We start from the raw sequence: 230,686 nt of genomic DNA on the forward strand, positions 1-230,686 counted from the left end.
TGTCGGAGCGACGAATGCGTTACTCGTCTCTGTCTGTCGCTGCACGTTGGGCATGCCCGCGATCAGGGTGACTACGACGAACTGGATTCCGATCAGCGCGCCGGCCGATGAACCAACGATTACGTAGAAACTTTCCCAATCCTTCAATGCTGTCATAGAAGAACCCAGCCCCGGATAGCACTCTACCGGGTTGGATCAGCATATCGCGGCAACCGGGCCGTGACCGTTCGACCGCGAAAAGCAAGACCGATACACCCTGCCGGAGCCGGTTGTATCGGCCCTTCGATTACTCCGCCTTCAACGACGCCATGTCGATCGAGAACCGATACTTCACATCCGACTTCACCACGCGGTCGTACGCCTCGTTCACCTTTTGAATCGGGATCACCTCGACATCGCTCGTGATGTTGTGCTCCCCGCAAAAATCCAGCATCTCCTGCGTTTCGGCAATCCCGCCGATCAGCGATCCCGAGAAACTCCGCCGCCGGAAAAGCAGTCCGAACACCGCAACTGGCAGCGGCTTCTCCGGCGCGCCCACCATGGTGAGATTCCCGTCCCGCGCAAGAAGATTGATGTACGCATTCAGGTCGTGCTCTGCCGCCACCGCATCCAGAATGAAATCGAAGCTGCCCGCGTGCTTGTTCATCTCGTTGGCGTCCTTCGACATTACAACCTCATCGGCACCCAGCTTCAGCGCATCGTCCTTCTTGTTCGGCGAAGTCGTGAACACCACTGTGTGCGCGCCCAGCGCATGCGCAAACTTCACACCCATGTGTCCCAGGCCGCCCAGCCCGACCACCCCAACCTTCTTGCCCTTTCCTACACGCCAGTGCTTCATCGGCGAGTAGGTCGTAATCCCCGCACACAGCAGCGGCGCCGCTCCTGCAAGATTCAAATTCTCCGGCACGCGCAACACAAAATGCTCATCTACCACGATGCTGTCTGAATACCCGCCATACGTCACCTTCCCCGTATCCTTATCTGGAAAGTTATACGTCAGCACAAAGTTGGGACAGAATTGCTCCAGCCCCGCCTTGCACTCGGGACACGTCCTGTCAGAATCCACCATGCATCCCACGGCCGCCAGATCGCCCGGCTTGAACTTCTTCACCGCCGACCCAACCTTCGTCACGCGTCCCACAATTTCGTGTCCCGGCACGCAGGGGTACACCGTCGGCATTACGCCGCTCCATTCATTCCGCGCCTGGTGCACATCCGAGTGGCAGATCCCGCAAAACAGAATCTCAATCTGCACGTCCGTCTCTTTCGGATCGCGCCGTTCAATCGTGGTTGCCGCCAGCGGCGACGTAGCTCCGGGCGCCGCGTATGCTTTCGCTTTGTACATATGACCTCTCTCCTTGCAGCAGCAAGTTTCTAACGAACATACCCGATCCGGTTTGCGCATGCGTAAACAATCGCGCAAACGATTGGGTGCCCCAAGCCAGCCCTGAGTTTTGCCGAAGGCTCCCTCGCATTTGGGGACTGGCAACTAGACTCCGCGCCAAACCCAGTAACAATCAGACCCAGCCTAGCCAACCCGCTTGGTACGAGACCTTCATGAGCCTTGCCTCCGGAAAGCTCACCGAGTCGGCGCTTTTTGAATGGCTTCAGAAGAACGCCCGGCCGCGCATATCTGAATAAGTCATTCACTCGTGTTTTGGTATTCAGGCATGGACCGTCGGGGCAAAGTGCGATCGGTCATCCTTTAGCCAAACAAAAAGGCCGCAGCCATCGCCGCAGCCCTTCGCACATCCCCCTGGAAAACTTTAAGCCGTCAATCTCTCCAACTGGTCCGGCTTCGCAATCGTCAAACTCGCGCCCTTGATCACGATCCACTGATCGCGCCGGAACTGATTCAGCAGCCGCGTAACCGTCTCGCGCGAAGTACCCGCCATGTTCGCAATCTCTTCATGCGTCAGCGCCATCGTAAAGCGAATTTCCGGCTTGCCATTCGACGCCGCGCGTCCCCAGTCCAGCAGCAGCCGCGCCAGCCGACCCGCCGCCGACCCTGACAGCGCCAGTCGCTTCGCATCATGGAAGACCGTTAAATATTCCCCGGAAAGCGACTGAGCCGCATGCATGCTCGCGATCCCGTGCCGCCCCAGGAAATCAATGAACTCCTGTTTGCGAATCGTTTTCACCTGGCAAGGCTCAATCGCCTCCGCCGTCACCTCATGCGGCACATTCGCGAGCACCGCGCTCAAACCCATCACGTCGCCAGGGCCGGCGATCTTCAGGATCATCGTCTTCCCATCTCGTGACGTCGACGAGATCTTCACCTGCCCAAAGCAAATCACAAACACGTTGCGTGCTGCGTCGCCTTCTGTGAAAAGTTTTGCGCCACGTGCATGGCTCATCATGATTCCGATATTGTCGAAATCCTGCAGGGCTTCCGGTGTGAGATTGCAAAACATCCGCAGATGGCGGTGTTCACAGTTGAGACAATCTTCCGGAGGGTGATGTGAGTGCAAGCCAGCCATACTTGTCCCGAGGTTTGTACAAAGTATAGCGCAACTCAAAGTTCTAAAACGTTGAATACAAGCCTGAAAAGCCTTTCTTCACAGGAAACAGATGTGATCTGCGACACTGCACAATTGGCACATTCGCGATCTCAAGCGACCGCATTGCCCGGGTTTCTCCGCCTGATTCCAGCAAGCCTCGTCGCGCAGCACAGAGCGTATGCCCTTGATACTTCGCGCGCTAACTCCTCGAGAAGCTGCATCCGAAGAGGCGCATATTGATGAAAAGCTCGGCGCAGCGATTCCTTCGGCAACCGCATAATCGTCCCATTCGTCTGTGCGACAAGCGTATATGTGTGACGCACATCACCTAACATTGCGGCGAGTTCAACGATCTCGCCGGCTCGCACCGTTCCAAGCGTTAATCGCGAGTCGAGACGCGCTGCCTTCCGCTGCAACTGTCCCGCAACCACAACATACAAACCCTGGCAAAGGTCGTTCTGATGGAAGATCACATCGCCGACGACAAACTGAATACACTCCGCCGCAGCATTCAACAGGTTCCCGATCGCCGGCGGGCATGCCAACAGTTCGGCGATGGGCCGCGCAGCCGCGCTGTCGCACCTATCTGAGAAACCTTCCGTCCGCCACTCCGCTTGCATAATCCTGGCTCCTCTCGCCTCATTGCGATGCACGTTCCAGTTGCGTCCGTAGTCGGCTGCAGTATTCACGTCCCACCCTCAATCTCTGTCGCGATCATCTACTCCGACTTGCTTCCCTCTTGTTCAATGCGGCCTCTCGTTGAATGTTCGGAGTCTCCGTGAACTCTCGCACGCTGCAGAGCCCGGCCTCATGTCGTCAAAGCGCAGGAACGTGCGCCGCCGTGTCGCGTTCGTGCCCCGCTGCAGTCAGTTCCGGTGGCACGCAAAGAACGGGCACGCGCGATCGCGCCAGAATGGTGAACGCCGTTCCATGCGGCCCCGCAGTATCGCTCGTCCGCTTCACGCCGATCACCAGCACGCTCGGATGGTGCTGCGCGATCGCCTCCACTAGTGCATCGCTGGGCTTGCCGTCCTTTACCAGATATCGCACCGGGAAATGGCTTCCGCTTCCGATACCGTACTGCTCCAGCGTTGTCGCCGTTGGATTCAAAAACGCCACAGCTTCTTCAGGCCGGCGCGCGTGCACCACCAGCAGAGTTCTGTGAAAAGTCTCCGCCAGCGAAGCTGCGGTTGCAACCGCCTCGGTCGCCGCCTCGTTGCGTTCCATCGCCAGCATCACCGGTCCGCCGGGCACCGGCCTGTATGCGCCGGCGTTATAGTCCGCCGCTACAGCCAGCACCGCGCACTGAGCTCGCCGCACCACCTGCTCTGCGATCGAACCAACCAATACGGGACCTGCACCCTCTTTCCCCTCGGTCCCGATTACGATCAGGCCAGCCTGATATTGCGCGGCCACGTCCCCCAGCATCTGCGCCACTTCACCCTGCCTGATCTCAGAGTGACTGTGAATTCCCTCCCTGATCAGCTCTGCTGCCATCGCGTCCAGAGCAGCACGCGTCTGCTCCGTCAGCCCGCTCAGAATCTTGCCCGGCACTCCCGACACCTGCGCATAATCAAGCGGATCCACTCCGTGGGCCAGCACCACCCGTGCGTTGTAAGCCGTCGCCAGTTTTCGTGCATACTCAAGCGCGCCATCCGAGCGTCCGTCCAGCCCGGTGGCCACCACAATCGTTCTTAATCCGGTAGCGAAACTCATCACATCTTCCCCTGGCGCAAGTTCTTGAGCGGCACAGACGGGTTTGAGCATCGCGCGCGGCGCGTCAGCCCGCTCGCAAACTGTTGGCTCCCGATGGTTACTGAGTCTCTGCCTGCATCGCTGCATGGGCAGTGACCACTTTCACCCCGCCCTGTGACTGTGGTCACAAATACAACAAACTGGGAAACTTAGTCGCTCTTTGTTTTCCCGAAAAGAGCGCGACTGCTCCCAAGTTGCCCGCACGACCGTTTCAATGAACACACCGTTCTCTCAGCATCCTGGATTCTCCCCGCCGAACTCATCTGAACCATCCTCGTCGCTCCCCTCCGGGCCACGACGCACTCCCCGCGCGCATCCAAGCCCACGCGTCTCCTATCCGGGGGCGCGCCATCAAACTCACAGGAGCCGGCATGCCTGCCCATCAGACGACCAGCGTCGACCCCATAGCCAGAGCCGCCGAACAGCAAAGCTGGATCAAGCCCGAATTCGAGACAGCCGTCCAGGGCGCGATTCACTCCGCATTCGAATCCATGGGAGAAGTGGGCGACAACATCAAGTCCTTGCTTCATGGCGAGTGGATGCACGAGCCGCTTCACGCCGCCGTCACCGACGTGCCCATCGGCGCATGGACGGCGACCGTTGCCTTCGACTCCGCTGCCGCCCTCACCGGCCGCAGCGAGCTCGACTTTGCAGCCGACGCCACCCTCTACCTCGGCCTCGCCGGAGCCGCCCTTTCCGCCGTAGCCGGAATCGCGGACTGGTCCGAAATCCGCGAACCCGCGCCGCGCCGTATCGGCACCGTTCACGCCCTGCTCAACATCGGCGCAACCGTTCTCTTCGCCTCTTCCTGCTTCGCGCGACACCGCGACAAAAACCGCGCAGGTGGGCGCGCCCTCGCCGCAGCTGCATACACACTCGTCGCCCTCTCCGCTCACCTGGGCGGAAACCTCGTCTATGAACACGGCGTCGGCGTTCAGCAGAAAAATGAAGACGATGCATCATCCACATCGACACAAGAATCCGAACAGGGCCGCTGCCTCGATCTCGACCTGGACTGAGGACTTAGAGGGAAGGAAGGCGATGAGCAGGCGTTCTCTAAACGGACGCGATCTGATCGAGCCTCTTGCGAGCTTCCCCCAGCGAGACACCCCGAAGCAGGAACACCTTGCTTCGCGAAGTCTCCCCGCTCGCCAGCTCTACTGCTCTCTTCGGAATTCCAAACGTCTCGGCCAGAAACACGGTCAGCGCCTCATTGGCCCGGCCCTCTACCGGAGGAGCCTTCACCGCCACCTTCAACTGCGCCGCATCTCCCTCGCCGTAGACTCCGACGATCGCAGTCTTCTTCGCACCTGGCTGCGCCCGCACCGCAAGCGTCACTCCGCCCGGCGCCTCGCGCACCATCACTGCGGCCCCGAGTAAGGTTGGCGCTTCCCAAACAGCGCCGTCCCCACACGAATTCGCGTCGCACCCTCCGCAATCGCCAGCGGAAAATCCCCGCTCATCCCCATCGACAGCACATCGAACTTCAGCCTCGGATACTGCGACGCCCACCGATCCTGCCACTCGCGCAAACTGCGGAAGCAAGCCCGGGTCACGGCCTCTTCCGCACCCCACGGCGCAATCGTCATCAGCCCCTGCATCTCCAGATTTCTGAGATCGGCCAGACTCTCCAGCAGCTCCGCCGCTTCACGCGACCCGGGCTCGAGCCCCTCCTTCGTCTCCTCGGGACTCAGCTTCACCTCGATCAGCATCGGCAGGCATTTGCCCAGCTTCCGTGCTGCCTCATCCAGTCGGCGCGCCAGGCGCAATGAATCCAGCGAATCGACAGCGTCGAAAACCTCCGCCGCCTTCGACGCCTTGTTCGACTGCAGATGCCCGATCAGATGAATTCGGATGGGATGATCTCCGCTCAATCGCAAATCCTCCAGCGCAGGAGCCTTCGATGCAAACTCCTGCACCCGGTTCTCTCCAAACAGCGTCAAGCCAAGCCTCGCAGCCCCCGCGATTGTTTCCGCCGGATACGTCTTCGACACCGCCATCAGCTCGACATCTTCGCGCCGCCGCCCCGCAGCCCGGCACGCGTCAGCGATCGCTTGCTCGACTCGTCCCAGGTTTGCTTTTAAGTCTTCCACGGCGACCCGAATGTGTTCGGAAACAAGCAGTGCGAGATGAATTCAGTCTTCATCAGGGACCACTGGAACAGAGAAGCAGCCCCATCCGTCATTGCGCCCACCATGGTGCGCAGCAAGTTCTGCCAGCTGGCTCTCAAAATGACTGATCGCTCCATGTTCTGGCACCATGTATCGAACGACTCGAGCATCCCAAGGGAATCCCTCTGCAGTGTCAGTACGATCGACGGTGACCTGGTGACCCATTTGCCGAATCTGGTCTGCAAATAAGCTTGCTGCAGCCTCTTGACTAAACACCACGACGAAGTCGATATCCCGCGGCTTACTCAGATCGTCGCCGTCTGAGACCATGCGCCGGAGCACATCGCCGTTCTCATCGTCTGGGAACATCAGCGCCCGTGTTCCTCCAGATACTTCTCCGCCTCCAGCGCCGCCATGCATCCCGTGCCCGCCGCCGTAATTGCCTGCCGGTACTTCCGGTCTTGCACATCGCCGCACGCATACACGCCCGGAATCACAAGGCCCTTCCGCGTCGTCAGGATGTTCTCCCGCGTCAGCACGTACCCGTCATCGTCGAGATCGATCTGCCCCGCAAACGCCTTTGCGTTCGGCTCGTGTCCAATTCCGAGGAAGAGCCCGTCAAGGCGCAGATCCTCCGTCATCCCGGTCACAACATCACGCAGCTTGATGCCCTTCACTTCCTTCTCTTCAACGCCGAGCACCTCATCGATCACGCAGTTCGTGCGGAACTCGATGTTCGGGTGCGCCATGGCCCGCTCCAGCATGATCTTCGAAGCGCGGAACGTAGGCCGCCGGTGCAGCAGCGTCACTTTGCTCGCAAATCGTGTCAGAAAGAGCGCCTCTTCCATCGCCGAGTCGCCGCCGCCCACCACGCCCACTTCCTTGCCGCGGAAGAAGAACCCGTCACACGTCGCACAGCTCGAAACGCCATGCCCGATCAGCGCCTGCTCGCTCGGCAGCCCCAGCCATCGCGCGCTCGCGCCCGACGCAATAATCAGCGTCCGCGTATGGACCTCGCCCGCCGAAGTATGCAACCGGAACGGATGCGCGCCAAGCTCCACCTTCTCCAGGTGCGCCAGCTGGAACTCCGCTCCAAAGCGCGTCGCCTGCCGCTTCATGTTGTCGATCAGCTCCGGCCCCTGAATCCCCTCTGGCCACCCCGGAAAGTTCTCCACAAGAGAAGTAATCGAGAGCTGCCCTCCGGGCTCATGCCCTTCCAGCACCAGCGGTTTGAGGTTTGCGCGTGCGCTGTAGATGGCCGCAGTCAATCCGGCGCAGCCGGAACCAAGAATCACCGTGTCACGTGTCTCTGCCATGAGTTTCCCAATAGATTGTAGAAGACAGGGGCCGAGGGACCGAGGGGACAAGGGAGCAAGTCGAACCTGTTTCCCACAGACCTTGAACTTTGCAGGAGATCAGCAGCTCGCGTCGCCCCCGTGACTATCGTCCCCTTGTCACCTTGTTCCCCTCAGTTACCTATTCCCTACTCCCTGCTTTTAAGATGTTCTTCATGGCAAATCTGACTCTTGTCTACGGAATGCGCCTCCTCCCCGAAGGCGAGGTAAAAGAAATCAACGACGCCACCATCAAGCTCGCCAACGGCAACGAAGCGCACGTCACCATGCACGTGCTCGAAGGCTCCCGCAAACAGATCGAAGCTCAGCTCCAGCAGAGCCTCGACGCTTTCTTCGACATCTACCCGGAGCTCTAGCAGCAAAAAAGAACAGGGAATCCAAGCGGATTCCCTGTTCCTTCAGCCCTTAATTCTAGTCCGCGTTCCCTTGCAACCTTGTCCCCTGCGCGCCGAAGGCGCGCTACACTCTTGCCTGCGTCACCTTCTTCGACGTGCTCTGCTTCACCCGCAGATTATCAATCGCGTAGTCGATGAACCGCGGCTCAAAGTGGGGAGGCTCCCTCATAAACCGGCACGTCGACATTACCTGGTCCACAATAAACCGCGGATGGTACGCAGCTAGTTCCAGCTGTTTCTCCACCGTGATCTTGTGAACAATGATGTCGAATATTTCTTCCGACATCTCGATCTTCTGCTTCTGGCACTCGCCTTCGAAGATCCTCGCGTAGTGCAGAACCGATGGCGGCCCTACCTCAATCTTGTACGGCAACCGTCGCAGGAACGCCGGATCCATCAGATCCTCTGGCTCCAGGTTCGTTGAGAAGATAACCAGTTCTTCAAACGGAATCGAAAACGTCTTGCCTGTGTGCAGCTTCAGATAATCGACTTTCCCTTCCAGCGGCACGATCCACCGGTTCAGCAGGTTCGTCGGACTCACAATCTGCCGCCCAAAGTCGTCAATCAAAAACGTACCGCCCAGCGCCTTCATGTGCAGCGGAGCCTCATAGTAGTGCCCCGTTGGGTCGTACCGCAGATCCAGCATCTCCAGCGTTAGTTCGCCGCCTGTAATCACGAACGGCCTTTGGCACGGGACCCATCGTGCATCGTAGGTCTGCGTCCTCACTACGCTGAACGTGTTCTCATCTTCAATCTCCGCGCTTTCCAGCGGCAGGTGAATACTCGGGTCGTGCACGCGGATAATCTGTCCTTCAACCATCACCGCGTACGGCACATAAATCACATCGCTGAACACCGAAGCGAACCGTTGCGCCACGGTGGTCTTTCCGTTTCCGGGAGGCCCATACAGCAGCATCGCGCGTCCCGAGTTCAATGCCGGCCCCGCCTGCTCAATGATCCGCTCGTCAAACGCCAGTCCCGTCGTCGCGGCCTTGATCTTCTCCGGCGTGACCAGCTCATTGGTCAGCTTCTGCATGTTGACCTGCTGGTTGAACTCCTCCAGAGTCACCGGCGCCGGACCAACATAGTGCAGCCGGTTCATCGCATCGATCACGTACCGCCGGCCTTCATCCGTGAACTGGTACACCATGTCGATCAGGCTGTCGCCTTGCCGCGCACCCAGGTTCTGCAGGTAGAGCCGATCCACCGCCATGCGCGTGAGCTCAAGCACGATGTTGTAGGGCAGCTTGATCGCATCGGCAAACTGTCTCACCGTCTGCAGACGATTCACATACATCAACTTCAGCAGCAGCGAAAGCAGATCCACTTCATCCAGGCCTGTGGCCGGAATGTTCTCCGGCTCCCTTGGCGTCCGGTGCAGGAACTTCTCCAGCTGCTCATTCGTGATAGCCCCTATGGCAACGAGGTTCTCCCCAAGCCGGCCCCCACACAACGACAGCCTCTGCAGTGCCTTCTGCACATCCTGCTCGGTAACGAGCTTCGCCCGGATGAGCAAATCTCCCAATCTAAGTCGCGTGCTAATGGTGCCCTCCCCTTTGGGACCCGAGGATCTCCCTCAAAACTGCCTAAGTTCCTTCAATTGCTCAGCTTGTTTGCAGGATTCATTGTAGCGAGGAAAGTAACTTTGAAATGAACCAAGGTAATGAGTTACCGCTTAAGTGGAGTTACGAGAGTGCCCTTGAGCTTTAATTCACCAACTCGAAGATGAGAAGCTTCTAATCTTCGCCCTGGCCCAGGGAAGCGCAGATGCTCACTCCTGCACGGAGACTTCCGTGCGCCTCTCGTCCATCATCCTTACACTGCTCATCGTGCTCTATCCAGCCGCGTCCGTAGCTGGCGGACCGAAGTGGGTCGCCGGAACCTCCTACTTTGATCCCGCCGTGGTCGGGCAGCCCCTCCGCTGGTCCAGCGGTGTCATCAACTACTACGTCGACCAGGGGCCGCTCAACGCTCAAATCTCCAATCAGCAGGCCGCCGCCATGGTCGACTCCGCAGCTGCTCTCTGGAGTTCCGTCCCAACTGCTGCCGTGTTTCTCAACAACGCTGGCCCGCTCTCTGAGGACGTGAGCAGCACCAACGTCATCCCGGGCAGTCTGGCGTTTGGAAAACGGACATTGGCCTCTCCCTCCGACGTCACTCCCGCCGCCACCAATTACCCGCTCGCCGTCATTTACGACCTTGACGGTTCCGTCATCAACACACTCTTCGGCGCCGGATCTTCTGATCCCACGAGTTGCCAGAACAACGGCGTCTACGCCTGGCTCGACAACATCCGCACCAACGCCACCATCGCGCATGCCGTTATCCTCCTCAACGGCCTCTGCGCCACCAGTCCCAACCTCGTCGCCATGATGCAGTACGAACTTGCGCGCGCCTTCGGCCGCATCCTCGGCCTCGACTACGCGCAGGTCAATCACCTCACCGCCGACAGCAACAAACCCAACGCCAGGTTCGCCTGGCCCATCATGGATCCGCTCAGCGGAGTTTGCGGAGCGTCCGGCGGCACCTGCATCCCAGACCCCAGTCATCTGCACTACGACGACATGGCAGCACTCAATCGCCTCTACCCGGTTACCGCGGCAAATCTCCCTCAATTCCCAGAGAAGCAGATCACCGCCGCCAGTACCATCTCCATACGCGGCGCCATCGCCTTCCGCACCGGCGCAGGCATGCAGGGCGTCAACGTCCTCGCTCGCCCTCTCGACGCGAATGGCAATCCGCTCTACGAGTACACAGTCACCGCTGTCTCCGGCGCGGCCTTCAGCGGCAAGCGCGGCAACCCCGTTACAGGCTGGCTCGACGACAACGACGATCCGCTCTCGAACTGGGGCTCAAACGATCCGGCCCTGCAGGGCTCATTCGACATCAGTGGAATTCCCCTTCCACCGGGGCTCACCTCTGCCACCTATCAGGTCTCCTTCGAGCCCATCAACCCGCTCTTGATGCTGTCCGAATCCGTGGGCCCCTACGTCGATGGCTCGCCCGCTCCCTCCGGAACCATGCCCGTCCTCACGCTTCCCAATCTCGCCGCCGGCTCTTCACAAAATCTCACCGTCACCGTCGCCGACTCCGCATCCGGCAACCTCCAGGACGCCATCGCAACCCCCGACGCCCCGCGCAGCCTGCCGCCCAGCGGCTTATGGACCGGCCGCCTCGGGCAAGTCGGACAGACCGACTGGTTCGCCTTCCCCGTCCGCTCCGGTCACACCTTCACCGTTGTCACCCAGGCCCTCAACGAATCCGGCGCACCAACCGGAACAAAGGCCCTCCCCGTCATCGGAATCTGGGAAGGCATGAACCCCATCTCTGCGCCCTCTTCGGGATGGGCCCCTCCGCTCAACGCCTACGCGACAGGCGCAACCTGGCTCATGGTCACTCCATCCGCCGATGAGATCGTCCGTCTCGGCATTGCAGACCTCCGCGGCGATGGCCGCCCCGACTACACCTACAACGGCTGGGTTCTCTACGCCGACTCCATCCAACCTGCTCGCCTCCCCCTCAGTGGAGGCCCCATCGTCATCCACGGCATGGGCTTCCGCCCCACCGATACGGTTCGCATCGCCGGCCAGAAAGCCACCATCACCAGCATCTCGCCCACCGAAATCACCGCCATCGCACCCCCCGCCCCTGCCAACGTTACGGGTTCCGTCGAAATCGAAGTCGACGATCTCCCGATGTTCAACGCTGCGGCCCTTATCTCCGGCGGCATCAGCTACGACTCCGGCAGCGGAGACTCTCTCACCCTCAACAACGCTCCATCCGGCACAGTCCCCATCGGAGTTCCCATCCCGTTCACCGTCACCGCGCTTTCGCCCGCCCTCGCTCCCGCTGGCGGCGTCACCGTCACCTACACCGTTGCCAGCGGCAACGCCTCCCTTGGTTGCGGCTCCACCACCTGCTCCGTCGTCTCGACCGGCGATGGCATCGCCGCCATGAACATCACCGCTCCCTCTGCCGGCTCTTCCGTCGTCATTGCATCCCTCACCAACGGCGCATCCCTCCAGGCGCACTTCACCGGCGGAACACCGCCCACCCTCGCCGCGCTCACTCCCATGCTCTCCGTCGCCGCGGGCGCCACCGTTGACTGGACGGCCCAGGCTCTCGCGCTCAACAACGGCACACCCGCTCCCGGCCAGACCGTCGCTTGGCAGACCACATCCGCGATCCGTACACAAGGCCCATCCACCGCTACAACGGGCCCCAGCGGTATCGCTGCCAAAGCCCTCACCGTCGGCCCGCTCACCAAAGGCCAGCAAACCACCTCGTCCGCCTGCCTCAACGGTACTACCCAGTGCGTCAGCTTCACCGCTCTCGGTGCGCGCCCCGAATTCGCCTACGTCGAACCCGTCTCTGGGACGGCTCAGTCCCTGCTCGCCTCCGCCATTCCCAACCAGATCACCCTTAGCGTCCGCGACATGAATGGCAATCCCATGGCCGCCGGCAGCGTCACCCTTTACCAGGCACTCTACGCCTGGGCGCCTCCCTGCTTCGGACACGGCCGATGCGCCCAGGCACAGCTGCTTGCTAGCCAAACCTCAACCGCCACTTCAACTTTGGACGGCTCCCTTTCTTTCATCCCCGCATCCATTCCCGGGATTCCCACCACCCTCGTCGGCCTCGCCATCACCGGCTCCTCAAGTGCCCTCACCGTGAACATCGAACAGCATCCCTGACGGCCCCATCGATTATTGAATCTCTGCTTTCAGTTTCTGACCTAAGTCTCTGATTCTCATCCCTGCAGAATTCGCTATCCGGGAGTTACCCCGCCTTCGTTCATCATGTGAGTCGGCGCGCGCTCGAAATTGTCACCGCTGCCACTTCTCAGGCATCCATACATGCATGTAAGAGCGAGGTCGAATGAGCGAACTAGCGAAACCTCTCCAGACAGCCGGGCAAAACACCCGCCCACGCGTCGTCATCATCGGCGCCGGATTCGGCGGCCTTCACGCTGCAAAGGCGCTGCACCACCTTCCCGTCGACATCACCGTAATCGATCGCAAGAACCACCACACGTTCCAGCCCCTCCTCTACCAGGTGGCTCTCGCCGTCCTCTCGCCGGCAGACATCGCTCAGCCCATCCGTTCCATCCTTCGCCATCAGTCCAACACCGAAGTCCTCATGGACGAGGTCACCTCCATCGACGTGCAGGCGCATCGCATCGCACTCAACTCCGGTGCGCTGATTCCCTACGACTACCTCGTCATCGCCACAGGCTCTACTCACTCCTACTTCGGCAAAAACGAGTGGGCCCCGCTCGCCCCCGGCCTTAAGACCGTGGAAGACGCCACCGAGATCCGGCGTCGCGTCCTGCTCGCCTTCGAGCTTGCCGAGCGCCAGATGCAGGAACAAGGCTGGCACCCTCCGCTCAACTTCGTCATCATCGGCGGCGGCCCTACCGGCGTAGAACTTGCCGGAGCTATCAGCGACATCGCGAAGCACTACATGCGGCACGATTTCCGCCACATCGACCCCACCAAGGCCCGCGTCATGATCCTCGACAACGGCCCGCGCGTCCTTGCCGCTTACCCTGAAGACCTCTCCGCAAAAGCCGAACGTCAGCTTCACGATCTCGGAGTCGAAGTCCACACCGGCACCCATGTCACCAACGTTGGCCCCGGGTGGGTAGAAGCCAACAACGCCCGTCTCGAAGCCGCTGTCGTCCTCTGGGCCGCCGGCGTCCAGGCCTCCCCTCTCGGCAAAATGCTCGGCGCTCCGGTCGACAAGCGCGGCTGCGTCATCGTCGACAGTAATCTCAACCCGCCCGGCCTTCCCGAAGTCTTTGTGATTGGCGACCTCGCTCACTTCGAAGAGAACGGCCATCAGGTTCCCGGGGTCGCCCAGCCCGCCATGCAGATGGGCGATCACATCGGCAAAATGATCCACGCCGATCTGAATCGCAAACCCCGCGCTCCCTTCCACTACTTCGACAAGGGCGACATGTCCACCATCGGCCGCATGCGTGCCGTCGCCAAGGTCGAGTGGCCCTTCCATGCCCATCTCAGCGGATTTCCCGCCTGGTTTACCTGGATTGCAGTCCACATCTTCTTTCTCATCGGCTTCCGCAACCGACTCGCAGTCCTTTCGCAGTGGATATGGCAGTACTTCACCTTTACCCGCAGCGCACGCCTCATCACCGGCGATCAGCGCCTCCCCGGCTGGCAAGACCACATCAACTCCGGTCCCGAAGTCGAAGAGGATACTCGAGCCACCGCGCAAGCACGCTGAAACAGTCTCCAGTTGCCAGTTCCCAGTTCCCCTCTACGGGTAAGAGGAAAACTGGCGCCTGGCTACTGGTAACTGGAAGCTGTCTCTTCAGCTAAACTGATAAGAGTCATGCTCGATCTGGGATTCGTCCGGGGCAACCTGGAAGTTGTAGAAGCAAAACTCCGTGCTCGCGGTGCCGATCCCGCCGCACTCCTCGGCAATTTTCGCCTACTCGATCAGAAACGCCGCGAGGCCATCACCGCCTCCGAGCAGCTCAAAGCACGCCGCAACGAGCTCTCGCAGCAGGTCGGCCTCCTCAAGCGCGAAGGCAAAGATGCCACCGGGCTGATGGACGAGACCCGCGCGCTAAAAGACAAGCTCGAAGACCTCGACAAGACCGCGACCTCTCTCGATGAAGAGCTTCGCCTCTCTCTCGCCGGCATTCCCAATCTCACCCGCGACGAAGTCCCCACCGGCAAGTCCGAAGAAGACAACGTAACCGTAAAGACCTGGGGCGACAAACCGAACCTCGACTTCACACCCAAGCCGCATTGGGAAATCGGCGAGCAGCTTGGCATCCTCGATCTTGAGCGCGCTGCCAAGCTTAGCGGCGCACGCTTCGCCGTCTACGTGGGTGCAGGCGCCCGTCTCGAGCGCGCGCTTATCAGCTTCATGCTCGACATGCACACGCAGCAGCACGGCTACACCGAAGTCCTTCCCCCCTTCATGGTCAACTCCAAGAGCCTCTTCGGCACCGGTCAGCTTCCCAAGTTCGCCGAAGATCTCTTTCGCTGCTCCGACGCCGATCTCGAGTCAGTCTCCAACGGAACCTTCCGCGATAACGACCACTGGCTCATCCCCACCGCGGAAGTTCCGGTCACCAACCTCTATCGCGACGAGATCCTCGACGAAGCCAGGCTCCCCATATGCCTCACTGCGTACACCCCCTGCTTCCGCGCTGAAGCCGGAGCCGCAGGCAAAGACACACGCGGCATCATCCGCCAGCATCAATTCCAGAAGGTCGAACTCGTAAAGTTCACGCGCCCCGAAGACTCCGACGCCGAGCACGAGAAGCTCACCCGCAACGCCGAAGAGATCCTCGAAGCTCTCAAGCTTCCCTATCGACGCGTCCTCCTCTGCACCGCCGACACGGGCTTCTCCTCCGCGAAGACCTTTGACCTCGAAGTTTGGCTACCCGGCCAGCAACTCTACCGCGAAATCTCCTCCTGCTCCAACTTCGAGAGCTTCCAGGCCCGACGCGCCAACATTCGATTCAAGCCATCCGGCGGCAAAGCGAAATCCGAATTCGTCCACACCATCAACGGCAGCGGTCTCGCCGTAGGCCGCACTTGGCTTGCCATTCTCGAGAACTACCAGCAGGCCGACGGCTCCGTCCTCGTCCCCGAAGCTCTCCGCCCCTACATGGGCGGCCTTGAACGCATCGTCAAACAGGAGCGGCCATGAACAAGCTCCTCAAGAGCTACTTCTATTGGACCTACCCGCGCGGCAACGTCCACTACGACGTTATGGTGACGCTGATCCTGCTCTTCATCTTCGTCACCCCGCAATTCTGGGATTTCGGCGACAAGCCTTCGCGCGCCCCCGGCCCCTCGCACCCCATCCAGGTTGCAAGCGACGGCACGCGTTCCCTGCTCATCACCATCTCTGACATCGACGTAAAGGCGCCTCGCTCGGCTTCCGACAACGAGATCCGCCGCGTTCTGCGCAAGGCCATCGAGCCCGTAACCGGGGATGCTGTATCTGTCCTCCGCTGGGAGACCGCGACCGACCCGCAAGGCAACAAAGTCTGGAAAATCTGGGCCCGCCGTTAGTGCGGGTTCCCAGAACACTACTTTCGCCCTGCATTCCGGGTTAGTACTTACCGGAGCTCTAAACGTGATCACGAGCTTTTCTGCTAAGTTCCTAACTCGCTATCGGCGCGCAGCGCCGCTGACTTGCTGCTCGTTGGCGCCGTCGGAGTGACCGTCAACTCTGAAATACCCGCTTCAAACCCGAATTCAACTGCATCTGCTTGTCCAACAGGCAAAGGAAGTCCAATGACGCCCCGAACGAAAACGCCCCCCAGCTTTAAATCTCTACTGCTCGCCGCCGCGCTTGTCCTCGTGCTGGCCTCGCCGCACCTGGCTGCCCAGGACCTCAAGACCGTCCTCACCAAGCTCGACGCTGCCTCGGCGAACTTCCACACCGTCTCTGCCGACTTTCAATTCGACTCTCTCGTCACAGACCCCGTACCCGATAAAACCGTGCAGAAAGGCGTCGTCTATTACTCACGCCGCGGCTCTGACTTCCAGATCGGAGCTCACATCAACGAAGAGAACAGCAAGCCCGTACCGAAGGTCTACACCTACGCCAAGGGCGTCTTCCGCCTCTACGAGAAGCTCGTCAATCAAGTCACAACCTACAAGAATGACAAGCTGAGCGAATATCTTCTGCTTGGGTTCGGAGCTAGCGGAAAGGAACTCGCAAAGACCTGGAACATCACCTACAGCGGCCAGGAGAAAATCAATGGGGTCACAACCGACAAGCTTGAACTCGTCCCGAAGGACCCGTCCGCTCGAAAGAATCTGCCCAAGGTCACCGTTTGGATGGATACGCCGCACGCCGTGAGTCTGAAGCAGATCTTCGACCAGGGCGAGGGCCAGTCTCGCATCTGTGTCTACACCAACTTCAAATTCAATCAGTCTCTGCCCTCTGACGCGTTCAACTTCAAGACCGACAGCAAGACCACGTTCGTCAACCGGTAGAGCGTCACGCCTCCAAGCACAAACAGCATCGGAAAGCACTCGAGCGTGTAGCGCGCCTCGGGTGCTTCCACCGTCATCAGCAGCAGGCTCCTCAGCACGAAGTACGCCAGCATCCACGGCCACATACGCGGCCGCAGCCACAGCCCCACGATCCCCACCAGCAAATACAGCGCATTCAGTCCGACATAGAACCAACTGAACCGCGTCTCCGCATTGTGGTGCGAGTACACCCACCAGTCCAGATCGATCGGCAGATTCTCCACACGCGGCCGCACCCACATATCCAGCATCCTGGCCACCGGCAGCAGCAGATGCCGCCCCAGCGGATGCGCCGCATATCTCTCCTGCGCCAGCTTGGCAAACCGCGCGTCGAGTTCCGGTGTGAGAACATTGCCGCCGTTGTTGTAGTCGTTCGCAATCGCCGCTGTCTCGGCATACTGCGCCGGATTATCGAATGCCCGCTTCGGCAGCTTCGCTGGGTCAAGCGTATCGCCCGGCACGTTCCAGTAGACCTGGTATGTCGACACGAAATCCAGGCACCACGTCTTCACCCAGCTCACCCATCCTGCTTGCGTCGGTTCTCCCGGATCTGTTGCATACCGCGGCGCCAATGGCTCGAAGACCTGAAACGTCTTCCAGTTCCTCCACGTCCACGCTGCAAACGGCATCACCGCCAGCAGCACGCACACCGGCACAATCCGCGCCGCCTTCTTCCGAATCCACTCCTGCCGGCGCTCTCGCACCAGCGCCATCAACAGCACAGGCGCGAACGCCACCGGCACCAGCGCTCCATCCGGCCGCAGCAGCGCCGCGTACGTAACCGCAAACGTAAAGGCCAGCGCCGGCCACCATCCCGGCCTCTCATCAAAACGCACCGCACACCACATCGCCAGCGCGATCGTGAAAATCGTCGGTCCCTCCGTCAGCGGATTCGCCACATACACCGCCGTGAATGGACACAGCGCCGCCAGCCACAGCGTGCAGTAAGCAGCTCCGCGCTTCAGCTCTGCCGGTGCAACTCGCCGCGCGACATCGGCCAGCAGCAGACACGCCACGAGATCCATCACAATCTGCACCCAGGCCGCCGAGGCGTAGTTTTCCATCCCGAACAACTTGAAGCACGCCGCCAGAAACAGCGGATAACCCGGCAATCGAATCAGCGTCGGATAAGTCTCACCAGTACCCACCGTCAACGCGTACCGACCGCTCAATAGCAGGTTCTTTGCGATTCCTCCATAGATCAGCGAGTCCCCAGTCACCTCAAAGAAGTGCTTCAGCATCCAAATGCGCAGCAGCGCTCCCGCCAGCAGGGCCGGTAAAATCGAGAAGAGGTTACGTACCCTGTTCCCTGCCGTAACCGTTTGCATCGATTGACTCAAGGGGTCAGCTTCCATACGATTCGTACTGTATAGCGTAGACGCTAATGCCCGATAGACAGATATTCTTTGACCCCCAGCGAACCAGATGGAAGCGCCTCCGCCGCATTCTTGACGTAACCGCTGTCATCACCACGCTGGTCCTCGCAGGATTCATCTTCAATGTCCTGCGCGGTCAACATCTGCCTGAACTGCTTCTCCCTACGCAGAAGCACACCTATCGTGCTCTCCAGCAGAATCGCACGCAGCTCAATCACAACGGCCGCCTGCAGCACCCCGCTCGCCGCAAGTCGAGCCGCAAGCCCTCTGAAATCCCCTTCAACTCCGACGAGGGCCTCCGCGCCGCCTACTACATCCCCGACGACGCAGCCAGCTACTCCTCCCTGAAAGAGCACGTCCAGCAAATCGACCTGCTCTTCCCGCAGTGGCTGCACGTTGATGCGCCCTCCCTCGACCTCCAGGGCACCACTCAGGACGGCTACGAGTTCCCCATCTTCCAGAACGGCGCCATCCACGATCCCGACGAAAACAACAAGGTCAAGCGCGTAATCCAGGGAGCCAAAGAAGATACAGAAATCTTCCCGCACTTCAACAACGTTAATGCGCATACCGCCGAATTCGACCCCGCAATAGGGGAGGCCCTCAAAGATCCGGCAAAACGTCAAATCCTCCGCGACCAGTTCCAGCGGTTCTTCACCGCATTCCCCGCCTACCACGGTCTCTCGCTCGACATCGAAAATCTCAAGGACGACGCGCTGCCGTTCTACCTCACCTTCGTCCAGGAGGTCTACTCCGACCTCCACCCGCGCAACCTCCGCCTCTACGTCAATGTTCCTTCCTCTGCCTCGTCAGAAGAACTGAAGAGCATCTCCTCCAACTCCGATGCCATCGTGCTGATGAACTACGACCAGCACGAGACATCCGGCGAACCCGGCCCCATCGCCAGCCAGGACTGGTTCGTCGGCAACCTCACGCGCGTTCTCAAAACAGTTCCGCTCAACAAAATCATCTGCGCGGTCGGCAACTACGGCTACGACTGGGAAATGTCCATCCCTGATCCCAAAGCCCGCGACCCCAAGTCTCGGTCGCCGCACGTCGTCAATACCGAAGAGCATCCCCACGTCTCCGACGTCTGGCAGCTCGCCAGTGATGTCGACGCAGATCTCGATCTCGACTACAACACGCTCAACCCTCACTTCGAGTACATCGACGAAGACACGCACACCCGCCACATCGTGTGGTTCCTTGATGGCGTCACCATGCTCAACGAGCTACGCGCTGCCCGCCAGCTCGGCATTCGTACCTTCGTCCTCTGGAGACTCGGCGGCGAAGACCGCGCCATGTGGAAGATCTGGGACAAGCCCAGCAACGCCGCTTCGCTCGATGCCCTCGGCGATCTCAAGCCTGGTCACGACGTCGACCAGGAGGGATACGGCGACATCCTCCGCGTCACCGGTCTTCCTCAACCCGGCAAGCGCTCTGTTCAGGTCGACACCGACGAGCCCGATCCCCGCAAGAAGCTCATCATCGACGAGCACATGGACGTGTACCCGCACACCTACACCGTCCAGTTCTACGGCTACCACCCCAACGAAGTCGCGCTCTCCTTCGACGACGGCCCTGATCCCAAGTGGACGCCGAAGATCCTCGACATCCTGAAGAAGTACGACGTCAAAGGCACGTTCATGATGATCGGCGCCGAGGCTCAGGAGAACATCGGCCTCATGCAGCGCGTCAAACGCGAAGGCCATGAGATCGGCAACCACACCTACTTCCATCCCGACATCAGTGAAATCTCGACCAATCAGCTCGACCTCGAAGTCAAACTCACCGAGCGTCTCTTCGCCAGCAAACTCGGAGTGCAGCCCCTCTACTTCCGCCCGCCCTACGACATCGACGAAGAGCCCGACACCGACGATCAGGCCGGACCCGTAGTCCGCATTCAGCAGCTCGGCCTCACCATCGTCGGCAACAAGATCGACACGCATGACTGGGAGCCTATCCGGAAGAGCCCGGCCGAGATGACCAAGCTCGTCCTCGACCAGCTTGAAACCATGAAGGTAAAGCCGCAGTTCCGCGGCTCCATCATCCTTCTTCACGACGGCGGCGGCGATCGCTCTGCAACCATCGCCGCGCTGCCGATGCTCATCGAGTCCTTGCGCAGCCACGGCTACAAAATCGTTCCCACTTCGGCACTCATGAGCATGACCACAGCCCAGGTCATGCCGCCGCTCACCACACGCCAGTACATCCGCGCCATTCCAGACTCCATCGCCTTCTCCGCGCTCTCCGTTATCGGCCGCTTCATCGTACTTGTCTTTTTCCTCGGCGATGTCCTCATGAGCGCGCGCCTCATCCTCGTCGGCCTCTTCGCCATCATCGACCGCCTCCGCAAGCCACACCGCGCCGCCTCCCCCGGCTTCAACCCCCGCGTCGCCGTCTTCGTTCCCGCCTACAACGAAGAGAAGGTCATCGTCCGTACCATCCGCTCCGTCCTCAACTCCGACTACGCCAACCTCCGTGTCATCGTCATCGACGACGGCTCCAAAGATCGCACCTTCGAAGTCGCACGCGAAGCCTACGCCAAAGACATTGAAGAAGGACGCGTGCAGGTCCTCACCAAGGCCAACGGCGGAAAGGCCGCCGCGCTCAACTACGGACTCGAAAACATCGAAGAAGAGTTCTACGTCGGCATTGATGCCGACACCGTCATCGCCATGGACGCGATCTCGAAGCTGATCCCCCACTTCGAAGATCCCAAGGTCGGCGCCGTCGCCGGCAACGCCAAGGTCGGCAATCGCGTCAATCTCTGGACCCGCTGGCAGGCACTCGAATACATCACCAGCCAGAACTTCGAGCGCCGCGCCCTCGATCTCTTCAACGTGGTCACCGTCGTTCCCGGAGCCATCGGCGCATGGCGTACCTCCGCAGCCAAAGCCGCCGGCGGCTATCCCATTAACACTGTCGCCGAAGACGCTGACCTCACCATGAATATCCTCGAACAGCAATACAAGGTCGTCTACGAGGATCGCGCCCTTGCCTTCACCGAAGCTCCCATCGACGCCAGCGGCCTCATGCGCCAGCGCTTCCGCTGGTCATTCGGAATCCTTCAGGCCGTCTTCAAACACAAGATGGCTTTCGTGCGGAACAAGGCCATGGGACTCTTCGCGCTGCCGAACATCCTCATCTTTCAGATGTTCCTTCCGCTGGTCTCGCCCTTCATCGACCTGATGTTCATCGCGGGGCTCATCCACTACTTCGTCGACCGCCACTACCACCCCGAAGCCGCATCCGCTGCAAGTCTCGAGAAGCTCCTCGCCTACTTCGGAGCCTTCCTCCTCATCGACTTCGTAACCTCGACCATAGCCTTCAGCCTCGAACGCCGCCACCCCGCTAACAAAGGCGACGGCTGGCTGCTCTTCCACATCTGGCTCCAGCGCTTCGCCTACCGCCAGGTCTTCTCCATCGTCCTCGCCAAAACCCTGAAGCGCGCGATCGACGGCAAGCCCTTCAACTGGGACAAACTCGAGCGCACCGCCAAAATGAGCAAAGAAACCGAAGCGTTAACGATGTAGTCGTCAGTTTCCAGCTGCCAGTTTCCAGTCGATCATTTCTTGGTAGAAAGAGTGCGTCACTCCTGCATGTTTGTTCATCTCTTCCTTACGCCCGGTTCGCTCGGACACCACTGGCAACTGGAGACTGGCAACTGAAAACTTTTCATGAGCTACTACTCTGGCCCCATCACCGACCACTTCGACGGCAAGCGCTTCTACCACCCCGGTCTTCCCCCAACAGACAAGAGCCCCTTCGACATCCTTCGCTGGCAGCTCTTCGGCAAGCACCCGAAATACCCCGACACGATCCCGTCGCGCAGCGGAATCAAACCCGATCCGCACGTCGCAACCCTCCGCATCACCCACATCGGCCACGCCTCGCTTCTCATTCAGACCGCCGGCATCAACCTCCTCGTCGACCCAGTCTGGTCAGATCGCGTCAGCCCGTTCAAAGCCTTCGGACCACGCCGTCGCAATCCGCCCGCAGTCGCTCTCGCTGATCTCCCGCCTATTCACGCCGTGCTCATCACGCACAACCACTACGACCATATGGACACTGCCTCCATCGCCGCGATCCACGCGCAGCACAAGCCCGTCCTGATCTCCCCATTCGGCAACGACACCCTCATTCACAAAGACGCACCGCACATCCCCGTCCAGACCGGCGACTGGTGGCAGTCCTTCCCCCTCTCACCAGACGTCCGCGTCACCATCGTTCCCGCCTATCACTGGTCCGCGCGCAAGTTTGCCGATCGCCGTCAGGCACTCTGGTGCGGCTTCGTCCTCGACACGCCCTCAGGCCGCATCTACTGTGCCGGCGACACCGCATGGCGCGACGGCAAAATCTTCCCCGATATCCGCAGCCGCTGCGGCGAACCGTTCGTCGCGCTGCTCCCGATCGGCGCCTACGAACCGCGCTGGTTCATGGATACCCAGCACACCAACCCCGCAGAAGCCGTCCGGATCGCAACCGAAATCTGCGCTCAACATCTCCTCGGCATTCACTGGGGCACCTTTCAACTCACCGACGAGCCCTGGGATGAACCACCGCGTCTCCTCGAAGATGCCCTTCGGCAGCACCAGGGCACACCAATCCACGCTCAGGCTCTTCGCCCCGGCGATGTCTGGGATGGACCAAACCCCAGAAAATAGATCAGGCCGGCAGATCGCAGCATCTCTCGATGCAACCGACCCATCCTGCCTGCTCTCAACCCTGAATGAGCGAATCGAGCGAATCAATGACTGTATGCGCTAATCGCTCCCGTCACAAAACCATGCTGCGCCCCGGCTTGATCGATGTACACACCAGCCACTTGTCCAAACACGCTGATTCCGGCGGGAATAGTTGATCTCGCATTCTTCACGTCGATCACCTTCAACGTTCCGTCAGGCTGTCTCACAAAGCCGTGCAGATCAGACGCCGCGTCAGAGAAAGATCCGGCGACCTGTCCACGGTCGTTGATCGCTATGCCAGATGTATCCACCGCCCCTGGGCCGTCGAAGGTTGTGAACGTGCCGTCCGGGTTGCGGATGAACCCATGCCTGAACTGGTTTGCGTCCGTATAGGTACCCGAAATCTGGCCCATCGTGTTGATGGAAGCGGGCGCCGTACCGATCGCCCCCGGCACATCGAAGCTCTCGATCGTTCCATCCGCGTGTAGCACATACCCATGCTGCTGAAAATTGAAATCGCGATAGGAACCTGTGCTTCTACCCCACGCGTTGATCCCGAGAGCAATCGTCCCGCCCCCGAAAACCAATGGCCCCGCATCGAACGTCCCGATGCTGCCGTTGCCATGCCGAATGAACCCGTGTATGCTCTGCCCTTGGTCCTCGTAGGATCCAACCACTTCACCGGTAAGACTGATGTCCTGTGGAAATGTCAGGACCTGTCCCGGCACACTGAACGTCGTCATCTGGCCCAACGGGTTGCGCACGAACCCGATTTCAAAATATAGCTGACCGACCTGCTGCCCGTAGTACCCGGTGATCTGACCCCAGGCGTTCACACCCGTTGGCACAGTTATGTTCGATCCCGGAGCTCCAAATGACGACATGCTCCCATTGGGATTGCGTATGAAACCGCGTACGCTTCCAGATGTCAGGTCTCCGTAGTATCCCACCACCTGGCCGAATTGCGAGATCCCCACAGGAGTCGTTCCCAATCCATTCGGATAATCGAACGTTGTGATTTTTTGAGCGGTCGCACAGTAGGTTGTGAGCGATAGGGCGAAACAGGCACACGAGGACAAGGCAGAAATGGGGGAAAATTTCATGAAATTGACTCTCTCGATGGTGGATTTTCGGGAGTCTCAACAGAAGCAGAGTGGTCGCGCGCGATGCTTCGGCACGAGAACTGCCCGGAATGCAAGCTGAGCTTAACGCTGCACTGCTCTCACGTCAATTGATCTTCAGCAGAATCGTTCGCAAAAGCACCTGAGTTGGATACATCGTCTCGCTGCGCCCGCTCGGCAATCAGCACGGTTATCCCATCCACTACCGGATACCTTCGCGCGCAGCCGACGCAAACCGCCGAGGCCTCGGAGAATTCCAGCGCTTTTAAACAGACGGGACATACCAGATCTTCGATCCAGCCGCCCAGCTCACTCGCTATCCTCGTCTCACTCATCACTCACGGATACTTTCACTGAGCTGCTAATTCGTTAGCCGCTGATCAATGAATCGTGGCGTCCGGTCCCGCTTCCTCGCCATGCCCATTGCGCTTCGGCGGCCGCTTCAGGAACTCCTGCTCGATCCGCTCATTGGTCCCTGCCTGGGCAAACTCATATGCCACGCGAATCCCATTGAAGATCGCCCGATCGTTCGATGACCCGTGCCCAATCACGCAAACGCCGCGCACGCCCAGTAGCTGCGCACCGCCGTATTCGCGATAATCCAGCCGCCGACGAAAATCATTGAACGCCTGCCGCGATAGCAGCGCTCCCACCTTCGCCGTCACGGTACGTGTCAGCGATTCGCGCAGCGCATCGCGCACAAACCGCCCCACGCCCTCGCTCGTCTTCAGCGCCACATTCCCCACAAACCCGTCGCACACAATCACGTCGGCGAGCCCGCTGAAGATATCGCGCCCTTCCACATTTCCAATGAACTTGATCGGCAGCGCCTTCAGGAGCGGAAACGCCTCCCGAGTCAGGTCGTTGCCCTTCGTCTCTTCCTCGCCGATCGACAGCAGGCCCACCCGCGGCTGCTGAATCTTCAGCACGCTGCGCGCATACATCTCGCCCATTACCGCGAACTGCTCCAGGTTATGCGCTTTGCAATCGACATTCGCCCCCACATCCAGCAGTACACAAGCATTGCCGCTGGCGCTCGGCATCGGAGTAGCCAGCGCCGGCCGGTCCACTCCCGGCAGCGCTCCCAGCACCATCTTCGCCGTAGCCATCGCCGCGCCCGTGTTGCCCGCGGTCACGAACCCCTTCGCCTTGCCCTCGCGCACCAGCTTCAGCCCTACGCGCATCGAGCTGTCCTTCTTCGTGCGAACCGCGTGCGCAGCCTTCTCCTCCATGCCGATCCTCTCCGACGCATGGTGGATCACAATGGGCAAATCTTCGTTTTCAAGATGCTCGTCCAGCAGATCGCGAAGCTCAGACGACGGCCCCACCAGGTGCACCCGCACCGGGAGCTCTCGCGCTGCCATGATTGCGCCCTTGATCTCGGGCTCAGGAGCCTTATCGGAACCGACTGCGTCTAGAACGATGTCACAAAGCATGCTGCGTCACCGTGGCGGCCAGGTTATAAATCGGGAAACTGCCTGAAATACAGACGGGGCCGTTCACGACGACCCCGTCTTCGACCACTTTGCATAATGGCATATTCGAGCGCGCTATGCAGACTGTCTAGGTTTACTTCGCGGCTTCCTTCGTATCGATCACCGCACGGCCCTTGTACTCTCCGCACTTGGGGCAGGCGCGATGGGGAAGCTTCTTCTCATGGCAGTTCGGGCACTCCGAAACGCCTGTCTGAGTCAGAAAGTCGTGGGCACGGCGGTTGGCACTGCGGCGCGATGAGTGGCGCCTTTTCGGATTCGGCATGATGCAATTCCTTTCAAACTCTCGGCTGCCGGCTCAATGACCGCAAAGTCCTGGTGCTCTCCTGCCAAACCGGAAGGCTGAGAGCTGACGGCTGACAGCTGTCTCATTGTTTTGTGGACTTTATCCTGCTGCGCAACCCTGAAAGCGCCTCCCATCGAGGATCCGTCTGACCCTCCTCGCAGGAGCATTCCTGGTTATTGCGATTCTGGCCGCAGCGCGGGCAAAGTCCTTTGCAGTCATCCTTGCACAGAGTCCTGACCGGCAGTGTCAAAAGCACCTGCTCGCGCAGCACATCCTCAAGCAAAAGACTGTCCTTTTGATAATAACCGATTTCGGTCTCCACTGCCGTTATCGACCGCTCCGAAGCCCCCGCATCCGCCCCAATCGGCCTGAAGATCAGGTCGAACTCCCCGTTAAGCGGAACATCAACAGGCTCAACACATCGGGCGCACGGCACCTGGAACTTGCCCGCAAACTTCCCCCTCAGCCGGATGTCCGCAACAATCTCGCGCGGCCCCCGGTGCTCGTGGATGACCTCCGCCCGTCCCGAGGTCTCCAGGTTCCCTTCCTGCTCCGCTTCCTCGCCGAAATTGATGTGTCCCGCAGGCATCGCGAGGTCGAACTCGATCGGCTCCTTCTCGAGCTCACTTACCTTGAATTCCATATCGTTCAGCCTATTGCTGCCCACCCGGCCCGTCAACGCGTTGAAAACTCCCATACTCATTAGACGCCGCAACGCGCGCCAATCATTCAAAACTCAGTGCGGGTGCCCCCGGTCTCGATTTTGAGACCGGGGTTCTCTGCTACCCTCCACCCATGCTCCCCCTCATCGACGAACTCCTCCGCCACAAATGGTGGGCAAATTCCCAAATCCTCCACTCCGTCGAACAGCACCCACCCGCGGCAGAAGACCCGGAGCTTCACAAGCTCCTCCACCACATTCTCGTCTCCAACCGCTACTGGCTTCTTCTCACGCTCGGCCAGCCGTTCGTTGACGAACAGGAGAAGCACATACCCGAGTCCCAGGCCGCACTTACCTCGCAGTTCGACCGCACCGAACTGCTTGAGCTCGATTGGCTCTCCCGCGCCACTTCAGACGAACTCGACCGGCAACTACAGCCCCGAGCCCTCCCGGGTATCGCCATCTCCGTAGCTCAAGCGATGATGCAAACCGTGCTTCACAGTCAAGGCCATCGCTCGCAGTGTGCAACGCGCCTTCGCGCTCTCGGCGGCACACCCGCCCCGACAGACTTCGTCCTCTGGGTCCGGGAGCAGAAAGCCTCGGCCGATTCGATCTGAGCTGTAGAACACTCAATGAAATCTCCCGTGCCACTGCTCTGAAAAGAACCGAAGAAAAGTCCTACAGCCCGAGCGAAGCCCAGATCTCGTCCACCCGCGCCTTCGTCTCCCTATCCATCTCAATCATCGCTGGCCAGGGCCTCGTGAACCCCTCCGCTTTCCACTTCCGCGTCGCATCGATCCCCATCTTCGATCCGTAGTTCGGCATCCGCGACGCATGATCCAGCGAATCCACCGGCCCCAGCGTGAACTGAATGTCCCGCTCCGGGTCGATATTATTCGCAACCCTCAGCACCACCTCGCCCACGTCCTGCACATCGCAATCCTCATCGACAACGACAATGCACTTGGTAAACATCGCCTGCCCCAGCGACCAGATCGCGTTCATCACCTTCCTGGCCTGCCCTGGATAGCTCTTCCGAATCGACACCAGCATGAGGTTATGAAACACACCCTCCACAGGCAGATTGATGTCCACGATCTCCGGAATCGTCAAGCGCATCGCCGGCAAAAAGATCCGCTCCACCGCCTTGCCCATCCACGCATCTTCCATCGGCGGCTTGCCTACAATCGTCGCCGCATAAATCGGATCCTTGCGATGCGTGATGCACGTCAGGTGAAACACCGGGTAGTCCTCTGCCATCGTGTAGAAGCCCGTATGGTCGCCGAATGGCCCTTCGCTCCGCATCTCGCTCAGCTCGACGTATCCCTCAAGCACGATCTCCGCGCTCGCCGGAACCTCCAGATCCACCGTCTCGCACTTCACAATCTCGACCGGCTTCCCCCTCAGGAAGCCCGCGATCATGAACTCCTCAACCTCTGGCGGCGCCGGTACAATCGCCGAGAACGTCAGCGCCGGCTCCGTCCCAATCGCTACGGCTACCTCCAGCCTCGATCCTTTGAGCTTTCCCAACGCCACCTGCGGAATTCCCCCGACCTGCCCATCCGGAATCGTCACCGAACCACCGGCCGACTCCGCCATCGCCGCAACACTCGCCGCCCGCGGGTCTCCGGTCGTCGCAGCCTGCGCCTGCGCCCGCAGCGCATTCCTGAAGTGCTCCGCCGCCACCTTCTGCCGCTGCCAGTGCATCCCCGTCGTCTGTCCGTCGAACACCTGCATCCGGTACATGCCGATATTCCGCTTCCCATTGCGCGGGTCGCGAGTATGAACACACGGCAGCGTGATGAACCGCCCCCCATCATGCGGCCAGCACTTCAATATCGGAAACGCATTCAGGTCGAACCCCTCGCGCAGCACCACTTCCTTGCAGGGCGCGTCCTTTGCATTCACCGTCTTCGGAAACACATTCCCCAGCTCCGCCAGTTGCGGCAGCATCTTCAACTTGTCCAGGAAACCGCCTCCCGGCGCCTTCACGTTCATCAACCCGGTGATGCGCTCCGCAATCTCATCCAGCCGCTCCACACCGAGCGCCATCGCCATCCGCCGCTCGCTGCCGAACTGGTTCATCAAAACCTTATGCCCCGGAAACCCCTTCACCTTCTCAAACAGCAACGCCGGCCCACCGGCCGCATACTTCCACTGCTTACGGTTGTCATCCTGAGCGGAGCCTTTGCGAAGCGAAGGCGCAGTCGAAGGATCTGCAGTTCGTGCCTTCCCTATTTTGCTGACCCTATCCGTAATCTCCGTGATCTCCAGCTCAGGCGACACCTCCGCACTGATCCTCTTTAGTTCGCCGCTCTTCTCGAGTGCCCTGATCCAGTCCCGTAGATCTTCGTATGCCACCGTCTTCTCCCGCTAACTCGCTAACTTGCTTGGCGCTTCCTCAAGCCGTAGATCGGTCTTCCTTCATGGGTGAGGAAGCGCCGCTAACTTGCTAAGAGGCTAAGAACCACGCCGCCCTGAACCGCCCCGCGCTAGTATCCCCAGACCATACTAAGCCTTGCTCGGTGCATGACTTTCGTGCCGCCAAAACCTCACCTCATACCACCACGCAAACCCCTCCGCATCTAACCCCGCAGGAAAGCGCCAATCTCAACCAAAGGACCCTCCCCCAATGCCCAACACTCCGCGCGTTCCCTGCCATCCATACTTCAAACTCCGCCGCCTCGTCCCCCACATCCAGATCGGCCCGCTCGCCCCCGCACCCTGGAACGTTCCAAACCTCTGCTCCGCCTACAAATGGCCCACCGGCCTCGCCGGCGGCGGCGTCATCGCCATAGTCGAACTCGGCGGCGGCTGGGTCATGTCCGACATGGACGCCTACTTCAAATCCATCAACCAGCCCGTCCCCAGCATCACCGATGTCTCCGTCGACGGCACCCAAAACACCCCCAATCAGAACACCGGCTCCAACAGCGACGCCGACGTCGAAGTCGCCCTCGACATCCAGGTCGCCGCTGCAGCCTATTACGCCTCCACCGGACAGCCCGCCACCATCCGCATGTACTGGGCGAAAGACATCGCTCCCGCCGTCCAGAAAGCCGCACAGGACGGATGCGACGTCTGCTCCATCTCCTGGGGCGCCGACGAAAACACCTGGGGCACGCAGGCGGCCGACGAAATGGAATCCGCCGCAGCCACCGCAACCGACCTCGGCATGATCGTCTTCGCCGCATCCGGCGACAACAACTCCAGCGACGGCGGCAACACACCCGCCAACGTCGATTGCCCTTCCTCCTGCCCGCACGTCATCGGCTGCGGCGGAACCTACAAAACCTCCAGCACCGAGACAGTCTGGAACGACAGCCCCGGCCAGACCAATGGCGAAGGCACCGGCGGCGGATACTCCACGATCTTCCCCACGCAGACCTTCCAGATCGGAATCCCCAAACCTCCCGCGGGCTCGCCCTACGGCAAAGGACGCATGGTCCCCGACGTCGCTGCAGACGCCGACCCCAACACCGGCTACAACGTAACCGTCCACGGCTCCAGCACCGTCGTCGGTGGCACCAGCGCCGTTGCCCCGCTCTACGCCGGCCTCTTCGCCGCCTTCGGAAAGAAACTCGGCTTCGTTACACCCACGCTCTACAAAAACCCATCCGCATTCGCCGACATCACCTCTGGCAGCAACGGTTACTACAACGCCGGTCCCGGACCCGACCCCTGCACCGGCCTCGGCTCCCCCATCGGCAACAAACTCGCTTCCCTCTTCATCCCCGCTTCCGGCCACAACCCCAACGACCAGATCGCCTCATAACCGTGCAAGCTGTGCCCCATCCAATCGGCGCTTTCTGCCGGATGGGTTGGAAATGCCTACCCAGCCAACGCAGCCCCGCTAACTTGCTAACTGGCTATCGGCGCAAAGCGCCGCTAACTCGTAAAAGATCAAAAATAGAGCCTGACTCACGTCCGACGGCTCCAGGTCCAAACTCCCCACACCTCCGTCCCAGTGTGTTACAAATAACTGTCCCAGGATCACGGGCAAGAACGGCTCTAAAAAATCGCTTTACTCTCCCGGTCCAAACCGGCTCTGAAAGCTCGATTTTCAATCCGCACCGCCCATCCCTGAGAGCCAGGAGATTTCCATGCCCGACACCATCTTCAGTTCCTTCAAGACCGTCGCCTACGAGGGCCCGGCCTCTGAAAATCCGCTGTCCTACCGTTGGTACGACCCCGATCGCGTCGTCAACGGCAAGCCTCTCAAAGACCATCTCCGCTTCGCCGTTGCCTACTGGCACTCGCTCAACATGCAGGGCAGTGACCCGTTCGGCGGACCCACCATTCCGCGCCCCTGGTTCAACGCCGGCGACCCGATTGCGCAAGCGAAAGCCAAGGCCAACGCCGCATTCGAACTCTTCCGCGTCCTCGACTTCCCGTTCTTCTGCTGGCACGACGCCGACATCGCCCCGCCCGCGGACACCCTAGCTGAGACCCTCAAAAACTTCCACACAATGGTCGACTACCTCGAAGAGAAGATGCGCAGCTACTCCACGCGCCTCCTCTGGGGAACAGCCAACCTCTTTTCGCATCCGCGCTTCATGGCCGGAGCCTCCACCAATCCCGACCCCGAAGTCTTCGCATGGTGCGCCGCCACCGTGAAGAATTGCCTCGACGCCACCAAGCGCCTCGGCGGCTCCAACTACGTCCTCTGGGGCGGACGCGAAGGCTACGAAACCCTGCTCAACACCGACATGAAGCAGGAACTCGAGCAGATGGGCCGCTTCCTCACTATGGTCGTTGAATACAAACACAAAATCGGCTTCAAGGGCCAGATCCTCGTCGAGCCCAAGCCCAAAGAGCCCACCGCGCACCAGTACGACTTCGATGTCGCCACCGTCTACTCGTTCCTCAAGCGCTTCAACCTCGAGAACGAAGTAAAGCTCAACATCGAAGCCAATCACGCCCTGCTCGCCGGCCACACCTTCGAACACGAAATCGCCACCGCGGCCTCACTCAACGCGCTCGGCTCGCTCGACATTAATCGCGGCGATCCACTTCTCGGTTGGGACACCGACCAATTCCCCAACGATCTCTGGTCGATGACCATCAGCATGATTCACGTCATCAAGGCCGGCGGACTCAACCCCGGCGGCTGCAACTTCGACGCCAAGGTACGCCGTCAGAGCTTCACACCTGAGGACCTCATTCACGCCCACGTCGGTGGCGCCGATCTTTGCGCCCGCGCCTTCCTCACCGCGGCCAAAATCATCGAAGATGGTCGGCTCGACAAGATCGTCTCCGACCGCTACGCCGGGTGGAAGTCCTCCGACGCACAGGCAATCTTCAGCGGCAAAAAGTCTCTCGATGAACTCGAGAAGTGGGCGCTCGACAAGAACATCAACCCGCAACCCCGCTCCGGCCGCCAGGAGGAAATCGAAAACCTCCTCGTCCGCCAGATCTACTCCGACAAAATCTAGTTCAAGCCCAGCAACAACAACGGCCACTCTCACGTAGAGTGGCCGTTCCTTTTTCCGAACATCGGTCCCGTCATTTCTACCGGGCCTTCGCGCAGCGAAGGCGAACCTGAGATTCCGCAGTTGCTTTTCATCCACTCGCGACGACCCTTGCAAAGCATCTAAGTACCTCGAACCTACCCCCCGTGAAGTACCCTCGCACACACACCGCTTTTCTCCTTCTACCGCTCCTTCTCGTCAGTTGCGGTGCCCCGCCCTCCACCTCCAGCTCAAAAGACCTCACCATTCACTGGAACATCCCCGCCGTTATCAATTGCACCACCCCAACCCTTCAGGTCGTCGTCAACCCGCACCTTCGCCCTGGCGATCCTCTCGGCATCGCAGCCTTCAATGCAATTCACACTCTCGCCCCCGACTACGTCCGCTTCCAGGCTTGGATCCCTTACCCCAAACTCGCAGTCGCCGAACTTCAGCCCCCAACTCCGCAATCAACATCGTGGGACTTCTCTCTTATCGATCCCATCCTCGCCAACTTCCTCTCAGCCACCGCCGGCCACCCCACCGTGATGGACTTCAGCACCATCCCGCAATGGATGTTTGTCACCGACGCACCCATCTCCTATCCCGCCGATCCCAATCAGCCCACATGGGACTACGAACAAGGCACACAACTCCGCGACCCAACTCTGACAGAACTGTCCGACTACTACCGCCGCCTCGCCTCCTGGTACGTTAGCGGCGGCTTCACCGACGAGAACGGCCTCTGGCACGACTCGGGCCATCATTACAAGTTCCCCATCTGGGAAGTCCTCAACGAGCCAGATCTCGAGCACAGCACAACGGCCGAAGAGTACACGCGCCGCTACGATGCCATCGTCGACGCCGTCCGCTCCGTCTCTCCGGACACGAAATTCATGGGCCTCTCCCTCGGCCTGCCCGCCGATGAATCCGACTTCATCCGCTATTTCCTCGATCCCTCGAACCACCTGCCCGGCATACCCATCGACTACATCTCCTATCACTTCTACACAGTCCCCGCATTGGACGAGACCCCTGATACCTGGCAGTACACGCTCTTTCAGCAAGCCGATGACTACCTCGCGACCGTCCGCTCCGTAGAAGCCATTCGCCGTCGCCTTTCGCCGCGTACGCTCACGGACATCGATGAGTTCGGCGCTATTCTCCCCACCGACGCGCCTCCCGGCATCGGCCCGGCGCCACCGCCCATCTGGTGGAACACCTCGGCCGCTGTCCACGCCTACATGTACCTGCAGCTCGCGCGCATGCAGATTCCTATCCTTGGCGAAGCGCAACTGATCGGTTTCCCTTCCCAGTACCCGACACTGACCATGATCGACTGGGCCACCAATCAGCCCAACGCGCGCTTCTGGGCCCTCAGCTTGTTAAAGAATTCCTTCCATCCCGGCGATCGCATGGTGCAGACCGCCGCGGCATCCTCACTCGCTTCGAATATCGAAGCGCAAGCCTACCTCGCCCCAGGTGGGCGCAGACTCCTGCTCATCAATAAGCGGAACAGGCCAGTCGACGTCGCCATCCCGAACGCTGCGTCCGCAACTGCTCTTGCAGTCGACGCGCAATCCGCCGAGTCTCCCGCCCGTGCAGTAACCCTGAACAACGGCTCACTCACACTTCAGCCCTTCGCCGTTGCGGTCGTGATCTGGCAAGGCGGCGGATGATCGCCCGCAAACGAGCGCGAGCCATCCCCCAGCCGTCTCTCTCCCGCATTGTCTCCAGATGAAAGGTCCTGGGCCGGTCGCCCTAGTACTTCGAACCGTTCTTCCCGAACCGGTACGTTTCGCCGAACGTGATGCCTCTCGGATTCAACGTATGGGTCTGTCCGGAAAGAGAGCTGTAGAAGCCGGTGAAGTAGTCATAGTCATACTCCACGCGGGTCCAGAAACGCCCCCCGGTGTGGTACTCAAATCCGCCCCCGAGGGTCCACGTATTTGAGGATTCGTGCGACTTTCCGCTGCCATTTCCCGGATGCGTCAGGCTTCCGATACCCGCCTCAGCCTTGATCAACGGCTGAAACCTGCCGAAATAATCCGAGATCCAGACCAGGCCGCCGCTGCCTTCGTAGTACTTGAAGTTCTGTGCGAGTTGGTTGCCGCCCCAGATCATCGAACGGCCCTCCGCAATCACGCTGAAGTCATGCCAGATCGTCACTGTTCCCGATACGGTGGGTCCCCATCGATTGATATCTCCACGCCCCCAGTCACCCGACCAGTAATCCGCGCCGACGTTGATCGAGCCCGATAGAGGCGAATGATACGTGCTGGCCGCAGGTGCCACTTGTGCTTCACATGATAGGGAAACGACGCAGAGGGACAACGCAATAAGCAGTCTGGTAAGCATGTTTACATCTCCTGCCTGAAACTTTGGTTTTTGGAAGGCCTCCCAACCTTGCATGGGATGGATCCCACTACTCCCAGTTCTCACACCTGGGATCGGATCGATCTGTCACTGCGGCCCGCAACAACAGCCCGGACCAAGTGCAGATCAGATAGGGACTTATTCTACACGCGGCTCCTTCAGTCCGGTCGAGATCTTCGATCTCCATGGGAACGCAGCCGGCCGGGATGCCGGGTATCCAGAGCTATGATGCCGCGAACAGCCCCGGCACCCGCTGTGCAGGATGACCATCTTGATTCCAACCGTGCATCGGTGCGGACCCAAAGTCGGCCCATGGCTCTGCCCTCTACTGCTTGTTCAATTCCACGTAGTAGTGGTCGAGATCCGCTTCGAACTCACCTTTGGTTAGAGTCGTCTTCATCGACTGCCATCGGGTAGTCGGACGAATCGTCTGCCAGTCGCCTCTGGTCCCTACCCGCACCGGCATGGCAAAATCCTGCTCTTCCGCATCCCACTTGTACATCACCACTCCCGGCGCCTCCCCGAACAGCACCTCCAGCCGCGGAACTGCTGCCCGACGCAGGTACTGGTTGAAAATTGGCGTCAGGTTCATGCCCGAGTGCTCATTGAAGTACGCGATCACGTCTTCCGTCATGATGTTCTTGTATTTGAACTGCTGATATACCCCGCGTATCAGCGCCCACCACTTCGCATCATCGTTCACCACGCTGCGAATCGTGTTCAGCATCAGTGCGCCCTTGAAATACTGGTCCTCCGTCGGGTCGGCATTCACTCCCCTCTCCCCCACAATCGGCCGCAGATTGTGAACCTTCGGCCGATACCCGCTCAAGTACTTCAGCGCATCTTCTTTACCCCACCGATACTCGACATACAGGCTTTCCAGATACGTCGTCCAGCCCTCGTGAATCCACATGTCCGCGTGATCAGCCGCGCTCACGGCATTGCCAAACCACTCGTGCCCGCTCTCGTGAATGATGATGAAATCAAATCGCGGACTGATCCCCACCCCGGTCCAGTCCCGCCCCATATATCCGTTCTTGAAAAGATTGCCGTACGTCACCGCGCTCTGGTGCTCCATTCCTGAGTAAGGCGCCTCCACCAGCTTGTACCCATCCTTCGCAAACGGATAAGGCCCGAAATAATGCTGGTAGGCCTCGATCATTCCCTTCGCCTGCGCAAACTGCGGCTTCGACCGCTCCAGATCCTCCGGCAACACGTAAAAGTCCAGCGGCAGCTCGCCAAGCTTCTCCGAATAGTGCTCATACTTGCCGATGTTGAGCGACACGTCGTAGTTATTGATCGGATAGCTCACGTGCCAGTCCCAGCGCGTGTAGCCGTCGCCCAGGTCGGTCTTCCCTGCGAAGTGCCCGTTCGAGATATCCGTCAGACCATTCGGGATCGCAACGCTGATATCCATGCTCTCCACTTCATCCCGCCACTGATCCTTGTTCGGCCACCAGATGCTCGCACCGGTCTCCTCGCATGCCGTGTTGATCCAAGTCCGCCCCGCCGGATCCTTCTTGAACGTAATTCCGCCGAACCGCCCCGTCTCCCTCGGATGACCCGAATAGTAGAAGTCAATCGCATACACCTGGCCCGCCCGCAGCGTCCGCGGAAAATCGACGAACACCGCTCCGGTGTCCCGCTCAAACTTCAGCGGCTCTTCCCCGAGCAGAATTTTGTCGATCCTCAGCGCTTCATCCAGATCGAGTTGAATGCGCGTTCCATCCTGCAGCATCCGAAACCGGATCGTATTCTTGCCCGAGATACTCCTCTCGTCAGGATCGACCCTGATGTCCAGGTGGTAGTACAGCAGATCGTTGTTTGCGCGATACGGCCCATAGCTCCCGCGCAGCATGTCAAAACGCGTCGGCACAGCTGCGCCCGCATCGTTCGCTCTGATATGCGCCTTCGCCTCTTCGTCCGATTTCTTTTGTGTGGATTGTTGCCCGGCCGATGTCTGGGACCAGAGAATCGCGCATGCCAGGCTCATATGCAATGCAAAACGAAGTACAAGGCGCATGCCGGTATCCTAGCCTACCAACTTACCTGAGCCGCGCCCCACACCTTCATCGAACTAAACTGGTGTTCGATCGCCCGTTGCATCTCGGAGAACAACAGTGTCTGATCTTGACCGTCTCTACTACTCGGATCCATTCCTGCAGAGCTTCACTGCGTCTGTCACCGCTCTCCGGGAACTCCCACAAGCCGGGTCCAACCCCGTTTGGCAGGTCGCCCTCGATCGCTCCGCTTTCTACCCCACGAGCGGTGGCCAGCCCTTCGACACGGGCACGCTTACCGCCACCTTCTCAACCGGGGCAATACACGAAATCCCGGTCGAGCAGGTTGAAGAAGACGAGTCCGGCGCTGTCTGGCACTTCATCAACGAGCCGCTCGCAACGCAAACTCCAATCAAAGGCCACATCGACTGGACGCGCCGCTTCGACCACATGCAGCAGCACACCGGCCAGCATCTGCTCTCCGCCGTCTTCGTACGCGAACTCCACGCCCCACCGTCTCCTTCCATCTCGGCGCCGACACATCCACCATCGACCTCGCCATCCCCTCCATCGCGCACCACTCCCTCGAACGCGTCGAACGTATTGCCAACGAGATCATCGGCGAAGATCGCCCGGTCACCATTTCCTATGCATCCCGCCAGGAAGCCGAAGCCATGCTCGCTTCCGGCGAACTCCGCAAGCTGCCCGACCGCGAAGGAGCCATCCGCGTCATCGACATCGCCGATCTTGATCGCAACGCATGCGGAGGAACTCACGTCCGCGCCACCGGCCAGATCGGTGGCCTTCTTATCCGCCGCACCGAAAAGGTCAGCCGCGGCCTGCGCATCGAGTTCGTCTGCGGTCTCCGCGCCGTTCGTGCCGCTCGCGCCGACTCCGCAATTCTTACCGAGACCGCAGGCCTGCTCTCCTCCGGCGCTCCCGATCTGCCCAGCCTCGTCAAACAAATGCTCGCCGACAGCAAGGCCGCTGCAAAAGAACGCCAGAGACTTCGCGAAGAACTCGCTGCCTACCAGGCCGCCGAAGTCGTGAAAGATGCCATGTTCGAAAACGGCCTGCGCCTCATCATTCGCGGCTGGAAAGACCGTGATCGCGATTTCGTCAAGCTTCTCGCATCCCGCGCTGCCGCCTCCGCGCCCTCGACAGCCGTCTTCTTCCGCGCCGAAGACACCGAACCCATCCGCGTCTTTCTCGCCCGCAGCCCTGATCTGAAATTCAATTGCGGCTTGATCCTCAAGGAAGCGCTCGCCGCTCTCGGCCTTCGCGGCGGAGGCTCACCCGATCTCGCCCAGGGCGAAGTTCCCGCAGTAAGCGAGTCCGCCCTGCGCACCGCCGTCCTGGACGCGATTCATCGCTCGCTCGCAGCAAAATAAATTACCCAACCGGAAACCGCATCTCGATCGTCAATCCACCGCCTGCGCGATTCGAAGCCCTCACATCTCCCTTGTGCAGCTTCAGCGACCGCTCCGCAATCGCCAGCCCCACGCCGAACCCGCCCTTCTGCTGCGGGCTCCGCGCCTGGTCGACCTTGTAGAACGGCCTGAAGATCGACTCGATCTCCGGCTCTGGAATTCCCGGCCCGTGATCACTCACCTGCACACTCGCCAGCTTGCGCGATCCATCCTGAACCGCTGCCGTCCGAATTTCAACAGCAGTTCCCTCTTGGGTAAATCGAATCGCGTTGCGAACCACGTTCTCCACCGCGCGATAGATCAGTTCCCTGCGCCCCACAATCTCCAGTTCTTCTCCGCGCTCAAGAGTTACCGAGCAGTTCCTCTGGTGAGCCTCGTAATTCGCATCCGCGACAATCTCCTCCACCAGGCCGTTCAGCGCGATACGCTCGAATCCGACCTCCTCTTCGTTTGCCTCCAGCGACGACAAGGTCAGCAGCTGCCCGATCAGCTGATTCAGTCGTTCTGTCTCTCTCTGGATCCGATCCAGATGCGTCGTCATCGTCGAATCCGCATCATCGCGCGCCAGCTCTAGCGCCACACTCGCCCGCGCCAGTGGCGACCTCAGCTCATGCGAAACATCGCGCAGCAGCATCTTCTGTGCGTTCACCAGCGATTCCAGCCGCTCCGCCATGTGATTGAAGTCGTGCGCCAGTGCATCGAACTCATCCGCATGAAGTGCAGAAGCCTTGCGGCTCTCCTTCGCGCGCGCACTCAACCGCCCGCTCGCGAGCTGCCGCGCCGCCTCGCGCAGATTCACGAGCGGCCGCGTGAAAATCATTACCAGCACAAACGTCGTCAGCCCGCCCACCGCCACTGCCACCAGCAACTGCGGAAACGCGAAGTGCGCCAGGTCCCCGTACCACGTGTGCCGCTCGCGATGAACAGAAACCAGAAACCGAAACTGCTGCCCCTTCGCCGACACCACCGGCAGCGTCCACACCGTGTCCTGTCCCAGCTGTCTTCCATAGATCTCCGTGGTCGAAGGCACCTGGTCGCGAACGGAAAGCGACCCATCGCCGCACACGGTACTCCCATTTGCATCCACCAGCGCGAAAGATCCCCTGTGCTGCTGTACAAACGAGTCGAAGCCCACACATCCATTCCCATCGAATGCGTGCACCGCCTCTGCGGCCTCAGCACGCAAGCTCGAAAATGCCGGATCGAGCATCGACGCCGGCCGCGGAAACCGCCGCGCGAGAATCAGCGCCGTCGTAATGATGAAGATCAGCGTCTGCGCAATCCAGAAGATGATGAATATCTTGAAGAACAGGCTGCGCATCCCTCAGTCCACCGCCTCCACGGCGTCGCGATCAAGCACGAGTTGATACCCGACACCCCTGATCGTCTTCACCAGGCTCTCTTCCGCACCCGCGCTGCTCAGCTTCTTTCGCAACCGGCTCACGTGCATATCGAGGCTTCGATCGAACGGATCGAACGCCCGCCCCAGCACCGCCTGCGAAAGATCCTCACGGCTCACCACCTTGCCCGGCGACTGCATCAGCGCCTCCAGCAGGCTGAACTCCACGTCCGTCAGATCGACCCGGCTCCCCGCCTTCAGCACCCTTCGCGCCGCCGTATCAAGCTCCAGATCTCCAACCCGGAGCACCACTGGTGTCGTCGTTGACGCCGACGTGTTCCGCCGCAGTACCGCCCGCATCCGCGCCAGCAGTTCACGCGGATTGAAAGGCTTCGGCAGATAATCGTCCGCCCCGATCTCCAGCCCTACAATGCGATCCACGTCTTCGCCGCGCGCCGTAAGCAGAACCACGTTGACCTGCGACTCTGCCCGAATCCGCTTCAACACCTCGAAGCCGTCCATCCCCGGCAGCATCACATCCAGCAGAATCATCGCCCACGGCCGCTGTTGCGCCGCTCGCAATCCCACGTCTCCGCGATGCGCAGTCTTCACGCGATACCCGTTCTTGCCCAGGTACTCCGTGAGCATCGAGCAAAGCTCAACATCGTCGTCGATAAGGAGAATGTCTTCCACGTCAAACTCTCGCTGCTCAACAGCCTACGCTGGTCCGGCCCCGCAAACACACGAGAAATGTAACAAATCGTCACCTCGCCGTTACAAATCTTTACAGGGCTTTACGTATCGTGACGGCGCCCGATCTCCGCTTGAGTTTTTCTGGTATCAGCCCACTTGGAGTGAACCATCATGCTCAAGCGAACGCTCTTCCGATTCACCTCGATCGCCGCGCTTCTCATTTCAACTTCATTCGCGATCCCCACTGCGGCACAGACCGCAACCGGCGAGATCCGCGGTGTCGTCACCGATCCCACAGGTGCAGTCATCAGCGCAGCAAGCGTCGTCCTGGCATCGACCGACGGCGCAACCACCACCACGACTAGTGGCCGCGACGGCGCGTTCCATTTCGCCGCCGTCAAGCCCGGCACCTACACGCTCGTGATCGAAGCGAAAGGCTTCGCCACCGCCACGCTCGACAGCATCGATGTAGAACCCGGCAAGCTCGTGCAGCAAGCGGTGAAGATGGAGCTCCCCGTCGAGCAACAGCAGGTCGAAGTCAAGGAAGACACCATCGGCGTAAGCACCAGCGCTGATAACAATGCCAGCGCGATGGTCATCAAGGGCAAAGACCTCGATGCCCTCTCCGATGATCCCGACGAGCTGCAGAGCGAACTCACCGCGCTAGCCGGCCCTGCTGCCGGTCCCAGTGGCGCACAGATCTACATCGACGGCTTCACCGGCGGCCAGCTTCCTCCCAAGTCATCCATCCGCGAAATCCGCATCAACCAGAACCCCTTCTCCGCCCATTACGACAAGCTCGGCTACGGCCGCATCGAGATCCTCACCAAGCCCGGCACTGACAAGCTGCACGGCAACTTCATGATCATGGGCAACGACTCGGCATTCAACTCACTCAACCCATTCGTCGCCAACGAGCCCTCCTACTACACCACTTTCATGAACGGCAGCATCGGCGGCGCGCTCGGCAAGAAGGCCTCTTGGTTCGGCAGCGTCTTCAATCGCAACAACGCCTCCAACTCCATCATCAACGCCGAAGTCCTCGACGCCAATTCCAACGTCACCAACTACACCGCCGCAGTCGCAAATCCGCAATCGCGGCTCGACATCAGCCCTCGTTTCGATTTCCAGCTCAGCGACAAAAACACTCTCACGGTCCGCTACATGTTCGATCGCCAGAAGCAGACCAACAGCGGTGCATCGCTCTTCGCACTCCAATCGCAGGCCTACGACGTCTCCAATTACGAGAACAGCCTCCAGATCAGTGACACGCAGGTTCTCAGCTCCAATGCGGTGAATGAAACTCGCTTCCAATACATCCGCGCGCACGACAACCAGACCCCGCGCAGCACCGACCCCACCATCACCGTCGCGGGCGCATTCACAGGCGGCGGCAGCAACGCCGGCGCGGTACGCGATAACCAGGACCGCTTTGAACTCGAAAACTACACCACCATCGCCAAGGGCCCGCACGCCATCGAGTTCGGCGGCCGTTACCGCCTCACGCGCGACGCCAACTCCACCACCTCCGGCTTCAACGGAAACTACATCTACTCATCGCTTGCCAACTACGCCGCCAACACACCATCTGAGTACGACGTCACCGTCGGCAACGCAAACACCTCCGTCTCCGTCTTCGACGCCGGCCTTTTCTACCAGGATGATTGGAAGCTCCGCCCCAATCTCACATTCAGCTACGGCCTCCGCTACGAAGCGCAGAATCAGATCAGCGACCAGAACGACTGGGCTCCGCGCATCGGCATCGCCTGGGCTCCGAAACACGGCTCCGGTCCTGCCAAAACAGTGATCCGCGCTGGTTACGGCTGGTTCTTCGATCGCTTCAACTCCAGCAACGTCCTCACTGCGGCCCGCCAGAACGGAGTCAACCAGCAACAGTACGTCGTCAAGAATCCGGCTTTCTATCAGAACGCTCCATCAGCCGCCGAACTCGCATCGCTCAGCACCGTCGCCCCCACCATCTACCAGCTCGCTCCCAACCTCCGCTCCGGCCTCAACATGCAGACCGCGATAGGGGTCGAGCATCAGTGGGGCAAGATCGCAACCACCTCCTTCACCTACGTCAACTCGCGCGGCATTCATCAGTTCTTCACTGACAACGTGAACGCCTGGCTTCCCGGCACCTACGACGCTGCAACCAACACCGGCATCCGCCCCAACGGCGTCAATGAGAACATCTACCAATTCCAGTCCGGCGGCATCTACAACCAGAATCAGCTCATGGTCAATTACTCCGTTCGTGCCAAGCGCGTCTCGCTCTTCGGCTTCTACATGCTCGGCCTCGCCAAGGCCGACACCTCAGGCGCGAACTACTTCCCCTCCAATCAGTTCAACCCCGGAGCCGACTACGGCCGCGCCAGCTTCGACGTCCGCAACCGTTTCCTGCTCGGCGGCAATCTGCAAGGCCCGTACGGCTTTTCTTTCAGCCCCATGCTCGTCGCCAACTCCGGTTCTCCGTTCAACATCGTCACTGGCCAGGACCTCAACGGCGACAACCAGTTCAACGATCGCCCCGCATTCGCCACGTCGGCCAGCACCGACGTTCTGCAAACCAGCTACGGCACCTTCGATCTCAACCCCGCCGCCGACGCCGCTCGCATTCCTTACAACTACGGCACCGGCCCCGGTCAATTCAGCATGAACGCCCGCATCAGCAAATCCTTCGGCATCGGCCCCAAGGTTGAAGGTGGCTCCCGAATGAATGGCGGCTTCGGCGGCCCCGGCGGAGGCCCACCTCCGGGTGGCGGCCCCGGTGGCCCCGGCGCGATGGGCGGCGGTCTCGGCCCGCGCGGCCTCAGTGGCAGCGGAGGCCCGCCCCGCATGGATCAGCAGGCTGTTCCTCGCAAGTACTCGCTCACCTTTGCAGCCATGGCCCACAACATCTTCAACAACGTAAATCTTGCTCAGCCCGTCGGCGTTCTGCAGTCCCCGCTCTTCGGCAAGTCCAACTCGCTCGCGGGAGGCTTCTTCTCAAACCCGGCCTCAAACCGCAGCGTCGATCTGCAACTTACCTTCAACTTCTAGATACACTCATACCCTTCACCGATGCTGAACGGCGAGCCTCCCAGGCCCGCCGTTCTCATTTGGGCCGCCGCAGAGTTCTTGACGTAAGTAGCTCATCCCGCATCTTCTTCTCACTTCGCCATCTCCACAGGAATCGTTCCCGCCATCGGCAACTCAATCCGCACTCTCCGCCATCCTTAGGGTGTGCTGTTGCGAACCCTCAAAGCAGATCCGTAATTCAGGACCTCAATCCTGCACTCCGCACTTAAAACTCCTACTCACACGAGAACGCGCGATCAATCACGCGCCATCAATCAAAGGAGCGATTCATGAACCCCTACAACTCGCAAATCTCGGGAGACAAAGGCCCGCAGGATTTCCTCGGCTCCAAAGGCATCCTGATCGGCGCCGCCGCATTGCTCGCCTACGGCATCACACGCAGATCGAAGACGAGCCTTGCGCTCGCCACCGCTGGCGGGCTACTTGCAGCCACCTCGCTACGCTCGAACGGCAATTCACAAGCTGCTCACACGCGCGCCACTTTCCTCGTCAACACCTCACCCGAAAAGGCCTACGCACTCTGGCGCGACTTCTCCAATCTCGCCCGTTTCATGCGCCATGTGAAGTCCGTCGAAGTCCTCGATGACACCCATTCCGAGTGGGTCGTCCGCGGCCCAATGGACAAAGAAATCCGCTGGTATGCGGAAATCACCGAAGACGTAAAGAACGAACGCATCTCCTGGCGCTCGCGCCCTGACTCGCTCGTCCAGACCAGCGGCTCCGTCGAGTTCCGCCCTCATCGCGCCGGTCGCGGAACCTACGTCTCTGCCACCGTCCGCTACACGCCCGGCGGCACGCTTTCCAAGACAATCGCTACTCTTCTCGGCAAGCACCCGCAGTTCATGGTTCGCGAAGACGTGCGCCGCTTCAAGGCGCTGCTCGAAGCAGGCGAAACTCCGACCACCATCGGCCAATCCCACGGTCCGCGCGGTGTGCACGGCTCCGTCGAGCAGGTGCTCTTCCGCGAGACCGGAAACCTCGCCGACCCGCAAGCCGCGCAAGCCTACAGCAAGACTGCCTGAACGAACGAGCCACCTAAAAAGGAGATTAGATATGAAAGCAGTTTGCTGGATGGGTAAGGAGAACATGCAGGTGCACAACGTTCCCGATCCCACCATTCTCAATCCGCGCGACGCCATCATCCGCATCACCAGCACATGCATCTGCGGATCCGACCTTCACCTCTACGATGGATACGTTCCCACCATGGAGCAGGGCGACATCATGGGCCACGAGTTCATGGGTGAGGTGGTCGAAGTCGGCCCCGGCATCAGCCGCGACAAACTCAAAGTCGGCGATCGCGTCGTCGTCCCTTTCACCATCGCTTGCGGCAATTGCCCCTCCTGCCAGGACAAGCTCTGGTCCTGCTGCGACAACTCCAACCCCAACGCCTGGATCGCCGAAAAGATGATGGGCTACTCGCCTTCAGGCCTCTTCGGCTACACCCACATGTTGGGCGGCTACGCCGGCGGGCAAGCACAGTACGCTCGCGTCCCCTTCGCCGACATCGGTCCCATCAAGATCCCCGAAGGCATCCCAGACGAGAAAGTCGTCTTCCTCTCCGACATCTTCCCCACCGGCTACATGGGCGCAGAGAACTGCAACATCCGTCCTGGTGACACCGTGGCTGTCTGGGGTTGCGGTCCCGTCGGGCAGTTCGCCATCCGCAGTTGCTTCATGCTCGGTGCCGGCCGCGTCATTGCCATCGATCGCGTACCCGAACGCCTAGCAATGGCCCGCGCCGCGGGAGCTGAAACCCTCAACTTCGACGAAGTCGATATCCTTGAAGCCCTCCGCGAAATGACGGGCAATCAGGGGCCTGACGCCTGCATGGACGTCGTCGGCATGGAAGCCTCCGGTCACGGCATCGTCTACGCCATGGACAGGGCCAAGCAGATGATGCGCGCCTCCATGGACCGCCCGATCGTCGTGCGCCAGGCCATCATCGCCTGCAAAAAGGGCGGTACCGTCTCCGTCCCCGGCGTCTATGCCAGCTTCATTGACAACGTGCCCATGGGCGCATATGTCAACAAGGGCCTGACCATGAAAACCGGCCAGACTCACATGATGCGCTACATGCAGCCCCTGCTAGAACGGATCCAGCGCGGCGACATTGACCCGTCCTTCGTCATCAGCCACGTGCTCCCCATCGATCAGGCCCCGCAAGCCTACAAGACCTTCCGCGACAAGCAGGAACACTGCACCAAAGTCGTCCTCAAACCCTGGGACTCTGCCGCCGCAGCGTAGCCCAACCAACACACAAGCCGGGTGCCCCATGTCTCCCGTTTTTGGAGACATGGGAAACCCATCCATCCCCGGGTGACCCGAGCCGCGTGCTCCCGCTCCCTCGCACTTGGGCACCGGGGGAGACTCTCCATAAAACTCCCTACCCGCTCATCCGGAAAAATCTTACAAAATATCTGAAACGTTTCTCCCCTCCCCGTCACAATCCTTCGAACGCTGATTCACAAGCCTCCAGGACGTGGTCCCACAAACCACTCCGTTCTCTCGCGCTCCTGCGTCGTCGAGAATCTCCTTGCCACGCGCCAAGCACCACTTGGCCCCCTTCCCATGCAACTGAGGAACGGATATGCCCTCCCCCAAGGTCACAACCTCTCCCGACACGTTGCAGCCGGCTCTGGAACTCATCCATCTCGCAACACTCCACCCCGAACTGGCAAGCCAGAACCTGCGCAAACTCCTCCTCGCCAACCCCAACCACTTCGGCAACTTGCCCGAAGAGTCCCTCAAGGTCGTCCTCAATATGAGCAGCGACACAGCCTTTGAACGTCTCGGCTGTGTCAGCTACATCCCGTTGCTCGATCAGTTCTACGCCTCTATCGAGCTCAAGCGCGACTGGGGATACTCCCTCGCCCGCAACAACGCCAGCTCTCGCGAGTACGTCCGCTTCTATCTGTCCTTCGATCGCGGCGCAACCTGGCACAACGAGGGCATCACCGCGTTCACCGTCTGCGACGAGCCCGGCTCGCGCCTCCACATACGCCTCGTCACCAAGCGCGTCGAGTTTCCCGAACGGCTCAAGTCCTCCACGCAGCCGCCGGTCGTTCGCGCCATCCTCTCCTGGAACTCCGCCCCGCCGCCGGACGCCCCCGAATGGACGCCGCTGTGGGGAAATGTTCTCGACACCCAGATTCAAATTGTAAGACCAGATGCTTGTCGGACCGATCGTCTCCAACCAGGGTCCTGGGTCCATTTGGACGACGATACCGATTCGGAGACGCGAGTGGGACGTGTCTCCGGTTTGTCCGACTCGGGGTCGGTTGGCGTCCCCCCGCCAGCCGGCCCCTCTTCTAAACCCCACACAACAGCGGAGCTCTATCAGACATGTGCCCCATGAGGCACAGCAAAGTGTCTTCGCACTGATCGCACCTTTGCGATCGCCTTGGTTCTCACAACCTTGTCGATCTGGTCCTGGCAAGGAGCCGGATCGGCCAGCTTCTCCGAGTGGCAGCCGCTTTCCCCGAGGCGGCTGCCGCTGGAGAGGAAAGTCGGGTCGCCTTCCCCATGGTTAACCCCTCCCCTTCCGCGAAAAGCGCCGGCCGTGGCCGCTCGCACGCCTCCCGCACCCCCAACTCCCGTAATCTCCGCCAACCTTTTGGGATGTTATACTTACGTCCTCTTGGGTTATCGGGGAAAACCTTGCATTTCCACGCATTCGATGCGGTTTACATCGAAAATCTCCGCGCTGGGGACCACCGCACTCAGGAGCATTTCGTTGGCTACTTCACCGAATTGCTCCAGCTGAAGCTTCGCTCGCGGCTGCAGTCCCCTCAGGCGATCGAAGACGTGCGTCAGGAAACCTTCGCGCGCGTCTTCGCCGGCCTGCGCAAACCCGGTGCTCTGCGCCAGCCCGAGAGCCTCGGCGCCTTCGTCAATACCGTTTGCAATAACGTTCTTTTCGAGCACTATCGGGCCTCATCGCGCAACCAGTCTCTCGACGACGATCATGCGCACGAGGTCCCCGCAACCGGCCCCGATGCCCACAGTATGGCCGTCTCGGCCCAGATCAAGATCAAGGTGCGGCAGATTCTCCTCGGCATGCCCGTCCGCGACCGCTCCATTCTCAAGGCCGTCTTCATCGACGAACGCGAACGCGACGAGATATGCCGGGAATTCGGCGTCGACCGCGAATACCTGCGCGTCCTGCTACATCGCGCAAAACAGGATTTCAAGGCTGAGTACCTCAGGAAACTAGGCGGAGAAACTTATTAAAGAAATTGTGAAACGGGGTTGAATGTGCGATCACCATCCAACGATGGGATCGGCCAGGAAAAGGCGATGGACCACGGAGAAGCACTACAAATGATGGCAGCTGAGCGTTACCTCCTCGACGAGCTCACGCCCGAAGAACGCGACGCCTTCGAGCTACACCTGTTCGGGTGCCAGGAGTGCGCCCTCGATCTCCGCGCCGGAGCAGCTTTCATCAACGAGGCAAAATCCGTGCTGCCCCACTTGGACCCGCAGCCGTCGGCCTCCGTTCCCCCACGGGCCGCCGCTTCGAACACTCAGCCGAAAAAGAATCGCTGGTCCTTCCTCTGGCAACCCGCCTTTGCCGCGCCGGCCTTCGCCCTGATGCTCCTCGTCATCGGCTATCAGAACTTCTACGCAATTCCTTCTCTTCAGCGCTCCGCATCCGAGCCACGCCTCCTCTATTCCAATCCCATTCACATCGGAACCCGTGGTGCTGCGCACGCCGCAGTTCAGGCCGACCCCACTCAGGGCCTAGCCCTCTCTCTTGACCTTCCCCAGGCATCCACGTTTGCATCCTTTGCATTCGAGCTCCATGATTCCAATGGCAAGCAGATTTGGACCCGCACAGTAGGCCGTCCCATCGAAGACCAGAGCATCGTATCGCTCGTCATCCCCCCATCAGGTCTACGGCTCGGCTCGTACACCCTCACAATCTCCGGCATCACTCCGCAGAACGAGCGCGTTGAGATCGACCGGCGCGTTCTGGATGTCCAATTCAAAAACTGAACCCAGACCCCTGGTCTTGAGAAAGTGACTCCCACATGCCCGATCAAACCAAGCGGTATCACGACTACCATGCTGAAGCGGCCATCTTCGAAGGCAACCTGATCCTCCCCTTCGCGCAAAAAATCGGCTCACACACCTACTCGAAACTGAACAAGGAAGGCGGATACGTCAATCAGCATTCCCAAAACATCCGCCTCGGCGGCGCGATCTCATTCAAGTCCGCTCACACCCATGTAGCCGGCAATCTATCCGACAAGCCTGACCATGGTTGGAACACTCTCGCGACCGCGGTCATCGAAGACCTCAACATCATGGAGATCATTACCATCGACCGTCTCGTCGCGCAGATCGCCACCGATCATCCGCCGGCCGGCTATGTGCCCCGAGTCACCTTCCTCGGTACGCGCTTTGAAAACTTCCGGGTTGCCGGCAAGCCTCTCGACATCGAAATCGATAACAACATCGTCGGACCTCTGCCGCCCAACGATGCGCCCTATACGACATCCCCTGCGTTATTGAAAAACGTCACGAATCAGCGTCAGGGTTTCCAGAAGACCAAGAATCTGCCCCCTGCAATCGCAGCGCGTTACAATCAGATTCCGTCAGCAAAAAATAAGCCGGAGTCAATTGAGTGCACGCTGGTGAAGCAGGTGTCGGGTTCTTTCCCTGGGACCGCCTATGGGAACGTGCTCGACATACCCGACTTTGGCAAGGTCTATCTCGCCACGCTTTCCATCGCACACTCGGAGTTCAACAAGAAAGGCACTCCCGAGGTCACGACCTTCCATCTCAAGATGCTCGAGCTCAAGATGGGCTGCGTTATCAGCGGCGATGGTACTGGTGGCGACCTGATCACCAACGGCCACACCAGGCCGTAGTTCTCGCCTTCGCGGCCTCTGCCGCAGGAGCCGCCTCTGCGGCCTCGCCGCACTCGGCCCCGATTCACGTACATCCAGAGACACCGAAGCGCCCATCGCATTGGGGATGGGCGCTTCTTCTTTTGCTGGTACTTCCCCTCCAGGATGTCAGACCGGGCAGCACCATTGCACAATACAGGCGCATTTACCAGCTCTTCCTCAACGGCCATCTAGAAGAATGCCAGCTGAAAGCTGAACGTGAGTACCGCCGATCGCTCAGGCTAGACCCGGCGCTCGCGGACCACTTCCTGTTACTCGAAGCACAGGCTCTGGAATGGAGAGGTTTTCACGATCAGGCCCTGCAAGCTCTCGCCTCCTGGCCGCACTCACCCCCACCCCCGGAAGACATAATCCGCGAACGAACCATGGAAGCGGTCGCGTTCGATCACCTTCAGCAATCTGCCAAGGCATCCGACCTGCTCGCTGAGGCTGCCCGCCTCTGCTCGAGCGTTGATCGAGTGGAGTGCGGCGATGTTCTACGTGCGCGTGGAACCATGTCCGTCGCTCACGGAGAACTCGTCAAAGCGCGTCAGCAACTGCTCGACAGCCTCGCACACGCTCGACGCCACAAAGACCGCTTTGCAGAGGCCACTGCACTTTTGAATTTGGCAGTTGTCTCGGTCCAAACGGACCGGTTTGATGAAGCGGTCGATTGGTCCGACTCCGCCTACAAAATGGCGATCGATCTGGGCGCCGAAGATTTGGCGCAGAACGCACTCGGAAATCTCGGCTGGGCTTACTACAAGCTCGGCGACTCCGATAGGGCGCTTCGCCTGTTCGAGAAGGCTGAGAGGGACGCAAATCGGATCGGTAATTCCGCCGAAGAGATCGAGTGGTTCGCCGACACAGCATACATGTACCTGAGCAACGGTGACCTGGACCGTGCGTTAGCCTCCGATCTCAAATACCTGAAAAGAGCAAAGGAGATCGACAGCAGGGCAGACATCATCGACGCGCTCGAAGACCTCGCTCACATATCCGTGGCCAAAGGCGATTTTGAGCAAGCGCGGAGTTACATAGACCAGGTCTCACCGCTCATTCAATCCAGCGAGAACCGTCTCGATCAACTCGACATCATGGTTGCTAAGGGCGCAGTCGCTTCGGGATTGGGCCACGATGAAGAAGCCGAGAACGTTCTTCGCGCCATTGAGCACGATCCCGCCGCGGAAACATCTATGAAGCTGGAAGCGGAGCGCGAGCTTGCTCATCTGTATGAGCGTCGTGGAAATCTCGCCTTCGCCGATAGCATGTATCGCACAGCTCTCGCCACCTTCGAGTCCGCTCGCGATCAGCTCAGAACGGAAACCTCAAAACTACCATTCAGCGCAAATGCTTCCCGCATCTACGACGACTACATCCACTTCCTCATCGCTCAGAACAAATCCGATCAGGCCTTGCTCATCGCCGATCAAAGCCGTGCCCGTACCCTCGCTCAGGGGCTCGGGATCGCCCCACAGAACGGACTTCGAACTCCCACACTGCGACCGTCCGAGATCGCGCGCAAAAACAATGCGACACTCCTCTTCTATTGGATGGGAGCAAAGCAGTCGTACCTCTGGGCGATCGCCGCGAACCGCACCGCTCTGTACACCCTTCCACCTCAGCAGGACATCAGCAATTCAATTGAGCACTATCGGAATGGTCTTCTGGGATTTGGCGATCCACTCAAAGACACGGACCCCAACGGTCGCGCTCTCTACGACACGTTGCTCGCCCCAGCGTCCGAATTATTCACCCCGAACGGAAACATCATCGTCCTCAGTGACGGCAAACTGAGCCAGCTAAACTTCGAAACGCTCATCGTCCCCGCACCACACCCGCACTACTTCATCGAAGACACCATCATCTCTTCGGCGCCCTCTCTCCAGATGCTCGCTTCCTCTCGCCCGGCCAGTACAGCCGACCGCAAGCTCCTCCTCATCGGAGACGCCATCTCTCCCGGTCCCGACTACCCCAGCCTCCCCATGGCCTCCACCGAGATGCAACGTATTCAGCAGGAGGTAGGACCACGCAACTCATTTGTCTACGCTCGCGAAAACGCCACGCCTGCCGCTTACCTCAGCACCAACCCCCAGCAGTTTGCTTACGTCCACTTCGTCGCACACGGAGTCGCCAGTCCTACCGATCCACTCGACTCCGCAATCATCCTCTCGCGCTCCTCTTCTGCCGAAGATTCCTTCAAGCTCCACGCCCGCGACATCATTCAGCACCCCATCCGCGCCAGGCTCGTCACCATCTCAGCCTGCTATGGCAGCGGCGCGCGATCCTTCGCGGGTGAGGGGCCCGTGGGACTTGCATGGGCTTTCCTCCGCGCCGGCGCTCATAACGTCATCGGCGCACTCTGGGAAGTCAGCGATCAATCTGCACCGCAGATGATGGCTGACCTTTACCGCGGGCTCAACAGCGGCTTGGCGCCGAATACAGCTCTTCGCCAGGCCAAACTCGATATGCTCCACTCCGGCAAGGAGTTCCGCAAGCCCTTCTACTGGGCGCCCCTGCAGCTCTACACCGGCCTCTGACACCACAAAGACAAGAGCCAACCGCCTCCCGGCAATTGGCTCTCACAACTTCATTCTTCTTCTCGCTTAGAACGTGTACCGCGCCCCGAACTGAAACTGCCGCGGCGTGTTCACCGTGTTCGAGATCTTGCCGAACGCCGCTGCAACATCCGGCTGCGTCTGCACATCGAACACGCTCGACGTCTGCGGCATCCCCAGTTGCGCCTTGTTCGCGATGTTGTACGCGGAAGCCTCAATCCTGAAGTTCCTCTCCCCGCCCAGCGAGAAGTTCTTATACAGCGACACGTCGAAATCTTGAGCACCCATCGTTCGCACATGATCGAGATATGCAGGCGCAGTTCCCGGCACCAGCGGGCTCGACGGCAAAGCAAAGCAGTCTGGCTTGAACCACGTACTCACTGTATGCGGAGCTCCCTTCCCGGGATCGCACACCATGTCCGCCCTCTGGTTGAAGTACGACGGGAACGTTCCCGACGTCGGCGATGCAATCGGAATCCCGGTGCTCAGGTATGCGATCATGTTCGCCGTCCATCCGCCGATGATCGCGTTCCCCACTCCGCCAACGTTCACCGCTCTCCCCGGTCCGATTGGTAGGTCGTACGACGCCTGCCCCGTGAACTGATACTTCACGTCTTGCGGGCTAACCGAATGTTCGTAACGCAGATCCTTCCAGTCCTGCGCAGCGCCTCCGTGCGAGCCCACAAACGACAGTGGCGGATTGCCGTCGTCCGTCATCAACTTCGCCCACGTGAAACTCGCAAGAGTGGTGAAATGATGTGTCAGGCGTTTCTGCAGCTTCGCCTGGAGCGAACTGTACTCCGAGTCTCCTCCGGGGAACCCCGCGACATTGACGCCGTTCCCTCCCCCATATCCTCCGTTCCCAAACTGCGGATATTCCTGCAGCGACACCCACAGCGGAACTGTGTCGGAGCCGAAGTTGGAGTTTGTCGCGGGCAAAATCGAGGCCCACTGGTTCGGAACCATCTCGCATGCCGGGTCCGACGTATCGACGCAAAGTGCCGCTCCATACTTCTGAATCGTTTCCAGGCTCAGCTGATTCAGATCCACTCCGCCCAGCGGCAAAAACAGCCCGCGGCTTCCCACATATCCCACGCTCACGATCACCTGGTGCGGTAGCTGATACTCCAGTCCGAAATTGAAGTTGTACGTCGTGGTCGTGCGCTGCGAATGCAGCACCGTGTTGATCGAGTTGCCCAGATTGTTGGCCAACCCCGACGGCGATTCAATGAGCGGAACAACCCCCTGCGGGAACGGATTGCTCAACGAATAAATGCCCGTCGCGCTCGGTGCCGGATCTCCCGGCGACGACCCGACGCAGGCCGACGTCCCGTTGTACACCGTATTGCCATCGGCGTTGTAGCACGTCGCATCCCAGTTCGTGACGGAAGAGAATCCGTCGCTGTCCAGGCCGGCTCCGCCCACCATCTCCGAACTCGGCCCGTAGTAGAACCCCGCCCCGCCGCGAACCACGAAGCGGTCGAACGGCTGCCATGAGAAACCCAGCCGTGGTCCGAAATTCGTCAGATTCGTCTCGTACGGCGATCTGCTCTTCCCATTCACATACACCTCTGCACCCGTATACGACACTCCATTCACGCTGCTCGTCGCCTTCGGGTCGAAGTATTCCAGCCGGTTATGCCTTTCCGTGCGGCCGCCGAAAATGTCCCACCGCAGACCCGCCGTTACCGTAAACGTCTTGGTCGGATGGTACGTGTCCTGCACGAACGCCGCGTAGTAGGGATTCGCTTCGGCCACGAACAAGTCCTTGGTGAAGTTGTAGCTCTCGCTCCCAGGAGGTGTTCCCATGCCGATCAGGAATGACGCAAAATCACTTCCTCCGCCGCCATTGGCGGTGGTCTGGTCCGTTGCTGAGATGTCGAATGCATACGCCCCCGAAGGAGCCGGAGGTTGCCCCACATTCAGAAACCGCTTCATGTACTCGAATCCAGCGCTCACCTCGTGCTTGCCCAGCACCTTTGTGATGCTCGCCGTCGCGTCGTTGTTCTCACTCGCGTAGCGGAACGTATTCCAGTTAGCGGTTCCGCCGATACCGCCGCCCACATCCCAGAAATTCACATAAGGCAGCGTCTTGTACACCTCTTCAGCAGCCAGCGACGACGGAAATCCGAGCGTGGTGATGTCAAACCCGTTCTGCCGCGGATCGCCGCCCTGGTTTTCGAAGTGCCGTGTGAATGAGTACCGCAACTGCAGAACCGTGCTCGGGCTCAAAGTCAGATCATCGGCGAGCAGCAGGTTGCGGCCGTTCGTCTGGTTCTGCGCATAATTCAGATCCCACTCATTGTTGAACGCATTCACCAGCGAGAAGAACAGCTTGTCATACGAGAATCGCCCATAGATGCGTTGCTTCTCGCTCTGCTGCCAGTCAAGCCGGATGTCGAACTTGTGCGCTCTCAAAGGATCGAGTCCCGGCACATACAGATTCCCCGCGGCTCCGTCAGTAAGCGAATCGCACGAGTCGCCCGGCTGGTTTGTATCCGGGTTGAAGTTGCACTTTGGAAAATGAGAGAGAAACTGTAACGCGATCGGGTTCGGATTGGTGATGACATTGCCGGCAAATGGCTGCCGCGTTCCGTCCGCGTTATCCGGCAGCCGTGGATCGTAGATCGTGAAATCGTCGGCCGAAAAATCGCCCGTCCGTTCAGCCGTCGTCGGTACGGTAAACGTGTTCGATCCGTCAAACTGCTGCTGTTGCGTGTCCTCGTAATCCCCGAAGAAGAACAGCTTGTCCTTCACGATGGGTCCGCCGATCGCACCGCCCTCCTGATACCGGTGGTAGTCAGGCGTGCTGAATCCGCTGCGCTTGTTGAAGTATTCGTTCGCTGCCATCGCATTCGGCCGGAACACCCCGAACGCATCTCCATGAAACCGGTTCGTGCCCGACTTCGTCACCAGGCTGATAACGCCCGCCCCGCCGCTCTGATACGAAGCCGGCGTGTTCTGCGTTTCAACGCGCGTCTCCTCCACGCCATCTTCCGGAATCTCCAGCGCCGGAATGATCGCTCCCGCGTTGTTCTCGGCAATGCCAAGCGGGCTGCCATCCGCCATATAGTACACAGATCCGATAATTGCGCCGTTGATCGTGTACGACGACACATCCACGCCTGGCCGGCCGCTCGTAATGCTCGAGATCTGCTGCGAACTCGACGAGTTCGGGGTCCCGTTAGCCGGCGTCACACCTGCGCTCAGCTGCACAAGGTCGTAGACATTGCGCGTCAACAGCGGCACGCGATCGATCGTATCCGCACCGATCAACTGCCCTACCGTCGAATTCGTCGCCTCCACCAGCGATGCCGACTCATTCACAGAGACCACCTCGCTCACGCTGCCGATCCTCAGCGAGAGATTGGCGTTCGTCGCCTGGTCCACGGACACGCGGATATTGTTCGCCACCAGCGTGTCAAAGCCGCTCGCCGTCGCCGTCACCCGGTACACGCCAGGAGCAAGCGACACAAACGTATATAAGCCTGCATCGGTCGAAACCGTAGAGAGCTTCAGACCGGTAGCCTGGCTCTCAGCCACCACCTTCGCTCCCGGCACGATCGCACCCGACTGATCGGTCACCAGTCCGCTGATCGATCCTCGACCCGCCTGGGCCGACGCGACGCTCGCAAATCCAGCGAGCACAACAGCTGTGAAAGCGGCAAGGAACCACGCGAATGATCTTCGCGAGCGCGGGCAAGTCATTTTCAACCCCCGGGGCCAAACGTCCTTATTCAAACGTTTGAATCTCTTGACAAGTGAATGTAAGATTGTTCCGTTTCACTGTCAAGCGGAAAGTGACCTCCTCAATTTCGGGCTGCAATCGCTCTCGCAGCAAAGGAGTTCTTCTGGTCACCTCTGGGAAAGAATAGCGCTAGACTCACTCGCAGATTCGTGCAAGGAGGGCTCCAGGTGCAACGCAAGTCCGGCCACGTCACGCTTCTCGACATCGCGCGCGCCTGTGGCTATTCCGTCTCCACCGTCTCCATCGTTCTCAGCGAAGCGCCCCTCTCGCAGAACGTAGCCGCCTCCACGCGCGAACAGATCCGCAAGATGGCGCTGCACCTCGGCTACCATCCCGACGCCTACGCGCGCTCGCTCCGCCGCCGCCGAAGCCAGACGATCGCGGTCCTCGCCTACGACCTCTCCGACCCCTTCTGCATTCCCGTCGTCCACGGCATCCAGGCAAGCCTTCAACCCGCCAGCTATCTGCCTCTTCTGGTCGACGCACAGACCCAGCGCAAACTCTTCGACAACTATTTGCGCATGATCCTCGAGCGCCGCGCCGAAGGCGTCATCGTCATCGCAAGCTGGATCTTTCAAGAAACCAACCTCCTCGACGACATCGAAAAGAATCAGGTGCCCATTGTCATCGTCGGCCGCGATCTCACCAAGCGAAACGTCAGTTCCCTGCTCGTCGACAACAAGGCCGGCGGCGCCCTCGCTATGCAGCACCTCATCGCGCTCGGCCATCGCCGCATCGCCATCGTTCGCGGCCCTGAAGAACTCTTCGACACAGAACTGCGCTGGGCCGGCGTGCAGCGCGCGGCCTCAGAAGCCGGCATCACGATCGACCCTAAGCTCGTCTACCAGCTCCCCAACATCACTGACTCAACCTCCGGCTTTGAAGGCGGCCTTCATTTCGCGCAGGAGATGCTCGCTTCGAAACGACCCTTCACCGCGGTCCTCGCCTTCGACGACCTCACCGCCCTCGGCGTAGTACGCGGCCTCAACAGCGCCGGCATCAGAGTTCCTGAAGACTGCTCGGTCGTCGGCTTCGACGATGTTCTTCCCGCCGCCGTATCGACCCCCGGTATCACCACCGTTCACCAGCCGCTCAAAGAAATGGGACTCCTAGCCGCCGAGTGGACGCTGCAGGCCATCAACGGGCGCGAGCAGCAAAAAGAAAGACCCGTTCAGCTCCACAACGCGCAGCCCGAACTGATCGTGCGCATGTCTACCGCCCGGGCCCCCGCCCGCCGCAAATCCTCGCCTTGACACCTCCGGTCCTCACCGGAGATAGTGCTGATTCAAACGATTGAATAGCTAACCCAAGCCCACACGCTTTTACACAGGTAAACATGAAATCCCAATTCTTCGCCCTCTTCGCTTGCTTCCTTTCCTTCCCCGCAATCGCGGCAACTCGCACGTCCCTCCACGACGACTGGCAGCTTCAGTCCGCGTGCAAAGCCACTGCGGATGGCTCCGCAATCTCGGCCTCAAATTTCGCGACCGACGGCTGGCTCAAGACATCCGTCCCTAGCACCGTCCTCGCAGCTCAGGTCAAAGCCGGGGCGCTTCCCGATCTCTACTTCGGCGACAACCTCCGCAAGATCCCCGGAACCACCTACCCCATCGGGCAGAACTTCTCCAACCTTCCCATGTCGCCCGACAGCCCATACGCATGCGCGTGGTGGTATCGCAAACAGTTCAACGCTCCCGCGCTCAGCGCAAAAGACAACCGCCTGTGGCTCCACTTCGGCGGCATCAACTACCGCGGCGAACTCTGGATCAACGGCAAAAAAATCGCCGACTCCACGCAGATCGCCGGCGCCTACCGCACTTACGACTTCGACATCACGGACGCCATCGCTCCCGGCAAGCCCAACGTCATCGCCGTAAAAACCACCGCGCCCACCGAGAAGGACCTCGGCATCAACTGGGTCGACTGGAACCCGTGCCCTCCCGATAAGGACATGGGCCTCTGGGGCGCAGTCGACCTCGTCGAATCCGGCCCGGTCACCGTCCGCTACCCTCTCGCGACCACCCATTTCCCGGACGGCTCCCTCACGCGCGCCGACCTCACCGTCTATGCCGAACTCCACAACGCCACCGGCAACGCAATCAAAGGCGTCGTCTCCGGCACGGTCGCGGGCGTTCGCTTCGAGAAGCCTGTAGAACTCGCCCCGCACGAAGATCAGTCCGTCGCCTTCACACCCGAGCAGTTCCCTGCGCTTCGTCTTCAGAACCCGAAACTCTGGTGGCCGCGCCAGATGGGCGACCCTCATCTCGAACGTCTCACCGTCAGCTTCTCCACCCAGGGCCACACCATCGACGAACAGAGCGTCAACTTCGGAATCCGCGAAATCACTTCAGAGCTCACCGCCAACGGCAGCCGCCTCTTCCGCGTAAACGGCAAACCCATTCTCATCCGCGGCGCAGGCTGGTCGCAGGACATGCTTCTTCGCACCGACGAAAACCGCCTCCGCAGTCAGTTCGATCTCGTCGAGGACATGAACCTCAACACAATCCGCCTCGAGGGCAAACTCGAAACCGAAGACTTCTTCCGTCTCGCAGACGAACGCGGCATTCTCGTCATGCTCGGCTGGTGCTGCTGCGATCATTGGGAACACTGGAAAGACTGGACTCCCCAGGACCTCACCATCGCTACCGCCTCGCTTCGCTCCCAGATGCTCCGCCTCCGCCATCACGCCAGCCTGCTCGTCTGGCTCAATGGCAGCGACAACCCGCCGATCCCTCCAGTCGAGACTGCCTACCTCAAGGTCGAGTCCGAAACACACTGGCCCAACCCCATCCTCTCCTCCGCAACGGGAGCCGTCACCACCGTCACCGGCGAAAGCGGCGTCAAGATGACCGGCCCCTACGATTACGTGGCGCCCAGCTACTGGTACTACGGCACGCACTACGGCGGAGCCATCGGCTACAACACTGAAACCAGCCCCGGCCCAGCCATCTCATCACTCGCCAGTCGCAAGCTCTTCCTCTCCGATCCAGAAGCATGGCCTCCTACTGCCGATTGGAGTCTCCACTACGGCGGTGGCGAGTTCAAAGACCTCAAGGTCTTCGACGCAGCCATGGAAGCCGCCTACGCCAAGCCACAGTCAGCTGCCGACTACGAGCGCCTGGCCAACACCATGGAGTACGACTCCGAGCGCGCCATGTACGAGTCCTACAGCAAGAACAAATACACCTCCACCGGCGTCATCCAATGGATGCTCAACAACGCCTGGCCTTCCATGATCTGGCACCTCTACGACTACTACCTCGACACCGGCGGCGGCTACTTCGGCGCAAAGAAAGCCTGCGAGCCGCTCCACATCCAGTACGCCTACGATGACCGCGCCATCGACGTCGTCAACAGCACCTACTCCGAAGCCGACGCTCTCCGCGCCGAGGTCCACGTCTACGGCCTCGCTCTCAACGAGCTCTACAAAGAGATCACTACCGTGACCGCATACGCCGACAGTTCGCAGCGCGTACTCACCCTCCCTATCAGCCTCTACTCCGGCCCTGAGCGCATCCTCTTCGTCGACCTCACTCTCGCCGATGGATCAGGCCGCACCGTGAGCCACAACTTCTACTGGATCCCAACCACCCTCACCACCTTCGATTGGGAAGGTACCGACTACACGCACACCCCAGCCTCGCGCCACGAAGATCTCACTGCGCTCGCACACTTTCCCGCAGCCCAGGTCGATGCGCACGCCGAGATCTCCACTTCCGCCCGTGGCCGCGAGATCCACCTCCATCTCGCAAACAAGTCCAACACGCTTGCCTTCCAGCTTCGCGCTGCAGCGCGCACCGCATCCGGCGGCCTCATCGCTCCCGTCCTCTGGTCCGACAACTGGATCGAACTTAAGCCCGGCGAATCTACTACACTCACCGCTCAGCTACCCGCAGGCAACACCAACCCACCAACCGTGCAACTCGACGGTTGGAACGTCGCGCCCATCTCCCTCACGCCCACAACCGCAGTTGCATCACGCTGAGGATTATGCCGGCCGAATCCCGAATCCCATCCGAAACCGTCGGACTCAAGCGCGCGCTGCGCTTTCGGGATCTCGTCCTCTACGGCATCATCCTCATCCAGCCCACCGCGCCCATGCCCGTGTTCGGTGTGCTCTATCAGGAGTCGCGCGGCCACGTAGTGGCGGTCATCCTGCTCGCAATGGTCGCCATGCTCTTCACCTCCGCAAGCTACGGACGCATGGCGCGCGTCTACCCCCACGGCGGCTCGGCATTTCTCTACGTCGGCAAAGAGATCCACCCCAGCCTCGGCTACATCACCGGCTGGTGTCTCGTTCTCGACTACGTCATCAACCCGCTCATCTGCATCATCTGGTGCAGCAAGGCCGCAATAAACTTCGTTCCGGAAGTCCGATATTACGTATGGGCCATATTCTTCACCCTACTTTTCACCATCCTCAACTGCAACGGCGTTGAAACCTCCGCGCGCATCAACGCCGGCATGGCCGCTGCGCTCGGCATTGTCATCGTTCTCGTTCTCATCGCTTCGGTCCGCTGGGTTCTCCATCTCACGCACCCCACCGCCGGCCTCTTCTTCGATCCCCTCTACAACCGCGCTACCTTCAACACCACCGCACTCCTCCACGGCACATCCATCGCCGTTCTCACCTACATCGGCTTCGACGGCATCTCCACGCTCACCGATGAAGCACACGACCCCGTGCGCAGCGTTCCCCGCGCCATCGTCTTTACCTGCCTCATCACCGGCCTCCTCGCCGCCGTCGAAGTCTACTTCGCCCAACTCGTATGGCCGCGCGGCGCAGCCTTCCCCGACGTCACCACCGCATATGTCCACGTCGCCGGACGCATGGGCGGACCCATTCTCCTCGTCATCGTCAACGCTGCACTCCTCCTCGCCAACATGGGCTCCGGCATGGCCTCTCAGTTAGGCGCTGCACGCCTTCTCTACGCCATGGGCCAGGACGGCGCCCTGCCCCGCCGATTCTTCGGAGCCGTCAGCCTGAAGAACCGCATCCCGCGCAACAACGTCATCCTCATCGGTGCGGTCTGCCTCGCCGGCGCTCTCGCCTTCAACTACGACCTTGGCGCAGAACTGCTCAACTACGGCGCGCTCCTCGCCTTCATCGGCGTCAACCTCTCATCGGCCCTGCGCGGATGGCGCTTCGGCCGCTGGTCGCAGGCATTCCCCATCCTCATCTCACTCGCTGGAGCCGCCACCTGTGCTGTTCTCTGGTGGAATCTCAGCCCCAAAGCAAAAACAGCCGGGACATGCTGGGCCATTGCCGGCATCGTGCTCTGGCTCGCGCGCCGTCGCTTCACCATTCTTCCCGGCGAACAAACCGCCTAGAGTCCTTGCACAGGTGGTTTCGTAACAGGGCACGACTTTCACAGCTTGCTGCAAACCCCCAAACGGCTGGGTTTTGAAAGGGCACAGATTTATCTGTGCCGATAAGGGGTGCAAATAGAGCGCGGCTTTAGCCGCTGCGGGACGGTTGCGATGAGTCCTGCCAAGAAAGGCGCATTTTTCAGCAACCGGTCCAGCGCCTTCTCTTGAACAACTCGTCTCGCAAGAAGCGTCAGTGCACAACTTCAATCGCACAGATCATCGCCAAAACAAGAAACATCAGGGCACGACTTCAATCGCACAGATCATCGCCGCAGCAAGAAGCGTCAGGGCACGACTTTAAGTCGTGCCGAAAACGACGGACGAAACCGCGGGCTTCAGCCCCTGCGGGATGGTTCCCTTCGCAATGATGCGTTCTCACGCACGCACTTCAGCCCCTTGCAGAAAACATCATTTCCAGGCTTCCCCAAACGAGAAAAGCACCCCCGCGTCTCGCGAAGGTGCCTCTCTGATCCCCTCGGAATGTTCTTGCGCTACGCCACGCGCCCGAGCTGCACCTGCGTCTGCGCCTCGGGCACGATCTCCGTCACCGGAGAGTCCGCCGCATCGCACGTAAACTGCACCACCGCCCTGCACGACGGACAGTGCGCATGCAGCGTCCCATCGTCGCACCCCGAAACATTCGCCACCGAGAAAGCACGAAGGCAATCGGTGCACGTCAGCAAAAGCACGGGAACGCCTCGCCCATCAAACCCCGATCGCGCGCTCTGAACCCGAGGCGGCTGGCACGGATGGTAGTTCGTCGGCCGCTTGAGCGGCTTGTACATCAACTCGCGGATCGTCTCGATCAACTCGTCTGGAAGGCTCTGCCCCTTCGGATAAAACGCATCCGCCATCACGCCTGCCGCATAGCTCTGGCTCAGGTCGTAGGCGCCGCTGGTCGCAATCGCCGGAATCGCCGGAAACCTCCGCCGCACCACCGACAGAAACTCGATCCCCGACATCCCCGGCATGTGCAGATCCGAGATGATCAGGTCCGGTGTCGTCCTCCTGAGCTCGACGAGCGCCTCGATCCCACTACCCGCAGTGACAACCTCGAATCCTTCTTCGCTCAGAATCAGCGACATCACTTCCCGCATCGCCGCGTCATCATCCACAAACAGAATCGTCGCTTGAGAATCGTTTGAAAAGCTGCTCAATTGTTGACCTCGCCCCCTGGAAAATGGCCCTGGAATATGCACTTCGAGATTCGTAAGCAGGAACGGAATTCAACCCGGGCGCAAGATCCACTTGCAAAATCGGATGCGCAATGTTTATTGCTGGATGCCCGCTATCCAACCGGCTCCCGGCTCCGCGCATCTGAAGGTCGCCTCGTCCCCTGCGTTTATGATGGCCCCATGTTCAGCTATGTTCGTTCGTGCGCGGCCTCAATCGCGGTCGTGGCCCTCTATTCATTTGCCGCGTCGATCGGTGCGCAACCAACTCAGAACAAAGTCGGAATCGAAGTCTTTCGCCCTCACTTCCGGTCAGTTCTCGAGCATCACGGCATAGTCGGCGGCGGCTTCGCTCTCGTGCACGACAAAGCCCCCGCGGAGACTCTCGTTTTCGGCGAAATGGCTTCCGACTCGCATCGTCCCATCGACACCGCCTCCGCCTACAACTGGGCCTCCATCACCAAGACCATGACCGCCATCGCCATCCTCCAGCTTCGCGATCGCGGCAAGCTCTCCCTCGACGACCCCGCCGTCCGCTACATCCCTGAACTCCGCGAAGTCCACGACCCATTCGGCTCCATCGACGCCATCACCATCCGCCACCTGCTCACCCACAGCGCCGGGTTCCGCAACCCCACCTGGCCCTGGGACTGCGACGATTCCAAGAACTGCGACTGGCAGCCCTTCGAACCCGCGAAGTGGTCCCAGGTCGCCGCCATGCTCCCCTACACCCACATCGCCTTCGCGCCCGGCACTCGCTGGAGCTACTCCAACCTCGGCTACGTCTTCCTCGGCCAGATCATCGAGCGCCTCTCCGGAGACGACTTCGAGGTCTACATCGACAAGAACATCCTCAAGCCCCTCGGTATGACCGAGAGCTACTTCGACCGCGCGCCCTACTTTCTCGAAAGCCACGTCTCCGCGAGCTACCTTCGCGCCGGCGCCAACCTCACCCCGCAGCCTTTCAACTTCGACACCGGGATCACCACATCCAACAGCGGCCTGAAAGCTCCCGTCACCGACATGGCAAAATACGCCCGTTTCCTCATCGGCGAACCCGGCAATTCCCTCTACGAAGTTGTCCTGAAGCGCAGCTCACTCGAAGAAGCCTGGACCGGTGTTCTGCCCGTAGCCGAACCCGGCCAGCCCGCTACCGCCTACACCGCCGGAGCCAACGGCACCCCGCCCATGATGGGCCTCGGCTTCTTCATCCTGAACAGCAAAGGCCACCGCTACATCTATCACGATGGTGACCAGGGCGGCTTCTCCTCCGAGCTGCTCATCGATCCCGCGGATCACTGCGCCAGCGTCCTCATCGTCAACACCACCGACACCGGCGCCCCGCCCGCAACACCCGAGCTCCACCCGCAATCCAACACCGAGCCCGACGCAAAAACCGACCTCCGCCAACAGCTCCGCACCATCCTCATCCAGCAGGTATTCCCGACCGCGAAGTAGACCGGTTTCAAACAATGTTTGAAAGGGCACGAGTTCAGTCGTGCCGAAAAGCCCCGCCAAGTGACGTGGGCTTTAGCCCCTGAGGTATGTTTCTGGCGTCCCCGCATTCCCCAATAGCATTTCCAGCAAGCTGTTCAGTCGTGCCAAGAAATGCTGCCGGAGTTCAATGGGGTGTTAACCCCTGCAGGATGGTTCTGAATCGTATCCAAGCGCCTTTGAAACATGTTCAAGCTACATCGACCCCTTGCCGATATCCATCGCCGGCGAAATCGGATTCCGTTCGTCGATATACTCCTCGATCGTCTTCTCCAGGATCCCCTTCGCCTCGAGAATGAACTCCACCGCGTCGCGCCCCGCGCCATACCCGCCCGCATTCGGAGTCACATAATGCGCAGCCGCCTTCACCTGCGCACGCGCATTCGCCACCGCCACCGCAAATCCGCACTCGCGCATCACCGGCAGATCGATCACGTCATCGCCCACATACGCGATCTCCTCGAGCGTCACGCCTTCCTTCTGCATGATCTCCCGCACCGCCTGCATCTTGAACGCCTGCCCCATGTACACAAACTCAAGCTTCAAGTCGCGCGCGCGTGTCGCCACCGTCTCGCTCACCCGCTTCGTAATCACGCCGCACTTCATCCCGCCCAGCCGCGCCAGCGAAATCGCCGTCCCGTCATGCGCGCTGTACCCCTTCGCCTCCATCATCGTCGACGAATGCACGCCGAACCCGATCTGTCCCTCGTGCTTCGACAGGTGCGCCTGCGTCGCCTCGCTGCTCGATCCAGCATTCGGCGCCGGCACCAGCCAAATGGTCCCATCCGTCAAAACGCCATCAACGTCAAACAAAATCACTTTGATACGGCGTGCACGATCCTGCGCAGTCACTGTCATGCTCCGATTCTAAATTGCACTGCGAACTAAAGCCGTAGCGCCGGGCTCACAGCGTCCGCGCCAAAAAAGGAGGAGTCAGCAATCTGACTTCAATCATGCTGTCCTGCCGCACCCTTCAATAATGCTGTCCTGCGGAACCCTTCAATCATGCCGTCCTGCCGCACCCTTCAATAATGCTGTCCTGCGGAACCCTTCAATCATGCCGTCCTGCCGCACCCTTCAATAATGCTGTCCTGCGGAACCCTTCAATCATGCCGTCCTGCCGCACCCTTCAATAATGCTGTCCTGCGGAACCCTTCAATCATGCCGTCCTGCCGCACCCTCCGCATCACAAGAAGCGTCAAGGCACGACTTCAGTCGTGCCGAACAGAGGCATCAAGAACTTCGGGCTTCAGCCCCTGCAAGAGCTCGATTGGCAAGAAGGGGAGGGCATCATGCTGCTGAATACTGCACGAACATTCGTGTACAGCTTTAGCCGCGCGGGCTCTCTTCAGCCTCTGCCTCACCGAATGCGCCGACTTCTCTGCGAAAATTGAACAATGGACAACGAGTCCAAACCGCAGCCCGCGCCGCCGAAAGCCCTCGACCCCGAGGACTACTACTTCGACGGCCCCTACATGGTCTTCACCGCGGCCTACCTGCTCAAACGCGGCACCTGCTGCGGATCAGGCTGCCGTCACTGCCCCTATCGCGGAACCGATCGCGACCGCAACAAGCCGAAACCCGAATAGCTCCCGCTCATCACGCCTCATCCTGCGCCGAATCCTCATCACCACTCTCACCCGCAAACTCCCACCCACCCTGCTCCGCCTTCTGCGCGATCTCCGGCAAGGGCTCCGCAGGGGCCTCCGTAATCGACAGCCCAGAGATCGACTGCCCCGGAACCTGCCCTGAGCTTGTCGAAGCGCCTCCCGACTCTGAAGACCCGGGTTGTGTGATCTCGTCACCCTCTGCCCCCTCCCGCGCCTCGCCCATCTCCACCCTCCGGCGCGGCGCAGACTGCTCCAGAATGAACAGCACCATCCGCGCAAAATCCTCCGGCTCCAGCGGCCAACCCGCCGTCCCCTCCGGCGCAATCTCCCACCGATGATGCAATCCCGTCTTCACCAGCCCCGGCTGAACGCACGACACCAGCACATCCCCATCACCCAGCTCCGCCGCCAGCGCATCCGACAGCACCTCCACCGCCCTCTGCGTCGCCGCATACGGCGTAGGGCGCGAACTGCTGCCCACCGTGCTCGACACATTCACCAGGTGCCCCGCCCCCTCAGAGACAAAGTGCTTCAGAAACACATATGCAACGCGAAACGATCCCTCCACATTCACGCGGATCATGCTAGTCAGCCGCTCGATATCGACCGTCTCGATGATTCCCGCCTCATACAGCGCGCCGTTGTTGAAGCAGATATCGCAGCGCCCAAACCGATCCAGCGCCGCATACAGCAGCGTCTCCGGTAGCTCCTCGTTTCCCAGGCTGCCCTCGATCACCGTGCACGGCCCCTTCAGCTGCGCAGCCAGCGCGGTCAGCTTCTCCATCGAAGGCGCAGTCAACACCAGCGAGTACCCGGCCCGCGAGAGCTCCTTTGCCACCGCCGCTCCCACTCCCCCGGTTGCCCCTGTAATCACCGCTACTCGCGCCGTCTCGCCGCCGTCCATTTCATCCCACCCGCTTCAGAATACGCGGATCAGGCGGCCTACAGAATTGAGCACTTTGAGTCCAGAACGCGCCGAAAACAAACCTCGGGTTTCCCATCCAAGCTCTGCTTGAGTGGGAAACGAGAATGCTGATCCCTCAGAGAGCCACAACGAACTTCACGTACCCCATTCAAGCGGGTGCCCCAGGTCCCTCGCAATTGGGGACCTGGGAGAGATTCCGCAATCGCAAACAAACCTCGGGTGCCCCATCCAAGCTCTGCTTGGGTGGGAAACGAGAATGCTGATCCCTCAGAGAGCCACAACGAACTTCATTTACCCCATTCAAGCGGGTGCCCCAGGTCCCTCGCATTTGGGGACCTGGGAAAGATTCCGCAATCGCAAACAAACTTCGGGTGCCCCATTCAAGCTCTGCTTGGGTGGGGAGAGAGAATACCGGTGCTCAGAAATCATGACCCTATCACTGCTGGTCTCGCAAGAAGCGTCAGGGCACGACTTTTAGCTTGCCCTGAGCGAAGGCGAAGGGTGCCGGAACACGTCCACCAGGATGATCCGCGGGCTTCAGCGGACGAAACGTTGACTAAATCTCATCAGCCACGGAGCATTGATCCACAGCAGACACGCCCTGTTTACTACTTGGTTTACACGATGGTTACTCTCGATGCCGCGTACCCGGTTTTCCGCTTGCGCCCGAATCACCCCATGTTTACTCTTACGCCAATACCTCAGTGGTAGCTACCGTGGAGCCTGTTCAGTGCACGGGGAGCGGAAAGGCTTTAAGGGTGATGAAGATCGGCACCACCATCCGTGCGCACCGCCTGCAAAAAGGACTCTCTCAAGGCGACATCGAAAAGAAAACAGGTCTGCTCCGCTGCTATCTCTCCCGCGTTGAGAACGGACACACCGTTCCCTCGCTCGACACCCTCTCCAAAATCGCCCTCGCCCTCGATCTTCCCATCGCTCAGTTCTTCGCGGAAGACTCGCTCGGCGGCCACATGAACGGCGCTCACCTCAGCGATGACGAACTCCGGTTCCTCACCCAGATCCGCCGCTACTCCACCAACCTCAACGACAGCGATCGCAAGCTGCTGCTCGCCATGGTCAAGAAGTTCGCATCCACTGCAGTGGCTCGGTAAGAATCGTTTCAGGCCTGAGCGGGGCTTGCTCACTGGAGGCCAGTGACACCAAAACCCCCTTCAGAAAACACTCCAATAACAAGAACGCATCGCGAAGCAAGAAGCCTCAGGGCACGACTTTAGCCGTGCCGTATGCCGACTTGGAAAGAACGCGGCTTTAGCCGCTGCCTTGAACCTGCTCATCAATCCCGAGATGAAATGGGCTCAACGCCCGCTCTCAGCTCAGCACCCGCGAGATATAAAACCCGAACAGCACCAGGATCCCGACAATCATCCCCACCGCCACCTGCAGCCGCGTCAGAAACACCGGCTTTGGATTCCCGATCCGCGGCACCATCGGCGCAGCAAACAGCAGCCCGCACAGCACTCCGCCCAGGTGCGCGGAATTATCGATACTGATTCCCGTTCGCGACGAAACCACATCCAGGCTGATCGTCAATCCGATCACCAGGTTGATTGCCGCAAAGTAGATCACCGACTTCCGGAGCCTCTTCAACTCATCCGGCGGCACCGGCAGCCGCGGCGACTTCAGAAGCACAATCAGTGCCCCCGCAATCCCAAACACCGCGCCCGAAGCTCCCGCCCCCGGCGAAAAATACTGCGCCGGATCGATACCCGCCGGAACCTGCGGCAGGATGGAAGCAATGTGCCATCCATTCCAAGTCACAGACAGCAGGTTCCCTGCCGCACCCGTCAGCACGTACACGGCGACCACGCCGAACGAGCCCATCAGCGGCTCGGCCAGCAATCCAAGATTCCACAGGCACCACATATTGGTCGCCAGGTGAATAATTCCCACATGAACAAACATCGCCGTCACGACGCGCCACCACTCCGCGTCCGCCAGCACTGAACCCGCGTTGTTTGCGCCCCAGTGCATCAACTGCTCGGGTGAGGGACTCAATCCGCTCACATGCCTCAGCAGCATCAGCACAAACACCGCAACGTTGACCCCCACCAGCACGTACGTTGCCGGAGCAGTCTTCCAGAACGATCGCCGCCTGCGCACAACGGGCTGCGGCGTCGGAACGTTCTCCGCGTCCGGCCGCAGAATCTCAGGCTCGCGCCCTGATTCCTCGTACCCCGAGACCGGTGGAACGCTGCTCATACTCCAACTTTAATTCATCTGCACTCATCGAACCGTGCGCGCGCATCACCGCTACAAACGGTGCAAATCCCCGCACAAATCGCCCCGATCGCCGATCTATCCTATTCTTTTGGTCCTCAGTTTCACACCCACGCAGGTGCCCCATGTCTCCCGCTGTTGGAGACATGGGAAGCAAGAATGACAGGTGCCCCGAGCCTGCCCTGAGCTTGTCGAAGGGTCCCTCGCACTTGGGGACCGGGGATCGACCGATCTAAGCGGGTGCCCCATGTCTCCCGTTTTGGAGACATGGGAAAACAAGAACCCCAACAAAAGGAGACACACCGTGAGCGCAGCACAAGTTGAAGGCCTCAAACCAATCCGCCGAGCCCTGCTCAGCGTGACCGACAAAACAGGCCTCGTCGAATTCGCGAAGACGCTCTCATCTCACGGCGTCGAACTCGTCTCCACCGGCGGCACCGCCCGCGCACTCCGCGACGCCGACCTCGCCGTCAAGGACATCAGCGATCTCACCGGCTTCCCCGAGATGCTCGACGGCCGCGTCAAAACCCTGCACCCCCGCGTGCACGGCGGCCTGCTCTACATCCGCGGCAACGCAGAACACGAGTCCGCCGTCGCCGCTCACGAAATCCAGCCCATCGACATGGTCGTCGTCAACCTCTACGCCTTCGAGAAAACCGCCGCGCAGCCCGGCGTTGCGTTCGGCCACCTCATTGAGAACATCGACATCGGCGGCCCCTCGATGGTCCGCTCCGCCGCCAAAAACTTTGAAGACGTCGCCATCGTCACCCTTGTCTCCGACTACCCCGCACTCACTGAAGAGCTGAAGGCGCAAAACGGAGCACTCTCCCGGAATACCCGCTGGCGTCTCGCAAAGCAGGCCTTCGCCACCACCTCCGCATACGACTCCGCCATCGCCAACACTCTCGACAAGATCGCCGAAGCCCCCGAGCCCGCCCAACCCATATCCGCTGAACCGCAGTCAGCCGCACCGCAGGTGCTCCCAACCACGCTGCGCATCAACATGCCTCTCGCGCAATCGCTCCGCTATGGCGAGAACCCCCACCAGCGCGCCGCCCTCTACTCCGACGGCTCCGGCCTCGGCGTTGCCGGCGCCACCCAGCTCCAGGGCAAAGAGCTCAGCTACAACAACCTCGTCGACCTCGACGCCTGCTGGGAACTCGCCCAGGAGTTCGACGCCCCCGCCGTCATCATCGTCAAGCACACCAACCCCTGCGGTGCCGCTACCGGAAACACAGTCCTCGAGGCCTACACCAAAGCTCTCGCCTGCGATCCCGTCTCAGCCTTCGGCGGAGTCATCGGCATCAATCGCCCGGTCGACGCCGCGGCAGCCGAAGAGATCGCCAAGCTTTTCGTCGAAGCCATTGCCGCTCCCTCCTTCTCCCCCGAAGCCCGCCAGCGCTTCGCCGCAAAGAAGAATCTTCGTCTTGTCGAACTCCGCCCCGCTCCGCCCAAACCGGTCGTCAAAAACATCTCGGGTGGCCTTCTCCTGCAGGACGCCGACACCGGCCGCGTCACAGAAGACGAGCTCAAGGTCGTCACCTGGCGTCCGCCCTCGCCCGAAGAACTCCGCGCCCTCATCTTCGCCTGGCGCGTCTGCAAGCACGTCAAGTCCAACGCCATCGTCTATGCGCGCGACGGCCAGACCGTCGGCATTGGCGCCGGCCAGATGAGCCGGGTTGACGCCGCCAGGTTCGGCGCTCAAAAAGCCGTCCTCTCGCTCCAGGGCACCGTCGCCGCCTCCGACGCCTTCTTCCCGTTCCCCGACGGGCTCGAAGCCGTCGCCGCTGCTGGCGCGACCGCCATCATCCAGCCAGGTGGCTCAGTAAAAGACGATGACGTCATCGCCGCCGCCGACCGCCTCGGCCTGGCCATGGTCTTCACCGGCATCCGTCACTTCCGCCATTGATCGCCGGGTACACCCTGTTACTTGCACCGGCTCAAAACCCTTGACACCCCTGCCGCTTTGCGACTAAACCCGGGTAAAATCGTCTCTAATATCAGGCAGGCTGCGCCCGTGCGCCAGCGCATCAAAGCTTTCAACCGGGCTGGCCGAAATTTCCGCGTCCGTTACGGACAAAAGCCGTTGGATCCCCGAGGATCATGAGAATAAAGACATTAGCGCCATCGTTGGGTTTGTCCTTTGCCGCCTCGCTCCTCGCGGCGCCCGCCCTGTACGCACAGACGCAGAGCGCACCAGCCACACCGCAATCGCCTCCGCCGGCCGCCGCCTCCGCCGCAGTTCCTCCCAAAACCATCCCGGCTACCCCAACCAACGCCGCTGACCCCGCCCGCGCCCAGTCGTACTATCACGCCGCGCTCGCTGAAATCTATGAGGAGCAGGCTATCGCGACGGGCCGCCCCGAGTTCATGCGCCACGCTGTCGAGGAATACAAGACCGCACTCAGCGCCGACCCGAACTCCCCGCAGCTCAACGACGAACTCGCCGACCTCTACTTCCGTACCGGGCAGGTTCGCGAAGCCGAAGCCACCGCGCGCGGCCTCCTGAAAACCTCGCCAAACGATATCGACGCGCATCGCCTCCTCGGCCGTCTTTACCTCCGCCAGCTCAGCGAAGCTCAGAACGCCGTCTCTTCTTCCTCGCCGAGCGGCAACACGCTCGATCAGGCCATCTCCGAATTCCAGAAGATCGTCACCCTCGACCCGAAAAGCGTTGAAGATCGCATGGTCCTCGGCCAGCTCTTCACCGTGAAGCACCAGAACGATAAAGCAGAAGAGCAGTTCAAAGCCGCGCAGGACATCGACCCCGACTCCGAAGAAGTCGTTCTCAATCTTTCCCGCCTCTACGCTGAAAACGGCGACCTGCCCCACGCCGCCAAGGTGATAGAAAACGTCGCCGAAGGTGAACGGACTCCCAAGATGGAGTTTGCTCTCGGCGCCGTCTATGACCAGCTCAAGCGCCCCAAGGATGCTATCGCCGCTTACAAACGCGCAGCCGACATGGATCCAGAAGATGCGCGATCCCTCGGTTCTCTCGCGCAGGCTCTTCTCAATGACAACCAGCTCGATGAAGCCCTGAAGGCTTACAAGCAGATCGCCGCTGCGGACCCTGAAGACGCCGGCACTCTTGTCCACATCAGCGAGATCCTCCGCCGCCAGGGCAAATACGATGAGGCCCTCGCCACGGTCAAGAGAGCCGTCAAGAAAGATCCCGACTCCCTCGAAGCCGGCTACAACGAAGGCCTCCTCCTCGACGTCCTCGGACGGTACGACGAGTCCGCCCAGGTCTACGAGCACATGGTCGACCTCACATCCCATGCCAACGGCGCGTACACCTCCGACGAAAAGAACAATCGCGCCATCTTCCTCGAGCGCCTCGGATCCGTTTACCACGAGCAGAATAAAGTCGACGAAGCCATCGCCACTTACCAGAAGCTCATCGATCTCGGTGGCGAAAGCGCTCTCCGCGGCTACCAGAGCGAAGTCGATGTCTACCGCGACGCCCGCCAGTACGACAAGGCCATAGCCGTCTCGCGCAAAGCCGTCGAAGCCGACCCTAAGAATCGCGAGCTCAAGCTGATGCTCGCCGGCGAGCTCGTCGACGAAGGCAAAGACGAAGACGGCATCAACATGGCCAAGGGCATGCTCACGAACTCCGACAAGGATCGGGAAGTATGGATCGCCCTGGGCCAGATCTACACCCGCCTGCGCCGTTGGAAGGACGCTGAAGACGCGCTCAACAAAGCCACATCGCTCACCTCCAAGAAGGAAGACAACCTCTACCTCTTCTTCCTCAAGGGCAGCCTCGCCGAGCGTCAGAAGCACTTTGAGCCCGCAGAGCAATATTTCCGTCAGGCTCTGCAGATCGATCCCAACAACTCAATGGTTCTCAACTACCTCGGCTACATGCTCGCCGATAAAGGCTCTCGCCTCACTGAAGCCCTCAAGATGATCCGAAAGGCGGTTGAGATCGAGCCCATGAACGGCGCTTATCTCGACTCCCTCGGTTGGGCCTATTTCAAAATGGGTCAGTACGAGCTCGCCGAAACCAACCTCCGCCAGGCCGTCGAGCGCACCCAGACCGACCCAACCGTTCACGACCACCTCGGCGACCTCTACGAGAAGACTGGACGCATTCGCCTCGCCGCCGCGCAGTGGGAGATCTCGGTCAACGAGTTCTCCAAGTCAGCCTCCGCCGACATCGAACCCGCCGAAGTCGCAAAGGTCCAGAAGAAGCTCGACACCGCTCGCGTTCGCCTCGCGAAGCAGGACAACGCCACCGGCGCCACCAAACCCGAATAGATCCTCATCCAGACACACGAAGGGCGGCCCTCACTGGCCGCCCTTCGTGTTTACCGTCGTTGGCTGAGGAATGCCGGCGCGCACTACGCTACGTGAGCTAGGTGGGCCGTTTCGCTTGTGGGCAATGTTTCAGCCGTTGGCGGGATCGTCTTGTGATGCAGCGATCGCTTCACAATAAAAACTTCATCAAGATAAAGCCGCGCGTTCCCCTCGCAATCCAGAAAACCGACATTGCTCTCGCGGCACAGTGTCTGCGCTTCTTCTGACATCTTCGGTGCAATCAGAATCGGGATCACCACCACCCCGCGCTCCCGCTGCACCTGCTGCAACTCGGCCACCGCGCGTTTCACATGCGTCAGGTCGCAGTCACAGACCACCCTGCAGGCCAGCAGATGCGCGTGACCATAGATCTCGATATGCCCGAGAATCGTCTTCTCGCCTCGGTGGCCATGCCGGTCCGCGCAGATCTGCTTCACCTTGATGACCGAAATCTGTCGCAGCGTCTCGCGCAGTGCTTCGATCGCTTCAGTCTCCTTATGCCTGTCCATGGCTCCCGCCTCTCTCTGGCACTCGACCAGAAGCGCAATGATGAAAAGGCAACCAAACGGCGGTCTCACCGCCCAAACGAGTTCTCCGCTTCCTCGCAACACCGGCGATCCCCGCCGGAATTCGACTGAGCCGCGGTAATGGCTTCCATATCGGCAAACGAATCGCGCTTTGAAACTTCAGGCCGCAGCCGAAATACGCTTCCGCCCGCCGGCGTCATGGCCAGCCTCACCTGCTTGTGTTCACCCGTCCGGCGAACAACCTTGAAATCAAGCCACTCGCAAAGCCGCGGATCGTGAATCTCCGGCTGTCCATTCCAAAACTCCGGAGACAACCCGCATTGAATCTGCAGATGATCCAGCTGCAGTTCAATCACGCGAATTCCTCTCGGAAAATAACGGCGCACATTCCTCGCACCGATATGCAGTCCGGTGACCTCGCTGCCCTTAAGCTGAGTCTTGACTACCATCGCTCGCACCGGGCCTTCATGGAAGTTTATGCCGACGAGTCGAATCCAACCCAAACTGCTCACGACCTGCAATCCGGCTCCTCACCGGCTCGAACAGCCCCGATGCTGCATATGTTGTACCCGTTTTTGCACAGCGTCAAGTAGCCCGTGACAAGTTATTGAGGAAATAACTACCACATCGATTTAGCAAATTACTTACGCCATAGCGAGCAATTCGCCCGCCACATTGCTCGCATAAAACAAATGCGGCAGCTTCCATCATCTGAAAGCTGCCGCATCTTTCACCTTCATCCAGCCGCAAGATATCTCGCGACTGACTAAGCAATTAACTTACTGGTGAGCCTGCGCCGACTCGATAAATGCATCCACGTTGCGCTTGTCCACCAGCGATGTACCCGTATCGATGAACACCGGGAACGGCGAGAACGCATCCTGGCTGTAGTCCTTCGACAGCGAAGACGGCGGATTGTGGAAGATCCCATCCAGTTGCTTCAGTCCCACATAGCCCATCGTGAATGGCTTCTGCGCCACCGTCGCATTGATCGATCCGCCCTTGATTCCGTCCAGCGTGTCCTGGTTCACGTCCCACGCGACCACCATGCGATCTGTTCCGTTCGCGCGCTTCACCGCATCGGAAACCATCTTGCCCGAAGCGGACTCAAGGCACACAAACGCGCTCACTTTCTTCGGTCCCGTCTGCGCCAGCAACTCCTGCGTCTTGTCGAACGCCGCGCGCGCGTCGCTCTTGATGTCGACCACATCCGCGATATGGATATTCGGCCGGCTCTCCAGCACATCCTTGAAACCTCTCAGGCGGTCTTCCATATTCGGCTGTCCTGACAAGGTGAAAAACACCACGTTGCCCGATCCCCCAAGCTGCTCCACAATGCGGTGACCGCCCATGCGGCCCGCCTCGATATTATTCGTCCCGATGAAGAACAGCCGCTTCGTCCCCGGCGCGTCCGAGTCGATTGTCACAACCGGCACACCCGCCGCGATCGCCGAATCGATCTCAGAACCCAGCACGGAAACATCTGCCACCGAAATCAGGATCCCTGCCGGCTTCGCTGCAACGGCCTTCTGCAGCTCAGCCAGCTCTGCCTGCGGATCGTAGTTCTCCGGCCCCGCTACCTTCGCCGTCACCATGTACTGCGCCGCAGCCTGGTTGAACCCCTTCGCAACCGTCTGCCAGTAGGGCAGCGACATGTTCACGCCCACAAGGTAGAACACTTCCTTCTTCGAATGCCTCTCGCACCCTGTCGTGAATGCCACCCCGATGAGCAACAGCGCCAGCACAACAGATTTCATCGTTTTCATTCTTGCCTCCGGTCCGATCGTGAAAGGTCTTTCCAATGCGCGCAGAACTTCAACGCAGAGCCCGCGCACCTGATAAAAACGGCAGGATGGTACTCCCCAACGCAGTCAATTGTCCATTCTGTCGCACCAAGAATTTATAGCACCCCGCACTCCCCACCTTCGTGATTCCCAACACCTTCACGGAACCATATGAACAAATCCCACGCGACACTTCGCGTGTGCTCAAGCATTCCGCCGCGTTATAACCTGACCTGAGAGAGTTTCATCAATCAGGATGAGCGAATCACCACTCCAGAGCTTCCTTCTACCCCAGCACATCGCCGTGCAGGGCGAAGGAGAGCTCACCTCCCGTCCACACTCCGAGCCCGACCACCCCTACCGCTCCTCCTTCGCGCGCGACCGCGCCCGCATTCTCCACGCCCGCTCCTTCCGCCGCCTCGCCGGAAAAACCCAGGTCTTCTCGCGTATCGCCGGCGACATCCCCGGCGATCACTTCCGCAGCCGCCTCACCCACACCCTTGAGGTCGCCCAGATCTCCCGCACCATCGCCAGTGCGCTCGGCCTCAATGCAGAACTCGCAGAAGCCCTTGCCCTTGCCCACGACATCGGCCATCCTCCCTTCGGCCACGCCGGCGAAAAGGCGCTCGACGAAGCCCTCCGCGAGCACGGCCTCAGCTTCGATCACAACCTGCATGCACTCCGCATCGTCACCTGGTTTGAAGAGCGCTACCCCGCATTCCGCGGACTCAATCTCACCCTCGCAATGCGCGAAGGCATCGTCAAGCACTCGCGCGACTACACCGCCGCCTCGCATCCCGAACTCGCCGACTACTTCCTCGACCTCCGTCCGCCCCTCGAAGCCCAGCTCATCGACATCGCCGATGAAATCGCCTACCTCACCGCCGACTTCGATGACGGTCTCGACTCCGCCATTCTCACCATCGACGACGTCTGCAACCACGTCCCGCTCTTCCGTCACTTTCACAACGAGGTACGCAGCGAGTTCCCCAGCGCGCCTGCCAAGCAGGTCGTCTACGAGTCGCTCAACCGCATCCTCAACGCCCTCGTCACCGACCTCATCGAAGAAGTCCATCATCGCGTAGATGTCACCGGCGCCACCACGCTCGACGACATCCGGCGCGCCCCCGATCGTCTCGCCATGCTCAGCCCCGCCATGGAAGCCGAACGCGCCACCGCCAAGCTCTACCTCTATGCCAACTTCTACAACTCACCCGGCATGGAAGAGGAGCACGACCGCGCCTCCCGCGTCGTCAAAGAAATCTTCTCCATCCTTACCGCAAACCCCAGCCTTCTCCCTCCCGACCATCAGCTCCAGATCCCCACCGAAGGTCTCGCCCGCACCGTCGCCGACTACATCGCCGGCATGACCGACAGCTACATCGATCAGCTCTGGCTCCGCCACTGTCCCAGGTAGCAACTTGCTTACACTCTGATGTACGCTCGCGCTGCCCCGACGACCGGGCGGATCAGGACTGTCATTGCACATCAACGCACGCGTCACCTCGCGCATTGCGCGCGATGGCTCAGGCTTACTCGTTAGAAGTATTGTTTGCGGACAGGCGCAGATCAGCGCCCTCGACAGAACCGTTCAATCACCCGGGAATCTTCACCAGCGCTCTCACAATTCGCTCGTGCAGTTCTTCCGAATACCACGTCGGCCCATACTCCTCGAGCATTCGAAGAACTTCTTCCAGCACATCTCTGAGCTGCGCAACAGCTTCAGCCTCGGAAACATTCGCTTGCTGTTCTGCAATTTTCAGGGAACACCTCAGCAGGCCCCGCATTCAGAAAAGCGCGCCCTTCGCGCAGGTCGCTGCCCAAGTCCAACGGGTCAAGTAATTGTCACACCGATCCCGTTTTCAGGCAAAGGAAAAAACCCGCCCGCAATCTCCGCGCTTTGAGAAACGCCGCCTCGTCAGAAGCCGCTCTCTCCGATGCGCTCAAGGCCCTTTGCGTCCCGCACAATCACCGCCTCCCGCCGAGGCGTGATCAGCCCTTCGTCGCCCCACTTCGAAAGAAGCCGGCTGATCGTGAACAGCGTCGTTCCCGTCATCTGCGCCAGTTCCTCCCGCGAGAGCGCAATCTCGATTCCGCCCTCACATGGCTTGCCGATCCGGTGCTGCAGCCGCAGCAGTGTCATCGCCAGCCGGTTCGCCACGCGCTCCGTCGCCACCTCGCGAAACCGAATCTCCAGTTCCTGCAGCCGCTGCGTCAGGATCTGGTTGAGATTCCGCCCCAGCCGGTGATGCTTGCCCAGCAGTCCCGACAGCCGCGCATGATCCCATACCACCGCCCGGCACCGCTCCACCACCCTGGCCGTGCAGGAGTAGGACCCCGTTGGATCCTCCGCCTGCATCCCGATCGATTCCCCAAACCCGCTCATCCACAGGATCACTTCGTTCCCTTCCGGACTTACCTGGGTGAGCTTCACGCTTCCGCACTCAATTAGCAGCATCGCGTTCGCAGGATGGCCTTGGGAAAAGATGACTTCGTCTGGAAAATACGAGCGAACCCGCCCGCTGAGCAAAATCTCCTGGCTTTCGGCGTCGCTCAGCCCGGAGAAGAGAGAAGCCGATCGAAGCCGGCTCACGTGTCTGTCAAAGTTCGATGGAAGCGACGCAGAAGTCTTGAACGCAACAGAAGCTGCGGAGAGTCGTGCTGGGCCCATTGAGTCTTACCCCCGAGGCAATAAACAAAAGCTGCAGAAAATGCCACTCGTTCGCCGAAAAGGCCGAAGGTACTGCACAAAATTCAACAAAATTTGGAAATGATGGGGAATGAGGAAACTGATCGCTACTTTCGCCTTCCGCGGGACCAAAGTCAATCACCTTATGGGCATCAACCGATGGTCACGCTCCAGCCCGCAAAACTGATTACCAGAGTTCCAGCAGACATTCTCTCGTGAAACGCTATTCTGAGAAAGGCTCGGCTCAGCACGGTTTGAAAGGGCACAGATTTATCCGTGCCGCTAAAGCTCCCGAAGAAAGCCGGGCTTCAGCCCCTGAGGGACGGACCTTTTTGCTGTCTCGCAAGAAACGTCAGGGCACACCTTTACAGCTTGCTGCAAAAGTCCGAAACGGCTGGGTTTTGAAAAGGCACAGATTCATCTGTGCCGATAAGGGGTGCAAATAGAGCGCGGCTTTAGCCGCTGCGGGTAGGAACCTGTCTCACTGAGGGGTGCACCTCAACCGTGGTCAACCCCCAATTCGCGAATACACGCCCTAACTTGCTCATTCCAGAAGGTAAAAAACTCCACTCGCGTTGCAGTTTAATTCGCTCAAATCGTCATACTTGAGATATATGAACCCGCACCGCCACACGATCGGCAACCAGTCTTCTCAGATCCCTTGGTCCCCGCCCCCTATGTCCCTCGTCGCCTCGCCCCCTTGTCACCTCCTCCCCTGCTCAATCGTCCCTTGTCTCTGCTCTTAAATCCTTTGTTATGAAACACCTTGCGGATAAATTCAATGACTAGATACACTTAGCGCTCACCGCGTTCGATAAACCACTGAAACAACGGGACTTCTTTACAAGGTGTATGGGGAGGGGGCGGGGGTACCCGCTGCAGTCGACCAGTGATCCAGCTCACAAGCCGAGGCCTTGAAATCCTGGCAAGCCCGCTCGAAGTGCGACCGTCCTGCCAGAAATTGAGAAGCCGTGCACGCCCTCAGGCTCTGCACGGCTTCATCTCGTTTCACAACCAGTCAGCTAGTACATGAACTTCAGCGCGAACTGCACCTGGCGCGGGGCTTGCGACGCCAGAATGTCGTTGAACGTCGGCGAGCTGATATCGCTGTCCGGCAGTCGGAAGTTTGTCCTGTTCAGAACGTTGAACAGCTCTGCGCGGAACTGGAACTGCTTCGACTCCGTAACCCTGAAATTCTTCAGTGCCGCGAAATCCCAGTCCGCATACGCTGGACCGATATTCACGTTGCGTCCCTCCGTGCCAAACTGCCCCGCGTTGGCATTCGGATCGAGCCGCTGGTACGCGCTCGCATTCAGCCACGCGCTCACTTTGCGAGGACCGTTGTTCGGATTGCCCACAAGGTTTGGCCGCTGAGCCGAGAAGCCCGTGATCTCCGGCGCGCTGCCCTGTGCCGAAACGTCATTCGAGTCGAACACCGTGAAAGGAGTACCGCTCATCAACGTCGCAATCCCGTCCAGGTGCCAGCCGCCGAACGCCGTCTCATACCAGTTCTGCCCCTGGTTCCAGAACGGAAGCGCCCACTCATAACTTGCAACGAATCGGTTGCGCGCGTCGAAGAGCGAAAGCCCCCGCTCCGCCCTTAGGTTGAATGGATTCTGGGCAAGATCGTTTTCGCCCGCAACCGGCTTTGCCGCCGAACCCGTGATGTTGAACGAGGAAACATCGTCGATCGTCTTCGACCACGTGTACGACAACAAGAACGACAGCCCGTGGCTGAACCGCTTCCGCATCGACGCCTCCATCGCGTTATAGGAGGAGTTTGCGATGCCTGCAATCTCGCCCGTCGACGAGTACTTGCAGCTGCTCGGCGAATCCGCAAGCGTGCAGCCCGAGTAAAGCCTCCGCTGATCCGCGTTGCTCGAGTTTGAAATTGGCTGCCCCTTCACCGTCCCCGGAACAAACACCGCCGGATTCGCTTCGATGAAGCGCGGCAGATGCGTGCCCTTCGTGCCGACATACCCGACTTCAAACAGCCAGTCGGAACCGAAAGAACGCTCCAGGTTCAGGTCCCAGTCTTCCGTATAAGGCAGCGTCAGGTTCGGTGCCAGCGTAAGGTTGGTAAGCGGCGTCGAGAACGTCCCCGGCGCAGGAGGATGGCCGTTGAACGGATCCGCAAAGTCCGGCAAGCTCACCTGCGGTGTACCGAGATAAGGTGGTGCGCTGATCGGCGACTGCAGCGGTCCGCCCTGCCCTGTGTAGTAAGGCTCGTAGAAGATGCCGAACGCCGAAGTCAGCAGCCACTTGCTGTCGTTCGTCGGCTGCCACGCGATTCCCACTCGCGGCGCAAACGCCTTCTTGTCCGTCGGGATCAGGCCTGCAGGAACGCCGTGATCGCCCGGATAGAGCAGCCCCGCAGGAGCCTTGGGAAGCACCTGCGACTGCTTGCCCGGCTCAAACAGCGTCATCCGGTTGTGGATCTCCGTGTACGGTTCCGGCAATTCGTAGCGCACACCGGCGTTGACAGTAAATCGCGGTGTCACCTTGTAGGTGTCCTGCACGTACAGGTTCGAGTTGTTCCCGCGAATCCCGCGCGAGAAGTCGCCGATGCCCTGCAGGAATACGACAGGCTGCCCCGTCAGGAAGCTCGCAAACGCATCCGTAACCGGGAACGGCACGAACACGAAGAACCCGTTCGTCGCAATGCCCTGCAGCACGTTGATGTACTGATGCTGGTATCCGCCCCCAAACTTCAGTTCATGCTTGCCGCGAACCCAGCTCAGCGAACCCGAGTAGTCGAACACGTTCTCGTACGTATCCCGTGGTCCGGTGATCGGGTCGCCAACCGTCGCGTATCCGTTCACCTGAATAAACGGCGGTCCGGAAGCCAGTGCGAGACTCGGCGAGTATTGAAAACCGAGCGTCGATGGAGACTGATGATCCTCGCGCTCGCCGAACAGGAACTTGTTCCGCAGGAAGGAGAATCGCCCAATGCCGATCAGCGCCGGAGAAAACGTATGCGTCTCCTGCGCAACAAAGTTCTGCGCCCGCTGGTCCTCGCCCACTGGGAAACCAGGCACGCTCGCGCCTCCTGGCGAGAGCGGATCAACCTGCGACAGCTGATTGAACATGTAGCGGAAGTTCAGCGTATCGTGTGGCGTCAGGTAGTGATCCACCTTGATCCCAAACTGGTCGGAATCATTCTTCAAAGTCTGTGTCGTCGACAGCAGGTTCGTACCTGCATTGGGCAGCGGAAAGAAGCTCAGCAGGTTCTTGGAGACAGGATTGATCTGATTCTGCGGCACCTGGTTGTTCGGGTAGGGTGCATTCGCAAACACGTTAAACAGCTGGTGCTGCGGATTGTTGCAGAACCCGGCCGTGAACCCCTCCGGGCACAGCTCGGAGAAGTCACCCCCACGCTGCTTCACTGATGGCACCGTCGTCAGAGCCGATTCTCCCTGGCGATTGCGGAAGCCCTCGTAAAACCCGAATACGAATGCCTTGTCCTTCTTGATCGGCGCGCCAACTGTGGCGCCAAACTGGTTCTGTTTCAAAGGCTCTTTCGTCTGCGCGAAGTAGTTGTTCGCATCCACCGCATCATTGCGCAGGAACTCCCACAGCGCGCCGTGTACTTGGTTCGTGCCCGACCGCGTAACCAGATTCGTAGTGGATCCCAGCGCGTTCCCGAACTCCGCATTCGCATTATGCGTAATGATGCGAAACTCGCTGATAGCATCCACCGTGGCTTCAACACAAAACCGCCGTCCACGCCATTGAAGTTGTTGGCGCCATCGATCAGAAAGTTGTTCGACTCAGGCCGCTGTCCGTTAACCGCATACCCCTGGCCATTGCGCAGCGATCCGCCCGCTTCAGCAATCCCCGGAGTCAACGGAACGACTCCCGGTTGCAGCAGACCGAGCTGCGAGAAGTTACGCCCGTTCAGCGGCAGGTCCTCAAGTTCGCGCTGCTGCACGACTTTGCCCATGCTCGTCACGGTGGGCTCAATCAACTGCGCATCGGCGCTCACCTCAACCTGCTCAGTCTCTGCTCCCACGGCGAGACGCGGCGAAATCGAAGCAGTCTCGTTCACGTTCAGCGTGATCCCGTCCTGCACGTACTCTCGAAAGCCCTTCGCCGCGACCTGCAGACGATAGTGACCAACTGGAAGTTCCAGAATCACGAAGCTGCCGTTGCGATCGGTGCTGGTTCCGCGCGTCAGACCGGTCTCCGTCTGCCGTGCCGTAATCACAGCATCGCGAACAACAGCGCCGCTCGGATCCGTAACGGTTCCGCGGATATTGCCCGTAATCTGCTGCGCAGACAAACCGAGGGAAGCCAGCAGCAACAGTGCCGGCACACTGAGAAAGGACTTCATATACTCTTCGAGCCTCCAAAAGACTTACAACGCTGGTGTTCGGGTGACACCTGTTGATGTGCGATTTCACGATCCGTACTTCAGAGCAAGCGATTCAAGCACAGGACGCCGCGAACCGGACTAAACCGGAGTTCAGGAAGGTGAACTTTTGCGCGGGCTGCACGGTTGAACACTACTTGTTGACGTGATGCACTGTCCTGCACCCGTCGATTGGCTGCTTACTCAGTCTTTGGATGGAGATTCGCTCTGCGGTCGGGAAAAGTCGACGCAGCTAATCGAATTTCACTCCGGTCAGCTCGGCCAGTTTCTCGACGAGTTGATCCTGAAAGGACGGATCGGAAACATCAGGCGCAGGAGCCTGCACCTTGCGGTGATACCAATATTTCCCGGTGACCGTCGCGGCCGGATCGTCGCTCACCGCGAGCCACGTCTGCGTCTGGTGTCCCATAGCGAGATCGTCTGTCGCGCTTGCTCCGCCCATCTTGGTCGGCACCCATCCCGGATCGACAGCATTGCTCAAGACGTCAGGCCAGCGCCGCGCCACCGCAAACGCGAGCGCCGTCACAAGAAGTTTGCTGTCGCAATAGGCCTGCGTCTGATCCCAGCGTCGCTCAACCCAGTCGACATCCCGCAGCGACGCGCTTCCGCTGCGATGCATGCCGCTGCTTAAGTAAACCAGCCTGCGTGGCCGCTCGATCATCGCCGTCAGACTGTATGGAGCCAGAACATTCACGGCGAAAGTCTTCGCATGACCCTCAGGCGTGGCACTCCGACTCGGGACGCGATAAACCCCTGCGTTATGGATAATCGCATCCATCCGGCCTGCAGCGTTGACCTGCTTCGCGACTTCGCGCGTCTCGGCAGCACTGCTCAGATCTCCGTAGACGACGCCGAGCGATCGCGAAGCAAGTTCCGCAACCGCGCATGCGCGTTCCGTCGACCGCGCATGCAACAGCACCTCATGCCCCTCATCGAGCAGAGTCCGCGCTGCCGCATAACCAAGTCCATCCGTACTACCGGTGATGAAAACACGACTCATCGTATGGCTATGCTAAACCCCTCTCTATACAGACCTGACTTAGGCGGACCTTCGCATCAGTCCGTTCGCAGCGCCTCAATCGGATCCACCTGCGTGGCGCGAAGCGCCGGCAGAAACATCGCCGCCAGCGAAACCACAACTAGAAGAATCGCCGCAAGTCCAAACACGATCGGATCAAAAGCCCGGATCGGGAACGGCGAGTTCTTCACCATCACGCGCGTAAACGCAATCGCCGCAGGCTCCGCAAGAGCGATCCCGCAGACCAATCCGATGCCGATCTGTCTTGCACCGCGCACAATGATCGACCGGAAGATTACGTTCCGGCTCGCCCCGAGCACCATCTTCACCCCGAATTCCCGCGTGCGCTGATTCACCGCAAACGACAACACGCCGTACACGCCTGTAACAGCCAGCATCACCGCGATCGATGCCATCACCAGCACAATACGCGCCAGCGAGCGCAGTGCCTCGGCACTCTGTTCCAGCGACTCCCAGATCGTCTGCGGAGTGTTCATCTGCGTGGGATCGACGGCTTTCACCGCATTTCTAACCGCGACCTCCGCATTCGACGCGTTCCCGGTGAAACGAACATAGAGCTCTCCCTCAAGCGAGTCCGGATCACGCAGCCAATACAAGCGAGGTCCATCCAGAACGCCGAACCGCTCCGACCGAGTATCCGCCGCAACGCCAACGATCGTCAGTTGTCTGCCGTTCGGAGCAACGACCACCTTCCCGATCGGATTCTCCACCGGCCAGAACTCCTTCGCGAAAGCCTGCGACACCACAGCAACCGACGATGCGCCTCCGCCCGCCAAGTCGGATACCGCGAACGCCCGCCCATTTACCATGCGAACGCCAAAGGTCGAAAAGAAGTCCTTCGATACAACATCGAGGGACGCAGGCCTTCCCTGCCCTGCCGTCTGTCCGGGAACTCGAATCTCTGCCGGAGGCGTCTGCCGGAACGGTCGCAGCGTAGCATACGCAAACGACTGCACATTCGGCAGTGCCGCAATGCGCGTTTCCACCGAACGGTAGAAATCGAGAGCCTTCGCCTTATCCTGAGTCGTATCGACATTCAGCGAGACCGACATCGTATGCCGCGTCTCGAATCCCGGATCCATCGCCGTAACCATGCCCGGCAGCCGCGCAAACAGAACCGCCGCGGCCAGCAGCACGAAGCTCATGGCAACCTGCGCAATGATCAGGGTGTTCGTCGTTCGCGACCGCACCGTCGCCGCGCCCTCGCGCCCCTTCAGCGCCGTCAGTAGGTCCAGCTTCCACGCCGCATGCAGCGGAGCCAGAGAGGACACCACCGTGGCAATCAAAATCAGCGCCGCCGTAAAACCGAACACCCGCCAGTCCGGATGCATCTGCGGCACCGCTCCAGATTCCTCCGGGTTGATCGCGTTCATGATGATCTGCGGCACCCGATACGCCACCGCCACACTCAGCGTCCCAGCCACCAGCGCCATCAGCAGGCTCTCGAGCAGCAGCATGCGCGTAAGCCGTGCGCGTCCCACACCGAGCGCAAGCCTGATCGCAATCTCACCTCGCCTCACCACCGCCTTCGATAGAAACAGCATCGTCACGTTGCTGCACGCCAGCAACAGCACCAGCGACAGTGGACCAAGCACCAGAGTCATCATTGCAACCGCATTGTGATGAAACGACGGATTCTCGATGATCGACCCGTTCGTCAGCACAATCGACGTTCTGCGGTTGAACGCCGACACCTTGCGCTGAAGATACGCGCGATCCTGCCGCCGCATGATGGTCTCGAGTTCAGCCCTTGCGTCCACCTTCGAGAACCCCGGCCTCAGTCGCCCTGACACCTGCAGCCACGGCATGTCAGGACTGGTCAGCAGATTGTGGCTCCGGTCCAGCAGTGGCTGCGAAGTATACGGGACGAAGACACCCCCCGCGAGATAGTTCGCTGCATCCGCCGACACCACTCCCACCACCTCAAATGGAAGCCCGTTCAAGTGGATCACCTTGCCGACGATGTGCGGATCCGCGCCAAATTTCGATCGCCAGAAAGCATCGCTCAGCACCAGCACCTGTGCTCCCGCATCACGCTTGCACTCATGAGAGGTGAAAAACCTGCCCATCTGCGGCTGATCGAATCCGACCACATGAAAGTAACTGCAATCCACCAGCACCGTGCCCACCCACTTTGGTCCCTGCTCCAGAACCGCCCCGGAAGGCTGCCACGCCGCTACTTCCTCCAGCGCATGAGACTGCGCACGGATCGCATCGTAGTCCTCAGTCGTAAACGTGGAGTACTGCGCCGACCCGCTGAACCATCCGTCGTACCTTGGGTAAGCCTGCAAAAAGCTCCCGGGATCCTTCCCCGTAGGTGAAGACAGCAGCAGCGCATTCAGCAGCGTGAACACGCCCGCGTTCAGCCCGATCCCGAGCGTCAGGGCGACAACCGCGATGATCGAGAGAAAAGGCGAGCGGCGCACGGACCGCACGCTATAGAGCAGGTCTTGCCGGTTGATCCACATTCGAGCGCTCCCCCGACGAAATGCAAGACGAACAGGTCTCAAAATCCCAAAGAACCTGCCCTCTGGCAAACACAGCAGTTATTCTGATGACGTACCAACACCTCGTTCATTAAGGAACAACATGGCTGAGATAGCCGTCGAGTCCACGCAGGCGCCCGTTCAGATCCCTGACCTCCACGTAGCCGTCCTCGGCGCCGGCAAAATGGGTGGCATCCTGCTGCAGGCCTTCCTCAAGCAGAACCTCTTCGCAGCGGAAAACGTCCACGCCACCGTAGCTCACGCGGAGAAAGCCCTCTCCCGCGCCGCGCAGTGGGGCGTCGACGTCGGCACCGATAACCTTGCCGCCGCGCGCCAGGCCGACTTTATCCTCCTCGGCGTCAAGCCCTTCCAGGTCCCCGACCTCATCGCAGAAATCAAGCCGGCCCTCACGCCGGCCAAGACCATCGTCTCCTTCGCCGCGTCCGTAAAGACCCGCGCCATTGAAGAAGCCGCCGGTATGGAGATCGCCGTCATCCGTGCCATGCCCAACACCCCCTCCGCCCTTGGCGCTGGCGTCGCCGGTCTCTGCCGCGGACGCTTCGTCAAACCCGAGCAGATGGAACTTGCCCAGCGCATCTTCGAGACCGTCGGCCGCTCCGTCATCGTCGACGAAAAGCACATGGACGCGGTCACCGGCCTCTCCGCCTCCGGCCCAGCCTACGTCTACATCATCATTGAGGCCCTCGCCGAGGCCGGCGTCAAAGTCGGTCTCCCCCGCGACACCGCCACGCAGCTCGCCGCCCAAACTGTCTTCGGCGCCGGAAAGATGGTCCTCGAAACCGGCTACCACCCCGCGCTCCTCAAAGACGAAGTCACCACCCCCGCCGGCTGCACCATCGACGGCATCCTCGAACTCGAAGAAGGCGGCCTCCGCGTCACCCTTATCAAAGCCGTAATGCGCGCCACCCAAAGAGCCAAAGAACTAGCCGCCGGCTAAGGCAGAAACATTCGGGTGCCCCAGAGCCTGCCCTGAGCTACGTCGAAGGGTCTCGGATTCTGAGACCTGGGATCCATCAACTCTCGACTGCTAATCTTCCTCTTTGCCCCTCGAACGCCCAACCTGGCTCCCCTCCTTCATCCCCGAGCTTCAGGGGCTGCGCGGCATCGCCGTCCTCGCAGTCGTTTTCTACCACTGCCATCCCCGCTTCGAACACACCTTCCTCTACAAGCCCTCGCTCTGGGGCTGGGCCGGCGTCAACCTCTTCTTCGTCCTCTCCGGATTTCTCATTACATCCATCCTCCTCGAATCCCGACACCAGCCCCACTACTTCCGCAACTTCTACGCCCGCCGCGCTCTCCGCATCTGGCCCGTGTACCTCCTCGTGCTCATCGTCTGCTATCTCAACGCTCCCTGGTTCATCGGCCTGCCCGTCCTAGAAGCCTTCCGAACCGCACCCTGGTGGGCATACATTCTCTTCCTCCAAAATCTCTTCCACATCGCGTTGCCGCCCGCCATCGGACCCACATGGTCGCTCGCAATCGAAGAGCAGTATTACTTCCTCTGGGCTCCCGTCGTCCGCGTCTTCCGCGCCCCCTGGATGCTCGCCGCACTCCTCATCTTCTTCCTCATCGCCGCCCCCATCTTTCGCCTCACGCACCACTCGTGGATCACTCCCACCCACACCCTCACCCACATCGACGGCATCGCCATGGGCAGCCTCCTCGCTCTCAGCCTCTACATGCTTCCGCTCAGCCGCCGTACCTGGCTTGCCATTGGCCTCATCGCCATGCCGATCGGATTCCTCTGCGCAGGTACCATCGCCGGCGGCACAGCATTTCTGGACTCCGCTCTCACAACACTCTTCGGCGGCGCGGTTCTCTCCTCGATCGCATCGACGGGATTCCGGGGACCAATCCACTCCGCATTACGTTGTGGCCCCCTCGCCTACTACGGCAAGATCAGCTACGGCCTCTACATGACCCACATCGCCACCTTCGTCTACTTCGGATGGGTCGACTCCCGCCTCAATTCCTACGGCATCCCCGGCAACCTCGCCGTCATCGCCTTCCGCCTCGCAGCTACCACCCTTGTCGCCACCATACTCTGGTACGGCTTCGAGTCGCGCATCCTGAGACTTAAGCGCCACTTCCACCCCCCCGCCAAAGAACAGCAAAAACAACAGACCTTCTCCCTCTAAGACTCAAGGCCTGAAGGGAGCGCCATCAGCTGCATCAAAGGCGTGCTTGCAGCGCCGTAGCTTCAGCGCAGGCGTGACATCAGTCACCCCGCCTTTAACATTCCGCTGCTAGCCTGAACCTGTCAGAACACTTCCCTACGAGGTACCCCCAATGACCGCGAACCCAGCGTCTACCGCACCCCCCGAAACCACCCACACCAATCAGGGCCCCCTATCCCCCGATCAGCTTCAGAAAATTGACGCCTACTTCCGCGCCGCAAACTACCTCTCCGTCGGCCAGATCTACCTCAAAGACAATCCCCTGCTCGAACGTCCACTCACCCTCGACGACGTCAAACCGCGCCTCCTCGGACACTGGGGCACAACCCCCGGCCTCAACTTTCTCTACGTCCACTGGAACCGCCTCATCAAAGAACGCCACCTCGACATGATCTACATCATCGGCCCGGGACACGGTGGTCCCGGCCTAGTGGCCAACACCTACCTCGAAGGCTCCTACTCCGAGATCTCCCCCCACATCGAGCAAAACCGCGACGGCATCAAGCGCCTCTTCCGCCAGTTCTCCTGGCCCTACGGAATCCCCAGCCACGTCGCCCCGGAAACCCCCGGCTCCATCCACGAAGGCGGCGAGCTCGGCTACTCCCTCGTCCACGCCTACGGCGCCGCATTCGACAATCCGAACCTCATCGTCGCCTGCGTTGTCGGCGACGGCGAAGCTGAAACCGGCCCCCTCGCCACCAGCTGGCACTCCAACAAATTTCTCAATCCCGCCACCGACGGCGCCGTCCTTCCCATCCTCCACCTCAACGGCTACAAGATTGCCAATCCAACTGTTCTGGCCCGCATACCTCACGCAGAACTTGAAGACCTGATGCGGGGCTACGGATACGAGCCCTACACCCTCGAAGGCGACGATCCGCTCGTCATGCACCAGAAAGCCGCCGCGATCTTCGATCGCATCTTCGACCGCATCGCCGAAATCCAAAAAGCCGGCCGCGAAGGAAAAACAACCGAGCGCCCCGCCTGGCCCATGCTCATCATGCGCACCCCAAAGGGCTGGACCGGCCCCAAGGTCGTCGACGGCAAGCCCGTCGAAAACACCTGGCGCGCACATCAGGTTCCCTTCAGCGAAATGCGCGAGAAGCCTGACCACCTCCGCCTCCTCGAAGACTGGATGCGCAGCTACAAGCCAGAAGAGCTCTTCGACGAAGAAGGCGCATTCCGTTCCGAACTCGCCGACATCGCTCCCAAGGGCCGCCTCCGCATGGGCATGAACGCCCACGCCAATGGCGGACTTCTCTGGCAGCCGCTTCGCATTCCCAGCTTCCGCGACTTCGCCGTCAAGGTGGATAAACCCGGCGCCACCATCGCCGAATCGACTCGCATCCTCGGCAAGCTTCTCCAAGCCGTCATGCAGGCCAATCAGGACTCGAAAAACTTCCGGGTCTTCGGCCCCGACGAAACCGCCAGCAACCGCATCGGCGACGCCATCACCGGCACCGGAAAAACGTGGATGGCTGAGACCCTGCCCGTCGACGTAGACCTCAGCCCAACTGGCCGCGTGATGGAGATCCTCAGCGAGCACATGTGCCAGGGTTGGCTCGAGGGCTACCTCCTCACTGGCCGCCACGGCTTCTTCAGCTGCTACGAGGCCTTCATCCACATCGTCGACTCCATGGTCAACCAGCACGCCAAGTGGCTCAAAGTCACGCGCAGCATTCCGTGGCGCAAACCCATCGCCTCACTCAACTACCTCCTCAGCTCCCTCGTCTGGCGGCAGGACCACAACGGCTTCTCGCATCAGGACCCAGGCTTCATCGATCACCTCGTCAACAAGAAAGCCGACGTCGTCCGCATTTACCTCCCGCCCGACGCAAACACGCTGCTCTCCGTCGCCGACCACTGCCTGCGCAGCCGCCACTACATTAACCTCATCGTCGCCGGCAAACAGCCCGCACCACAGTGGCTCACTATGGACGAAGCAGTCGCCCACTGCACCACTGGACTCGGAATTTGGAAATGGGCCTCCAACGACGATGGAGATCCCGAAGTCGTCATCGCCTGCTGCGGTGACGTCCCCACGATGGAAGCCCTCGCTTCCGTCACGCTCCTGCGCGAGCAGGCACCGGACCTCCGCGTCCGCGTCGTCAACATCGTCGACCTCATGACCCTCCAGCCGCAGTCCGAACATCCACACGGACTCAGCGACGACGAGTACGACGCCATCTTCCCGCCCAAGGTCCCAACCATCTTCGCCTTCCACGGATACCCGTGGGGCATCCATCGCCTCACCTATCGCCGCCACAATCACGACAATCTGCATGTCCGCGGCTACAAGGAAGAAGGCACCACAACAACCCCGTTCGACATGTGCGTGCTTAACAACATCGACCGCTTCCAGCTCACCCTGGACGCCATCACCCGCGTCAAGCGCCTCGCTCCCAAGCTTGACGAAGCACGCCAGTGGTACTCAGAACAAATCCAGCGCCATCGCCTCTACGTCTCGGAACACGGCGAAGACCTCCCCGAGATCCAGAAGTGGCAATGGCAACCCGACAAAACGAAGTGAACTATGCGCCAATAACAAATCGCGGGTGCCCCATCCAAGCTCTGCTTGGGTGGGAAACAAGGAAGCAAGACTCGTATCAGGGCACGACTGAAGTCGTGCCCTAGCCGAACAACAAAACAGACGGGGCTTCAGCCCCCGCACAACCAGCACGAGGTACGTTCTCAAATGTCGTCTTTGCCGATTTTGGTTCTAAACAGTGGTTCCTCCTCCATCAAGTTCGCCGTGTACGAGGCCTACGACGGCCAGCGCAGCAAAATCTGCGAAGGCGCCGTCGACGGCATCGCTACCGACAACGGCAAGTTCTGGATCAAGGACGCCGCAGGCAACAAGCTCACGGACGAAACCCCCGACCTCCCCAACCGGTCAGTTGCCTTTCAACTTGTCGCCCACTCAGTCCTCTCCGGAAAGTTTCCGAAGCCCAAAGCCATCGGCCATCGCACCGTCTCCGGCAGCCCCACCGTCCTCGAAAACCAGCTCATCACTCCCGAACTCATCGACAACCTCGACAAGTACGCCGACCTCGCCCCGCTCCACACGCCCATCGCCGTCTACATCATGCGCGAGGCGCTCAAGCTCTTCCCCGGCATCCCCAACTTCGCGGTGCTCGACACCTACTTTCACCGCACCATCTCCGAAGGCGCCCGGCGCATGCCCATCCCCGACGAGTACGTCGACATGGGTGTCCGCCGCTACGGCTACCACGGCATCTCCTACGAGTCGATCATCCACCAGCTTCAGCCCAACATCCCTCAGAAGCTCATCGTCGCCCATCTCGGCAACGGCGCATCCATCTCCGCGATCCGCAACGGCCAGTGCCTCGACACCTCCATGGGTCTCACTCCCAGCGGCGGCATCATCTCTGCCTCGCGCACCGGCGACATCGATCCCGGCGTCGTCATCTTCATCCTCAAGCAGATCGCCAAATCCGAGCCCGACACCCGCAAGGCCGCCGACAAACTCGAGACCGTCGTCAGCAAGAATTCCGGCCTCGTCGGCATGAGCGGCGTCTCAAACGACATGCGCGATCTCCGCGAAGCCATTAAGCAGGGCAACGAACACGCCCGCCTCGCCGTGGATAAATTCACTTCAACAATCGCCAGATGGGTCGGCAGCTTCTACGCCGAGCTCAACGGCCTCGACATGCTCGTCTTCACCGGCGGCATCGGCGAAAACGACATCGCCTCCCGCACCGAAATCTGCGCCAACCTCGAAGCCCTCGGCATCGTCATCGATCCCACCCGCAACAACGTCCGCGGCCAGGCCACCATTTCCGCCGACGACTCACGAGTCACCGTCTGCGTAATTCCTCCCGCCGAAGACCTCATCATCGTCAACCACGTCATTCGCCTCTTGGGCGATTGACCTCAGACTCACGGCGTTCCGGGTGCCCCATCCTAAATCATCCGTCAGGACGATTTAGGATGGGATCCACGACCGCTGATGTTCGACCGCCCTCTGTTCTAAACTTACTTATGTGAACGCGCAATCCATCCCCGCGCATCGAATCGCACCAGCCACCCTCAAACCGCTTCCCTCGCCCGCTCTTCGCAACTTCGCCTGGGCCGTACTCGCCTACTTCATCGCCGTCATCCTCTGGGGAGCAGTCGTCCGCGCCACCGTCGCCGGGGCAGGCTGCGGCAACCACTGGCCTCTCTGCAACGGCACGGTGCTCCAGCACTCCGCACCCGCAAACACGCTGATCGAATTCACCCACCGCATCACGAGCGGCATCTCCTTCTTCTCCGCCGTCGGCCTTCTCATCTGGACCTTCGCCGCCACCACGCGCGGCCACCTTGCCCGAGCAGCCTCCATCGCCGTCGTCGCATTCACTTTGATTGAAGCCATCCTCGGAGCTCTCCTCGTCAAGCTCGGCCTCACTGCGCAGAGCCAGTCTCCCCTGCGTCCCTGGTACCTCGCTCTTCATCTCACCAACACCCTGCTGCTTCTTGCCGCCCTCACGCTCACCGCGCACATGCTCAGCCGCAAGCAAGGCTACCTGCGCCACTCAATTCGTCTCGTCGCTCCCGCCGGCGCCATCGCAGGAATCATTCTCGTCCTTATTGTCGGCGTCACCGGCTCTCTCGCTGCGCTGGGCGACACGCTCTTTCCGGCCACCTCGCTCGGTTCAGCCCTGGCTCAGGATTTTTCATCTACTAGCGGCTGGCTTGTGCGCTGGCGCTGGACTCATCCAACCATTGCCTTCCTCGCCAGCGTGTTTCTTATCTGGATCCTCGTCCGCGCCGCGCGTCGCTCTACACCCTGGGACAATCGCTCGCTCTCAGCCGCGGTCCTGATCCTTCTCGCTCTTCAGTACGTCCTTGGCGTTCTCGATGTCGTCCTTCTGGCTCCCGTCTGGCTTCAGACGGTCCATCTCCTCGGCGCCGACATCCTCTGGTCCACACTCGTCGTTTTGACAGCACGGCTCACCCTGCAGCCACTGGAGCCGGCAAAAACGCAACGAGAGTAAAAAGCCCCCGAACGCAATTTCGCTGCTGTTACTCGACGCGGAGCTGCACATTCTGTCCTTAGTGCCTGGCGTACATATCCATCACGTCCTTGCGCAGAGCCATGCGGCTATCGGTGCGGGTGTAGAACATGTGACCACCCGGGAACTCGTGCACCGATACGCGCGCCGCGTCTCCCATTACCGGCATCTGGTCCACCGTGAGTACCGACCCCATGAACGGGCATGAGAGATCGTTCCAGCCGTGCACGATCATGACTCTCAGCTTCGGATCTGCTGCCACGGCCTCGCGCAAATCAGGAACCGATCCCTTGCGTAGTTCGGCGTCGCGATCCCATTGTCGGTTCACGTCATATGACAGCGCGTTGTAGCGCGCATCCACCTTCCAGCCCACTGTACGTGTAACGAAGTCCACCATCGCGGTCGTGAGCGGCGCGACAATGCTAGCCAATATCGGGTCCTGCGCCCTCTGTTCCGGCGCAAACGGGAACGGATCAAACGACGTCACGTTCGAGTCGTAAACGGAACCCAGTTTGCCCTCCTCGCGATGAACCTCGCGCAGGTACGAGCCCGTTTCGATACGGCCGCCTGAAAACTTCACAAAAGCCGGATCGAGACCCGTCATCTCCGTCACCTTTGCGATCATCTTCTGGGTGGCAGCCTCGTCCGATCGCCCTTTGAGCAGGGTGGTCGCGTACTCTCCTCGCGTGTAGGCGATCACTTCGCTCATTGCTTGGGGAGTGAGCTTCTTCTCGCGCTCCAGATGGGCTGCGGTAATTGAAGGAAGAGTCATCATCCAAGGCAGGGGCGACAAATCACCGTTATTTTCAATCGTCGGATTGAGATACGGAGAAACAAGCACCACTCCGTTCATTGCGACGCCTAGCTGCGACTGCAGGTAATGAGTGATACGCGGTCCGCGGAAACCGCCATAGCTTTCGCCGACAAGGTACTTCCGCGAACTCAGGCGATCGTTCTTTACGAGCCAGTCGTAGACGATACGTGAGAGATACTCGATATCCGACTCGGTGCTGTAAAACAGCTTCTTCGCTTCTGGCTCAGGCACGAGCGATCTGCTGAAGCCGGTGCCAACCGGATCGATAAAGACAATATCTGTAAAGTCGAGCCACGTTCCTGGATTGTCCACCAGATTGGTCGGATCTGAGGGACTGTCACCTTCGTTGCCGGCGTCGAGGTGCTTCGGCCCAATTGCGCCAAAATTGAGATACACCGACGACGCGCCGGGACCGCCGTTGAAGGCGAAAGTGACCGGACGGTTCTGCCCCTCGACGGTGTAGGAAGTCAGTACCACCTCACCCGCGACCTTTCCCTCGCCGTCACGCACCGGCAACGCACCGACCGTCACTGTGTACTTCAGCGGCTTGCCATCGAGTTGGATCGATTGCTGCACATGAGACTCAGTCGGGAGCGGAGGCAGTGCGGATTTGTCGGCTGCACCCTTGTCTGCAGGCTTGTTCTTGTCCCCAGCAGGGGCAGGTGTCTTGTCATTCTGCGCAAATGTGTTTAGCGGAGCGAAGGCGAGGCAACCGAACAGACAGGCCAATCCGGCCGGTCGTAAAAGAAAGCGCGAAGAAGTCATGCGATTAACATACATGCTCAACGAGAGCCACTGGCAAGGGGCACGCAGCATGGTTTAACCTCAGATCGGTATGAGAATCAAGGCCTTATTCTTCACTCCTGTCGCAGTCACCGCGTTTGCAGCGGCCGCCTTCGCGCAGGAGAGCACGAAACCCGCGGAGGCGCCGCTTCCGGACGCGCCTCAGGCAACCGCCGCCGCGCAGATCCAGCCCACCGGGCCGGCCGTCGTCATGGATACGTCCATGGGGCGCATTACATGCAAGTTCTTTGAGAAGGAGGCGCCGAAGACCGTCGCCAACTTCATCGCGCTCACCGAGGGCAAGAAGGATTGGATCGATCCAAAGACGCAGCAGAAGATGCACGACAAGCCGCTCTACGATGGCACCGTTTTCCATCGCGTCATCCCGGAGTTCATGATTCAGGGCGGCGATCCCACCGGGACAGGCATGGGCGACCCGGGCTACAGCTTTGGAGACGAATTCAACCCAGATCTGAAGTTCGATGTTGCGGGGCGCCTCGCCATGGCGAATTCAGGGCCGAATACCAACGGAAGCCAATTCTTCATCACTGAGGTTCCCACCGAATTTCTGAATGGGAAGCACACCATCTTCGGCCAGTGCGACGAGCCGAGCGTTAATGTAGTGAAGACAATTGCCCGCGTTGAGCGTGATCCCAACGACAAACCTGTCACTCCAGTCGTGCTGCAGAAGGTGACGATTGTTCCGGAGGGGCAGGCTCTGCCGCCTGCTCCGGCGACTCCAGCCACTTCATCGCAGCCATCTTCCGCGCCGCAGCAGTAATCCAAAACTTTGCCTCGGGTCGATCACCGACTCGAACTTTTACGCTTCAAGGACATTATCCTCAGACAGGAGTATCTATGGCACTCGCACCTGGCACGTACGCGACCTTCAACACGAGCGAAGGCAAGATAGTCACGCGGCTCTTCGAAGCCGACGCGCCCATCACGACGAAGAACTTCATCGAACTGGCCGAAGGCAAGAAGGAGTGGACGCACCCGGGGACGCGCGAGAAGTCGTCGAACAAGCTTTTCGACGGAACGATTTTCCATCGCGTGATTCCTGACTTCATGATTCAGGGCGGCGATCCGACTGGGACCGGAATGGGCGGTCCGGGCTATCGCTTCCAGGACGAGACGAAGGGCTCACCGCATCGCTTCGACAAACCGGGCAAGCTGGCCATGGCCAATTCGGGGCCGAATACCAACGGGTGCCAGTTCTTCATCACAGTTGCACCCACACCGTGGCTTACCGGCAATCACACCATCTTCGGCGAAGTGGTTGAAGGGCAGGATGTGGCAAACAAAATCTCCAAGGTGGCACGCGGCGCTCAGGACAAGCCGAGCAAGCCCGTCGTTCTTGAGTCTGTCACCATAGAGCGCGTTGCCTGATTCGCATCGCAGCTTTCAGAGGCTATTTGGCTCCGCAGATCTTCAGGATCGCGGGGCCAAATTTTTCCACCTTGCCTGGACCGATGCCGTCGACCTCAAGAAGTTGGCTGAGGTTCGCGGGACGGGCATGCGCGACGGCCGCGAGCGTGCGATCGAGGAGCACAAAGTAGGGCGGCAGGCGGAGCTTCTTCGCCTCATCGTTGCGCCACTGCTTCAGTCGTACAGCGAGCGCTTCTGCTTCAGGGGAGAGAGGTGGAACTGATACGACTCTCGTAGGAGGCTGCGATGATTCGCGTGTTCGCGGCGCCGGCGCTTTCGGTACCTTCGCGGCTCTTCGGGAGCCCTTGATAGCAGTGAGCGTCGTAAACTCCTCGGCGATTCCGTCACTTATGAGAAGATCAACCTGTGATGCTGAGTTCATTCTTCGACCCATTTCGCTGAGGCTCACCTTGCGATAGTGCTTCACTTCGCCATCTTTCTCGTACTGTGCATCTTCGATGGCAATGACGCGAGCGCGAGCCAGGGCGTCGAGCACTCCTTCGAATTTGTCGCGGCTGATCCGGCCTGACGGATCGATGGCCCTCTGCAAACTTCCTGCGCCTTTGTGATCCACCGGCCTAAGATCATCCAGAATCAGCTCCGCAACAGAGCGCTCTCCGTTGCTGGCGCGGCGGAACATGCGAAGCACAGAGCCGGCGGGGTCGCAGCCGTCGCACCGGCCACACGGTTCTTTCGCATCATCCTCGTCGCCGAAGTGGCGCACCAGCGCACACATCCTGCAGTCGCTCGATTCCGTAAATCGCAGCACTTTACCGAACTGCTCGGCGCGATGCTGCGCCTGAATTGAGTAGGTCCGGGTCCACACGGGCGTGCCGATCGTGACATTTCCCGCGTAGTCGACTCGTGCGCCGCCATGAATCTCCAGCTTCTCGAGCGCCTTATCGAACTCCTCTTCGGCGAGCTTCGACGCAGCGCGCAGATCGTCAATGGTCCGGGGCGATTCACTCAGCATCCGGAAAACCTGGTGCAGATTCTCGACGGGCGGGTAGTCACGATTCAAAAAGAAGTCATGCGTGCGCTGATCGGCATAGGAGTGCATGAGAAACGTGCGGCTCGGCGCTCCGTCGCGCCCGGCGCGGCCGATCTCCTGGTAATAACCCTCGAGCGTGCCGGGCAATCCAGCGTGAATAATGGTGCGGATGTCCGGCTTGTCGATGCCCATACCGAATGCGATGGTCGCAACGACCACTTCCAGCCGGCCGGAGAGAAACGCGCGCTGCACACGCTCGCGTGTTTCCGAGTCGAGACCGGCATGGTACGCGGCTGTCGGCATTAATTGGGAAAGCTGCTCGGCCAGCGCTTCAGACTGTTTGCGCGAAGTGGCATACACAATTGCGGGACGGTGCACACGCTTGGCCAGCAACTTCGATATCGCGAAAGGCCTCTCAGGAATTGGCAGTTCCACAACTTCGATGGCGAGGTTATCGCGGCGAAATCCGTGAATGAAGCGCTCCGGATTTGTCATCGCGAGCTGCGCCACGATGTCCTTCTGCACTGCGGGCGTGGCCGTTGCCGTCAACGCGAGCACGGGCACGGTCGCTCCATTGCGCAGATTGGGTAGATACTGTCCGATCATGCGGTAATCTGGCCGGAAATCGTGTCCCCATTGCGAGATGCAGTGAGCTTCGTCGATGGCGATCAGAGCGGGTGGACGCTTGGCGAGCATCTCCGGAAAGCCGGGCACGCGCAGCCGCTCCGGTGCGATGAAGAGAAAATCGAGATCGCCGCGCAGATATTCCACGCAGGCCTGGCGCGAAACGGAGCGATCGAGGCCCGAATGAATCCGCGCCACGCGAAGATTCAAGGCCGCGAGCTTCGCATACTGATCTTCCATGAGCGCGATCAGCGGCGAAATCACCAGAGCCGTTCCACCCAGCGCGAGGGCGGGCAATTGGTAGCAGAGCGACTTACCCGCTCCCGTGGGCATTACGAGCAGCAGGTCGCGACCAGCGACGGCGGCGCGGCAAACAGCTTCCTGGTTGGCGCGGAACTGCGCGAATCCGAAAACAGAGTGAAGCAGGTGGGCGAGGTTGTCCGAATTGGATTGCGCAGCCAAGGAGAGCGGACCTGAAGGGAGTTCCCTCTCAACTGTACAGCGACGGGTGAATGAAGTGTCTCAAGCGAGCTCGACGGGATGTGACACGCCTGGTTCCGAGACGGATGTGGCGCTGACCTGTCGTGCTGTGCACGTTCCGTCGAATTTGTCGGGGCAGAGAGGGCTGAGCTGCAACACATCACCTACCCTCCTCCCCTCCCCCCAACCTTGTGCACAACTGTCCTGTTTTGTGTGGGTTCCGAGGGCGCTGGCGCCCTAAGTGTGTCACCGGGTTGGACTTACCCACAAGCTATGTCATAACAAAGGACTTAGAAGCAGGGACAGAGGGCCAAAGCACTGAGGGACAAGGGGACAAAGGGAACCAGCGGACAAGCAACGAGGAACCGGGAGATAAGGTGAGACCCTGGCACACCTTGGCAACTCGGTCCATGACATTATCTTTCTCCCATGGCTGCTCCGGCTATACCTTGCACCCCCCACCCCGGGGGGCTAGTGTTTTCAACGATTTACCGGCGGAAATGGCCATAAATGATTGAAAATGCAGTATTTAAAAGCTAAAATAGGGCAGATCAATGACTTACATGCAAGTCATGCCCAATTCCTTCTCGATACGGGCAAATACGTTTTTTGATGTTTTTGGAATGGAGTGACCCGGCGGCTTGACGCTGCTTCAATCCTTTGCAGGGCATTCGGCTGTCTCAGTCCCCAAGTGACAGGAGGCCCCCGGCGATCTGTCCTGGCCGGCGCTGGTGAGATTTTGATCCATACGATTCAAGTATGACGAAATCGGCGAATTGGACTGCAAAACGGGCAGAGGATTTGTCTGTTTGCAATCAGGAGCTTAAGGGGGTTCACGTTTGGTGGCTCTTGACCTCTGGCGGAGAGGTTTGCGGGAGTTGTTTGGCACGCTCACGCGATTCTCAGGAGAGCGGTGAAGTGTCCTTCAGCACCGTCTACATTTTCGGTGTCGATCAAAAAAATCGACTAGAAATTGGCCTCAGTGTCTCAGTCGCCGACAACCCTACCGCTTAGCTGGAAAACCTGTTCTCATTTGGATCGAAGGCAGATAATTGATCAGCCGCTTATGCACAACGATATGACCCCTGAGGGATGGAAACTCGTCTCAGCAGAAGGGCGCAACGCAGAATATCCGAGCACCTTCCTGATCCCGTCAAGAGATGAGCGAGAAGCGCTGGTGCCAGGCGACGGCGCTAAGCTGTTGTTCGACATCCAGACCAGCGAGAACGGAATAGTCATGGAGAGGATGTGGGTGATTGTTAAGTCTCGTACAGAAGAAGACTATATTGGCGTATTGGACAGCGATCCCGTTTCGATACGGGAGTTCGGTCCGCACACGGGCGAAAGCATTACATTTCGGCCGGAGCATATCGCGTCCATCTCTTCTCCGCCTCGCGAGTACGTCATAGATAAGTACGGCGTATCCTTTTTTGGCGAGTGACCGGCTATGGAGAAGCTGAGAGCAAAAGATTGCCAGGTTACCAATCGCCGATAAACCCGACCAGAACGTCTCCGATGCGAGCGTAGAATCGTCCTCATCCGTCGAATAGATGCAGTTGGAGAGACCCGCATACATGAGCGGCTCAGTTCTATCGGACCCAGTTTCAAAGAGTGTTCGGCATCTCGTCTTTTTGGCCGCCCTCGCGGTCTTCATGTTTTTGTGCATGCGCACATTTCGATTCACGCACGAGGGAATGAACATCGCCTCCCGCTGTCTTTTTCTTTTGCTCCCTTTTATCGCTATCAAGCCTGCTCTGCGCCTGCCGCGCTGGGGCAAGATAACGACTCTTGCTTTGCTTATGCCCATTTTGTCGTTTTCAGTGGTGGGCCTGTCGGCGATGGTGGCGTGCGACATTCCAGACGCAGTGAAGCACGTCCAACTCAGCCGGGAGCTATGTACGCTACAACACGGAGGGTATTCGGTTCACCTCACGTGGGATGGGACCGCGGGAGGAGCGGTGGGCCCGCACGGGGTGAGCCTACAGCAGCGAAGAAACATTCTTCCCGGCATTTATCTTGTGAAGTCCTTGGATTATTTTGAGGGTGCCAATGAGGGGACGCTTTCATGGGAAGGTGCAGACAGAGTTTCGTTGTACATTCCTGTCGCTGGCTACTATCAGAATCAAAAAGACGTTCGGCGCGAGTACTCGCTAAAGCCCTGGCTCTATTTCTGAGCGACAGCGCGCCGTTTCGGCTGTTCCGGGAGTGTCACCGGCGATGCGGAAGTTGAGAGCAAGAACTTGCGCATTCCACACGTGGACAGCGAGAAAGACAAACGCAGATTCTTCGCTTACCACCCCCACGCTGAAGAAAGCACGTGGGGCCCCGTGCGCTCAGAATGACAGCCTGAATTGAAGAAGTGTGTTCCAGCGCGGTCGACCTAAGAACAGTCAGTTAGCGACCAACCGGCCAACCTGAACTTGAGGACAATCTCTTGCAGATTGCATCAGGTGCTAAAGCCCCGCACTCACTTTCGCTGCGGCTCGGCACGACTGAGCGGCTTGCTGAAAAAACCAATCGTCAGCGAAACTCTTCCCTCAGCGGCTGAAGCCGCCCCACTTGTTGCGGCACTTAGCGGCACGGAAAATGCGTGCCCATTCAAGACCATACTGAACAGGGCTTTTCAGCAAGCTGCTCAGTCGTGCCCTTTCACGGCATGTTCGACGCAGCGGGGCTTGCTTTAGAACCTCGCTGGGATGCGGTGTAGACTCCCATTCTGTAAAGGGGTGCAGCCCAGATCCCATGTCTCCAACGTCGGGAGACATGGGGCACCCGAGCATCGGAGTAGAACCCGGTTGCGTGACTGAATCGCAAGAACCGAGTCAAACTCAGCAAAGCTGTATGCACTCAAGGGAGCAATGGAGGGTGCTTTTGCGGATCCATGATGCCTTGACGTTTGTTGTTTGCCTTGCTTCGTTGAGCTCGCTGAATGCTCGCGCTCAATCCGACACCGTGACTGTAAATACGGACCTGGTGCAGGTTTCGGCTCTGGTGAAGTCTCATAAAGGGGAACGCGTATACCTGCTCAAGGCTCAGGATTTCGCCGTTCTCGATAACGGCATCGCGCAGACGATCCATGTTGAAGAAGAGACCGGACGCGAGCCGATCGCGCTGGCTATCGTCGTGCAAGATGGCGGACGAGCTGCCTCGCGTCTGAAGGACTATCAGCATATCGAGACGCTGCTCGAAGACATGATCGGAGACGTTCCCCACACGGTGGCAGTCATTCACTTTGACAGCACTCCGAGCCTGGCGCGGGGATTTGGCGAGAGCATTCCTGAGGCAGCGAGAACGATTGCGGAGCTCGAACCCGGCGACGACGGCGCAGCGATTCTCGATGCGGTCGCTTTCGGCATTCAACAACTGAAGGATGTACCGCCGCGCTACCGGCGCGCTCTTCTGCTGATGAGCGAGACTTTTGACAAGGGAAGCCAGATCTCGCTCGGCGAGGCTGTGCGTGCGGTCAGCGATACGAACACGACGATCTATAGTCTTGCTTTCTCAAGCACGAAGGCCGATGCCGGCCATCGTGCGGAAAAGATTCCGCGACTCGGCGGTACGCCTTACTCGCGAACTCCTTACGCGCCCGGCGGGTGCATGAGCCGCGAGCCCGGGGCGGATCCGGATGCTCATGGGAGTCGCGCGATTCAAGCCTGGGACTGCGCCGGCGATCTCCTTCCTCCTCTACGCATCGCGGAGCTCGCGTTCATGTCCGCAAAGAATGGATTGCGAGAGAATGTTCCCCGGACGCTGACTCGCCTGACTGGTGGCGACTACCTGAGCTTCAGCGATGAGAAGTCGCTTGCCGCCGGCATGATGACGATCATGAACAACCTGCCGAATCGGTATGTTCTGACCTTTCGTCCCACCCCGCTTGTGCCCGGTCCTCATGCGCTGCAGGTGAAGGTGGTGGGACAGCAGAAGCTCATGGTTGAGGCGCGCACGACTTACTGGGTGGATGAGAGGAAATGAGCGAAGCAGTACCGGCTGAGATCGCACCTTCCTGAGGCCGTTCGCATCCAACGGCGCGTGGCTGCTCCTTTGTTTCAGCTTGTCGGCAATCAACACACCGTTGAGATTGCCGGGTACGGCTGCTCGGCGTGAACGCCGAGAATGGCCGCAAGCTCCTCTTTACTCTGATCTTTCTCGCAGTGCTCTACCTGATCAACAAGGTGCTCCGCGGGATCGCCGGCAAACTGGGCGGCGATCGCCAGCGGGTCGCGTTCTGGACGCGCCAGGGAATCAGCATCCTGCTGTTTTTGTGCGGCGTTGTGGGGCTGGTGTCGATCTGGTTCGATAACCCGACGAGGCTGGCAACAGGAGTTGGGCTGGTGGGCGCGGGACTTGCCTTTGCCATGCAGAAGGTGGTGACGAGCTTCGCCGGCTATTTCGTTATTTTGCGCGGGAAGACCTTCAACGTGGGCGATCGCATCAAGATGGGTGGGGTGCGCGGCGATGTGATCGCGCTGAACTTTATTCAGACAGTGATCATGGAGATGGGCGAGCCGCCTGCGGTGCAGGAAGAAGATCCGGGAATGTGGGTCCACAGCCGGCAATACTCGGGCCGCATCGTGACCATTTCGAATTCGGAGATATTCGAGCAACCGGTTTTCAACTACTCGCGCGACTTTCCGTATATCTGGGAGGAGATGCATTTCCCCATCTCGTTCAAAGATGACCGCAGGCGCGCGGAAGAGATCATTCTGAAGGCGGTGCGCGATCATACGCAGGAGATCGCCAATTTGGCTCAGCCCGAACTGGATCGACTGAAGGAGCGGTTTTTCGTCGAACAGGCAGATATCGAGCCGAAGGTATATTTGCGCATCACCGACAACTGGATTGAGCTTGCCGTGCGCTTCCTCTGCGGCACACACCATGTGCGCGGCCTGAAGGACAAGATCAGCCGGCAGATCATGGACGATCTGGATGCGGCGAAGATCGGAATCGCGTCGGGAACCTATGAGATCGTGGGATTCCCGCCGGTTCGGGTGGAGGGGCCGGTGCGGATCGAGGGCGGCGGAGTGCGCAACGAGCCGCAACGGTGATGCCTGCTCAATGTGGGTTTGTGCGATGAAATGCCGCACGCTTTAGAATCGAAGCGAAGCGAACCCTGCGCCTGGTTCCGAGAAAGTAGCGTGCCCGATGAGCGACAGCGGCATCATTCAGATACCCAGCGAGCATCCCGTGGACGACGTGGTTGAGAAGCTCAAGGCCCTACTTCATGCGAAAGCGGTGACGCTGTTCGCGGTCATCGATCACAGCGGCGAGGCAGCCAAAGCGGGAATGACGATGCCGAATACCAAGCTGCTGATCTTCGGCAACCCGAAAGCGGGGACGCCGGTGATGCTGGCTGCGCCGAGCATCGCGATCGACCTGCCGCTGAAGATTCTTGTGGCCGAAGACGGTGCGGGCCATACGTCGATCTCGTACAACAGCGTTCCGTTTCTGGCAGAGCGGCACGGGGTCTCGCCGGATGTGCTGCAGAGCCTGTCTGTGGTGGAGGCGCTGGCCGAAGCGGCGGCGAAGTAGCGTCTCCCTTGCGGTAGTATTCGGGTGTTCAGCAAAAGCGAAAAACGAGGGAAGCCCGTATGCTCAGAGTCAACGCGCGTGTTGTGCTTGCGTCCGCGATCCTGCTGACCGGAGCGATGCATGGTCAAAACGATGCAGCATTTCTGGCGCAGTACAAGGGGACACCCTTTCACGACAGCAAGTACAAGGGAGGTCCGCAGAAGATTCCCGGAACGGTGATGTGCGCCTACTACGACCTGGGCGGCGAAGGCGTCGCTTATCACGATGCAGACGCGAAGAACAACGGCAGCGGAGCGCTGAATCCGGCGAACGGAACCTATCTGAATGAATTTCGCATGGGCGAGGGCGTGGACACTTCGTATACGAAGTTTGATCTCGACCCGAAGATTGACGACAATCCGTACAACAGAGTCGTGCCGCCAGCGGGGATGCTCTACGTGGGATGGACCGAGCCAGGCGAGTGGTTCAACCTAACCGTGGACGTAGAGGAGACGGCGGACTATGCGGTCGATCTGCTGTATACATCGAATCGCGGAGGAACCATCGAGCTCGACGTCAATGGGAAGCCGGCGAGTGGACCGCTGAAGATTGCGTCGACATTTGACGCGGCCGAACCCATCGCGTGGCGCCAATGGCATCACTGGAACGTCGCGCGCGATCTGGCGCGGGTTCACCTGAAGAAGGGCCGAAACGTTATCACGGTGCGCACGCTCACCGAAGGGCAGATGAACTACGCAACGTTGCGCTTCAGCGTTGGTTCACGACCGTAACGAACAGCGGGCTTACGTCAGGCGAAGCTGAAGCCGCTGCGCTTGAGCGGGAGAGTGCGCACGCGCTTGCCGGTGGCGGCGAAGATGGCGTTGGTGACGGCGGGCAGGATGGGCGGAAGCGATGGCTCTCCAAGGCCGGTGGGCGAGTAGTTGGTTTTGTTCCAGTAGACTTCGATTTTCGGAACCTGGCGCATACGCATGAGCGGATGGTTGTTGAAGTTCGACTGCTCGATCTGACCTTTGGCGAGAGTGATTTCCTGGGTCATGTGGCTCATGCCTTCCATGATGCCGCCGTGAACCATGCTCTCGGCTGCGCGTGGATTGATGATGTGGCTGCCGATGTCGCCGGCGGCCCAGACGCGCTCGACTTTGACGCGGTTGGATTTGTCGACGCTGACTTCGGCGACTTCGGCGAAGTAGCCCAGGTGGCAGAACCATGCGGCGATGCCCATGCCGCGGCCGGGCTCTTTGCTGCGCTTCGCCCAGCCTGATTTGTCAGCGACGAGTTGAAGCACGCCCTTGAAGCGTTCAGGGATCAGGACTGACTGGCCGGTGGGTTCGTGATCGCCGACAGCATCGCCTTCGCCGGACTTCCACTGAGCTTTTGTGTTGCTGAGCAGGTCGAGTTGGAACTCGAGCGGATCGCGGCCGGCCTCGTGCGCAAGCTCGTCGAGGAAAGACTGCGAGACCCAGCAGTAGGCGTTGTCGCCGGGGGCGCGGAGAGCTCCGGTACGCAGCATGAGAGGCTGCGTCGAGGTGTAGAGCGCGTAAGCAGGCGGGAAGCTGGCAGGGTAGGTGTCGCCGCCGATGCCGCCGCCGGAAGCGATGTTCTTGTTGTCGCCGAACGTGATGAGGTGATGGCGCCACGCGGTGAGCTTGCCGTTTGCGTCGAGGCCGGCCTTCAGTCCTACGGTGCCGCCGGGACGCAAGCCGTCATGGGCGATGTCGTCTTCGCGCGACCAGATGAGTTTGACGGGTCCATTGATCTGCTTTGAAATCCACGCGGCTTCAACGAGGTAGTCGTTCTGCAGCCTGCGGCCGAAGCTGCCTCCGGATCGCACCATGTGGGTGGTGATGTCGTCGGGCTTGATGCCCAGGGTGTGCGCGACGGCCTGCACGCCGTTACCGGGAAGGGTGCTGGTGGACCACATCTCGAGCTTGCCGTCTTTCCAGTGCGCCGTTGCACCCTGGGGCTCAAGCGTGACGTGAGCGAGGAAGGGATACTCGTAGGTTGCTTCGACGACTTTCGCCGATGACTTGAGTGCCGCGTCTACATCGCCGTATTTGCGGACGGTGCGCTCCGGAGCAGTTGCGAGCAGTTCCTTTGCGCGGGCGCGGAAGCCGTCGGAGCTTTGCGAGGCTGCGGGGCCGAGGTCCCATTCGACTTTCAGCTCGTCGCGGGCCTGCTGCGCGTGCCACCAGGTTTCGGCGACGATGGCGACGCCGGGCTCCATACCGGGCTCCCAGGATGTGTAAGCGCTGGGCTTGATGCCGCCTTCGATGACGAAGACGTGACGCACTCTGGGCAGGGTCTTGATGTGATCGATGTTCGCGGTTTTCACCTTACCGGCGAACACCGGAGCCTTCTCGATGGCGGCGTAGAGCATGCCGGGGATTTTGACATCGATGCCGAAGATCGGCTTGCCCGTGGTGATTCCATCGGTGTCCACGCCTTTGCGCGAGGTGCCGACGATGCGGTAGTCCTTCGGATCCTTCAGCTTTACGGAGTCGAGCGGAGGCGGCGGGAGCGCGGCGGCTTTGGCGGCGAGATCGCCGTAGGTAGCGGAACGGCCGGATGCGGAGTGGAGGACCTTGCCGGAACCTGTGGTGCATTCGGCAGGAGCGACTCCCCAGTCCTGCGCGGCGGCTGTGATCAGGAGCTGGCGACCGGCGGCGCCGACGCGGCGCATGGGCTCCCACCCTTCTGGCGTGTTCATCGAGCCGCCAGAGAATTGATGGCCGTAAACTTTCTCGTTCAGATCGGCCTGCTGCACGCGGACGTTGTTCCAGTCGATGTCGAGCTCTTCAGCGATGAGCATGGGAAGCATGTTGCGCATTCCCTGCCCCGACTCAGAGGCGCGCGCCATGATGGTGGCTGTGCCGTCAGGAGCGATGTGGATGAAGGCCTGCGGCGTCATGCCGGAAGGTGTGCCTGACTCTTGCGCCTTTGCCGCAGGAAGCCGGTAGAGATTCAGCGCCATGCCGCCGCCGGCGAGCGCCGTCAATTGCAGAAACGATCTCCGATCCATGCGCATCTCGGTCCCTCCTCTACTTGCTGGTGGAGGCCGCGCCGGCCGCCTGGTGGATGGCTTCGCGAATTCGCGTGTAAGTGCCGCAGCGGCAGAGATTGCCGCTCATGGCCGTATCGATCTGCGCATCTGTGGGATTGGGTGTGTGCTCAAGTAGCGCCGCGGCAGCGAGGATCTGTCCCGCCTGACAGTAGCCGCACTGCGGGACGTCGATAGCGGCCCAGGCCTGCTGCACGATGTGGGTACCGTTGGCAGATAGGCCTTCGATGGTCGTCACTTTGCGGTTGCCGACGGAGCCCACAGTGGTGGTGCAGGAACGCACTGGCTTCCCGTCGAGCAGAACGGTGCAGGCGCCGCACATGCCGATACCACAGCCGTATTTCGCGCCTTGCAGGTCGAGCAGGTCGCGCAGCACCCAGAGCAGAGGCATCTCTGCGGGAGCCTCCACGGTCGTGGTCGAGTTATTCACGTTGAGCTTGATGGACATCGTCACTCCCGGAATGAGCGCGGGCAAACGCCAGCGCTGGGTAGACACCTGATGGAAGACGCTCACCGACTGCGAGCGGAAACCTCGAGCGGATTGCCTGGTGCTGAAATGTTGATCTGCCGGACATTCTAGAGGATCGGCGAGAGAACCCTCAAGCACAAGGAGCGGGTGCTCGTGTCGCTCCGGGAAAATCTGAAGACCCAATCGATCCTGCAGCGCTGAAGGTGCCCCCGAATGTGATCGCGATCACAGATTGACCGTTTTAGAACTCGCCAGCATAGTCCAATGGACCACTACAAAACCGTGGTGATGGACTACCTGCAATCGGACAGAGCGGTGTTCGTGAACGCGGACTGCCGATTCGAGCACGCTGTGACGGCTGAGAAGGAGGCTGATTCGGAACGTTGCCATTGCGACGCGGTTGCCATCGATCTGCGCCACTGAGCGGTCTACCTTTGCGAGACCGCCATGGAGGATGAGCTGCCGGCACTGCTCAAGAAGCTGACCGGCTGGACCCAGCACTGGGATTCCATCAAGGAAACCTTGCAGCGCGAATGCAAGGTTCCGGCAGACTGGCGGGTCCACGTCTGGCTCTTCGTTCCGAAGAGCCGCAACGGAGATGCTCGAGGGCGAACTGGAGCAGCTTCGTCACCAGACGGGAGCGCGCTTCAAGGTGAAGCTTACGGTGCTGGAGGAAATACAGCCTTGGAACACCTCGAGCTGGCGCAGAAAAGAAGAGGGCTGGGAGATCATCCGGCGCCGGTCGCTGACCTGAGGCCGAGTGTTTAGATGATGCGCTGCAGTACTGACTGCAGTACGCTCGTGGGCTCAGGCTGATCGCCGGTGGGAACGCCATTCGGCGTCACATGGTTGTTCGAAACCATATGGTGCACTATGAGCGGGAGCGCGATGGCAAGACCGCCGCGCACAACACCCGGCGCGAGCCCGGTGCGCTGCGCGATGCTGTCGATAAGGCCGGTGCCCTCCGTGCCGTTTTCGATGGCGGTTGGGTTCGGTTGCGTGTTTCCCTGCGACCACTGCTCGATGACGCTTCCCATTCCGTTGCGCTGGAAATTCTGAATGAGCGAGCCTACGCCGCCTCGTTGCTGCAGTTCGTCCATAAGCCCGCCCGCCACTTGCGCGTGCTCAGATGCTGCCGTTCCCTTCGCCATCGATGCAACGGTATTGAGAATGCCCATGACTCACCTCTCGTGGTGCCCTGAGGTGGGATGCGGAGGAGATGCGGAGGGGTGGTCCGGGGGCAGCGGAGTTCAGCGGAGCTAGCAGCGCTGCTCGCTAATTAGCGGAGTTAGCAGCGCTGCGCGCTTGTTAGCGGAGTTAGCACGGCTTGTTCCCACCCATCGCACAATAAGACCGTGCGATGGATGGGTCACCGGGCTTTTACTAAAGTATTGAAACCTCCCCGGTCCCCAAGTGCGAGGGACCGGGGGCACCCGGCTTTCTTGTTCCCACCCCAACACCCTTGTCACGATGAAGCCGTGACAAGAATGGGACACCCGGTTGTTGTTGGGTTATGCCTTTGCGCCGACGATGGGCGCTGCGGCGGTTTCGACGTTCTTATCGATCGCTTCGACCTTTCCTTTTTGCAGCAGGTCGTAGCGGTCGAGGCTCATCACCTTGTTCCAGACATTCACGAAGTCGTTCACAAAGTCTTGCTTCCCGTCGCTGCTGGCATAGACCTCAGAGATGGCACGAAGCTGCGAGTTTGAACCGAAGATCAGATCGACGACGGTCGCCGTCCACTTGACCTTGCCGGTTTTGCGGTCGCGGCCTTCGAGGACGTTCTGATCCTTCTCCGAACGGTCCCACTTCGTGTCCATGTCGAGCAGGTTAACGAAGAAGTCGTTGGTGAGGGCTTCGGGCTTGTCTGTGAAGACGCCGTTCTTCGATCCACCGTAGTTGGCGCCCAGCACGCGGAGGCCGCCGAGCAGGACTGCCATCTGCGGGCCAGTGAGACTGAGCAGCTGCGCGCGGTCGATGAACATCTCGGCCGCGTGGGCTTCGAGTCCCTTCTTCACGAAGTTGCGGAATCCGTCGGCAGCCGGTTCAAGCACTGCGAAGGAGGCGGCATCGGTCTGCTCTTGCGTCGCGTCGGTCCGGCCCGGAGCGAAGGGCACCTTCACGTCGTGGCCGGCCTTCTTCGCAGCAGCTTCCACTGCAGCGCAGCCGCCGAGCACGATCAGGTCGGCAAGGGATACTTTCTTACCGCCCTTCTGCGAGCCATTGAAGTCCTTCTGGATAGACTCGAGTTTCGCGAGCACCTTGGCGAGTTCCGCAGGCTGATTGACTTCCCAGTTCTTCTGCGGCTCGAGACGGATGCGCGCTCCGTTGGCGCCACCGCGCTTGTCGCTGGCGCGGAAGCTTCCGGCTGAGGCCCACGCTGTCGTGACCAGTTGTGAAATGGAAAGCCCCGAAGCGAGGAGCTTGGATTTGAGCGCCGCAATGTCCTGGTCGTTGATCAGTTCGTGATCTGCCTTCGGTACCGGGTCCTGCCAGATCAGCTGCTCCTTCGGAACCAGAGGGCCAAGATAGCGAGTGATCGGGCCCATGTCGCGATGCGTGAGCTTGAACCACGCGCGCGCAAAGGCGTCGGCGAATTCCTCGGGATGGTCGAGGAAGCGGCGGGAGATCTTTTCGTACGCCGGATCGAAGCGCAGCGACAAATCTGTGGTCAGCATCGTCGGAGTGCGCCGCTTGGACTTGTCGAATGGATCGGGGATTTCGCCTGCTCCGGCATCGCCCTTCGGCTTCCACTGGTGCGCGCCGGCAGGGCTCTTCGTCAATTCCCACTCGTACTTGAAGAGGTTTTCGAAGAAGTAATTGCTCCATTTGGTCGGAGTCTGGGTCCAGATCACTTCAAGGCCGCTGCCGATGGCGTCGCGACCGACGCCGCTCTTGAAGCTGCTCTTCCAGCCGAGGCCCATCTGCTCGATGGGAGCGGCTTCGGGCTCGGGTCCGACTTCGGTGGCGGGGCCAGCGCCGTGCGTTTTGCCGAAGGTGTGGCCACCGGCAATGAGGGCCACAGTCTCTTCATCATTCATGGCCATGCGGGCGAAGGTTTCGCGGATGTCGCGCGCGGCGGCCTTGGGGTCAGGATTTCCGTTGGGGCCTTCGGGGTTCACGTAAATGAGGCCCATCTGAACGGCTGCGAGCGGATTGGCGAGATCGCGATCTCCGCTATAGCGCTCGTCGCCGAGCCACTTCGTTTCAGGACCCCAGTCGGTGTCGACTTCCGGCTCCCAGATGTCGGCGCGTCCGCCGCCGAATCCGAAGGTCTTGAAGCCCATCGACTCGAGCGCGACGTTGCCGGCGAGGATCATCAGGTCGGCCCAGGAGATCTTGCGGCCGTACTTCTGCTTGATCGGCCAGAGCAGACGGCGCGCCTTGTCGAGGTTTACGTTGTCAGGCCAGCTGTTGAGAGGGGCAAAGCGCTGCGAGCCGCGTCCTGCGCCGCCGCGTCCATCGTGGATGCGGTAAGTACCCGCAGAGTGCCAGGCCATGCGGATGAAGAGCGGGCCGTAGTGGCCGAAGTCGGCCGGCCACCACTCCTGCGAGTCGGTCATGACGGCGTGGAGATCCTTGACGACGGCATCGAGGTCGAGGCTTTTGAACTCCTGAGCGTAGTCGAACTCGGCCTTCATGGGATTGGAGAGTGAGGAGTTCTGATGAAGGATGGCGATATTCAACTGGTCGGGCCACCAGTCGCGATTGCTGCGTGCTAGCTGCGGACGATGACCGTTGCCGTGGGCAACTGGGCATTTTTCTTCGCTGGACATGATTTCTCCTGTCGTCGTGTGCTTCTCGTGTTTGAGGAGGAGGTTTTCCGGGAGAGCCCCGGCAAAATACGTCGCGTTTGAGCCTAAGGTAGAAGCCGACACCTTGATAAGGCAAATCAATTGTTTCTACGGTGATAATTGAGATGGACTATCATGGGAACGCAGCTGGGATGGCGGAGTTAAGCTTCGTCGCCGGAGAGATTGTGAGATCCCAGGTCTCAAGATCGAGACCTGGGCACCCAGGTGCCGGGGTAAGAAAATGAATCTGCAGGAACTGCGTTATCTGGTTGCGATTGCGGAGCAGCGTCATTTTGGGCGCGCGGCCGAGGCGTGCCACGTGAGCCAGCCGACGCTGAGCAGCCAGATCAAAAAGCTCGAAGAAGAACTGGGTGTGATGCTGCTGGAGCGCACAAACAAGCGCGTCGCGCTGACACCGGCCGGAAGTCAGATTCTGCAACATGCGAGACGGGCGCTGGCCGAAGCAGCACAGATTGAAGCGGTCGCACGGGCAGCAAGGGATCCGCTGATCGGCCCCCTGAAGCTTGGGGCCATTCCTACACTCGCTCCTTATTTGTTGCCCCTGATTCTCAAGCCGCTCAAGCAGGGCTACCCCGGGATGACCATCGAATTGTGGGAAGACCAGACGCGGGTTCTGGTCGAGAATCTTCGCAATCACAAGCTGGATGCAGCGCTGCTGGCGACTGAGACTGATGCGCCGGAGATCACCGAGATTGTTCTTTTCGATGAGCCGCTTCTGGCTGCCCTGCCCCGCAATCATCGCCTGGCGGCGGCAAAGAAGGTTGACGAAGAGGCGCTGAAAGATGAGTTGCTCGTCCTCGCCGATGGGCACTGCCTGTCGAACCAGGCTCTCGCGGCATGCGGGGCGAAGCATGGGCATCCTCATGTACGGGGCGGGCTGCAGGGGTCGATGCAGGCGGCGACGCTGGAGACGCTGGTGAACCTGGTCGCTGCGGGTTACGGCTCGACTCTGATTCCGGCGCTCGCGGCCGAGTCGCTGAAGACGCGCGGCATCGTTCTGGTCCCGCTGACAGGGCGTTCTCACAGGACGATCCGGCTGGCCAGCCGACCCGGCTTCCCGAGAGCGCAGGCTCTGCGGGCGATCGAGAAGGTGATACGGAAGGCGGTGAGTTTTAATTAGCTCTCAGCTATCAGCTGTCAGCTTCAGCACTGGCTCGCCGCAGTATCTCGGGAATTTTTGCCGCAATTGGTTGCATTTGGGACTGTGGAAAAGTTGGTATAAACTCAAGAAAACTGCTGCAATTTCCGAAGAAAGCCTAAAATAAACGAAAAAGGTGGATTCGGGACCCCCTTATCCACAAAAGAACCCCTTGGTGAGATTGACCCTGTCTTTTGGGGTCCATAGAGTCTGTAATCGAAGAGGGTCCAGGGCACCCGGCGGCTGGAAGCGATCGCCGGAGACCCCAAATTCCCCTTCAAGGCGCGAAGTCGGCGCCGGCCCATCCGTCCAGCAGGGATCGACAGCCTGCCGGAACCAAGGTGCTCCAGCCGACTTCGGTGATCCCGTTCGTATTCTGCTGACCCGGAGAGAGCATGCTGAAACTGAAAAAGATCCACATCCTCGGCTTTAAGAGCTTCTGTGACCGCACGGAACTGACCGTGCCGGGGACAGGCATCGCCGTTGTCGTGGGACCGAACGGGTGCGGAAAGTCCAACATCCTGGACGGGGTCAGCTGGGTGCTGGGCGAGCAGAGCGCCAAGAGCCTTCGCGGCGGCAGCATGCAGGACGTGATCTTCGCCGGAACGCGGGAGCGCAAGCCGCTGGGCATGGCGGAAGTCACCATCACGATGGTGGACCCGGAGGCGTATGACGGGCCGATCCCGGTGGAGCCTGAGGTCACGGTCGACCACGATGGCCCGCTCGACTGGGACGAGGAAGAGTTGCGGCGGCAGAAAGCGGCGGAGGCTGAAGAGATCATTGCCTCTGAGCAGCCGGGCGTGGTCACGGACGAGGAAACCGGCGCTGAGGGCAGTGCTCCAGCCGAGGCGAAGGCAGAGGCGAACGCTGAAGCCGCCGCGCACGGTCCGCAGCCGGTTGTCCTGAAGATCCGCCGTCGCAAGTTCAATCGGACTCCGCAGAAGGGCGAGGTTGTCATCACAAGGCGCCTCTTCCGGACGGGTGAAAGCGAGTACCTGCTCAATGGAAAGCTGTGCCGGCTTCGCGACATTCAGGACATCTTTATGGGCACCGGCCTTGGGCCGGAGAGCTACGCGATCATCGGGCAGGAGCGCATCGGACAGCTGCTGAGTTCGAAGCCGCACGATCGCCGGTCGATCGTAGAAGAGGCGGCTGGAATTACGCGTTTCAAGACCAAGAAGCGTCTGGCCGAGCTGCGGCTTGAAAGCTCGAAGCAGAATCTTGCGCGTGTCGACGACATCTTCGAAGAAGTGACGCGCCAGATGAACAGCCTGAAGCGGCAGGCGGCGAAGGCGGAGCGGTTCGCACAGGTCCGGGACGAGCTGCGCGGACGGCTGCGCGTTGTGCTCGCGAGCCGGATGGCGCTGATGGATGCCGAGCAGGCGCGGCTGGAGCACGAGATCACAGAATTCGCCGAGAAGATCACGGCAGGGGCTCTGGAGATTGAGACGGCCGAGGTCCAGCAGCACAGTTTGACCGAGCGGGGATACGAACTGGACCGCGAGGGTCAGGATGCGCAGAACCGCGCGAACTCTTCCGCTGTGGAGCTGGAGCGCGCGGCGGCTCGCCAGCGCAGCAACTCCGAGCGCGTAAGTGAACTCGAAGCGCGAATCGCAGCGGCGGCCGGTGAACTCGAAACGACGAAGAGCCAGCTCGGCAGCATCGCGGAAGAGCGTGAACAGCAGAAGGCGTTTCTTGAAACTGCTGCGGGAGAGGCGCATGCCTTCCACGAGAAGGTGCAGGCCCGGCAGCACGAAGCGCGGACTGCAGCGGAAGAGGTTTTCAATGCTGAGCGGCAGTTGGAGAGTCATCGCAGGCACGCGATGCACCTGCTCACGCTGGCTGGAAACGCGCGCAACAGCACGGCCCAGGCCGAAGAGAGTCTTGCAGCGCTGGAGCGGGAAGCGGAGCGGCTGAATGCGGAGATGAACCAGGCGCGCAACGAGCAGGAGAGCCTGGGTGTGCAGAGCGGCCAGGCTCGGCTGAAGTTCGACTCAGCAGCCGAAGCGCTGAAGAGTCTTGAAAGCGAGATCGCCGAGCTGCGCGAGACCTTGCAGGCGCGGCGGTCTGAAGAGGCTTCAGTCCGCGCGCAGGCGAACAAACTTCGCAGCGATCTGGCCGGAGTGGGGGGGCGCCGAGATTCGCTGCAGTCGCTGATCAGGGATCACAGCTACTCGACGGAAACTGTCCGCAAGCTGCTGAGGCCCGGTGCGCTGCAGAACGGTTCGACGCCTGTCGGAACATTGGCCGACTTCATCGAAGTGGCCGGCGAGCACGAAGGAGTGGTCGACGAGTTCCTGCGCGACGAGCTCAACTATGTCGTCGTGAAGAGCTGGCACGCGGCTGAAGAAGGCGTCCGAGTGTTGAAGACCGGCGTGGACGGGCGCGCTACCTTCCTTGTTCACCCGGAGAGCGGACACGGTCACGGCGGCAACGGCTACGTCGAGAAGATCAATGGTCCCGGCGTGACGCCGCTCCGCGAACAGGTTCGGCTGCTGAACGGCTTTGGGCACACGCTCGAGACTATACTTCCGAAACTGCGCGATGGCTACCTTGTCGAGACTGCGGAACTGGCGCAGACGATGGCGAATGATTATGCGCACGCCTACTTCCTGACGCCGGAGGGCGAGTGCTTCCACAACGCGACCGTGACCGGCGGCAAGCCTGCGAGCCAGGGACCGCTGGTGCTGAAGCGCGAGCTACGCGAGACGGAGATGCGCTTTGCCGCGATCGAGCGCGAACTTGGCCAGGCCGAGTTTCAGGCTGCGGCACTCGCAAAGCAGATTGAGGAATTGAGCGCACGGCTTGAAGCGCGGAGCGAAGAGCGCCGGCAGGCGGAGCGCGAAGCCGCCGATCAAGGTGCAGCTCTCAAACAAATGGAAAGCGAAGCACAGCGCATCGAGCGGCGTCTGCAGGAGTGGATGACGCAGGCGCAGCGTAACAAGGAAGCGCGCGAGGCCAAGCACTCCATCATCGAACAGAAGCGGGAAGAGGCGATTCGCCTCGAGCAGGAGCATGCCACTGCTGAGGTTGGGTTGGAAGAGCAGCAGAACCAGCTCTCCACGATGCGCCAGAACCGCGAAACACTGCAGCAGGAGGCAGCGCGGCTCACGGCCGAGCTCGCCGGACTCGAAGAGCGCCGCCGCGGAGCAGAAGCAGCGTTCCAGCGCATCGACCGGCTGCACGCCGATCTCGAACGCCGCGTGATGGCGATCGAGCAGCAGCGGGCGTCGGCCGAGTCAGAGCGCGAGCAGCGCATTAACGAGACAGCCGCGCTTGCGCAACGCGAACAGGAACTCGCTGCGCTGAAGGCTGAGGCGCTGGCCCAGGCCGAGTCGATTGCTGCGCAGGCAGCAGAGGTTCGCCACCAACTGGCGGAGATGGAGACAAGGCTTAAAGCGGCTCGTTTGGCAGTAGATCAGCTGCGCGAGGATCGCGGTGCGCGCGCCAGCCAGGCTGCGAAGCTCAAGTCAGACCTGGAGCACCTGGAAGCAAGCTGCCTTGCCGAAGTCAACGTTGAGGCCGCCGAACTCCGCGCCGATCAGGAGATTGTCCGCATCGCCGACGAGCCGCTGGCGATCGAAGAAGACACCTGCCGCACGCTGAAGCAGAAGCTCGAGCAGATGGGCCCCGTAAACATGATGGCGCTGGACGAGTACAAGGAAACGGCGGAGCGGCACTCCTTCCTCGAGACGCAGCGCAAAGATCTGATGGAATCGATCGAGAACACGCAGCAGACTATCAAGGAAATCGATCAGATCTCAAAGGAAAAGTTCGACGAGGCATTCGCGCGCATTAACGAGAACTTCGGGCATGTATTTACGAAGTTGTTCCACGGCGGGCAGGCATTCCTGCGGCTCACCGACGCGGAGAATCAGGCGGAGAGCGGGCTGGAAATCGTTGCATCGCCTCCGGGCAAGAAGCTCCAGAACGTGCTGCTGCTTTCGGGCGGCGAGAAGGCGCTCACAGCGATCTCCCTGCTTGTCGGCATCTTTCAGTTCCAGCCGAGCCCGTTCTGCGTGCTCGACGAAGTTGACGCCGCACTCGACGAAACAAACGTGGGCCGTCTCGCCGACCTGCTGCGCAGCCTGAGCCGGGAGACGCAGTTCCTGATCGTCACGCACTCCAAGCGGATGATGCACGCCGCCGACATGATCTACGGCGTGACAATGCAGGAACCCGGTGTCTCCAAGGTTGTGAGCGTCAAGCTTGCTCACGAGCAGCAACCGCAGAGGGCGACAGCCTAGGCGTGGTTTCTACTTCGGCGCGCAGTAGACGCCGAGGTAGTACGGCCAGATGACGACTGCCCAGACGCCCTGCCAGAACGTAAGTTTGAGAAAACCGATCGTAAACAACCAGGCGGCAAGCCAAAGGCCGCCTGTGGCTGTGTGCTGAACGATTCTGACTTTCGGCGCCTTTCGGCATTCGACTTCTGCGTCCACAATTCCTCCCGAGTTTCGATCAGGCTGCTTCGGCGTTGTGCCCAGCTGCGAAATTGAAGATGGTGGGCTGGGCGAGCTTTTTGTAATCTCTCCAAGTCATGCGGATCAGTTCGCGGTGCGTCCCTGCATTGAACGCGATTTCGTGGTCCTGCTCGAGCGACTGATCGGCGTAGACCGGAAGCCCAAACAAACCGCCGAACGGAGGCATGGCGCCGGTTTCGCATCCGGCGAACCGGGTCTGGAAATCCTCTTCCGATGCCAGTTCCACGGTCTTTGCCTTGGCACGTTTCTTCAACAGCATCAGGTCGACGTGGTACTTGGCCGGCAACACCGCCATCACCAGCTTGCCGTCGAGCAAGACGATCACGGTTTTTGCGAGTTCCTGTCCGGGTATGTGAGTGAGTCCTGCGATTCCCTGCGCTGTGTATGCCGGAGAGTGGTAGAGGATCACGTACGGAACTTCGTTCTCATCGAGGTAATTCAGCAAACTTGCGAGTGCCATTTCACACCTCCTTTGCCGGGCCGTTTCGGTCTTGCCTTGCTATCGCGAGACTCCATCCACGGCCTAGCGCTTGAAACCGAATTTGCCCATAAGCTCATAACGCGACGGGACGGATGCATCATCTTCCACGCCCCTTGCGGGATCGCCGTCAATGACACCCAACACTCCCCTGCCCTGCTCACTTTGCGCGAGGATGACTTCGACGGGATTCGCCGTCGCGCAAAAGACTCTACACACCTCCGGTACGCTGCGGATCGCATGCAGCACATTGATCGGATAGGCATTCTGGATCAGCAGAACGAAGATATGGCGCGCGCCAAGCAATTCTGCGTTGTGAATTGCAGCGTGACGAAGGTCCTCATCGTTGCCCTCGCTGCGCACGAGGCACTCGCCTGAACTCTCGTTGAAGGCGAGGCCGAAACGAGCCTGCGGCGTGTGAACCATCGCGTCACTGAGATCCTCGACTGTCTTCATGAAATGCGACTGGCCGATGACGATGTTTGTGTCATGGGGAACTTGCATCTGCACTTCGAGCAGTTCAATCATCACGCCCCCTCCATTGCCGCGCACCCAGCTCGTCGAGACAGCGCAAGCCGGCGGCACACACAGTTTGGGCCGATGGGATCAGGCCTCAGTGATTCCGATCACTTGCTAGTGTGTTGAAGGAGCGGGTGACCGCATGGAAGAGCTCTATGAGACGTTCACATCGGTTTGGGTGATGAGGGACGGAAGCGGACAAAAATTCGCCCCCGAAGGAACTCTTCGCTTCGGAGGCGCTTGCACTTAGGATCACAAGATCAGTAACGGGGACCAGTAGCCGGCACTGGAGGTCGGTAGTACGCGGCTACTGGCGATCCCTATAGAACGAAGCGAGCCGCGGCTTCCCCTTTCCACTGCTGCCTCGTGCCACCCGGCTCAGAGGGAACCTTCTGACGGGCTCCCGAACCTTGATGACAACTGGAGTTTCGCCTAAACGGAAATCCTGCTCCGTGACGGTCGTCACAGGGCTTTGTGGGAAACTCGCGCGAAACACCATTGGGCCTTTCGCACCAGTCAATTTGTTGGATTCACTGCGTTTGACAAACCTTGCCGCTCCCTCGAAAATCGAAGGTTCACGGCGCGACGAGAGGTACGAATGCGGCACTGCCCGCGCCAACACCACTCCAACCCACCAACGCTCCAGCCGAGGTGAAGGCTCTCCATGACTACCCTCCTCAAAACAGACCTGGGCGACACGCCTCTGATCGGACGCGGCAAGGTTCGCGATCTCTATGCGGTCGACGACGCGCTGCTCATCGTCGCCACCGACCGGATTTCGGCTTTCGATCATGTGCTGGGCAGCGGCATTCCCGGCAAAGGCAAAATCCTCACCCAGATCTCGCTTTTCTGGTTCGATCTCGTTCGCGATATCGTTCCCAACCACCTGATCGCCACCGAGGTGAAGGACTTTCCCGAATCGCTGCACAAGTACGCCGACCAGCTGGAGGGACGATCCATGCTGGTGAAGCGCGCGCAGATGTTCCCAGTCGAGTGCGTCGCCCGCGGATACATTGCCGGCTCCGGCTGGAAGGAGTACAAGTCGAACGGGACTGTCTGCGGAATCGCCTTGCCGTCGGGTTTACAGGACGGATCGCGGCTGCCCGAGCCGCTCTTCACGCCGTCTACCAAAAGCCAGGATGGCACCCACGACGAGAACATCTCTTTCGCTGCGGTGGAGAAGACCGTCGGAGCCGAAACCGCGAAACAGCTTCGCGACTTGACGATGGCCATCTACAGCAAGGCAGGCAAACACGCGGAGTCGAAAGGGCTGATTCTCGCAGACACGAAATTTGAATTCGGCAAGGTAGGCGAGACGATCGTACTTGCGGATGAAGTGCTCACGCCTGATTCGTCACGCTTCTGGGAGGCATCGCAATGGAAGCCCGGCGGAGCGCAGCCAAGCTTTGACAAGCAGTTCGTGCGCGACTACCTCGAGAGCATCCACTGGAACAAGCAGGCGCCTGCCCCGGCACTGCCCGATGACGTGGTTCATCGTACACTCGAGAAATACCTCGAAGCATTCCGGCGATTGACGGGCCGCGATCTGGATGTGACCGCATGATCCAGGGCCAGGACTCCACTCAGCCGTAGCAAGGACACGGACGCATGAACGTTGGCGGGCTCACCCCGGTTGACTGGATCATTGTTGTAATTCTGGCGAGTTCCGTTCTCGTCGGGCTGGCGCGCGGATTCTTCCGGTCGGTGTTTTCTCTCGCGGGACTCATCATTGGTGTTGCGCTTGCATCGTGGAACTACTGGCGCATTGCCGCGTTTGTGAAGCGGTTCATTCACTCGGTCGAACTTGCCGATGCAATCGGGTTCATCACAATTGCGGCCGCGGTGTTGATCGTTGCGGCTATCCTGGGATCGCTGCTCGCGAAGTTCTTCCAGAAGGTTGGGCTTGGCTGTCTCGACCGACTCGCAGGCGCGCTGTTCGGTCTGGCACAGGGCCTGGTATTCGTGACGCTCTCGATTCTGGTTACGGTGGCGTTCTTTCCGCAAACGGCATGGTTGACGGAAGCGCGCCTGCCGCGATATTTCTTCGGTGCACTTCATGTGAGCATTCAAGTCACTCCGTCTCGATTGGGCCAACGCGTGCGCAAGGAATTGAACACGCTGGAGACGAAATCACAAGAGTGGATGAATGAGGAAAAGAACAAATAATTTTCGCGGGCCATGCCTGCGCTTTGTGGCAATCTAGTTAGAGCAAGAGGGCGACGTGAGACGAGACCTGGACAGCCTGGTTACACAGATGCATTCCACCGGCATCCGCTATGAGGACGCCGTACGAGAGTTCAAAAGACAGTATCTGCGCGAAGTGCTGACAGCGAACAAGGGGAACCAGTGCAAGGCTGCGGAGGAGCTTGGAGTCCACCGCAATACGCTCAGCCGCACGATGGCTGAACTGGGGATCAGCCTCGCGGAAATCCGCGCAGGCCTCAAGCGTCCGCCCCGCTCCGAACGTCCTGTCTTTGGAGTCATTCGCCAGGGCAGCCGCCAGGGTTAACGATTCGGGCAAGGACGCATCTTCCGATTACGTTTGGACAGGATCGTTCTGGCGCATGCCGACCGCCCCGGATTGCATTAATCTTGAGTGGTGGGCGTGACGCTCCGCGACCGAATGCAGACCATTCAACAGAACAACGAAGCACGCGTTGCAATCGAAGAGGGTTTTGCCTGGGACAATCAGGACGCATACCTCTTTGACATTGACGGCACTCTGCTGCGCAGCCGCGACCGTGTCCACGTCGACAGCTTCACGACGACTCTGCAGAAGCTGATGGGGCCCGAGGTGACGCTCGAGGGCGTCGCGCTGGCAGGGAATACGGATACTTCCATTCTTCGCGAAGCGTGCGCGCTGGCCGGCATCACGCCCGAGGTTCTAGAGCCGCAGCTTGCAGCCATCACAGAGGCCATCTGCCACAATGTTGCGGGACGCAAGCATGAGATGTACCCGCAGCTGATGCCGGGGGTGGAAGACACGCTGCAGCATCTGGCTGACCGGGGAGCCATTCTCGGGCTCGCTACCGGGAACCTGGAGATGATCGGCTGGATCAAGATGGAGCGAGCCGGTCTGCGCGAGTGGTTCCGGTTCGGCGGCTTCAGCGATCATTTTCCGCTACGTTCGGAGCTGGTCGGCGATGCGGCGAAGAAGGCACGGGAACTGGCGGGACCCAATGCTACGGTATGCGTGGTTGGCGATACGCCGCGGGACATCGAAGCTGCGCACGCGAACCACATTCCTGTGGTGGCGGTTGCCACGGGGCATTTCTCGTTCGACGAACTGATGCAGCACAAACCAGAGGTCTGTACAACATCGCTCGCATATTTATTGCAGGCGACACGGGATCAGTCGTGAATCATTCGCGCGCACAATTCGTTGCGGCAGTGGCTGCGCTGTTGCTCCAGCTTGGAGCGGCGGCTCAACAGCCCCTTCCGAGTGCGCCCGCGGCGAATCAGACCCCGGCTGCGGCAAGCGCTGAGGCGCAGTCTGAACAGAAGGCCCCGGCACCTGTTCACAAGATCACCGACCGAGAACGCCGGCAGGCGACCAAGCTCTACCTCGAAGCGACGAAGCTCTTTGCCAAGCAGCAGTACGAAGCTGCCATGAAGGACTATAACGAGGCTGCACGGCTTGATCCCGAGAATCCCAACTACGCCGCCGCGAATGAGGTCGTGCGCAGCCACGCAGTCACAGAACTGATTCAGGCCGCGACCAAGGCTCGTATCAAGGGCGATGCCCAGGGGGAGGGCGCTGCTTTGCAGCGTGCGGCGGAGCTCGACCCTCGCAATGTTCAGGTTGCGGAGCATCTGCGCGCAATGGCCGATGACGCGGCTGATTCGCAGACGAAGTCCCTGTATCAGAAGGACACTGAATCGCTGACGGCCGCTCCCGCGCTCGAGCCTCTCCCGGGCAAACGAAGCTTTCATTTGCGTACGGACCGACGACAAGCGATCGAGAACGTGTTTCACTCGTTCGGTATCGAGGCATCGATCGACAGCAGTGTGACGGGACCTCCCGTGCGCTTCGAGATGGACGATGCCACCTTCGCGCAGGCCACGCAGGCCATCAACATGGTCACCGACACATTCACAGTGCCGCTCGACGCCCATCGAGCCATCGTGGCCAAGGACACGCGCGAGAATCGCACTCAATACATGCGTCAGGAATTTGAGACCGTGTATCTCGGCGGCATGTCGCAGGCCGAGATGACCGATGTGGGGAACATGGCCAAGACGGTCTTCCAGGCGCAGCAGGTTGCCGTGCAGGCGAGCTCTGGTACGCTCACGATTCGGGCCACCACGGACAAGCTGAACGCGTTCAATGAAACGCTCAAACAGCTACTCGATGGCAAAAGCCAGGTGCTGCTCGACGTCAAGCTGCTCCAGGTCGTCCACAACAACCTGAGGAATACCGGAATCACTCCGCCCCAGCAGATCACGGCGTTCAACGTTTATACGGAAGAACAGGCTCTGCTCAGCCAAAATCAGCAGCTTGTGCAGGAGATCATCTCCTCGGGCCTGGCTGCGCCCGGCGATACGCTGACGATTCTCGGAATCCTGCTTGCCTCAGGACAGGTTTCCAGTCCTATCTTTCAGAATGGCGTAGCCCTGTTCGGTGGCGGACTCACCCTGACCGGAGTATCACCGGGGCCGGTGAAGGTCGCCCTTAACCTGAACTCATCCGAATCGCGCGAACTTGATCAGCTGCAGCTGCACCTGGGCGACGGAGAAGAGGGCACCATCAAGAGCGGTTCGCGCTATCCCATCGAAACGTCGCAGTACTCGGACCTCGGCACGTCGGGTATCAACATCCCGGGGCTGACTTCGGCGGGCGCTTCCGGAAGCCTCAGTTCCCTTCTGTCGCAGTTGAACTCCGGGGCGCAGACGATTCCGCAGATTGAATATCAGGATCTTGGGCTTACGTTCAAAGCCACTCCTCGCGTGATGCGCAGCGGCGAGGTTGCGTTGACGATGGACCTGAAGATCACTGCTCTTGGGGGTTCGTCGATCAATGGCGTGCCGATCCTGAATAACCGCAGCTACTCCGGCGTAGCAACGGTGAAGGACAATGCGGCGGTTGTACTGGTGAGCCAGGTGGACAAGGAAGAGAGCCGAGCTCTCAGCGGATTGCCGGGGCTGACGGAGATACCAGGGCTCAACAACGTCACCAACAAAGACATCACCAAGAACTATGCGAGCCTGCTGATTGTTGTCTCCCCGCATGTGGTGCGGTGGACGCAGCCCGCCGGACATACGCCTATCGTGCGCATTGAGCGCGGCCGAGCGGCAATGTAAGTTCGCTGAAAAAGGAAAGCCCGGAGAGCGTCTATCTCCGGGGCTTTCCGTTGTCTGCTCAGGCTGGACTACTTCGTTACGCCATCCTGCTTCGCCTGATACTCAATGATCTGCTTCAAGGTTTCGTAGGGCGCATTCGCCGGCACCTGGCGTCCGTTGATCGCCAGCGTCGGAACCGACGAGATGTCCAGGTCCTTCGCCAGCTGCGTCGAGGCTTCCACAGCCGACTTGATCTCCGGCGTATTCGCGCACGCCTGAACCTTTGCCGGCTCCAGTCCCGCCTTGGTGACGGAGCTGTTCAGCGTCAGCGTCGCGCCGTCGGCCGTCGCCAGACCTTCCTGTCCCTCAAACACAGCAGCAGCAAACGTGAAGAAGGCGCTGTTTCCGCCGAGTTTCGCAACGCACAGACCGTACTGAGCGGCTGTCACTGACTCGGGATGGATGCTGGGAATCGGATCGTTTTCAAAGACGATTCGCGCATTCGGGAAGTCCGTCACGAGCTTGTCCATGTTGGCCTGTGCAGCCTTGCAGTGGGGGCACTGGAAATCCGCGAATTCGACCAACTCGAGATCCTTTGAGGCCGAACCGCGATAGGGCCCGTTGGCCTTCTGCTGGAGAATCGCCCGATGCTCCTCAAAGGGGTGCTCGCCAAACGGGATTATGCGATCGCCGACCATGATGTGCTTCATGTCGGGCGCAGTAAGGAACGCGAACCGGTAGGGCTGCTGCTTGCCTGCCTTATCGCCCACAAATACGACCACCCGGTTGATGCTGGGCAGTTGCGTCTTCTGGATGGCCTGAACCTGCCACATGGCATTCGGGTCGAATCCCAGGTTCGCCTGCATGAACGAATTGACGGTCTCTTTGGAAGGTGTATCGGCCGTGAAGTCGGCGGGATCGGGCTTGGGGAAAGCGGGCGGAGCCGCCGGCGCCGAGGGGGCGGGAGGCGCGGCCGGGGGCGTCGTTGGAGTCTGATCCTGCGCGGTCGCCTTGTGCGCGACAGAAGACATGAGGGCCAGCACACAAAGGGCGGCCAAACGAGCGGAATTACGAATCAAGCGTTTCTCCTTCAATTGCGGGATCGTTCCCAAAGATTAGCTTATACCTGTACTTTGACGGCGATGGGGAAGCGGCGGCCCATCCCAAACGACTTCGAGGTCACTTTCAGAACGGGTGCTGCCTGCTGGCGCTTGTACTCTGAGCGCTCGACAAGCCGGACCACCTGCTGGACTAGTTCGAGTGGGAAGCCGTTTTTCTCGGCGATGCTTTCCGGTGTCTCATATCGCTCGACATAGGCCTCGACGATCGGGTCGAGGGTCTCGTAGGGAGGGAGCGAATCCGTGTCTTTCTGGCCGGGCCTCAGTTCAGCGGAAGGCGGCTTATCGATAATGGCATGCGGAATGACCTCGCGGTCGCGATTGAGCCAGCGGCAGATCGCGTACACGCGCGTCTTCACCAGGTCGCCGATGACTGCCAGCGCGCCCACCATGTCGCCATAGAGCGTGCAATAGCCAACCGCCATCTCCGACTTATTGCCGGTTGTCAGCACCAGCGAGCCGAACTTGTTCGAAACCGCCATCAGCAGGTTGCCGCGGATGCGAGCCTGAAGGTTCTCTTCAGCCAGTCCCGGCTCGGTGCCTTTGAATAGAGGTTCGAGAGCCCTTGTATAGTCCCCGAACAGATCGCTGATCGCGATCTGCTCGAAGCGGATGCCGAGGTTGGCAGCCAGCGCGCGGCTGTCATCGATCGAACCCTGAGAGGAATAGGGACTCGGCATGCCGATGGTCAAGACATTCTCTTTGCCGAGAGCGTCGGCTGCGATTGCGGCCACGAGCGCAGAATCGATACCGCCGCTCAGTCCCAGGGCTACCTTGCTGAATCCGCACTTGCGCACATAGTCGCGCATACCAAGCACGAGAGCACGATAGGCAGCTTCTGTGTCGTCATCGACTGGCTGCGGAACTGCAGGCGAACAGAATGGGTCGAAGACAACGAGGTCTTCCTCGAATGATTTTGCCTGTGCGACGAGATCGCCATGGGCGTTGATGCAGAGCGAAGAGCCATCGAAGATCAGGCTGTCGTTGCCGCCCACCTGATTGCACATGACAACGGGGACGCCGTCCCGGTTGGAGATGGAGGCGAGCATCTGACGCCGCAGCGTCCGCTTCGAGTGCCAGAAGGGCGAGGCAGAAAGATTCAGGTGGATCGCCGGGTTCTGCTTCATCAGCTCTTCCAGCGGATCGAGGGCATAGAGGCGGCGCGGCCAGAAGTTCTTGTCATTCCACGCATCTTCGCAAATAGAAACTGCGATGCGCAGATTGTCGAGTTCCACCACTTTCTGGGCCGTAGACGGCAGGAAGTATCGCTGCTCGTCAAAGACGTCGTAGAAGGGCAACAGACGCTTGTGCTGCTCCAGAACGATGTGTCCGGCATCAAGAAGGACGGCCGCATTCACCGCGGGTTTGCCGGCATCGGGCGGCGCCGGAAGAGCGACGCCCACCAGAACAGCGGTGGGGAGACCGCGTGTGGCGTCCGCCAGTTCCGCGACGGCCTGCTTGCTGCGGGCGAGGAAGCTTGGCTTCTCCAGGAAGTCGGCAGGCGGATAGCCGCATATGGCAAGCTCGGGGAATACTGCAAGCCGGGCGCCCTGCTCTGAGGCACGCCGTGCCATGGAAACGATCTTGTCGAGATTGCCGGTGAAATCCCCCACCGTGGGGTTGATCTGCGCCAGTGCGATCTTCACTCCTCCAGTTTAAAGGAGGAAGAAAGAATCCAGAGTTCCACGCCAAAGATCGATGGGGAGAACGTGGCGACACTAGCCCTCACGACAGCTTAGGTGCCGGTACCCGAAAAGACCACGCCGATGGTTCGCAGGATGATCTTTACATCGAGCCAAACGCTCCAATTCTCGATGTAGGCAACGTCGAGGGAGACGTAGCTGTCAAAGGACGGATCCTGCCGGGCCTGAACCTGCCAGAGACCAGTGATGCCGGGGGTGACGTCGAGCCGGCGCAGGTGGTTGAGCTTGTACTCCATGACCTCGCTCGCGATGGGCGGACGCGGGCCGACGATGCTCATGTCGCCCTTCAGCACGTTGATGAACTGAGGGAGTTCATCGAGAGAGTATTTGCGAAGGAAGCGACCGAGCCGGGTGATGCGAGGATCGTTGGTGACTTTGAAGAGCACGCCGTCGCGCTCGTTCATGTGCATCACTTCAGAGCGCCGCTTCTCGGCGTCGCGCACCATGGTCCGGAACTTGTAGCAGCGGAAGACGCGACCCTTCTTGCCGATCCGCTGAGATCGGTAGAGCACGGGACCCGGTGACTCTAGCCTGATCGCGATTGCGATAACGACCAGGAACGGGGAAAGAACCAAGAGGATCAGGCTGCCAAACAGAACGTCCAGCACGCGCTTGAGGACGAATCCGACCTCGGGAACATGCCCACGATGCAGCGGGATCGTCGGAAATTGGCCGATGAATTCGATCGGATTATCCCATGCGAGTCCTTCGTAGAGATCCGGAACGACTCGCATGTCTACACCGTGCAGCCGGGCCTTCTCGAGAGCTTCCAGCACGACGCGCCGCTCGCAAGGCATGGTGAAGAGAATCTCATCGACAAATTGCTGGCGGGCATGCTGGAAGAGCGTATCAAGATTTCCGACCACATCGCCGCTGGACGAGATCATGCGCGAGGAGGTGCCGGGCGACTCGATGAATCCCTTAAAGGTGTAGCCGAGATTGCGAATGCTCTCGAGGTGATGACGGAGAGCGTGCGCCTCAGGTCCGGTGCCAACGATCAGTACGTTGCGCGTTTCCTGCCCGCTCTCAAACCTGCGGTACATGAGCGACCGGTAAAGAAAACGACGTGTGCACAGCGAGGCGGTGACGAGGAGGAGTGTCAGCAGGACGATGCGGCGCGAGATGTCCTCGGCCCTGAGAAGATAGAGCGTTCCTGTCAAAAGCAGGCCGGAGGTAAAGCAGACTTCGATGGTGAGCCGCTGCTCGTGAAGGAAAGATCCGATGCGTTTCGGATTGTAGAGATTGAGGCGCTTGCTGCTGACAATCAGTGCCAGAGCGAATCCGCAGAGCAAGGCAAGCGTGTTTCCCATGGAGCGGCCGTAGAACAGTGTGCCATGGTAGAGATTGCGCGCTCCCGCAACCGGGGTGATGTGGCGGCCGATGACTGTGGCGATCGTCGCCGAGACGAAGACGGTGACAAAATCCAGGAACATCCAGAACCTGGCTTTGCCCTCGGACTGTCGACGCGGCAATGAGACCGCTTCTTTTACCCAGTCAGGTCGAACGTTTGCGGAGGCAGACGCTCTTTGCCAAATGTCAGATGTTGCCATACGTGTACTGCAAGCCTCAGAAGTAGGTACTGCTGCTGAAGTGGGAATGCTTCCTGGGTCAAGCTTGCAAGGAGCAGACGTTTGGGCGGTGAAAAGAGCTGTCGCTGGTCTCTTTGAAGCAGTCAGTCTCGAGTAGGTTGCCTGTAGAGCAGCACTTTCTCGACGACTGCTTTTCTTAGTTGCGTGTAGTGCCCGTCAAACGTTTGCCTTGTTCTCATCGTAGGTAGCGATCATTTCAGCACCATGAACCGCGAACACTGTTCTCAAACTTTGGTGTGCCGAGCGCAATCTACTTCAGTTCACTGCTCTGCTGTTCTGGAGCACAGACGAGCGCACGGCCGAAGCCGTTCACCGGAACCCAAGGCAAAGTGGTGTAGAAAACGTGCAATCCAGAAGTGACCTAAGAAGAGATCCGAGCAAGGCCTCAAGCTGGGGAGTTCGGATATTTTGAGCTGTCCGATCAGGATGAGCTTTGGATAAGGATATCCGAGATTTTCCGATTGGGAACAGGGAAAAGTTTATGCCGAAGGTAACACGTAAGCGTCGAGTGTAAGAAATTGCTGAATATGGGGATCCGGGGAGGCGAGGAAGTCTTTCAAAGGCCCGAAAAAGGCTGCTCGTCCCTCATGGAGAAATAGCACCGTATCGGCCAGCCGCTCGGCAAAACGCATGTCGTGAGTGACGACAATGGCGGAGAACCCAAGCTGCTGTTTGAGCCGCTGGATCAGCCCACCCAGGCGGCGCGCGATCAGCGGGTCGACCATGGTCGTCGGCTCGTCGTAGAGAACGACCTCGGGCTGAGACGCCAGAGCGCGTGCGATGGCGACGGCTCGCTTGCGGCCGGTGGACAGGCTGGCGGGCAGGGCGTCAGCGGCATCCTCGGCGCCGACCAGGGCCAGAAGCCGATCGACAACCTGCAGGATCTGGTCCTCTTCCTGCCCTCCGCGCTCGCGGAGCGGGAAGGCAACGTTCTCTCGAACCGTCATGGAGTCGAAGAGGGCGCCGTTTTGAAAGACCATGGTGATCCGCTTGCGCAGGACGTTCATCTCCTCTTCGGTGTATTGATTGATCTCCTGCCCGTCGACGCGAATCGACCCGACCTGAGGCTTGAGAAATCCCATCAGGATGCGCAGGGACACCGACTTGCCCACGCCGCTGCGGCCGAGGATGCACAGGGTTTCGCCGCGATTCACGTGGAAGCTGACGTTATCGAGCACCTTGCGTTCGCCGAACCACAGGGAGACGTGGCTAAAGGAGATCAGGGGCCAGGATGTGGGTTCCTCTTCCGCGGGGATAGGTTTATCCCCGACGATATCCGCCAGGACCTCGTCCGCAATCTCTGGAACATCCGGTTCAACCGACGTGTTGGGAACGGGCTCAGGTTTGGGATCGGACTCGGCCACAGGATCAGATTACTGCACGGCCTCGCCCGAGGCTGACGAGGTGTGTCCAGTCGCTGGAGTCTGCTCTTACCGAAACGGAGGATGCTGAGCCGTCGTGGCATTCAACCGCTGGACGTCCTCGGGTGTATTCAGGTTCAGGAACCACTGGCTCGGGTAGAGAGCTCGCGGATGTTTCACCTGCCCCGCCTGTACGAGCAGTTCGAGTGGCAGCACGCTGAGCCCTCCCGGAACAGCCCGGAATGCCTTGAGGCAGTTGCGATCGCCGGAGTGCAGGCTTGTGCGCAGGGAGGCGAGTGCCGCGCGGCTCGCCACCGCCGGGAATGTCTGAACGAACCCTGCAACCGACACGACCGTCACTGTCGAGTTGGTCACGGTGGCGTGATGCACGAGGTATTGGATCAGGCTGGGTGGAATGAGCGGCAGATCAACGGGCAGGAACACCGCGAGGCTGGTGCACGCTTCAAGGGCAGCACAGATGCCTGCGAGCGGGCCAAGGCCCGATTCATCCGGCAGATCAGGAACAAGCGGGGCGAACGTCGACAGATCGCTTGTGGCGCCCGCGATCCTGGACTCCAGGCCCGCTCCGCGCAGAATTTGGATCGCGTGCTCAACGAGAGGCTTGCTCGCTACCTCGATCAGGGCTTTGTCTCGACCCATACGGCTGGACCTGCCGCCTGCGAGCACAAAGCCCTCGGCCTCGGGATGCGGCAGGCTCAATGGCCCGCCTCCTCCATGAACCGGATAAGGGAACGGATGCCCAGCTCGAAGTTCTGGAGTTTGAACTTCTCGTTTGGGGCATGGATGTTGTCGTCCGGAAGACCGAATCCCATCATGACGCTGGGCAAGCCGAGGTGTCTGTCGAAGTCGCCCACGATTGGAATTGAGCCGCCCGAGCGAATGAAGACAGTGTCTTTGCCCCACACGTCGTGCAGCGCGCGGGTTGCCGCCTGAACGTAGGGGTTGTTCACCGGGATCAGGCAGGCATCGCCGGAGTGGATGAGCCGGACGTCGACTTCGACGCCCGCAGGCGCGATCTTCTCAACGTAGCTTTTGTATAGCGCGAAAGCCTTCGCCGGCGTCATGTTCGGGACGAGGCGCATCGAGATCTTCGCAGTTGCCCTGGCGGGGATTACGGTCTTTGCACCTGCACCCGTAAAGCCGCCAGGTATGCCGTGCACATCGAGAGTCGGACGCGCCCAGGTTCGCTCGAGAACGCTGAAGCCAGACTCGCCTACCAGCTTGCTCGATCCCACTTCCGTCTTGCGGTAGTGCTCTTCATCGAACGGCAGGCTCTTCCATGCGGCCAGTTCTTCGGGGCTGGGGGCAATCACATCATCGTAGAATCCAGGGATCTCGATACGGCCATTCTCATCTTTCAGCTTCGCGATGATCTGCGCGAGCGCGACGAAGGGATTCGGCGCTGCGCCGCCGTACATGCCGGAGTGAAGGTCGGTCTTGGCGCCGCGGACCTCGAGCTCCGTGTAGATCATGCCGCGCAGGCCCACGCATAAGGTGGGCAGGCCTTCGGCGAAGAGTTCCGTATCCGACACAAGCGCAAAGTCGGCTTTGAGATTGTCCGGCTTCGACGCAACATAGGCCGCGATTCCCTCTCCTCCGACCTCTTCTTCGCCCTCAAATAGAACACGCACGTTGATCGGGAGCCCTTTGTTCGCAGCGAGCAGCGATTCGAGCGCCTTGACCTGTGCCCACACCTGGCCCTTATCGTCGACTGCCCCGCGGGAATAGATGTTGCCGCTGCGCTCCGTGGGCTCGAATGGCGGCGAGATCCACTCGTCCAGCGGATCGGCCGGCTGCACGTCGTAGTGTCCGTAGACCAGCGCCGTCGGCTTTGCTGCCGCATGGAGCCAGTCGCCATAAACGAGCGGATGCCCTGACGTGTCGATCAGCCGGACATTCTCCATTCCAATGCGCTTCAGTTCAGCAGCAAGAAACTCGGCTGCGCGCCGGCAATCGCCTTTGTGTTCGGGCAGCGTTGAGATCGAAGGAATGCGCAGAAGGTCCTTCAGTTCGCCGACAAAACGCGCATGATTCTGTGTTGCGAATGCGACCGCAGGTGACGACATAGGTCAGCTCCATTTCGAGATTGCCAACGGGAAGTATATGCTCCAGTGCTCGCGCCGTGCCGTGAGTCAGGCGGTCAGTAGCGCGGGACTTTCGGATCGATCTCGGCCGACCACGCATCAATCCCGCCGCGCATCGACTGCACATTTTCGAATCCCTGATTGCGCAGCCACGCCGTGACGTTCAACGACCGCGCCCCGTGATGGCATAGGACGGTCAGGTGTTCGTCGGGATCAAGCTCCTGATTCGCCCGCGCTGGAACATCGCCCATCGGCATCAGCGTGCTCGGCTCGATGTGAGCAGTGGAGTACTCCCAAGGCTCGCGCACATCAATCAGTTTCGTCTTGTTTTCTTTGAGCAGTTTGGACGCATCGGCCGCAGAAATCTCGTAATCCAGCATGGACCTAGTTTAACGACCCGACTTCGTCCTACTCACATCCGACCTCCCCGGGGTCGGAATTTAGTCTGGAAGAGATGCCGCCGATTCTCAACGCACAGTCCATCACCAAGCAGTTCGGCGCCACGCCGCTCTTCAAAGACATTTCGTTCACCGTGGACGATGGCGCGCGGATCGGCCTCATCGGCCCGAACGGCGCGGGGAAGTCTACCCTGCTCGCCATCCTGGCCGGAGCCACCGAGCCCGACACGGGGGAGCTCGCCATTCGCAAGCGAGCCCGTGCCGCCTATGTTCCGCAGGATTCCCGATTCGCTGCCGGCCTGACAGTCAGGCAGGTACTGGAAGCCGCACTGACCGCGGCGCACGTTCCGGACGTCGAGCGCGAAGGCCGTCTGCGCGAACTTGCGGGAAAAGCCGGCTTCGAGGATCTGGCGGTGGAGGCCGCTTCCCTGTCGGGCGGGTGGCGAAAACGTCTCGCGATCATCGAAGCTCTCGTGAGCCACCCCGACGTTCTTCTGCTCGACGAGCCGACCAACCACCTCGACCTGGCCGGGATCGAGTGGCTCGAAGAGCTGCTCAGTGGCTCTTCCTTTGCAGTCGTGACGGTCAGCCACGACCGCTATTTCCTTGAAGCCACATCGAGCGACATCATCGAGCTCAACCGCATTTACGCAGAAGGTCTCCTGCGCGTCAGAGGCACTTTCAGCCGCTTCCTCGAGGAGCGGCAGGCGTATCTGGAATCGCAGACGAAGCAACAGGAGAGTCTTCGCAACCGTGTACGCACCGAAATCGAATGGCTCCGCCGCGGCCCCAAGGCCCGCACGACGAAATCGAAGGCACGCATCGATGCCGCCAACGAGATGATCAGCAATCTCGCCGCTATGGACTCCCGCGCCACGGTCAACACCGCCGGGATCGATTTCGCTGCGTCACAGCGCAAAACCAAACGCCTTGTCGAGTTCACTGACGTCGCCTGTGAATTGGGAGGGCGCCGCCTCTTCAGCGGTCTCAACTTCACCCTGACTGCCGGCATGAAGCTTGGCCTGGTTGGCCCCAATGGCAGCGGCAAGACTTCCCTGCTCCGCCTGATGCGCGGCGAGCTTGAGCCTGCCGAAGGCTCGATCCGCAGAGCCGAAGCATTGCGCATGGTCTACCTGAGCCAGATGCGCGACCTCGACGAAAACCTCACGCTCCGCAGAGCACTGGCGCCTGAAGGCGACGGCTTGATCTACCAGGGTCGAACCATCCATGTGGCAAGCTGGGCGGCGCGCTTCCTCTTTACCGGGGAACAATTGAATCAGCCAGTCCGCAACCTCAGCGGCGGTGAGCGTGCCCGCGTTCTTATCGCCAGGCTGATGCTCCAGCCGGCCGATGTTCTCCTGCTCGACGAGCCCACCAACGATCTCGACATCCCGACGCTCGAGATCCTGGAAGAAAACCTCCTCGACTTTGAAGGAGCCCTCGTTCTGGTAACACACGACCGTTACCTCCTCAATCGAGTCGCCTCGACCGTGGTCGGCCTTGATGGAAACGGTCGTATCGCCCAGTTTGCTGACTTCGCACAGTGGGAACAGTGGCTCATTGAGGAATCAGAGAACAGAGATCACAGATCAGGAGAGGCGATAGCCGGATCCCGCACAGATGCAATGGCGGCCGGGGTCTCAGACGCTGCGCAACAAAATGCCTCGGCGAGGAAGAAGAAGCTGTCGTACCTTGAAGCCCGCGAGTTCGCGACTATCGAGCAGAAGGTCGAAGAATCGGACGCACGCCTCGCAGCCGCACGTGCGCGGTTGGAAGATCCGGGCATCGCATCCGATGCCGGAGCCCTCCAGGCGGCGCTTGCCGAACAGGCCGAAGCTGAAGCCGAAAACGAGAAACTGTATGCCCGATGGGCCGAATTGACCGATAAGGCGGTCTAAACTAGGCACAGGCCCCCGCGGGCAACAGCAATCTGAAGCTCACTCTACGACACGCGGCGAAATAGCTGCATCGAAAGATGATATGCAAAACCCGGTGAAAGTTTTGATCGTCGAGGACGAACCGCATGCCCTGATGGGACTCGCGGAACTGATCTCTGGCTGGGGTTACCAGACCGAGACAGCACGCGACGGTATCGAAGGCTGGGAAAAGGCCCTCGTCTGGGATCCCGCCATTGTGGTCACCGACCTCAAGATGCCGCGCATGGACGGCATCGGACTGCTGACGAAGTTAGCCGAGAGTGCAAGCTCCAACGTGGCGGTCGTGTTGTTGACCGCACAGGGCTCGATCCAGACCGCGGTCGACGCCATGAAGCTTGGCGCGTACGACTTCCTGCAGAAGCCCGTTGATGCCACGCGGCTCCGCAACATCCTCGCCAACGCTACACGCCAGCGCGCGACTGAGATCGAGCTTGAAGTCACGCGCCGTCAGTTGCGGAACACCGGCATCCTCGGCTCCATGGTTGGCAGTTCGAAGCCGATGCGTGAGACCTTCGCGCTGATCGAGCAGATTGCGCCATCGAACGTCTCCGTTTTGATCACGGGCGAGAGCGGCACAGGCAAGGAGCTTGTAGCGCGCACGCTGCACGATCTGAGCCCGCGAAAGAGCCGGCCGTTCCTCGCGGTGAATTGCGCAGCGATTCCGGAGACGCTGATTGAAAGCGAAATCTTCGGGCATGAAAAAGGTGCGTTCACCGGAGCCGTGGAACGCCGCGCCGGGTGCTTCGAACTTGCTTCGGGCGGAACGCTGCTGCTCGACGAGCTCGGCGAAATGCCGATCGGCACGCAGGCCAAGCTCCTTCGCGTTCTGGAAGAACGCAAGCTGCGCCGCCTTGGCGCGCGTACCGAGCAGGACGTCGATGTTCGCGTCCTCGCAGCCACGAATCGCGATCCTCAAGATGCTGTGGCACAGGGGCATCTGCGTGCGGATCTCTTCTACCGGCTCAATGTCTTCCACATCCATATGCCGCCGCTGCGCGAACATATGGAGGACCTGCAGGCGATGGCAGAAGCCATGGTGCGCGAGATGAACCAGAAGCATGGCCGCCACGTATCCGGCCTGTCCGATTCGATCCTCGACCGTATGCTCGCCTACAGTTGGCCCGGCAACGCGCGCGAACTGCGCAACACGATCGAACGGGCCGTGATTCTTTGCCCCGATGGAACACCGCTTGATGCCGGTCATCTTCCCCGCACGTTCGGCTCGACACAGGCTGCAGCACCGCCCCGTTTCAATGACGCAAGCATCGTGCCGATCCGCGTCGGAACAACGGTAGACGAGGCCGAGCGCATGCTCATTCTGCGAACGCTCGAATCGACTGGGCAGAACAAAACCCGTGCTGCCGAGATACTCGGCGTGAGCCTGAAGACGCTGCACAACAAGCTGAAGGAATACAACCAGCATTCGCGAGAAGATCCGGCAGCCTGAGCTGTTCCACGACAGTCTTCGTCTGTTTGCAGCAGGATCTCCGGCAGAGCTGAGCCTCACACCACATCATGCGACTGAAGACAAAACTCGTTCTTGCAATCACCGGCCTTGTCTTCCTGATCGCAGGCATTCTGTCTCTCGTTTACGTCAGTCACCTGGTAGACGCCGCCATTCAACAGTCTTACGACGCCAACCGCATGGTCGCCAATCAGGTGCGGTTCGCATTGCAGCAGGCGCTCGAGACCGGGCTGAAAGATCAGATGATTGCTCCGGGCGACAAGGCGAAGCTGATGCAGCTGGCGACCGAGACGATCCACAGCAGCAAGATTCTCCGCGCTGCCATCGATGCGCCCGTGATGTATTCGCTCACGGTCAACGACATCACCATTACCGATACGCAGGACAACATCATCCTCACCACTCTGCCCGGAAGTCCGGCGAAGCTCGATAACAGGCAGAAATACAGCGATCTCGTCGCAGCGGATCCGATCACAAAAATGCGCGACATCTATGGTCCGGGAAAGGTCTTCGACATTGTGGTCCCGCAGGATCGCGATTTTGAGCCCTTCCTCGGTGTCCACGTGGGCGTACGGACGACGCTGTTGCAGCACGTTTATGAGCCCTCGATGCAGGAGGCGGTCGAGCTGATGGCCTTCGCCGCAGGCACCGCGCTTATCGCGGCGTTCCTGCTGAGCAACCTCGCGCTGCGTCCCATGGAAGAAATCAGCATGCAGCTCGACTTCCTGGCGCCCATTCCCGCCGGTCCTAAAAAGGAAGGGGAAGAAGAGCCGAGGCTCGATACGGCCGAAAGGGTCTCAACCAAAATCGAGCAGATCGGACAACGCATCCGCAACGTCGAAGAGGTCTTCTCCGCGTTGAAGGAAAACCTCGACCAGATCCTCGGGAACCTCCAGGACGGCATCCTGCTCTTCACGGGCGACGGCCGCGCGGTCCTCGTTTCAGAAGCTGCTCAACGCTTTCTCAATCGAGAGAAAGACAATATCCTCGGCCTGCAGGCAAATGAAATCTTCGATCGATCCACCGTTCTCGGCCGCACTCTGCGCGAGGCCTTCGATGCTGGAGTCACCCTCGTTCAGGAAGAGGTTCAGACCGAATCCGGGCGCCGCCTCCAGGCATCGGTCGACTTCATCTACGATGACCGGACGCGAACCGGACTTGGCGCGCTCGTTACCCTGCACGATCTGGAATCGGTGGAGGAGATCGAGTCGGAACTGGAGCTGTCGCGGCGCATGGCGGCAATCGGGAGGCTCACGGCCGGCGTCGGGCACGAGGTCAAGAATCCCATCAATGCCATCGTGGTCCATCTCGAATTGCTGAAGAATAAGCTTGCGGCAGAGCACTCGCCTGCAACCCGGCATCTCGAAGTGATCGACGCCGAGATTCACCGCCTCGACCGCGTGGTGCAAACACTTGTGGACTTCTCACGGCCTGTCGAGTTGCAGCTGCGCGAGCAGGACTTGCGCAAGGTTGTGGGCGACGTGCTCGCTCTGGCTGCAGACGAGCTCACCACGCATAACGTCAAGCTGGAAAGCCAGCTGCCCTCAACGCCGCTGATCGTGAACGTGGACGCTGACCTGCTTAAGCAAGCGGTCCTCAACGTGACATTGAACGGCGCGCAGGCGATGCCGAACGGTGGCACTCTGCGCGTGACGCTCGAAGAAGAACGCCGAGTGGCGGTGCTTCGCATTGCCGACAATGGAGTTGGAATTCCGCCGGAGATTCTCGAGAAAATCTTCGATCTCTACTTCACTACGAAGAGCGGCGGCAGCGGCATCGGCCTCGCCATGACCTACCGCATTTTGCAGTTGCACCACGGCAGCGTCGACGTACAATCGAAGGTGGGCCGTGGCACGGAGTTCTTCCTGCGCATTCCACTCGCAGCCACGGAATGGGGACGTCGGCATCTGCAGCCGGCACAGGTGGAAGAGACAAAGGGGTTGCAAACATGAAGCTCGGCGCAAAATGCGCTGCGTGGCTGCTTCCATTCGTGCTGACCGGGTGTTTTCATCGCAAGGCCCGGGTCGCACAGAACCAGCCGCTGCCGCCGCCAATCGAGGAGTCGACTGCGCCGAAGCCGGAGCCTGCGCCCATTGCTCCGCCAACCGTCACGATTCCCGAACAGCCGGTCCAGCAGCAGATTCCACCGCCCCCCGAGCCGGTGAAGAGACCGCCTAAGCATAAGAAGCCTGCAAACACCAATACGCAAATCGCTTCCGCAGCGCCGCCGCCAGCGGTTTCAGCCGCCGGCGTGCTTGGCGCTGGCGATCCCGCGAACACGCGTCAACAAACTGACGCTTCGATCGAGCAGACGGAGAAGTCACTCAACGGCATCACGCGCAAACTGAACGATCAGGAGCAGCAGACAGCCGCTCAGATCCGCGAGTTTATCAAGCAGGCACGTGAGGCTCTGAAAACTGGCGACGTCAACGCCGCACGCACTCTTGCCGAAAAAGCGAAAGTCTTCCTCGACGAACTACACCCGTAGCCAAACTGAATTCTTACCAGGGCGATGTGACCTGAAGGGCGGAAGCCCCTCAGCGCTCACCCCAGCTCAGCTTGCTGCGCAGCGCCTCGAAGAAGCCACTCTCGCTGATGCGGACCAGGTTCACGGTGTGAGCAGACCGCTGGCATGTGACTTCATCGTCGAGATGCAGTTCGAATCCGATCTGGCCGTCCACGGTGAGCAGGCATTGGGTGGGAACTCCCTCGACGCGCACCTTAACGCACGCCGCTCCGGGGACCACGATCGGCCGCAGCGTGAGAAGGTGCGGGCAGATGGGCGTGACCACGAGCGCGTCTACATCTGGAGTGAGGATCGGGCCGTTGGCAGCGAGCGTGTACGCGGTTGAACCGGTGGGCGTCGAGACGATCACGCCATCGGCACGAAAGTGCGCAACGCTCTTTCCGTTCAACTCGACTGCGAACTCGCCCATGCGCGCGATGTCGCCCTTGGAGACGACGACTTCGTTGAGTGCTTCGAACGTGCGCACCACTTCGCCGCCGCGCCGAACCTCGGAGTGGAGCATGTGCCGCGCATCCAGAGTGTGGCAGTCCGAGCACCAGCTTTCGAGAGTCGTGTAGAGATCGGCCAGTCGAACCTCGGTGAGAAAACCCAGCGATCCAAGGTTCACGCTCAGGACCGGCGTACCGGTCGCCGCGAAAATGCGAGCGACGGAGAGCAGTGTGCCGTCTCCGCCAAGCACAATGACAAGAGCAGGCTTGTGTGCAGGCAGATCTGCACGATCCACGGCCGGCGCGGTGGTCGTGTAGCACTCGCCCTCGCGATCGAGGATCGGATCGTAATCGTGTTTGCGCAGCCACTCGATAAGTTCCGGCAGCAACTGCGCGAGTTCAGGCTTCCGCGGCTTACTGACTATCGCGACAGGGATCATGCGCTCTCAGTTTAAACGGCCAAGCTACGAGCTACTTGCGGAGGTTGAATCCTGAGAGCTGCCGGATGAAGGCTGAAGACGGCTCCACTTCGCATAGAGAAGAAATTCTGCGTTGCCCTCCGTGCCCGTGATCGGAGAAGGAATTGTTTCGACCACCTGCCAGCCTAGCTCACTCACCGTGTGCTCCACTCTTTCGACGGCCATCTTGTGCACCTCGGGATCGCGCACGATGCCGCCCTTGCCGACGTTCCCGCGTCCTGCTTCAAACTGCGGCTTCACCAGGATCACGGCCTCGTTCAGAGCAGGCGCAGCTGCAAATACCGGGCCGAGGAGCAGCGTCGCCGAGATAAACGAAACGTCCATCACCAGCAGCGTCAGCTGCGGCATCCCAGGCTCTGCCAGCGCGTTCGCAGCGAGGAACCGCGCATTGGTACGCTCCGCGAGCCGCACGCGTACGTCATTGCGGAGCTTCATCGCGATCTGCCCAAAACCCGTATCAATGGCTGTGACGTGCGCTGCACCCCGTTGCAGCAGGCAGTCGGTAAATCCACCGGTCGACGCTCCGATATCGAGACAGGCTCGTCTGCTTACCTCGATACGCCAGTGATCGAGCGCCGCCTCCAGCTTCAACCCGCCACGGCTGACGTAAAGCATGTCTTCGCCAAGCAAGCGAACGCTGGCGTCAGCCGCAACCGGCGCACCCGGCTTGTCGACCTTCTGCTCATTGACAAGGACGCGACCGGCGATGATCATGGCGCGGGCGCGCTCGCGGCTCGCAATCAGGTTGCGTTCGACGAGAAGCACATCGAGGCGCGTTTTGCCGATTGCTGCCAAAGCCTTGCCGTTACCTCCCGATAAAGACTAGCTGTTTCGTACAGGCGATTGCTCAGGACCGGGCTGAGTGTCGGAGCCCGCCGGCTCAGATGCAAAAGCCATCCGGAATGTGGATGGCTTCTACAGCTTCCTTTACCGAAGCGCTATCGGATGGCCTGGCAGGTAGCCAGAGACCCTTCTGTGCCCGGACGGTAGCAAGGCTGGCCGGCGCCAGGAATGCGGCTCGAGATGTTGACGTTGCCGCGCACTCCGTTCTGATTGGTGGTACGCACATCGATCAGGTTCCCCTGGATCAAAACCACGGTGTCGACGATGTCCTGATCTGTGCGGAGGATTGTGAGGAACGTGCTGTCGGGCGAAGCGACATACACCTTTCCGTAGAGCGAGTTTGACGTAGACACCACGGTGCGCGGATGGCCAGACACCTGCAGCGTCTTCTCAACGGTGTGGCTCGAGAGATTCACGATAGTGACAGTTCCGTCGGTCTGATTGGCGGTATACGCCCGGCTTCCGTCAGAGAGCGCGGTCACACTTGCCGGATTGTGTCCCACGGGAATGGTGAACGTGGTGCCGAAGGTGGGGCTGTCGTTGCCGTACTGATCGAGACTCACATCGATGAGGCTGATGGTTCCGCCGTCGTAGTTGGAGACAATCAGTTGCTGCGTCGCCGCGATGTACTCGGCGTAGACTGGTCCGGCAGTCGCGGGCACATTCGCTCCCGTCAGGCCTGCCGTGGTGGACAGCGGCAAGCTGGGATGGCATGTAACCGGCTGCCCGTTCTGATTGACAAACGGGGCGCACTGGTCGAGCGCATTGTTCTGGCTGTTGATAACGGTAATATTGTCGCTGCCGCGGTTCAGAACGAAAACGCGGCGGCCGTCCGTGCTCTGCACGCCGTAGACGGGGCACTTGCCGAGAGGGATGCGTGCGGAGACCGTGAAGCTCGTCGTCTCCAATGCGTCCGCTTCGCCATTTGCACCGACAGAAGATGGATTTGTATTGCAGGTGGTGGCGAAGGGCACATTCTGGCTGACGGCGTACACATGCTGCCCGGTGGTGCCCTGCCCAACGACGGTCACCGGGGTGGTCGCTACAGGGATCGCCAGCTTGAACGATTGCGCGGCCGTGGAAGGCGCCAGCACGTCGATGACGTTCTGGTTGAGGTCGGAGACCCACAGGCCGGTGCTGGGTGAGAACAAGCCCACCGTTTGCGCGGCCGGAGGCAGCGTCGAGTAGTGGATGTCCTTCACCTGCGGCTCAGACTGCGAGACCTGGAAGTTCGTGAGGGTTCCGTCGCTGTTCACCGTGTACCCATTGGAGCCGGTGGAGTCCAGCGTGAAGGCAAAGGGGTTGGGCCCGATCGGCGCCTGCACCATGATGGTGTCGCCGGAGTAGTCGATGACCGTTGCAACTCCCGCAGCCGAAGAAGCCGGGGACGAGACTACGACTGCGTATCCAATCGGCTGTGCCGCCGGCCCGGAAGGCCCGATCGGCGTAATTACCGGACGATACGTGCTGCCGCATCCGGCAAACACGGCGGCCGCCCCCAACGCGAGGCCTGCCTGAACCAGCCGCGCACACGCCCGGCCTGAAACTCTGGGAAAAAGACTCATTCAGTACCTAGCACCTCCTCTAAAATCAACAACTTACTGAAAATGCTCATTGTGCGAATGGAACACATGGAGCAGATTTACTGAAATACGCGGTTTTTTGTACATTCCTTGTACAAAAAAGGCTGACAGCCTGTCAGTTGCAACCGGGTATACCTCAGCATTGGACGTTCCAAGTTTAACAGGGTGAACAGGTGTTTCTTCCGGGATAGCGCGGGTACATTGAACAGCTACAACCGCATTGCTCAAAATTTTTTGTTTACTACTTTGGTTCGCGTTTTGCCCGACGAGGTTGGTGAACCAAGTGATTTTAAGGTAACGGAATGCACTTCACGAAACCGAGCGCACTGTAGGTGACATGCGGAACATTTCATACCCACGCCTTCCGCAGAATCCAGAGAAGTAGCCGGGTTTTCCACGCGCCAATTTTTCCAGAACATTCCTACAATCGATGTAGTAGTAAGCTCCCGACCGCCTTCCCTCGATGCTGGCCTGTTCGCGAACATCGGCGGAGCGACGGTCAGGCGAGTGTAGGAAGGGACATTGGAAGTGATCAGACTCCCAATGTCCCCGCAGTGCCCTCGTAGCTCAATGGATAGAGCACCCGATTCGAATCCGGCTGATGAAGGTCCGAGTCCTTCCGGGGGCACCAACAAAATAATACCCAAGCTTTACGGGTCGGGATTTGGGCATTTGTGCGGAAAGAGTTCGAAACCTCACTATCTTCAGCGGAGCCAAAGCTGTACAGCCGAGTCTCCCCTGAGGATGTCCTGAGGAAGTCCTGAGGAAAGCTGTATGGCATCGCCAAAGAAGGCACACCCGCATCAGGCCGAGATTCAGGGGAGTACCCGAAACTCGTTCGCCTTCATATACGACCGAGTCAATGAACGATACTTCTGGGGAAAGGTATTCTTCGAAACGCTGGAAACATGGACTTCATGAACACCACGGCACATGTTTCGTACCGGGTTCTGCTGGCTGCTAGGGACATCGCAGACAATCCAAAGTCGAGTACGACCTAGAAGAGTATTTGAAGGGACGATTGACAAGTACATTGAAACCATCATCTTTAGCGGGCCTTGTTCGCTGAAGGCGAGGATAGAACCACGGTGCTACCCAAGTTGGTCGCCTCTCTCCACGGCAGTCCTCACGCTTAACAGTTCAAGTGGCTCACACCGCCCACCACAACTGACGCTCAGCTTTCCGACGCTCTTTCGAGCCGCGCACTCCCTACCTGCGCAGTGACGTACCGCATTCCTCCTGCACTCAACAAATCCTCACAAGTGCCGACTAGTGGACTAAACACATCCACGCTCGTCCAACTGCCGTACGTGGAATGCATCTCTCTGAGATTGGATTCGTACCGCTCAAAGATGGGCGAGAACCACGTTTGCTCGTTGATTAGCTTGCAGTAATGGGGTGCCATGTCGATGACGGTCTTTCCTAGTCCATGTACGTGTCCGACAAGGTAAGCCGAACGAATGAGAATTTTCCCGAAGATGTTTTGAATGTCACCCTCAGCAAGCTTCTGATTTCGGTGAAATCTATATCCGTGAATCGAGTCTTCTGCCTTCTCCTTCGCCGACGAGAGCATGTCACAGAGGCGCGGCTCTAGCTCCCCGCAGTACGTGCGAATACTCCATTGGGCACTGAGCCGGGAAGCGATGTACTCCATCCAGCAGGTGTGAGCGGTGGCGAGAAGAAATTCATCTTTCGAATTATTGCCTGAGCGCGTGACAAACCCCGGAACTGTACGTCTCAGTACCTCATTGTCATGAGCGTGCGCTGCCTCGTGAGCAAGTATGTGCATGCCTCGGCTGTGCATCTCGTGATCAGGATCATCGAGAGCCCAACCCAGTTCCGACCTCAGGACGATGCAGGTCTTCACTGCACCGTCGCGGAGGACTGGAACGGCCATCGCGTACCCCGTCCCGAACGCATCGTTGCTGGGAACCAGAGCCGGAGCTTTGAAACCTCGATCCAATTTGGCGAGAGTCTCGTGATAATCGTCGGCGATTGCGATAGAATCCAACCCGCTTAGGTCGAGTTGAGTGCCGTAAAGCCGCATGAAAAACACAACCGTCTCCAAAATCCGTTGGGCGGTCTCTTGTGACGGGTATGCTCCGCTGATCGTCACCTTGACGTTCTGAGGCAGCGTGGATTTCTTGAGCTGGTCTTTGAACGCTGCCCGATAGGAATCTCTCATGACGGATGAATTCAGGATGGCAGATTTCGGTTAAACCGGTGCCGTGATCCCAGCAGCGTGTCATTACCGTTGTCACAAAGGAGAAAGGTACAAACCTTTCGTGGAGAAAGAGTTGCGGAGAAGGGCGAAATTCGTCCTACAATGGGCGCGTATGCCTTGCTGGGTGCACGCTGAACTCGAAACCGAGTGGAAAAGGCTTGTAGAACAACAGGTCGGTGCGCACTCGAGTGGGTATGACAGCCCCACTGTCCGCCTCTACTGGCAGATGGTCGAGCATCGTCGATCTTGTGAAGTCTGTCGGGACGATGACGTATTGCAGGGCGTTAAGGAGACGCTCAACCAGCACTAAAGGGTTAGATCGAGGATCAATGGCTGGTTTCAGTTGCGCCCTGTTTGGCCGACCTTCGCGATTGCTAGTCGAGCAGAACGGGTTTCAGCCGCAAGGATTTGCAAAACTCCTGACGACAGTGCGGGATCGTGCGCCACCATCTCACAGAACACTTCGCGCTCTAGAACAATCAGTTCTGCATCAGTCCAGACGATTGCAGTCATTGAATACGCCTCGTTGCTGACGGCTGCTGGTATCCCAATGATGGAACCGTCATCCGCCACGAATCTCATCGTCTTCGTGGTCGAGAGTGGCAGGGTCAGTATGACAACTCCAGAAACGACGAAGTAGACCTGCTTCGCACGTTCCCCTTGCGTGAACAGGACTGTCGCCTGTTTACACTTCAGTATTTTTCCGCGCTGCTGGAACCCTCTGAGTAGTTCCACGTTTGCTTTCACTCCGGACAGAGCGGGCCAATCGCAGAAATCAGAGAAGTCCTGCTTGCCTTTGGAATCACCGAACATGCCCCCTCCGCCCGTGCTGCCAGAGAGCCCGGAGATGGAGTGATGCAAATCACATACATTTCGTCAGATCAGACCGATGCTCTTACTCATAACCAAAAGCCAAATTCGGGGTAGCCTTGCATTTCTCGCTGCCGGATTCCCTCTCGCTGCATGCGTCAGATCGCCTCGGTGAGGCATTTTCTTTTGCGAAATTGAAGGGTTCTCCCCAGTTCAATCTTAGAATCAATCGCAATAGAATCAGTTCGGAAGTCATCGGTTTTACCCTCGCCAGCCGAAACCGTTTTCGGCTGGCGTTGCTTTTCTCGAACTATGCGGAGGTGTACGGGTGGAGACACTTGACGTCACTACCAGAGAAGCTCAGACTATTCGCAAAACCCAATCTCAATCGCGTCTTCCCGGCTCGGAGGTCAGCATGAACTTCATTGACCGCGATTTAAAGTGCGTTCAATGCGGAGTCGAATTCGTGTTTACAGCAGGGGAACAGGCATTCTTCCGTGACCGTGGCTTCACAAACACTCCGAAGAGTTGTCGGGAGTGCCGGTCAAAGAAGAACCATCGACCGATGAGAGCTGATAGCAAAGTGACCTGCGCAGACTGTGGGTCGCCGACGACCGTACCGTTTGTTCCACGGCAGAATAGACCGGTTTATTGCCGTGCGTGCTTCAGTGAACACCGCTCTGAGGCGGAATCCCCCGTGTGCACTGCTATTTGAGCCTGAGGGCAACCAAAGGTGGATGAGACACAATCATCCAACCATGGGCTGTCCTGTTCACGATGCGCTACAGCTTGAGTGGAAATGGCTCGTCTTCCACGACCCCGGAACCAGTAATGGCGAGGACAGTCTCACGGTAAAAGCATTCTGGGAAATGATCGAACATCGCCGGAAGTGTCACGTGTGCCGCGAAGAGGACATCAAGCAGAATTCCACCCCGCCGTCCGACGCTCCTCACAGCTAGAAGACCGCGTGTACTGATCCAGAGCCGTCAATAGTGAGAAGCAACAATCTGCTTGCGCGTGCCCGCTGCGTCGAGAACCCCAGAGAACCCTAGGGAAAACCCCAACAGACAGAGAACCATCAGAGAAGACTACGTTGGTGAATTCTGAGGGGCTCAAAATGACTGATCCGAAGGTTCAGCTTCTGAAAGACACGGTCGAGAAGATCGAGCGAAACCACAGCGACAATCCCGCGAGTTCCCAACTCAAACAGATTCTGAACGAAAAAATTGAAGAGCTTGAGGCTGTCGGCGATCACGAACCTGAACCACTGGCCGAAAGCGATTAGGGTTGACCGAAAAGTATGCACCAAGCATCATCGACCGAGTGCGCAGGCGCTTCTCACCGATTCCGATGAGCACACTCTGTTTATCGGTTTTCTACTTCTTAAAAAGGGCTCCACAAGTCACAGATATTTCACTACCGCTGCTCGTCTAGTATCTGCTGCGGAGCGGGAGTTTTTCCATTCCAAAGGCTTCAATCAGTGTCCGTAATTTACAGGGTGTGCAGGTTGTAGGTAATCGCCTCACGAGGGTCGATTCTTCCCTGACGTGCGAGGACTGAGGAGCGAATACCACGATGCTCTTTACGCCGAGACAGAACAAACCCGCTTTCTGTCGAGTTTGCTTCGCGAGGGGGAAACCGCTTCTGGTGCTTTCCGAGTTCAGATTCCCGGATGTAGCAGCCATATCGCGAACAGGAACGACCAAAAAGCGGCCACCAACATAAACAGGACTGAGGCGGGACAATTCTGCCGTGCTGCCGCACGCGACCTAGAAACTGGAGCCGGATTTAGTTGATATGTCATCGTAGACAACTCTTATAAATAGTTCAGAGCGCTGTTCGCCGTACACGCGACGAACAGCGCGGGCCCACCGACCGCGTTGCAGTCGGGGTGCTTGCCCTGAGAGCGAAGCACCATGCAAACTTGGATGCGGAAAGCGCGAAGCAGAGAAGGTGCAGTTTTGGAGACTGCCGCAACAAAGGATTCTCTTGTGAATAGGAGGGCGAGCCGAGTATCGTTCCTGCTCGATGGGGTGTTCGGTTCACGAAGAGCTATACCGAGAATGGAAACTGCTCGTCTGGAAGCAGCAAGGTGCACCGTGCGGCTACGACAGCCCCGCTGTTCAACTGTTTTGGGAAATGGTCTCGCACCGGACAAGGTGTGAGGCCTGTCGTGATGAGGACAACGGGAAAACACTCCAGTTCCCGCCTTCAGATGCCCCTTGAGGATAGTGCCGAACGGTGACCCAGAGTGTATGCCCTGCCTGACAAATTGAGCTTCCGCGTTACGTAATCAGCAATATGGGTTCCGCAACTTCAAAAGCTCTAAACCACTGCATGATGGAAAGTCCTGTGCCACTTGCCGCCGCTCTTGGCTATTTTGAAGGTGCGTCCATCAAGCGACAGTTTGTAGACGCTATCCGGCAGGTCAACGTTGATCTCGACTACGTCAGGCTTCACGTAGACACATGTATCTAATTGCGGCATGGAAATTCTCACCGCACGAACTCGGCACGGAATGCGAACGCCTCTGTGGATGAGTAACGCATCCAACTCGACGATCTCACGGCGGGAACTCAAGGTTCGCTCAAAACTTAGAATGCGGCCAGACAAAGGTCACCCCCTTCTTGCAGTTCTGATGCACTTTGCTGAATGGGTGTGAGGTAGAGTTCAGGTCATTGATGTTCGTACTCGATGTATGAGGTTACATCGAAGCGCAGCCTTTGTTTCCTGCACTCCTCGAACGGGTCGGGCGTGGCTGGGATGGCTGAGGGATAGAATCTCTCCTGAACCGCTAAATCCGGTTGACTCCCCCGTTCGTATCTCCGTCAACGACCCCTGCATGGGTCATTACACAGGTATGTTGGGGAGGTTCACTCTCGGGGGAGAGGTGGTCTCCCCACCTGTGTTTGTAGCAGTTGGCGACTATGGGCAACGCAGGTAGCGGAGACCGAATCTAGGCAGAACACACGGGCGAAATGCGTGCGTATTGCCCCGCACTCGTAGAACGGTTGCGGGCTTCTTTTCTCCACGCGGGAGGCGAGAACTCAGCCGGTGGTTTCGACCCAGTCATATTCTTCGGGCGCGTTCAGCCCGGCTTTCCGCAGCCGATCCTCAAATGCTCGTTACACAGCCACCTGAGCGGCATCCATGCTGATGTGCAAGTCTTCATCTAAGACCATTTGGCTGGTGGCAACCGTACCGTCAAGTCCACTTCCCTGACATATCGGACTAAACGCTGAGCACTACGGTAAACGTCTCAAGCTCGACACGACAGATAAGTTGTCATCGAAGTACGCGGCCCCAATTCACGTCAGCTAACGTAATACATAGGATCGTCTGGCTGGTCGATGGAGAAGCCGTCGTTTGTGATTTCCCCAGCCATCTCCAAACGGTTCAAGCTGCTGACTATGTCGCGCCTACTCAGCTTTAGCTGCTTTTCTAGTTCACTGCGGCGGATCACGAAGTACCCAGCCGAGGTGACCCCGCTGCTGATCTTCCAAATCTTCTTGTTCTTCAGCGCCTTCAGAACCATAGAGTCGATTGACTGTTCGTTGTGTTCCATCCGCGAAATCGTATCAGCGTCACGCCGCCAACCACAACTGACGCTCAGATTCCCAGCGCTCCATGAGTCCGGTACTTTCCGCCGCCCGCGTGATCCCCAATCGAAGTTGATCAGCGGCTCCGTTGAACTTGGACTGATTCACAAGTCAAATTAGCGTGCTCGATGCAACCTGTCCGCACGAAACATCTCCTCGTTTACACTGACTACATGAGTCTTGAAGCAATCATTTCAGAAATCGACAACGAAATTTCGCATCTTCGGCAAGTCCGCGCACTGCTCTCCTCCAACCAAGTCCAAGTCAAAGCCACCGTTGGTACCAGACCTGCACGGAAACGTAGAAAGATGAGTGCTGATGCCCGAAAGCGCATCGCCGAGGCACAGCGGAAACGCTGGGCGAAGCAGAAGGCAGCGAAATAGATGTGCGGGCGATACGGGAGAAGAGGCGATAAGCAGCGCATCGCTGAATGGATGCAAACGCACAACACGAACGTCTTCGATGAATTAGATGAAACAAACCTCTCGCCGTCGTTCAATGTCGCGCCTCAGACTTTTCAACCTGTTGTGCGCCTGAATGATGAGACGGGCGAACGCGAACTGACAGTCATGCGATGGGGGCTTGTACCGTACTGGTCGAAAGACGGCAAAGCATCGTTCAGCACGATCAATGCAAAGTCCGAAACGGTCGCTACCAGTCCGGCGTTTCGGGAGGCATGGAAAACACGACGTTGCCTCGTGCCAGCGGACTGGTTCTACGAATGGCAGAGGCTGGATGAGAACACGAAGCAGCCTTTCGCCATCGCTCTCAAGAACGATGAGATGTTCGCGTTTGCCGGGCTTTGGGAGACGTGGAAGGATAAGACCACAGGACGAAAGCTGCGGACGTATACAGTTCTCACGACTGACCCAAATGAAGTGGTAGAACCTCTACACAATCGAATGCCGGTAATCCTGCATCGCAGAGACTACGTGCGTTGGTTGGCACCGACCGATCCGGCACACTTGCCCATTGATTTGCTGAGACCATACCCGGCTGAGGAGATGAAGGTGTGGAAGGTGAGCAAAGCGGTTGGGAATACGCGCAACGATGACCCAAGCCTGATTGAGCCTCTACAAGAAGCCGCGACTGTCCCTACCACCCCGTCACTCTTTGAATGACTCAACCAAACATCAATGGACAGACGCTCATGGAGCGATTTTCCTACGTAGGCAATCTTTGTCCCTAATGAGATTGGGCTATCCTATGAAGATGAATGCCAAGGAAATTGTTGGAAACACTGCTGAGTTCCTGCGAGTAGCCGAAGAGAAACTTCACAATTCAGGCCTCACCCCACAACAAGTCGATGCGATAGAAGCATACGTATCACTGGCAATCGACGCTCGACTCGCTGGTCTCAGTGAGAGGTTCGAAGCCGCTTTCAGAAACAACATCCTAGCCCCCGTGTTTCCGGAGGAAGAACGCAGTTAGCGTCGAAAACCAAATTCTCGGCTACGACAGAGGGGTAGTACGCCCCCACTGAGTGCTTGCCAGTCGCCAGTATGCCCGAAGGCTCAGATTGGGTGTACGAACTGAAACTTGATGGATTTCGAGGGCAAGCGATTCGCGATAGAGACGGCGTTCATCTGTTTTCGAAAAACGGGAAGGACTTTTCCAAGAAGTTCCCGAAGGTCTTCGCCGCACTCGGCAAAGCCCTTCCCGTGGGAACTGCTGTTGACGGCGAGTTGGTCGCATTCGGTGAAGACGGACGCCCGAGCTTCAGTTGCTAGGTCTCCCGGTTGTAGGTCGTGCCCATCAAATCATGTCAGCCCTGAGACCTTGGGCAAACGCTCGAAGCTGGAGTGCTATCGATTCGAGCGGCATCGGCCCCGTGGCGCGTGGAATCGAAGTTCCCGATACTGGTGTACGGGCAAATATCGTCGCTCTCCTGCACCCCTCGTTCTCGTCGTCAAATCAGCGATACCGTAAGACTCTGTTCCGGGTAGAGCACCCGGAAGTCGCTATGCTAAGGTCAGCGAGAGTATCGTAGACAAATACATACATTGAAGGTGAGGGCCCATGCGTTCGGTTCAGGGTTTCCGTCATTCACCGCGCTTTGTTCGGCTGTGTCTCGCCCTTGTTCTTGGCCCAACGTCTGCTTTCCTGAGCTTGGAAGCCAAAGGTTCCAGCCTTTCTCCTCGCGGGACGAAGGTCGAGCAGCACGTAGCCGCGAAGAATGACGATTGGTGGCAAAGAGCTTTCTTGAAGCTGAGTCAGACCGGCGTACTTCACTTTTCGGAGCCTGTTCACGAGGAGATTACGGGCCGCATTTTCGACTGTGAAGACGGCTGCAATGATGCTGATGCTTCAGCGGAGTACGCGGGTCTCTTTATCATTGCCGGTGTGAGATGGAACGACGATCCTCCGTTTCAGATGCTGCCGAGCGAAGCCCAACATACGAGCTGCAAGACCCTCCAGACCATTCGATTTACCACTCAACCCTACTGCTGGTACCAAATCTTCACAGCAGCGAAGAAGATGGCGGCTTCCGGCCAAGTCCCGAACGCAGCGAATCATGCCCCTCTTTTGGCGCGCTCCCATTTCGGCGACCTCCAATTCTTCCATTCGATGGCGTCTCAGGATGGCGAAACGGCTGCTGAGACGCAGAGACGGGTGATGATTTGGATGGAATTCACATGGAGGGTTGCGAGTGGGGAGTACAAACTCGACACGAAACTAGCAGACGTTAAAATCGACGGCTTCGCTCAGTTCTTTGGAACGAGCGGATGGACAGTGCAAGACCTTTTTACTGCCGGAAATCCAGCCCTACGTCGCCGCATCACTGACGTGGCATTTGGAAGCCTGCTCCATACCGTTGAAGACAGTTTCGCTGAAGGGCATGTGCAGCGAGAAGAAGCGAGTCCGGGAGCTTGTTCTGCTACACCGCAGTTGTCTGCTCCCCCTCGTGTCATCGAGTTTCACTCCTACTCGCATCAAGACGAGAAGAAGCACAAGGAGAAGGATTCTCGTGCAGCGTTTCTTGAACTGTTCGCCAAGCCTGCTAATGCTGTGACCGTGGGTAAGCCGCTGGATGATTACTACGAAAAAGGTGCCAGTTGGGAAACGGTGAGGCCCTACATCGACTGCATCTTCACCGTTGTTGACCCGACAACGAAGGCATCGGCAGGGAAAGAGTTTGCTATCGAAGGTGCTGAGTAATTCAGTGGAGGTTGTCTTCGAGTGACTCCGAATTTTGAAAGATACATCGGCATCGACTACTCCGGCGCGGAGACCGCAGACTCCAGTTGTAAGGGCATCCGCGTGTTCATGGCAGAGGATGCCGGTGAGCCGATACAGATTCAACCGCCGCCGAGCCCTCGCCGATACTGGACACGCCGAGGTCTCGCCGAATGGCTCTGCGACAAGCTTGGCGACGATAAGCCGACCATTGTTGGCATAGACCACGCATTCTCGTTTCCGTTGGCCTACTTCGAGAAATACCGACTCTCCAGTGATTGGCAAAGCTTCTTAGAGGATTTTCGTTATCATTGGCCGACTGATGAACAGGGGGTCTTCGTCGACCTCATCAGAGACGGACACGCAGGGCACGGTTCGGAAAGGATTGGGGACAATCGTTGGCTCCGATTGACCGAGGCGTGGACGGCCACCGCAAAATCCGTGTTCCTCTTCGATGTTCAGGGTTCCGTTGCGAAATCAACGCACGCCGGTCTGCCGTGGCTTCTCCACCTGAGAAAGCATTGCAAACGCCAACCACATTTCTGGCCGTTCGATGGTTGGGAGATTCCCGAGCGGAAGACGGTTGTGGCTGAGGTCTATCCGGCTTTGTGGATGCGGCGGTTCCCGAAGGACGGCAGGGATGGGGACGAGCAAGCCGCGTATGCAACTGCGGAGTGGCTGAGACGTGCGGACTGTAGCGGGTCTCTGAGCGGATTTCTCAAGCCGGATTTGACTTCCGAGGAGCGCAGCATTGCTAACATTGAGGGGTTAATACTTGGGGTGATTTAATCTGGGCTGGCTAAGCCGTGATTCTCAAAGGTTCACGGAGTCATTCTGTTGGGAATCGAAACCTCCTCGACTAGTTCGACAATTTGCGGATAATTCGGGTCATTGTTGAACCGTACGCGGTACCCGTGTTGGCGGTGTAACCCAGTAGCCAGCTCGGGAGAGACCAAGGCATAACAGCTTGCGATATACTTTCCAGATTCTTCGGAGAAGACGTTAAACCGTACCTTCCACTCGCTTTTCTTGATGGGACGGTGCCGATAGGGTCGGATCACCGCAGTCTGGCCAGTAGCGACAAACCGTGTCGCCGCTCCGGGAAACAGGGAACGGGCGACCGTTCCGGATTTGAAGCCACGGTCGATGTCTGTACCGCCACGCTTGGCAGCAGTCTTTGCGGCCTTATCTATCTCCCTCAAGATCGGAGTTTTCTTGCCGGGCGTCCATTCGAAATGTACGGTCATGCTGGCGTTCTTGAAGGCGGAAAGGAAACTCCTCCAGAGGTCGGAATTCTCCACTGGTTCTCCATAAAGGTTCCTCCAATCGTTCTTTCGCCATGACTGAGCACGGATGATGTTGTCCTTCACATAGCGAGAGTCCGTGATAATTTGTACTCTCGAGACATCTGGCCAAGGCGAATTCAGACGAATCCATCTCAGAGCACAAATGCACGCAAGCAACTCCATTCGATTGTTGCTACTTTCCGAGCACCCGAAATCAACAATCTGTTCATCCTCACGACTGAGATGCTCGGGATACTGAACAATTGCAGCGCAGCCGGAACTGCCACCGGGATTGCGGAAGCACGAGCCATCGGTATAGATGTGAACTGCCCGCGAATCAAGTGGCACTCTATGGACACTATATGCCGAATGACTACCTCCCACTAATGAACTGAGAGGAGGCAATCAGGCATTTTAGAGAGGCGCAACCTGAGTGCAGCGTTTTAGTGCTCTATACTCGGCTTGAAAGCGACTGCACGATAGACGACTCAACTCTGGGAACGAAACATCGATGAGTAGGGCGACTGATAGTGGCTGTGAGATGAAGGCAGGAAGGGCCAATGGCAAAAGTCTACGCACTGAGCGAAGTCGGTACATCGAAACCCTTGAAGTTACTGAACTGTAAAGATGAGGACAAGGAACTTCAGTCGATCCTCCTGAACAACTTCGACCTTCTTCCCGGCGACCAAATCGATCCAGAAGCGCCTTGTCGGTGGCTGCTTATTAAACGCGAAATGCCAGTCCCTGACCCATCCACCGGAACAGACCGATGGAGTATCGACTTCCTCTTTGCTGACCAGAATGCCACACCGACATTTGTGGAATGCAAGCGTTACCTCGACACGCGAGCACGACGGGAAGTCGTTGGCCAAGTCTTAGAATATGCGGCAAATGCTCAGTATTTCTGGACCGCTGACGACCTCCGCTCATTCGCGGAGCTAACGGCAAAAGAGAACGGTACTTCCTTGGACGAGGGTCTACATGGGCTCCGTTCAGAAGTTGTGGATTCGGTTGAGAACTTCTTCAGCGCCTTCGAAAAGAAGCTCAAAGCAAGTGAAATTCGCATCATCTTCTTCCTTGAGCAAGCTCCGCCCGAATTGAAACGGCTCGTGGAGTTCATGAACAAGCAGTTGGGGACGGTGGAGGTACTTTTGGTCGAAGCTCGACAGTACGAATTGGAGAAAACTCGTATCGTCGTCCCAACCCTTTTTGGATTCACTGAGCAGATTCGCCAGATTAAGCGTGATGCTTCGAAGCAGCAGAGCCGGCAGCCTGTCGCCACCGATTGGGAGGGCTTCAGACAGAATGCGATCCTAAAGGGGCTCAAGCCCGAAGACATTGCTGCTATCGGGAACATTTATGAGACCTGCAAATCATTAAATGCCAATGTGGTATGGGGACGAGGTACAGTGACCGCTACCTTTAGCCCGAAATGGCCTTGGCTTCACGCTTCAGTATCCCCGTTCACGGTCTTCGCGAACGGTACTCTCGAACTGCACCTGATTGCGCTCAAAACCTCAGACCGCGCCACCAAGTTCTCTGAGGCATTTGGAAACCGTCTAGTCGCGTCAGGCGTCAATCTGCCTCAGAACTATCAGAACGCTTGGGTCACCCTCTCATCGGACGATTGGATTTCTCATTCACAGGACTTCTTGGATGGCCTCAAGGAGGCTATTCAGGTCAGTCAGCAGATGTAGCGTGTAGCGTGATTCGTCCTTTCGCGCTTTGATTTCACTCGGATTTCGAGCCTCATCACTAACGATTATGCACTCATGAAGTGAAGCGTCCATGAAGTGTACTCCCAGTTGAGATACCTGAGATGAGGATGATTGGGTCAGTGCGGGTGGCCGACTTCACAGCTATCGAGAGGAACAGGATATCGACCAATGACTGAGTTCAACTGCTGGATAGACTTAACCACAGATAAGCGATTAAAGCTACGTGTAGAGAAGGGCATATTCGGAGGACAATTCAATTCCACACACGTCTGGTTCCCCGCTCCGCCGAATAATTACCGGTGCTGGCCCGGCGTCGTAGCGGGTTGGTGCAAGGAACGCAACCTGAATCCCGTTTGGGAACGATTGGACATACGGGTAACGGTCACCAAGGCTCAAATAGAAGATTTCATAGACTACGTCTATCGAGACGACGCCTCATATTGGGAACCGGCCAAAATGCTGATGTGGGAAGGTCGAGCATATCTCGCTAACAGTCTGACCAACCTCCGTGCTTTCGTGGCGCAGGAGCTAAACCCGAAGCGCACCTATGAGTTGAAGGCTGATGAGTACTGAGTATTCTCAAACGCCACGGCAGGTCGAGAGTCCTCCTCATGAACGTCATTGAACTGATTCGCGGATGGCAGATAAAGGCGAAAGATATCAAACCGCCGCAGGGATCAAGCATTCTCCCGGCACGAGGCGGTCTGCACGGGCCTGCATTCTTCCCAGAGGGGTACCGCCTTCAGTGCCCAAACGCCGAAGCACAGTGGCCCAAATTCGTAGCGGTTGGTCACAACTTCGGCTCCGAAGCCTACCGTAACCGAGCCACAACCGACCATTGTTCAGCTTCGCGTTCAGAATCCCGTGAACAAGAGCATCTCGCGAAGAAACGAAATCTCTGCCTTCGACCGTTCATCGGGAAGCCAGAAAACGATGTCCGTATCGAAGACCGCCCGCGTCAATGTGATGTAACCAAGGTTCTGCGCAAATACATTCACCTGATTTGCAGCTTCGCAAAGCGATTCAAACCCGAGAACCAGAGAATAGTATCCTTCGATCCCGCGACAACTATGGAATGTACAGATTCGAACTTCGTTCGGTGAGTGAGGAATTTCACGATTCTGGCTGATTGAATAGTCTACATACTCCATGCCAAGCGTACGGCAAGCCGATATGGCAATCTCTTTCCAATCAGGTCTGTTTTTGGTGAGATCAGAGTTTGAAAATGGTACGAGGATCAAGATGTCGGAAGGAATCCCACTGACGCCCTCCAGCCCTTGACTTGCTTGCTTCAACAGAGAGGCGACGAAAGAAGCGATTCCTCCTGTAGCGCCATCCGGGTATGACTTTGCTACGTTTCTCAACTTGGGGGCTGAACCTTTCCCGCGTGGAAGGTCAAAGTCGAAATGCGACTGTTCTATTGCTTCGGACTCACGGGCACGATGATACTGCTCAAGGAACCGTTCCTTCCACATACGTTCTGCACGATCAGCAAGTGGAAAACATTCCACAAACAATTGGGCGAGTAAGAACGATTCACTGGTAGTTCGGAATACCCGTCGTTTTTCCCTCCTATTCTTGTCTGGAATCCGTGAGGGGAAAGACTGAAGGAAGTGTGACCGGTCCGACCGATAGAGTTGCTGCTTCTTCCCATCAATCACAAACATTGTCGTTTGCGAGCTACATATTCTTTCAATCAAGAGCCATGCGCAGTCTTCGAGGTCCTGTGATTCGTCTACAATCACGTGATTCCATATGGAAGAGAGTCTGGGGTCGGACGCGTCCTTTTCCAAGATTCTCTTTACTCGCCGACCAGCCCAATGAGACATGGTTTCATTAGAGTTTCGAGATTCGAATAGTATCCCAAGCCTTGCTTCGCAAGTGTCGATGAGATCGTACGTGTGGTAAACCTCAATCGGCAATTCACGGTAGACGGGGCTGAAACTGGTCAACCTGCGGATGTCTGTTGCAAGCACCTTGTTGAAGCATGTGAAGAGCGTTGCGCCTTTTTTTCGCAACGCGGACTGAAGAGCAAGCACCGTCTTACCAGTACCTGCATATCCCCAGCAAAGGATGTCCTTCGTGAGATCACATCTGGAGAGGTCCCTTTCTTCCTCCTCCTCAATCAGCGCGAGCCTCTTCTTATCGCTCGGGGTTGGACTCTCCGAAGGTATGGCCTTGAAATTGATGTAGCTTTCAACCGCGCGAACCAGATCAACGCCATAGCGAGAGAGAAGGTCTCGACTTCTGTTTGGCTTTCTCCGGTAGACGGGATTGTGCTTCGAAATCTTTAGCCTGTCCAAGAATGCTCGCCCACTTAGTAGGTCGTCTGCAAAAATTACGCCGTTGGCGATCAACTCCAATGCGCCGGGCGCGGTGCAATGCTGTTTAAACTTCCGCAGGAACGACTCTCGATATATCCGAAACAACGAAGCGACAGAAGAAAACCAAACCCCATTGCAAGCGGGATAGTTAACCATCCTTGCGCTGAATACATCCATCGCATCATAAGCCTGTTGCCAAGGCGGTTTTGTAGTCGACTTCTTGACGTTCTCATCTATTTTGATTACTTCTGCTCCGTGAATCTCGTGTATTGCGCCGAGGCTCCAGTTCTTTAGCTCAATGACGAATAGCCCAATGTTTTTGGCAACCACAACCGCATCAATGTCTGGAGTTCCGAGAATTTGCGTAAACCACGCGTGAATCTCGTTCTCAGGTGGCACGGAGAGTTTTTGGAGCAACTCCGCGAACGGGTACTCCTGAGGTCTCCATGGCAGTCTTCCGTGAATCACGACCTTCGCTTCCGCTTGCCGATTCGGAGGAGGGGGATCATTCCTAAGGAACGGGCGACGAGACTCTTTAGAAGTGGTGAATGCCTCCCTTCTCGCTTCGATCCGGTTTCCAAGGATTGAACGCGCAATCGGACCTTCTGTCTCAGTGTTTGCCGTCTCCCACGCCTCAGCATCTTGTAGCGAAAGGAACGTCGGACGCTTCATGGGGTCTTTTATGCTGATAATGCTCTTCGGCTTATGCTGTTCAGAATCTGGTGAAGCCGTTTCTGTGGGAACGAGTGTTGTCGGCATCTCAGCAGGGGAGGGAATTTGGGAATTTAAACCGCTGCCCAGCTTCCCTCCATCCGCGACGGAAATCTGTGACTCAGCAGTTCCCAGCGAGCTTTTATCAATCCGGGCTATATTGGCATCTGGAGATTTTCGGGAGCACCGGGCATGGTGTGCAGTCTTCGTGTCGAAGAACACATAGCAACAAGGCGCATCGTTGTCTTTTGGTGAACTGGAGTACAGTTCTTTCGCCAAGGTTCGGAGTCGAATCGCTTCATCCTTGGATTCAGGCGAAGGATAACCCGTTCTAACCAGTAGAAGTTCAGTTTCAGTTAATTGAGAATACCAATATGCACGCGCTGCTTTGCCTTTGCCCTTTGACATCCGGACCCTTGTGTGTCGATTCCCCATCAGATTCTAAACCACAATTGCCGATCCGGCGAGCACAAGTGATCATTGACTAATCCCAATTGACCATCTTCGAAGCCCCGATCCAGATAGAAAAAGGCGGCGAAAACTTGAAACGAGGAATGCGGGTTTGTGAACCAGACCGGGGTCTCTTCTTGGGCACCTCTCGTTATCGGTCGTCAACGGTAGAGAGTGCTGTGCATTGAAAGCGGTTGCCCTGCGGGCACAATTCGAGAAGCTGCCACGCTTGCACTGTCGCAGAGTTTTTCTTATCCAATGTAAGGTACGGATGGATAAACGGTACAGAAGAGGTCGGTTGAGTTCCGATTCTCATTCGGTATGTCTCACCAATCTTCAAAAATCGGCCGCAACCCTTCAAGCACAAGATGTCGGCGAATCTATAGTTCTGTCCGTTGAACCACACGCCATCGGAGGTTCTCTTCCCCCTGAGAGACACCGTCAACCGCTGGAACGGTAGGCTGCGAGAAACTGTGTAGCCATTTGGGTCAGTAGTAGTCATGTTTACGAGCTTCGCGCTTAGCACTCGCATTACGATGCAATCGTCAGATGAAACGGCGCACTCTGTATCACTGACATCGTGAGCCTGTTGTCGCATCGGTGTTACACCGGGATTCGTAGTAGCTGTCTTCTGCGCCAGATGAACAGCATCGAGCGTGATGTAGCCGGTTCCATCCGTTCGCTTAGAGATGTCAATCTCAACCGTTTTATCGCTATTCCGCCAAAAATCATATACCCAAGAACCGTCATTGCCATCACGATATGGCCTTGGAGCGCCAAATTGGCGAATTAGATTGTCCCTGATTCCGTCGTATCGAGCGAGACTGAAGTCGTAATCCGCCATGGACAAGTGCCCGTTGATGAATGAGAGAGCCAGCTTCTCACCCTCGCTCCGACTGAAGCACATGGGCGGTGAGATTCCTTGTTTTCGCCAACTGGGACACTCGGCTTCAATAAAGCCATTAGACCGGACGAGTTCCTCTGCAATCGCTTGCTCCTCGCCTCCTGCAAGACCCATAACGGAGAGTTTGGCATTCGGCACACTCTCCGAATCAGACGAAATCGCGCCGAGGAGGATACAGACGGCGATGGTCAGAACAGTCCTTGCTTTCCGCATCTCCGTACCTCGAAGGGATGGTGTACGCTAATCTGCTCGTGGTGTTTTAGCTCGTAACACTCTACAACCCAATGCGTGGCGAATCAAGACCAGTTCTTTCGCGCTTTGGGTACCCGTGCCACTGGCAGCACGTTGAGGCCGGTCGTCGCCCCATCACGGTCACCACACTATTGCGCATCTGCGAGGTATTCGAGGTGCCGATGGCTAAGCTGGTTCAGGACTAGACCGGACTGGCGTCTACGAGAAGGTTGACACGGAAGGAGTACTGCGGCGGAAAAGCGTCCGAACGCGTTAGGTTCCGAATGTCGGTTGAAGCTCGCAGAACTATCACTCTAAGGTCTCCTTACTGAAGTTGATGAAGACCGGGCATCCCTCCCGATTCCGAAAGACGTCAATCGCGAGCGCCTTGCCCTCCTCAGTTGCCCCCCGGAGCAATGGCTGGAGTTCATCCGACTCCGCCAGAGAAACCAAGGCCATGTTGAGCGACTCACTCGGAAGAGCAGGAACTCCCCTGCTCGGGCGGAATCTTACGATTACCTGATCCATCATGCGGCCACCTCCTCTCGAACCTCGTGTTTCGGCTGAATTGGAGTAGGCGAAACACTACTCATCTGCTTAGCCTCGCGTACCCAACGGACAACGCTGGCGCGGCTCACACCATATCGCTTGGCAACGTCGGTCAGGCTCATGCCGGATAAACGGTCAGCTACGAGTGCGCGGTGGTTCACGTCTAGTGGCTGGCGACCTACGTGCAGACCCATCAGACGCCTCCGGGCCATGCCTTGCTTTATCCGGTCTCGAATCAGATCATGCTCCAGTGCCGAAATTGAGCCGATTATTGTGAGGAAGAGCCTCCCCATGGGGCCGGAAGTGTCAATTGCTTCTCGAGCGGAACAGAACTCAACGCCGAAGCTTTCCAGTTCATCCAGAACCTGAAGAAAGTGGCGTACAGAGCGAGCAATTCGATCAAACGCGGCGACGTAGACCACGTCGAACTTCCGTTTCCTTGCGTCACGCATGAGTGCGTCGAGGCCGGGACGCCTAGCTTTTGTTCCTGAGATGCCTTTGTCACTGTATTCCGCAACAATCTCTAGCCCACGCCTTGAACAGATTTCCCGAAGCTGAAACGATTGGTTCTCCAGAAACTGAGTTGGATTACTTACTCGTAGGTAAAGAGCGACACGTTTCATAGCGACAACCTCCCAAATGATCTGATCGGGTGTTGATCTGTTGGTCAGGCGTTCTCCCCGGCTTTTTCGTCCGCCTCATCATCTGCGAAGAAGACCGGAGTCAATCTCCGACTCTCCTGTTTCGCAACGATTACTCTCCCAGAATCCCAATCAACCTCCGCATAGTGGAGAACATGAACGCGAGTTGCTGAAGACAACCTCCGGTACTCCGGAAAGAGACGCCATGCCTCGCTCCGTGCCCTTTCCGCGTCGGGAGCACGCACAATGGCTGTAAAGCCGAGGTCTCCGGGATGGCGAAAGAACTCCGCCGCAAAGATACTCAATAGTTCTGCTTGATCATTGATGTTCTGACCTTTGTGCATTCTGTCCATTGATCATACTATAGATGAAATAGACCCAAAGCTCAAGGGCATAATGACCACAGGGCATTATGTATACTTCAGTCGTGGGCTGGAAATTGCAAAAGGTAGCCGTGTGCGATGTCTGCGGACACGTCTGGATTCCGTCCGTGGGGCATCCCAAGCTGTGCGCTTCCAAAAAATGTCGGAGTACGCTGTGGGATCGAGGCGGGATTGATGGTAGGACGCGAGAGGCGAAAGCTGCTTCTCGGCGGAGTAGGAAGCTCGCTGGTCACCCGAGGCCTTCGTGATGGATTCGAGCCCTTAAGTTTCTGATTGCGATTGAGCATTCAATGCACTCGATGACTCTATTCCATTTCGCTACATGCTTCTTTCGGCGTGCTTCGATTGCCACCTTCTTTTCGCTTGGGATGTCAGTTGGGATGGGTCCGTGACCTGCAAGCACGTTCCAGAGCTTCGCCCTCGCTCTGCTGAGAAGTTCTTTCATTTCTTCCATACCAATTTAAAGCGGGTGAACTCCCTTTTCCCGACAAATATGTGCATGCGGTTCGCGTAGAGCTGTTGACGGATTCGTTCAGAAATGGGGTTAGATTGGCGTGGCATCGATTCCACCACCCATACCAGAGTAGGAATCGAACACGTGCTGGTAGACCACGTTGCATTTGCTCTGGTAAAGCTCCGTCGTGTAGGTGCGCGGCAGTTCATCCAGAACCGTCTCGATGGTGTATCGCACTGCCGCCCGAGTTGCCTGACGCTTTTTCCAATCGAGAACCAGCTTCTCTGCCTTCAACTTCTGGAGAAGTTCCTTAGCGACCTTTTTGACTTCGTGTTCCTCGGCATTCGTCAGAACCGGGTCAGGCTTGGTCAAGAGGTCGAAGATGGTCAATTCTTCCTCGGTTAGCTCCTCAGCGATTGCCCTTTTGTCCTCTTCGGAAAGCTTCTGAGTGAATGCCATCAGCCGAGCAAAGAAGGTCTCGATGTTTGCCGCGCCGGAGTTGTACTCTTCAATCATCCGTTGGAACTCTTCGAGGAAGTTCATCCGCGTCTTGTTCAACTGCACCATCTTGACGACCTTCGTGGTAAGCTGCGCCCTCAGCTTCTGCACTTCAATCGGCTTGCGCCCCGCTTCGAACTGCTGCCTCAACTCCTCGAAATCAATCTGGCTCAGGTCGATATAGTTCGCGTCGGTCGCCGAGGGGCGAATCACATAGCCCTCCGTTGCAATCGAAGCGTCGAGAACATCCTCCACTTGTTCCAGCACACCGGAGATGTCGGCGACCCCAATCTCGCAACGAATCTTCTCCGCTATCACCGCCAGCATCTTACGTATCGGCCCGAATTGATTCGCTGCCGGGTCAGGCAGCAGCGACTTGAAGAGCTTCTCGACACCCCCAACCATGCCGAGGAACTGACGGCGGATGTCGTCCGTCAGAACAAACGCGGCAACCGCGTCGTCCTTTAACTTTTCCCGTTCGAAGCCAGTCGCCTTTAGAATCTTGTCAAGTTCCACACCGTGCTCTTGTGAGAAAACCAAAGCCTTCTGGATTTCGTCATTAAGCAACCGAACAAGCCCTTCCTTGTCCTTAATGGGCATCTCGCCCCCGGCTGCTGTGGTGCCGTAGATGGCGAGAGCCTTCTGGAGGTTGCGAAAGATTCCCACGTAATCCACGATGAGCCCGTTCTGTTTCTCCTGCCACACGCGATTCGCCCGAGCAATGGTCTGCATCAGGGTGTGGTTCTTCATCGGCTTGTCGAGGTAGATTGTCGAGCACGACGGCACATCGAAGCCGGTAATCCACATCGCGCAGACGAAGACGATTCGGAGCGGGTCGTCAGGATTTTTGAACTTGGTCTCCAAATCCTCCTTGACCATCCGCTTGCGATGAGTGGCGATGTCGAGCCCTTTCTTCCGGAACTCCTCAATCTCGTTCTGCGACTGCGACACCACCACTGCCATATCCGTCTTCTCGAAGTAGCTCAAGCGGCTTTCGAGTTCCGGCCTCTCGGAGGGGTCGGCAGCAGCGATGGCCTTCCGCATCTCCGCCAGCTTCGCCTTCCAGTGCTTCTGAACCTTGTCGTACATCTTGACGGCGGTCGCCTTGTCGATGGAGATGACCATCGCCTTCGCCAACACGCCCCGCCCTGAGTAGTGAGCCACAAGGTCGTCGGCAATCTTCTCCAGCCGGTCTTCGCGAGTGATTAGGTGGTACTCCCGAGCGAACTCCCGCTCCAGCTTGGCTTGCTGGTCGTCGCTCAGGTCGGCGGACTCCACAATTTCGGCGATGTCCTCGGCTAAGTTCTCATTTACCAGTTGCAACTCAGGGATACGGTTCTCGTAGTAGAGCGGAACCGTGTTGCCATCATCAATCGACTGCTTGAAGTTGTAGACCGAGATGTAGTCACCGAAGACTTCCTTCGTCCGCTCCTCGCCAGCCATCAGCGGGGTGCCCGTGAAGCCGATGAACGCCGCGTTCGGCAAGGCATTCCGCATATTCAAGGCAAAAGTGTCGTACTGGCTCCGGTGCGCCTCGTCGGTGATGACGATAATGTCGGAGCGGTCAGAGAGCCGGGGGTACGCCTCGCCGGCCTCGGTGCGGAACTTTTGAATGAGGGTGAACAGGTAGCGATGATCTTCCGAGTCGAGCAGCCGCTTCAGGTGCTCGGCACTCTGAGCCCTCACGTGTTCTTCCTTCTCAATCACCGCGCCTGTCGAAGCGAAATTCTTGTAGATTTGGCTGTCGAGGTCTTCGCGGTCGGTGACAATGAGGAACGTCCAGTTGCCGGTCAGCTTCCGCAACACTTTCTGCGAGAAGAAAATCATCGAATAGCTCTTGCCCGAGCCCTGCGTATGCCAGAAGACGCCAATCTTGCCTTGGTTCTGCTTTATCTCCTCAACGGCTTTTAGGGCGCGGTTCACGCCGAGGTACTGGTGGTTTTTGGCGACCAGCTTCGCCGTCTCTCCCTTGGCCTCGCTGAATATGGTGAAGTTCTCCACGAGGTCGAGTAGCCGCGTCTTGTCGCAAACTCCACGGACGATGGTCTCCAAACTGACCACACCCTCTTCGCCCTCATCGTTAATCTTCTTCCACTCGGCGAAGTGCTCCCACCCGGCAGTCATGCTGCCAATTTTGCTCTTTGACCCATTCGAGAGGATGACGACGGCGTTGAACCAAAACAGTTGCGGAACCGTGCTCTTGTAGTCGGAGAGATTGTGCTTGTAGGCGTTCTCCAGAGCCTTGTGCGATGCCTTCAGTTCGATAAATATGAGCGGTATGCCATTCACAAAGCCCAATAGGTCGGCACGTTTCTTGCCGTAGTCGCCGGAAATCCAAAACTGCGAGGCAAGAAAGAAGTCGTTGTTATCCGGCCTTTCCCAGTCGATGATTTTGACGACTTCGACGGACTCTTCATCGTCCGCCGTGCGGAAGGTGACCTTCACGCCGTCCTTGAGGAGTTGATAGACCTCTTGGTTCGCCCGAACGGGACTTAGGACGCTGCGGTCTTTCACAACCTCGGCGATGGCGAGGTCTATGGCGGCGGTGGAAAGACTGGAGTTCAGCTTTGCGATTGCGGCCCGGAGACGGCATTCGAGAACGACTTGTACCGAGGTCTCCCGGCCAAGCGTGCCGTTCTCTCCGAGGGTCTCGTGGTAGCAGTCCGCGACCTCCCAACGCATACGGTCGAACAACTCAATCGTGTTGAGTTCGAGCGTTCCTTCGCCGTCTTGGTCTTTGTACGTCATGCCATCTGCTCGACTGCTTCCTTTCCAAAATGTTCAACACTGAGTTCGCCGGAGACCAGCTTGGGGAGGAGCAGGTCGCGGGTTTTACGCAATACCAGATTCTTGTGAATAAGATTACAGATTGAGAGTTCCTGAGGAGAGACGATTTTCTCGAAGGCAGCACTGATTTCTGCGGAAGGGGCCAGTATCTTCATTTGCTTTAGATGGACGGGACCGAAGTTCATTTGAGCCGCCCCGCTTGCAAAAGAGAGAATCTGATTTTGGAAATAGTCTGACCTCAGGAACCCCTTCAGTTGCCATCTACCGACTTGCGAGGTACGAGGTCTCATCCTGATAACGCTCGTGTTCAGCATTAGAGGGAGATGGTCTTGTCTGACGGTCACAATTCGCCCAAGAGTCCCAGAGCTAGACACAACATGGTCGAACTCAGATAGGAGAAAGTGCTTGTATTTCTTTTCCGCTTCATTAGGGTCAATGAATTGTGTTTTTGTTAGGTCAATGTCTCCGTTTCCTATCGTTCTGATGTTCAGGAATCTGAGACCAGTGTCCCGGTACTGCCAACGCCGCAAGCCCGGTCCTTCGAGGAAATCTACTAGCTTGTGATAGGGTTGGCACCAACCCTCCGGACAGACTCCGATTTCCGACTCGACCATCTTGACCTTCTCACGTCCGGGAAATCGGAAGTTGATGAACCACTCCCGGTAAAGCATCTGAGCCATCTGCTCCAGAATTTTGATTCGCCGGGTGTTGTTCTCAATCAGGTCTTCGTAGGCCGAAATAATTTCGGCAATATGTCGCTGTGTTTGAAGGGGTGGTACCTTAACTGGGAGCAAATGCAATGCGTTTCTGTTTACTCCGGGAACTGCGCCAGCAGCGTTTTGGTGGCCGAGATTAAGAGTTTTCAGTAGGAAGCTAACGAATCGTGGGTTGTTTCCCTTGAAGTCTTTCACCCACAGCGTAGTGTTCAGCGGCCAATAAGCATCGTCAATATAGAAAACCTCCCCAAGAGTGCCATATCGGCCCGTGACGACGCCGGGTGGATTGCATTTTGCGGCAACGTGGTATCCGGTAATCCCTGACGAGGACACTATCGGCACTACGCCCGATTGCCGCTCACGTTCTGGCAAGTCAAATCCTCTCTGGAGTGTGATGACCTCGCCCAGATGTTTCTCAGTCCAGCACGGGGTCATCGAGTGCTCTCCAGAAGAACAGAGATGTTTTCGGCAATCCTCTCTTCCAACTCCCTTGCCTCAACGTTCAGCGTCTCCAATTCTTCGTTCAGTTCCTCCAGCTTCTCAGCGAACTCGAAGTCATCAGCGGTCCGTTCCGCAACCCCAACGTAGCGACCGGAGTTAAGGCTCCACCCCTGCGCTTCGATTTCATCTAGCGTTGCAACCTTGCACAGGCCGAGCACATCAGCGTACTTGCCATTTGGGAAGCTTTTCTTCATTAGCTCACCGCTCTCCGCATCGGTGTCCAGCTTCTCGCCCCGATAGAGGCGGACGATGTTAGAGAGGAACTCAATCTGTTCAGGTGAGAACTCGCGATGCGCTCGGTCAATCTGCGTGAAGATGTGACGGGCGTCGATGAAGAGTACCTTGTCTTTCAGCTTGCCCTTGGCCTTGCCCCGGTCGAGGAACCATAGCGTGCAAGGCAGCGTGACCGTATAGAAGAAGTTGGAGCCCACAGAGACCATCACGTCCACGGCTCCCGACTTCAATAGGTCACGGCGGATGTCCAACTCCGAGCCACGGGCGTCTCCCGCTGAATTTGCCATTACGAACCCGGCGCGTCCGGTCTCGTTCAGCGCCGAATAGAACAACTGAATCCAGAGGTAATTTGCGTTGTCGGCCTTGGGCAGCGAGAACGGGTAGCGTGGGTCGTCCTTGATGCGCTCCTTGTCCACCTTGTCCACATTGAAGGGCGGATTTGCCATCACGAAGTCAAACTTGCCGACGCTCTTGTGTGGGTCTTCGTAGTAGGTGACAGACTGGCGGATGTCGCCGGAGAGCCCGTGCACGGCGAGGTTCATCTTGCAGAGGCGTATGGTCTCGGCGACCTTCTCTTGCCCGTAGACGGAAATCTCGTTGACGCTCTTCTGGTGGTGGTCAACGAACGCAGCCGACTGAACAAACATGCCGCCTGAACCGCACGCCGGGTCGAGGATGCGTCCGTGGTAAGGCTCGATGACTTCTACGATGAGGTTGACGATGCTAAGGGGTGTGAAAAATTCGCCGCCCTTCTGCCCCTCGCTCATAGCGAAGTTCCCGAGAAAATACTCGTAAATCTTGCCGAAGGCATCGCCTTCGATGGTCATGGGGATTGAGGAGAAGTTCTTGAGCAGGGTTACGAGGAGATTCTTTTCAAGGGCGTTGTAGGTCTTGGGCAGAACGTCCTTGAGGTCTTCGTTCTCGGCCTCGATGGCCTTCATAGCGGCATTGATGGCCTTACCGACATCGGCAACCTCGGGGAGGTTGAGCAGGTACGCGAACCGAGCCTCCTCGGGGATGTAGAGCACTCCTTGGGCCTGATAGTCGGTTTTGCCGACCTTACGGCGACCGGAACCCTGCTGAGCTAGCTTCTTCTCGGCCAAGGTGAACTTGTGGTCAGCGTAACGCAGGAAGATGAGTCCCAAAACGGGAACTGAGTATTCCGCCGACTTCAGCTTGGAGTTCGCTCGCAGGTCGTCTGCGGCATCCCACAGACGCTTCTCTAGTTCAGAGTGATTGTTAGCCATGGAGTATGCCTAGGTCAATCATCTTAGCAATTTGCACGTTCGGTGAACCGGAAGCCCTCCGCCGAAGTGCCCGAAGTGTCAATTGAGATGAATTGCGGAGTTTGGCGCGTATGCAATTACACCTTAGTGTTATGACACAGCAAATCTTGGAGTACGCAGCTACGTAAATGCGAACTATACTCGGTGCACGCAAGAAATTCACAAAAATGGAACGTACAGGCAAGAACCGTCGTCCTGTCCCGAGGAAGACACCTGCTCGAAATGGAGCTTCAGCGGAGGCGAGACCCGTCGCGTTGACTGTGAAGGTCGACGATGACACGTATGTCCGTCTCTGCGTGCTTAGGGCGACTCAGCGTCGGACGAGTCAGGACATCCTTCATGATGCATTGCATGAGTATCTTCATCGAGCTGAGACAGAAGGGCAGCAGATTAAGTGAACTATCTAATTGAGACCCGGCAGTTCATTGGCGTTACCGCTCCCGTTTTTGCATGGGTGGCCGCAGGGCTGCTGCTGCTAATCGCGTTCGTTGCAGCTATCTACTTGAGCATCAGAGTGCGACTTCTGAGTGCTTCGTGCGAACGAGCTGCGCGGTCCCTAGGCGAATATCGAGCGCCCTCTCCGGGAGCCGGCCTTCGTCTGAGCGAGATAGAAGCCATTCGAGAACTTTTTGATGGCCGCTCCCTGCCGTCCGGCATTTGGACTCGAATCGAAAGGAACCTGATTCGCCGTAAAGGAAGTTCTGGAGACGAATACTGGCTATCCCGCTCCGCCTCAGAATTCTTGAAACCTGACGAGATTACCGCATCTCAATTGAATCGCGAGTGGTATGAGGCGATTCCGGGACTCTTGACTGGAACTGGACTACTTGTCACCTTCATCGCAATCTTGGTGGCGCTTCTACATGTGAGAATTAATGGCAATCGAGTGGAGGGGATGCCCCTGCTCATCGATGGATTATCCGGCAAGTTTGTTTCATCGATAGCAGCACTATTCGCAGCGACTGTCTTCGTGGTGATTGAGAAGCAACAGTTTCATGCTCTCGACAGGTCGATTTCACGACTTACCGAATCTATTGCAAGCATCATACCGGTCCTTACATCGACGCATTTGCTAGTGGAGCTTCAGAAGGACATGGAGGAGCAGTCGATAGCCTTCCGAGCCTTCAATGCGGATTTGTCCGGCAGGCTCAAACAATCTTTCAGCGAGAGCATGGGACCTACTCTTGAACGAATGATTTCCGCTATTGAGAGCCTCAATCAGGTCCTTAAGGTGACGGAGGAAAGTAAGAGCAACACAATCACTGACAGTTTGGCCGGGATGATGAGTCGACTCGAACAATCGCTCACTCATTCTCTCACCACGATGGGAGAGCAGTTCTCAGCCTCATTATCAGGGAACACGATGGCGCAGTTCTCACGATTGTCCGAATCACTTGCTGGCGCTGCCTCGGTGCTTGAGCAAATGAACACGCAGAATCAGACCACGCAAGCGGCTCTCACTGAGCTGGTTAGTTTTGCTAAGAATTCAGCCGCTGAGCAAATGGCGTTGGGACGAACGCAGGTCGAAGACCTCACAAATGTCCTCCGTTCAATGCTGGTGGAGATTGAACGGGCCACGGGGTCGTCTATGAACAACATGGGGGCGGCGATGACCGCGCTCATGAGTGACTTGTCCTCGAAGGTCACAGAACTAACTGAACAGACTCGTGCTTCAATGGTACAAGCATCGCAAGCGAGTACAGAAGCGGCAAGGACCATCTTGAAAGATGCAGGCGATTGGTCGGCGACTAGCCAAGAACAACTTGCCTCCTTGATTCAAAAACATACGAGTCAATTGGAGACGGCTGACCGGCTCAGAGCATCACTGGACGAATCTGCTTCTCAGTTTGTTACCGCCTCGGCTCATTTCAGTTCCGTCCTCACCAAGCTTCAACAGGTCTCTTCAGATGCGGGAGCTTGCACCACTGCGATGAGTGGTGCCGCTAAAGCGGTGCGGGACTCCCAAGAAGGTCTTCAGCGAGTTGCTGGGCTCTCCTCTTCGCAGGTTGAGAACCTTGCATTGGCCGGAAGGGAACAGCAGGATTTATTGGAGCGGATATCGCAAGCAATGACCCAATATCAGCAGACGTTCACGAAAGTTGAGACGTCTGCGTCTGCACTACTACAGACTTTGGAACGAAACCTCGCGCAACATCTGGAACTTTGCAAGAGAGGCTATGAATCACTCGCCAAAGTTTCGGATGAACACTTCGCATCTGCCACCCAGCGATTGGGCGCTTCTGTGGATGAACTTTCAGAATATTTGCAGGACTTGAGCGAAGTGATGGCCGCAAGGTCGACCGGAAGGGTTGGACATGGCTGATAAGAGCAGCAGCGGCAATCTAGCAAGTTCTCTGACCGACTTGATGACTTCGCTCATGGTCATTTTTGTGCTGCTGCTTGTCGCAACGCTAAACAATGCGTCGGCAGAAGGTGAAAATACACGGAACAGGATTCTGGAAGACCTAAAGAACGACCTCAAAATCTTCTCTAGCCAAGGAGTACAAGTTCAACAAGACCCAGCGGACCCTCTTGCGCTGATTGTGCTGGTGCCATCGGGCTTGTTGGATTTCACTGTGAATGGGACGGCAGTGCCCCAAAAGGGAATTGCATTCCTCAACCGGTTCTCGCCTCTACTGGCGGGAGTCGCATGTGGCAAGTATCGCAAAGAAATCGCCTCAATTGTCGTCGAAGGCCACACTGACTCGACAGGCACCGACGAACATAACCTTCCTCTCAGCCAGCAGCGTTCGTTGGCGGTTGTTCAGCAAACCCTTGGAGCCTTAGGTACGGAAGATAAAGCTTGCTTTCTGGATTTCCTTTCCGCTACTGGCCGAGGAAGCAGGGAGCCTATTCTCGATGCGAACACAGGGAGTGAAGATAAAGACCGGAGCCGCCGTGTCATTTTCAAAATTCGGGTTCGCTCGTTTGAGCAGCGCGAATTCCACAGTCTCTTCGGAATGTGATTAGGAATGCCTGATACCCGCTCGTGCTTTGAGATTCTCGGCGACATAGAGAGACTTTCCGGAGTCTTGCATCAGGGTGCCCCGCCGCCACTACCGCCGGACCGCTTGATCGGCAAATTGCGGGCGACGGTGATTCAGCTCTCCCAACCAAAAAAAGCACGACCGGTGAAATGCCCAGCTAACTATGTGGCATTGTGGAGAGAAATTGAAAACTCTCGACCAATCGAGCTCCCTGCTAGGGCAATCCGATATTTGAGTTGGGAAACCGAAATCGCGATTCAGCCGAACTTTCAGAGTCTTGCGTTGACGCCAGAAAGGGTGAACGCTCGGTCCTTGCAAGGGTTAGTCCGAAGCGTGCATCGCCGTTGGGAAAGCATGGCCAACACACCGTCTGTTGGGATTCTTCGGACTGCCCTTTTGAATTATTCAAAGAAGAACGCTCTGATAGAGAAATGGAAGCAGAATTTTGGTTACGTATTGAACAGTGATGGACCAACCAGATTTGCTAAAGACATCCTCAACACTGGAAGGAGTTGGGATACTCTTTGCGATGAGTGGGGAGTAGAGGCTGATTCAGAGTTCGGGAATCAGGTCCTCTTACAGTGCATTTCGCATGCGGTCGGCGCGATGCAAAATGCCCAATACCAGAAAGCTACAGTTGAACTTGTATTGCCGAGCAAACATTGGCACCCTAGTTCATTCAAGCAAGCTGTCCAGCAGATGATATTCGCCTCAAAGTCATCGCTCCAACACGCCGAACCATTGAAGAATTTCATCCTGAGCGATTCGCGACTCCTTGACCCGAGATTGCCATCCAACACCCCTAATTGGCTGGGCTTAAACGAATCAGCGAGGGACTTGGTGATTCAATGGCTTTCTGCCGAAGACATCAGACTCTTTTTTGACCACGTCCTCACGACCCGCAATGACCCGCATGGAAGAAAGCCCTTTTGGCTTAAATACATCGGACGGGTCAAGAGGTCGAGGCCACTCCTTGCGTCATTCGACGAGAGCCGATGGTTGGCAAATGTCGAGACAAGAGATAAGAGGAATTTTGGCAGGATGGATTATCACAGCGATACTAGTGCATTTCTTCTCGATTTTGGCCCAGTGGTAGTTGTCGAGTTCAGCAAAGTTGGAAATGCTGTCTATGTCCATGACCGACGAAAGGTTGCGCACTTGAACGATTCATTTTGGTCAGAGGGTCGATTTTACCTAAGCACATTAAAACAGAAGAGCCGTATTGAGGCGATTTCGCACTTGCCACATTGGGAACGCAAGATGAGGACCTTGTTAGCTCAATACGGTATTCTCCCGGAAGCTAAATGAATTGGACTCTTTTTGAAGGCTCGAACATTACTGTCACTGCCGAGGAGCGCGGAGTCCTAATCACGCGCCATGAAGCCCCTCAATCTTCCATCTCTAGGTTCGAGCGAATTCTACCTACAGTCCTTCTGCAATTGGAAGACATGGAATTAACGGTTGCACAATCGGAGTCCTCATGGCTTGTTGCTTATCCTGAATTTGCGCGACTCGAAGAAAACGGAATCAATGCTTTCGAGAATTTGTGCAGGTGGTCTCCTTTAAGCTTGGAACTAGAGTCTAGCCGCTGGCTTGGAGCTACCGATTTCCGATATGCATATCGGTTTTACTGGGGCTCAAAACTGGTGTCATCGCAGAGGCTAGGCTGCTTCTTAAAAGCGGGCAATGAGACGTTTCGACTGGATTCGGATACCTTCAACCTACTAGAGGCGATTGATACCTTCAATGGTTCTTCAGTCAAAGAAAAGACCGTAGGTGCACTTCTACGCTTCCACGAGATAAAGGGGCTTGCCGGTTCGATTGGAGCAAAATTAGACAAATATCTTGCCGCAGAACGTGTCCTTCTCCCTTCGAAGTTGGGAGTTGACATAATCGCTGAGGGCGGAGGTCGGATTTCATTCGTCCCCAAAGTTGAAGGTGTCCCGCAAGATGCATTGACTCGAGCTTTCTTTGCAGAAGATGACATCGAGAGTGTTTACGCTGTCGATGACGCAGCTGGCGGCCGTGTGCGGGTGATTTTTGACGAAGAGCAGCAGGAAGTCCTTCGTCGTATACAGCGAGTTCGACACCTTGGAGGACAAGCAAAGGCCGAGATTATGCGGGACCCGTCCTCTGTTTTTGACGGGGTCTCTGGCTCAGTCGAATTCGCGTTCGGACCGCGAGTCATTGGTATTGGAGATTTCCCGTTTACGGTTCGCCCTTACCTTGATTCCCGGACGGGTATCCTCGATGAGCAACTGGTGGAGCCGGAACCAGAATTGGGCTTGGAATGCACTTACGCGGATGGCAGTTCAGAACGCATTCGATTCACGTCGCGCCAAGAACTGCTTCAGCTTAAAAATGATGTGTCCGACGCAATCGGCAGAGGTGCCGGAACCGTAGAGTTCAATGGCAAGACAATCTCAATAACGGCTGACTTTGAGAAGTCATTGGCAGAACTTCTGAAACCGAGGGGGAAAAAAGTTCCTCCCACAGAGGAACCTCAACGCCCCGGAAAGTATGTCCTCATATACACGAATGAGAACAGTCTTGAGTATCAAGGTGAAAGTCCACGGGTTGACCCACGCTTTAGGCCAGAGCTTCCACTGTCGTTCAGTGCAGTCCCAAAGGCGCACCAGTTTTTGGGCTATCAGTGGTTAAGGGCGAATTACGAGTCCAGCCGAGGCGGCTGCCTCTTGGCGGACGATATGGGGCTCGGGAAGACTTTGCAAGTACTCTTGTTTCTTGCTGCCTTAATCGAGACAGGTGATTTGTCTGATGTCCGGAATGAAACGAATTTACCCCCTTGGAACCCCATTCTTATCATCGCGCCCGTCATTTTGGTTGAGAATGCCACTTGGCAGACGGACATGCGAACGTTCTTCAAGGATGAGGGTTCTATCTTTGAACCGCTTCTCGTGCTTCATGGAGACACTATTAAGAGCTATAGGAATCCTGAGATGCGAGGTAGGGAAATCGCCATTGGGCAACCTGCGCTTCGGCTCGAAGAACTTAGAAGATTCAAAGTCATTTTGACCAACTACGAGACCGTGGTCAATTATCAGCACTCGTTTGCAAAAGTGCGCTGGTCAGCTGTAGTAACGGACGAAGCGCAAGAGTTCAAGACTCCAAGTACAAAGGTTTCACACGCACTGAAGGCTTTGAATTCTCGATTTCGCATCGCCTCGACGGGAACTCCAGTCGAAACTAGGCTATTTGACGTTTGGAATCTGTTCGATTATCTTCAGCCCGGTCCATTGCTGGGTAGTGCGACTGAATTTCGGAAAGATTATGAGTCCGCGTCCGAAAATGCCGAAGGGTTACCGAAGCTCAAAGAGAGACTCAGGCTTGGCCACCCTGATGCCTTTTTGCTGAGACGCAATAAGGCAGATGTGCTAGACCTGCCGCCGAAAATTGAGCATTACATAAAGAGCGTACTATCGAAACGGCAAGTTGACTGGCACACAGACTTACTCAATCGAAAGTCCGAGAACAGCTCTGAGAGCCACCCCTTCTCTATTCTGCATCATTTGATGCGTCTCTATCAGCACCCCTCCCTTGTCCCGAAATTCGAGCCGCCGACCGCCGAGGAAGCAATGCACTCCTGTCCGAAGCTGCAAAGCGTAGTTGATTGTTTGCGCGGCATCCGGTCGCAGTCGGAAAAAGCTCTCATCTTCACCCGGAGCATTGACATGCAACAGCTCCTTGCTGTTGTGCTGGAACACGTCTTCGGCTTTCAGGTTCACATCGTAAACGGGGCAACTGGGAAGGATGGCAGAAAAGGGATTGGAAAATCCCGACGTGGAATTGTGGATGCTTTTCGCAATTCATCCGGTTTCAATGTTTTGATTTTGTCGCCAGATGTGGCAGGTATCGGGCTGACGATTGTCGAGGCCAATCACGTGATTCACTACGGTCGTTGGTGGAACCCAGCCAAAGAATCTCAGGCCACTGACCGCGCCTATAGGATTGGGCAGACCAAGCCAGTTCACGTCTATTACCCTATATCAACACATCCAGAAAACAGCTTCCCTACTTTTGACGAAAAGCTGGATGAACTTCTAAGACTTCGCAAACAATTAGCCGCCGATTTTCTTTCCCCCATCCCAAGCGAGAATGACCTACAGCGGGAGCTTCTCGATTCCCTCGGAGTGACAGATGCGGCAGTTCCGCCGCAACAAGTAGTCACCGTTGATGACATTACTGGACTTACGTGGGATAGGTTTGAGGCACTTGTCGCTTTGATTGAGAACAAAAGCGGAAGGAAGGCGTGGCTCTCACCGCGATGCGGAGATGGAGGTGTGGATGTGATTTCCCAATTAGGCTCAGAAGTCCGGCTCATACAATGCAAGCACACACAGTGGACAGATGTCATTGACAGAGACGTGCTTTATGAATTGATGGCCTCCTGTGACAATTTTCGGGCGAACCTTCGAGTGGCTGGCTTCACTTTCAAGCCAATGCTGGTCACAAACGCCAGCGTATCTCGGCAGACTAAGGAGTTTGGAATCAGCAGAGATATTGAGATTGTCGCGGCGGATTCATTCAGCAAATTCATGGGGAATTCCAATTACACGAGAGCGGAAATTGAGAGCGTCGAATTCAACCGCTACTCTTCACTACCCCGACTGAAAGCAGACCTGATTGGGCAGTTGAGTCAGATGTCTTCGCAAAGGTAGTCCGGATGAGAAAAGATGAGGCGACTAGCTGGTTACAACCCAACTGAGGAAGGAACAGGGTCACCATGCAGCAACAGAATATTCCCATCGGCAGTCTAGTGGACATGTACAAACGGGGTGAATTGCGGTTGCCGGAAATCCAACGCCACTATGTCTGGCAAGCGACACGGGTCCGTGACCTCCTCGATTCACTCTATCGTTGCTATCCGAGCGGTTCGATTCTGATGTGGGAAACTGACGAGCCGGTGCCGACCCGCGATTTCGCAATAGCACAGGATTCGACAGCGTTCGCAGGGCGCAAACTTCTGCTCGATGGTCAGCAGCGTCTGACATCTTTGACAGCGGTGATCAGCGGGGAGAATGTGTCGGTGCGAGGCCGCAAACGTCCGATCGCCATTCTTTTCAATTTAGAGCACCCAGAAGGCCCGCCGAGCGAGGCACAAGAAGTTGAAGGAGATGAAGAGACACTCACTCTCTCCGATGATGAGTTCGCCGATGAAACCGGGACGGATAGCGAAGGCGAAGAACAGGGTCTACAGGAAAAGTTGAATCGTCGCACTTTCGTCGTCGCCAGCAAGGCTCTTGAAGCACTTCCCAATTGGGTTTCGGTGAGTGAAGTATTCCGAACGTCGAACGATTTCGAACTCCTCAAGAAAGCTGGCATTAAGTCGTTCGATGACCCACGGGCCCAGAAATACTCTGAGCGGTTGAAGAGACTTCGAGCAATCAAAGACTATCTCTACGTTGTGCATGTTCTGGAGCGCAAAATGACCTACGAAGAGGTGACGGAAATCTTCGTACGAGTCAACTCGCTTGGAGCCAAGTTGAAGTCCTCCGACCTCGCTTTGGCACAGATGACATCTCGTTGGCCCAACCTTCTTAAGGAACTCGAAGCTTTTCAAGATGAGTGCGAACAAAGTTGGTTCACAATCGAACTTGGTCAGCTCGTCCGTGCCATTGTGGTGTTTGCAACGAAACAATGCTTATTTCGTGCGGTCGCAACCACTCCCGTGGAGAAGCTGAAGAGTGGGTGGGAGCAAGCGAAGGAAGGACTTCGGTTTGCTGTCAACTTTCTGAGAGCCAATGCGGGGATTGAGGACGAGAGCTTGTTGTCCTCGCCCATGTTCATTCATGTTCTCGCTGCAATCAGTCGGGTGAAGGACAACAAGCTCTCTGCCCCTGAGCAGCGCAGGCTGTTGAACTGGCTCTTGGTTGCGAATGCCAGAGGCCGATATTCACGTGGCTCGACCGAAACACTTTTAAACGAGGATTTGGGCATCGTATTTCGGGGTGAGAATCTGGCTGCTTTAATGGAACCGCTGAAGCGGCAATTCGGTCGGCTCCACATTGAAGCGGGCGACCTCGCTGGTCGTGGCGTCAACAGTCCATTACTCTCGCTGGCTTACCTAGCACTCAAGGCTGGAGGGGCCAAAGACTGGTACAGCGGACTAGGATTGTCCCTGACGCATCAAGGGAAACTGCATTTCATTCAATGGCACCACATTATCCCTAAATCTCTTCTCAAGGAAAAGGGATTTGAAACCGGAGAAATCAATGAAATCTCAAACATGGCATTCATCACAGGACAGACGAACCGCCGTATAAGCAATAAAGAAGCCAACGAGTATCTGGCGTCAATTGTTGCGAAACAGGGAAAAGCGGCATTAGATAGCCAGTGCGTGCCGAGTGACCCTACCCTTTGGCACACAGAAAAGTATCGAGACTTCTTGCAATTCCGACGCAAAGCATTAGCAGAGCGAATGAACAACTTTATTCAGGAAAAAGCGGGACTGAAACCACAGTCTGGTGAAGTTCCCGACATGACGGCAAGCAAAGAGGAGAGTGATGCCCCATTCGCTGAACCAGCCGTTATCAACTGACTTCGATGATGCGTTACGCTTGGCCTCCGTTCTTCATCGCGAACAGGCGCGAAAGGGCACACAGGTTCCCTATATTGCACATATCCTTGGGGTGACGGCTCTCGTTCTCGAATACGGTGGAACGGAAACTCAGGCAATCGCCGCCCTCCTGCATGATGCGGTAGAGGACTGTGGCGGCAAGCCGACGCTGATACAAATCGAGGCTCAGTTTGGAAATGATGTCGCGGGTATCGTAGAGTCCTGTTCCGATTCGTTTGAAGTAGGCCCGAAGCTTGGCTGGAGAGAGCGAAAGCAAGCGCATCTTGAACATCTGAGGCGGTGTGATGAGACCGTTTTGCTGGTCACCGCAGCGGACAAGCTCCACAATCTTTCCGCTATCGAGCGAGACCTCCGGGACAAGGGGCCAGAAATCTGGAAGAGGTTCAATGCTGAACCTTCCGACCAGTTCTGGTACTACGATTCAGTGCTAGAAATTCTGGAATCTCGTCTGGGCAACTCCATCGTTCAGAGCCTGAAGGACACGTTGGAACGAGTTCGCATTACGTGCCCCTACGCGAGAGTTGCTAGGAAGCAAGACCACTTGAACGTGCCGATGCCCAACGCTCGACGAAAGCTGCGTCTGAATGGGAGTTTTGATGCGTCCGAATTTGCTCTCGTAAAGAAGGGCTTCATTCCAGAGTCAATGGATGATAGATGGTTTATCTTTTTCGACCCGGACGCCAGCCAACTTCAAATACACAGGAGTTGGACGGGCTACTGCATTTATCTACTCAAATTCAGAAGGGAAGGAAGTAGGCACGAAGTCTCTCAAGCGTGGGTCAACCGCGATCCCGAGCAATACACCGAGGACGACCCCGAACACGATGCTGCGGTAGCCATTTACCTGATTGATGTCCTGCTCCTTGGGAAGGACCGTGGGTTTCCAAGCAGCTAACCATCACGCCCCAATCTTCAGAGCCTTTCGCGAAGTGCCAGCCTGAAGGCAGGAGTGAAAAGGTCCTTGGCTATAGCGTCCCTGAGTAGAGCGATGAGGTCATTTTCGGTGAGGTCTAGCGGGCAGCGGCACCACACAACGATTCATGGAGCCACGTCAACGAGAATCAGATTGATGTTTTCTAGGTCTTTGAATATATTCCCGCCGTTATGACCGGTCATGAAGCGCATGTTCTCCTCATTGCTCTTGCCGTAGTCATCCCAAAAGTCGTCACTCGCGAAAACAGCGTGATAGCCATTTGCGTGCATATAGCTTACCGACCCGCCCATGCGAATTTTCCTGTAGGCGAGTCCCAGCAAATCTGGGGTTGCAAAGACGTTATAACCTCCGTTTAGCATTCCAACGCCCCCTTTGATATCGCCACCAAGATCGTTATCTTTGTCATCCGCAACGCGTTTGGCCAAAACCGCGAAAATGAAGTTTGCCCTTCTCAATATCTCTGGATCACCCCCCGGCTTGCCGTCTACGAGAGGTTGAATAAACCCACTGTGCGCAGCCGCATAGTCCGACTCGTCATCGGATAAGGTCAAGTTCTCGCCATTTCGAAGCGTCAGCTTGTATAAGCCGTTGTCATGAACCTCTGATTTGAAAATGTTCGATGGGCCGAATGTTGCCATCGCAGCCTTTATTACGGCGATTGAGGCACAATTTCCGTGATCCTCATCGCTATCCTCGTCGCCGGGGGCCTGTCTGAAAGCTTCGATGATTTCGAGCGAATAATGGGATGAGGGGGAGAAAATCAGAGGGGATTTTTGGGATAGAGTGGACGAATGAGGCAAAACGAGTGAAAGCGCAAGGACCCAGAATCTCATGTTGAGGACATATCTCCTTAGAGGTAGTAGCGCCATCATAGCTTTGACCGTCAGCGGCAGTAAATCTAAAACTTTCGAAAGAATCGCACGGCCATTTAGGAAATAAGCTATAGCTGCTATCAATCGGCGATGCCGAACATGTGCCTACCCGACTCATCAACTTATAAGTAAACTTTTGTGTAGACAGAATTATCAAAACAGGGCAGGATGGGTATCAATCGCGCAAGCTACCTCGTTTGTTCCCCGGAGCCCGCTCTTGTCTCGTTGCCGATTTGCTGTTTTGTGCTCACTAGGCATGTTGCTCATCACAGGTTGTTTCCATAAGCTCACCGCCACAACGGCGGCATTACCTTACGCGCCACTCTCCTTGAGATATTGTGACAAGACGTACAAGGCTCCACTTGATCGGAACAATCACGCAAAACTAGGACCCGACGGGCAGGTACTTGCAGACTTCGACAACATGGCAAAGATCGATCAGGCGACTGACGCAAATGCGAAGAAGGAGTTGCGGGACAGAATCATCTTTGACACCGAGCGTGACATTATCGCGAGTCATGGAAGCTACGTGGCCAACGCCTCTCGTCATCGAGCATATTTTCAGGTAGGAGCAGACGTCATCGTCCTTGCCTTGACGGCAACGACATCCGTAGCTGGTGATGCCGCCATCAAGGCAGCGTTGGGTGCTGCTGCAACCGGAGTCACCGGAGTTAAGACGACATTCATGAACGACTTCGATGGCGGCCTAACTAGAGCAAATCTCCTGAAGGGAATGATGGACAATAATCAAGCCAATCAGGACATGCTCGAGTCAAAGACGACCTTGACGTACGAGGAGTATGGTCTTCCTAAAGCGTGCAAGGATTTGGAGACATTCTATTTGGGTGGAACCGAGGAGAACGCGTTTGCCAAGGTGAAGCCTGAAGAGAAGGCTCCAGCAACCCCTCCACCAGCAACTACCACGCCTGCAACAACAGCGCCTGCAACACCACCTCCTGCAACAACAGCTGCCCCATAAATGGAATGAAGCGATTTGCAAGTGCCGACGCCGGATATCTTGAATCAGGCTGCTCCTATCGATTGGCGAGACGCAAAGATCCCGGTTTCTCGTTCTCTATCCACCAAGGGCGGGGCCCATATCATGCTCACCAAAGCTGCTTACTAAGCATTGCCCAAAGTCGCTGGCTCGTTGTGGTGGGTAGCGGAATGTTTCTTTTGACCTTCGTGGTTAAGACGAACTCGCGGAAGCCTGAAGGGCGCGGCGGAATCAATAAAGAATTGAGCCGAAGGCGAATCTGTTCGAAGATCATAATGACATTCAGATGCTGGAACGAGAGACGCAGCATCAGAGACAGCAAACAAGCTATTTTCAGAATGCAATGAGTCAATCGTGAAGCTTCAGGCGAAAGCTTTAGAAGCCGGGCGAAACTGAGCTCAAGAGAGATGGAAGATGGTTCCAACTTGCGACGTGGGCGAGTTGGGCACTATTCGGGATAGGCTGGTCGATTGGGCTATTTGGTCATCTAGCTGGTCAAAAAGCCTCCCGACTTCCTAACCTCAGAACCAGCCAGTCTGACATTCTCGTCCGAGAACTGCCTGTATAGGCCATAATCGGAGTTCAGGGAGAAGGCCCACATTTGGTTTTTTGAACCGCAGAATTAGCCCACCCCAACGAAGAGGGCAAAATTTCACCAAACGAGAAAAGGTCCATGCGCGTGATCAAAAGGCACTCGAAGAAATCGAAGAGGCGTTACGGCACTACGAGCGGGAAATCCATGCCTTGGACATGACGCCCTCGACAAAGAAGACGTACCTCCTGCACTCGACCAATTTCGTCCGGTGGCTCAAGGGGCGACTTCGAGCCGGGCGCCCGCAATCGTTGATACTTAGGGGACGCTGCTAGTCTATGACAACTCTCCGGCCCACTGCGAGCTCTGTGTGTCTGTGCTCAATGGCCTGACTCGCAAGCTCAGCACTGTTGTGAGCGTTTCTCTGCTCGAACTGTAGGTCAGATTCTTTCAATAGCTCAGTAGACTCTCGGTATATTCTTGGTCTATCAGTTCAGTCACCTTACTTGGGAGTAATCCACTTGGGGGTAGGATGAGCCCTGTGAAGATGAAGAGTCGGACGATGACGACATCGACCATCCTCCGAATTAAAGTGAAGGGCGGGTGGTCCGTTCCTGAATTTGTCTCGGTGTTGGACCGTCTCCAAAAGAGCTACTCGCCGATGGACGGCTTGAGTACCGCGTTTGAGCCCTTCACTGCGGCGGAGCTCGTCAGGGTTTCGCCTTCCACGGGTAGAGGCCTGCAGAGTAGTATCCGTGAAGCTGTCTGCAAAGTTTCGGGTGCTGACGAGAATAAGCTGTTGCTCCTATCCGGGCTGAGCACTCCTTTGATGATTCAGAGAATTCAGATGGCTTCTCCGGGAGTTTGGGAGATTTTGGGCAATTTGAATCCATTGAAGGTCATCGCTGATTTCATTACCTCGTGGAGAGCCGAGAACACCAAACGGCAAGAACTGAGTCGAACTGCCGTGTTGAGGCGAGAAGAGATGATGGCCGGGCTTCTACACGACGTAATCGAGCTAGTTCCGTTGGAAGCTAGAGCACTACACGCAGAGAGAATCATTTCTACATCGACAGCAATCTGCGACACAATCATCTCCAACCTTGAGATTGTGGCGAGAACTTCAAAGATTGAAAGTCTTCAACTCCTCTTAGAAAACGATAGACAAGCGGAGTAATGCCCCTGTTTCCTATTCAGCGGTCGTAAGAACGGCGCAGGTGACGTGCAGTACGTCACTTGCGGAGGAGTGGTCAACAATCCGGAAGCTTGTCAGGAATTGACCTCCGGGACGTTATGGCTGAGCAAGGCACGATTCTAGATAAGCGCGTGATACGCTGCCGGCGGTAGCAATCTAGCCATCAGTTCCGCTCATCAGTTCTCAAGCGCGTTTCTGAGGTAATCTCCGGCGAGGCCACTTTCTGGTACCCTCGACGCGTGGATAGAACACTACCAACGTGCGACTACCGCACATCGACCGCCGCCGTCGTGAAGGAACTTCGAGATGTTGGCTTCTCGACCCTCTCAGGCCCTCTCGCGGTCGAACGCTTCAATACATTGAGAGATGCTTACGACGAAGCCATGGCCGCTGCTCACGAACCGCAATTCAAGATAGGTAGCACCACCACTCGCCTGTCAAACCTGCTCTGTTTCAACCCAATCTTCGACGAGGTCTTCCTGCATGAGCCGCTCCTCGAGGCGTGCTCGGAGTTCATGGACGGAGACTTCAAGCTGAGTTCATTCCTTGGAAGGACTCTCAGGGCGGGAACATGCGCACAGGCGCTACACGCTGATTTGCCACGAAGTTCGCAGGATTCTCCTCTCCTCGGTTTCATTCTCATGATTGACTCGTTCAGCGAGGCGAACGGGGTTGATTTCAGAAGCAGTCTACCGAGTCAGGTACAGGCACCCTCGAGTCCTCTTGCGCGGCAGGTTCTTGCCCTAGATGGTGACTGAGCCCAGTGTGGTCGTGTCTGAGAAGCCGCCCAGCGGTGTGGCTGTCATCGGGCTCTGGAACGTCATTGGCGGTCTCGGAGGCGCTACGAATATGTCGGGAAAGTGGTCAAAAAGGTCATCGACGACTTCCTAACCTTTGAACCAGCCAGTGAGCCATTCTCGACCGGAGGAGCGCCTCCATAGGGCAGATTCAACAGTTCGGGCCGAGGGCAATTCTTGCCGTTTTCTTCCCCCAAACTGAACCTGCTTGAATCAGAGGTCGTCAATTCTCAACTTCGATGGCGGGCTACTGGGCATTCAGGGATTCCCTCTGGGAGAAGCATTTCGTCGTCCGTACCGGGCGGGTTACATCGGGTCCGAATAACCTCCCGGCTCGAACGGTTTGCACGAGGCGCGAGCAGTAGATGAGTATGGGCGCGAATCATCCGCCTACAGAACAGCATCGCCCGCACCCTCCTCGCGAAGTTCATGATTCACCGGTCGTACTGAGCCATCTGGCTGCATTTCGATGATGGCCGGGGCTGCGCCGACCGTTTCTTGCGGAGACGGTATTGCAAGTCGAACCGAGTCGAGAGTGTCGTCGTACTCAACGGCGAGGCCAAGACGGTCTGCGAGGACGCGTAAGTAGGTCATCTTTGATTTGGACGATTTAAGAAGATTCTCAAGCCGGTCGGCGCTACGATGTGCCGCCTGACAAAGGTTTCCTTCCAGAGGCTCTCTCTCTTTACGGTGACTCAATTCATGTCCAAGGTTGAAGAACTCCGCGTGCTCCAAGCACAATCTGTCAGCGAGAGAGCGTGGAATCCGCTCCTGCTGAAGCCACTTACTCCAGCCTCCGTTTCGCCCTAGCCGCGACAACCTCTTCTTCATCTGGAACAAAAGGCCGGAGAGCACTCCATCCAACTTCGCAAGCTCGGCTTCCTGAGCCGCCATCTCGCGGCGGAGTGACCTACGTCTGGAAAACTGAGATAAGATTTCCCCGGCCAGAAAGCTTGGGTTCTGGGGAGAGTAGAAGCTGCATTGCGAATGAATATTAGACCAGTAGGATTTGAGCATTTCCTTGTTCATAGAGATTGAACCTCGAATCTAAGTTGCGCGGGGTCGGGCAAGAACGCCCTCTACACAGAATTTCGTAGTTGTTTTGTTTCTGCCTTGGTGATTTCGCGATGGAGGTCGGAGACGAGGCGTTCAAACGAGTCTCGCTGAGTGTGCTGCTACCGATATGCTGAGGCCGAAACCCCATAACCGGCGGGATGAGTCTGATGCGGCTTAGTAAGCGATGGGGAAAATGGGGAATAATCTCTTTGCATTTCGATTTAGGCGGAGAAACCAGCGAGATATGAAGTTTTACACTATCTCGTTCCCCATTATCCCCATCTCTATTTCTTTTTCCGGTAAAGAACAATGAAAAGAGCAACTTACATTCCCGATTAGATGGGGAAAAACTTGGGGATTTTAGCGGGGATGGGGATTCCCCATCCACCGGAAAATGCCCCGTTTCGGAGCTATTCGAATCGAAAAGCAGTGGAAGCGATTTCCCCATCCCCGCTCATTTCCCCACGCAAAGCAAAAGGGTCAGGCTCACGCCTAACCCTGTCTGCCCTCCTGTCGGATGCGCTCACTTCTTGTTCCAGTCACGAAGCCGAACCTTGCTGATGTCTTTCTCTGCTTTCTTCCTGCCTTCTTCGTCCTCGACAATGTGTACCCTCGGTATGAGCGTCTCCGATGTGATGAGGTTCTCGACGGTCGTGTTCACAACACGCGGACCGAACCTCTCGATCCACTTGCGGTCGTGAGCCAGCCTACGCCACCCGATGTACTTTTGCTCACCGCCTTTCTGCCGCAAAGCGCCGATCAGGGCCTCGGCAAACTGGGCTTCCAGACTGTACTCGGCTGCAACACCTATCCGGAAGACTTCGCGAAGCCGTCCCTGCCAATTCACAAATTCAATTGCTGCCTTCATACACGAGTCTCCTACTTCCCTGTCGCCGTTCGCTGATGCGGTGAGCAAGGCCACCTTGCGTGCGATGTACTTCAGACGGCCTTCCTCTTCTTCGTCGCTGGCTTTCCAAGAGTTGAGCATCTGAATGCATTCATCCGGAAGCTTGACTGTGTTGGGATGCTGAAACGCCATCGCATCGAAGTTCCCAGCTTCGTCGTTGCTCCAGAGACTTGGCGCTGACCAACTCTGGTAATTGAACTTGACATCGCTGAAACCAAGGATCGTGCGAGACAAGAGTCCGCGCCCTGTCTCTCGCCCGAAATACTCTCCAAACTCCTCCGGATGGTCACGCCGAATCGGAAGCCCGCCCAACCAACTTAGACGGCAGTCACACGGCTGTTCTCCGTTCCGGTCAACAGCGGCGTAGATGTTCTCATCCCAAAGTTCACAGAAGGTCGCACCTAGCGAACTGTTCTTTATATTGGCCTTCTTGAGAACATTAGCGGCTTCGTTCGTGACAAGCAGGAGCTTTCGCGGCCCACGAGTAATTTCCTTCTGTCCGCCCCGCTTCTTCTCGATGCGATGCCCCACCAACGTCATCAGCCCACGGTCGGATACCGGTGCAGCCTTGCGGTAGTCTTCCTTGGGAATATCCACCATCGCCAGAGCACGCTTGATGGCGACATTCTTTCCGCCTCCCGGAGGAGCTAGCAGGATCGTATACGCGTTGATGCGGGTCTCTGACATCTCATCGGACTGCGGGATCACGGAATAGGCTCCGAGAACAGCCGGATAAGCCAGCCCGAGAGGCATCTTCATTGCAGTAGCCATTTCACCAAGCTTGCCGTACATCGCACCGACGGGAAATGCGAGCGGGTCAGACTGCTCGCCTCCCGCAGTCAGCAGAGGTTCGGATGCCTTCGTGTCACCCTGAACAAAAGAGTCGCTATCAATTGATGCGGGCTCATCCGCTTCAGGCTGCGAGGGGAGGTGAGACTGGATATCCTCCGTCGTATCGGTAGCATCACCTTCTTCGTCTTGGATATCAACATCATCGACGCCTTCGAAGATGGAATCGTCCTCTTCCCAGATTTGCTCTGGGTAAGGCCTTCCGGCGAGCATCGTCACCTTGCGGAGAATGTCGCCAATGCCAACGCCGCAACAGTCGTCGGAGAAGCAACTAAACCCAAAGGTTCTCCCGAGGATGAACTCCGTCTTTCTTCGGTTACCTGAGTGCTTGCGCTCTGACCAAAAGCACCCATCCATCACATAGTGTCGTCCACGCCTATCTTCGTGATCAGCATCAGAATCACGACCGAAGAACTCAGCATACTCGGGCGGAAGATTGTCTTCGCACCACTCGAAGAAATCTTCGGGCTCGAAGTCCGGATGGATAGGCGAATTTTCCTTCCTACATGAGCGCGTACTGATTTTGCCCTCAGGTGCTTGGCTAGCTAGCCCCTGAAGCGTTTCCAGCGAGACAATCTCCACGTTGAACGGAATGTCTAGCACCCGAGAACGACGCCACGGGCGCTCTGCTGTGTCCTCGCCTTTCCGAACCGTCGTACCCCAGAGCTTGATGATCTGCTCCGGCTCTGCAAGGGACACGTCAATTTCAGCGTGCTCGGAGTTGAATTTATGGGCGAGAGCACGAAGACAGGACTGGAGCAAGTGGAAATGCTCGTCAGTGTTACTCAGGTCAATTCTCCAGACAAGATGCCAACCATTGCCCGAGTCACACAATATGGGCTCTGGCCATCCGGCACTCTGAAGGTAAGCACGCACCGCTATCGTCGTCTCACGGGACAACACCTTCTCTTCCTCACTAGCGTTGCTTGTGCTCTTATTTGGACGGCAGGTGTCCACATCCACGACAAACCAACGATACTTGAGGATGTGGTGGCGCTGAACGCCCTTCCCTTTCGTAATGTCGGTCAGAGTGGTTGGGTCTAATACCTGCAACTGCACGAAAATCGCCTTGATGTCCGTGTCATCGTCGTTCTTGGCTATGACCTCGGCAATTTCCGTCTTTCTCTTTGAGAAAAGGCTCGTCATGCGATTGTTGTCGAACAGCACGCGTATGTTGACCTTTTCGCCCTCTTCGTAGAGAAACAGTGCTTGCTTCACAAGCTCACGAACGCTGTCGGTGGGCGAGATGTAATTGGTAGGGGGTGTAACGGAGGGTTCATTCTCCGAGGTTGAAAGCTGATGATCCATTTGCGCTCCGAGATGTAGATTTCGCATCGGAGCCCGGAAACGCAGGTCAGTATCGTTCTATTAAGTAGAAGTCGATTGGCGGTACGGTTTCCAAGCGGTCCGTCCCTTGTTGGCCGGAAGAGTTTCGGACGGGGGTCGTTGTAGCGACCCCCTTGTGGAAACCCTACAGAGGCTGCGGGGAGACAGTAGCGAACTGTCTACCTCTAATACTGAGAATTTCCAAATTTGCTGATTATTTTCACGGCTAATCGCACGTGCTCATCTGTGAAGGATCGGTATCTCAATCCGCGCCAGTAGCAGTACTGGGGTGGCAGTCAACCTTGCTCATAAACTCGGGACAAATTGTCCCGAGTTCCCGCTTGGGGTAAGGCAAGCTGGGCAGCTTAATCGCAGCCCGCAGTATTCGCTTTACGGTTCTGTTTCCGCTTACCAGCAGATAGCGATGCTTAGGCACCGACCGGACGAAGTGCGCCCCTTGCTGTAGCAACAACAGCCGTTGTGAATTCCGGCTACGTATGTATGCCAGCCCTCCTCTTCGACGGTCTCGGGTGAGCCCACTGAGTTGGCGGGTGTCGTGGAGCTTTCCATCCGGGCTTCGATACTGTTCCGTGGCGCTGGTCGTACCTGTGTAGATGGCATTGACGGACTGGTAAATTGTGCCAATCTCGCCAGCCTGTGGATCACTGTATGCGACGACGATATTCTTCCCATGCTGATCAGCTATCAGCTTGCAGGCGCGAGAAATCAGAAAGGACGCAGCCCTGCCTGTGTGAGTTCTTCCTCCGGAGTCCACAGGGTGATCAGCCCACGGCAGGCAGCATCCTCGGACCAGGGTGCAGACTCTGTCCGCGTACTCCGGACCTGCGATGGCCGCCGCAGCACGATTCCCTGCCGTGGTGCCGAACACTTCCACTCCTGCCAAATACGGGCCGATAAACAACCCGAAGCACCAACGTGCGGAACCCATCGTTCCCAGCCATTCATACTGGAGCACCAGCGGCTTGGCTTCGGCGTAGGTAATCTGCCGTACTTCTACGGTGGCGCGGCAAAATTTCCGCGCGAGTTCCTTCTTCTGCTCCTCTTCGGGCTCGGGCAATGCCATCTCTCGAATGGTTCGTTGCCAGCATTTCATGCCGCCTGCTCCTGCTGTTGTCCCCGAACCGCACGAAGGATTCTGCGCCAAGGCTCGCTCCGCATCCGGAGCGAGGCCCTCTGCTGATCCGACAGGGGCCTTTCCGATGAATAGGCGATCTCTTCTAGGGCGAAAATATACCGCTCGCCTGTCTCTACCGTCAGAATCATCTCGGGGTCACAACTCCGGCGATCCTCAAGTTGTCGGAGCAAAGCGTCCGCATCCATTGCAACCCTATTCCATTCTTTGAGGTAGGCCTCGATTGAATGCCCCGCATTGTGTGCGGCGAATGCATCACGGGCAACGGCTATGGCTTGCAATGCTTGACGGGTCTGCCTTGCCGTCAGCTTGAGAGGCTGAGGCTTGGGCTGATCTCTCTGGATTGGATGTGGTGCCGCCTTCGACCGATACTCGTTGATCATGCGGGTGATCTTCTTTGTGGATACTCCGTATTTCTCCGCATAACCGGAAAGGAATTTGCTCCACTTCGGGAGTCCGGCGGAAGCGAGAACGCTCTTCCGCACTGCACCCCGTTGGGACGACAGCATCTGTAGCGCGGATAGGTACGGTATATTCCTGTCTAGTGCATTGAGAATTGGCTTGCTTTCTTTCTCGATAGCCGTGATCAGACGCGCATGTTCCTTCCGCGTCTCAGCCACGTCCATCCGGTGATAAGCCTCATCCAATTCTATAAGTCGTGCAGTCGCCGCCCTTGCTTTGTAACCGCTCATGCTTGCCCCACCAATTCGTGCCTCACGCCTCGAGAGCAAATGCCGCGCTTGCGATGCGACTACGTGCGCCTCGGACTGAATGCACCTTAGCACCTCTTTTTGGAAACGGTACTTGAGTAGTTATGTGTAAGTGGAAGAGTACTCTTGTATAGCTTGATGCAATACCCGCGCTATTATTGAGGACGACTACTCTAGCGTACTTCAGTCAACTACACGACTTGTACTCTAAATACTTCTTGACACGGTTTGCGGAGACTGGTGGAAACCGACCTCAGGACGATTGCTAACGTCTTCAGCATCGCGGCAGCGAGATTCCTCTCCTCTCACCTCCGTGCAAATTCACTTATCGCCGACGACGATTTGCGCTTGCATGTTATCGCCAGCACGTGTATGTTGGGAGTAACTAAGCCTCGGCCAATGGCCGGGGATTTCTTATTTATGGGCTCTGTATATGGAGGACACCCTAACATAGCTCAGATTTACGGAAATAATTTACAGCCACTTATCGGGGCTTATAACCGACGGCGGCTAAAGGAGATGACAACATGTACGGCTCATCAATCGGCTGGACTGATCACACGTTCAATCCTTGGATTGGTTGCTCCCACGTGTCTGAAGGATGCGAGAACTGTTTCGCGGAGACGGACAATAAACGCTACCGCTGGAACGGCGGCAAGTGGGGACCGGGAGCACTTCGCAAACTCACTTCAGAGGAATACTGGAAACAACCCCTAAGATGGAACAAGGCCGCTGCAACAGCGGCCAGACGTCCTAGAGTGTTTTGCGCCTCTCTTGCCGATGTCTTCGATCCCGAAGCACCGGTCGGCGCTCGTGAGCGTCTCTGGAACTTGATTCTAGAGACTCCCAATCTCGACTGGCTTCTGCTGACCAAACGCCCGCAGAATTTCACGACTATGCTGCCGAATCGCTGGGCCGCTTATCAGAATGTTTGGCTCGGGGTCACCTGCGAGAACCGGAAGAACGGATTTCCGCGTGTCGACATTCTCCGCAGAACACCCGCTGTGATCAGATTCCTCTCTTGCGAGCCACTGCTGGAAGACCTGAGCGGCATTAATCTGCAAGGAATCGATTGGATCATTTGCGGCGGCGAGAGCGGCCACCACGCCAGAGAATTTCGCTATGAGTGGGCGCGTAATCTCCGTGAGACTTGCGTTGGGAAAAACTTCTTCATGAAGCAGCTTGGCAGCTTTGTTCCTATCAATTTGCTCAAGGGGGAGAAGAGAGACCCGCATGGAACAGACGTGAGCCATTTCCCTGTCGATTTGCAGGTGCAGACGTGGCCCCGCTGATCTCGAGAATGGCCGATGGCCAAGATTATGGAAAAGTGTGAACAGCGGCGAAGACCGCGACCAGCAGTGTGGCTGAGGAGACCGGAAAAGCGAAGACGATGAGTGATAGACGAACACCACTACAGCCCGAAAGACCTAGCTACTAAATGGGGTCTCTCGTCCAGATTTGTGCGAGATTTATTTAAAGGTGAGCCGGGGGTATTGATCATCGACCGGCCAGAGAAGAGGTACAAGCGTGCATACAGCACCATGAGAATTCCCTCGTCAGTTGCGGAAAGGGTGTATGCGGGGCTTCTCTCGCGAACTAAGCGCTGAATGTCATGCCCATCTTCTTCATGAGTTGCTGCTCCTCTGCCTGAAGCATTTCATCACGACGCGGAATCCAGCGAGTGTAATGACGCTCCGTCGTGACCACTGAAGTGTGAGTGAGCAACCGGGAAACGTTCTCCAAGGACATCCCGTTCAGGAGAAGCTCAGCGGCGTAGGTGTCCCTCAAGCAATGCGAATGAAAGCTAAACTCTTCACCCTCGTCATTGACGAATCGCGCATCCATCATCCCGATGAACTTCCCCCAACGGCTACTCAGGTGTTTCTGCTGGACGTTGTTTCCCCAGAAGAAGTGTGTGGGGCGGAACTTTGCACGACCCGGGGAGAGAGCCCTGAGAGCCTCTACAACTACTTCCGGAAGTCTCCGCTCAACCTTGGCTCCATTTTTCTGAGTCCTAAGCCGCAAAACGTTTCCCTTCACACCTGCCCGGGGCAACATCAAACCATCGATGATTCTCAATCCTGTCCATCTCTGGACGAGGAACAGAGCCCGGAGTTCATTCGCGTACTCCGCTACTTCTCCGTGTTGAGAAGCACAGAAAGGTTCAATCATGTTGAGAAGTTGCGTGAACTGCTCCGGACTCAGAGGCTGAGCTTCTTCATACTTCGGTCTGATTTTCTTCAAGCCTTGTGCGGGATCAGTGGGTATCAATTTAATCGAGTGTGCCCACTTGAAGAACGCTTTGATTCTCACCAGCAGAGTCGATTGAGACGAAGCATTGATGCGGTCGTCCTTATCACGCGCATATTCACCCCATTCACCACGCCACTCACTGAGAGCCGCCGCTGTGATCTGAGGTAACTGAGAGAAGTGGTTACGCTTCGCCCACCTCTCGACCTTTTTGGTGAAGTATCGGTAGCTATGTCGCGTACCTTCGCTGTGATCTTTGCCTGAGCGAAGCCACTGCTCAAGAGCCTTCTCAATCGAAATCTCTTCCGTTTCTGGCTTCTTCGCTTTCTGGAGAGGTTCGCCTTGTTCCAGTTGCTTCGCGATTTCTTCAGCCTTTCCCCAAGACCGCGTCTTCGCGGACATACGCTTGGCCTTCTTCGTTTCCGCGTCGTATCTGTAGAGCCACAGAGGGCAGCTACAGCCGTTCTTCTTCCCTCCCCGGCTCGTGCTGTCCGCTTTGTTCGGACAATCGGAGTTGTGCCTGACGTATACGTTGACGTTGACTTTGACTTCTCGCGGGTCGCTCATGCGGCTCATTGTACAAATGTCTTGTACGATTTAGTGATCTAATTCATTCGATTGGGCAACAAAGGACTCATTCAGATCTTTCCTGCTACCTACCGATTGTAAATCAGCCGATGGCTGCGTCTGCGGTCTGCAACGCGACAGGTTGCGACCTTGCAAGCGGCTGCTTATCTAGCGGATAAGAGCAAATTGTTTTGGCCGGAGAAAGCACTGGCGGTTAGACGCACGAGCGGCGTGCGCGGGTATCCGGCTGAAGGGCAGTTTCAGTGGCGGACAATTTCTACGATCGCCGAGTCGGGCCCGCTCCACGCCGCAGCTCCCTCGTGCGTCAGCTGCTGCTTCGCGTCGTCCCACCGAAGATGCGTGACCGATCCGGCCCCCTTCTCGTAGGCATAGGTTGTTCCATCGTCAGAGAACAGGGTGAAATCCGCATTCGCCCCGGGATAGACCCGGACTTTCGCGATGGACTGCTTCTCGTGCGTGCTCTCGACCGGGGAGCCCAGCGGCACAATCGAGCCAGCCCGTACGAAGACGGGGATGGTATCGATCGGTGCAGCGACGTCAACCGTCTGCCCGCCTTTCATGCGCTCATTGGTCCAGTAGTTGAACCAGTCTGTACCAGTGGGCAAGTAGACCTTGCGGCTCGTGGCCCCCTGCTCCGTGATCGGCGCTACGAGGAACGCCGGGCCGAACATGTATTCATCTTTCAAGTCCGCCACATTCGGATCATTAGGGAAATCCAGCGGCAGAGCACGCATGAACGGCGCTCCGGTCTCCCATGTGTGGTAGCCGAGCGAGTAGATATACGGCATCAGTTCATAGCGCAGCCTGAGGTACTTCTCCAGAATCGGCTCTGCCTGTTTTCCATACGACCACGTCTCGTTGTGTTTCCGGCTGCCATGCGTGCGCATGATGGGCAGAAATGTCGCGTACTGAAACCAGCGGGTGTAGAGCTCCGGATAATCATCGTAGCCTCCCACGTTGTCCCGTGCGTCGCTCGGATCGAGCAGCGGCGGATGGGCCGGGTGATGCTCCTCCGGCAGATACTGCCAGCCGCCCGTATCGTTCGACCAGTACGTTACACCCGACGCCGTAAAGTTGAGCCCGGTCGGGATCTGCCGTCGATATGTGTCCCACGTCGGATAAATATCTGACGACCACACAATCGCTCCCTCGCGCTGAATGCCCGTGAACGCGTCACGCGAAAGGATCAGCCCACGCTTCTGCGGCAGGTCGCGCCGGAACCCGTCATAAATCGCGCCCACATGCAGCAGCGGGTACACGTTGTAGTACTGCGTTCCCGGCCCGATCTTGTAATACGCTCCATTCGGCGGCAGATCGGGCTCGGTCTCGTCCGCCCAGATCGAATCGAAGCCCTTGCTGATGATGTTGTCCCGAATGATGTTCCAGTACCACTTCGCCGCATCGGGATTTGTCGTATCAATATCTGATCCCGCGCGATCGTACGGCAGCCCGTTCACCGGCTTGCCATCTGCTGTGTGGATGAACCAGCCGTTCTTCTGAATCTCATCGAAGTAGCGCGACTCCGGCGTGAACCGAGGCCACACGCTGATCATGGTCTCGTAGCCCATGTCGTGGAGTTGCTTGTTCATGCCAGCCGGGTCAGGCCAGAATTTCGGATCCATATCCATCTGGCCCATCTTCGTGTAGTAGAACCAGTCCACCACCATCACGTCGGCCGGCAAATGACGATCGCGGTAATCCTTTGCAACCGACATAACCTCATCCTGGCTTGCATAGCGCTGCTTGCACTGGATGTATCCATACGCGGCTTTGGGCAGAAGCGGTGTGGGCCCGGTGAGCAGTTTGTAGCCGGCGTAGATCTCGTCGGCAGTGTTGCCCGCGATGACGAAGAACGAAACGCGATCGCCCACCTCAGACTTCCACTTTGTCTGCTCGTTGAAACCCGGCTCAATGGTTGTCTTGGAAGGATTGTCCCAGATCAGTCCGTATCCCTTGTTCGTCAGCAGGAACGGAATGCAAGTGCTCGGCGCACCTGCGGCCAGGTAGTCGTTCCAGCAGCGCACCACATGGTGCCGGTGATCCAGAAATCCCTCGTGGTTATCTCCCAGGCCGTAGTAGTGCTCGTCATCGGGGGAGACGAATGTGGCGCCCACGGTGAAGAACGGGGGATCTGTCGGGCGGCGGTCGTTGTTCAGGTCGGCGGTTCCGTCCTTGTGGTTGGGGACTGCCTGGTCCCAACCGGTCATCTCGAGCAACTTCCTGCCGTCCGATGCTGTGAACGTGATGTGCGCTCCCGGGGTGGACCCGCCGAAGTACTTCGAGATGTCGATCTGCGTGGAGAGGGGTGGGTGCGCCGGCGGATGAGGCCGCTCGACCGCAACGGTCATGCGCGACGATTTGTATACGTCCTCTGTATCGGTCTGGCTCTTGGCCCAACCCTGAGCGTCGGGGTTTCCAATGAATCCATATCCCGGCTTCGCGAGCGCGTTCTCTTTCTGCAGGCTCAGCGTCACGCGCATAACATTCGGCGCATAGGGCTCGAGCACGATCGTCTCGCCATTCCGATCCAGAACAACCTGCGACTGCGCCGCGCAACTTCCTACACCCAGCGCACCAACCAACCCGACGACCCAGAATGATTTCTTCATCTTGAAACTCCAGAACCCTGAAGTTTAAACGACGACCCGCTCCGTCAGAAGCAGTAATGAATCGATTTATCAATGTGAGGGTGCCCTGTCCTAACGGGGGCTTTTTGCTGATAGGGTGGGAGTGCTGACGCTGACTCGCCCTGCCATTGTCGATACGATAGCTTCGTGGCCCGCCGAAAACTCCAGTGGCAATCCAAAACCGTCCTGCTCCTCGTCTTCCCCGCGATCGGCGCAGACGTCGTCCTTGAATCACGCTGGTGGTTAACGCACTCACCGAGCGTGGCTATCTGGACGCTCGGACTTAGCGTCCTGCTCGGCCTGGTGGCTTACAAAGTTCGCTCTGCGAAGGCGGGCGCGGCTCTCGCCGGCATGGCTATCACTGCCAGCATGATGTACGGGACTGTCGAATCCTTCCCATTTCTTCCCTGGAAGACGGCACTCGTTCCCATCCTCACCGTGCTCCTCCTCACGTCGCTCGCCACACGCGCCGGCCATCAACACAAAGAGAGACTTGGGACCGCCGAAAGCCGCACCGGCCGCGAAGCCTCGCAGGTCGCCGCGAACCTCGGCATCGCCGCCCTCATCTCGAACCCTCTCGTTCAGATCTGGCTCATCGATCACGGCTGGATTCACGCGTCCGGCATTCTCTCGAACGCCGCTCCCGCTCTCGCGCTGGGCCTTGCAGCCCTAGCCGAAGCGGCAGCCGACACGGTCTCCTCCGAACTCGGCCAGATCCTCAGCGGACACCCCCGCATGATCACAACCTTCCGCAAAGCGGAGCCGGGAACCGACGGCGCCATCTCTCTCGGGGGAACGGCAATGGGCATCATCGCTGCCGCTGCCGTTGCCGCTGCCGGAAGCTGGGCCATCGGCGGAGGCACACCGGTCTTCATGATCAGCTGGGCAGGCGGAGTCTTCGGGCTCTTCTTTGACAGCCTTCTCGGCGCCACCCTAGAACGCGCCGGCTGGCTGAACAACGACGCGGTAAATTTCCTCTCCACAGCCAGCGGCGCCGCATTCGCTTTGGCACTGCTCGCAGTTCGCTAGCCAGTAGCCCGTAGCCATTAGCCATTAGCCTGAAGCCTGTAGCCTGTAGCAATCCCCGGCGAACTGGGTCACGAGCCACGAGCTACCAGCTACAGCTACTGGCTACCGGCTGAAGGCTGCTCCTCGTGTACACTTCCGCTCAAACCCCTCAGGAGGCAATCGGGCCATGGCTTCTCACGAACCCAAAGTTGACGCGTACATCGAGAAGGCGCAGCCCTTCGCGCAGGCCATCCTCACACACCTGCGCGCGCTGATGCACAAGGCGAATCCCGACGTCGAAGAAGCCATCAAGTGGGGACACCCGTTCTTCCTCTATCGCGGCACCATCCTCGGGCACATGGCGGCGTTCAAGCAGCACTGCAGCTTCGGCTTCTGGGGTGAGGAGATCGGTGCGACTCTGCGCGAGGCCAACGTCGTCCAGGACGGAGGCATGGGCAGCCTCGGCAAAATCACGTCCATCAAAGATCTGCCCTCAGAAAAGCAGATGCTCGGGTGGATCCGCCAGTCCTCGGCGCTCATTGACAGCGGCGACCACACCAGCATCATGGCCGCTCGCAATAAGGTCGTGAAAGCACCGAAGCCCGCTCCCAAAACCTCACCCGAATTCGCCGCGGCGCTCAAGAAGAACAAGAAAGCCTCAGCTGTCTTCGAAGCCTTCAGCCCGAGCTGCAAGCGCGAATATGTGGAGTGGATCGCCGAAGCCAAGCGGGAAGAGACCCGCGATAAGCGCATCGCCCAGGCCGTCGAATGGATCGCCGAAGGTAAACAGCGCAACTGGAAGTATCAGAACTGCTGAGTGTGAGCTTCAATCACAAACTCGTCGAGGCAAAACTCGCGCTTCGAAAGATCGAACCAGGCGAGTTGACAAATCTCGCTCGTGATCTCCTCGAAGCGGGATTCGATGGACCGTCAATTCTCCATCTGGCTTCACTGCTCGATCCGTCCGGCTGGGAAACCGACTTGGTCCTTTCAAAGTTCATGGAGGAAGCGGGCCTGAAGCAGATCACCCATCACGAAGCAGTCGTGCGTCTCGCCAGAGATTTCGCGCGTCGGATTGTCGCGGAGAATTCGGATCCGCTCAGCTTCACCCGAGACTTCCTGGATCTATGGGTTAATTCAGATTATTCGAAGACCTTGCAAGAAGCTGGATGTCTTGACGATCGAAAGGCGCTTGCCGATGCTCTGGGCCAGACCGAAGCCGAGCTACGCGACTATGCCCGGCAAGTGCTCTTGGCTCTCGCTTCGGAGAACAGGGATGACAACTAGAACTGGAAGTATCAGAACTGCTGATTAATCGAACGACCGTACGGACTTCTCAGTGCCCATGACACCGGCAGGATACTTCTCGCCGTTGGAACCCCAGCGAAGCAGCGTGTTGAATCGCGCCATCTGCGCGGCCGCCTCGGAGTCAAACAATCCCGCCTCACGCTGCTGTCCGTTCGGAAACACGTAAAACGTCCACTGTCCGTTCGGCTTCCTGATCGCTGGGCCCGGTGCTGGATGTCTGTCAGAGTTCATCGGTCTTTCCTTGCAGTAAGAATGGCCGAGCCCCTGTCTCCCTACCATCCCACTCCAGGGCAACCGAATGTCCCTGAAAGTTGTATCTCGCTGTGAATGCATCGACGGGTGTGCCCTAGACCTCGTTCTTCCCCAGCCAGTAATCGAAGCCGTCGATGATCGCGTTCAGCGCGGCCTGATTCAGGTCGCTGCTTACGCCCGCAGTCACCCAGGGCTCGTGACCGTCGGCGTGGAAGCTGACTGTAACGCGGACGTGCGCCGCTGAATCGTGCGCCGCCACATCGAGCGCCGTCACCGTGAATGTGCCGAGACGCATCTCCGCGAGCGCCGGATACCACTTGTCCAGCTCCTTGCGCATGGCCTTGGTCAGCGCGTCCACGGGACCGGCTCCTTCGGCCCTCGAAGTCGCGAGTTTCGACTCGCCTACTGAGAGCGTCATGAAGGCTTGCACGAAGCGGTTCCCAATCTCATCCGACTCATCGAACACCCGCCAGCTTCGTACCGCAAACCGATTCTTGTGCTGCGCCAGAGCCTTGATGCAGGCCAGCCGGAACGAAACCTCGCTGGCCGTGAATCCGCCGCCCTCGACCATTGCTTCGTTCGCGTCAATCAGGCTCTGCGCCTGCTCGGACGTCAGCGTCAGTCCCAACGATTGCGCCAGCAGAATTACATTCGCGCGCCCGGATTGCCGGTTGACGCCGATGACCGGACTCGCTCCAACCCGCGCCGGATCGCACCAGAGATACGCTCCCGGATTTTTGCGCTCGCTGGAGCCATGCATTCCGGCCCAGGTTCCGAAAGCTCCCGCACCCACGATGGGCGCGCTGTGCGGCGCTTCTAATCCAAACGATGCGTACGCCGAGTGCGCCAAGCTCGTAAGCCCGGCAAGCTGCTCCGGAGAAACGAACTGCGCCTCGTCGCGCAACTGCATTCCGCCGATCACCGTCGTCAGGTTCACATTGCCGCAGCGCTCGCCGGTGCCCAGCAGCGTCCCCTGCACCTGCACCGCTCCCGCAAGAACCGCCGCGCGCGTGTTCGCCACGCCAAGCCCGCGGTCCGTGTGGCCGTGGAACCCGAACTTCGCTCCCGGAAAATCCTTCTGAAGTCGCCCGAAGACGTCAGCGACCTCTTCTGGACTCGCTCCGCCATTCGTATCGCAGATCACGATTCGGCTTACGCCCTGCTCGACACACTGACGCGTCAACGCGTCGAAATAGTCCTGACTCCGCTTGTTGAACTCCGCACCGCACGCAATTCCCTTCTCGCGCCGCCCGCAGCAGGCGTCCATTGCATGCTCGAAGTCGAGGAACACTTCGAGCCCCTGCTCGTGCAGATAGTCGACCGTCTCCTTTGCCATCAGCAAGGCTTCGTCTGCCGTCGACTCGAGTGAATTCTCCACATCCAGGAGCCGCGACTTCACCACGATTACCGCAATTGGAACGCGCTGCTTCCGCTTGATGATGAATTCGAGATCGGGCCACTCCGCCACCCTCGCGCCCTTGCCGCGGGTCCGTCCGAACAGCGCCAGCCTGGTTGCGGCTGTATCCACGCTCCCCAAGGCCTGCGTGAGATCCACGATGAATTGATTTGCCCCTGCGAACCCGATCTCCGCAAAGTGAACGCCAAACGCACCCATGCGCTGCAGCAGATGAACTGCGCTGGGAACAGAAATTTCAAGATTGGGCTGCTGCAGCCCGTCGCGGAGGCTGGTATCAAACAGCTCCACCTTCGGCGTCTTCACGTGTTCCATTGGCCTCTACCGCGATGAAGACACGGAGCGGCTGCCGCAGTGCTTCATTGGAATGGGATTGCATCCATGATACAGCGCTCTCTGACTATCCATCGCCAACCAGACGAACGCCTTCTCGCGGTCGAAGAGCTTAACGACGTTCCACCTGCCTCAGCCAGTTCTCAAACCGGCGCCGTCCCACTCTCACCACGCGGACTGAAGCTTCCATCCCGTCTGCCTCTCCTCTGAAGCTTCTGCTCATCGCCACTTGCAATGCCGGGGTTCTGGAAATGTCAGAACCGTATTCCGTTATGTAGTCAAACTCCACTTGTTTGCCGAAGTGAATGCCAAACAGCAATCCCTCTCCGGAGCCCACCCCGCTCAGCGCCTCATCCAAACTCTTCAGTAAGCTGCTGAATTCCGCCTGGCGGCCGGGCGAACGTACCAAGTACCAGCTGTCATCTTCTCCGTTCAGCAGGCTGATCCTTCGCACCAATGAAGGCTCCGCGACCGCCCCATCCAGGAACCGGTCGATTTCTTCTCGAACACAGGACGGCGTTCCGAAGATCACCAGATCCGAACCGATAAACGCCAGCAACCGGTCCCGCCGGAAATAAGCGCGCTCGCGAGCAAAGGGCCGCACGCCAAGAGTCACGATCCCTCGATACTCCTGCACCCCGGACGGATACTCGCCCGACCTCGCAATGCGATCCGGCCTCAGCCGTCCCCGGGCGATCACGCTATGTTCCGCATCAGCATTGCTTGCACCGGCCGTCGCGGTCAGGATCAACCGGTCGATCTGAAGCGAAGCATCTGACGCAGCGAGCGCCAGCAAATCCTCGTAATCGATCCTGTTAGCAATCGTGAATAACAAGAAACTTCCCTGTCTCCGCGTCCGCGGTGTGGCGGTAACTCCCGCAACGATCTGACTCTGCGGAGAAACCAGCGAAAGCATCCGCAAATCCAGCGGCATTCCGCGCCCGGCGACGCTTCCTTGCAGCACGGCAAGCATGAGCACACTGCAGGCTTGAGCCACCATCACTCTCATGGACCTCTCCAGTCATTTCGAATTTCAGGAGTGACGCCTGGTCGGAACGGCTGACAGGAGTGCCCACAACCTGCCTATGGTTTGCTGATGCCAATGCGATACGAGTTGTAGTACTGATGGAGGAAGCTCAGGCCCTTCGTGCCAAAAAGATACAGGTTCGCCACCCGCGGAGTCGGACTATTCAAATTTGGGGTTACAGTCCAGTTCACGCATTGACCTGCTGAAATGGTGTTGCACTGGACATAGGAGGAGCCCGTCGCTGGTCCCGGTGCTGGCGGATTCGGTCCCATGTCGAACTTGTATTTCGTGCCGTTGGAGGTGAAGTTCACACCTGTACGACAGTTCCCATATGAAGTGGTGATGGTTTGTAACGGAATCAGGTTATTATTGGCGTCCCAGCATCCCGTATAGAATTCGACATTCTGCCAATACTTGCCCGGAGCAGGACCCGCTGGACTCCCCGGCAGCGGATCATCGGCATTGATGTACAACGTCCGGTTCGATTGCCCCCACAGATCGAGGAAGAGCTGCTTCCCTTCAAAAACGTTGGTTGCCGTACCCGGATCTGAACTAGAGCTGTAGACCGCGTAGCCGTTGCCGTTAAAGTCATCGCTTCCGATATGAGTCGGAGCGCCGCTCGCATCCGTGTCGTACACCGTGATCGTCACATTGAATGTGCCGGGCGCGGGCTTTGCGTTTGCCATTCCCGAAATCAGCAACGCACTCACCACAGCAACAGCACACGCGAAAAGAATTCGCGACTTCTTCATACTCCGACCTCCACAATCTCCGGGGGATGGCCGTGAGTTTCGACATGTCGCGCGCGCTCGTCAATCGCTCTGAGGGTGCTCTTAATATCTCCATGCAAGTAATTCAAGTTCAGTCGTTTATGGGGACTTATCTTCTTGACCCTGACTCTCAGGCGAAGCTAATATCTGATCCTCCCCACATTCCAAAGCCAGAATGTAAGGACTTTCAGGCCTCGAACAGGCGAGCATCATGGACGCAAGCAGTCCAAACTCGAGGATTCGATTCGGCAAGTTCGAGGTGAACCTGCACAGCGGCGAGCTGCGTAAGCAGGGATACAGAATCCGGATCCAGCCTCAACCACTGAAAGTCCTCGCCGTTCTCCTCGAGCGTCCAGGCGAACTGGTCACGCGCGAAGAACTCCGCAAACGCCTCTGGCCCGGCGAACTCTACGTGGACTTTGAACTCGGGCTCAACCGCTCCATCAGCAAGCTCCGCCGCGCCCTCCTCGATGACGCCAGCTCGCCCATCTATATCGAGACCATCTCGACCCGTGGGTACCGCTTCATTGCACCCGTGGAGTTCGTAGCAACAGAAATCCCCAGCGATCTTCCTGCAAGCAGGCACAATCAACTCGAACCCAGAGATTCCGAAACCATTGACAACTCAAGCCCGGAGCCCGAGGTCGAGAACCCTGGCACGCAGACTCACATGAACTTTGCAGCCCCGCATCCGTGGCTCGCCAAAAATCGAGTTGTACGAGGTTTACTCGCGCTCCTGTGCATCCTGGCAGCTGCAGGTTTGTCGTTGCGCCTCTGGAGTAATGCGAATCGCAAGGCGTTGCGCCACCGCGTCGGACACGTAGAGACACGGCGATTTGTCTACGTAGCTGACTACAGCGGCAACTCCATACTTGGCTATACGGTGGATCCCTCGTCTGGCGTCCTAAGCCCCGTTCCATCTGGCCCGTTCAAGTCAGGAGAACACCCCGCTGCTCTCGCCATGATCGACAACTACGTCTACAGCGCAAACCGAGGTCGCTCTGATGAGGCCTGCGGAGGGGGATGTGATGTCTCAGCGTACGTCATCGATAGCCTGAACGGGGGCTTGGTACAACTCGACGGATCGCCCTTCCCAGCAGGGAAAGGCGCTCTCACTGTCTTGGGCCACCCCTCTGGGAAGTTCCTTTACGTCGTCAATGTCATATCCGGTGATCTGCAAGGATATTCTCGTTCGCAGGATGGGCGGCTTCAAATCCTTGGCGCCCCTATATCGCTCGGCCGGCATCCGATCGATGCGGCCCTTTCACCTTCGGGGCGCTTCTTATATGTCTCGACGCAGGATGACGCGATCATTTCAGCGTTCAAGCTGGGCGATGATGGAGTGCCCAGGGCCGTGCCCGGCTCTCCATTCGCAACAGGTCTTCGGCCAAGGGCCATTGCAATCGACCCGACGGAAAGACATCTGTATGTCCTGAACTACGGTGTCAATCCGCACCTTGACCGGCGCGAGGCATGCATTGGCGAGTACGCGGGCATCAAGGGAGTGGGATGCACAATTTCCGCGTTCTCTATCTCTCAAACCGGTGCGCTCTCCGAGATATCGGGCTCACCCTTTCCGTCGGACGGAATCAACCCGCACGGTTCTGTGATCGATTCAGCTGGAAAGTACCTGTATGTAGCGAACATCACATCGAATGACGTCAGCGTCTTCAGAATCAACCGATCGACTGGCGCTTTGCATCCTGTGGATGGATCCCCATTTCGCGCAGGCGAAGGACCCAATGCTCTGACACTGGACTGGTCCGATCTCTACCTCTATGTCTTGAATGCGTTCTCACGCAATGTGACGCAGTTCTCAATCGACGATGATGGCCGCCTGACCCAGATGAGCCATTCGGTCCCGGCGGGACTAGGACCGTCCGCCATCGTTGCTATTCGCAAAGCGGACAAGTAAACGGTCCTACTTCCCTTCCATTCCAGACAGCTTTCAATGTGCTCCAGATCACCGGGATCATTTCCCTGGAACCAGCCAGGCGCTGCCTGCGTACCTGCTTTCAACGAGCAGCGGACTTATACGTTTCATCCCGCTGCGCGCCAGCATTCATTGGAACCGAAATTGCACCCTCGGTTCCCGAACGTCATTCTTCATCGCACTCAGGCCCTTCATCAATCGTCGACTTGGAACGAGGAGCGGTTCGCTCCATCTGGCTGGGAGGTGCTCCGTGGCATCACGTAAAAGCAAGAAGATATGGATTTGGCTCGGCTCTTTCGTATTGCTGGTTATTGTCGTCCTCGGCGTCGCCGCCGCTCGCCTTGTCCGCGGTACGAACATCGATCCCAATCGCATCGCGAAAGTGCAGCGCGCCGATGTAGCCCGCTCCGTCGTCGCCACCGGCAAGATCCAGCCCATCACCAAGGTCGAAGTCAAAAGTAAGGCCTCCGGCATTGTCGAGAAGCTCTACGTGGACATCAACAACAAGGTCCACAAGGGCCAGCCCCTCGCTCAGCTCGATCAGCAGGAGATCCTGGCCCAGGTTGAAGCGCAGCGCGCGCAGCTCTCCGCCGCCGAGGCCAATGTCGCCACCTACGAGGCCAACATCGAGCAGGATAAGGTAAACGCCTCCGCGCCCGACCTGCCCATGTACAAAGCCACGCTCGAGCGCCACCAGCTCATGGCCAAGGAAGGCGTTGTCAGCAAGCAATCGTTGGATGACGCCAATCGCGACTATCTCGCTGCTCTCACCAAGCGCGATTCCTCCAGAGCGCAGATCGGCGTCGACACCGCCAAGCTCAAGCAGGCCCGTGCGCAGGTTGCACAAAGCAAAGCGAGCCTGAAGCAGCTTGAAGAGCAGCTCAGCTACACCACCATCGTCGCTCCGATGGACGGCGTGATCCTGTCCCGCGACGTTGAGATGGGCGACGCCGTCAGCTCCATCCTCGTCCTCGGTTCTACCGCCACTCTCGTCATGACCGAGGGCGATGTGAACCAGGTGTATGTGCAGGGGAAGGTCGACGAGGCCGACATCGCGCACGTCTACATGAACCAGCCCGCGCGCATCAAGGTTGAGAGCTTCCGCGACCGTGTCTTCAACGGCAAAGTGACCAAGATCGCTCCGCTCGGCGTCGAGAAAGACAACGTGACCACCTTCGAGGTTCGCGTGAGTATCGACAACGCTGGCGGGGAGCTCAAAGCCAATATGACCGCGAACGCCGAGATCATGCTCGATGAACACAAGGGTGTGCTCTCCGTTCCTGAAAACGCGGTGAGCTACGACGCGCAGAAGAACGCCTTCGTCCAGGTCCCGGACAAGAACCAGAAAGAAGGCGCGCGCAAAGTGGCAGTCGTCATCGGGCTTTCCAACGGCTCCCAAACTGAAATCGTCAAAGGCCTCAAAGAAGGCGACCAGGTCGTGATGCAGCAGTAAGAAAGTTCGAAATTCTTAGCTGGTAGATCCTGGTTAGTCGATCGAGGTCTGGATCATGCCGAATCCATTGCAAAGCTTTGTCCCGTTTACCTTGGCCTTTTTGCGATGAGGGGGATCTTCCGAACAGCCGTTAACATCCGCCGCTCCTCATTCGTCATCTTCATAGCGGCCCCAGGAGAACCCATGCGCCACCTCGCCGTCATCCCGTTGACGATCGCAGCGCGCGAGGCCTGTTCGTCCCCGCACAAAGGTGTCCGCAAACGGACAACTGTGCCCGCGGTTCTCCTCAGCGCGGAGACCGCTGAATTCAACAAATCAATCAACTTGCCCCGGAGCTTGTCTTTGGCATCGCGCATGCTCGTCTTCAAGCCGTAGGAATTCGTTTTCGCCCTCCCCCACGAACGTCGTTGTGAGCCGTTTGCTTAACCAGGTCAGCAACAAAGACAAGCGGGAACCAGATCCAGCAGAAACCCGTACCTGACCGCAGACATGCAATTTGAATCGAGGAACAGATGAAGCATCTTGCGTTAGCAGCATCAGCCCTGGCCGTGGCAGCCCTCCCCGTATTCGCCAGCGAAGCCACCTTCGAGCGCAACCTCAACGTGAACGGCCATGTGGAACTGCAGGTCTCCACCGGCTCAGGCCATATCCACATCAAGCAGGGCTCTGGCGACAAGGTTCACATCTACGGCCGCGTCAAATCCAACTGGGGCAGCGGCGGCGACGCCAAGGTGCAGGAGATTGCCAACAATCCACCGATCGATCAGACCGGCAACATCATCCGCATTGGCCAGCGGCACGAGAACTACCACAACATCTCCATCGACTACGACATCGAAGCCCCTGCCAACTCCTTCCTCGAAGCCAATTCCGGTTCGGGCGATATCAAGGATGACGGCGTCGGGGAGAACGCGAAGCTCGGCACCGGATCGGGCAGCATCTACGCCACCGGGCTGCAGAACGGCTTCACCGCCAACACGGGCTCCGGCGACATCCACGCCGAGCAGGCAGGCGGACAGGGCGACGTTAAAGTCCAGACCGGCTCCGGCAGCGTCGAACTCAAAAACGTGAAGGGCGGCCTTCGCGCCGGCACAGGCTCCGGCGACATCAAAGTCTGGGGATCGCCGACCTCCGACTGGAAGCTTGAGACTGGCTCCGGATCGATTGAGTTCTGGGCAGGCAATACCGGCTTCAACCTGGACGCCTCCACCGGCTCCGGCACCGTTCACACGGACCAGGAGATGACCGTGCAAGGTTCCTTCGACCGCCATCACACGATGGGCAAAGTCCATGGCGGCGGCTCGACCGTTCGCATGCAAACGGGCTCCGGCGATATTCGCGTCCACTAAGTTGGTTCCAAAACTCGCAGCAGGGTCCAGGTGGCTACGTCTTTCTGCGAGGAATCACAAAGTTCGTTCCTCAGGCGAGGTCTCACATCAAGCTTCAATCCTGGGAAGGCCTCGCCTGTCTTTTTTCCCTCCCCCGTTTTCATCACATTCACCGTGCAAACGATCCAGACCCATCATTTCACCGCCTCAACTCACGAGCATTCGCACCGAATCGTTTTCTCGCGCGTGGTGTCTAAATCAATGGGGATCGCTTGATGCTCTGGCACGACGCACATCCCGATGAAGCACAGCTCGCGCGAAGCCTGCAGCGGATGTGGTCTGACGCCGAAGTAGATCGCAATCCTCTGCGCGCGCTGATGTGCTGGCTCGGCCTCCACCTCTGGCTCCAGCCCGACTACACCGCCTTCACCCGCCGCAACTCCATCCGCTTCTGCCCGGCTTGCTCCAGCGTCCAGATCAACGGCCGCGTCTACCGCTGAACGCCCGCACGGCGAAGCTCCCGCTAAACTGAAAACATGATCCGCGTCCTCCGCCCTGTCCCCGTCGATCGCCTCAAACTCCTCGTCTTCGACCTCGACGGCACCCTCATCGACTCCGCGCAGGACCTCTGCAACTCTGTTAACGCCACGCTCGAGCGTTTCAACCGTCCCCACCTCACCGACGAGATCATCGCCACCTACATCGGCAACGGCGCACTCACCCTTGTCCGCCGCGCCTTCGCAGCCGACGACGGCATTGAGCCCGGCGAAGAACTTCTCGCCGAAGCCTACAAGTACTTCCTCGACTACTACCGCGAGCACAAGCTCGACTACACCTACGCCTACGAAGGGGTCCTCGAGGCTCTCGACGCGCTCCACAAAGTCCACGACCAACTCGAGTCTTCAGAGCGAACAAACCCCGCCCGCAAGATGGCCGTCCTGACCAACAAGCCCGTCCGCCCCGCGCAGGCCATCTGCGAAGCCCTAGGACTCGCTCCCTACTTCCTCAACATCTATGGCGGCAACAGCTTCGCGACGAAGAAGCCCGACCCCGAAGGCCTGCTCGCCCTGATGAAGGAAGCTGACGCGAGCCCCGAAGAGACGGTCATGATCGGCGACAGTCAGGTCGACGTGCAAACCGCCCGCAATGCCGGCGCATGGTCGATCGGCTGCACCTTCGGACTTGCTCCCGGCAGTCTCGAACTGATACCGCCGGACATTCTCGTCGACTCGCCTGTAGACTGGACAGCCGCCCTCTCTCCTGCGAAAATCGATTTATAAAGGCTTTGTTAAAGGACTGTTAGCGCAATTTGTGCTTACGCGCACTGCGCTCCGTACTGCCGCAGTCCAATGATTTTCTTGCAAGTGGCAAGGTCTTTCTCCGCTCCCCCGGAGAAATCAAGTCCATCTGCTGGAGACTTTTGCATGTTGCGCTTTCCTGCCTTCGCTGTCGCACTGCTGTCCTGTGCCGCCGTCCTCTCCGCCGCCACCACCGATTCCAACTCGAAATCGCAGCCTGCAAACACCGTTCAAGGTGTGGTCGCCGATCCAACTGGCGCCATCGTTCCCAACGCCCAGGTCAGCCTCGTCGATGCGGACGGCTCCATCGCCGGCACCACCACCTCCGATGGCGTGGGCAACTTTGAAATGGCCGCGCCCCACGCAGGCAGCTTTACCCTCGTCATCTCCGAGCCCGGTTTCGAGACGGTGCACTTCCCTGTCACGGTCAAGCCGAACGTGGTTCTCGCCGCGCCCGCCACGCACGTTCTCGCCGCGCCGCTTCACATCACGCTTCCCATCGCTGCCGTGGCCACCAACATCCGCGTGAACGGCGATACGAATGAAGACCTCACCGCCTCCGAAGAAAATCACGACTCCTCAGTTCTCACTTCGAACGAACTCAAAGAGCTCCCCATCTTCGACAACGACTACATCGGGGCCATGAGCGCCTTCCTCGACGACAGCGCATCGGGCACCGGCGGCTCCGGCCTCATGGTCGACGGCGTCGAAGCCAATCGCTCGCCCGTCTCCCCCTCCGCCGTGCAGGAAGTCCGTATTGACCAGGATCCCTACTCCGCGCGCTATTACTGGCCGGGTCGCGGACAGATGGAAGTCATTACCAAGTCCGCCGCCGACAAATACCACGGGCAATTCAACTTTTCGTTTCGCGATAACAGCCTGAACGCGCAGAACGCCCTCGCTCCTTCCAAGCCCTACGAGCAGCGCCGCATCTTCGAGGGCCACGTCACAGGCCCGGTCCTCTCGTCGAAACGCAGCAGCTTTCTTGGCAGCTTCAGTCGCGCTGAAGAAGATCTGAACTCCGTCGTCAACGCGGTCGTGGCGCCTACGCCCGAAAATTCCACAGGACTTCTTCAGGCCAACGTTCCCACTCCGAATCGCGATACCGAATTCAGCGCGCGCCTTGCACACCAGTTCGGCGACAAGCACTCCGCCTACGCGCAGTACAGCTATGAAGAGTGGACCGGAAAGAACCAGGGCGTCGGCGGCCAGACGCTCGCCAGCGCTGCCTACAACGGCCTGTGGCACGAAGACGACGCGGTTGTTCACCTCGACTCCACACTCTCTCCGATCCTGCTCAACCAGTTTTCTGTCGTCGGCGAACACACCATGAACCGCCACAACAACGTCGTTGAAGCGCCCCGTGTCTACGTCTCCGGCGACTTCAGCGGCGGCTCCGCGCAGAGCGACTATCTCAGCACCGAATACAATTTCCGCATCAACGACATGGTCACGTGGACCCGCGGCCGCCACACTTTGAAATTCGGGGCTGGTGCACCGCACATCAGCCGCCGCGCTTACGACGACGACACCAACTCCCTCGGCTCCTACACCTTCGGCCCCACGCTGAACGCAGACGGCTCCGTAGCCGCCAGCGCACTCGACAACTACATCAACAACCGCCCGTCATCCTTCTCGCAGAACACCGGCGACACCCACTTCATCTACCACCAGCAGGAGATGGGCGCCTTTATCCAGGACCAGTGGAAGATCACCGACCGCTTCTCCATCACGCCCGGCATTCGCTACGACTGGCAAAACTTCCTTGCCCAGAAGCGCCTCGGCTTTGCGCCCCGCGCCTCTTTCGCATACGTGATCGATGAGGACTCCAAGACCGTTCTTCGTGGCGGCGGCGGCATTTATTACGACCGCTTCGGCTCCGGCCCCATCCTCGACCTCGTTCGCTACGAGAACGCCCGCCGTCGCGCCATCCACGTCTCGCTCGATCCCGCCAGCGAGCCCGCCACCGGGTGCGTTCCGGTCAGCGATTGCACCGAGCTTGCCCTGCAGCCTGCGAATCTCGCGCAGCTCTCGCCAAATTCGGCAATTCCGTACCAGATCCAGTACGGGCTCTCCATTGAGCGTCAGATCGGCGAAAAGGCTACGGCCGTAATCAGCGCCTACTCGGCGCGCGGCATTCACGAATTCCGCTCCATCGACATCAACGCGCCCACGCCCGAGTCCGGCTACACGCAGCGTCCCAATCCCAACTTCGGCATCATTCGCCAGATGCAGCCTGAAGGCTTCTTCCAGGGCAGCGGCCTCGATGTCTCCTTCCGCGGACGAGTCAACAAATACTTCACCGGCTTCGGTCGCTACACCTTCTCCCACTACGACTCGAACACAAACGGTATTGGCTGGTTTCCGCAAAACCAGTACGCGCCCAACGACGAGTGGGGCCGCTCCAATTGGGATCGCCGCCATCGCCTCAGCATGTACGCCATGGTCAACCCCAAAAGCATTTTCAACATTGCAGGCGGCATCTTCGCCAACACCGGCCGCCCCTACACCATCACAACCGGCGCCGACGCATACGGCGATGGCTTGTTCAACACGCGGCCGGCAGGTGTCACACGCAACTCCGAAACAATGCCCTCCTACGTCGACCTCGATCTTCGCTGGGGACACGACTTCCCCATCACTTCAAATCACAACGAAGAAGCCCCGCGCCTCGGCTTCTCCGCCGGGGCCTTCAACCTCCTCAATCACCAGAACCCCTACAGCGTCGACACCGTCGAGACCTCGCCCACCTTCCGCGACGTCACCTCCGTAGGCCCCCCGCGCCGCATCCAGCTCGGCATGCGCCTCGAGTTCTGAAAGGCAATCGGTCCCACTCCAAAATTGGGTGCCCCAGGTCTCGATTCTGAGACCTGGGAAACGACACTCTTGACCGACTTGTCGAGTCTCTAGACCATCATCAAAGTGCAGCACTGCACACCAGGCGGGTGCCCCAGGTCTCGCTTCTGAGACCTGGGAAACGACACTCTCTACCGACGAATTCGTTCTCACTCACACGGCCACCAGATGCCGGCTGCAAACCAGGCACTCCGAAATATGCTCCGCGTACGCCCGGCGCGCAATAATGTGCAGCGAATCCGCCTTCCTCGCCGCCTGAGAAATCTCCTTAAGCTTCACCAACCCCAGCGGCATGATCTCCACCGCTTGCCTGTCCGCTTCTGCTAGTCCCCATTCCTTCAACACCTTCATAAAAGAGTTGTATAGACGCAGACCTTCCTTGCAATGCTTTCTCACATTGGCTCCTGGATCTGCCGAGGCCAAAGAGGAAGGGGGAGGGGTTCAGAAATTGGCCCTGGCGGCTGAGTTAAGTTAATGTACGTTTCTATAACTAGCTTCTAATGCAGCAGCCCCGGAACCCGGTCGCTGCTTCTACTACTTCGATGCACCAGGAGGCCTTCAGGGTCGCCCGAGAACGTATCCTCCTGACCCCGTTACCAACCGAACAACCTGGCCAGAATTCCCCTCCACGCCGGAGCAACTCTTGCACTCCCGACGAGAAATTCATTGTGCATGATCTTCTCTCCCGCCCGCCCCCCGTTCGACTTCAACCAGTCGAGGAACACCTGCGGATGAACAGGCTTCGGAAGAATCTGAAACTCACGTCCCCGCTGACGATACTCTTCGAGAACTGGTGCGGCAGCGCTGCTCCCTGAAAACAACGCAAGGACGCACTGCGGCAAAAAGCCCTCAAGTTCGATCGCAGTCTCGCACCCGTTTTTCCCCCATCCGTTGTTGAAACCGAAAATGAAGAAATCCGGCCGATACTCATGCGCAATGGCGATTGCCGACTCATGATCGTAAGCGGGTCTAGCCTCGTAACCCGCTTGATTCGCGATCAGGCACATCGTATCCGCGATGGTTCGTTCGTCATCCAGAACCAGCAGGCGCGAAACTCTGCTTCCATCCATCGACCGCCCCCTGAGTCATCGATCATCCCTCGGGAAACAAGAGAGGACACACTCTAGCAGCTATGCGTCCTCTCCCTCAGTGCCTCATCTCTGTGCCGAAGGCGCAACGTTTGCCCTCTCCCGGCCCCACTGCAGCTTCAGTCCAACGCGCACGCTCGTCGGCAAACTCACAAACCCGATCGGCGCGATATGTCGATTGTTCGTCAGGTTCTCCGCCTGCACGTAAGCACTCACCCACTCACGTACGCGAACGCTCCCGCCCACGTCCACCTTCGCGAAGCCGTGATCGAGATTCCGGTTCGGCAGCAGCAACGAATTCCCGCCGTTCTGATCCTCCCCACCCAGAAACGTCGAGTCATCCGCCCGGCTCGCAAACGCCGAGTTGAACAGCGCCGTAAACCGACTCCGTGAGTAGCTTGCCGAGAAGAACCCCGTATGCGGAGGCCGCCTGAAAGGCCGCGCTCCCACCAGCGGCGAATACGTCCCGATCGGAATTCCGTTATACGTCGGCACCGGGCCCAGCAGGTTTACGTCGTCATTCGTATACGACCGCTGAATCACCGCATCCAGATACGTGTACCCTCCGCGAAGAAACAGATACCTGCCTATCCCGCTCTCCATGGTCGCCTCAACACCCATTGCCCGAAACGCCTCGGTATTCAGCGTCAGCTCGAACGCCCCATCGGTCTGCAACTGCTGCTCCAGCGCAGTCTGTTGCTGCTGCGAGAGATTCGGCAGCAGTGCTGGAATCAGATCCGATCCCACGTACTCGATCTGCCGCCCGAATTGGTTGTGAAAGAAGCTTGCCTTGAAGATCAAATGCTCGCTCGCCAGCGACTGCTCGAACCCGCCCTCATACGTCCGCGCAGTCGGAGCCTGAATTGGCGAGATGTGCATCTGCGCGATCGTGTTCTGCCCGCCATTGGTCTGCAAAAAGTTATAGAGCGAGTAGAACTGATCCGTCAGCGAAGGCTCGCGCACCGCATCTCCGAAGTTGAACAGGATGCGCGTTCCGCTGAAAATTCCCCGCCGCGGCTTCAGCGCATACAACGAAACGCCCGCTCGCGGCGTTGTCTGCACCCCGAACAGCGAGTAGTGCTCCAGATCGCCACCAAGCGTATAGAACAGCCTGCTCTTGAAATCCCCATGCACCGCCGCTCGATAGTCGTAGTTCGTCCGCTCCACCGGCGGATAGAACGAACTTCCCGGCTCCGACCCGCGCTCGTTCTCATACTGAAAACCAATCTGCGCCACAAGGTGTGGAGTCACCGTGTAGTTCCCCTGGTAAACCAGCGCATCGCGATTCGACACGAGCTGATAGCCCTGCGGATACGTTCCCGGAAAATCCAGAACTGCCTGCCCGGTCGCTGAGAATCCGTTCGCTCCGGTGATCGTCACCACATTGCCGAAGTACGCCTGGTCCCCAAACATGTCCGACGTCTGCAGCGTTCCGCTCGGCTCCCACAGGTGAAACTGCTCGCGCTTGCGCGTCGCACCATACCGCACCATGTTGTGAAAATCCGCGGTCGTCTGGTTATCGATCGACCCGCTGATGTAGAGATCCTGATCCTTCTCCGTCGCATTGTCCGCAACATGGTGGAACTCCCACGTTCCCGGCACACCGGTCCCATCCACTCCGTAGTAAAGCGTCCCCCTCAGTTGCGTCGATCCCGTCAGCGCCAGCCCAACATTTCCCGCAACCGTCCCAACGTGATACTGATCGTGCGGCAGATCGTTGTCCGTCTGCAGCCAGCTGTACGCTCCCAGGTAATCCAGTTTCCCAAACGTCCCCGCCGCCGTCAGATCCTCGTGCGAGGTCTGAAAATTTCCCCAGTCTCCGTGAAAGATCAGCGAAGGAAAATCCGTCGTCCCGTGCTGCGTCGACACGCTCACCACACCGCTCTCCGCATCCGCGCCATACAGACTCGAATTCGGCCCGCGATAAACCTCGCTTCTCTCCATCGCCGTCGTCGACAGCGGTCCAAAATCAAAACGCCCGCCCAGATCGCCCGCGTTTACGCCGTTCACCTGCACGAGGTTCGAATCCGAATCGCCCCCGCGCACAAACAGCGAGGTCTGGCTTCCCCGCTGCCCCGCCTGCACCACCGCCGTCCCCGGCATCTGCCGCAGCGCGCTCGCCAGGTCCGTGCTCAGCTCCAGTTCCTGCGGCCCGATCACGCTCGTCGCCGCTCCTGTCTGTTGCTGCGGCGTAGGAGTGCCCGTCGCGGTCACCACCACCGACTCGTGCACCCACTCCGGCTCCAGCACGATGTTCCGTTCAATATTGTCCAGTTGCCCTGCGTAGAATCCCGGCGTCTCCATCTGTCTGAACTTCGTCGCCGACACCACCAGGTAGAACCGCCCGCGCTGCCCCGTCAATATCTGGAAGCTCCCATCAGCCCCCGACACTGCCGAGCCAATCACCGACCCGTTCAGAATCAGCTGCACCGCCGCGCCGGTCACGCGCGCACCCGACGCATCCGTGACCACACCGCGAATCGAAGCGGCCTGCATCATCGCCGCACTCAAAACAATCAGTACGCACACGAAGAGTCGCACCGCGCGGCCTCGGTTAGAAACGACACGCTCGAATCTCTGCAAAAAACGAAATACCATCGACGGCTCCTCCGTTCCCCTCGGAACTTGAGCAAGTGTTGGGCATCGAGGACCGGTCTCCTGACTCGCGCCTTCACCTCGGCGTTCACCTTCCCGGAGTCATGCTCCAGTGGTTGAGCGAAATCGCTCCAGCCAGGTCTCCCATTCCCATTCACCCGGAAACAGGCAGCGCTCACAGTTGCGGGGCAGTGGCGGACTTTCACCGCCTTCCCGAACATCCTGATGATTGCGGTTGTAACCTCACCAGCCGGAATCGACCAGCAAGATTGTCATGAATTGAGTTTCGATGACATCCACATTTATAAAAGCCAACCCCAGCGAAGTCAAAACCGAACTCAGACTAAACTTCCTATTGCGGTCATGATCATCACTGAAGAACAGCAGCAAACATCAGATCTCGATTGGTTCTGTGTAGATTCCGCGGGACTGATCGGTCACTTTGCATCCGCAGGTTTCAAGCGCATACCTCCCTCTGTTGCTTGTTCAGGAGAAGACCTGGACGTACTCACTTCCTTTTTTCTTCAGTTGCGTCCGCTCTCGTCCGGTCACGAACTGGACGCCCATCTGCCGCCCAATTGCCGGTCTGCGCGATACCTGCAAAGTTTCGTTTCAATGGCGAGAAGAGGGCTGTTCTCTTTCGACATCGATTCGTATCTCAAGCCTGACATCTGCTATTTCCGAGTTGCCTTGCCACTGCAACCATTACGAATATCCGAGCTTCCAGATCACGTCCGCACAATCTTGACTCGGACGGAACTGAAGGAGATGTCATTTGCGGATAGTTCAACCATTCCTTACGCGGTCACGCTTTCGTTATAGGCCCGATGCGGCTGCGCTCCTTTCCTCGCTAGCGTTTGGTTGCCATCGCCGTTTGTGGCAGCTACACTCCTCGTCATGAAATTCCAGGTTCCCCGCACGCTCGCCTTCTCAGCTCTGCTCGCGCTTCCGTTCGCAGTCGTCGCCACCACCGCTCATGCGCAGGACTGGGCTAAGGCTCGCCTTGAAGCATCGCCGCGCCACCGCGAGTACGTACCCCTCAAGGTCGACAACCGCACCGTTCAGGCGCTCGTTGTCTACCCCGAGATCAAAAGCAAAGCTTCCGTCGTGATCATGATTCACGAGATCTTCGGTCTCAGCGACTGGGCCAAGGAGATGGCCGACGAACTCGCCGCGGAGGGCTACATTGTTATCGCACCCGACATGCTCAGCGGCCATGGAACGAACGGCGGGGGTTCCGATTCACTTGCAGGACAGGACGAGCGCGTGAAAGCCGTCTCCGCCCTCGATCCCGCTGAAGTTCTCGCCGACCTCGACGCCGCCGCCGACTACGGGAAGAAACTACCCGCCGCGAATGGGCAGATCGCAGTCGCCGGCTTCTGCTGGGGCGGATCCAAATCCTTCGCCTTTGCCACCCACCGCAAAGACTTGAGCGCCGCATTCGTCTTCTACGGAACCGGCCCGACGGACGTGTCCAACATCACCGCTCCGGTTTATGGCTTCTACGCCGGCGAAGACGCGCGCGTCGGCGCCACCGTCCCCGCCACCAAAGATGCGATGAAAGCCGCGGGCAAAACTTACGACCCCGTCACCTACGACGGCGCAGGGCATGGCTTCATGCGCGCCGGAGAAGATCCCGGCAACACCAATCCGGCGAACAAGACGGCCCGCGAACAGGCACTTGCCCGTCTTTTGAAACTGCTGAAAGACATGAAGCCGGCGAAATCGGCTTCCGGCTCCGCCACAGGCCAACTCCCCGTACCAGCACCCAATCCTAAGATGTGCCACGAAGAGAATCTCAACCCAGCCGTGTAGAAAAGGCTGACACTCGAAGCGGGTCCGGATCAGACGGGATGTCCTCGAAAAATCCCGTCCTCGCCCACATAGTCAGCGAATTCTTCGAAGTCCATATTCGCGATGGAGAGATTGTTCTCAATCGCCTGAATCTGAGATGGAATGGCTCGAAACGATCGCCCGCGTCCGTCGTACAAATCGATGATCAAAACCGGGAACTCAGGCTCGCTCATCGCTGCCCGGTCAACGACCATGAGAAAGCTATGCCCAAAGTCCGGAGGAACCCTTTCCAGCAGTTGTTGTTCGCTCAGGTCCCGAAAAGCCGGATCATCGACGAACGTGACATATGCACGAAAGGTATCTCCGAATTCATTGGAGATGGGCTGGCGGATCAGTTCACGGACCCGGGTCCACGCAGAATCATCATCGAAGTCGGTCCGAACGACGGGAGAGTTCTCCGTTTTCGGCAGTAATTCCATCGATTCCGACCTCCTGCATACGCAGGTTTGTGCTCCCTATCGTTCGATTACCCCGCAGGCGATCCGGTCCCCGGAATTCCCGGAAGGATCGGACATGAGGTCATCTGCCTTCGCGTGAATCACGAGGGCTGTTCCGCCCTCATGGAAAAGTGAGTTCTGTCCATCGGCCAGCGTCGCACCGCTGATCGTGAACGTCGCGCTCGCTTTTCCGTTTTGCCCAACCGTCAGGTTCTCGAGGTCGCCAACGTGCGGGTGCGGCTCCTGCGAATTCTTTGCCCCGTGGTGCGCGCCCGTGGGATTAAAGTGGCCACCCGCGGTTGTAAATCCCGGCGCTTCGCACTTGCCAACTGTGTGAATGTGAATTCCATGCTCGCCCGGCGTCAGCTGCGACACCTTCACACTCACCTTGACGCCGTTCGGGGTCGAAGTAAATCTCGCCGTTCCGATCTTCGCGCCCTGGGCATTCTTGATTTCTGCATGAGCCGCCTTCGGGCCTGCCGCAACCGCCGGTAATGTCGCAGCCAGCAGTGCACACGCCGCAATCGCTAAACCAAATCTCATTGCAAAACCTCCCTTGAAAGTTCGTCGCCTTCTTCAGCGTTGATCATCTTACACGAGCTAGAGGCTCGCTCCGAATGCCAGCAGTCTCCCATCACAGTCCTTCACCACAAACTCCCGAGTATGCCAGGGAGTATCCGCAAGGTTCCGCACCATCTCTACGCCTTTCCCTGCGAGTTCCGCGTGAAGCGCGTCCGCATTCTCGATATGAACGTATGCATCTAGAAGCTCGTCCGCGTACTTGTCCGGGTTGGCGGACGGCGGGGCAGCACAACGGATGTGAATTGCATGCCCATCACGCGCCATGATCGCGTAAACCGGGGGATCCTGCCACGTTCCGAGGCAATCGAAACCAAGCTTCTCCCGGTAGTACTCGAGCGTGGCTGGGATGTTCAGGGTGAAGAAAAGAGGCACAATCTGGCGAATCATGGCGCCAGTCTACCCTGCGGCCGACGTTACATCGCTGTGAAAACCAGGATTCCTTCAGTTCCTCGAATCTTCCGAAACCGGTCTCGGGGCCCGCGGCATCTTAAGGACAAGAGTGTCGAATGTCCCTGTGAGGTATCTATGAAGAAGCTTTCCGCAGTGCTCCTGCTCGCTCTCTCTGCTCCCGCGATAACCGCCGTGGCCCAGCGCTCTGCCATTCCCAGCGGAACCGAAATTACCGTACGAACCGACGAGCCGATCGATGCCGATGTCCAGAATGCTGACACCTCTCATATGTACCGGGGCACCGTCAGCAAAGACGTTCTCGGTGCAGATGGCCGCGTTCTCATCCCGCGCGGATCGCCCGCATCGCTCGCTGCCATTCGCGAAAACAACGCTCTCTCGGTAGATCTGCGCTCCGTCCGCGTTCGCGGAGTTCGCTACACGGTTGAGAGCGCTGACGTGCAGGCCGGCGATCAAAAGCAGGGTGTCGGTAAGAACTCGCGCACGGGCAAGTACGTTGGCGGCGGCGCCGCCGCGGGAGCTCTGATCGGAGCCATTGCCGGCGGAGGTAAAGGCGCAGCGATTGGCGCTCTGGCCGGAGGCGCAGCCGGTGCAGGCGCGCAGACGCTTACCCGCGGCAAGAAGCTCAGCGTACCGGCAGAGAGCAACCTCACCTTCCGGCTGCAACACGATCTGAGGGTGGGACACTCAGCCCGGTAGCCTAACCTACGCTTTCCAGACCACCCCCTGAAGAGGGCGAGCCCAACGGCTCGCCCTCTTCTTTGTGCTCCTTCTTTCTGCGAGCTGTTGATAACTTTCGCCTTTTGTTCGCCTACAATGATCACGTGTGGCAGCTACCCCATTCACAGATTTGCGATTACACCGTGCGGTGCAAAGGCTGTGGCGAGAACATTCCCGCTCCAGTACTGACGATGCCGGATACCTGGATCGTGGCGGACTGTCCACTCTGCCACAAGCGGCGCTCGTATCTTCCGCCCGAGATTTTCCGGGGACGCCTCTCTCATCTGCTTCTTAGCCGCAAGCCGGTGCGATCCGAAACGAAGTTCCGCTGAGGATGGAGGGAGTTCCAGTCATGTGGCGAGACGAGGAAGAGCGCAACAGGCGCCCAGGCCCGGATGCGCCACGAATTAAATCCATACAGGGGATCGGTGCGGCGAATGGTGACCCCGGGAAGATTCGAACTTCCGACACGCAGTTTAGGAAAGCAAGATTCCAACGGGGTCGCCAATTGGATCAATCAGTTATAGACGTATCGGCTTCTGTAAATCGGACAGAAACCTTCACATTCGGCACTTAGTGGGCAGCAGATTGGGCAACACAATCACTTCCAGAATCGGCGAATTTTGAGTCCACCTTCTGGCGCTGAAAACCTTGGAAATACTTAGCATTTTCAAGGAATTGAGCGCTTTGTCTCTTTTTGATTCGTGAGGATCGGTGAGGGCCTGTTTGGGCCGGATGGTCACGAACGGGTCACGTGTTCCGAGCAATCCCCAGAATGCGACGACGCCCCCGACACCTCTTTTCACACTTGCAAAGGCGAACAGCAAAGGTTGTGACAAGAGAAGGGTGGCGAAGCACCGCCGACAACAGAGATTCTTACCCCGTGTCAGCGCGGCATTGACCACGTATTCGAGACGTCCATTAAATTCAAAATTTTATATACATAGAACTTAACGTAGATGGGTTAAGTGAGCACTGGTCAGGGCCGCTTCGATTAGCGATCAGGCAACGGTCACGTCTCGCCCCCTGAACCATCAGTTCGCGCGATTCCACGACTGGACGTAGTATAGCTTTAAAGCTATACTACGTAAGTAATGTGAGGCCTCTAGGGAAGCCGGGCTGAAAATTTCAGACCTCATGTATAGTGTTTAAGCTATAGAGGGTCCGAGGTATGTCCGGAATGGTGCAGCTTGGCGGCGACGAAACCAGAAAGAGTGAGAGAGTTGTTGCGGCAGCTGAATGCCGCGCCTCCGGCACCAGATGGCGTAGCTGCCCGTACCATGCTCGAACACATCATAACTGCGGTAGAAGACGAGCTAAGCGGAATACCTCGATGCCCCGCCCCGGGGTCTTTAACAGACGGTCGAATGTACCCTCCGTCAGACGACTACGAGAGGCAATCTCCGGATGCACGTATGCGCGTGTTTCGCAATCGACGCCATAGAACCGTAATTGGAATAAACGGCGCAATTCAGATTCAAAGCCACGACGGCACCGTCGAGATTGACAAACCAGGATCTGATGGCAAGACGATCACAGATTTCTTATCGGAGAAGAATGCAGATGAACCCGATTCAGCGTTTGCAGCAAGCAATTCAAGGGGCTCACCCCCAAGCCCAAATGAGCCTTGAGCCACCACTTCGCGACCAAGGGGTCTGGTTGCTTGACATTGACCATAAGGACAAAAAGTTGGCGATTGAGTGGAGCCAGAGAACTGGGTTTGGCATTTCAGGAGTGGGGTTCGAAACCTTCGGAGAGTCTGCTGACGAGCGGTTTGGCTCAGTCGAGGAAGCTAGAGGGCGGATTGATGAACTCCTTTCGACGGATCAGCAGCCGGCCCCACCCGTCCCCGTGCTGATGGCTCGCCTCCGAGAACAGCGGAAAGTAACGCAAAAAGAACTTGCGAACCGGCTAGGGGTCAGCCAAGCCACCGTATCTGGAATTGAGCGGCGCGAAGATATCCAATTGAGCACCTTCTTTCGATTTGTCTCGGCACTTGGGGGAAAGACTGATCTCTGCATATTCTTCGCAGATGCACGCTATCGTCTTGTCGGGGATGGGCAGAAACCCGGTTGCGCGCATGTCAGTGATGTGAGAGAAAACGCCCACAATGCAAACTTTCACAACTTCACTAGCCTTCTCGCAACGGGAGGCCTTAGGCGCGCAAATCAAATCGCTGACGCGATAAGCGGGCGGCGCGCAGTAATCGAGATGCCGTAAATGCGGACGATCACCTTCTACTCTTACAAAGGCGGCGTCGGCCGTTCATTGCTCGTAGCGAACACCGCTCGGTACTTATCGATACTCGAGAAGAGCGTTGTCGCGCTCGATTTCGACCTTGAAGCGCCTGGTCTCCACTACAAGTTCGCACTCGGAAGTGACGGCACGAGTAAGTGTGAACCGTGTCCCGGAGTAGTGGATCTTCTCACTGAGTTCATTGATACAGGAAGCTTCCCGGAATCTCTGAATCCATATGCGGCGGCGATTCCGGTCGTCAATACTGCTGGATCAATTAGAGTGATGCGAGCTGGCACTGCTCCTCAAGGCGACTATTGGAGAAAGCTCTCAAGAATCGATTGGACCGATCTTTTCTATGGATCAGAGCCCATTGGCACCCAGTTCTTTTTGGAACTCAGAGAGAGGATTCGGCAAGAGTTCAATCCGGATTTTTGCCTTATCGATGCCCGGACTGGAATCACAGACATGGGTGGAATAGCAACCACTGTTCTGCCAGACATAGTAGTTTGCTTAGCCCTCGATAGTTTGGAGCACCTGGAAGGTCTCCGGGCAATGATGAACGGGGTTAGACAGACTGCTGCGACTGAGGGATTGAACGTTGCACTCGTACCTATCATTTCGCGAGTGAGGGCACGAAGAGATCAAGCGACGGAACGACTTGCCCTCGAAAAGGCTCGGGCCTATCTCGATGCACCTATCAGGCCCGGTTCCCCACCCCTCGGCCTAGCTGAGCTTGTGTCACTTCATTCAGAACCATTGCTGGATTTCGAAGAACAAGTGCTAGTCGGTGGTAAGAGGAGCCCACACGAGCATGCTCTCTTGCGGGACTACCTAAAGCTTTTTTCAAAGATCATCCCTGCCGAGGATGTTCGTCCGCATGTCGGTCAGCTAATCCAGAAGGCGGTGAGCCGACTACTTGATGACCCAGATGGCGCACAGAGCGATCTGGAGATCCTGACTACATACTGTGCAGACGAGGAGGCGTACCGGGCGTTGCTGAAGCTTTATCAGGTCCGTAAAGCGCCGCTTGAGAAAATCATAGCGACAGCAGCCATGATGTGGCAGCTTCGAGCCTCAGGTTCAGGTCCAGAGCCGTTGATCGTTGATATTGTTCGATCCGCATATTCGGAGCCCCGCGTTACTGAGGTTCAAAAACAGTACGTCGAGTTCGCCGAGGAAATATGGAGATCGAGCGGCATGGAAGATGCGCGCCTAGGAATGACAATTGCCGGTTTGTACGGCTTGGAAAGGCGCGATCGCTCGACACGTCTCTTGATGGACTATATCGAAAGAGCAGAGATACCCCATCCAAGTATTATTGTGACTCTCGTCGATTTGCTCAGATCCGCGAGGAATTTAACGGCGGCGATGTCAATTATTGATCGCTTCAAGGCCGTTGTAGACATTCCGTCATTTCATACAGCTTGGGTTAAATCTGTCCTGGACCTCAACGATGTCTCGAAAGCAAGGGAAATTCTGCAAGACACGTCTTTTCGAGCAGCCGCCGTCAAAGCGGACGATCCACCAGCCTATGTGAAACTAATGAAATTGGCAGGCTCCGAATCGTTCTTGCCTTCTCTGTTTGAAGCAATCGAGACGGCAGCAAGTACTGGTGAGGTATCGAAATTGCAGGAGTTGGCTGAGATTGCTCAGGACGAGAGATTGGAAGACGAGTTCGATATGCATCTACGTGGACGCGTACCTGAACGGTATCAAGACGAAATCCGACGGAGCTTGCAGAAACGCTCCCGTCGCATCCGGCCTCTACGGCCGTTTTCGGAATAGACCGGCAGGGGAAAATCAATGTCGATGATCCCCTTCGGAAAAAATTAGGCCTTTGAAGTTCGAAGCAGGTATCGGAAGATACTGATCGACGTGAGAAGCGCAATTCCAGATTGCGAATCCACCATAGTGACGTTGCGATGAGAACAGGGCGCCTTCTCGCCCTTGTTTTCTGCCCTGTTCTCAAGCAAGCTAGCCTGTTTCCCTGGCTGTTCTCATCCTGATCGGCTGATGTTCCTACGAGTTCGCATCAAAACAGTCTGAATAAAATTTAAAGGAGGCTCCGACACGAACATGGCTTCCAATGACTTTGCCCACCGTTACAATCCGGATGGAACCGTTGACTCCATATGTCGTCAGTGCTTTGCGACTATTGCGAAAGGAAACCCGAGAGTGCGAACTTTTCGCGTCCGAGAATAAGCACGTGTGCGAGCAGGGCACTCGGGAACGCTTCGAATATTGGAAGAGACCGATAGACGAACTCGGGCAGCAGGCGAGTTAAGCCCCCGGGCATTTTCTCCGGTCCTCGTCGCGCCTGGATTCGTGTTGCACCTACACTGCCGAGCAGAACGAAGCAATGTCTGCGACCCTCAGACCACTTTTGGCAGAGGCCCCCTGTGCGGACGATGACCTGAGGCTTGGGGACCTTCAATCGAGATATCTGCTTCGAGTTCGGCAATTCTGAGAAGAATTATCCGGCGGATCGCAAGAACTGAGGGGTCGCTGGCAGCACATTCGTGGGTTCGATCAAGGTCGTTTACAGTTTTACGCAGGACATCAATGGCTTTTTGCGCAGTTGAAGACATAGACGTTTTCCCGTATGTTGCGGTTCGATGACGTGAGAACCGGCAGAGATGCTTCGCTCAAACGATTACCTCAGTAATTAGAAGGCTAGTCCCCCCACTGAGCTTGGGCTCCATGGGACGATGCGGATTCCCAACCGCACAAAGAAGGCTGGCGCGATGCGAGTCTACACTCGACGAAAAGATTGTCCGAAACCGAAATGCCCGAAGCTGTAGTCTGGTCGGGCCTTCCGGGCATTCATCATAGCTAGGTTAAAGAGTTGATGTTGCGTTAGGAAACGCTCCCAATTGAAGGGCAGAAAGTCTCAGCTTGTTTCGAGAAAATGAGCAATCGATCCCGCTCGTGGCGCACATCGCCTCAGGTCTCGATCTTGGCAAACGTGTACGTTTCGGCTTCGGCAATCCTGAGCGACAGGACGCGTTTCATGTGCGATATCGCCGAATCCTGAGGGTCACTCGCTCCACGTTCAGCAAGCAGCGCGGAGAATCTTGGATGTCCAGGAAGCGGAGTAAGTGAACATGACGGACCTTTCAATCCTTATGCAAGTGGGCCTGACGATGCGAGCACTTGCGGGACCTCGATCTGGCTAGAAACGCGGCGAGAACTTCCATCTGAAGAATTTGCCGTTGTGCGTCGTCCGCCCCTTGGTGATCGCCAGCAGACTGGAACCGATCTCGTTTCAAAGAGAGTCTTGCTTTGGCAATGAGAATCTGCCGATTCATGGGAGAACGATATCGCCATGCCGATCCTCCGACAATGGCGAGCCGGTAATCTTCCGGTCACACTTTTAGTCATTGGGTAGGTGCACTTGCCACATCGGACGAAGAATGGCCCTGGTTTGGCCTTGTTCTTTTCTCAGCATGGTTTCGAGGCGTAGCAGACGAAAATCAGCACTACTTGATACGCCGCTTTATTGCTCCTAATCCCACTGAATGCCGCATGTAGCAGCCTCTCGTCTGGGGTCGGCTCGGGGGCGTAGGCGAACGAGGTAATATGCTCCCTTAAAATCCGTGCATGACGAAATTTTCAGAATTTGCAGATGTCAGGTTTAGCGCTGCGGAGTTTGCTGAGGGTGAACCGTTTATTACGACGCTCGAAAACGGGCCAAAGACAAACACGATTCTCGATGACAAAACAGATTTCCTCTTAATCCTCAAAGCCGGCACTACACCGCATCAGGCGGAACGGCTCGTGCATGAATTGAATGCTCACGTCAAACAGATCGGCCTCCAGAGGCGTTGAATACTCATTTTGCGCTTCCATGAGTTCAGGCGGTTTTGCGGACATACCTCTGCTGACCACTCATCGAAAAGCCGCGCCCTCTTTTCTCCGTCGCCAAATCGTACATTGAGAGACAGAGCTTTAGTAATCCGAAGGACCCATCTTTGGGAGCTATCGCTTCATCAATCCAAATTGGTTTTTTCTGCGTCGTCGGAGGTGATAAGGATGGTTTTGAGACCAGGGTTCTGGTTGGCCGCAAACTCAGCGACTTGCTTCCACCGTTCTGAATCGCCCCAGATGACGATGAGCTCGACGGGCTGCGCCTCAATTAGTTTCAGCGCTTCGGAAGTGCGGACCGAAACACTCACTTGAAAGCGGGTATCGAGCAGCATCTTCCGCGTGCATAGCGACTGGGGTTCATTTCCGAGCAGGAGTGCGCGGGGGCGCGTCATGGGCTTCTACTTTCCTTTTGGTGAGATGGCCTTTGCGCCAGAAGGAGTTGTACATCTCCACCCGACGCGTACCTCAAGCTTCAGCGCCCGTGAGCGGCAGATCAGTGGCTTCGGTTTGGAAAGTCCATCCCATAGCACGATCAAGCTCAGAGAGCTTTTCTTCCAGGCGGATGGCCATCAGTTCCGCCTCGTAGCGGCTCCGCACTACAGTTACAACCACTCTCTGATCAGTTTTCAAATTGAAGCGCACTACCGCGAAATGAGCCAGGTCATTGCTCGACATTGTGACCCCCGCGATATTTATACACGGCGATGACGGCCGGACCAGGGCCGAGGTTGATCGGGGGCCGATCTTTTCCTCAGATGAATACCTCACACCCTGGACTCGCTCGGTGAGCATCGAGGCGTCCGTAGGATCAGATGTAAATTGGCGCGCAAAAAACCGGAGCAGGCCTTGATCTGCTCCGGAACCCTTGGTTGTTCTTCTTTCTCTGATGATCGTAGCAAACATCCATAAAAATCGCGGCGAAAAAGCCGCGCGATTGACTTTATCGAGAATAACGTGACGAACGTCACAGCAGCGTGGTAGATTCGCGCGCAATCTACTATTACTTGCCCAGCCGAACACAAGCGACGGTGTGGCTTATGGATGCTCTTCAACGGCAGTTCAAAATCAGTGAGCTCAAGGCAAGAATTTGCCTGTACGAGCTGGAACACAGAGCACTTCTGAAAGAGCTCCAATTGATGAAGACCTCGACCGTTAGGCGCGCGAAGATCTACCGCCGCCAGCCAAGGCTTGCTTTCTATCACATCCAAGCAGTGAATGATCTCGCATGGTTCGAAGCGGAGGAACGGCTGAGACGGCTGCACCGGGGAAAACATCTCTGAGGGAACAATTTCGAAAGGCAAACACCAGGCTCTGAGCGGCCAAAAAGGCCTCTTAGGCATTGCAATATTGCGCGCGCGGAGTTGCGATGGCCAGCATCTGAGTAGATTGTGGGCAAGAGCGATCGATTGGCGGGCGCCGTCGCGCTGCCGGTGCTGGCCGCGTTCGGAGGGCTCTTTGTGCTCACGCGCCTTGCATTACAAGCAGTGCTGCGCCTTTGCGGACAGCAGATGATTTGGCCTCCCGCGTTGGTTGACGACAAGCCAGAGAGGCCTGGCTACACCAAGTCGGGACGGTCGAGGTCGGAACTTTAACGACCTCGTGCGTTCTCGAGCTTGAACAGCAAAGACGCGTCGAGATGGCTCACACTGTCTTGATCCGGTGGGCCGGATTCGGCCACTCAGTACCTTAGCAAATGTTCGCCTTCTCGCCTTTCCCGCTATCATCAGCAAGATGACATCCGAGTCGACCTCTGCCCAACCTGATGGCCTTTGGATAATCGACGCGAAAGGTGCGACCGTTTACGTAAATGAAGACATGGCAGAAATGTTAGGAACGACCCCATCTGACGTACTAGGTAAAGATTCGTTTCTTTACGTTTTTCCAGAAGACTTGGACGCGGCAAGAGCTCTTTTCGCTTCGAAGCAAGCCGGGAGTCGCGCTCCCTTCCGCTTCAGACTGCGACGCGTTGATGGCTATCCGTTTTGGACTGATGTGCAGGCAACGCCGATGCGAAATGCCGCAGGCCAATTCATCGGCATCGTTGGTTCGTTCACTGTCTCAGAGTTCCAGGGCGAAGAGCAATAAGGCCAAGAGAGTTGATCTGCATGCAAACTTAGTTATAAACGCCTCCATAACCGGGAGGCCGCTCGATGAACGAAAAGTCGTTGACGCTCAAGTCGAGACTCCGACGTTTTAACAATCCCGACCAGCAAAGGGGTATGGAAGTGCCCCCTGCGTTTGGATACTCCACCCCGCGTTCGCAGAGAGCGCGGGGATTTTTCTGCGCAAAAACACGAACACCTCCCAATGAGGACGGGAGGTGTTCTGGGTATGCGACGGGACCACCGGCACGACAAGCTAGGGAGGATGCCGCAAAACCAGTGGTCCTGCCTCCAGGGCTCAATCCGGAGTCGCACTCTACATTCCTAGATGAGATCCTTCAGCGCAGAGTTGTGTTTTCAGCTGTGTAGATCGCCTGGGAGTCCGCGAGGGTGAGGCAGATCACATCAGGCTGCGATGAATGATCTGGAGTGGCTGCAAGCGGACGAGCGTCTCAGGCGCCCCATTAGAACACTCCCGATTGCCAAAAAGATACCCCTGCGGAGGCAGGGGTCGCAAAGGTATCGTACTATCAGTTCGATTCACCTTTCCCAACGGGCGTTGTACTGCTGACCTTGAAGCCGCAACCTGTGGCGCTGAATACTAGTCCCGCAGAGAGTAGCGGGATTGCGTTGGCGGATGTCAAAAGGTTTGCACCTGTTGCATCAACGTAATTACACGTGCTCACGATTACAGAGTCTCTCAATCTCCTTGCGCGTGAGCTCGCGTTTCTGTTCGACGCACCAGGCTGACTGAATACTTTCCGGGCGCATTCCTTTGAAGTAATTGGACCGCACGCGGTGGAAGAGGATGTCACCCACACAATGAATATTGAAGCAGTAGCAGCCGAGCGGATCTTCGTTTGGTTCTTTCTTCGCTTTCACTTCCAGCTTTCCTTCACCGCAGCTATGCCTCGTCAATCTGATTTGCCAAAGGGCTTCGCCTAGGTACGTTCTGCTGCCTCATGCTGCGGAATCAGGGATTTCTGGGGCGCCGTCGCCTAAAGCGAGTAGCGTATGAACTCTTTCAATCACTTCGGTCGGGTAGATAGGCTTCGCAAGGATCTCGAATGTGTAGCCAAGCTTCCTAGCGTTCTCCAGTAGATCCGCCGTTGAGGCCACGCCTGACATCAGGAGGACCGCGCTGACCAGGCCTCTCCTGGTAACCTCGATGGCCAACTCAATGCCCGTCATACCCGGCATCATTACGTCAGTAATAAGCACGTCGAACGATCCAGCCTGAAGAAGCTTGAGAGCATGGGATGCGCTGTACGCCGCGACAGCCTGGAAGCCTTCTGCTGAAAGCACCATCACAAGCGTGTCTGCGATGATTTCGCTGTCGTCAACGACAACGACTGACCTCACCGAGTTGGAATCGGCTTGCACCCTAGCTGAGCTTAGATGCTTCTTTTCCCCCGCCGCAGCTGCGTGAGAACTGTGACATCCATGCTCCATCTGTAGCTTCCGCCTTCAGACCAGCTATGCGAAGCCGATCCTCGACCCCTCTTGAGCCCCGATCTGATAGGCCTCCTTGCCGATGTCTGACGGAGGCAACTCTAACCAGAGTAGGAGTCTCAAAACTGAAATACCTTTCAGAGCCTGATCTGAGGCTCCAACGACAGGACGAGAAGGAGCGTAAATGTTTCTTATAATCGGAGTTGTTCTGGCTGTCCTATGGCTTGGCGGTTTCGTTATGTTCCACACTGCCGGATTCTTGATTCACATCCTACTGATACTCGCGTTGATCTCCATCGTGTTTCACTTTTTGCGTGGAAGAACAAGAACGATCTAGAGCGCTTTTCCGGCTGGAGAGTTGCCAACAAGAGTGATCGCAATCGCGAAGGATGCTGCTAATGTCTTGGCCGAGCTCATTCCCCCTCCTTTCGTATAGATAATTGGTCTTACTCCGAGGGTTCTATGGTGAGACGCTTTCAGCAATAGAGTGCTTTCGTGAAAGCGAAAGTCTCGATCTAAAACTTGGAACCAACCAGGTTGGGATCGCTGCCCCCGGAATTGATGTGACCGCTTGCAAAGGTGCGTTTTGGTCGGTCAATGTTGGCCATCTTCAGTTTAGAGGCATAGCAGATGATCCTACGCATTTTGGGCTGCGCGTTCCTCGTTCTGGGGACGGTGGCGATCGTTTACCACCACGTCTGGGATGGTCTATTCTGCGCCGCGCTAGGCCTCATCTTGGTGATCATGCCGAAAACGAATTGAGGAGGGAAAGCCTTCCTGAATCGAAGGGGCATTCTCTTGAATCCTTTGACTTGAAAGGTTGGGAGACAAAAATCAAAATTCTGAATCAAACCTCTCGTAGAGGAAGAAAAACCATGCGACCTATCAAATGGTATCTAGGAGCACTCCTTATAGGAGCGACAATCGCTGCCCCAATAGTGAGCACCGCCAGGCCCATCTTTCAAGACAGGGATGACCAAAGACGGGAGGAGACTAGAGAGCAGCGGTACTATGACCGCCAGCACAGGGATTATCATGTCTGGAACTCCCGCGAAGACGAGGCATACCGCCGCTATTTGGCGGAAAAGCACTATCAGCAGCGACGTGCTTTTGCTGCACAGAGACGCCGCCAACAACAGGAATATTGGAATTGGCGTCACGAACATCCGGATGACGACCGGGATAGACACTAAAACTCCTGGTTTGATCCACCCGAGTGTAAGAATCGTTCGTTGAGTCTTTCCGAGACCGCGCCGGGTTTTATCACACGGCGCGGTCTGTGTGAGGCGAAGTTAGAGCCCTACCCGCACGACCTACCGAGAGTCCTTGTCGTTCCGTTTTCACCCTATTCTCACCAATCGGGCATTTGCTGCGCGAGAAGCCGCTCGAGTTCCTTACTCTCCGCAAGCAATTCCCGGAAATAAGCAGCCTCTCGTTGTGCCTCCTCCGAGCTGCAATGAACTCTCCATGCGTAACTCGGACGCAAGGGTCGAAGAGCATTTTCCTAGGTTGAACACTCCCTTATACGGGGGTAGATCCCTGGACGCTTTCACGGGTGATAGCGATTACGGTGATGTCGTCTTGCTGACCGTATTGTCGGGCGCTGTCAGCGATGCTCAAGGCACTCTGGGTCGAAATCTGGCGTGCGCGGTCAAATCCGAAAAGCTCACCTTTCGTGTTCTCAGCCTCGATTACGCCGTCAGAATAGAAGGTCAGACGGCTGCCAGGAGGCAGGTGAAATCGAGTTGTTTCATACTTTGTGCCACTAACAACCCCAAGTGGTAGTGCGCCGGGAAGCTCAACTTCCGCGCCGTCCAGATACGGGGCTAGGTGGCCAGCATTGGCCGCGCTCACCTGGCCATCGACATCGATATGGACAGCCAAGGCTGTCGAGAAGCCGCCGCGAGTTCGACCACAGAGATGCTCGTTCAATCTGCTAAGAAGCAATCCCGGTGTGTGGGAGTTTTCGGCTGCGGTGCGTATCGTTCCGACCAGGAAAGAGACGAGCATCGCGGCAGGCAATCCCTTCCCTGCCACATCGCCTATCACGACCAATAGACCATTTTCCGATGCTGGCAAGATTTGGAAGAAATCACCACCTACCCTTTGAGCGGGCTCATAGACGCTCTCGATCGCGAAACCGGAAAGGTTCTCGATCTGCCCGGGCAAGATCACCGTCTGAACCTCGCGAGCTGCGGCGATCTGTTCTTCAAGAAGTGTTTGCTGACGGCTAACTCGATTGGATCGAATGAGAATGATCAACGCGAGGGTAACAGAAGAAAGAAGTTCCGCCAACTGTCCTGTGTCAATTGTGAAGGGACCAGCAACCATCACCGCTATAGAGGAAATGATTCGATTTACACCACCTAGGAAAGTAAATTGGGAGGCCGCGGCGTCAAGCCAATATGCGACTGAAGAGAAGCCAAACAACATGACCGGGACAATTAGCAGCCCTTCAAGCCGTCTGGTCCCCCGTGCGGATTTGATCAAAATCCAAGGGAGAATAACCATGGCCAGAAGAACAAATGGCGCGTAGGCTATGAGGAGCTGCGCATAGATGAGACCGCCGAAACGCTGTTCGATCTCGACCCACAATGCCGCGAGGCAAGTGACGATGAGATAAATTTGCATCTTCCATCCCACTCGATATCCGACGAATGCACAGATCATCCTCGCCCAGAAGTATGGAAGCGCCAGGCGTGCGATGAAGACAAACACCCACCAGCGTACCGGGAAGGTGTGCATCAAGGAATAAATGGATAAGGGAATCAGCGGAAGAACATTTAGGTTTGCAAGAAATAGCCAAAGGTACTCGCGCCGCTCTTGCTGCGTCGCGTAGAGAAGCAATGCACCTATGCACACACACACAGCAGCTGAAGCATCAAGCCCAAAAAGGAGGTTCGCCCCAATGATCTGAAGCCACATCCGTTCCCGCAAGGATTTCTCCTGGCCAACGGTCAGGTTTTGGCTAGCATAGCCCGGTTGGGGAAGTGCCCAGTCGCTTTTGGAGATGTGAACCCTTAGCGCGATTACGAGAGAACCCGAAGCAAACTGATTCTTTGGAATGGGCAGAATGAAAAATGAACTCGGGTCGTAAGGCACGAACGGAACGATTCTGCCGACGCTAAGGAGCTTCACGCCGTTGGAGTAGATTTCAAAAGCGCTCGAAATGTTGTTCTCCAACAGGGCAAGTGCGGCTTGATCTTGAGCAACTTTCAAATGAAGGCGATACCAAACAATGTCAGGACGGGTATTGGGAAAGAATTTGGACAGAGAATCGCTCGAAGCATCAAAGAGCTGCCATTGGGAATCATCGAAATCTGGGTGAGCAAAGGCAGGGTCATCTCCCGATTCAACTAACCATCCATGAGCGAGCTCAGTAGAAACTTGGAGGTTAGTTGCGTCGAAGACGCTAGTCTGCTGCCCTGAGACCCTGATGCACGCGGGGGTCAAGCATACTAAGCACAACAACAATCGGAAAGCCCGGAATCGAAACGGACATGATCCTGCAACCAGCAAAATCTCTCGCCTCCTGGGGATTGCTTCAAGCTAACACTGAAGAGACGAGACTCCCATTTGATTCTTGCGCATTGGTTAACTCCAGGTCGGGTACTAAGGGGCCGTTCTCGCGGTCAGAGAACTAGCTGGTAGGGCAGAACCGTCCCATCAGTAAGCGCTGATACGCTCAGGACTGGTGTTTTGCTCTGCATCTTTCGTGCCCTTCTCAAGGGGGTCAGGCCGCCCTGTTTCCTAATGGCATCCCTGGCTTCGATCTTGCAGGGGAGTGGGAACTAGTTCGTAGAAAAATCCCATTGCACATGCAGATCGATGTGGGTAAACTGAGCAACACTTGTTGGTGTGCAGCAGTCAAGAATCTGTCGTGGTAAGGACCGGCATTTAACTCCTGAATGCCTTGAACGGTGGGCGAGCTCCCGCCTCCGTCTTTCGCCCATCGGCAACCATCTTTGTTTCCCAAATTACGGGTATGAGGGTTCCCATGCGCGTTCGTGTTTGTGTACTGCTTCTAATCGTCTTTGCCGCTTCCAGTGTTATGGCTCAAGTGATCTTTTCCAGTTCCAAAATCGACTACTCAAAAACTCCCAACCAAGTAACTATCACCGGTCAAGGCTTTAAGCCTCAGAGCGCAGCTCCGACAATCGCTATGTTGGGGCAAGATCTTCTTGTTCTGTCATCAACGAACACCTCGGCTGTTGCAAATCTGCCCTCTGGGCTTGTCGCAGCCTCTTACGGAATCAGTATCACGAACAGCAAAGGGCAATCTGCGCCAGGGGTCATTGTGAATGGCGCGATCGGACCGCAGGGCCCCATGGGGCAGCCAGGAGCAACAGGACCTCAAGGCACACAGGGGCTGCCGGGACCTCAGGGACCTCAGGGTCCGCAGGGAGTCCAGGGACCCGCAGGTCCGGTCGGGGCACAAGGGCGGCCAGGAACGAACACCACCGCAATCGCTCTTTTTCGCAACTATGAGGCCAATCAGGCCGGTGTAACGTTTTCCGTGGGTGCTTTTCCGTACAGCGCAGCTTTCGATGGTGAAAACATTTGGGTCACCAACTTGAACAGTAACTCAATTACGAAACTTCGAGCGAACGACGGGGCTAAGTTGGGCACATTTGACGTGGGGACCAATCCGTGGGGTGCCGCATACGACGGAGTGCACGTATGGGTCAGCAATGCAGGAAGCCAGAACGTCACCGAACTGCAGGCGAGCGACGGCACAGTTTTGGGAACATACGCCGTCGCCGGGAATCCGGCAGGGATAGTTTTCGACGGCACTTACCTATGGATCGCTGGACAGCAGTGCAATTGTGTGACAAAGCTACGTGCGAGCGATGGAACGAACGTTGGGACTTTTCCAGTCGGTCCTTTCCCAGTTGACGAGGCCTTCGATGGTGCAAATGTGTGGGTCGCAAATCGCGACGGCAACAACGTCACCGAATTGCGGGCCAGTGATGGTGCGGTTTTGGGGACCTATCCGGTGGGAGCTGGACCCCAGGGGATTGCATTCGACGGGGCACACGTTTGGGTGTCAAATTCTGGGAGCAACAACATAACTGAACTGCAGACTAGTGATGGCAGCCTGGTAGGTACGTTTCCAGTTGGCAGTACTCCGTTTGGCGTGGCGTTTGACGGAGGGAACATTTGGGTTGTTAACAGCGGCGAAGCGACCGTCAGCAAACTTCGCGCACACGATGGGAGCGCGGTCGGCAAGTTCACCACTGGAAATACTCAGTATGGCGGTCGCGTCGGCTTCGACGGGGTGAACATGTGGGTGACCAACGCTAGCGATGGGACGGTGTCGAAGCTTTAGCCACTACGCTGAAGGCAGACGGGCGGGTGCCCTAAACCATGTCGCTTTGATGAGGTTAATGTTCATTCCTGCCGGTCCTGGTGCTCGAAAGATTCATCCACAACCTCTGTGGCCACCGGTCCAGCCCTTCGACCGAACGCCAACCGCATCCAGACGAACTGCACAGCACGGAACATCGGGGACACCACCTACACGGATTGTCACTGAGGGCTGCCCGATGTCGGCAATCATAGTGGGGCAGCCTCCAATCTGAATCAACTCTCAGCGCCAGAGCAATAACCGGCAAATGTCAGAAGCCGCAACAAGGAGGCGTGAGCTAAAGTAATTGGGGTACACACTCCCATGCAATCCCAATGCACGTCGGGCGTTAGGGACTAGAGAGATTCAACTACGACTCTGACAGTCCCCCCCGCATGTAGTTCTTCCATGATCCTGTCCGATTCTCGTGTGCGCTTCAGCGAGTCGTTGACTTTTCGTTCTGTGGCATCCAGTAGCGACCTGATGGACTGGTCTGAATGCCTGGATTGCCTGAGCGCAGCCTGAGTCAGTCGAATCTCCTGCAGGATTATCTCAACTTCCGAACTCAACATATTATGTGCGATGAAGACAAGGCCGCAAAAGGGTGCTTTTTGGCCCTTTATCAGGTTAGCTGCCTGGCTATTCTCAGCCGTGAAACACCAATGTCGACATGTGTAAATCTTCGCCTTTTCTTTGCCTATAATCCCTTGCATGGGTTTGGATGTCGGAGGCCGCCATGATCGCCCTGACTGGCCGAAGATGGGGCCATCACTGCTGATCGCTTCTTGCCTCATCCTCGCCATACGAACGGCGAAGTGGAAGCCAAACCTCGATCCTTCTCTCGCTCATCAAGAAATGGATGACGAGATCCAATTTGCGACCAGCATGGCGCACCGGGTTTTCGCTTTGCTCATCACGAAATATGAAGTGATGTTCCCTCAGAAGAAGGAGCCCTGGTATCAAGCAAACGATGAGGATGTCAGGCCCTAGACCATCCCCACTCGAAATCATCGGAGTTCGCGGACCAGAAGCCGCTCAATTTCTTTGCACTCACGCAACAACTCCCGGAAGTGAGCAGCCTCTTCCCGCGCCTCTGCCGAGAATCGTCCATGTTTCCAATGCGCCTGCTTGATTCTGGCAAGCCCCGCCGCTGTCCGTGGCCCCGTGG

The 230,686-nt window shown here is 58.0% G+C and carries 183 protein-coding genes, 2 tRNA genes and 1 riboswitch (2 of these 186 only partly in view); of the genes, 99 read left to right on the forward strand and 86 right to left on the reverse strand.

Annotated elements, in window-relative coordinates; genetic code table 11:
* From DHV10_RS05635 to DHV10_RS05655, 5 genes are all read right to left on the reverse strand, one after another.
* Positions 1–156, reverse strand: the 5' portion of a protein-coding gene (locus tag DHV10_RS05635; RefSeq protein ID WP_109485277.1) for a hypothetical protein. Its footprint begins 375 nt before the window's first position; 156 of the gene's 531 nt are visible here — the first part of the coding sequence; it begins with the start codon at positions 154–156; the stop codon falls past the left edge of the window.
* 130 nt (positions 157–286) lie between these two features.
* Complete coding sequence (locus DHV10_RS05640) at positions 287–1,345, reverse strand: NAD(P)-dependent alcohol dehydrogenase (protein ID WP_109485278.1); 1,059 nt, start codon at positions 1,343–1,345, stop codon at positions 287–289.
* Positions 1,346–1,766: 421 nt separating this feature from the next.
* Positions 1,767–2,357 (reverse strand): Crp/Fnr family transcriptional regulator, encoded by a 591-nt coding sequence (locus DHV10_RS05645; RefSeq protein ID WP_239461299.1) that lies wholly within the window; start codon positions 2,355–2,357, stop codon positions 1,767–1,769.
* A 254-nt stretch (positions 2,358–2,611) separates the two neighbouring features.
* Entirely contained in the window at positions 2,612–3,190 is a 579-nt protein-coding gene (locus DHV10_RS05650; protein ID WP_109485280.1) for a Crp/Fnr family transcriptional regulator, read from the reverse strand.
* Between the two features lie 127 nt (positions 3,191–3,317).
* Positions 3,318–4,217, reverse strand: coding sequence for a universal stress protein (locus tag DHV10_RS05655; protein WP_162601224.1), 900 nt, complete (start codon positions 4,215–4,217; stop codon positions 3,318–3,320).
* A gap of 410 nt (positions 4,218–4,627) precedes the next feature.
* On the opposite strand from DHV10_RS05655, the gene DHV10_RS05660 reads away from it, so the two are divergent.
* Positions 4,628–5,275, forward strand: coding sequence for a DUF2231 domain-containing protein (locus DHV10_RS05660; protein WP_109485282.1), 648 nt, complete (start codon positions 4,628–4,630; stop codon positions 5,273–5,275).
* A gap of 37 nt (positions 5,276–5,312) precedes the next feature.
* Here the strand turns inward: DHV10_RS05660 and DHV10_RS05665 are convergent, their stop codons facing one another.
* The 4 genes from DHV10_RS05665 to trxB are packed head-to-tail and all read right to left on the reverse strand — an operon-like array spanning position 5,313 to position 7,683.
* Positions 5,313–5,618, reverse strand: coding sequence for a DUF167 domain-containing protein (locus tag DHV10_RS05665; protein ID WP_109485283.1), 306 nt, complete (start codon positions 5,616–5,618; stop codon positions 5,313–5,315).
* Positions 5,618–6,349, reverse strand: coding sequence for a YggS family pyridoxal phosphate-dependent enzyme (locus DHV10_RS05670; protein ID WP_204101332.1), 732 nt, complete (start codon positions 6,347–6,349; stop codon positions 5,618–5,620). Before DHV10_RS05670 ends, DHV10_RS05665 begins: the two co-directional genes overlap by 1 nt.
* A gap of 42 nt (positions 6,350–6,391) precedes the next feature.
* Positions 6,392–6,736, reverse strand: coding sequence for a ribonuclease E inhibitor RraB (locus DHV10_RS05675; RefSeq protein WP_109485285.1), 345 nt, complete (start codon positions 6,734–6,736; stop codon positions 6,392–6,394).
* The gene (gene trxB, locus DHV10_RS05680) at positions 6,736–7,683 is read right to left on the reverse strand and encodes a thioredoxin-disulfide reductase (RefSeq protein WP_109485286.1); all 948 of its coding nucleotides are present in this window, start codon (positions 7,681–7,683) and stop codon (positions 6,736–6,738) included. Before trxB ends, DHV10_RS05675 begins: the two co-directional genes overlap by 1 nt.
* A 194-nt stretch (positions 7,684–7,877) precedes the next feature.
* On the opposite strand from trxB, the gene DHV10_RS05685 reads away from it, so the two are divergent.
* The gene (locus tag DHV10_RS05685; RefSeq protein ID WP_109485731.1) at positions 7,878–8,078 is read left to right on the forward strand and encodes an allantoinase; all 201 of its coding nucleotides are present in this window, start codon (positions 7,878–7,880) and stop codon (positions 8,076–8,078) included.
* A 103-nt stretch (positions 8,079–8,181) separates the two neighbouring features.
* Here DHV10_RS05685 and DHV10_RS05690 read toward each other — a convergent pair whose 3' ends face one another.
* Positions 8,182–9,642 carry a cyclic di-GMP-binding domain-containing protein, MshE-related gene (locus tag DHV10_RS05690; protein WP_162601225.1) on the reverse strand — a complete coding sequence of 487 codons (1,461 nt, stop codon included), beginning with the start codon at positions 9,640–9,642 and terminating at the stop codon, positions 8,182–8,184.
* A 268-nt stretch (positions 9,643–9,910) separates the two neighbouring features.
* Here DHV10_RS05690 and DHV10_RS05695 point away from each other — a divergent pair, with 268 nt between their 5' ends.
* From DHV10_RS05695 to DHV10_RS05715, 5 genes are all read left to right on the forward strand, one after another.
* Positions 9,911–12,811, forward strand: coding sequence for an IPT/TIG domain-containing protein (locus DHV10_RS05695; RefSeq protein ID WP_109485288.1), 2,901 nt, complete (start codon positions 9,911–9,913; stop codon positions 12,809–12,811).
* A gap of 184 nt (positions 12,812–12,995) precedes the next feature.
* Positions 12,996–14,363, forward strand: a complete 1,368-nt coding sequence (locus DHV10_RS05700; protein ID WP_109485289.1) for an NAD(P)/FAD-dependent oxidoreductase — start codon at positions 12,996–12,998, stop codon at positions 14,361–14,363.
* Positions 14,364–14,471: 108 nt separating this feature from the next.
* Positions 14,472–15,806, forward strand: a complete 1,335-nt coding sequence (serS, locus tag DHV10_RS05705; protein WP_109485290.1) for a serine--tRNA ligase — start codon at positions 14,472–14,474, stop codon at positions 15,804–15,806.
* Positions 15,803–16,174 carry a hypothetical protein gene (locus DHV10_RS05710; RefSeq protein ID WP_109485291.1) on the forward strand — a complete coding sequence of 124 codons (372 nt, stop codon included), beginning with the start codon at positions 15,803–15,805 and terminating at the stop codon, positions 16,172–16,174. The genes serS and DHV10_RS05710 overlap by 4 nt, the downstream gene beginning before the upstream one ends.
* Before the next feature lie 225 nt (positions 16,175–16,399).
* Positions 16,400–17,107 carry a LolA family protein gene (locus DHV10_RS05715; protein ID WP_109485292.1) on the forward strand — a complete coding sequence of 236 codons (708 nt, stop codon included), beginning with the start codon at positions 16,400–16,402 and terminating at the stop codon, positions 17,105–17,107.
* Here the strand turns inward: DHV10_RS05715 and DHV10_RS05720 are convergent.
* Positions 17,041–18,474, reverse strand: coding sequence for an ArnT family glycosyltransferase (locus DHV10_RS05720; protein ID WP_162601226.1), 1,434 nt, complete (start codon positions 18,472–18,474; stop codon positions 17,041–17,043). The genes DHV10_RS05715 and DHV10_RS05720 overlap by 67 nt on opposite strands.
* Before the next feature lie 56 nt (positions 18,475–18,530).
* On the opposite strand from DHV10_RS05720, the gene DHV10_RS05725 reads away from it, so the two are divergent.
* Together DHV10_RS05725 and DHV10_RS05730 are read left to right on the forward strand one after the other, a co-directional pair.
* Complete coding sequence (locus tag DHV10_RS05725; RefSeq protein ID WP_109485294.1) at positions 18,531–22,058, forward strand: glycosyltransferase; 3,528 nt, start codon at positions 18,531–18,533, stop codon at positions 22,056–22,058.
* 144 nt (positions 22,059–22,202) lie between these two features.
* Entirely contained in the window at positions 22,203–23,189 is a 987-nt protein-coding gene (locus DHV10_RS05730; protein ID WP_109485295.1) for an MBL fold metallo-hydrolase, read from the forward strand.
* An 83-nt stretch (positions 23,190–23,272) separates the two neighbouring features.
* Here DHV10_RS05730 and DHV10_RS05735 read toward each other — a convergent pair whose 3' ends face one another.
* The 4 genes from DHV10_RS05735 to DHV10_RS05755 all read right to left on the reverse strand — a co-directional run bounded on the left by DHV10_RS05735 (position 23,273) and on the right by DHV10_RS05755 (position 26,813).
* On the reverse strand, positions 23,273–24,187 hold the full coding sequence (locus DHV10_RS05735) for a hypothetical protein (protein WP_109485296.1): 915 nt from the start codon (positions 24,185–24,187) through the stop codon (positions 23,273–23,275).
* A gap of 524 nt (positions 24,188–24,711) precedes the next feature.
* Positions 24,712–25,767: a phosphate acyltransferase PlsX gene (gene plsX, locus DHV10_RS05745; RefSeq protein WP_109485298.1), complete on the reverse strand. Its 1,056-nt coding sequence runs from the start codon at positions 25,765–25,767 to the stop codon at positions 24,712–24,714.
* Positions 25,768–25,900: 133 nt separating this feature from the next.
* Positions 25,901–26,089, reverse strand: a complete 189-nt coding sequence (gene rpmF / locus DHV10_RS05750; protein WP_109485299.1) for a 50S ribosomal protein L32 — start codon at positions 26,087–26,089, stop codon at positions 25,901–25,903.
* Between the two features lie 103 nt (positions 26,090–26,192).
* The gene (locus tag DHV10_RS05755) at positions 26,193–26,813 is read right to left on the reverse strand and encodes a YceD family protein (protein WP_239461300.1); all 621 of its coding nucleotides are present in this window, start codon (positions 26,811–26,813) and stop codon (positions 26,193–26,195) included.
* 92 nt (positions 26,814–26,905) lie between these two features.
* On the opposite strand from DHV10_RS05755, the gene DHV10_RS05760 reads away from it, so the two are divergent.
* Positions 26,906–27,388 (forward strand): DinB family protein, encoded by a 483-nt coding sequence (locus tag DHV10_RS05760; protein ID WP_109485300.1) that lies wholly within the window; start codon positions 26,906–26,908, stop codon positions 27,386–27,388.
* A 61-nt stretch (positions 27,389–27,449) separates the two neighbouring features.
* Here DHV10_RS05760 and DHV10_RS05765 read toward each other — a convergent pair whose 3' ends face one another.
* The gene (locus DHV10_RS05765; protein WP_109485301.1) at positions 27,450–29,132 is read right to left on the reverse strand and encodes a UbiD family decarboxylase; all 1,683 of its coding nucleotides are present in this window, start codon (positions 29,130–29,132) and stop codon (positions 27,450–27,452) included.
* Between the two features lie 271 nt (positions 29,133–29,403).
* Here DHV10_RS05765 and DHV10_RS05770 point away from each other — a divergent pair, with 271 nt between their 5' ends.
* The 3 genes from DHV10_RS05770 to DHV10_RS05780 all read left to right on the forward strand — a co-directional run bounded on the left by DHV10_RS05770 (position 29,404) and on the right by DHV10_RS05780 (position 33,900).
* Entirely contained in the window at positions 29,404–30,546 is a 1,143-nt protein-coding gene (locus DHV10_RS05770) for a S53 family peptidase (protein ID WP_109485302.1), read from the forward strand.
* A 328-nt stretch (positions 30,547–30,874) separates the two neighbouring features.
* Positions 30,875–32,206, forward strand: coding sequence for a xylose isomerase (gene xylA, locus DHV10_RS05775; protein ID WP_109485303.1), 1,332 nt, complete (start codon positions 30,875–30,877; stop codon positions 32,204–32,206).
* A gap of 182 nt (positions 32,207–32,388) precedes the next feature.
* Positions 32,389–33,900: a GH39 family glycosyl hydrolase gene (locus DHV10_RS05780; RefSeq protein ID WP_204101333.1), complete on the forward strand. Its 1,512-nt coding sequence runs from the start codon at positions 32,389–32,391 to the stop codon at positions 33,898–33,900.
* 82 nt (positions 33,901–33,982) lie between these two features.
* Here DHV10_RS05780 and DHV10_RS05785 read toward each other — a convergent pair whose 3' ends face one another.
* The 3 genes from DHV10_RS05785 to DHV10_RS26910 form a co-directional block, all read right to left on the reverse strand.
* The gene (locus DHV10_RS05785) at positions 33,983–34,516 is read right to left on the reverse strand and encodes a hypothetical protein (protein ID WP_162601227.1); all 534 of its coding nucleotides are present in this window, start codon (positions 34,514–34,516) and stop codon (positions 33,983–33,985) included.
* 406 nt (positions 34,517–34,922) lie between these two features.
* On the reverse strand, positions 34,923–36,620 hold the full coding sequence (locus DHV10_RS05790) for a M1 family metallopeptidase (protein ID WP_109485305.1): 1,698 nt from the start codon (positions 36,618–36,620) through the stop codon (positions 34,923–34,925).
* Positions 36,621–36,906: 286 nt separating this feature from the next.
* Positions 36,907–37,104 carry a hypothetical protein gene (locus tag DHV10_RS26910; protein ID WP_162601228.1) on the reverse strand — a complete coding sequence of 66 codons (198 nt, stop codon included), beginning with the start codon at positions 37,102–37,104 and terminating at the stop codon, positions 36,907–36,909.
* A 167-nt stretch (positions 37,105–37,271) separates the two neighbouring features.
* Between DHV10_RS26910 and DHV10_RS05800 the strand changes: the two genes are divergently transcribed.
* Positions 37,272–37,988: an alanine--tRNA ligase gene (locus DHV10_RS05800; protein WP_109485306.1), complete on the forward strand. Its 717-nt coding sequence runs from the start codon at positions 37,272–37,274 to the stop codon at positions 37,986–37,988.
* Position 37,989: 1 nt separating this feature from the next.
* On the opposite strand, the gene DHV10_RS05805 is transcribed toward DHV10_RS05800, so the two are convergent.
* Together DHV10_RS05805 and DHV10_RS05810 are read right to left on the reverse strand one after the other, a co-directional pair.
* Positions 37,990–39,348, reverse strand: a complete 1,359-nt coding sequence (locus DHV10_RS05805; RefSeq protein WP_109485307.1) for a sensor histidine kinase — start codon at positions 39,346–39,348, stop codon at positions 37,990–37,992.
* Positions 39,349–39,351: 3 nt separating this feature from the next.
* Positions 39,352–40,059: a response regulator transcription factor gene (locus tag DHV10_RS05810; protein ID WP_109485308.1), complete on the reverse strand. Its 708-nt coding sequence runs from the start codon at positions 40,057–40,059 to the stop codon at positions 39,352–39,354.
* 171 nt (positions 40,060–40,230) lie between these two features.
* On the opposite strand from DHV10_RS05810, the gene DHV10_RS05815 reads away from it, so the two are divergent.
* The 8 genes from DHV10_RS05815 (at position 40,231) to DHV10_RS05850 (ending at position 51,574) form a co-directional block, all read left to right on the forward strand.
* Entirely contained in the window at positions 40,231–43,101 is a 2,871-nt protein-coding gene (locus DHV10_RS05815) for a TonB-dependent receptor (protein WP_109485309.1), read from the forward strand.
* A 308-nt stretch (positions 43,102–43,409) separates the two neighbouring features.
* Positions 43,410–44,162: an SRPBCC family protein gene (locus tag DHV10_RS05820; RefSeq protein WP_109485310.1), complete on the forward strand. Its 753-nt coding sequence runs from the start codon at positions 43,410–43,412 to the stop codon at positions 44,160–44,162.
* Between the two features lie 31 nt (positions 44,163–44,193).
* Positions 44,194–45,387, forward strand: a complete 1,194-nt coding sequence (locus DHV10_RS05825; RefSeq protein WP_109485311.1) for a zinc-dependent alcohol dehydrogenase — start codon at positions 44,194–44,196, stop codon at positions 45,385–45,387.
* Between the two features lie 343 nt (positions 45,388–45,730).
* The gene (locus DHV10_RS05830; RefSeq protein ID WP_109485312.1) at positions 45,731–46,498 is read left to right on the forward strand and encodes a hypothetical protein; all 768 of its coding nucleotides are present in this window, start codon (positions 45,731–45,733) and stop codon (positions 46,496–46,498) included.
* Between the two features lie 302 nt (positions 46,499–46,800).
* The gene (locus tag DHV10_RS05835; RefSeq protein ID WP_162601229.1) at positions 46,801–47,373 is read left to right on the forward strand and encodes an RNA polymerase sigma factor; all 573 of its coding nucleotides are present in this window, start codon (positions 46,801–46,803) and stop codon (positions 47,371–47,373) included.
* 90 nt (positions 47,374–47,463) lie between these two features.
* Positions 47,464–48,138: a zf-HC2 domain-containing protein gene (locus DHV10_RS05840; RefSeq protein WP_162601230.1), complete on the forward strand. Its 675-nt coding sequence runs from the start codon at positions 47,464–47,466 to the stop codon at positions 48,136–48,138.
* A gap of 35 nt (positions 48,139–48,173) precedes the next feature.
* Positions 48,174–49,016: a hypothetical protein gene (locus DHV10_RS05845; RefSeq protein WP_109485315.1), complete on the forward strand. Its 843-nt coding sequence runs from the start codon at positions 48,174–48,176 to the stop codon at positions 49,014–49,016.
* Positions 49,017–49,420: 404 nt separating this feature from the next.
* A complete protein-coding gene (locus DHV10_RS05850; protein WP_109485316.1) occupies positions 49,421–51,574 on the forward strand; it encodes a CHAT domain-containing protein in 2,154 nt (717 codons plus the stop codon).
* Positions 51,575–51,640: 66 nt separating this feature from the next.
* On the opposite strand, the gene DHV10_RS05855 is transcribed toward DHV10_RS05850, so the two are convergent.
* Positions 51,641–55,300 carry an outer membrane beta-barrel protein gene (locus DHV10_RS05855; protein WP_109485317.1) on the reverse strand — a complete coding sequence of 1,220 codons (3,660 nt, stop codon included), beginning with the start codon at positions 55,298–55,300 and terminating at the stop codon, positions 51,641–51,643.
* A 207-nt stretch (positions 55,301–55,507) separates the two neighbouring features.
* On the opposite strand from DHV10_RS05855, the gene DHV10_RS05860 reads away from it, so the two are divergent.
* The 3 genes from DHV10_RS05860 (at position 55,508) to DHV10_RS05870 (ending at position 60,671) form a co-directional block, all read left to right on the forward strand.
* A complete protein-coding gene (locus tag DHV10_RS05860) occupies positions 55,508–56,593 on the forward strand; it encodes a LacI family DNA-binding transcriptional regulator (protein ID WP_109485318.1) in 1,086 nt (361 codons plus the stop codon).
* An 83-nt stretch (positions 56,594–56,676) separates the two neighbouring features.
* Entirely contained in the window at positions 56,677–59,325 is a 2,649-nt protein-coding gene (locus DHV10_RS05865) for a glycoside hydrolase family 2 protein (protein WP_109485319.1), read from the forward strand.
* A 5-nt stretch (positions 59,326–59,330) separates the two neighbouring features.
* On the forward strand, positions 59,331–60,671 hold the full coding sequence (locus DHV10_RS05870; RefSeq protein ID WP_109485320.1) for an APC family permease: 1,341 nt from the start codon (positions 59,331–59,333) through the stop codon (positions 60,669–60,671).
* Between the two features lie 530 nt (positions 60,672–61,201).
* Here DHV10_RS05870 and DHV10_RS05875 read toward each other — a convergent pair.
* Positions 61,202–61,867 (reverse strand): response regulator, encoded by a 666-nt coding sequence (locus DHV10_RS05875; RefSeq protein WP_109485321.1) that lies wholly within the window; start codon positions 61,865–61,867, stop codon positions 61,202–61,204.
* 198 nt (positions 61,868–62,065) lie between these two features.
* Here DHV10_RS05875 and DHV10_RS05880 point away from each other — a divergent pair, with 198 nt between their 5' ends.
* Positions 62,066–63,340 (forward strand): serine hydrolase domain-containing protein, encoded by a 1,275-nt coding sequence (locus DHV10_RS05880; RefSeq protein ID WP_162601231.1) that lies wholly within the window; start codon positions 62,066–62,068, stop codon positions 63,338–63,340.
* Between the two features lie 231 nt (positions 63,341–63,571).
* On the opposite strand, the gene DHV10_RS05885 is transcribed toward DHV10_RS05880, so the two are convergent.
* Positions 63,572–64,234, reverse strand: coding sequence for a KdsC family phosphatase (locus DHV10_RS05885; protein WP_109485323.1), 663 nt, complete (start codon positions 64,232–64,234; stop codon positions 63,572–63,574).
* Between the two features lie 539 nt (positions 64,235–64,773).
* Here DHV10_RS05885 and DHV10_RS05890 point away from each other — a divergent pair.
* Positions 64,774–64,965, forward strand: coding sequence for a C1orf53 family protein (locus DHV10_RS05890; RefSeq protein WP_109485324.1), 192 nt, complete (start codon positions 64,774–64,776; stop codon positions 64,963–64,965).
* Between the two features lie 10 nt (positions 64,966–64,975).
* Here the strand turns inward: DHV10_RS05890 and DHV10_RS05895 are convergent, their stop codons facing one another.
* The gene (locus DHV10_RS05895; protein WP_109485325.1) at positions 64,976–65,890 is read right to left on the reverse strand and encodes an SDR family NAD(P)-dependent oxidoreductase; all 915 of its coding nucleotides are present in this window, start codon (positions 65,888–65,890) and stop codon (positions 64,976–64,978) included.
* A 782-nt stretch (positions 65,891–66,672) separates the two neighbouring features.
* Between DHV10_RS05895 and DHV10_RS05900 the strand changes: the two genes are divergently transcribed.
* The gene (locus DHV10_RS05900) at positions 66,673–67,023 is read left to right on the forward strand and encodes a helix-turn-helix domain-containing protein (protein ID WP_109485326.1); all 351 of its coding nucleotides are present in this window, start codon (positions 66,673–66,675) and stop codon (positions 67,021–67,023) included.
* 217 nt (positions 67,024–67,240) lie between these two features.
* Here the strand turns inward: DHV10_RS05900 and DHV10_RS05905 are convergent, their stop codons facing one another.
* Positions 67,241–68,131, reverse strand: coding sequence for a rhomboid family intramembrane serine protease (locus DHV10_RS05905; protein WP_109485327.1), 891 nt, complete (start codon positions 68,129–68,131; stop codon positions 67,241–67,243).
* Positions 68,132–68,453: 322 nt separating this feature from the next.
* On the opposite strand from DHV10_RS05905, the gene purH reads away from it, so the two are divergent.
* Both purH and DHV10_RS05915 read left to right on the forward strand, forming a co-directional pair.
* On the forward strand, positions 68,454–70,058 hold the full coding sequence (purH, locus tag DHV10_RS05910) for a bifunctional phosphoribosylaminoimidazolecarboxamide formyltransferase/IMP cyclohydrolase (protein WP_420818735.1): 1,605 nt from the start codon (positions 68,454–68,456) through the stop codon (positions 70,056–70,058).
* Positions 70,059–70,252: 194 nt separating this feature from the next.
* The gene (locus tag DHV10_RS05915; RefSeq protein WP_109485329.1) at positions 70,253–72,412 is read left to right on the forward strand and encodes a tetratricopeptide repeat protein; all 2,160 of its coding nucleotides are present in this window, start codon (positions 70,253–70,255) and stop codon (positions 72,410–72,412) included.
* 83 nt (positions 72,413–72,495) lie between these two features.
* Here DHV10_RS05915 and DHV10_RS05920 read toward each other — a convergent pair whose 3' ends face one another.
* From DHV10_RS05920 to DHV10_RS05930, 3 genes are all read right to left on the reverse strand, one after another.
* Entirely contained in the window at positions 72,496–72,960 is a 465-nt protein-coding gene (locus DHV10_RS05920) for a hypothetical protein (protein ID WP_162601233.1), read from the reverse strand.
* 65 nt (positions 72,961–73,025) lie between these two features.
* Positions 73,026–73,427, reverse strand: a complete 402-nt coding sequence (locus DHV10_RS05925) for a hypothetical protein (protein WP_204101334.1) — start codon at positions 73,425–73,427, stop codon at positions 73,026–73,028.
* Between the two features lie 330 nt (positions 73,428–73,757).
* A complete protein-coding gene (locus DHV10_RS05930) occupies positions 73,758–74,744 on the reverse strand; it encodes a substrate-binding domain-containing protein (RefSeq protein WP_109485332.1) in 987 nt (328 codons plus the stop codon).
* Between the two features lie 274 nt (positions 74,745–75,018).
* On the opposite strand from DHV10_RS05930, the gene dgt reads away from it, so the two are divergent.
* A complete protein-coding gene (dgt, locus tag DHV10_RS05935) occupies positions 75,019–76,179 on the forward strand; it encodes a dGTP triphosphohydrolase (RefSeq protein WP_109485333.1) in 1,161 nt (386 codons plus the stop codon).
* A gap of 501 nt (positions 76,180–76,680) precedes the next feature.
* On the opposite strand, the gene DHV10_RS05945 is transcribed toward dgt, so the two are convergent.
* The 5 genes from DHV10_RS05945 to DHV10_RS05960 all read right to left on the reverse strand — a co-directional run bounded on the left by DHV10_RS05945 (position 76,681) and on the right by DHV10_RS05960 (position 85,330).
* Positions 76,681–77,355, reverse strand: a complete 675-nt coding sequence (locus tag DHV10_RS05945; protein ID WP_162601235.1) for a Crp/Fnr family transcriptional regulator — start codon at positions 77,353–77,355, stop codon at positions 76,681–76,683.
* Positions 77,356–78,473: 1,118 nt separating this feature from the next.
* A complete protein-coding gene (locus DHV10_RS28470; RefSeq protein ID WP_476703837.1) occupies positions 78,474–81,068 on the reverse strand; it encodes an outer membrane beta-barrel protein in 2,595 nt (864 codons plus the stop codon).
* Complete coding sequence (locus DHV10_RS27690; protein WP_239461301.1) at positions 80,960–81,784, reverse strand: carboxypeptidase-like regulatory domain-containing protein; 825 nt, start codon at positions 81,782–81,784, stop codon at positions 80,960–80,962. Before DHV10_RS27690 ends, DHV10_RS28470 begins: the two co-directional genes overlap by 109 nt.
* A 271-nt stretch (positions 81,785–82,055) precedes the next feature.
* Positions 82,056–82,823: an SDR family NAD(P)-dependent oxidoreductase gene (locus DHV10_RS05955; protein ID WP_109485336.1), complete on the reverse strand. Its 768-nt coding sequence runs from the start codon at positions 82,821–82,823 to the stop codon at positions 82,056–82,058.
* Between the two features lie 56 nt (positions 82,824–82,879).
* Positions 82,880–85,330 carry an ADOP family duplicated permease gene (locus DHV10_RS05960; protein ID WP_109485337.1) on the reverse strand — a complete coding sequence of 817 codons (2,451 nt, stop codon included), beginning with the start codon at positions 85,328–85,330 and terminating at the stop codon, positions 82,880–82,882.
* Positions 85,331–85,451: 121 nt separating this feature from the next.
* Here DHV10_RS05960 and proC point away from each other — a divergent pair, with 121 nt between their 5' ends.
* From proC to DHV10_RS05985, 5 genes are all read left to right on the forward strand, one after another.
* Entirely contained in the window at positions 85,452–86,306 is an 855-nt protein-coding gene (gene proC, locus DHV10_RS05965; RefSeq protein WP_109485338.1) for a pyrroline-5-carboxylate reductase, read from the forward strand.
* Between the two features lie 103 nt (positions 86,307–86,409).
* Positions 86,410–87,507 carry an acyltransferase family protein gene (locus DHV10_RS05970; protein ID WP_109485339.1) on the forward strand — a complete coding sequence of 366 codons (1,098 nt, stop codon included), beginning with the start codon at positions 86,410–86,412 and terminating at the stop codon, positions 87,505–87,507.
* 151 nt (positions 87,508–87,658) lie between these two features.
* Positions 87,659–90,076, forward strand: a complete 2,418-nt coding sequence (locus DHV10_RS05975) for a phosphoketolase family protein (RefSeq protein WP_109485340.1) — start codon at positions 87,659–87,661, stop codon at positions 90,074–90,076.
* A gap of 165 nt (positions 90,077–90,241) precedes the next feature.
* Positions 90,242–91,438, forward strand: coding sequence for an acetate/propionate family kinase (locus DHV10_RS05980; RefSeq protein WP_109485341.1), 1,197 nt, complete (start codon positions 90,242–90,244; stop codon positions 91,436–91,438).
* A gap of 112 nt (positions 91,439–91,550) precedes the next feature.
* Positions 91,551–92,543 (forward strand): COX15/CtaA family protein, encoded by a 993-nt coding sequence (locus DHV10_RS05985; protein WP_239461302.1) that lies wholly within the window; start codon positions 91,551–91,553, stop codon positions 92,541–92,543.
* Positions 92,544–92,601: 58 nt separating this feature from the next.
* On the opposite strand, the gene DHV10_RS05990 is transcribed toward DHV10_RS05985, so the two are convergent.
* Positions 92,602–94,191, reverse strand: a complete 1,590-nt coding sequence (locus tag DHV10_RS05990) for a S10 family peptidase (RefSeq protein ID WP_239461303.1) — start codon at positions 94,189–94,191, stop codon at positions 92,602–92,604.
* 19 nt (positions 94,192–94,210) lie between these two features.
* On the opposite strand from DHV10_RS05990, the gene DHV10_RS05995 reads away from it, so the two are divergent.
* Together DHV10_RS05995 and DHV10_RS06000 are read left to right on the forward strand one after the other, a co-directional pair.
* Positions 94,211–94,939, forward strand: a complete 729-nt coding sequence (locus DHV10_RS05995) for a peptidylprolyl isomerase (protein ID WP_109485343.1) — start codon at positions 94,211–94,213, stop codon at positions 94,937–94,939.
* A gap of 77 nt (positions 94,940–95,016) precedes the next feature.
* Entirely contained in the window at positions 95,017–95,547 is a 531-nt protein-coding gene (locus DHV10_RS06000) for a peptidylprolyl isomerase (protein ID WP_109485344.1), read from the forward strand.
* A gap of 22 nt (positions 95,548–95,569) precedes the next feature.
* Here the strand turns inward: DHV10_RS06000 and DHV10_RS06005 are convergent, their stop codons facing one another.
* Positions 95,570–97,663: a RecQ family ATP-dependent DNA helicase gene (locus DHV10_RS06005; RefSeq protein WP_109485345.1), complete on the reverse strand. Its 2,094-nt coding sequence runs from the start codon at positions 97,661–97,663 to the stop codon at positions 95,570–95,572.
* Between the two features lie 1,084 nt (positions 97,664–98,747).
* Between DHV10_RS06005 and DHV10_RS06010 the strand changes: the two genes are divergently transcribed.
* The 6 genes from DHV10_RS06010 (at position 98,748) to DHV10_RS06035 (ending at position 103,980) form a co-directional block, all read left to right on the forward strand.
* Positions 98,748–99,122: a hypothetical protein gene (locus tag DHV10_RS06010; RefSeq protein ID WP_162601236.1), complete on the forward strand. Its 375-nt coding sequence runs from the start codon at positions 98,748–98,750 to the stop codon at positions 99,120–99,122.
* Between the two features lie 253 nt (positions 99,123–99,375).
* A complete protein-coding gene (locus tag DHV10_RS06015; RefSeq protein WP_162601237.1) occupies positions 99,376–99,855 on the forward strand; it encodes a hypothetical protein in 480 nt (159 codons plus the stop codon).
* 697 nt (positions 99,856–100,552) lie between these two features.
* Positions 100,553–101,653, forward strand: coding sequence for a vWA domain-containing protein (locus DHV10_RS06020; protein WP_109485348.1), 1,101 nt, complete (start codon positions 100,553–100,555; stop codon positions 101,651–101,653).
* 128 nt (positions 101,654–101,781) lie between these two features.
* Complete coding sequence (locus DHV10_RS06025) at positions 101,782–102,726, forward strand: mechanosensitive ion channel family protein (protein ID WP_204101335.1); 945 nt, start codon at positions 101,782–101,784, stop codon at positions 102,724–102,726.
* A 97-nt stretch (positions 102,727–102,823) separates the two neighbouring features.
* Complete coding sequence (locus tag DHV10_RS06030) at positions 102,824–103,210, forward strand: DUF302 domain-containing protein (RefSeq protein WP_109485350.1); 387 nt, start codon at positions 102,824–102,826, stop codon at positions 103,208–103,210.
* A gap of 59 nt (positions 103,211–103,269) precedes the next feature.
* Positions 103,270–103,980 carry a carbohydrate-binding protein gene (locus DHV10_RS06035; protein ID WP_239461304.1) on the forward strand — a complete coding sequence of 237 codons (711 nt, stop codon included), beginning with the start codon at positions 103,270–103,272 and terminating at the stop codon, positions 103,978–103,980.
* Between the two features lie 17 nt (positions 103,981–103,997).
* Here the strand turns inward: DHV10_RS06035 and DHV10_RS06040 are convergent, their stop codons facing one another.
* Together DHV10_RS06040 and DHV10_RS06045 are read right to left on the reverse strand one after the other, a co-directional pair.
* Positions 103,998–106,235, reverse strand: coding sequence for a xanthine dehydrogenase family protein molybdopterin-binding subunit (locus tag DHV10_RS06040; RefSeq protein WP_204101336.1), 2,238 nt, complete (start codon positions 106,233–106,235; stop codon positions 103,998–104,000).
* A 13-nt stretch (positions 106,236–106,248) separates the two neighbouring features.
* Positions 106,249–106,764, reverse strand: a complete 516-nt coding sequence (locus DHV10_RS06045) for a (2Fe-2S)-binding protein (RefSeq protein WP_239461305.1) — start codon at positions 106,762–106,764, stop codon at positions 106,249–106,251.
* A 237-nt stretch (positions 106,765–107,001) separates the two neighbouring features.
* Between DHV10_RS06045 and DHV10_RS26915 the strand changes: the two genes are divergently transcribed.
* Positions 107,002–107,160: a hypothetical protein gene (locus DHV10_RS26915; protein ID WP_162601238.1), complete on the forward strand. Its 159-nt coding sequence runs from the start codon at positions 107,002–107,004 to the stop codon at positions 107,158–107,160.
* 24 nt (positions 107,161–107,184) lie between these two features.
* Positions 107,185–107,505 (forward strand): hypothetical protein, encoded by a 321-nt coding sequence (locus tag DHV10_RS06050; protein WP_109485351.1) that lies wholly within the window; start codon positions 107,185–107,187, stop codon positions 107,503–107,505.
* Here the strand turns inward: DHV10_RS06050 and DHV10_RS06055 are convergent.
* Positions 107,502–107,915, reverse strand: a complete 414-nt coding sequence (locus DHV10_RS06055; protein WP_109485352.1) for a YidB family protein — start codon at positions 107,913–107,915, stop codon at positions 107,502–107,504. The two genes, DHV10_RS06050 and DHV10_RS06055, sit on opposite strands and share 4 nt — an antisense overlap.
* Positions 107,916–108,248: 333 nt before the next feature.
* Complete coding sequence (gene katG / locus DHV10_RS06060) at positions 108,249–110,513, reverse strand: catalase/peroxidase HPI (protein ID WP_109485353.1); 2,265 nt, start codon at positions 110,511–110,513, stop codon at positions 108,249–108,251.
* A 259-nt stretch (positions 110,514–110,772) separates the two neighbouring features.
* On the opposite strand from katG, the gene DHV10_RS06065 reads away from it, so the two are divergent.
* Positions 110,773–111,672, forward strand: a complete 900-nt coding sequence (locus DHV10_RS06065; protein ID WP_109485354.1) for a LysR substrate-binding domain-containing protein — start codon at positions 110,773–110,775, stop codon at positions 111,670–111,672.
* Positions 111,673–112,085: 413 nt separating this feature from the next.
* Positions 112,086–115,937, forward strand: a complete 3,852-nt coding sequence (gene smc / locus DHV10_RS06070; RefSeq protein ID WP_109485355.1) for a chromosome segregation protein SMC — start codon at positions 112,086–112,088, stop codon at positions 115,935–115,937.
* Between the two features lie 9 nt (positions 115,938–115,946).
* On the opposite strand, the gene DHV10_RS06075 is transcribed toward smc, so the two are convergent.
* From DHV10_RS06075 to DHV10_RS06085, 3 genes are all read right to left on the reverse strand, one after another.
* Positions 115,947–116,132: a hypothetical protein gene (locus DHV10_RS06075; RefSeq protein ID WP_109485356.1), complete on the reverse strand. Its 186-nt coding sequence runs from the start codon at positions 116,130–116,132 to the stop codon at positions 115,947–115,949.
* 19 nt (positions 116,133–116,151) lie between these two features.
* Positions 116,152–116,634, reverse strand: coding sequence for an aminoacyl-tRNA deacylase (locus tag DHV10_RS06080; protein WP_109485357.1), 483 nt, complete (start codon positions 116,632–116,634; stop codon positions 116,152–116,154).
* A 63-nt stretch (positions 116,635–116,697) separates the two neighbouring features.
* Positions 116,698–117,180 (reverse strand): adenosine-specific kinase, encoded by a 483-nt coding sequence (locus DHV10_RS06085; RefSeq protein ID WP_204101337.1) that lies wholly within the window; start codon positions 117,178–117,180, stop codon positions 116,698–116,700.
* Positions 117,181–117,835: 655 nt separating this feature from the next.
* Here DHV10_RS06085 and DHV10_RS06090 point away from each other — a divergent pair.
* From DHV10_RS06090 to DHV10_RS06110, 5 genes are all read left to right on the forward strand, one after another.
* Positions 117,836–118,735, forward strand: a complete 900-nt coding sequence (locus tag DHV10_RS06090; protein WP_109485358.1) for a phosphoribosylaminoimidazolesuccinocarboxamide synthase — start codon at positions 117,836–117,838, stop codon at positions 118,733–118,735.
* Between the two features lie 44 nt (positions 118,736–118,779).
* A complete protein-coding gene (locus DHV10_RS06095; protein ID WP_109485359.1) occupies positions 118,780–119,337 on the forward strand; it encodes a CvpA family protein in 558 nt (185 codons plus the stop codon).
* A 55-nt stretch (positions 119,338–119,392) separates the two neighbouring features.
* On the forward strand, positions 119,393–119,680 hold the full coding sequence (locus DHV10_RS06100; protein WP_109485360.1) for a helix-turn-helix domain-containing protein: 288 nt from the start codon (positions 119,393–119,395) through the stop codon (positions 119,678–119,680).
* Positions 119,681–119,776: 96 nt separating this feature from the next.
* A complete protein-coding gene (locus DHV10_RS06105; RefSeq protein WP_239461306.1) occupies positions 119,777–120,532 on the forward strand; it encodes an HAD family hydrolase in 756 nt (251 codons plus the stop codon).
* A complete protein-coding gene (locus tag DHV10_RS06110) occupies positions 120,529–122,472 on the forward strand; it encodes a hypothetical protein (protein ID WP_109485361.1) in 1,944 nt (647 codons plus the stop codon). The genes DHV10_RS06105 and DHV10_RS06110 overlap by 4 nt, the downstream gene beginning before the upstream one ends.
* 68 nt (positions 122,473–122,540) lie before the next feature.
* On the opposite strand, the gene DHV10_RS06115 is transcribed toward DHV10_RS06110, so the two are convergent.
* From DHV10_RS06115 to DHV10_RS06145, 7 genes are all read right to left on the reverse strand, one after another.
* A complete protein-coding gene (locus DHV10_RS06115) occupies positions 122,541–123,530 on the reverse strand; it encodes a DsbA family protein (RefSeq protein WP_162601239.1) in 990 nt (329 codons plus the stop codon).
* A gap of 41 nt (positions 123,531–123,571) precedes the next feature.
* Positions 123,572–125,215, reverse strand: coding sequence for an NAD+ synthase (locus DHV10_RS06120; protein ID WP_109485363.1), 1,644 nt, complete (start codon positions 125,213–125,215; stop codon positions 123,572–123,574).
* 89 nt (positions 125,216–125,304) lie between these two features.
* Positions 125,305–126,744, reverse strand: coding sequence for a sugar transferase (locus DHV10_RS06125; RefSeq protein WP_239461307.1), 1,440 nt, complete (start codon positions 126,742–126,744; stop codon positions 125,305–125,307).
* A 596-nt stretch (positions 126,745–127,340) separates the two neighbouring features.
* The gene (locus DHV10_RS06130; protein ID WP_109485365.1) at positions 127,341–128,225 is read right to left on the reverse strand and encodes an ABC transporter ATP-binding protein; all 885 of its coding nucleotides are present in this window, start codon (positions 128,223–128,225) and stop codon (positions 127,341–127,343) included.
* 66 nt (positions 128,226–128,291) lie between these two features.
* Entirely contained in the window at positions 128,292–128,942 is a 651-nt protein-coding gene (gene mobA, locus DHV10_RS06135) for a molybdenum cofactor guanylyltransferase (protein ID WP_109485366.1), read from the reverse strand.
* Entirely contained in the window at positions 128,939–130,309 is a 1,371-nt protein-coding gene (locus DHV10_RS06140) for a dipeptidase (RefSeq protein WP_109485367.1), read from the reverse strand. Before DHV10_RS06140 ends, mobA begins: the two co-directional genes overlap by 4 nt.
* Positions 130,310–130,383: 74 nt before the next feature.
* Positions 130,384–130,707 carry a rhodanese-like domain-containing protein gene (locus tag DHV10_RS06145; RefSeq protein WP_109485368.1) on the reverse strand — a complete coding sequence of 108 codons (324 nt, stop codon included), beginning with the start codon at positions 130,705–130,707 and terminating at the stop codon, positions 130,384–130,386.
* 74 nt (positions 130,708–130,781) lie between these two features.
* Here DHV10_RS06145 and DHV10_RS06150 point away from each other — a divergent pair, with 74 nt between their 5' ends.
* The 4 genes from DHV10_RS06150 to DHV10_RS06165 all read left to right on the forward strand — a co-directional run bounded on the left by DHV10_RS06150 (position 130,782) and on the right by DHV10_RS06165 (position 136,615).
* Positions 130,782–132,623, forward strand: a complete 1,842-nt coding sequence (locus DHV10_RS06150) for an ABC-F family ATP-binding cassette domain-containing protein (protein WP_109485369.1) — start codon at positions 130,782–130,784, stop codon at positions 132,621–132,623.
* A gap of 94 nt (positions 132,624–132,717) precedes the next feature.
* Positions 132,718–134,109 carry a sigma-54-dependent transcriptional regulator gene (locus DHV10_RS06155; protein WP_338042573.1) on the forward strand — a complete coding sequence of 464 codons (1,392 nt, stop codon included), beginning with the start codon at positions 132,718–132,720 and terminating at the stop codon, positions 134,107–134,109.
* Between the two features lie 68 nt (positions 134,110–134,177).
* Positions 134,178–136,079: a sensor histidine kinase gene (locus tag DHV10_RS06160; RefSeq protein ID WP_109485371.1), complete on the forward strand. Its 1,902-nt coding sequence runs from the start codon at positions 134,178–134,180 to the stop codon at positions 136,077–136,079.
* Entirely contained in the window at positions 136,076–136,615 is a 540-nt protein-coding gene (locus tag DHV10_RS06165; RefSeq protein ID WP_109485372.1) for a hypothetical protein, read from the forward strand. Before DHV10_RS06160 ends, DHV10_RS06165 begins: the two co-directional genes overlap by 4 nt.
* Before the next feature lie 49 nt (positions 136,616–136,664).
* Here the strand turns inward: DHV10_RS06165 and DHV10_RS06170 are convergent, their stop codons facing one another.
* The 3 genes from DHV10_RS06170 to DHV10_RS06180 form a co-directional block, all read right to left on the reverse strand.
* Positions 136,665–137,522, reverse strand: a complete 858-nt coding sequence (locus DHV10_RS06170) for an NAD(+)/NADH kinase (RefSeq protein WP_109485373.1) — start codon at positions 137,520–137,522, stop codon at positions 136,665–136,667.
* 24 nt (positions 137,523–137,546) lie between these two features.
* The gene (locus DHV10_RS06175; RefSeq protein WP_338042574.1) at positions 137,547–138,356 is read right to left on the reverse strand and encodes a TlyA family RNA methyltransferase; all 810 of its coding nucleotides are present in this window, start codon (positions 138,354–138,356) and stop codon (positions 137,547–137,549) included.
* Positions 138,357–138,499: 143 nt separating this feature from the next.
* Complete coding sequence (locus DHV10_RS06180; protein ID WP_109485374.1) at positions 138,500–139,969, reverse strand: YncE family protein; 1,470 nt, start codon at positions 139,967–139,969, stop codon at positions 138,500–138,502.
* Between the two features lie 574 nt (positions 139,970–140,543).
* Between DHV10_RS06180 and DHV10_RS06185 the strand changes: the two genes are divergently transcribed.
* Positions 140,544–140,618, forward strand: a tRNA-Ser gene (locus DHV10_RS06185).
* A gap of 543 nt (positions 140,619–141,161) precedes the next feature.
* On the opposite strand, the gene DHV10_RS06190 is transcribed toward DHV10_RS06185, so the two are convergent.
* Both DHV10_RS06190 and DHV10_RS06200 read right to left on the reverse strand, forming a co-directional pair.
* A complete protein-coding gene (locus DHV10_RS06190; protein ID WP_109485375.1) occupies positions 141,162–142,172 on the reverse strand; it encodes a hypothetical protein in 1,011 nt (336 codons plus the stop codon).
* 378 nt (positions 142,173–142,550) lie between these two features.
* A complete protein-coding gene (locus tag DHV10_RS06200) occupies positions 142,551–143,024 on the reverse strand; it encodes a Crp/Fnr family transcriptional regulator (protein ID WP_109485377.1) in 474 nt (157 codons plus the stop codon).
* Between the two features lie 412 nt (positions 143,025–143,436).
* Between DHV10_RS06200 and DHV10_RS06205 the strand changes: the two genes are divergently transcribed.
* Positions 143,437–143,736, forward strand: coding sequence for a zinc-ribbon domain containing protein (locus tag DHV10_RS06205; protein ID WP_109485378.1), 300 nt, complete (start codon positions 143,437–143,439; stop codon positions 143,734–143,736).
* 402 nt (positions 143,737–144,138) lie between these two features.
* Positions 144,139–144,306: a hypothetical protein gene (locus tag DHV10_RS26920; protein WP_162601240.1), complete on the forward strand. Its 168-nt coding sequence runs from the start codon at positions 144,139–144,141 to the stop codon at positions 144,304–144,306.
* Between the two features lie 1,040 nt (positions 144,307–145,346).
* Here DHV10_RS26920 and DHV10_RS26925 read toward each other — a convergent pair.
* Both DHV10_RS26925 and DHV10_RS06215 read right to left on the reverse strand, forming a co-directional pair.
* Positions 145,347–145,508 (reverse strand): hypothetical protein, encoded by a 162-nt coding sequence (locus DHV10_RS26925; RefSeq protein WP_162601241.1) that lies wholly within the window; start codon positions 145,506–145,508, stop codon positions 145,347–145,349.
* An 826-nt stretch (positions 145,509–146,334) separates the two neighbouring features.
* Complete coding sequence (locus DHV10_RS06215) at positions 146,335–146,586, reverse strand: hypothetical protein (protein WP_162601242.1); 252 nt, start codon at positions 146,584–146,586, stop codon at positions 146,335–146,337.
* Between the two features lie 417 nt (positions 146,587–147,003).
* Here DHV10_RS06215 and DHV10_RS06225 point away from each other — a divergent pair, with 417 nt between their 5' ends.
* The 5 genes from DHV10_RS06225 to DHV10_RS06245 all read left to right on the forward strand — a co-directional run bounded on the left by DHV10_RS06225 (position 147,004) and on the right by DHV10_RS06245 (position 150,586).
* A complete protein-coding gene (locus tag DHV10_RS06225) occupies positions 147,004–147,741 on the forward strand; it encodes an SOS response-associated peptidase (RefSeq protein WP_109485381.1) in 738 nt (245 codons plus the stop codon).
* An 85-nt stretch (positions 147,742–147,826) separates the two neighbouring features.
* Positions 147,827–148,051: a hypothetical protein gene (locus DHV10_RS06230; RefSeq protein ID WP_109485382.1), complete on the forward strand. Its 225-nt coding sequence runs from the start codon at positions 147,827–147,829 to the stop codon at positions 148,049–148,051.
* Between the two features lie 92 nt (positions 148,052–148,143).
* Positions 148,144–148,350, forward strand: coding sequence for an ATP-dependent DNA ligase (locus tag DHV10_RS06235; protein ID WP_162601243.1), 207 nt, complete (start codon positions 148,144–148,146; stop codon positions 148,348–148,350).
* 289 nt (positions 148,351–148,639) lie between these two features.
* Positions 148,640–149,779: a hypothetical protein gene (locus tag DHV10_RS06240; protein WP_109485384.1), complete on the forward strand. Its 1,140-nt coding sequence runs from the start codon at positions 148,640–148,642 to the stop codon at positions 149,777–149,779.
* A 21-nt stretch (positions 149,780–149,800) separates the two neighbouring features.
* Positions 149,801–150,586: a hypothetical protein gene (locus DHV10_RS06245; RefSeq protein ID WP_109485385.1), complete on the forward strand. Its 786-nt coding sequence runs from the start codon at positions 149,801–149,803 to the stop codon at positions 150,584–150,586.
* Positions 150,587–150,618: 32 nt separating this feature from the next.
* On the opposite strand, the gene DHV10_RS06250 is transcribed toward DHV10_RS06245, so the two are convergent.
* Positions 150,619–151,467 (reverse strand): ribonuclease H family protein, encoded by an 849-nt coding sequence (locus DHV10_RS06250; protein WP_338042584.1) that lies wholly within the window; start codon positions 151,465–151,467, stop codon positions 150,619–150,621.
* A 176-nt stretch (positions 151,468–151,643) separates the two neighbouring features.
* Here DHV10_RS06250 and DHV10_RS06255 point away from each other — a divergent pair, with 176 nt between their 5' ends.
* Complete coding sequence (locus tag DHV10_RS06255; protein WP_109485387.1) at positions 151,644–152,780, forward strand: PDDEXK family nuclease; 1,137 nt, start codon at positions 151,644–151,646, stop codon at positions 152,778–152,780.
* Between the two features lie 189 nt (positions 152,781–152,969).
* Positions 152,970–153,374, forward strand: a complete 405-nt coding sequence (locus DHV10_RS06260; protein WP_109485388.1) for a hypothetical protein — start codon at positions 152,970–152,972, stop codon at positions 153,372–153,374.
* Positions 153,375–153,655: 281 nt separating this feature from the next.
* On the opposite strand, the gene DHV10_RS06265 is transcribed toward DHV10_RS06260, so the two are convergent.
* The 6 genes from DHV10_RS06265 to DHV10_RS06305 all read right to left on the reverse strand — a co-directional run bounded on the left by DHV10_RS06265 (position 153,656) and on the right by DHV10_RS06305 (position 165,431).
* Positions 153,656–156,244: a nuclease-related domain-containing DEAD/DEAH box helicase gene (locus tag DHV10_RS06265; RefSeq protein WP_162601245.1), complete on the reverse strand. Its 2,589-nt coding sequence runs from the start codon at positions 156,242–156,244 to the stop codon at positions 153,656–153,658.
* A 193-nt stretch (positions 156,245–156,437) separates the two neighbouring features.
* Positions 156,438–157,403, reverse strand: a complete 966-nt coding sequence (locus tag DHV10_RS27505) for a hypothetical protein (RefSeq protein ID WP_109485390.1) — start codon at positions 157,401–157,403, stop codon at positions 156,438–156,440.
* A 545-nt stretch (positions 157,404–157,948) separates the two neighbouring features.
* Positions 157,949–158,593: a recombinase family protein gene (locus DHV10_RS06280; RefSeq protein WP_109485392.1), complete on the reverse strand. Its 645-nt coding sequence runs from the start codon at positions 158,591–158,593 to the stop codon at positions 157,949–157,951.
* Positions 158,594–159,538: 945 nt separating this feature from the next.
* The gene (locus DHV10_RS06295) at positions 159,539–162,694 is read right to left on the reverse strand and encodes a type I restriction endonuclease subunit R (RefSeq protein WP_109485395.1); all 3,156 of its coding nucleotides are present in this window, start codon (positions 162,692–162,694) and stop codon (positions 159,539–159,541) included.
* Positions 162,691–163,884, reverse strand: a complete 1,194-nt coding sequence (locus DHV10_RS06300) for a restriction endonuclease subunit S (RefSeq protein WP_109485396.1) — start codon at positions 163,882–163,884, stop codon at positions 162,691–162,693. Before DHV10_RS06300 ends, DHV10_RS06295 begins: the two co-directional genes overlap by 4 nt.
* A complete protein-coding gene (locus tag DHV10_RS06305; protein ID WP_109485397.1) occupies positions 163,881–165,431 on the reverse strand; it encodes a type I restriction-modification system subunit M in 1,551 nt (516 codons plus the stop codon). The genes DHV10_RS06300 and DHV10_RS06305 overlap by 4 nt, the downstream gene beginning before the upstream one ends.
* Positions 165,432–165,864: 433 nt before the next feature.
* Here DHV10_RS06305 and DHV10_RS06310 point away from each other — a divergent pair, with 433 nt between their 5' ends.
* The 6 genes from DHV10_RS06310 (at position 165,865) to DHV10_RS06340 (ending at position 175,950) form a co-directional block, all read left to right on the forward strand.
* Positions 165,865–167,793, forward strand: a complete 1,929-nt coding sequence (locus DHV10_RS06310; RefSeq protein WP_109485398.1) for a hypothetical protein — start codon at positions 165,865–165,867, stop codon at positions 167,791–167,793.
* The gene (locus tag DHV10_RS06320; protein WP_162601246.1) at positions 167,786–168,436 is read left to right on the forward strand and encodes an OmpA family protein; all 651 of its coding nucleotides are present in this window, start codon (positions 167,786–167,788) and stop codon (positions 168,434–168,436) included. The genes DHV10_RS06310 and DHV10_RS06320 overlap by 8 nt, the downstream gene beginning before the upstream one ends.
* 6 nt (positions 168,437–168,442) lie before the next feature.
* Positions 168,443–169,765 (forward strand): EH signature domain-containing protein, encoded by a 1,323-nt coding sequence (locus DHV10_RS06325; RefSeq protein ID WP_109485401.1) that lies wholly within the window; start codon positions 168,443–168,445, stop codon positions 169,763–169,765.
* Positions 169,762–173,136 carry an SNF2-related protein gene (locus tag DHV10_RS06330; RefSeq protein WP_109485402.1) on the forward strand — a complete coding sequence of 1,125 codons (3,375 nt, stop codon included), beginning with the start codon at positions 169,762–169,764 and terminating at the stop codon, positions 173,134–173,136. The genes DHV10_RS06325 and DHV10_RS06330 overlap by 4 nt, the downstream gene beginning before the upstream one ends.
* Before the next feature lie 65 nt (positions 173,137–173,201).
* The gene (locus DHV10_RS06335; RefSeq protein ID WP_109485403.1) at positions 173,202–175,016 is read left to right on the forward strand and encodes a GmrSD restriction endonuclease domain-containing protein; all 1,815 of its coding nucleotides are present in this window, start codon (positions 173,202–173,204) and stop codon (positions 175,014–175,016) included.
* Positions 174,982–175,950, forward strand: coding sequence for an HD domain-containing protein (locus DHV10_RS06340; protein WP_109485404.1), 969 nt, complete (start codon positions 174,982–174,984; stop codon positions 175,948–175,950). Before DHV10_RS06335 ends, DHV10_RS06340 begins: the two co-directional genes overlap by 35 nt.
* 143 nt (positions 175,951–176,093) lie before the next feature.
* Here the strand turns inward: DHV10_RS06340 and DHV10_RS06345 are convergent, their stop codons facing one another.
* Positions 176,094–176,822 carry a hypothetical protein gene (locus DHV10_RS06345; protein WP_162601247.1) on the reverse strand — a complete coding sequence of 243 codons (729 nt, stop codon included), beginning with the start codon at positions 176,820–176,822 and terminating at the stop codon, positions 176,094–176,096.
* Between the two features lie 463 nt (positions 176,823–177,285).
* Between DHV10_RS06345 and DHV10_RS06350 the strand changes: the two genes are divergently transcribed.
* Positions 177,286–177,840 carry a hypothetical protein gene (locus DHV10_RS06350; protein WP_162601075.1) on the forward strand — a complete coding sequence of 185 codons (555 nt, stop codon included), beginning with the start codon at positions 177,286–177,288 and terminating at the stop codon, positions 177,838–177,840.
* Between the two features lie 1,112 nt (positions 177,841–178,952).
* Entirely contained in the window at positions 178,953–179,567 is a 615-nt protein-coding gene (locus DHV10_RS06360) for a hypothetical protein (protein ID WP_109485408.1), read from the forward strand.
* Between the two features lie 1,205 nt (positions 179,568–180,772).
* On the opposite strand, the gene DHV10_RS06370 is transcribed toward DHV10_RS06360, so the two are convergent.
* The 4 genes from DHV10_RS06370 to DHV10_RS06385 form a co-directional block, all read right to left on the reverse strand.
* Complete coding sequence (locus tag DHV10_RS06370) at positions 180,773–181,411, reverse strand: hypothetical protein (protein WP_109485410.1); 639 nt, start codon at positions 181,409–181,411, stop codon at positions 180,773–180,775.
* Between the two features lie 550 nt (positions 181,412–181,961).
* On the reverse strand, positions 181,962–184,502 hold the full coding sequence (locus DHV10_RS06375) for a hypothetical protein (protein ID WP_109485411.1): 2,541 nt from the start codon (positions 184,500–184,502) through the stop codon (positions 181,962–181,964).
* A gap of 280 nt (positions 184,503–184,782) precedes the next feature.
* Positions 184,783–185,634 carry a Mom family adenine methylcarbamoylation protein gene (locus DHV10_RS06380; RefSeq protein WP_109485412.1) on the reverse strand — a complete coding sequence of 284 codons (852 nt, stop codon included), beginning with the start codon at positions 185,632–185,634 and terminating at the stop codon, positions 184,783–184,785.
* Positions 185,631–186,365: a hypothetical protein gene (locus DHV10_RS06385; protein WP_109485413.1), complete on the reverse strand. Its 735-nt coding sequence runs from the start codon at positions 186,363–186,365 to the stop codon at positions 185,631–185,633. The genes DHV10_RS06380 and DHV10_RS06385 overlap by 4 nt, the downstream gene beginning before the upstream one ends.
* A 545-nt stretch (positions 186,366–186,910) precedes the next feature.
* Here DHV10_RS06385 and DHV10_RS06390 point away from each other — a divergent pair.
* Positions 186,911–187,675: a DUF5131 family protein gene (locus tag DHV10_RS06390; protein WP_109485414.1), complete on the forward strand. Its 765-nt coding sequence runs from the start codon at positions 186,911–186,913 to the stop codon at positions 187,673–187,675.
* Between the two features lie 304 nt (positions 187,676–187,979).
* Here the strand turns inward: DHV10_RS06390 and DHV10_RS06395 are convergent, their stop codons facing one another.
* Together DHV10_RS06395 and DHV10_RS06400 are read right to left on the reverse strand one after the other, a co-directional pair.
* A complete protein-coding gene (locus DHV10_RS06395) occupies positions 187,980–189,035 on the reverse strand; it encodes a tyrosine-type recombinase/integrase (protein ID WP_162601248.1) in 1,056 nt (351 codons plus the stop codon).
* A gap of 425 nt (positions 189,036–189,460) precedes the next feature.
* Complete coding sequence (locus tag DHV10_RS06400) at positions 189,461–191,830, reverse strand: glycoside hydrolase family 31 protein (protein WP_109485416.1); 2,370 nt, start codon at positions 191,828–191,830, stop codon at positions 189,461–189,463.
* Positions 191,831–191,995: 165 nt separating this feature from the next.
* On the opposite strand from DHV10_RS06400, the gene DHV10_RS06405 reads away from it, so the two are divergent.
* From DHV10_RS06405 to DHV10_RS26930, 3 genes are all read left to right on the forward strand, one after another.
* Positions 191,996–192,877 (forward strand): DUF92 domain-containing protein, encoded by an 882-nt coding sequence (locus DHV10_RS06405; RefSeq protein WP_109485417.1) that lies wholly within the window; start codon positions 191,996–191,998, stop codon positions 192,875–192,877.
* 166 nt (positions 192,878–193,043) lie between these two features.
* Positions 193,044–193,673 (forward strand): YdeI/OmpD-associated family protein, encoded by a 630-nt coding sequence (locus DHV10_RS06410; protein WP_109485418.1) that lies wholly within the window; start codon positions 193,044–193,046, stop codon positions 193,671–193,673.
* A gap of 182 nt (positions 193,674–193,855) precedes the next feature.
* Positions 193,856–194,143 (forward strand): hypothetical protein, encoded by a 288-nt coding sequence (locus tag DHV10_RS26930; RefSeq protein WP_162601249.1) that lies wholly within the window; start codon positions 193,856–193,858, stop codon positions 194,141–194,143.
* Between the two features lie 24 nt (positions 194,144–194,167).
* Here the strand turns inward: DHV10_RS26930 and DHV10_RS06420 are convergent, their stop codons facing one another.
* The 4 genes from DHV10_RS06420 to DHV10_RS06435 form a co-directional block, all read right to left on the reverse strand.
* Positions 194,168–194,395 carry a hypothetical protein gene (locus DHV10_RS06420; protein ID WP_109485420.1) on the reverse strand — a complete coding sequence of 76 codons (228 nt, stop codon included), beginning with the start codon at positions 194,393–194,395 and terminating at the stop codon, positions 194,168–194,170.
* 115 nt (positions 194,396–194,510) lie between these two features.
* Complete coding sequence (locus DHV10_RS06425) at positions 194,511–196,145, reverse strand: alpha-isopropylmalate synthase regulatory domain-containing protein (RefSeq protein WP_109485421.1); 1,635 nt, start codon at positions 196,143–196,145, stop codon at positions 194,511–194,513.
* Positions 196,146–196,275: 130 nt separating this feature from the next.
* Positions 196,276–197,172: a hypothetical protein gene (locus DHV10_RS06430; protein WP_109485422.1), complete on the reverse strand. Its 897-nt coding sequence runs from the start codon at positions 197,170–197,172 to the stop codon at positions 196,276–196,278.
* Between the two features lie 74 nt (positions 197,173–197,246).
* Positions 197,247–197,942, reverse strand: a complete 696-nt coding sequence (locus DHV10_RS06435; RefSeq protein ID WP_109485423.1) for a hypothetical protein — start codon at positions 197,940–197,942, stop codon at positions 197,247–197,249.
* 229 nt (positions 197,943–198,171) lie between these two features.
* On the opposite strand from DHV10_RS06435, the gene DHV10_RS06440 reads away from it, so the two are divergent.
* From DHV10_RS06440 to DHV10_RS06470, 7 genes are all read left to right on the forward strand, one after another.
* A complete protein-coding gene (locus DHV10_RS06440) occupies positions 198,172–199,875 on the forward strand; it encodes a beta-propeller fold lactonase family protein (protein WP_109485424.1) in 1,704 nt (567 codons plus the stop codon).
* Positions 199,876–200,143: 268 nt separating this feature from the next.
* Positions 200,144–201,346 carry an efflux RND transporter periplasmic adaptor subunit gene (locus DHV10_RS06445; RefSeq protein WP_109485425.1) on the forward strand — a complete coding sequence of 401 codons (1,203 nt, stop codon included), beginning with the start codon at positions 200,144–200,146 and terminating at the stop codon, positions 201,344–201,346.
* A 183-nt stretch (positions 201,347–201,529) separates the two neighbouring features.
* Positions 201,530–201,721 (forward strand): hypothetical protein, encoded by a 192-nt coding sequence (locus tag DHV10_RS26935; RefSeq protein WP_162601250.1) that lies wholly within the window; start codon positions 201,530–201,532, stop codon positions 201,719–201,721.
* 137 nt (positions 201,722–201,858) lie between these two features.
* The gene (locus tag DHV10_RS06455) at positions 201,859–202,695 is read left to right on the forward strand and encodes a DUF4097 family beta strand repeat-containing protein (protein ID WP_109485427.1); all 837 of its coding nucleotides are present in this window, start codon (positions 201,859–201,861) and stop codon (positions 202,693–202,695) included.
* Between the two features lie 254 nt (positions 202,696–202,949).
* Positions 202,950–203,174 carry a hypothetical protein gene (locus DHV10_RS06460; RefSeq protein ID WP_109485428.1) on the forward strand — a complete coding sequence of 75 codons (225 nt, stop codon included), beginning with the start codon at positions 202,950–202,952 and terminating at the stop codon, positions 203,172–203,174.
* Between the two features lie 36 nt (positions 203,175–203,210).
* Complete coding sequence (locus tag DHV10_RS06465) at positions 203,211–203,954, forward strand: HAD-IA family hydrolase (RefSeq protein WP_109485429.1); 744 nt, start codon at positions 203,211–203,213, stop codon at positions 203,952–203,954.
* Positions 203,955–204,098: 144 nt separating this feature from the next.
* A complete protein-coding gene (locus tag DHV10_RS06470) occupies positions 204,099–206,789 on the forward strand; it encodes a TonB-dependent receptor (RefSeq protein WP_162601251.1) in 2,691 nt (896 codons plus the stop codon).
* 192 nt (positions 206,790–206,981) lie between these two features.
* On the opposite strand, the gene DHV10_RS06475 is transcribed toward DHV10_RS06470, so the two are convergent.
* The 3 genes from DHV10_RS06475 to DHV10_RS06485 all read right to left on the reverse strand — a co-directional run bounded on the left by DHV10_RS06475 (position 206,982) and on the right by DHV10_RS06485 (position 210,457).
* Complete coding sequence (locus tag DHV10_RS06475; protein ID WP_162601252.1) at positions 206,982–207,224, reverse strand: hypothetical protein; 243 nt, start codon at positions 207,222–207,224, stop codon at positions 206,982–206,984.
* 197 nt (positions 207,225–207,421) lie between these two features.
* Positions 207,422–207,898: a response regulator gene (locus tag DHV10_RS06480; protein WP_109485432.1), complete on the reverse strand. Its 477-nt coding sequence runs from the start codon at positions 207,896–207,898 to the stop codon at positions 207,422–207,424.
* Positions 207,899–207,982: 84 nt separating this feature from the next.
* Positions 207,983–210,457 carry a TonB-dependent receptor gene (locus DHV10_RS06485; RefSeq protein ID WP_162601253.1) on the reverse strand — a complete coding sequence of 825 codons (2,475 nt, stop codon included), beginning with the start codon at positions 210,455–210,457 and terminating at the stop codon, positions 207,983–207,985.
* 90 nt (positions 210,458–210,547) lie between these two features.
* A riboswitch (cobalamin riboswitch) is annotated at positions 210,548–210,771 on the reverse strand.
* On the opposite strand from DHV10_RS06485, the gene DHV10_RS06490 reads away from it, so the two are divergent.
* Complete coding sequence (locus DHV10_RS06490; protein ID WP_162601254.1) at positions 210,737–211,333, forward strand: hypothetical protein; 597 nt, start codon at positions 210,737–210,739, stop codon at positions 211,331–211,333. It overlaps the preceding riboswitch by 35 nt.
* A 75-nt stretch (positions 211,334–211,408) precedes the next feature.
* Positions 211,409–212,326 carry a dienelactone hydrolase family protein gene (locus DHV10_RS06495; protein ID WP_109485435.1) on the forward strand — a complete coding sequence of 306 codons (918 nt, stop codon included), beginning with the start codon at positions 211,409–211,411 and terminating at the stop codon, positions 212,324–212,326.
* A gap of 29 nt (positions 212,327–212,355) precedes the next feature.
* On the opposite strand, the gene DHV10_RS06500 is transcribed toward DHV10_RS06495, so the two are convergent.
* From DHV10_RS06500 to DHV10_RS06510, 3 genes are read right to left on the reverse strand one after another with little or no spacing between them, the layout of a single operon-like run.
* The gene (locus DHV10_RS06500) at positions 212,356–212,784 is read right to left on the reverse strand and encodes a DUF6924 domain-containing protein (protein WP_109485436.1); all 429 of its coding nucleotides are present in this window, start codon (positions 212,782–212,784) and stop codon (positions 212,356–212,358) included.
* Positions 212,785–212,820: 36 nt separating this feature from the next.
* Positions 212,821–213,345, reverse strand: coding sequence for a superoxide dismutase family protein (locus DHV10_RS06505; protein WP_109485437.1), 525 nt, complete (start codon positions 213,343–213,345; stop codon positions 212,821–212,823).
* A 57-nt stretch (positions 213,346–213,402) separates the two neighbouring features.
* On the reverse strand, positions 213,403–213,771 hold the full coding sequence (locus DHV10_RS06510) for a VOC family protein (protein WP_109485438.1): 369 nt from the start codon (positions 213,769–213,771) through the stop codon (positions 213,403–213,405).
* Positions 213,772–213,909: 138 nt separating this feature from the next.
* On the opposite strand from DHV10_RS06510, the gene DHV10_RS06515 reads away from it, so the two are divergent.
* A complete protein-coding gene (locus DHV10_RS06515) occupies positions 213,910–214,491 on the forward strand; it encodes a TraB/TrbI/VirB10 family type IV secretion system protein (RefSeq protein ID WP_109485439.1) in 582 nt (193 codons plus the stop codon).
* Between the two features lie 459 nt (positions 214,492–214,950).
* On the opposite strand, the gene DHV10_RS26940 is transcribed toward DHV10_RS06515, so the two are convergent.
* Positions 214,951–215,015 (reverse strand) — tRNA-OTHER (locus DHV10_RS26940).
* Between the two features lie 1,060 nt (positions 215,016–216,075).
* Between DHV10_RS26940 and DHV10_RS06525 the strand changes: the two genes are divergently transcribed.
* The 3 genes from DHV10_RS06525 to DHV10_RS06540 all read left to right on the forward strand — a co-directional run bounded on the left by DHV10_RS06525 (position 216,076) and on the right by DHV10_RS06540 (position 220,578).
* The gene (locus DHV10_RS06525) at positions 216,076–216,732 is read left to right on the forward strand and encodes a transcriptional regulator (protein ID WP_162601255.1); all 657 of its coding nucleotides are present in this window, start codon (positions 216,076–216,078) and stop codon (positions 216,730–216,732) included.
* Positions 216,733–218,535 (forward strand): KGGVGR-motif variant AAA ATPase, encoded by a 1,803-nt coding sequence (locus tag DHV10_RS06530; RefSeq protein ID WP_109485442.1) that lies wholly within the window; start codon positions 216,733–216,735, stop codon positions 218,533–218,535. It abuts the gene before it with no gap.
* A gap of 1,815 nt (positions 218,536–220,350) precedes the next feature.
* On the forward strand, positions 220,351–220,578 hold the full coding sequence (locus DHV10_RS06540; RefSeq protein WP_109485444.1) for a hypothetical protein: 228 nt from the start codon (positions 220,351–220,353) through the stop codon (positions 220,576–220,578).
* A 161-nt stretch (positions 220,579–220,739) separates the two neighbouring features.
* Here DHV10_RS06540 and DHV10_RS06545 read toward each other — a convergent pair whose 3' ends face one another.
* Positions 220,740–221,009: a response regulator gene (locus tag DHV10_RS06545; RefSeq protein ID WP_109485445.1), complete on the reverse strand. Its 270-nt coding sequence runs from the start codon at positions 221,007–221,009 to the stop codon at positions 220,740–220,742.
* Here DHV10_RS06545 and DHV10_RS26945 point away from each other — a divergent pair.
* From DHV10_RS26945 to DHV10_RS28170, 3 genes are all read left to right on the forward strand, one after another.
* Positions 221,008–221,325, forward strand: coding sequence for a hypothetical protein (locus DHV10_RS26945; protein ID WP_162601256.1), 318 nt, complete (start codon positions 221,008–221,010; stop codon positions 221,323–221,325). The two genes, DHV10_RS06545 and DHV10_RS26945, sit on opposite strands and share 2 nt — an antisense overlap.
* Before the next feature lie 680 nt (positions 221,326–222,005).
* Complete coding sequence (locus DHV10_RS06560; protein ID WP_109485448.1) at positions 222,006–222,209, forward strand: hypothetical protein; 204 nt, start codon at positions 222,006–222,008, stop codon at positions 222,207–222,209.
* Positions 222,210–222,348: 139 nt separating this feature from the next.
* On the forward strand, positions 222,349–222,702 hold the full coding sequence (locus tag DHV10_RS28170) for a PAS domain-containing protein (RefSeq protein WP_162601257.1): 354 nt from the start codon (positions 222,349–222,351) through the stop codon (positions 222,700–222,702).
* A gap of 977 nt (positions 222,703–223,679) precedes the next feature.
* Here the strand turns inward: DHV10_RS28170 and DHV10_RS06575 are convergent.
* Positions 223,680–224,171 carry a response regulator transcription factor gene (locus tag DHV10_RS06575; protein WP_109485451.1) on the reverse strand — a complete coding sequence of 164 codons (492 nt, stop codon included), beginning with the start codon at positions 224,169–224,171 and terminating at the stop codon, positions 223,680–223,682.
* 184 nt (positions 224,172–224,355) lie between these two features.
* Between DHV10_RS06575 and DHV10_RS06580 the strand changes: the two genes are divergently transcribed.
* Complete coding sequence (locus DHV10_RS06580; RefSeq protein WP_109485452.1) at positions 224,356–224,508, forward strand: lmo0937 family membrane protein; 153 nt, start codon at positions 224,356–224,358, stop codon at positions 224,506–224,508.
* Between the two features lie 293 nt (positions 224,509–224,801).
* Positions 224,802–224,933 (forward strand): hypothetical protein, encoded by a 132-nt coding sequence (locus DHV10_RS27945; protein ID WP_275425892.1) that lies wholly within the window; start codon positions 224,802–224,804, stop codon positions 224,931–224,933.
* A 759-nt stretch (positions 224,934–225,692) separates the two neighbouring features.
* Here the strand turns inward: DHV10_RS27945 and DHV10_RS06590 are convergent.
* A complete protein-coding gene (locus DHV10_RS06590; RefSeq protein ID WP_162601258.1) occupies positions 225,693–227,624 on the reverse strand; it encodes a PP2C family protein-serine/threonine phosphatase in 1,932 nt (643 codons plus the stop codon).
* Between the two features lie 874 nt (positions 227,625–228,498).
* On the opposite strand from DHV10_RS06590, the gene DHV10_RS06595 reads away from it, so the two are divergent.
* Both DHV10_RS06595 and DHV10_RS06605 read left to right on the forward strand, forming a co-directional pair.
* Complete coding sequence (locus DHV10_RS06595) at positions 228,499–229,500, forward strand: YncE family protein (protein WP_162601259.1); 1,002 nt, start codon at positions 228,499–228,501, stop codon at positions 229,498–229,500.
* A 729-nt stretch (positions 229,501–230,229) separates the two neighbouring features.
* Positions 230,230–230,508: a hypothetical protein gene (locus tag DHV10_RS06605; RefSeq protein ID WP_162601260.1), complete on the forward strand. Its 279-nt coding sequence runs from the start codon at positions 230,230–230,232 to the stop codon at positions 230,506–230,508.
* Positions 230,509–230,525: 17 nt separating this feature from the next.
* Here the strand turns inward: DHV10_RS06605 and DHV10_RS28175 are convergent, their stop codons facing one another.
* On the reverse strand, positions 230,526–230,686 hold the end of the coding sequence (locus tag DHV10_RS28175) for an HGGxSTG domain-containing protein (protein ID WP_420818736.1). The gene runs 178 nt beyond the window's last position; only the last 161 of its 339 coding nucleotides appear in the window; its start codon lies beyond the right edge, outside the window; the stop codon is at positions 230,526–230,528.

It is taken from the genome of Occallatibacter savannae, assembly GCF_003131205.1.
Lineage (GTDB): Bacteria > Acidobacteriota > Terriglobia > Terriglobales > Acidobacteriaceae > Telmatobacter > Telmatobacter savannae.

Excerpts from the sequence above, each read along its gene's own strand:
- DHV10_RS05930 (WP_109485332.1), bottom strand. The coding sequence starts at position 74,744 with ATGAAAACGATGAAATCTGTTGTGCTGGCGCTGTTGCTCATCGGGGTG.
- DHV10_RS06575 (WP_109485451.1), bottom strand. The coding sequence starts at position 224,171 with ATGGAGCATGGATGTCACAGTTCTCACGCAGCTGCGGCGGGGGAAAAG.
- DHV10_RS05845 (WP_109485315.1), top strand. The coding sequence starts at position 48,174 with ATGCCCGATCAAACCAAGCGGTATCACGACTACCATGCTGAAGCGGCC.
- DHV10_RS05955 (WP_109485336.1), bottom strand. The coding sequence starts at position 82,823 with ATGAGTCGTGTTTTCATCACCGGTAGTACGGATGGACTTGGTTATGCG.
- DHV10_RS06265 (WP_162601245.1), bottom strand. The coding sequence starts at position 156,244 with ATGTCAAAGGGCAAAGGCAAAGCAGCGCGTGCATATTGGTATTCTCAA.
- DHV10_RS05805 (WP_109485307.1), bottom strand. The coding sequence starts at position 39,348 with ATGCGCAGCCTGTTCTTCAAGATATTCATCATCTTCTGGATTGCGCAG.
- rpmF (WP_109485299.1), bottom strand. The coding sequence starts at position 26,089 with ATGCCGAATCCGAAAAGGCGCCACTCATCGCGCCGCAGTGCCAACCGC.
- DHV10_RS06420 (WP_109485420.1), bottom strand. The coding sequence starts at position 194,395 with ATGAACTCTGACAGACATCCAGCACCGGGCCCAGCGATCAGGAAGCCG.
- DHV10_RS05685 (WP_109485731.1), top strand. The coding sequence starts at position 7,878 with ATGGCAAATCTGACTCTTGTCTACGGAATGCGCCTCCTCCCCGAAGGC.
- DHV10_RS06205 (WP_109485378.1), top strand. The coding sequence starts at position 143,437 with ATGAACTTCATTGACCGCGATTTAAAGTGCGTTCAATGCGGAGTCGAA.
- DHV10_RS06165 (WP_109485372.1), top strand. The coding sequence starts at position 136,076 with ATGAAGCTCGGCGCAAAATGCGCTGCGTGGCTGCTTCCATTCGTGCTG.
- DHV10_RS05890 (WP_109485324.1), top strand. The coding sequence starts at position 64,774 with ATGGACAACGAGTCCAAACCGCAGCCCGCGCCGCCGAAAGCCCTCGAC.
- DHV10_RS06440 (WP_109485424.1), top strand. The coding sequence starts at position 198,172 with ATGGACGCAAGCAGTCCAAACTCGAGGATTCGATTCGGCAAGTTCGAG.
- DHV10_RS06460 (WP_109485428.1), top strand. The coding sequence starts at position 202,950 with ATGCTCTGGCACGACGCACATCCCGATGAAGCACAGCTCGCGCGAAGC.
- DHV10_RS06470 (WP_162601251.1), top strand. The coding sequence starts at position 204,099 with ATGTTGCGCTTTCCTGCCTTCGCTGTCGCACTGCTGTCCTGTGCCGCC.
- DHV10_RS06295 (WP_109485395.1), bottom strand. The coding sequence starts at position 162,694 with ATGACGTACAAAGACCAAGACGGCGAAGGAACGCTCGAACTCAACACG.
- DHV10_RS06505 (WP_109485437.1), bottom strand. The coding sequence starts at position 213,345 with ATGAGATTTGGTTTAGCGATTGCGGCGTGTGCACTGCTGGCTGCGACA.
- DHV10_RS06085 (WP_204101337.1), bottom strand. The coding sequence starts at position 117,180 with ATGATTGAACTGCTCGAAGTGCAGATGCAAGTTCCCCATGACACAAAC.
- DHV10_RS05915 (WP_109485329.1), top strand. The coding sequence starts at position 70,253 with ATGAGAATAAAGACATTAGCGCCATCGTTGGGTTTGTCCTTTGCCGCC.
- DHV10_RS06540 (WP_109485444.1), top strand. The coding sequence starts at position 220,351 with ATGACGAAATTTTCAGAATTTGCAGATGTCAGGTTTAGCGCTGCGGAG.
- DHV10_RS06375 (WP_109485411.1), bottom strand. The coding sequence starts at position 184,502 with ATGGATCATCAGCTTTCAACCTCGGAGAATGAACCCTCCGTTACACCC.
- DHV10_RS27505 (WP_109485390.1), bottom strand. The coding sequence starts at position 157,403 with ATGCGGAAAGCAAGGACTGTTCTGACCATCGCCGTCTGTATCCTCCTC.
- katG (WP_109485353.1), bottom strand. The coding sequence starts at position 110,513 with ATGTCCAGCGAAGAAAAATGCCCAGTTGCCCACGGCAACGGTCATCGT.
- DHV10_RS05725 (WP_109485294.1), top strand. The coding sequence starts at position 18,531 with ATGCCCGATAGACAGATATTCTTTGACCCCCAGCGAACCAGATGGAAG.
- DHV10_RS06240 (WP_109485384.1), top strand. The coding sequence starts at position 148,640 with ATGCGTTCGGTTCAGGGTTTCCGTCATTCACCGCGCTTTGTTCGGCTG.
- DHV10_RS05925 (WP_204101334.1), bottom strand. The coding sequence starts at position 73,427 with ATGGTAGTCAAGACTCAGCTTAAGGGCAGCGAGGTCACCGGACTGCAT.
- DHV10_RS05900 (WP_109485326.1), top strand. The coding sequence starts at position 66,673 with ATGAAGATCGGCACCACCATCCGTGCGCACCGCCTGCAAAAAGGACTC.
- DHV10_RS27690 (WP_239461301.1), bottom strand. The coding sequence starts at position 81,784 with ATGAAGTCCTTTCTCAGTGTGCCGGCACTGTTGCTGCTGGCTTCCCTC.
- DHV10_RS05960 (WP_109485337.1), bottom strand. The coding sequence starts at position 85,330 with ATGTGGATCAACCGGCAAGACCTGCTCTATAGCGTGCGGTCCGTGCGC.
- DHV10_RS05825 (WP_109485311.1), top strand. The coding sequence starts at position 44,194 with ATGAAAGCAGTTTGCTGGATGGGTAAGGAGAACATGCAGGTGCACAAC.
- DHV10_RS05755 (WP_239461300.1), bottom strand. The coding sequence starts at position 26,813 with ATGAGTATGGGAGTTTTCAACGCGTTGACGGGCCGGGTGGGCAGCAAT.
- DHV10_RS06480 (WP_109485432.1), bottom strand. The coding sequence starts at position 207,898 with ATGGATGGAAGCAGAGTTTCGCGCCTGCTGGTTCTGGATGACGAACGA.
- DHV10_RS06160 (WP_109485371.1), top strand. The coding sequence starts at position 134,178 with ATGCGACTGAAGACAAAACTCGTTCTTGCAATCACCGGCCTTGTCTTC.
- DHV10_RS06325 (WP_109485401.1), top strand. The coding sequence starts at position 168,443 with ATGCCTGATACCCGCTCGTGCTTTGAGATTCTCGGCGACATAGAGAGA.
- DHV10_RS06455 (WP_109485427.1), top strand. The coding sequence starts at position 201,859 with ATGAAGCATCTTGCGTTAGCAGCATCAGCCCTGGCCGTGGCAGCCCTC.
- DHV10_RS06255 (WP_109485387.1), top strand. The coding sequence starts at position 151,644 with ATGGCAAAAGTCTACGCACTGAGCGAAGTCGGTACATCGAAACCCTTG.
- DHV10_RS06595 (WP_162601259.1), top strand. The coding sequence starts at position 228,499 with ATGGGGCAGCCAGGAGCAACAGGACCTCAAGGCACACAGGGGCTGCCG.
- DHV10_RS06410 (WP_109485418.1), top strand. The coding sequence starts at position 193,044 with ATGGCTTCTCACGAACCCAAAGTTGACGCGTACATCGAGAAGGCGCAG.
- DHV10_RS06330 (WP_109485402.1), top strand. The coding sequence starts at position 169,762 with ATGAATTGGACTCTTTTTGAAGGCTCGAACATTACTGTCACTGCCGAG.
- DHV10_RS06035 (WP_239461304.1), top strand. The coding sequence starts at position 103,270 with ATGCTCAGAGTCAACGCGCGTGTTGTGCTTGCGTCCGCGATCCTGCTG.
- DHV10_RS05880 (WP_162601231.1), top strand. The coding sequence starts at position 62,066 with ATGTTCAGCTATGTTCGTTCGTGCGCGGCCTCAATCGCGGTCGTGGCC.
- DHV10_RS05790 (WP_109485305.1), bottom strand. The coding sequence starts at position 36,620 with ATGCGCCTTGTACTTCGTTTTGCATTGCATATGAGCCTGGCATGCGCG.
- DHV10_RS06040 (WP_204101336.1), bottom strand. The coding sequence starts at position 106,235 with ATGCGCATGGATCGGAGATCGTTTCTGCAATTGACGGCGCTCGCCGGC.
- DHV10_RS28170 (WP_162601257.1), top strand. The coding sequence starts at position 222,349 with ATGACATCCGAGTCGACCTCTGCCCAACCTGATGGCCTTTGGATAATC.
- DHV10_RS06140 (WP_109485367.1), bottom strand. The coding sequence starts at position 130,309 with ATGTCGTCACCTGCGGTCGCATTCGCAACACAGAATCATGCGCGTTTT.
- DHV10_RS06580 (WP_109485452.1), top strand. The coding sequence starts at position 224,356 with ATGTTTCTTATAATCGGAGTTGTTCTGGCTGTCCTATGGCTTGGCGGT.
- DHV10_RS05665 (WP_109485283.1), bottom strand. The coding sequence starts at position 5,618 with ATGGTGCGCGAGGCGCCGGGCGGAGTGACGCTTGCGGTGCGGGCGCAG.
- DHV10_RS06340 (WP_109485404.1), top strand. The coding sequence starts at position 174,982 with ATGCCCCATTCGCTGAACCAGCCGTTATCAACTGACTTCGATGATGCG.
- DHV10_RS05865 (WP_109485319.1), top strand. The coding sequence starts at position 56,677 with ATGAAATCCCAATTCTTCGCCCTCTTCGCTTGCTTCCTTTCCTTCCCC.
- DHV10_RS06385 (WP_109485413.1), bottom strand. The coding sequence starts at position 186,365 with ATGAGCGGTTACAAAGCAAGGGCGGCGACTGCACGACTTATAGAATTG.
- DHV10_RS06230 (WP_109485382.1), top strand. The coding sequence starts at position 147,827 with ATGAAGATGAATGCCAAGGAAATTGTTGGAAACACTGCTGAGTTCCTG.
- DHV10_RS05720 (WP_162601226.1), bottom strand. The coding sequence starts at position 18,474 with ATGCAAACGGTTACGGCAGGGAACAGGGTACGTAACCTCTTCTCGATT.
- DHV10_RS06225 (WP_109485381.1), top strand. The coding sequence starts at position 147,004 with ATGTGCGGGCGATACGGGAGAAGAGGCGATAAGCAGCGCATCGCTGAA.
- DHV10_RS06300 (WP_109485396.1), bottom strand. The coding sequence starts at position 163,884 with ATGACCCCGTGCTGGACTGAGAAACATCTGGGCGAGGTCATCACACTC.
- DHV10_RS06395 (WP_162601248.1), bottom strand. The coding sequence starts at position 189,035 with ATGTCCGCGAAGACGCGGTCTTGGGGAAAGGCTGAAGAAATCGCGAAG.
- smc (WP_109485355.1), top strand. The coding sequence starts at position 112,086 with ATGCTGAAACTGAAAAAGATCCACATCCTCGGCTTTAAGAGCTTCTGT.
- DHV10_RS05820 (WP_109485310.1), top strand. The coding sequence starts at position 43,410 with ATGAACCCCTACAACTCGCAAATCTCGGGAGACAAAGGCCCGCAGGAT.
- DHV10_RS06010 (WP_162601236.1), top strand. The coding sequence starts at position 98,748 with ATGCACAACGATATGACCCCTGAGGGATGGAAACTCGTCTCAGCAGAA.
- DHV10_RS06530 (WP_109485442.1), top strand. The coding sequence starts at position 216,733 with ATGCGGACGATCACCTTCTACTCTTACAAAGGCGGCGTCGGCCGTTCA.
- DHV10_RS05855 (WP_109485317.1), bottom strand. The coding sequence starts at position 55,300 with ATGACTTGCCCGCGCTCGCGAAGATCATTCGCGTGGTTCCTTGCCGCT.
- proC (WP_109485338.1), top strand. The coding sequence starts at position 85,452 with ATGGCTGAGATAGCCGTCGAGTCCACGCAGGCGCCCGTTCAGATCCCT.
- DHV10_RS06400 (WP_109485416.1), bottom strand. The coding sequence starts at position 191,830 with ATGAAGAAATCATTCTGGGTCGTCGGGTTGGTTGGTGCGCTGGGTGTA.
- DHV10_RS05645 (WP_239461299.1), bottom strand. The coding sequence starts at position 2,357 with ATGAGCCATGCACGTGGCGCAAAACTTTTCACAGAAGGCGACGCAGCA.
- DHV10_RS06030 (WP_109485350.1), top strand. The coding sequence starts at position 102,824 with ATGAGCGACAGCGGCATCATTCAGATACCCAGCGAGCATCCCGTGGAC.
- DHV10_RS05895 (WP_109485325.1), bottom strand. The coding sequence starts at position 65,890 with ATGGACGGCGGCGAGACGGCGCGAGTAGCGGTGATTACAGGGGCAACC.
- DHV10_RS06510 (WP_109485438.1), bottom strand. The coding sequence starts at position 213,771 with ATGATTCGCCAGATTGTGCCTCTTTTCTTCACCCTGAACATCCCAGCC.
- DHV10_RS26945 (WP_162601256.1), top strand. The coding sequence starts at position 221,008 with ATGGGCTTCTACTTTCCTTTTGGTGAGATGGCCTTTGCGCCAGAAGGA.
- DHV10_RS05660 (WP_109485282.1), top strand. The coding sequence starts at position 4,628 with ATGCCTGCCCATCAGACGACCAGCGTCGACCCCATAGCCAGAGCCGCC.
- DHV10_RS06170 (WP_109485373.1), bottom strand. The coding sequence starts at position 137,522 with ATGATCCCTGTCGCGATAGTCAGTAAGCCGCGGAAGCCTGAACTCGCG.
- DHV10_RS05715 (WP_109485292.1), top strand. The coding sequence starts at position 16,400 with ATGACGCCCCGAACGAAAACGCCCCCCAGCTTTAAATCTCTACTGCTC.
- DHV10_RS05995 (WP_109485343.1), top strand. The coding sequence starts at position 94,211 with ATGAGAATCAAGGCCTTATTCTTCACTCCTGTCGCAGTCACCGCGTTT.
- DHV10_RS27945 (WP_275425892.1), top strand. The coding sequence starts at position 224,802 with ATGATCCTACGCATTTTGGGCTGCGCGTTCCTCGTTCTGGGGACGGTG.
- DHV10_RS05990 (WP_239461303.1), bottom strand. The coding sequence starts at position 94,191 with ATGCTGCGTGCCCCTTGCCAGTGGCTCTCGTTGAGCATGTATGTTAAT.
- DHV10_RS06380 (WP_109485412.1), bottom strand. The coding sequence starts at position 185,634 with ATGAAATGCTGGCAACGAACCATTCGAGAGATGGCATTGCCCGAGCCC.
- DHV10_RS05770 (WP_109485302.1), top strand. The coding sequence starts at position 29,404 with ATGCCCAACACTCCGCGCGTTCCCTGCCATCCATACTTCAAACTCCGC.
- DHV10_RS06495 (WP_109485435.1), top strand. The coding sequence starts at position 211,409 with ATGAAATTCCAGGTTCCCCGCACGCTCGCCTTCTCAGCTCTGCTCGCG.
- serS (WP_109485290.1), top strand. The coding sequence starts at position 14,472 with ATGCTCGATCTGGGATTCGTCCGGGGCAACCTGGAAGTTGTAGAAGCA.
- DHV10_RS06000 (WP_109485344.1), top strand. The coding sequence starts at position 95,017 with ATGGCACTCGCACCTGGCACGTACGCGACCTTCAACACGAGCGAAGGC.
- DHV10_RS06260 (WP_109485388.1), top strand. The coding sequence starts at position 152,970 with ATGACTGAGTTCAACTGCTGGATAGACTTAACCACAGATAAGCGATTA.
- DHV10_RS06180 (WP_109485374.1), bottom strand. The coding sequence starts at position 139,969 with ATGAGTCTTTTTCCCAGAGTTTCAGGCCGGGCGTGTGCGCGGCTGGTT.
- DHV10_RS06320 (WP_162601246.1), top strand. The coding sequence starts at position 167,786 with ATGGCTGATAAGAGCAGCAGCGGCAATCTAGCAAGTTCTCTGACCGAC.
- DHV10_RS06080 (WP_109485357.1), bottom strand. The coding sequence starts at position 116,634 with ATGGCACTCGCAAGTTTGCTGAATTACCTCGATGAGAACGAAGTTCCG.
- DHV10_RS05675 (WP_109485285.1), bottom strand. The coding sequence starts at position 6,736 with ATGTTCCCAGACGATGAGAACGGCGATGTGCTCCGGCGCATGGTCTCA.
- DHV10_RS06335 (WP_109485403.1), top strand. The coding sequence starts at position 173,202 with ATGCAGCAACAGAATATTCCCATCGGCAGTCTAGTGGACATGTACAAA.
- DHV10_RS06190 (WP_109485375.1), bottom strand. The coding sequence starts at position 142,172 with ATGAGAGATTCCTATCGGGCAGCGTTCAAAGACCAGCTCAAGAAATCC.
- DHV10_RS06150 (WP_109485369.1), top strand. The coding sequence starts at position 130,782 with ATGCCGCCGATTCTCAACGCACAGTCCATCACCAAGCAGTTCGGCGCC.
- DHV10_RS05905 (WP_109485327.1), bottom strand. The coding sequence starts at position 68,131 with ATGAGCAGCGTTCCACCGGTCTCGGGGTACGAGGAATCAGGGCGCGAG.
- DHV10_RS06145 (WP_109485368.1), bottom strand. The coding sequence starts at position 130,707 with ATGCTGGATTACGAGATTTCTGCGGCCGATGCGTCCAAACTGCTCAAA.
- xylA (WP_109485303.1), top strand. The coding sequence starts at position 30,875 with ATGCCCGACACCATCTTCAGTTCCTTCAAGACCGTCGCCTACGAGGGC.
- DHV10_RS05840 (WP_162601230.1), top strand. The coding sequence starts at position 47,464 with ATGATGGCAGCTGAGCGTTACCTCCTCGACGAGCTCACGCCCGAAGAA.
- DHV10_RS06370 (WP_109485410.1), bottom strand. The coding sequence starts at position 181,411 with ATGAACAAGGAAATGCTCAAATCCTACTGGTCTAATATTCATTCGCAA.
- DHV10_RS06055 (WP_109485352.1), bottom strand. The coding sequence starts at position 107,915 with ATGGGCATTCTCAATACCGTTGCATCGATGGCGAAGGGAACGGCAGCA.
- DHV10_RS06280 (WP_109485392.1), bottom strand. The coding sequence starts at position 158,593 with ATGAAACGTGTCGCTCTTTACCTACGAGTAAGTAATCCAACTCAGTTT.
- DHV10_RS06345 (WP_162601247.1), bottom strand. The coding sequence starts at position 176,822 with ATGAGATTCTGGGTCCTTGCGCTTTCACTCGTTTTGCCTCATTCGTCC.
- DHV10_RS05850 (WP_109485316.1), top strand. The coding sequence starts at position 49,421 with ATGGAAGCGGTCGCGTTCGATCACCTTCAGCAATCTGCCAAGGCATCC.
- DHV10_RS06465 (WP_109485429.1), top strand. The coding sequence starts at position 203,211 with ATGATCCGCGTCCTCCGCCCTGTCCCCGTCGATCGCCTCAAACTCCTC.
- DHV10_RS05730 (WP_109485295.1), top strand. The coding sequence starts at position 22,203 with ATGAGCTACTACTCTGGCCCCATCACCGACCACTTCGACGGCAAGCGC.
- DHV10_RS06015 (WP_162601237.1), top strand. The coding sequence starts at position 99,376 with ATGAACATCGCCTCCCGCTGTCTTTTTCTTTTGCTCCCTTTTATCGCT.
- DHV10_RS05760 (WP_109485300.1), top strand. The coding sequence starts at position 26,906 with ATGCTCCCCCTCATCGACGAACTCCTCCGCCACAAATGGTGGGCAAAT.
- DHV10_RS06490 (WP_162601254.1), top strand. The coding sequence starts at position 210,737 with ATGATTGCGGTTGTAACCTCACCAGCCGGAATCGACCAGCAAGATTGT.
- DHV10_RS06305 (WP_109485397.1), bottom strand. The coding sequence starts at position 165,431 with ATGGCTAACAATCACTCTGAACTAGAGAAGCGTCTGTGGGATGCCGCA.
- DHV10_RS05655 (WP_162601224.1), bottom strand. The coding sequence starts at position 4,217 with ATGAGTTTCGCTACCGGATTAAGAACGATTGTGGTGGCCACCGGGCTG.
- DHV10_RS05885 (WP_109485323.1), bottom strand. The coding sequence starts at position 64,234 with ATGACAGTGACTGCGCAGGATCGTGCACGCCGTATCAAAGTGATTTTG.
- DHV10_RS26935 (WP_162601250.1), top strand. The coding sequence starts at position 201,530 with ATGCGCCACCTCGCCGTCATCCCGTTGACGATCGCAGCGCGCGAGGCC.
- DHV10_RS06200 (WP_109485377.1), bottom strand. The coding sequence starts at position 143,024 with ATGTTCGGTGATTCCAAAGGCAAGCAGGACTTCTCTGATTTCTGCGAT.
- DHV10_RS06430 (WP_109485422.1), bottom strand. The coding sequence starts at position 197,172 with ATGAGAGTGATGGTGGCTCAAGCCTGCAGTGTGCTCATGCTTGCCGTG.
- DHV10_RS05980 (WP_109485341.1), top strand. The coding sequence starts at position 90,242 with ATGTCGTCTTTGCCGATTTTGGTTCTAAACAGTGGTTCCTCCTCCATC.
- DHV10_RS06525 (WP_162601255.1), top strand. The coding sequence starts at position 216,076 with ATGAACCCGATTCAGCGTTTGCAGCAAGCAATTCAAGGGGCTCACCCC.
- DHV10_RS06500 (WP_109485436.1), bottom strand. The coding sequence starts at position 212,784 with ATGGAATTACTGCCGAAAACGGAGAACTCTCCCGTCGTTCGGACCGAC.
- DHV10_RS06515 (WP_109485439.1), top strand. The coding sequence starts at position 213,910 with ATGAAGAAGCTTTCCGCAGTGCTCCTGCTCGCTCTCTCTGCTCCCGCG.
- DHV10_RS06545 (WP_109485445.1), bottom strand. The coding sequence starts at position 221,009 with ATGACGCGCCCCCGCGCACTCCTGCTCGGAAATGAACCCCAGTCGCTA.
- DHV10_RS06215 (WP_162601242.1), bottom strand. The coding sequence starts at position 146,586 with ATGGAACACAACGAACAGTCAATCGACTCTATGGTTCTGAAGGCGCTG.
- DHV10_RS05800 (WP_109485306.1), top strand. The coding sequence starts at position 37,272 with ATGCTCGCTTCCGGCGAACTCCGCAAGCTGCCCGACCGCGAAGGAGCC.
- dgt (WP_109485333.1), top strand. The coding sequence starts at position 75,019 with ATGAGCGAATCACCACTCCAGAGCTTCCTTCTACCCCAGCACATCGCC.
- DHV10_RS26930 (WP_162601249.1), top strand. The coding sequence starts at position 193,856 with ATGGAGGAAGCGGGCCTGAAGCAGATCACCCATCACGAAGCAGTCGTG.
- DHV10_RS06360 (WP_109485408.1), top strand. The coding sequence starts at position 178,953 with ATGACGACATCGACCATCCTCCGAATTAAAGTGAAGGGCGGGTGGTCC.
- DHV10_RS06065 (WP_109485354.1), top strand. The coding sequence starts at position 110,773 with ATGAATCTGCAGGAACTGCGTTATCTGGTTGCGATTGCGGAGCAGCGT.
- DHV10_RS06605 (WP_162601260.1), top strand. The coding sequence starts at position 230,230 with ATGGGTTTGGATGTCGGAGGCCGCCATGATCGCCCTGACTGGCCGAAG.
- DHV10_RS06425 (WP_109485421.1), bottom strand. The coding sequence starts at position 196,145 with ATGGAACACGTGAAGACGCCGAAGGTGGAGCTGTTTGATACCAGCCTC.
- DHV10_RS06350 (WP_162601075.1), top strand. The coding sequence starts at position 177,286 with ATGGCAAAGATCGATCAGGCGACTGACGCAAATGCGAAGAAGGAGTTG.
- DHV10_RS06050 (WP_109485351.1), top strand. The coding sequence starts at position 107,185 with ATGGAGGATGAGCTGCCGGCACTGCTCAAGAAGCTGACCGGCTGGACC.
- DHV10_RS05700 (WP_109485289.1), top strand. The coding sequence starts at position 12,996 with ATGAGCGAACTAGCGAAACCTCTCCAGACAGCCGGGCAAAACACCCGC.
- DHV10_RS05975 (WP_109485340.1), top strand. The coding sequence starts at position 87,659 with ATGACCGCGAACCCAGCGTCTACCGCACCCCCCGAAACCACCCACACC.
- DHV10_RS26920 (WP_162601240.1), top strand. The coding sequence starts at position 144,139 with ATGACTGATCCGAAGGTTCAGCTTCTGAAAGACACGGTCGAGAAGATC.
- DHV10_RS05710 (WP_109485291.1), top strand. The coding sequence starts at position 15,803 with ATGAACAAGCTCCTCAAGAGCTACTTCTATTGGACCTACCCGCGCGGC.
- DHV10_RS06095 (WP_109485359.1), top strand. The coding sequence starts at position 118,780 with ATGAACGTTGGCGGGCTCACCCCGGTTGACTGGATCATTGTTGTAATT.
- trxB (WP_109485286.1), bottom strand. The coding sequence starts at position 7,683 with ATGGCAGAGACACGTGACACGGTGATTCTTGGTTCCGGCTGCGCCGGA.
- DHV10_RS26925 (WP_162601241.1), bottom strand. The coding sequence starts at position 145,508 with ATGCCGCAATTAGATACATGTGTCTACGTGAAGCCTGACGTAGTCGAG.
- DHV10_RS05870 (WP_109485320.1), top strand. The coding sequence starts at position 59,331 with ATGCCGGCCGAATCCCGAATCCCATCCGAAACCGTCGGACTCAAGCGC.
- DHV10_RS05920 (WP_162601233.1), bottom strand. The coding sequence starts at position 72,960 with ATGGACAGGCATAAGGAGACTGAAGCGATCGAAGCACTGCGCGAGACG.
- DHV10_RS05640 (WP_109485278.1), bottom strand. The coding sequence starts at position 1,345 with ATGTACAAAGCGAAAGCATACGCGGCGCCCGGAGCTACGTCGCCGCTG.
- DHV10_RS05830 (WP_109485312.1), top strand. The coding sequence starts at position 45,731 with ATGCCCTCCCCCAAGGTCACAACCTCTCCCGACACGTTGCAGCCGGCT.
- DHV10_RS05815 (WP_109485309.1), top strand. The coding sequence starts at position 40,231 with ATGCTCAAGCGAACGCTCTTCCGATTCACCTCGATCGCCGCGCTTCTC.
- DHV10_RS06435 (WP_109485423.1), bottom strand. The coding sequence starts at position 197,942 with ATGAAGAAGTCGCGAATTCTTTTCGCGTGTGCTGTTGCTGTGGTGAGT.
- DHV10_RS06390 (WP_109485414.1), top strand. The coding sequence starts at position 186,911 with ATGTACGGCTCATCAATCGGCTGGACTGATCACACGTTCAATCCTTGG.
- DHV10_RS06090 (WP_109485358.1), top strand. The coding sequence starts at position 117,836 with ATGACTACCCTCCTCAAAACAGACCTGGGCGACACGCCTCTGATCGGA.
- plsX (WP_109485298.1), bottom strand. The coding sequence starts at position 25,767 with ATGCTTTGTGACATCGTTCTAGACGCAGTCGGTTCCGATAAGGCTCCT.
- DHV10_RS26915 (WP_162601238.1), top strand. The coding sequence starts at position 107,002 with ATGGACCACTACAAAACCGTGGTGATGGACTACCTGCAATCGGACAGA.